The 223,514-nt window shown below is 68.3% G+C and carries 226 protein-coding genes, 2 tRNA genes, 1 other RNA gene and 1 pseudogene (1 of these 230 running past the window's edge); 99 read left to right on the top strand and 131 right to left on the bottom strand.

The window, feature by feature from the left end:
* Window positions 1-81: 81 nt before the first annotated feature.
* Window positions 82-1,131 (bottom strand): cell division protein ZapE, encoded by a 1,050-nt coding sequence (zapE, locus tag FQ142_RS08590; protein ID WP_149422985.1) that lies wholly within the window; start codon window positions 1,129-1,131, stop codon window positions 82-84.
* Window positions 1,132-1,279: 148 nt separating this feature from the next.
* Here zapE and FQ142_RS08585 point away from each other — a divergent pair, with 148 nt between their 5' ends.
* Both FQ142_RS08585 and FQ142_RS08580 read left to right on the top strand, forming a co-directional pair.
* On the top strand, window positions 1,280-2,173 hold the full coding sequence (locus FQ142_RS08585; RefSeq protein ID WP_056417754.1) for a sulfurtransferase: 894 nt from the start codon (window positions 1,280-1,282) through the stop codon (window positions 2,171-2,173).
* Window positions 2,174-2,192: 19 nt separating this feature from the next.
* On the top strand, window positions 2,193-2,624 hold the full coding sequence (locus FQ142_RS08580) for a SufE family protein (protein ID WP_188042354.1): 432 nt from the start codon (window positions 2,193-2,195) through the stop codon (window positions 2,622-2,624).
* Here FQ142_RS08580 and FQ142_RS08575 read toward each other — a convergent pair.
* Window positions 2,608-3,762, bottom strand: coding sequence for an alpha/beta hydrolase family protein (locus FQ142_RS08575; protein WP_149422983.1), 1,155 nt, complete (start codon window positions 3,760-3,762; stop codon window positions 2,608-2,610). The genes FQ142_RS08580 and FQ142_RS08575 overlap by 17 nt on opposite strands.
* 25 nt (window positions 3,763-3,787) lie before the next feature.
* On the opposite strand from FQ142_RS08575, the gene FQ142_RS08570 reads away from it, so the two are divergent.
* The 4 genes from FQ142_RS08570 (at window position 3,788) to FQ142_RS08555 (ending at window position 9,000) form a co-directional block, all read left to right on the top strand.
* Window positions 3,788-4,369: a DUF3000 family protein gene (locus tag FQ142_RS08570; RefSeq protein ID WP_149422982.1), complete on the top strand. Its 582-nt coding sequence runs from the start codon at window positions 3,788-3,790 to the stop codon at window positions 4,367-4,369.
* On the top strand, window positions 4,362-5,555 hold the full coding sequence (locus FQ142_RS08565) for a ribonuclease D (protein ID WP_149422981.1): 1,194 nt from the start codon (window positions 4,362-4,364) through the stop codon (window positions 5,553-5,555). The genes FQ142_RS08570 and FQ142_RS08565 overlap by 8 nt, the downstream gene beginning before the upstream one ends.
* Before the next feature lie 73 nt (window positions 5,556-5,628).
* Window positions 5,629-6,834, top strand: a complete 1,206-nt coding sequence (locus FQ142_RS08560) for a thiolase family protein (RefSeq protein ID WP_056417768.1) — start codon at window positions 5,629-5,631, stop codon at window positions 6,832-6,834.
* Between the two features lie 6 nt (window positions 6,835-6,840).
* Window positions 6,841-9,000: a 3-hydroxyacyl-CoA dehydrogenase NAD-binding domain-containing protein gene (locus tag FQ142_RS08555; RefSeq protein WP_149422980.1), complete on the top strand. Its 2,160-nt coding sequence runs from the start codon at window positions 6,841-6,843 to the stop codon at window positions 8,998-9,000.
* Window positions 9,001-9,087: 87 nt separating this feature from the next.
* Here FQ142_RS08555 and FQ142_RS08550 read toward each other — a convergent pair whose 3' ends face one another.
* From FQ142_RS08550 to dut, 6 genes are all read right to left on the bottom strand, one after another.
* Complete coding sequence (locus FQ142_RS08550; RefSeq protein ID WP_149422979.1) at window positions 9,088-9,996, bottom strand: diacylglycerol kinase family protein; 909 nt, start codon at window positions 9,994-9,996, stop codon at window positions 9,088-9,090.
* Between the two features lie 68 nt (window positions 9,997-10,064).
* Window positions 10,065-12,005, bottom strand: a complete 1,941-nt coding sequence (gene dxs, locus FQ142_RS08545) for a 1-deoxy-D-xylulose-5-phosphate synthase (protein ID WP_056417776.1) — start codon at window positions 12,003-12,005, stop codon at window positions 10,065-10,067.
* A gap of 167 nt (window positions 12,006-12,172) precedes the next feature.
* Window positions 12,173-15,010: an aconitate hydratase gene (locus tag FQ142_RS08540; RefSeq protein WP_056417778.1), complete on the bottom strand. Its 2,838-nt coding sequence runs from the start codon at window positions 15,008-15,010 to the stop codon at window positions 12,173-12,175.
* A gap of 153 nt (window positions 15,011-15,163) precedes the next feature.
* On the bottom strand, window positions 15,164-15,898 hold the full coding sequence (locus FQ142_RS08535) for a DUF3159 domain-containing protein (protein ID WP_149422978.1): 735 nt from the start codon (window positions 15,896-15,898) through the stop codon (window positions 15,164-15,166).
* Window positions 15,895-16,482, bottom strand: coding sequence for a DUF3710 domain-containing protein (locus FQ142_RS08530; protein ID WP_056417784.1), 588 nt, complete (start codon window positions 16,480-16,482; stop codon window positions 15,895-15,897). The genes FQ142_RS08535 and FQ142_RS08530 overlap by 4 nt, the downstream gene beginning before the upstream one ends.
* Window positions 16,475-16,948: a dUTP diphosphatase gene (dut, locus tag FQ142_RS08525; RefSeq protein WP_056417788.1), complete on the bottom strand. Its 474-nt coding sequence runs from the start codon at window positions 16,946-16,948 to the stop codon at window positions 16,475-16,477. Before dut ends, FQ142_RS08530 begins: the two co-directional genes overlap by 8 nt.
* Before the next feature lie 12 nt (window positions 16,949-16,960).
* Between dut and FQ142_RS08520 the strand changes: the two genes are divergently transcribed.
* Window positions 16,961-17,425, top strand: a complete 465-nt coding sequence (locus tag FQ142_RS08520) for a DUF3093 domain-containing protein (RefSeq protein ID WP_149422977.1) — start codon at window positions 16,961-16,963, stop codon at window positions 17,423-17,425.
* Between the two features lie 128 nt (window positions 17,426-17,553).
* Here the strand turns inward: FQ142_RS08520 and FQ142_RS08515 are convergent, their stop codons facing one another.
* Window positions 17,554-17,847 (bottom strand): DUF4193 domain-containing protein, encoded by a 294-nt coding sequence (locus FQ142_RS08515; RefSeq protein ID WP_045255033.1) that lies wholly within the window; start codon window positions 17,845-17,847, stop codon window positions 17,554-17,556.
* 197 nt (window positions 17,848-18,044) lie between these two features.
* On the opposite strand from FQ142_RS08515, the gene sepH reads away from it, so the two are divergent.
* On the top strand, window positions 18,045-19,079 hold the full coding sequence (sepH, locus tag FQ142_RS08510) for a septation protein SepH (protein ID WP_149422976.1): 1,035 nt from the start codon (window positions 18,045-18,047) through the stop codon (window positions 19,077-19,079).
* An 8-nt stretch (window positions 19,080-19,087) separates the two neighbouring features.
* Here the strand turns inward: sepH and FQ142_RS08505 are convergent, their stop codons facing one another.
* A complete protein-coding gene (locus FQ142_RS08505; RefSeq protein ID WP_262492104.1) occupies window positions 19,088-20,209 on the bottom strand; it encodes an alkaline phosphatase family protein in 1,122 nt (373 codons plus the stop codon).
* A gap of 75 nt (window positions 20,210-20,284) precedes the next feature.
* On the opposite strand from FQ142_RS08505, the gene FQ142_RS08500 reads away from it, so the two are divergent.
* A complete protein-coding gene (locus tag FQ142_RS08500) occupies window positions 20,285-22,726 on the top strand; it encodes a DNA topoisomerase (ATP-hydrolyzing) subunit A (protein WP_149422975.1) in 2,442 nt (813 codons plus the stop codon).
* Window positions 22,727-22,757: 31 nt separating this feature from the next.
* Here FQ142_RS08500 and FQ142_RS08495 read toward each other — a convergent pair whose 3' ends face one another.
* The 4 genes from FQ142_RS08495 to FQ142_RS08480 are packed head-to-tail and all read right to left on the bottom strand — an operon-like array spanning window position 22,758 to window position 26,762.
* Entirely contained in the window at window positions 22,758-23,693 is a 936-nt protein-coding gene (locus FQ142_RS08495) for a 3-oxoacyl-ACP synthase III family protein (protein ID WP_223145281.1), read from the bottom strand.
* On the bottom strand, window positions 23,687-24,979 hold the full coding sequence (locus FQ142_RS08490) for a F390 synthetase-related protein (protein ID WP_149422974.1): 1,293 nt from the start codon (window positions 24,977-24,979) through the stop codon (window positions 23,687-23,689). Before FQ142_RS08490 ends, FQ142_RS08495 begins: the two co-directional genes overlap by 7 nt.
* Window positions 24,979-25,776 (bottom strand): MBL fold metallo-hydrolase, encoded by a 798-nt coding sequence (locus tag FQ142_RS08485; protein ID WP_149422973.1) that lies wholly within the window; start codon window positions 25,774-25,776, stop codon window positions 24,979-24,981. Before FQ142_RS08485 ends, FQ142_RS08490 begins: the two co-directional genes overlap by 1 nt.
* The gene (locus FQ142_RS08480; RefSeq protein ID WP_149422972.1) at window positions 25,773-26,762 is read right to left on the bottom strand and encodes an NAD-dependent epimerase/dehydratase family protein; all 990 of its coding nucleotides are present in this window, start codon (window positions 26,760-26,762) and stop codon (window positions 25,773-25,775) included. Before FQ142_RS08480 ends, FQ142_RS08485 begins: the two co-directional genes overlap by 4 nt.
* 32 nt (window positions 26,763-26,794) lie before the next feature.
* Here FQ142_RS08480 and FQ142_RS08475 point away from each other — a divergent pair, with 32 nt between their 5' ends.
* Window positions 26,795-28,012, top strand: coding sequence for a glycosyltransferase (locus FQ142_RS08475; RefSeq protein ID WP_149422971.1), 1,218 nt, complete (start codon window positions 26,795-26,797; stop codon window positions 28,010-28,012).
* A gap of 28 nt (window positions 28,013-28,040) precedes the next feature.
* On the opposite strand, the gene FQ142_RS08470 is transcribed toward FQ142_RS08475, so the two are convergent.
* Window positions 28,041-30,143 carry a type IIA DNA topoisomerase subunit B gene (locus tag FQ142_RS08470; protein WP_410477432.1) on the bottom strand — a complete coding sequence of 701 codons (2,103 nt, stop codon included), beginning with the start codon at window positions 30,141-30,143 and terminating at the stop codon, window positions 28,041-28,043.
* Between the two features lie 180 nt (window positions 30,144-30,323).
* Between FQ142_RS08470 and FQ142_RS08465 the strand changes: the two genes are divergently transcribed.
* Window positions 30,324-30,539 carry a hypothetical protein gene (locus FQ142_RS08465; protein WP_045255025.1) on the top strand — a complete coding sequence of 72 codons (216 nt, stop codon included), beginning with the start codon at window positions 30,324-30,326 and terminating at the stop codon, window positions 30,537-30,539.
* 70 nt (window positions 30,540-30,609) lie between these two features.
* Here FQ142_RS08465 and FQ142_RS08460 read toward each other — a convergent pair whose 3' ends face one another.
* Both FQ142_RS08460 and FQ142_RS08455 read right to left on the bottom strand, forming a co-directional pair.
* Window positions 30,610-31,650 carry an alanine racemase gene (locus FQ142_RS08460; protein ID WP_149422970.1) on the bottom strand — a complete coding sequence of 347 codons (1,041 nt, stop codon included), beginning with the start codon at window positions 31,648-31,650 and terminating at the stop codon, window positions 30,610-30,612.
* Window positions 31,647-32,354 carry an alanine racemase gene (locus FQ142_RS08455; protein ID WP_262492103.1) on the bottom strand — a complete coding sequence of 236 codons (708 nt, stop codon included), beginning with the start codon at window positions 32,352-32,354 and terminating at the stop codon, window positions 31,647-31,649. Before FQ142_RS08455 ends, FQ142_RS08460 begins: the two co-directional genes overlap by 4 nt.
* Window positions 32,355-32,433: 79 nt before the next feature.
* On the opposite strand from FQ142_RS08455, the gene FQ142_RS08450 reads away from it, so the two are divergent.
* A complete protein-coding gene (locus FQ142_RS08450; RefSeq protein WP_149422969.1) occupies window positions 32,434-33,450 on the top strand; it encodes a sugar-transfer associated ATP-grasp domain-containing protein in 1,017 nt (338 codons plus the stop codon).
* 67 nt (window positions 33,451-33,517) lie between these two features.
* Here FQ142_RS08450 and FQ142_RS08445 read toward each other — a convergent pair whose 3' ends face one another.
* The 3 genes from FQ142_RS08445 to FQ142_RS08435 all read right to left on the bottom strand — a co-directional run bounded on the left by FQ142_RS08445 (window position 33,518) and on the right by FQ142_RS08435 (window position 36,550).
* Entirely contained in the window at window positions 33,518-34,210 is a 693-nt protein-coding gene (locus FQ142_RS08445; protein WP_056417826.1) for a coenzyme F420-0:L-glutamate ligase, read from the bottom strand.
* Window positions 34,210-35,442: an RNA polymerase sigma factor gene (locus FQ142_RS08440; protein ID WP_056417829.1), complete on the bottom strand. Its 1,233-nt coding sequence runs from the start codon at window positions 35,440-35,442 to the stop codon at window positions 34,210-34,212. The genes FQ142_RS08445 and FQ142_RS08440 overlap by 1 nt, the downstream gene beginning before the upstream one ends.
* A 166-nt stretch (window positions 35,443-35,608) precedes the next feature.
* A complete protein-coding gene (locus FQ142_RS08435) occupies window positions 35,609-36,550 on the bottom strand; it encodes a proteasome assembly chaperone family protein (RefSeq protein ID WP_056417832.1) in 942 nt (313 codons plus the stop codon).
* A 105-nt stretch (window positions 36,551-36,655) separates the two neighbouring features.
* Here FQ142_RS08435 and FQ142_RS08430 point away from each other — a divergent pair, with 105 nt between their 5' ends.
* The 3 genes from FQ142_RS08430 (at window position 36,656) to sucB (ending at window position 41,374) form a co-directional block, all read left to right on the top strand.
* Window positions 36,656-38,128, top strand: a complete 1,473-nt coding sequence (locus FQ142_RS08430; protein ID WP_149422968.1) for a leucyl aminopeptidase — start codon at window positions 36,656-36,658, stop codon at window positions 38,126-38,128.
* A 2-nt stretch (window positions 38,129-38,130) separates the two neighbouring features.
* Window positions 38,131-39,504 (top strand): dihydrolipoyl dehydrogenase, encoded by a 1,374-nt coding sequence (gene lpdA, locus FQ142_RS08425; RefSeq protein ID WP_149422967.1) that lies wholly within the window; start codon window positions 38,131-38,133, stop codon window positions 39,502-39,504.
* 67 nt (window positions 39,505-39,571) lie between these two features.
* Window positions 39,572-41,374 carry a 2-oxoglutarate dehydrogenase, E2 component, dihydrolipoamide succinyltransferase gene (gene sucB / locus FQ142_RS08420; RefSeq protein WP_149422966.1) on the top strand — a complete coding sequence of 601 codons (1,803 nt, stop codon included), beginning with the start codon at window positions 39,572-39,574 and terminating at the stop codon, window positions 41,372-41,374.
* A 7-nt stretch (window positions 41,375-41,381) separates the two neighbouring features.
* On the opposite strand, the gene FQ142_RS08415 is transcribed toward sucB, so the two are convergent.
* Complete coding sequence (locus tag FQ142_RS08415) at window positions 41,382-42,917, bottom strand: hypothetical protein (protein WP_149422965.1); 1,536 nt, start codon at window positions 42,915-42,917, stop codon at window positions 41,382-41,384.
* Between the two features lie 160 nt (window positions 42,918-43,077).
* Between FQ142_RS08415 and FQ142_RS08410 the strand changes: the two genes are divergently transcribed.
* Entirely contained in the window at window positions 43,078-43,788 is a 711-nt protein-coding gene (locus FQ142_RS08410; RefSeq protein WP_056417847.1) for a DUF4191 family protein, read from the top strand.
* A 66-nt stretch (window positions 43,789-43,854) separates the two neighbouring features.
* On the opposite strand, the gene FQ142_RS08405 is transcribed toward FQ142_RS08410, so the two are convergent.
* Complete coding sequence (locus FQ142_RS08405) at window positions 43,855-45,042, bottom strand: RimK family alpha-L-glutamate ligase (RefSeq protein ID WP_056417849.1); 1,188 nt, start codon at window positions 45,040-45,042, stop codon at window positions 43,855-43,857.
* Between the two features lie 25 nt (window positions 45,043-45,067).
* Between FQ142_RS08405 and FQ142_RS08400 the strand changes: the two genes are divergently transcribed.
* A complete protein-coding gene (locus FQ142_RS08400; RefSeq protein WP_200946588.1) occupies window positions 45,068-45,550 on the top strand; it encodes an ATP-dependent zinc protease in 483 nt (160 codons plus the stop codon).
* Window positions 45,551-45,559: 9 nt separating this feature from the next.
* Here the strand turns inward: FQ142_RS08400 and FQ142_RS08395 are convergent, their stop codons facing one another.
* Window positions 45,560-45,946 carry an RDD family protein gene (locus FQ142_RS08395; protein WP_149423485.1) on the bottom strand — a complete coding sequence of 129 codons (387 nt, stop codon included), beginning with the start codon at window positions 45,944-45,946 and terminating at the stop codon, window positions 45,560-45,562.
* A gap of 160 nt (window positions 45,947-46,106) precedes the next feature.
* On the opposite strand from FQ142_RS08395, the gene glnA (FQ142_RS08390) reads away from it, so the two are divergent.
* A complete protein-coding gene (gene glnA / locus FQ142_RS08390) occupies window positions 46,107-47,531 on the top strand; it encodes a type I glutamate--ammonia ligase (protein ID WP_045253012.1) in 1,425 nt (474 codons plus the stop codon).
* 159 nt (window positions 47,532-47,690) lie between these two features.
* Here the strand turns inward: glnA (FQ142_RS08390) and FQ142_RS08385 are convergent, their stop codons facing one another.
* Both FQ142_RS08385 and FQ142_RS08380 read right to left on the bottom strand, forming a co-directional pair.
* The gene (locus tag FQ142_RS08385; RefSeq protein ID WP_149422964.1) at window positions 47,691-49,313 is read right to left on the bottom strand and encodes an MFS transporter; all 1,623 of its coding nucleotides are present in this window, start codon (window positions 49,311-49,313) and stop codon (window positions 47,691-47,693) included.
* Window positions 49,310-49,732 carry a VOC family protein gene (locus FQ142_RS08380; RefSeq protein WP_149422963.1) on the bottom strand — a complete coding sequence of 141 codons (423 nt, stop codon included), beginning with the start codon at window positions 49,730-49,732 and terminating at the stop codon, window positions 49,310-49,312. The genes FQ142_RS08385 and FQ142_RS08380 overlap by 4 nt, the downstream gene beginning before the upstream one ends.
* A 131-nt stretch (window positions 49,733-49,863) precedes the next feature.
* On the opposite strand from FQ142_RS08380, the gene FQ142_RS08375 reads away from it, so the two are divergent.
* Window positions 49,864-50,124 (top strand): hypothetical protein, encoded by a 261-nt coding sequence (locus tag FQ142_RS08375; RefSeq protein WP_149422962.1) that lies wholly within the window; start codon window positions 49,864-49,866, stop codon window positions 50,122-50,124.
* A gap of 103 nt (window positions 50,125-50,227) precedes the next feature.
* Window positions 50,228-51,382, top strand: a complete 1,155-nt coding sequence (locus tag FQ142_RS08370) for an AI-2E family transporter (protein WP_149422961.1) — start codon at window positions 50,228-50,230, stop codon at window positions 51,380-51,382.
* On the opposite strand, the gene FQ142_RS08365 is transcribed toward FQ142_RS08370, so the two are convergent.
* From FQ142_RS08365 to FQ142_RS08350, 4 genes are read right to left on the bottom strand one after another with little or no spacing between them, the layout of a single operon-like run.
* Window positions 51,369-52,298, bottom strand: a complete 930-nt coding sequence (locus tag FQ142_RS08365; protein ID WP_149422960.1) for a diacylglycerol/lipid kinase family protein — start codon at window positions 52,296-52,298, stop codon at window positions 51,369-51,371. The genes FQ142_RS08370 and FQ142_RS08365 overlap by 14 nt on opposite strands.
* A gap of 9 nt (window positions 52,299-52,307) precedes the next feature.
* Window positions 52,308-55,283 (bottom strand): bifunctional [glutamine synthetase] adenylyltransferase/[glutamine synthetase]-adenylyl-L-tyrosine phosphorylase, encoded by a 2,976-nt coding sequence (locus FQ142_RS08360; protein ID WP_149422959.1) that lies wholly within the window; start codon window positions 55,281-55,283, stop codon window positions 52,308-52,310.
* 9 nt (window positions 55,284-55,292) lie between these two features.
* Window positions 55,293-56,630, bottom strand: a complete 1,338-nt coding sequence (gene glnA, locus FQ142_RS08355) for a type I glutamate--ammonia ligase (protein ID WP_045253017.1) — start codon at window positions 56,628-56,630, stop codon at window positions 55,293-55,295.
* Window positions 56,631-56,632: 2 nt separating this feature from the next.
* Entirely contained in the window at window positions 56,633-56,848 is a 216-nt protein-coding gene (locus FQ142_RS08350; RefSeq protein ID WP_056417869.1) for a hypothetical protein, read from the bottom strand.
* Window positions 56,849-56,916: 68 nt separating this feature from the next.
* Between FQ142_RS08350 and ppgK the strand changes: the two genes are divergently transcribed.
* Both ppgK and FQ142_RS17745 read left to right on the top strand, forming a co-directional pair.
* Complete coding sequence (gene ppgK, locus FQ142_RS08345) at window positions 56,917-57,663, top strand: polyphosphate--glucose phosphotransferase (protein WP_045253019.1); 747 nt, start codon at window positions 56,917-56,919, stop codon at window positions 57,661-57,663.
* Between the two features lie 570 nt (window positions 57,664-58,233).
* Window positions 58,234-58,407 (top strand): hypothetical protein, encoded by a 174-nt coding sequence (locus FQ142_RS17745; RefSeq protein WP_410477431.1) that lies wholly within the window; start codon window positions 58,234-58,236, stop codon window positions 58,405-58,407.
* A gap of 3 nt (window positions 58,408-58,410) precedes the next feature.
* Here FQ142_RS17745 and FQ142_RS08335 read toward each other — a convergent pair whose 3' ends face one another.
* Window positions 58,411-58,860 (bottom strand): hypothetical protein, encoded by a 450-nt coding sequence (locus FQ142_RS08335; protein WP_149422957.1) that lies wholly within the window; start codon window positions 58,858-58,860, stop codon window positions 58,411-58,413.
* Window positions 58,861-59,070: 210 nt separating this feature from the next.
* On the opposite strand from FQ142_RS08335, the gene FQ142_RS08330 reads away from it, so the two are divergent.
* The 5 genes from FQ142_RS08330 to FQ142_RS08315 all read left to right on the top strand — a co-directional run bounded on the left by FQ142_RS08330 (window position 59,071) and on the right by FQ142_RS08315 (window position 61,679).
* Window positions 59,071-59,613: a hypothetical protein gene (locus FQ142_RS08330; RefSeq protein WP_149422956.1), complete on the top strand. Its 543-nt coding sequence runs from the start codon at window positions 59,071-59,073 to the stop codon at window positions 59,611-59,613.
* A gap of 63 nt (window positions 59,614-59,676) precedes the next feature.
* Window positions 59,677-59,997 carry a hypothetical protein gene (locus FQ142_RS08325; RefSeq protein WP_149422955.1) on the top strand — a complete coding sequence of 107 codons (321 nt, stop codon included), beginning with the start codon at window positions 59,677-59,679 and terminating at the stop codon, window positions 59,995-59,997.
* Window positions 59,998-60,156: 159 nt separating this feature from the next.
* Window positions 60,157-60,318, top strand: a complete 162-nt coding sequence (locus tag FQ142_RS17465; RefSeq protein ID WP_188042351.1) for a hypothetical protein — start codon at window positions 60,157-60,159, stop codon at window positions 60,316-60,318.
* A 70-nt stretch (window positions 60,319-60,388) separates the two neighbouring features.
* Window positions 60,389-60,847 carry a hypothetical protein gene (locus tag FQ142_RS08320; RefSeq protein WP_149422954.1) on the top strand — a complete coding sequence of 153 codons (459 nt, stop codon included), beginning with the start codon at window positions 60,389-60,391 and terminating at the stop codon, window positions 60,845-60,847.
* A 148-nt stretch (window positions 60,848-60,995) separates the two neighbouring features.
* Window positions 60,996-61,679 carry a DUF2510 domain-containing protein gene (locus tag FQ142_RS08315; protein ID WP_149422953.1) on the top strand — a complete coding sequence of 228 codons (684 nt, stop codon included), beginning with the start codon at window positions 60,996-60,998 and terminating at the stop codon, window positions 61,677-61,679.
* Between the two features lie 160 nt (window positions 61,680-61,839).
* On the opposite strand, the gene FQ142_RS08310 is transcribed toward FQ142_RS08315, so the two are convergent.
* The gene (locus tag FQ142_RS08310) at window positions 61,840-62,157 is read right to left on the bottom strand and encodes a hypothetical protein (protein ID WP_149422952.1); all 318 of its coding nucleotides are present in this window, start codon (window positions 62,155-62,157) and stop codon (window positions 61,840-61,842) included.
* Between the two features lie 16 nt (window positions 62,158-62,173).
* On the bottom strand, window positions 62,174-62,692 hold the full coding sequence (locus FQ142_RS08305) for a hypothetical protein (protein WP_149422951.1): 519 nt from the start codon (window positions 62,690-62,692) through the stop codon (window positions 62,174-62,176).
* A gap of 792 nt (window positions 62,693-63,484) precedes the next feature.
* Here FQ142_RS08305 and FQ142_RS08300 point away from each other — a divergent pair.
* On the top strand, window positions 63,485-64,114 hold the full coding sequence (locus FQ142_RS08300; protein WP_149422950.1) for a hypothetical protein: 630 nt from the start codon (window positions 63,485-63,487) through the stop codon (window positions 64,112-64,114).
* A gap of 134 nt (window positions 64,115-64,248) precedes the next feature.
* Here the strand turns inward: FQ142_RS08300 and FQ142_RS08295 are convergent, their stop codons facing one another.
* Entirely contained in the window at window positions 64,249-64,743 is a 495-nt protein-coding gene (locus FQ142_RS08295) for a hypothetical protein (protein ID WP_149422949.1), read from the bottom strand.
* Window positions 64,744-64,971: 228 nt separating this feature from the next.
* Here FQ142_RS08295 and FQ142_RS08290 point away from each other — a divergent pair, with 228 nt between their 5' ends.
* Window positions 64,972-65,421: a hypothetical protein gene (locus tag FQ142_RS08290; RefSeq protein ID WP_149422948.1), complete on the top strand. Its 450-nt coding sequence runs from the start codon at window positions 64,972-64,974 to the stop codon at window positions 65,419-65,421.
* 533 nt (window positions 65,422-65,954) lie between these two features.
* On the opposite strand, the gene rnpB is transcribed toward FQ142_RS08290, so the two are convergent.
* From rnpB to FQ142_RS08265, 4 genes are all read right to left on the bottom strand, one after another.
* Window positions 65,955-66,311, bottom strand: an RNA gene (gene rnpB, locus FQ142_RS08280) — RNase P RNA component class A.
* A 30-nt stretch (window positions 66,312-66,341) separates the two neighbouring features.
* Window positions 66,342-68,051 (bottom strand): bifunctional 3'-5' exonuclease/DNA polymerase, encoded by a 1,710-nt coding sequence (locus FQ142_RS08275; protein ID WP_262492102.1) that lies wholly within the window; start codon window positions 68,049-68,051, stop codon window positions 66,342-66,344.
* 25 nt (window positions 68,052-68,076) lie between these two features.
* Window positions 68,077-68,808, bottom strand: coding sequence for a zinc ribbon domain-containing protein (locus FQ142_RS08270; RefSeq protein WP_149422945.1), 732 nt, complete (start codon window positions 68,806-68,808; stop codon window positions 68,077-68,079).
* A gap of 33 nt (window positions 68,809-68,841) precedes the next feature.
* Window positions 68,842-69,264, bottom strand: coding sequence for a YchJ family protein (locus tag FQ142_RS08265; RefSeq protein ID WP_082539377.1), 423 nt, complete (start codon window positions 69,262-69,264; stop codon window positions 68,842-68,844).
* Window positions 69,265-69,286: 22 nt separating this feature from the next.
* Between FQ142_RS08265 and FQ142_RS08260 the strand changes: the two genes are divergently transcribed.
* Together FQ142_RS08260 and FQ142_RS08255 are read left to right on the top strand one after the other, a co-directional pair.
* Window positions 69,287-70,126, top strand: coding sequence for an aldo/keto reductase (locus FQ142_RS08260; RefSeq protein WP_149422944.1), 840 nt, complete (start codon window positions 69,287-69,289; stop codon window positions 70,124-70,126).
* 25 nt (window positions 70,127-70,151) lie between these two features.
* Window positions 70,152-71,084 carry a methyltransferase family protein gene (locus FQ142_RS08255; RefSeq protein WP_149422943.1) on the top strand — a complete coding sequence of 311 codons (933 nt, stop codon included), beginning with the start codon at window positions 70,152-70,154 and terminating at the stop codon, window positions 71,082-71,084.
* A gap of 51 nt (window positions 71,085-71,135) precedes the next feature.
* Here the strand turns inward: FQ142_RS08255 and FQ142_RS08250 are convergent, their stop codons facing one another.
* Window positions 71,136-72,026: a TIGR01777 family oxidoreductase gene (locus FQ142_RS08250; RefSeq protein WP_149422942.1), complete on the bottom strand. Its 891-nt coding sequence runs from the start codon at window positions 72,024-72,026 to the stop codon at window positions 71,136-71,138.
* 100 nt (window positions 72,027-72,126) lie between these two features.
* Here FQ142_RS08250 and FQ142_RS08245 point away from each other — a divergent pair, with 100 nt between their 5' ends.
* Window positions 72,127-72,954, top strand: a complete 828-nt coding sequence (locus FQ142_RS08245) for a zinc-ribbon domain-containing protein (RefSeq protein WP_149422941.1) — start codon at window positions 72,127-72,129, stop codon at window positions 72,952-72,954.
* On the opposite strand, the gene FQ142_RS08240 is transcribed toward FQ142_RS08245, so the two are convergent.
* Window positions 72,942-73,322, bottom strand: coding sequence for a hypothetical protein (locus FQ142_RS08240; RefSeq protein ID WP_149422940.1), 381 nt, complete (start codon window positions 73,320-73,322; stop codon window positions 72,942-72,944). The genes FQ142_RS08245 and FQ142_RS08240 overlap by 13 nt on opposite strands.
* Before the next feature lie 133 nt (window positions 73,323-73,455).
* Here FQ142_RS08240 and FQ142_RS08235 point away from each other — a divergent pair, with 133 nt between their 5' ends.
* Window positions 73,456-74,544: an AAA family ATPase gene (locus tag FQ142_RS08235; RefSeq protein WP_149422939.1), complete on the top strand. Its 1,089-nt coding sequence runs from the start codon at window positions 73,456-73,458 to the stop codon at window positions 74,542-74,544.
* A 36-nt stretch (window positions 74,545-74,580) separates the two neighbouring features.
* Here FQ142_RS08235 and FQ142_RS08230 read toward each other — a convergent pair whose 3' ends face one another.
* From FQ142_RS08230 to FQ142_RS08055, 36 genes are all read right to left on the bottom strand, one after another.
* A complete protein-coding gene (locus FQ142_RS08230) occupies window positions 74,581-75,426 on the bottom strand; it encodes a sigma-70 family RNA polymerase sigma factor (RefSeq protein WP_149422938.1) in 846 nt (281 codons plus the stop codon).
* Between the two features lie 173 nt (window positions 75,427-75,599).
* A complete protein-coding gene (locus FQ142_RS08225) occupies window positions 75,600-75,914 on the bottom strand; it encodes an HU family DNA-binding protein (RefSeq protein WP_056417896.1) in 315 nt (104 codons plus the stop codon).
* A 207-nt stretch (window positions 75,915-76,121) separates the two neighbouring features.
* Window positions 76,122-76,535 carry a flagellar assembly protein FliW gene (locus tag FQ142_RS08220; RefSeq protein WP_149422937.1) on the bottom strand — a complete coding sequence of 138 codons (414 nt, stop codon included), beginning with the start codon at window positions 76,533-76,535 and terminating at the stop codon, window positions 76,122-76,124.
* Complete coding sequence (gene flgL, locus FQ142_RS08215; RefSeq protein WP_149422936.1) at window positions 76,532-77,419, bottom strand: flagellar hook-associated protein FlgL; 888 nt, start codon at window positions 77,417-77,419, stop codon at window positions 76,532-76,534. The genes FQ142_RS08220 and flgL overlap by 4 nt, the downstream gene beginning before the upstream one ends.
* Window positions 77,420-77,435: 16 nt before the next feature.
* Complete coding sequence (gene flgK / locus FQ142_RS08210) at window positions 77,436-78,842, bottom strand: flagellar hook-associated protein FlgK (protein WP_056417904.1); 1,407 nt, start codon at window positions 78,840-78,842, stop codon at window positions 77,436-77,438.
* Between the two features lie 5 nt (window positions 78,843-78,847).
* The gene (gene flgN / locus FQ142_RS08205) at window positions 78,848-79,330 is read right to left on the bottom strand and encodes a flagellar export chaperone FlgN (RefSeq protein ID WP_056417907.1); all 483 of its coding nucleotides are present in this window, start codon (window positions 79,328-79,330) and stop codon (window positions 78,848-78,850) included.
* 141 nt (window positions 79,331-79,471) lie between these two features.
* A complete protein-coding gene (csrA, locus tag FQ142_RS08200; protein WP_149422935.1) occupies window positions 79,472-79,720 on the bottom strand; it encodes a carbon storage regulator CsrA in 249 nt (82 codons plus the stop codon).
* An 87-nt stretch (window positions 79,721-79,807) separates the two neighbouring features.
* Window positions 79,808-81,874: a flagellar biosynthesis protein FlhA gene (locus FQ142_RS08195; protein WP_149422934.1), complete on the bottom strand. Its 2,067-nt coding sequence runs from the start codon at window positions 81,872-81,874 to the stop codon at window positions 79,808-79,810.
* Between the two features lie 34 nt (window positions 81,875-81,908).
* Entirely contained in the window at window positions 81,909-83,012 is a 1,104-nt protein-coding gene (locus FQ142_RS08190) for a flagellar biosynthesis protein FlhB (RefSeq protein ID WP_149422933.1), read from the bottom strand.
* Window positions 83,009-83,770, bottom strand: a complete 762-nt coding sequence (locus FQ142_RS08185; protein WP_056419603.1) for a flagellar biosynthetic protein FliR — start codon at window positions 83,768-83,770, stop codon at window positions 83,009-83,011. Before FQ142_RS08185 ends, FQ142_RS08190 begins: the two co-directional genes overlap by 4 nt.
* The gene (fliQ, locus tag FQ142_RS08180; RefSeq protein ID WP_045253034.1) at window positions 83,770-84,045 is read right to left on the bottom strand and encodes a flagellar biosynthesis protein FliQ; all 276 of its coding nucleotides are present in this window, start codon (window positions 84,043-84,045) and stop codon (window positions 83,770-83,772) included. Before fliQ ends, FQ142_RS08185 begins: the two co-directional genes overlap by 1 nt.
* Complete coding sequence (gene fliP, locus FQ142_RS08175) at window positions 84,042-84,818, bottom strand: flagellar type III secretion system pore protein FliP (RefSeq protein WP_149423484.1); 777 nt, start codon at window positions 84,816-84,818, stop codon at window positions 84,042-84,044. The genes fliQ and fliP overlap by 4 nt, the downstream gene beginning before the upstream one ends.
* 204 nt (window positions 84,819-85,022) lie before the next feature.
* Window positions 85,023-85,469 carry a flagellar biosynthetic protein FliO gene (locus tag FQ142_RS08170; RefSeq protein WP_149422932.1) on the bottom strand — a complete coding sequence of 149 codons (447 nt, stop codon included), beginning with the start codon at window positions 85,467-85,469 and terminating at the stop codon, window positions 85,023-85,025.
* Window positions 85,470-85,472: 3 nt separating this feature from the next.
* Window positions 85,473-86,129: a FliM/FliN family flagellar motor switch protein gene (locus FQ142_RS08165; RefSeq protein ID WP_149422931.1), complete on the bottom strand. Its 657-nt coding sequence runs from the start codon at window positions 86,127-86,129 to the stop codon at window positions 85,473-85,475.
* The gene (locus tag FQ142_RS08160) at window positions 86,129-87,049 is read right to left on the bottom strand and encodes a FliM/FliN family flagellar motor switch protein (RefSeq protein ID WP_149422930.1); all 921 of its coding nucleotides are present in this window, start codon (window positions 87,047-87,049) and stop codon (window positions 86,129-86,131) included. The genes FQ142_RS08165 and FQ142_RS08160 overlap by 1 nt, the downstream gene beginning before the upstream one ends.
* Window positions 87,050-87,055: 6 nt before the next feature.
* Window positions 87,056-87,865, bottom strand: a complete 810-nt coding sequence (locus FQ142_RS08155; RefSeq protein WP_149422929.1) for a flagellar motor protein MotB — start codon at window positions 87,863-87,865, stop codon at window positions 87,056-87,058.
* Window positions 87,862-88,662, bottom strand: a complete 801-nt coding sequence (locus FQ142_RS08150; RefSeq protein WP_149422928.1) for a motility protein A — start codon at window positions 88,660-88,662, stop codon at window positions 87,862-87,864. Before FQ142_RS08150 ends, FQ142_RS08155 begins: the two co-directional genes overlap by 4 nt.
* 2 nt (window positions 88,663-88,664) lie before the next feature.
* A complete protein-coding gene (locus FQ142_RS08145; RefSeq protein ID WP_056417938.1) occupies window positions 88,665-88,895 on the bottom strand; it encodes a flagellar FlbD family protein in 231 nt (76 codons plus the stop codon).
* A gap of 138 nt (window positions 88,896-89,033) precedes the next feature.
* A complete protein-coding gene (locus FQ142_RS08140) occupies window positions 89,034-90,200 on the bottom strand; it encodes a flagellar hook protein FlgE (protein ID WP_056417941.1) in 1,167 nt (388 codons plus the stop codon).
* A 31-nt stretch (window positions 90,201-90,231) separates the two neighbouring features.
* Entirely contained in the window at window positions 90,232-90,681 is a 450-nt protein-coding gene (locus FQ142_RS08135; RefSeq protein ID WP_056417944.1) for a flagellar hook capping FlgD N-terminal domain-containing protein, read from the bottom strand.
* Between the two features lie 9 nt (window positions 90,682-90,690).
* The gene (locus FQ142_RS08130) at window positions 90,691-92,142 is read right to left on the bottom strand and encodes a flagellar hook-length control protein FliK (protein WP_149422927.1); all 1,452 of its coding nucleotides are present in this window, start codon (window positions 92,140-92,142) and stop codon (window positions 90,691-90,693) included.
* Complete coding sequence (locus FQ142_RS08125; protein WP_149422926.1) at window positions 92,139-92,543, bottom strand: hypothetical protein; 405 nt, start codon at window positions 92,541-92,543, stop codon at window positions 92,139-92,141. The genes FQ142_RS08130 and FQ142_RS08125 overlap by 4 nt, the downstream gene beginning before the upstream one ends.
* Window positions 92,540-92,965 carry a flagellar FliJ family protein gene (locus tag FQ142_RS08120; RefSeq protein ID WP_149422925.1) on the bottom strand — a complete coding sequence of 142 codons (426 nt, stop codon included), beginning with the start codon at window positions 92,963-92,965 and terminating at the stop codon, window positions 92,540-92,542. The genes FQ142_RS08125 and FQ142_RS08120 overlap by 4 nt, the downstream gene beginning before the upstream one ends.
* Complete coding sequence (locus FQ142_RS08115) at window positions 92,962-94,290, bottom strand: FliI/YscN family ATPase (RefSeq protein WP_149422924.1); 1,329 nt, start codon at window positions 94,288-94,290, stop codon at window positions 92,962-92,964. Before FQ142_RS08115 ends, FQ142_RS08120 begins: the two co-directional genes overlap by 4 nt.
* A complete protein-coding gene (locus FQ142_RS08110) occupies window positions 94,287-94,925 on the bottom strand; it encodes a FliH/SctL family protein (protein ID WP_149422923.1) in 639 nt (212 codons plus the stop codon). The genes FQ142_RS08115 and FQ142_RS08110 overlap by 4 nt, the downstream gene beginning before the upstream one ends.
* Before the next feature lie 122 nt (window positions 94,926-95,047).
* Entirely contained in the window at window positions 95,048-96,133 is a 1,086-nt protein-coding gene (fliG, locus tag FQ142_RS08105; protein WP_262492101.1) for a flagellar motor switch protein FliG, read from the bottom strand.
* On the bottom strand, window positions 96,130-97,770 hold the full coding sequence (fliF, locus tag FQ142_RS08100) for a flagellar basal-body MS-ring/collar protein FliF (protein WP_149422922.1): 1,641 nt from the start codon (window positions 97,768-97,770) through the stop codon (window positions 96,130-96,132). The genes fliG and fliF overlap by 4 nt, the downstream gene beginning before the upstream one ends.
* Complete coding sequence (gene fliE / locus FQ142_RS08095; RefSeq protein WP_149422921.1) at window positions 97,770-98,090, bottom strand: flagellar hook-basal body complex protein FliE; 321 nt, start codon at window positions 98,088-98,090, stop codon at window positions 97,770-97,772. Before fliE ends, fliF begins: the two co-directional genes overlap by 1 nt.
* A complete protein-coding gene (locus FQ142_RS08090) occupies window positions 98,090-98,482 on the bottom strand; it encodes a flagellar basal body rod protein FlgC (RefSeq protein WP_056417970.1) in 393 nt (130 codons plus the stop codon). The genes fliE and FQ142_RS08090 overlap by 1 nt, the downstream gene beginning before the upstream one ends.
* Entirely contained in the window at window positions 98,479-98,826 is a 348-nt protein-coding gene (gene flgB, locus FQ142_RS08085) for a flagellar basal body rod protein FlgB (RefSeq protein ID WP_149422920.1), read from the bottom strand. Before flgB ends, FQ142_RS08090 begins: the two co-directional genes overlap by 4 nt.
* 108 nt (window positions 98,827-98,934) lie before the next feature.
* Window positions 98,935-99,213 (bottom strand): hypothetical protein, encoded by a 279-nt coding sequence (locus tag FQ142_RS08080; protein WP_056417976.1) that lies wholly within the window; start codon window positions 99,211-99,213, stop codon window positions 98,935-98,937.
* Window positions 99,214-99,219: 6 nt separating this feature from the next.
* Window positions 99,220-99,630, bottom strand: coding sequence for a flagellar export chaperone FliS (gene fliS / locus FQ142_RS08075; protein WP_149422919.1), 411 nt, complete (start codon window positions 99,628-99,630; stop codon window positions 99,220-99,222).
* 39 nt (window positions 99,631-99,669) lie between these two features.
* Window positions 99,670-101,034, bottom strand: coding sequence for a flagellar filament capping protein FliD (gene fliD / locus FQ142_RS08070; RefSeq protein ID WP_149422918.1), 1,365 nt, complete (start codon window positions 101,032-101,034; stop codon window positions 99,670-99,672).
* Window positions 101,035-101,136: 102 nt separating this feature from the next.
* Complete coding sequence (locus FQ142_RS08065) at window positions 101,137-101,961, bottom strand: flagellin (protein ID WP_149422917.1); 825 nt, start codon at window positions 101,959-101,961, stop codon at window positions 101,137-101,139.
* 115 nt (window positions 101,962-102,076) lie between these two features.
* Window positions 102,077-102,970: a sigma-70 family RNA polymerase sigma factor gene (locus FQ142_RS08060; RefSeq protein WP_262492100.1), complete on the bottom strand. Its 894-nt coding sequence runs from the start codon at window positions 102,968-102,970 to the stop codon at window positions 102,077-102,079.
* Window positions 102,971-103,092: 122 nt separating this feature from the next.
* Window positions 103,093-104,214, bottom strand: coding sequence for a VanZ family protein (locus FQ142_RS08055; protein WP_188042350.1), 1,122 nt, complete (start codon window positions 104,212-104,214; stop codon window positions 103,093-103,095).
* A gap of 114 nt (window positions 104,215-104,328) precedes the next feature.
* On the opposite strand from FQ142_RS08055, the gene FQ142_RS08050 reads away from it, so the two are divergent.
* Genes FQ142_RS08050 through FQ142_RS08040 form a run of 3 tightly spaced genes read left to right on the top strand, consistent with a single transcriptional unit; the run spans window position 104,329 to window position 105,928 of the window.
* The gene (locus FQ142_RS08050; RefSeq protein WP_149422914.1) at window positions 104,329-104,919 is read left to right on the top strand and encodes a molybdopterin-dependent oxidoreductase; all 591 of its coding nucleotides are present in this window, start codon (window positions 104,329-104,331) and stop codon (window positions 104,917-104,919) included.
* Window positions 104,916-105,641: a ferredoxin reductase gene (locus tag FQ142_RS08045; RefSeq protein ID WP_316502233.1), complete on the top strand. Its 726-nt coding sequence runs from the start codon at window positions 104,916-104,918 to the stop codon at window positions 105,639-105,641. The genes FQ142_RS08050 and FQ142_RS08045 overlap by 4 nt, the downstream gene beginning before the upstream one ends.
* Window positions 105,641-105,928, top strand: a complete 288-nt coding sequence (locus FQ142_RS08040) for a DUF6510 family protein (RefSeq protein WP_149422913.1) — start codon at window positions 105,641-105,643, stop codon at window positions 105,926-105,928. Before FQ142_RS08045 ends, FQ142_RS08040 begins: the two co-directional genes overlap by 1 nt.
* Here FQ142_RS08040 and FQ142_RS08035 read toward each other — a convergent pair.
* Entirely contained in the window at window positions 105,915-106,886 is a 972-nt protein-coding gene (locus FQ142_RS08035) for a Dyp-type peroxidase (RefSeq protein WP_149422912.1), read from the bottom strand. The two genes, FQ142_RS08040 and FQ142_RS08035, sit on opposite strands and share 14 nt — an antisense overlap.
* A gap of 142 nt (window positions 106,887-107,028) precedes the next feature.
* On the opposite strand from FQ142_RS08035, the gene FQ142_RS08030 reads away from it, so the two are divergent.
* On the top strand, window positions 107,029-107,379 hold the full coding sequence (locus FQ142_RS08030; RefSeq protein ID WP_149422911.1) for a UBP-type zinc finger domain-containing protein: 351 nt from the start codon (window positions 107,029-107,031) through the stop codon (window positions 107,377-107,379).
* 19 nt (window positions 107,380-107,398) lie between these two features.
* Here the strand turns inward: FQ142_RS08030 and FQ142_RS08025 are convergent, their stop codons facing one another.
* Window positions 107,399-108,610: a cupin domain-containing protein gene (locus FQ142_RS08025; RefSeq protein WP_149422910.1), complete on the bottom strand. Its 1,212-nt coding sequence runs from the start codon at window positions 108,608-108,610 to the stop codon at window positions 107,399-107,401.
* Window positions 108,611-108,912: 302 nt separating this feature from the next.
* Between FQ142_RS08025 and FQ142_RS08020 the strand changes: the two genes are divergently transcribed.
* Window positions 108,913-109,965 (top strand): helix-turn-helix domain-containing protein, encoded by a 1,053-nt coding sequence (locus FQ142_RS08020; protein WP_188042349.1) that lies wholly within the window; start codon window positions 108,913-108,915, stop codon window positions 109,963-109,965.
* A gap of 21 nt (window positions 109,966-109,986) precedes the next feature.
* On the opposite strand, the gene FQ142_RS08015 is transcribed toward FQ142_RS08020, so the two are convergent.
* On the bottom strand, window positions 109,987-112,275 hold the full coding sequence (locus tag FQ142_RS08015) for a helix-turn-helix domain-containing protein (protein WP_149422908.1): 2,289 nt from the start codon (window positions 112,273-112,275) through the stop codon (window positions 109,987-109,989).
* Between the two features lie 96 nt (window positions 112,276-112,371).
* Complete coding sequence (locus tag FQ142_RS08010; protein WP_149422907.1) at window positions 112,372-113,589, bottom strand: MFS transporter; 1,218 nt, start codon at window positions 113,587-113,589, stop codon at window positions 112,372-112,374.
* 192 nt (window positions 113,590-113,781) lie between these two features.
* On the opposite strand from FQ142_RS08010, the gene FQ142_RS08005 reads away from it, so the two are divergent.
* Window positions 113,782-114,618: an alpha/beta fold hydrolase gene (locus tag FQ142_RS08005; protein WP_149422906.1), complete on the top strand. Its 837-nt coding sequence runs from the start codon at window positions 113,782-113,784 to the stop codon at window positions 114,616-114,618.
* Between the two features lie 62 nt (window positions 114,619-114,680).
* Here FQ142_RS08005 and FQ142_RS08000 read toward each other — a convergent pair whose 3' ends face one another.
* Together FQ142_RS08000 and FQ142_RS07995 are read right to left on the bottom strand one after the other, a co-directional pair.
* Window positions 114,681-115,259 carry a sugar O-acetyltransferase gene (locus FQ142_RS08000; protein WP_149423481.1) on the bottom strand — a complete coding sequence of 193 codons (579 nt, stop codon included), beginning with the start codon at window positions 115,257-115,259 and terminating at the stop codon, window positions 114,681-114,683.
* Between the two features lie 41 nt (window positions 115,260-115,300).
* The gene (locus tag FQ142_RS07995; protein WP_149422905.1) at window positions 115,301-116,179 is read right to left on the bottom strand and encodes a helix-turn-helix domain-containing protein; all 879 of its coding nucleotides are present in this window, start codon (window positions 116,177-116,179) and stop codon (window positions 115,301-115,303) included.
* Between the two features lie 119 nt (window positions 116,180-116,298).
* Between FQ142_RS07995 and FQ142_RS17460 the strand changes: the two genes are divergently transcribed.
* The 7 genes from FQ142_RS17460 to FQ142_RS07965 all read left to right on the top strand — a co-directional run bounded on the left by FQ142_RS17460 (window position 116,299) and on the right by FQ142_RS07965 (window position 121,099).
* Window positions 116,299-116,481, top strand: coding sequence for a hypothetical protein (locus FQ142_RS17460; protein WP_188042348.1), 183 nt, complete (start codon window positions 116,299-116,301; stop codon window positions 116,479-116,481).
* A complete protein-coding gene (locus FQ142_RS07990; protein ID WP_188042347.1) occupies window positions 116,478-117,596 on the top strand; it encodes a sensor histidine kinase in 1,119 nt (372 codons plus the stop codon). The genes FQ142_RS17460 and FQ142_RS07990 overlap by 4 nt, the downstream gene beginning before the upstream one ends.
* Window positions 117,593-118,240, top strand: a complete 648-nt coding sequence (locus FQ142_RS07985) for a response regulator transcription factor (RefSeq protein ID WP_056418036.1) — start codon at window positions 117,593-117,595, stop codon at window positions 118,238-118,240. Before FQ142_RS07990 ends, FQ142_RS07985 begins: the two co-directional genes overlap by 4 nt.
* Before the next feature lie 83 nt (window positions 118,241-118,323).
* The gene (locus FQ142_RS07980) at window positions 118,324-119,061 is read left to right on the top strand and encodes an ABC transporter ATP-binding protein (RefSeq protein WP_149422903.1); all 738 of its coding nucleotides are present in this window, start codon (window positions 118,324-118,326) and stop codon (window positions 119,059-119,061) included.
* Window positions 119,058-119,834, top strand: a complete 777-nt coding sequence (locus tag FQ142_RS07975; RefSeq protein WP_149422902.1) for a hypothetical protein — start codon at window positions 119,058-119,060, stop codon at window positions 119,832-119,834. The genes FQ142_RS07980 and FQ142_RS07975 overlap by 4 nt, the downstream gene beginning before the upstream one ends.
* Window positions 119,835-119,841: 7 nt before the next feature.
* Window positions 119,842-120,585, top strand: coding sequence for an ABC transporter permease (locus FQ142_RS07970; protein WP_149422901.1), 744 nt, complete (start codon window positions 119,842-119,844; stop codon window positions 120,583-120,585).
* A gap of 229 nt (window positions 120,586-120,814) precedes the next feature.
* Window positions 120,815-121,099: a hypothetical protein gene (locus FQ142_RS07965; RefSeq protein ID WP_149422900.1), complete on the top strand. Its 285-nt coding sequence runs from the start codon at window positions 120,815-120,817 to the stop codon at window positions 121,097-121,099.
* A 113-nt stretch (window positions 121,100-121,212) separates the two neighbouring features.
* Here the strand turns inward: FQ142_RS07965 and FQ142_RS07960 are convergent, their stop codons facing one another.
* Complete coding sequence (locus FQ142_RS07960; RefSeq protein WP_149422899.1) at window positions 121,213-121,620, bottom strand: hypothetical protein; 408 nt, start codon at window positions 121,618-121,620, stop codon at window positions 121,213-121,215.
* A gap of 14 nt (window positions 121,621-121,634) precedes the next feature.
* On the opposite strand from FQ142_RS07960, the pseudogene FQ142_RS07955 reads away from it, so the two are divergent.
* The 3 genes and pseudogenes from FQ142_RS07955 to FQ142_RS07950 all read left to right on the top strand — a co-directional run.
* Window positions 121,635-122,051, top strand: a pseudogene (locus FQ142_RS07955) (recombinase family protein); the annotation flags it as partial.
* 121 nt (window positions 122,052-122,172) lie between these two features.
* Window positions 122,173-122,220 (top strand): hypothetical protein, encoded by a 48-nt coding sequence (locus FQ142_RS17740; RefSeq protein WP_410477436.1) that lies wholly within the window; start codon window positions 122,173-122,175, stop codon window positions 122,218-122,220.
* A gap of 38 nt (window positions 122,221-122,258) precedes the next feature.
* Window positions 122,259-123,002, top strand: a complete 744-nt coding sequence (locus FQ142_RS07950; protein WP_149422897.1) for a hypothetical protein — start codon at window positions 122,259-122,261, stop codon at window positions 123,000-123,002.
* Between the two features lie 26 nt (window positions 123,003-123,028).
* Here FQ142_RS07950 and FQ142_RS07945 read toward each other — a convergent pair whose 3' ends face one another.
* The gene (locus FQ142_RS07945; RefSeq protein ID WP_149422896.1) at window positions 123,029-124,342 is read right to left on the bottom strand and encodes a hypothetical protein; all 1,314 of its coding nucleotides are present in this window, start codon (window positions 124,340-124,342) and stop codon (window positions 123,029-123,031) included.
* Between the two features lie 162 nt (window positions 124,343-124,504).
* On the opposite strand from FQ142_RS07945, the gene FQ142_RS07940 reads away from it, so the two are divergent.
* On the top strand, window positions 124,505-124,822 hold the full coding sequence (locus FQ142_RS07940) for a hypothetical protein (protein WP_262492099.1): 318 nt from the start codon (window positions 124,505-124,507) through the stop codon (window positions 124,820-124,822).
* Here the strand turns inward: FQ142_RS07940 and FQ142_RS07935 are convergent.
* Complete coding sequence (locus FQ142_RS07935; RefSeq protein WP_149422895.1) at window positions 124,809-125,060, bottom strand: hypothetical protein; 252 nt, start codon at window positions 125,058-125,060, stop codon at window positions 124,809-124,811. The genes FQ142_RS07940 and FQ142_RS07935 overlap by 14 nt on opposite strands.
* 26 nt (window positions 125,061-125,086) lie before the next feature.
* Window positions 125,087-126,844: a hypothetical protein gene (locus tag FQ142_RS07930; protein WP_149422894.1), complete on the bottom strand. Its 1,758-nt coding sequence runs from the start codon at window positions 126,842-126,844 to the stop codon at window positions 125,087-125,089.
* Window positions 126,845-126,954: 110 nt separating this feature from the next.
* Between FQ142_RS07930 and FQ142_RS07925 the strand changes: the two genes are divergently transcribed.
* The 3 genes from FQ142_RS07925 (at window position 126,955) to FQ142_RS07915 (ending at window position 128,555) form a co-directional block, all read left to right on the top strand.
* Complete coding sequence (locus FQ142_RS07925) at window positions 126,955-127,179, top strand: hypothetical protein (RefSeq protein ID WP_149422893.1); 225 nt, start codon at window positions 126,955-126,957, stop codon at window positions 127,177-127,179.
* An 80-nt stretch (window positions 127,180-127,259) separates the two neighbouring features.
* Window positions 127,260-127,430 carry a helix-turn-helix domain-containing protein gene (locus tag FQ142_RS07920; protein ID WP_149422892.1) on the top strand — a complete coding sequence of 57 codons (171 nt, stop codon included), beginning with the start codon at window positions 127,260-127,262 and terminating at the stop codon, window positions 127,428-127,430.
* Between the two features lie 462 nt (window positions 127,431-127,892).
* Window positions 127,893-128,555 carry a tyrosine-type recombinase/integrase gene (locus FQ142_RS07915; RefSeq protein ID WP_149422891.1) on the top strand — a complete coding sequence of 221 codons (663 nt, stop codon included), beginning with the start codon at window positions 127,893-127,895 and terminating at the stop codon, window positions 128,553-128,555.
* 36 nt (window positions 128,556-128,591) lie between these two features.
* Here the strand turns inward: FQ142_RS07915 and FQ142_RS07910 are convergent.
* A tRNA-Val gene (locus tag FQ142_RS07910) sits at window positions 128,592-128,664 on the bottom strand.
* 152 nt (window positions 128,665-128,816) lie between these two features.
* On the opposite strand from FQ142_RS07910, the gene aceE reads away from it, so the two are divergent.
* The 6 genes from aceE (at window position 128,817) to FQ142_RS07880 (ending at window position 136,450) form a co-directional block, all read left to right on the top strand.
* Window positions 128,817-131,543, top strand: a complete 2,727-nt coding sequence (aceE, locus tag FQ142_RS07905) for a pyruvate dehydrogenase (acetyl-transferring), homodimeric type (protein ID WP_149422890.1) — start codon at window positions 128,817-128,819, stop codon at window positions 131,541-131,543.
* Between the two features lie 30 nt (window positions 131,544-131,573).
* The gene (locus FQ142_RS07900) at window positions 131,574-132,779 is read left to right on the top strand and encodes a PucR family transcriptional regulator (RefSeq protein WP_149422889.1); all 1,206 of its coding nucleotides are present in this window, start codon (window positions 131,574-131,576) and stop codon (window positions 132,777-132,779) included.
* Between the two features lie 106 nt (window positions 132,780-132,885).
* Window positions 132,886-133,806 carry an ACP S-malonyltransferase gene (locus tag FQ142_RS07895; RefSeq protein WP_149422888.1) on the top strand — a complete coding sequence of 307 codons (921 nt, stop codon included), beginning with the start codon at window positions 132,886-132,888 and terminating at the stop codon, window positions 133,804-133,806.
* Window positions 133,803-134,804, top strand: a complete 1,002-nt coding sequence (locus FQ142_RS07890; protein WP_056418054.1) for a beta-ketoacyl-ACP synthase III — start codon at window positions 133,803-133,805, stop codon at window positions 134,802-134,804. Before FQ142_RS07895 ends, FQ142_RS07890 begins: the two co-directional genes overlap by 4 nt.
* 68 nt (window positions 134,805-134,872) lie before the next feature.
* Complete coding sequence (locus FQ142_RS07885) at window positions 134,873-135,121, top strand: acyl carrier protein (RefSeq protein ID WP_017830435.1); 249 nt, start codon at window positions 134,873-134,875, stop codon at window positions 135,119-135,121.
* Window positions 135,122-135,211: 90 nt separating this feature from the next.
* The gene (locus tag FQ142_RS07880; protein WP_056418057.1) at window positions 135,212-136,450 is read left to right on the top strand and encodes a beta-ketoacyl-[acyl-carrier-protein] synthase family protein; all 1,239 of its coding nucleotides are present in this window, start codon (window positions 135,212-135,214) and stop codon (window positions 136,448-136,450) included.
* 131 nt (window positions 136,451-136,581) lie between these two features.
* Here the strand turns inward: FQ142_RS07880 and FQ142_RS07875 are convergent, their stop codons facing one another.
* Window positions 136,582-137,238: a YczE/YyaS/YitT family protein gene (locus FQ142_RS07875; RefSeq protein WP_149422887.1), complete on the bottom strand. Its 657-nt coding sequence runs from the start codon at window positions 137,236-137,238 to the stop codon at window positions 136,582-136,584.
* 95 nt (window positions 137,239-137,333) lie between these two features.
* Here FQ142_RS07875 and FQ142_RS07870 point away from each other — a divergent pair, with 95 nt between their 5' ends.
* Window positions 137,334-138,737, top strand: coding sequence for a PLP-dependent aminotransferase family protein (locus tag FQ142_RS07870; protein ID WP_149422886.1), 1,404 nt, complete (start codon window positions 137,334-137,336; stop codon window positions 138,735-138,737).
* Window positions 138,738-138,873: 136 nt separating this feature from the next.
* Here the strand turns inward: FQ142_RS07870 and FQ142_RS07865 are convergent, their stop codons facing one another.
* Complete coding sequence (locus FQ142_RS07865; protein WP_056418067.1) at window positions 138,874-139,377, bottom strand: DUF3145 domain-containing protein; 504 nt, start codon at window positions 139,375-139,377, stop codon at window positions 138,874-138,876.
* 186 nt (window positions 139,378-139,563) lie between these two features.
* Entirely contained in the window at window positions 139,564-140,337 is a 774-nt protein-coding gene (locus FQ142_RS07860) for a hypothetical protein (RefSeq protein ID WP_056418068.1), read from the bottom strand.
* A gap of 176 nt (window positions 140,338-140,513) precedes the next feature.
* Here FQ142_RS07860 and FQ142_RS07855 point away from each other — a divergent pair, with 176 nt between their 5' ends.
* From FQ142_RS07855 to FQ142_RS07845, 3 genes are read left to right on the top strand one after another with little or no spacing between them, the layout of a single operon-like run.
* Window positions 140,514-142,517: a DUF262 domain-containing protein gene (locus FQ142_RS07855; protein ID WP_149422885.1), complete on the top strand. Its 2,004-nt coding sequence runs from the start codon at window positions 140,514-140,516 to the stop codon at window positions 142,515-142,517.
* Window position 142,518: 1 nt separating this feature from the next.
* Complete coding sequence (locus FQ142_RS07850; RefSeq protein WP_149422884.1) at window positions 142,519-143,766, top strand: alpha/beta fold hydrolase; 1,248 nt, start codon at window positions 142,519-142,521, stop codon at window positions 143,764-143,766.
* A gap of 53 nt (window positions 143,767-143,819) precedes the next feature.
* The gene (locus FQ142_RS07845) at window positions 143,820-144,101 is read left to right on the top strand and encodes a hypothetical protein (protein WP_149422883.1); all 282 of its coding nucleotides are present in this window, start codon (window positions 143,820-143,822) and stop codon (window positions 144,099-144,101) included.
* 75 nt (window positions 144,102-144,176) lie between these two features.
* On the opposite strand, the gene FQ142_RS07840 is transcribed toward FQ142_RS07845, so the two are convergent.
* The 3 genes from FQ142_RS07840 to glgA all read right to left on the bottom strand — a co-directional run bounded on the left by FQ142_RS07840 (window position 144,177) and on the right by glgA (window position 146,513).
* The gene (locus FQ142_RS07840) at window positions 144,177-144,434 is read right to left on the bottom strand and encodes a type B 50S ribosomal protein L31 (RefSeq protein ID WP_045254549.1); all 258 of its coding nucleotides are present in this window, start codon (window positions 144,432-144,434) and stop codon (window positions 144,177-144,179) included.
* Between the two features lie 91 nt (window positions 144,435-144,525).
* Complete coding sequence (locus FQ142_RS07835; protein WP_056418082.1) at window positions 144,526-145,311, bottom strand: ABC transporter ATP-binding protein; 786 nt, start codon at window positions 145,309-145,311, stop codon at window positions 144,526-144,528.
* 17 nt (window positions 145,312-145,328) lie between these two features.
* A complete protein-coding gene (glgA, locus tag FQ142_RS07830; RefSeq protein WP_149422882.1) occupies window positions 145,329-146,513 on the bottom strand; it encodes a glycogen synthase in 1,185 nt (394 codons plus the stop codon).
* A 69-nt stretch (window positions 146,514-146,582) separates the two neighbouring features.
* On the opposite strand from glgA, the gene glgC reads away from it, so the two are divergent.
* From glgC to FQ142_RS07815, 3 genes are read left to right on the top strand one after another with little or no spacing between them, the layout of a single operon-like run.
* Complete coding sequence (gene glgC, locus FQ142_RS07825; protein WP_056418088.1) at window positions 146,583-147,824, top strand: glucose-1-phosphate adenylyltransferase; 1,242 nt, start codon at window positions 146,583-146,585, stop codon at window positions 147,822-147,824.
* Between the two features lie 34 nt (window positions 147,825-147,858).
* Window positions 147,859-148,551, top strand: coding sequence for a phosphoserine phosphatase SerB (gene serB / locus FQ142_RS07820; RefSeq protein ID WP_149423479.1), 693 nt, complete (start codon window positions 147,859-147,861; stop codon window positions 148,549-148,551).
* 32 nt (window positions 148,552-148,583) lie between these two features.
* Entirely contained in the window at window positions 148,584-149,294 is a 711-nt protein-coding gene (locus FQ142_RS07815; protein ID WP_149422881.1) for an alpha/beta fold hydrolase, read from the top strand.
* A gap of 2 nt (window positions 149,295-149,296) precedes the next feature.
* Here the strand turns inward: FQ142_RS07815 and FQ142_RS07810 are convergent, their stop codons facing one another.
* Window positions 149,297-150,004 (bottom strand): beta-ketoacyl-ACP reductase, encoded by a 708-nt coding sequence (locus FQ142_RS07810; RefSeq protein ID WP_056418097.1) that lies wholly within the window; start codon window positions 150,002-150,004, stop codon window positions 149,297-149,299.
* A 133-nt stretch (window positions 150,005-150,137) separates the two neighbouring features.
* Here FQ142_RS07810 and FQ142_RS07805 point away from each other — a divergent pair, with 133 nt between their 5' ends.
* The 3 genes from FQ142_RS07805 (at window position 150,138) to FQ142_RS07790 (ending at window position 152,127) form a co-directional block, all read left to right on the top strand.
* A complete protein-coding gene (locus FQ142_RS07805) occupies window positions 150,138-150,716 on the top strand; it encodes a DUF4190 domain-containing protein (protein ID WP_056418098.1) in 579 nt (192 codons plus the stop codon).
* A gap of 51 nt (window positions 150,717-150,767) precedes the next feature.
* Window positions 150,768-151,124, top strand: coding sequence for a DUF3099 domain-containing protein (locus FQ142_RS07800; RefSeq protein ID WP_082539384.1), 357 nt, complete (start codon window positions 150,768-150,770; stop codon window positions 151,122-151,124).
* Between the two features lie 187 nt (window positions 151,125-151,311).
* Window positions 151,312-152,127, top strand: coding sequence for an SURF1 family protein (locus FQ142_RS07790; RefSeq protein WP_149422878.1), 816 nt, complete (start codon window positions 151,312-151,314; stop codon window positions 152,125-152,127).
* A gap of 69 nt (window positions 152,128-152,196) precedes the next feature.
* On the opposite strand, the gene FQ142_RS07785 is transcribed toward FQ142_RS07790, so the two are convergent.
* Together FQ142_RS07785 and FQ142_RS07780 are read right to left on the bottom strand one after the other, a co-directional pair.
* Window positions 152,197-152,781: a pyridoxamine 5'-phosphate oxidase family protein gene (locus tag FQ142_RS07785; RefSeq protein ID WP_262492097.1), complete on the bottom strand. Its 585-nt coding sequence runs from the start codon at window positions 152,779-152,781 to the stop codon at window positions 152,197-152,199.
* A gap of 29 nt (window positions 152,782-152,810) precedes the next feature.
* Complete coding sequence (locus tag FQ142_RS07780) at window positions 152,811-154,409, bottom strand: ABC-F family ATP-binding cassette domain-containing protein (protein ID WP_056419623.1); 1,599 nt, start codon at window positions 154,407-154,409, stop codon at window positions 152,811-152,813.
* 171 nt (window positions 154,410-154,580) lie between these two features.
* Here FQ142_RS07780 and FQ142_RS07775 point away from each other — a divergent pair, with 171 nt between their 5' ends.
* The 4 genes from FQ142_RS07775 (at window position 154,581) to FQ142_RS07760 (ending at window position 158,562) form a co-directional block, all read left to right on the top strand.
* Entirely contained in the window at window positions 154,581-155,201 is a 621-nt protein-coding gene (locus FQ142_RS07775) for a DedA family protein (protein WP_149422877.1), read from the top strand.
* Window positions 155,202-155,206: 5 nt separating this feature from the next.
* Window positions 155,207-156,466 (top strand): sensor histidine kinase, encoded by a 1,260-nt coding sequence (locus tag FQ142_RS07770; RefSeq protein ID WP_149422876.1) that lies wholly within the window; start codon window positions 155,207-155,209, stop codon window positions 156,464-156,466.
* Window positions 156,463-157,134, top strand: coding sequence for a response regulator (locus FQ142_RS07765; protein WP_149422875.1), 672 nt, complete (start codon window positions 156,463-156,465; stop codon window positions 157,132-157,134). The genes FQ142_RS07770 and FQ142_RS07765 overlap by 4 nt, the downstream gene beginning before the upstream one ends.
* 111 nt (window positions 157,135-157,245) lie before the next feature.
* On the top strand, window positions 157,246-158,562 hold the full coding sequence (locus tag FQ142_RS07760) for an acyltransferase family protein (RefSeq protein ID WP_149422874.1): 1,317 nt from the start codon (window positions 157,246-157,248) through the stop codon (window positions 158,560-158,562).
* Here the strand turns inward: FQ142_RS07760 and FQ142_RS07755 are convergent.
* The 3 genes from FQ142_RS07755 to FQ142_RS07745 are packed head-to-tail and all read right to left on the bottom strand — an operon-like array spanning window position 158,509 to window position 160,368.
* A complete protein-coding gene (locus FQ142_RS07755; RefSeq protein WP_149422873.1) occupies window positions 158,509-159,102 on the bottom strand; it encodes an energy-coupling factor transporter transmembrane component T family protein in 594 nt (197 codons plus the stop codon). The two genes, FQ142_RS07760 and FQ142_RS07755, sit on opposite strands and share 54 nt — an antisense overlap.
* Entirely contained in the window at window positions 159,099-159,791 is a 693-nt protein-coding gene (locus tag FQ142_RS07750) for an energy-coupling factor ABC transporter ATP-binding protein (RefSeq protein WP_149422872.1), read from the bottom strand. The genes FQ142_RS07755 and FQ142_RS07750 overlap by 4 nt, the downstream gene beginning before the upstream one ends.
* Window positions 159,781-160,368: a biotin transporter BioY gene (locus FQ142_RS07745; RefSeq protein WP_149422871.1), complete on the bottom strand. Its 588-nt coding sequence runs from the start codon at window positions 160,366-160,368 to the stop codon at window positions 159,781-159,783. The genes FQ142_RS07750 and FQ142_RS07745 overlap by 11 nt, the downstream gene beginning before the upstream one ends.
* A gap of 56 nt (window positions 160,369-160,424) precedes the next feature.
* Between FQ142_RS07745 and FQ142_RS07740 the strand changes: the two genes are divergently transcribed.
* Entirely contained in the window at window positions 160,425-161,024 is a 600-nt protein-coding gene (locus FQ142_RS07740; RefSeq protein ID WP_149422870.1) for a TetR family transcriptional regulator, read from the top strand.
* Here FQ142_RS07740 and FQ142_RS07735 read toward each other — a convergent pair.
* From FQ142_RS07735 to sufB, 7 genes are read right to left on the bottom strand one after another with little or no spacing between them, the layout of a single operon-like run.
* The gene (locus tag FQ142_RS07735; protein WP_149422869.1) at window positions 160,987-162,357 is read right to left on the bottom strand and encodes an MFS transporter; all 1,371 of its coding nucleotides are present in this window, start codon (window positions 162,355-162,357) and stop codon (window positions 160,987-160,989) included. The genes FQ142_RS07740 and FQ142_RS07735 overlap by 38 nt on opposite strands.
* Entirely contained in the window at window positions 162,354-163,508 is a 1,155-nt protein-coding gene (locus FQ142_RS07730; RefSeq protein ID WP_149422868.1) for a MalY/PatB family protein, read from the bottom strand. Before FQ142_RS07730 ends, FQ142_RS07735 begins: the two co-directional genes overlap by 4 nt.
* Window positions 163,509-163,510: 2 nt before the next feature.
* Window positions 163,511-163,840: a metal-sulfur cluster assembly factor gene (locus tag FQ142_RS07725; RefSeq protein ID WP_045254566.1), complete on the bottom strand. Its 330-nt coding sequence runs from the start codon at window positions 163,838-163,840 to the stop codon at window positions 163,511-163,513.
* Between the two features lie 10 nt (window positions 163,841-163,850).
* Window positions 163,851-164,621 (bottom strand): Fe-S cluster assembly ATPase SufC, encoded by a 771-nt coding sequence (gene sufC / locus FQ142_RS07720; RefSeq protein ID WP_056418129.1) that lies wholly within the window; start codon window positions 164,619-164,621, stop codon window positions 163,851-163,853.
* Entirely contained in the window at window positions 164,621-164,947 is a 327-nt protein-coding gene (locus FQ142_RS07715) for a non-heme iron oxygenase ferredoxin subunit (protein ID WP_045254568.1), read from the bottom strand. The genes sufC and FQ142_RS07715 overlap by 1 nt, the downstream gene beginning before the upstream one ends.
* Window positions 164,944-166,149 (bottom strand): Fe-S cluster assembly protein SufD, encoded by a 1,206-nt coding sequence (sufD, locus tag FQ142_RS07710; protein ID WP_056418135.1) that lies wholly within the window; start codon window positions 166,147-166,149, stop codon window positions 164,944-164,946. The genes FQ142_RS07715 and sufD overlap by 4 nt, the downstream gene beginning before the upstream one ends.
* The gene (gene sufB, locus FQ142_RS07705; protein ID WP_045254570.1) at window positions 166,150-167,568 is read right to left on the bottom strand and encodes a Fe-S cluster assembly protein SufB; all 1,419 of its coding nucleotides are present in this window, start codon (window positions 167,566-167,568) and stop codon (window positions 166,150-166,152) included.
* A 232-nt stretch (window positions 167,569-167,800) separates the two neighbouring features.
* On the opposite strand from sufB, the gene FQ142_RS07700 reads away from it, so the two are divergent.
* The gene (locus FQ142_RS07700; protein WP_149422867.1) at window positions 167,801-168,910 is read left to right on the top strand and encodes a COX15/CtaA family protein; all 1,110 of its coding nucleotides are present in this window, start codon (window positions 167,801-167,803) and stop codon (window positions 168,908-168,910) included.
* 84 nt (window positions 168,911-168,994) lie between these two features.
* Complete coding sequence (locus FQ142_RS07695) at window positions 168,995-169,438, top strand: hypothetical protein (protein ID WP_262492095.1); 444 nt, start codon at window positions 168,995-168,997, stop codon at window positions 169,436-169,438.
* Here FQ142_RS07695 and FQ142_RS07690 read toward each other — a convergent pair.
* Window positions 169,384-170,289: a heme o synthase gene (locus FQ142_RS07690; RefSeq protein WP_056419632.1), complete on the bottom strand. Its 906-nt coding sequence runs from the start codon at window positions 170,287-170,289 to the stop codon at window positions 169,384-169,386. The two genes, FQ142_RS07695 and FQ142_RS07690, sit on opposite strands and share 55 nt — an antisense overlap.
* A gap of 338 nt (window positions 170,290-170,627) precedes the next feature.
* Between FQ142_RS07690 and tkt the strand changes: the two genes are divergently transcribed.
* The 6 genes from tkt to pgl are packed head-to-tail and all read left to right on the top strand — an operon-like array spanning window position 170,628 to window position 178,727.
* Window positions 170,628-172,724, top strand: coding sequence for a transketolase (gene tkt, locus FQ142_RS07685; RefSeq protein ID WP_149422866.1), 2,097 nt, complete (start codon window positions 170,628-170,630; stop codon window positions 172,722-172,724).
* A complete protein-coding gene (gene tal, locus FQ142_RS07680) occupies window positions 172,721-173,833 on the top strand; it encodes a transaldolase (RefSeq protein ID WP_056418143.1) in 1,113 nt (370 codons plus the stop codon). The genes tkt and tal overlap by 4 nt, the downstream gene beginning before the upstream one ends.
* Window positions 173,830-175,437 (top strand): glucose-6-phosphate isomerase, encoded by a 1,608-nt coding sequence (locus FQ142_RS07675; RefSeq protein WP_149422865.1) that lies wholly within the window; start codon window positions 173,830-173,832, stop codon window positions 175,435-175,437. Before tal ends, FQ142_RS07675 begins: the two co-directional genes overlap by 4 nt.
* Window positions 175,438-175,459: 22 nt before the next feature.
* Window positions 175,460-177,010 (top strand): glucose-6-phosphate dehydrogenase, encoded by a 1,551-nt coding sequence (zwf, locus tag FQ142_RS07670; protein WP_056418150.1) that lies wholly within the window; start codon window positions 175,460-175,462, stop codon window positions 177,008-177,010.
* A complete protein-coding gene (locus tag FQ142_RS07665) occupies window positions 177,007-177,942 on the top strand; it encodes a glucose-6-phosphate dehydrogenase assembly protein OpcA (protein ID WP_149422864.1) in 936 nt (311 codons plus the stop codon). The genes zwf and FQ142_RS07665 overlap by 4 nt, the downstream gene beginning before the upstream one ends.
* Entirely contained in the window at window positions 177,942-178,727 is a 786-nt protein-coding gene (gene pgl, locus FQ142_RS07660; RefSeq protein ID WP_149422863.1) for a 6-phosphogluconolactonase, read from the top strand. Before FQ142_RS07665 ends, pgl begins: the two co-directional genes overlap by 1 nt.
* 29 nt (window positions 178,728-178,756) lie before the next feature.
* Here pgl and FQ142_RS07655 read toward each other — a convergent pair whose 3' ends face one another.
* Window positions 178,757-179,746, bottom strand: a complete 990-nt coding sequence (locus FQ142_RS07655) for a DMT family transporter (RefSeq protein WP_149423477.1) — start codon at window positions 179,744-179,746, stop codon at window positions 178,757-178,759.
* 61 nt (window positions 179,747-179,807) lie between these two features.
* On the opposite strand from FQ142_RS07655, the gene def reads away from it, so the two are divergent.
* Together def and FQ142_RS07645 are read left to right on the top strand one after the other, a co-directional pair.
* Complete coding sequence (gene def / locus FQ142_RS07650; protein WP_082539386.1) at window positions 179,808-180,374, top strand: peptide deformylase; 567 nt, start codon at window positions 179,808-179,810, stop codon at window positions 180,372-180,374.
* A gap of 124 nt (window positions 180,375-180,498) precedes the next feature.
* A complete protein-coding gene (locus FQ142_RS07645; RefSeq protein ID WP_262492094.1) occupies window positions 180,499-181,005 on the top strand; it encodes a septum formation family protein in 507 nt (168 codons plus the stop codon).
* 122 nt (window positions 181,006-181,127) lie between these two features.
* Here the strand turns inward: FQ142_RS07645 and FQ142_RS07640 are convergent.
* The 5 genes from FQ142_RS07640 to dusB all read right to left on the bottom strand — a co-directional run bounded on the left by FQ142_RS07640 (window position 181,128) and on the right by dusB (window position 186,514).
* A tRNA-Asn gene (locus FQ142_RS07640) sits at window positions 181,128-181,203 on the bottom strand.
* A 97-nt stretch (window positions 181,204-181,300) separates the two neighbouring features.
* Complete coding sequence (locus tag FQ142_RS07635; protein WP_056418163.1) at window positions 181,301-182,074, bottom strand: ATP-binding cassette domain-containing protein; 774 nt, start codon at window positions 182,072-182,074, stop codon at window positions 181,301-181,303.
* 36 nt (window positions 182,075-182,110) lie between these two features.
* On the bottom strand, window positions 182,111-183,976 hold the full coding sequence (gene dnaG, locus FQ142_RS07630) for a DNA primase (protein ID WP_149422861.1): 1,866 nt from the start codon (window positions 183,974-183,976) through the stop codon (window positions 182,111-182,113).
* Window positions 183,976-185,370: a deoxyguanosinetriphosphate triphosphohydrolase gene (locus tag FQ142_RS07625; RefSeq protein ID WP_056418169.1), complete on the bottom strand. Its 1,395-nt coding sequence runs from the start codon at window positions 185,368-185,370 to the stop codon at window positions 183,976-183,978. Before FQ142_RS07625 ends, dnaG begins: the two co-directional genes overlap by 1 nt.
* Window positions 185,360-186,514, bottom strand: a complete 1,155-nt coding sequence (dusB, locus tag FQ142_RS07620) for a tRNA dihydrouridine synthase DusB (protein ID WP_056418175.1) — start codon at window positions 186,512-186,514, stop codon at window positions 185,360-185,362. The genes FQ142_RS07625 and dusB overlap by 11 nt, the downstream gene beginning before the upstream one ends.
* Before the next feature lie 59 nt (window positions 186,515-186,573).
* On the opposite strand from dusB, the gene FQ142_RS07615 reads away from it, so the two are divergent.
* On the top strand, window positions 186,574-187,068 hold the full coding sequence (locus FQ142_RS07615; RefSeq protein WP_045254584.1) for a glutathione peroxidase: 495 nt from the start codon (window positions 186,574-186,576) through the stop codon (window positions 187,066-187,068).
* A gap of 37 nt (window positions 187,069-187,105) precedes the next feature.
* On the top strand, window positions 187,106-187,774 hold the full coding sequence (locus FQ142_RS07610; RefSeq protein ID WP_316502216.1) for a phosphotransferase: 669 nt from the start codon (window positions 187,106-187,108) through the stop codon (window positions 187,772-187,774).
* 13 nt (window positions 187,775-187,787) lie between these two features.
* Here the strand turns inward: FQ142_RS07610 and FQ142_RS07605 are convergent, their stop codons facing one another.
* On the bottom strand, window positions 187,788-188,474 hold the full coding sequence (locus FQ142_RS07605; RefSeq protein ID WP_149422860.1) for a DsbA family protein: 687 nt from the start codon (window positions 188,472-188,474) through the stop codon (window positions 187,788-187,790).
* Between the two features lie 387 nt (window positions 188,475-188,861).
* Between FQ142_RS07605 and FQ142_RS07600 the strand changes: the two genes are divergently transcribed.
* The 3 genes from FQ142_RS07600 to FQ142_RS07590 all read left to right on the top strand — a co-directional run bounded on the left by FQ142_RS07600 (window position 188,862) and on the right by FQ142_RS07590 (window position 190,794).
* Window positions 188,862-189,158, top strand: a complete 297-nt coding sequence (locus FQ142_RS07600; RefSeq protein WP_149422859.1) for a GIY-YIG nuclease family protein — start codon at window positions 188,862-188,864, stop codon at window positions 189,156-189,158.
* A gap of 374 nt (window positions 189,159-189,532) precedes the next feature.
* A complete protein-coding gene (locus FQ142_RS07595) occupies window positions 189,533-190,108 on the top strand; it encodes an AAA family ATPase (protein WP_149422858.1) in 576 nt (191 codons plus the stop codon).
* Window positions 190,105-190,794 (top strand): AAA family ATPase, encoded by a 690-nt coding sequence (locus FQ142_RS07590; RefSeq protein WP_262492093.1) that lies wholly within the window; start codon window positions 190,105-190,107, stop codon window positions 190,792-190,794. The genes FQ142_RS07595 and FQ142_RS07590 overlap by 4 nt, the downstream gene beginning before the upstream one ends.
* Here the strand turns inward: FQ142_RS07590 and FQ142_RS07585 are convergent.
* Complete coding sequence (locus FQ142_RS07585; protein ID WP_149422857.1) at window positions 190,737-191,537, bottom strand: isoprenyl transferase; 801 nt, start codon at window positions 191,535-191,537, stop codon at window positions 190,737-190,739. The two genes, FQ142_RS07590 and FQ142_RS07585, sit on opposite strands and share 58 nt — an antisense overlap.
* Window positions 191,534-192,280, bottom strand: coding sequence for a DNA repair protein RecO (recO, locus tag FQ142_RS07580; protein ID WP_149422856.1), 747 nt, complete (start codon window positions 192,278-192,280; stop codon window positions 191,534-191,536). The genes FQ142_RS07585 and recO overlap by 4 nt, the downstream gene beginning before the upstream one ends.
* 34 nt (window positions 192,281-192,314) lie before the next feature.
* Between recO and FQ142_RS07575 the strand changes: the two genes are divergently transcribed.
* A complete protein-coding gene (locus FQ142_RS07575; protein ID WP_056418192.1) occupies window positions 192,315-193,013 on the top strand; it encodes a trimeric intracellular cation channel family protein in 699 nt (232 codons plus the stop codon).
* Between the two features lie 193 nt (window positions 193,014-193,206).
* On the opposite strand, the gene leuA is transcribed toward FQ142_RS07575, so the two are convergent.
* Window positions 193,207-194,961 carry a 2-isopropylmalate synthase gene (gene leuA / locus FQ142_RS07570; protein ID WP_149422855.1) on the bottom strand — a complete coding sequence of 585 codons (1,755 nt, stop codon included), beginning with the start codon at window positions 194,959-194,961 and terminating at the stop codon, window positions 193,207-193,209.
* A gap of 197 nt (window positions 194,962-195,158) precedes the next feature.
* Here leuA and FQ142_RS07565 point away from each other — a divergent pair, with 197 nt between their 5' ends.
* Entirely contained in the window at window positions 195,159-195,797 is a 639-nt protein-coding gene (locus FQ142_RS07565) for a hypothetical protein (RefSeq protein WP_262492092.1), read from the top strand.
* On the opposite strand, the gene FQ142_RS07560 is transcribed toward FQ142_RS07565, so the two are convergent.
* The 6 genes from FQ142_RS07560 to FQ142_RS07535 all read right to left on the bottom strand — a co-directional run bounded on the left by FQ142_RS07560 (window position 195,794) and on the right by FQ142_RS07535 (window position 200,831).
* Window positions 195,794-196,738 carry a zinc-binding dehydrogenase gene (locus FQ142_RS07560; protein ID WP_149422854.1) on the bottom strand — a complete coding sequence of 315 codons (945 nt, stop codon included), beginning with the start codon at window positions 196,736-196,738 and terminating at the stop codon, window positions 195,794-195,796. The genes FQ142_RS07565 and FQ142_RS07560 overlap by 4 nt on opposite strands.
* Complete coding sequence (gene era, locus FQ142_RS07555; protein ID WP_056419642.1) at window positions 196,738-197,634, bottom strand: GTPase Era; 897 nt, start codon at window positions 197,632-197,634, stop codon at window positions 196,738-196,740. Before era ends, FQ142_RS07560 begins: the two co-directional genes overlap by 1 nt.
* Window positions 197,627-198,922, bottom strand: a complete 1,296-nt coding sequence (locus FQ142_RS07550) for a hemolysin family protein (protein ID WP_056418196.1) — start codon at window positions 198,920-198,922, stop codon at window positions 197,627-197,629. The genes era and FQ142_RS07550 overlap by 8 nt, the downstream gene beginning before the upstream one ends.
* Window positions 198,919-199,377, bottom strand: a complete 459-nt coding sequence (gene ybeY, locus FQ142_RS07545) for an rRNA maturation RNase YbeY (protein ID WP_056418199.1) — start codon at window positions 199,375-199,377, stop codon at window positions 198,919-198,921. The genes FQ142_RS07550 and ybeY overlap by 4 nt, the downstream gene beginning before the upstream one ends.
* 16 nt (window positions 199,378-199,393) lie before the next feature.
* Window positions 199,394-200,419, bottom strand: a complete 1,026-nt coding sequence (locus FQ142_RS07540; RefSeq protein WP_253386653.1) for a PhoH family protein — start codon at window positions 200,417-200,419, stop codon at window positions 199,394-199,396.
* Between the two features lie 64 nt (window positions 200,420-200,483).
* On the bottom strand, window positions 200,484-200,831 hold the full coding sequence (locus FQ142_RS07535; RefSeq protein WP_056418205.1) for an HIT domain-containing protein: 348 nt from the start codon (window positions 200,829-200,831) through the stop codon (window positions 200,484-200,486).
* Between the two features lie 244 nt (window positions 200,832-201,075).
* Here FQ142_RS07535 and FQ142_RS07530 point away from each other — a divergent pair, with 244 nt between their 5' ends.
* Window positions 201,076-204,078, top strand: a complete 3,003-nt coding sequence (locus FQ142_RS07530; RefSeq protein WP_223145280.1) for a glycine--tRNA ligase — start codon at window positions 201,076-201,078, stop codon at window positions 204,076-204,078.
* A 104-nt stretch (window positions 204,079-204,182) separates the two neighbouring features.
* Here FQ142_RS07530 and FQ142_RS07525 read toward each other — a convergent pair whose 3' ends face one another.
* Genes FQ142_RS07525 through hrcA form a run of 3 tightly spaced genes read right to left on the bottom strand, consistent with a single transcriptional unit; the run spans window position 204,183 to window position 207,109 of the window.
* Window positions 204,183-204,911, bottom strand: coding sequence for a 16S rRNA (uracil(1498)-N(3))-methyltransferase (locus tag FQ142_RS07525; protein ID WP_149422853.1), 729 nt, complete (start codon window positions 204,909-204,911; stop codon window positions 204,183-204,185).
* 11 nt (window positions 204,912-204,922) lie between these two features.
* Window positions 204,923-206,038 (bottom strand): molecular chaperone DnaJ, encoded by a 1,116-nt coding sequence (gene dnaJ, locus FQ142_RS07520; RefSeq protein ID WP_149422852.1) that lies wholly within the window; start codon window positions 206,036-206,038, stop codon window positions 204,923-204,925.
* A 39-nt stretch (window positions 206,039-206,077) separates the two neighbouring features.
* Window positions 206,078-207,109, bottom strand: coding sequence for a heat-inducible transcriptional repressor HrcA (hrcA, locus tag FQ142_RS07515; protein ID WP_056418215.1), 1,032 nt, complete (start codon window positions 207,107-207,109; stop codon window positions 206,078-206,080).
* A 91-nt stretch (window positions 207,110-207,200) separates the two neighbouring features.
* Between hrcA and FQ142_RS07510 the strand changes: the two genes are divergently transcribed.
* Complete coding sequence (locus FQ142_RS07510; protein WP_262492091.1) at window positions 207,201-208,616, top strand: carboxylesterase/lipase family protein; 1,416 nt, start codon at window positions 207,201-207,203, stop codon at window positions 208,614-208,616.
* 16 nt (window positions 208,617-208,632) lie between these two features.
* Here the strand turns inward: FQ142_RS07510 and hemW are convergent, their stop codons facing one another.
* From hemW to lepA, 3 genes are all read right to left on the bottom strand, one after another.
* Complete coding sequence (gene hemW, locus FQ142_RS07505) at window positions 208,633-209,850, bottom strand: radical SAM family heme chaperone HemW (RefSeq protein ID WP_149422850.1); 1,218 nt, start codon at window positions 209,848-209,850, stop codon at window positions 208,633-208,635.
* A 16-nt stretch (window positions 209,851-209,866) separates the two neighbouring features.
* Window positions 209,867-210,520 (bottom strand): DUF1990 family protein, encoded by a 654-nt coding sequence (locus FQ142_RS07500; protein ID WP_045254603.1) that lies wholly within the window; start codon window positions 210,518-210,520, stop codon window positions 209,867-209,869.
* A gap of 72 nt (window positions 210,521-210,592) precedes the next feature.
* Window positions 210,593-212,461: a translation elongation factor 4 gene (lepA, locus tag FQ142_RS07495; RefSeq protein ID WP_149422849.1), complete on the bottom strand. Its 1,869-nt coding sequence runs from the start codon at window positions 212,459-212,461 to the stop codon at window positions 210,593-210,595.
* A gap of 240 nt (window positions 212,462-212,701) precedes the next feature.
* Here lepA and FQ142_RS07490 point away from each other — a divergent pair, with 240 nt between their 5' ends.
* From FQ142_RS07490 to FQ142_RS07470, 5 genes are all read left to right on the top strand, one after another.
* Entirely contained in the window at window positions 212,702-213,685 is a 984-nt protein-coding gene (locus tag FQ142_RS07490; RefSeq protein ID WP_149422848.1) for an ABC transporter permease, read from the top strand.
* 1 nt (window position 213,686) lies between these two features.
* On the top strand, window positions 213,687-214,613 hold the full coding sequence (locus FQ142_RS07485; RefSeq protein WP_082068963.1) for an ABC transporter permease: 927 nt from the start codon (window positions 213,687-213,689) through the stop codon (window positions 214,611-214,613).
* Entirely contained in the window at window positions 214,610-216,553 is a 1,944-nt protein-coding gene (locus FQ142_RS07480) for an ABC transporter ATP-binding protein (RefSeq protein ID WP_056418227.1), read from the top strand. The genes FQ142_RS07485 and FQ142_RS07480 overlap by 4 nt, the downstream gene beginning before the upstream one ends.
* 118 nt (window positions 216,554-216,671) lie before the next feature.
* A complete protein-coding gene (locus FQ142_RS07475) occupies window positions 216,672-218,381 on the top strand; it encodes an ABC transporter family substrate-binding protein (RefSeq protein ID WP_056418230.1) in 1,710 nt (569 codons plus the stop codon).
* A 62-nt stretch (window positions 218,382-218,443) separates the two neighbouring features.
* The gene (locus FQ142_RS07470) at window positions 218,444-219,211 is read left to right on the top strand and encodes an alpha/beta fold hydrolase (RefSeq protein ID WP_149422847.1); all 768 of its coding nucleotides are present in this window, start codon (window positions 218,444-218,446) and stop codon (window positions 219,209-219,211) included.
* Here FQ142_RS07470 and FQ142_RS07465 read toward each other — a convergent pair.
* Window positions 219,162-220,307 (bottom strand): MFS transporter, encoded by a 1,146-nt coding sequence (locus FQ142_RS07465; protein ID WP_262492141.1) that lies wholly within the window; start codon window positions 220,305-220,307, stop codon window positions 219,162-219,164. The genes FQ142_RS07470 and FQ142_RS07465 overlap by 50 nt on opposite strands.
* A 416-nt stretch (window positions 220,308-220,723) precedes the next feature.
* Between FQ142_RS07465 and rpsT the strand changes: the two genes are divergently transcribed.
* Window positions 220,724-220,984, top strand: a complete 261-nt coding sequence (rpsT, locus tag FQ142_RS07460) for a 30S ribosomal protein S20 (protein WP_045254610.1) — start codon at window positions 220,724-220,726, stop codon at window positions 220,982-220,984.
* A gap of 138 nt (window positions 220,985-221,122) precedes the next feature.
* Here the strand turns inward: rpsT and holA are convergent, their stop codons facing one another.
* Together holA and FQ142_RS07450 are read right to left on the bottom strand one after the other, a co-directional pair.
* The gene (gene holA, locus FQ142_RS07455; protein WP_149422846.1) at window positions 221,123-222,160 is read right to left on the bottom strand and encodes a DNA polymerase III subunit delta; all 1,038 of its coding nucleotides are present in this window, start codon (window positions 222,158-222,160) and stop codon (window positions 221,123-221,125) included.
* A gap of 38 nt (window positions 222,161-222,198) precedes the next feature.
* Window positions 222,199-223,514: the 3' portion of a ComEC/Rec2 family competence protein gene (locus tag FQ142_RS07450; RefSeq protein ID WP_262492090.1), read on the bottom strand. The gene runs 976 nt beyond the window's last position; 1,316 of the gene's 2,292 nt are visible here — the last part of the coding sequence; the start codon falls outside the window, past its right edge — the gene reads right to left on this strand; the stop codon is at window positions 222,199-222,201.

The following is a 223,514-nucleotide window of genomic DNA, read 5'->3' as shown; positions in this document are numbered from 1 at the left end:
AGTGTGACGAGGCCCGATTTCCGGAATGCGTGAGGTTTGTTGCGGCGACGTTACAGGAGCGCCCCGGGTGTGAACATCGCGTTACGCGACACTGCGATCCGCGTGTGTAAGTGCATTGAGTCTGGAGATGGCGCGCAGATACTTCTTGCGGTATCCCCCGCCCAGCATCTCCTCGGCGAACACCTGGTCGAGGCTCACGCCGGTGGCGACGATCGGGATCTGCGCGTCGTACACCCGGTCGACGAACGCGACGAATCGCAGCGCCTCGGACTGATCCGTCAGCACCTGCACGTCTCGCAGACCCACGAGGTCGAGACCGGAGATGACACGGAGGTACCTCGAGGGGTGCACTCGAGCGAGGTGGCGGATGACATCGCCGAAGGTGTCGTCGGACGCGGTGCCGCTCGCGGCCCCCGTCTCGATGGCCGTCCCGTACTCGGCGTCGTCGCTCACGACCGCGTGACCGTCGAGGGCGCGCTGACGGAAGTCGACGCCGTCGATGCGGATGGTCTGGAAGCTGTCCGCCATGGCGTGGATCTCGCGCAGGAAGTCCTGCGCCGCGAATCGTCCCTCCCCGAGCGCGTTCGGCGGAGTGTTCGAGGTCGCCGCGAGCTTCGTGCCCGTGGGCACCAGCTCGCCGATGAGACGGGTCATCACCATCGTGTCGCCCGGATCATCGAGCTCGAACTCATCGATGCAGAGCAGATCCGCGCCCTTGAGGAGGTCGACCGTGTTCTTGTATCCGAGTGCACCCACGAGAGCGGTGTACTCGATGAAGGATCCGAAGTACTTCCGACGAGCCGGCATCGCGTGATAGATCGCCGCGAGCAGGTGGGTCTTGCCGACGCCGAATCCGCCGTCGAGGTAGACCCCGGGTTTGGCCTCGGGTTCCTTCTTCGCCCTGCTGAAGAACCCGCCGCGCTTGATCGGGGCACCGGGGCCCGCGAAGCGGATCAGCATCTCCTTGGCCTCCTCCTGCGAGGGATAGGCGGCATCCGCCCGATAGCTCTCGAAGGTGGCGCCGTCGAACTGCGGCGGCGGGACGAGGCTCGCCAGCATCTCCGGACCGGAGACGGTCGGCTGGCGGTCGGTCAGGTGCACGATGCCCGTGCGGCTGGGCGTGTCGGTCATCAGAGTCCTGTATCGGGGGGCGCACCTGTGTCGAAGTCTTACGAATCGGGTGCAGGGCGCACGGCGTGGATCTATCGTCGAAGTATCGGCTCCACATTACGCCGTCACCACCCTGCACCATCGCCGCTCACCGTCTGAGGAGATCCCTGTGGCCATCGAGTTCGACACCACCTCACCCAAGTTCGCCGAGTACTCCGATCCGGGGCGGCTCGTGAGCACGGAGTGGCTCGCCGAGCGCCTGGGAACACCGGGGCTGGTCGTGGTGGAATCCGACGAGGACGTCCTGCTCTACGAGACGGGGCACATTCCCGGTGCGGTGAAGGTCGACTGGCACACCGAGCTCAACGACCCCGTGGTGCGTGACTACGTCGACGGCGAGGGCTTCGCGACGCTGCTCAGCCGCAAAGGGATCTCCCGCGACGACACCGTCGTGATCTACGGCGACAAGAACAACTGGTGGGCCGCCTACGCGCTCTGGGTCTTCTCGCTGTTCGGCCATGAGGATGTGCGTCTGCTCGACGGCGGCCGTGACCGCTGGATCTCCGAGGGACGCGAGATCACGCGCGACGCACCGACGCCCACGCCGACCGAGTACCCGATCGTCGAGCGCGACGACTCCGTCATCCGCGCCTACAAGGACGATGTGCTCGCCCACATCGGCAGCCCGCTGATCGACGTGCGCTCTCCCGAGGAGTACAACGGTGAGCGCACCACCGCGCCCGCGTACCCCGAAGAGGGCACGCTGCGAGCCGGCCACATCCCCACCGCCCAGAGCGTGCCGTGGGCCAAGGCCGTGGCGGAGGACGGCGGATTCCGCCCGCGCGCCGAACTCGATGCCATCTACCGCGACGGCGCCGGACTCGCGGACGGCGACGAGGTCGTCGCGTACTGCCGGATCGGTGAGCGATCCAGCCACACCTGGTTCGTGCTCACGCACCTGCTGGGGTTCGAGAACGTGCGCAACTACGACGGTTCCTGGACCGAGTGGGGCAGCGCGGTGCGGGTGCCGATCGTGACAGGCTCGGAGCCCGGTTCCCTCTGACCGTGGGAGAATGACGGGGATGAGCACCAGCCGAGTTCCTGACACCCTCACCGAGATCCGCGACGGATTCCTGGAGACCCCCGAGGCCGATCGTCTACTGCTCCTGCTGGAGTATTCCGACGAGCTGCCAGAGGTCTCCGAGGACGTCGCGAATCATCCCGAGATGTGCGAGCGCGTGGCCGAATGCCAGTCGCCCGTCTACATCTACGTCGAGGTCGACGAGGGCATCGTCACGATGCACGCCACCGCTCCGCCGGAGGCTCCGACGACGCGCGGGTTCGCGAGCATCCTGGTGCAGGGGATCTCCGGCCTCACCGCCGACGAGGTGCTGGCGATCCCCGACGACTACCCGCAGTCGATCGGCCTCACCAAGGCCGTCTCGCCGCTGCGGATCGGTGGCATGACCGGAATGCTGATGCGCGCCAAGAAGCAGGTCAGTCAGAAGCGCTGAAACCCTGCGCGGTCAGCCATCCGGTGATCGCGGCGTTCCAGCCGTTCTGGTCGTAGTTCCACAGCTTCGTGTGCCGAGCGACGGAGAAGCTCGGCATCGTCACGAGATCCGGCCGGGCCTGCTGCAGCGCGTGCGAGGCATCTGCCGGCACGAAACCATCGTCGTCGCTGTGCAGGATCAGGATCGGCACCGCCAGTTCGTCGGCCCTCGCGACCATGTCGAGACGGTCGAAGGGGATGGCGTCCTCCGCCCCGCTCAGTCGCGCGGTCAACGGCACCGAGAGTGCGCTCATGGCGAGGTCCGGAAGGGGCGCCCGCATCCCCGCCTCCCTGGCCTGATACCGGAGCACGGTCCGCCAGTCGATCACCGGGGATTCGAGGATGAGCCCGGCGATGCGGTCGCGATGGCCCGAGTTGACGGCGGTCTGCAGTGACACGGCACCGCCCATCGACCACCCCATCAGGATCACCCGCTCGGCTCCGTGCCGCAGCGCGTAGGCCACCGCCGCATCGACGTCGCGCCATTCTGCTGCCCCGAGGGCGTAGGCCCCCGCACGGCTGCGCGGCGCCTCGCCGTCGTTGCGGTACGAGACCACCAGATTCGGGAATCCCGCCGCATGGAGCACCGGCACCGCCCGCAGGCACTCGGCACGGGTCACTCCGCGTCCGTGCACCTGGATGACCCAGGTCGAGGACTCCGCGGGGAAGAACCACGCGGGGCAGGGGCCGGCGGGCGACCCGATCAGCACGTTCTCCCATCGCAGGTGCAGCTCGCTCGGCGTCGCGTAGTACCAGCCGCTGAACGCCGCATCCCGGTCGACCTGAGCGCCGGTCTCTATCTCGGTCAGCAGCTTGCGTCTCACACTGGTCGCGTCGACGCTGAGCACCGCACCGAGCTTGACGTAGCCATAGGTGCCCGAGGTGAACAGGCCGTAGCGCCCCGGCAGCTCGGTGTCGCGCGTACGGGACAGCTCGATGGTCTGCGCACCGGTGTCGACCGCGAGGATCCGCGCATCCGCCGGACGTTTCGCCGGAATCACCACCCGCCGTGCGATGCGCAGCACGAGCAGGGTCATCGCCGCCCCGAGAGCGAGCAGCACAGGGACAAGGAGCGCAACGGCGTGCCTGAGACTCTTCATCGCTTCCTGACTCTAGCCTGTTGCCGTGACCGCACACCCCGATGCCGGGACGATCTTCGACGACGCCGTGGCCGAATTGCGTGATATCGCGTTCCGCGCGGACATCACGATCCGAGAGATCCCCACGCCGCAAGGCCTCGCCCCGCATGCGCTGGCACTCGCCGCTGACGTCCGCCCGGAAGACGACGGCGAGTCCGCATACGGCACCGGCCGTTTCGTGCTCCTGCACGATCCCGACACCCCCAGCGCCTGGGACGGCGCATGGCGCATCGTCATCTTCGCCCAGGCCCCGCTGGAGACCGAGATCGGCACCGACCCGCTCCTCGCCGATGTCACCTGGTCCTGGCTCGTCGACGCCCTGGACTCCCGTGGAGCGGTCTACCACTCGGCATCCGGCACGTCGACCAAGACGCTGTCGAAGGGCTTCGGGACCCTCTCTCTCGAGGGCGACGGCGCTCAGATAGAATTGAGGGCGTCCTGGACACCCGATGGCCCCTTCGCCCCCCATGTCGAAGCCTGGGTCGAGCTGGTCGGGATGCTGGCGGGTCTTCCGCCCGGTTCCGAGGGCATCGCCGTGATCGGCGCTCGAAAGGCAGCACGTGACTGAATACTCCGTGATCTCCGACGTGTCGGAGTTCCGTGCGGCCTGCGCCGCCCTGGCAGCAGGCTCGGGCCCGGTCGCCGTCGATGTGGAGCGGGCATCCGGATTCCGCTACTCCCAGCGGGCGTACCTGGTGCAGGTGTACCGCCGCGACGCCGGCGTCTTCCTGTTCGATCCGCCGGCGATCGGCGACTTCTCGCCGCTGCAGGAAGCCATCGGAGACGTGCTGTGGGTCTTCCACGCGGCCAGCCAGGACCTGCCCTCGCTGCGGGAGCTCGACCTCGTGCCGCACTCCGTCTTCGACACCGAACTCGCCTCGCGACTGCTCGGTCATGAGCGCGTCGGTCTCGCCGCCGTGGTCGAGAACGCCCTCGGCATCACGCTCAAGAAGGAGCACTCCGCGGCGGACTGGTCGACCCGCCCCCTGCCCGCCGCGTGGCTGGAGTACGCGGCACTGGACGTGCTGCACCTGATCGACGTGTACGAGATCCTGCAGGCAGAGCTCGAGGATCAGGGGAAGACCGAGTTCGCCGCCGAAGAGTTCGCTGCGACGCTCACCCGCCTGCCGAAGCCGCCCCGGGAGGACCCGTGGCGACGGCTCAGCGGACTGCACCAGGTGCGCGGGGCTCGCAACCTGGCCGTCGCACGCTCCCTCTGGCAGGCTCGCGAGTCGTTCGCCCAGGACCAGGACGTCTCCCCCGGGCGACTCGTTCCGGACCGGTCGCTGGTCGCCGCCGTGCTCGCCAACCCCCAGAGCAAGCAGGCCCTCGCCGGCACCAAGGAGTTCCAGGGCCGAGCGAGTCGCTCTCAGATCGATCGGTGGTGGCAGGCCATGGTGGACGGCCGCTCGACCGAGGATCTTCCGCGCGAACGCGTGCCGAGCGACACCCTTCCTCCTCCCCGCGCATGGGCGGACCGCAATCCCGAGGCCGATGCTCGTCTGAAGGCGGCACGCCCCGTGGTGGAGGCGACGGCCGAGGAGATGGGCATGCCCACCGAGAACCTGCTGACCCCCGACTACCTCCGTCGCGTCGCCTGGGATGTGCCGGGCCCGACCGCCGAGGACATCGGAGCAGCGCTCGAAGCGCTCGGCGCCCGTCCCTGGCAGATTGCACAGACCGCACAGAAGATCGCCGACGCCTTTGTAGAGGCGGCGCAAACCCCGGACGAGACGCCCGCAGACGCTTCGTAGGTTCGATCCAACCGATTCCTCCCGGTTTCCGGGCCTCCATAGACTGAGGCCACCGCACAAACTTGGAGGCAGAGTGGCCGAGATCTCGGACGTCTTCTTCGTCGATGGAGTGCGCACCCCCTTCGGGCGCGCCGGCGAAAAAGGCATGTACTGGAACACCCGCGCAGACGACCTCGCCGTGAAGGCGACCATCGGCCTGATGGAGCGGAACGCCGCGGTTCCCACGGACCGCATCGACGATGTCGCCATCGCCGCGACCAGCCAGACGGGTGACCAGGGCCTCACGCTCGGCCGTTCCGTCGCGATCCTGGCCGGTCTTCCGCAGACCGTGCCCGGCCTCGCCGTCGAGCGCATGTGCGCCGGCGCGATGACGAGCGTCACGACCATGGGCGCCTCGATCGGCGTCGGCATGTACGACTTCGCCCTCGCCGGCGGAGTCGAGCACATGGGACACCACCCGATCGGCGCCAACGCCGACCCGAACCCACGCTTCGTCGCGGAGAAGATGGTCGACCCCGGGGCCCTGAACATGGGGGTGACCGCGGAGCGCATCTTCGATCGCTTCCCGCATCTGACCAAGGAGCGCTCCGACCGGTTCGGCATGCTCAGCCAGCACAAGGTGCAGGCGGCCTACGAGGCCGGCAAGATCCAGCCCGACCTCGTCCCGGTCGCGACCAAGACCGCCGACGGCGCCTGGGGTCTCGCCACGGAGGACGAGGGCCGACGCCCGCAGACGACCATGGCGGATCTCGCCGCACTCAAGACGCCCTTCCGCCCGCATGGCCGCGTGACCGCGGGCACCTCGTCGCCGCTGACCGACGGGGCGACCATGTCGCTGCTCGCCGGCGGCGGGGCGGTGAAGGAGTTCGGACTCGCGCCGAAGATGCGCATGGTGTCGTTCGCGTTCGCGGGGGTGCAGCCCGAGATCATGGGCATCGGTCCGATCCCCTCGACCGAGAAGGCTCTGAAGAAGGCCGGGCTGACGATCGCCGACATCGGGCTGTTCGAGCTGAACGAGGCCTTCGCGATCCAGGTCATCTCGCTGCTCGACCACTTCGGCATCGCCGACGACGACCCCCGGGTCAACCAGTGGGGCGGCGCCATCGCACTCGGGCACCCGCTCGCGGCGTCCGGCGTACGTCTGATGATCCAGCTCGCGGCGCAGTTCGCTGAGCGTCCCGACGTGCGCTACGGCCTGACGGCCATGTGCGTCGGTCTCGGACAGGGCGGCTCCGTCATCTGGGAGAACCCGCACTACGACGGCAAGAAGAGGAAGTAAGCGCCGATGGCACACTCGATCTCCGCACAGTACGCGAACGTCGACTTCTCCCCCATCCAGGCCCTCACCGACGGTGAGGTGATCACGCACTCCCCCGTGCGCGACATCCGCCTCGCGTCCGGCAAGGTGCTGGCTCTGATCACCCTCGACAACGGCCGCGACCACACGCGTCCGAACACCCTGGGCCCGGCGACACTCACCGCTCTCGGCGAGACGCTCGACGGTCTCGCCGCTCGCGCCGCTGCCGGCGAGATCCAGGCCGTCGGCATCACCGGCAAGCAGTACATCCTGGCCGCCGGGGCCGACCTCTCGGACATCAGCAAGGTCGGCTCGCGGGACAACGCGCGCCTGATCGCGCAGCTCGGCCACAAGGTGCTCGGCAAGTTCGGCGAGCTCGGCGTCCCGTCGTTCGCGTTCGTGAACGGGCTGGCGCTGGGCGGCGGTCTCGAGATCGCGCTCAACTCGAGCTACCGCACCGTTGACGCGTCCGCCGCGGCGATCGCGCTCCCCGAGGTCTTCCTCGGAATCATCCCCGGCTGGGGCGGGGCCTACCTGCTGCCGAACCTGATCGGCATCGAGAACGCCCTCGAGGTCGTCATCTCGAACCCGCTCAAGCAGAACCGGATGCTGAAGCCGCAGCAGGCCTTCGACCTCGGCATCGTGGACGCGATCTTCCCGGCGGCGAACTACCTCGAGAACTCGCTCGCCTGGGCGGACGCCGTCCTCGGCGGCAAGAAGGTGGAGCGCAGGAACGAGCCCGGCAAGATCGAACGCCTCACCAAGTGGCCGATCGCCATCAAGATGGCGCGGAACATGCTCGAGTCGAAGATCGGCACCGTGCCGAAGTCTCCCTACGCCGCGCTGGAGCTGCTCGACAAGGCCAGGAGCGGTACGAAGGCGGAAGGCTTCGCCCGGGAGGACGAAGCTCTCGCAGATCTCGTCACGGGCGACCAGTTCGCGGCATCCATGTACGCCTTCGACCTCGTGCAGAAGCGTGCGAAGCGTCCTGTCGGCGCTCCCGACAAGGCCCTCGCCAAGAAGGTCACGAAGGTCGGCATCATCGGTGCGGGACTGATGGCGAGCCAGTTCGCGCTGCTCTTCGTCCGCAAGCTGCAGGTGCCGGTGCTGATCACCGACCTCGACCAGGCGCGCGTCGACAAGGGCGTCGCCTACATCCACGAGGAGATCGGCACGCTCGAGGGCAAGGGCCGCCTGGACGCGGACTCCGCGAACAAGCTGCGCGCGCTCGTCACCGGCACGACGGACAAGAGCCTGTATGCGGACTGCGACTTCGTCATCGAAGCCGTGTTCGAAGAGGTCGGTGTCAAGCAGCAGGTGTTCGGTGAGATCGAGAAGATCATCGCCGAGGACGCGATCCTGGCGACCAACACCTCGTCGCTCTCGGTCGAGGAGATCGGCGCGAAGCTCGAGCATCCCGAGCGCCTCGTCGGCTTCCACTTCTTCAACCCGGTCGCGGTGATGCCCCTGATCGAGATCGTGAAGACGCCGACGACCTCGGAGGCGGCTCTCTCGACCGCGTTCGTGGTGGCCAAGAATCTGGGGAAGAACGCGGTGCTCACCGCGGATGCTCCCGGTTTTGTGGTGAACCGACTGCTCGCCAAGGTCATGGGCGAAGCGGCGCGGGCCGTCTACGAGGGCACCCCGATCACCGACGTCGAGAAGGCCTTCGCCCCTCTCGGTCTGCCGATGGGGCCGTTCCAGCTGATCGACCTGGTCGGATGGAAGGTCGCCGCGCACGTGCAGGACACGATGGCGCACGCGTTCCCCGAGCGCTTCTACGCGAACGAGAACTTCCACGCTCTCGCCGAGCTCGACGCGGTCATCGAGAAGGACAAGGGCGGTCGCGTGACCGGCTGGACCAAGCAGGCCGAGAAGCTGATCAAGCCCGCCGTCGGCACGACGCCGGCCTCGGCCGAGACCATTCTGGGGCGGGTGCAGGACGGCCTCGCGAGTGAGATCAAGCTGATGCTCGATGACGGAGTCGTGCCCGAGGTCGAGGACATCGATCTGTGCCTGATCCTGGGCGCCGGCTGGCCGTTCATCGACGGCGGCGCGTCGCCGTACCTCGACAGGGAAGGCGCCTCGGAACGCGCCTTCGGCGGAGAGTTCCACACCCCGCAGATCCGCGGCATCGAGAACCGCTGACAACGATCCGGAGACCGCAGTGCCGTGCGGCGAGCACGGCACTGCGGTCTCTCTGCGCGTCGACTCCGAAGCGGGGAGTCGGGGTCGTCAGGCGTGGTCGCCCGATGCCGGCACCATCATCGTGAGAGCTGCGGCGCGGACTTCGATCGTGCACTCCCCCGTCGCCACCCGCTCGCCGTCGGCGTACACCGCCAGGCCGGGAGCGGAGATCGCGACCGAACGCACCCGGCGATGCGACACCTCCGCGGCGCTCAGATGGCGGCCCCGCAGGAGTCGGGGGAAGAGCGCCACCAGGCGCAGGCGACCGAGCGCCCGGACGTGCACGACGTCGAGCAGCCCGTCATCCGGCGTCGCGCCCACGCAGATCGGCATCCCGCCCCCGTAGCTCTCGGTATTGCCCACGGCGATGAGCGTCCCCGCCGCATCGCGTGCAGGCTCGCTGTCGAGAGACAGCCGGAAGGGCACCGGGCGAAGACGGACGAGCTCGATGAGGAGCGCCAGATAGTAGCGCATCGGGCCCGACGGCCAGCGCAGACGATCGGTGCGCTCGGTGACCTTGGCGTCGAATCCCAGGGCGGCGACGGTGAGGAACAATCGGGTGCTCTCGCCGGAGCGCACCTCTCCGACATCGATCACGCGGCGGCGGCCGCTCATCGCGACCAGCGCGGCGCCGGCGGCGGAGCGCAGGGGCAGCCCGAGTGCGCGAGCGAGATCGTTGCCGGTCCCGGCGGGGACGAAGGCCACGGGCACGCTCTGACCGCAGAGCAGGTCGAGGAGGCCGGACAGGGTGCCGTCACCGCCGACGACGACGAACACCGTGGGCCCCGCCGCCAGCGCCCGCACGGCGAGTTCGCGCGACTCGGCCGCCGACGCTCCGGTGTAGGCGCGCACCTCCGCGCCGCCGGCGCGCAGACGATCGACAGCGTCGGCCGCGATCCTGACCGCGCGGCCTTTTCCGGCCGCCGGATTCGACAGGACGGCGACGTGACCGCTCATCGCTTCGTCCCGTGCGGCGGTCTCCACCCCACGCGGATCCTGCGATCGATGCCCGCCATGGCGAGCGATCAGCGGCGTTCGCGGAGAGGCAGGTCGATCGTGCCCGTCTCGCCGGTCTGACGCGCGACGGGGATCCGGGTTCCCAACACCTGGGAGACCACATCCTGGGCGATCTTCGCCGCAGTGAGGCCCGCGTCTGCGAGGATCTGGTCCCGCGAGGCATGGTCGATGAACTCGTCCGGGAGCCCGAGCTCGTCCACCGCCGTATCGATGCCGGCTTCACGGAGCACCTGGCGCACGCGCGTGCCGATGCCTCCGACGCGGATCCCGTCTTCGATCGTGATGACGAGACGGTGTCGCGCCGCCATGCTCACGATCGACGGCTGCACCGGGATCGCCCAGCGCGGATCGATCACGGTCGCCCCGATGCCTTGAGCGCGCAGCCTCTCGGCGACGTCCATCGCGAGAGCCGCGAACGGGCCGATCGCCACGAGCAGCACGTCTTCGGATTCGCCTCTGGAGAGCACGTCGACACCGTCATGCAGCCGCTCGACGGCAGGGAGCTCCGGCGAGACGTCGCCCTTGGGGAAGCGGATGACCGTCGGAGCGTCGTCCACCAGGACGGCCTCATCGAGTGCCTCCCTCAGACGCTCCCCGTCGCGGGGAGCCGCGATGCGGATGTGCGGCACGATCTGCAGCATCGCCAGATCCCACATGCCGTGGTGGCTGGGGCCGTCAGGACCGGTCACACCGGCGCGGTCGAGCACGAAGGTGACGCCCGCCCGGTGCAGCGCGACGTCCATGAGCACCTGGTCGAACGCGCGACCCATGAAGGTGGCGTACAGCGCGACGACCGGATGCAGGCCGCCGAAGGCGAGCCCTGCCGCCGAGGCGACCGCGTGCTGCTCGGCGATGCCCACGTCGTAGACGCGGTCGGGGAAGCGCTCCGCGAACGGAGCGAGTCCGGTCGGTCGCAGCATCGCGGCGGTCATGGCGATGACATCGTCACGGCGCTCGCCGACCGACACCAACGCGTCCGAGAATACCTCGGTCCACCCCGTACCGCCCGACGAGAGCGTCTCGCCGGTCACCGGATCGATGCGGCCGACGGCATGGAACTGATCCGCCTCGTCGTCTCGTGCGGGCTGGTAGCCCCGACCCTTCTCGGTGATCGTGTGCACGATCACCGGTGCGCCGTAGGACTTCGCCAGCTCGAGCGTCTCGAGGAGCGCGGGCAGATCGTGTCCGTCGATCGGGCCGAGGTACTTGATGTCCAGGTTGGAGTACAGCGCCTCGTTGTTCGTGAAGCGCGAGAGGAAACCGTGGGTTCCTCCCCGCACTCCGCGGAAGACCGCGCGACCGACGGGACCGAAGGCACGGAAGAGGCGATCGGACTTGTGATGCAGATCCTTGTAGGCAGCGGCCGTGCGCACGCGGTTGAGATAGCGCGACATGCCGCCGATGGTCGGTGCGTACGATCGCCCGTTGTCGTTCACGACGATCACCAGGTTGCGGTCGTTGTCGTCGGAGATGTTGTTGAGCGCCTCCCAGGTCATTCCCCCGGTGAGCGACCCGTCGCCGAGCACGGCGACCACATGTCGGTCCGCTCGCCCCGTGGCGGTGAGGGCGCGAGAGACGCCGTCGGCCCAGCTCAACGAGCTGGAGGCATGCGACGACTCCACGACGTCGTGCGCACTCTCGCTGCGCTGAGGGTAGCCGGCCAATCCCCCGCGCAGACGGAGCTTCGAGAAGTCCTGGCGCCCCGTGAGGAGCTTGTGCACATACGACTGGTGCCCGGTGTCGAAGATGAAGGGGTCATCGGGTGAGGAGAAGACGCGGTGCAGCGCGATCGTGAGCTCGACGACGCCGAGGTTCGGGCCGAGATGCCCGCCGGTGCGGGAGACGTTCTCGACCAGGAATTCCCGGATCTCCGCCGCGAGTTCGACCAGCTGGTCCTCGGACAGTGCGTCCAGGTCGCGGGGTCCTGAGATGCTCGGAAGGATCGGCATCTGCACCTCCTCATAGGCACCGTAGACGGCATCCGTTCGGTTCGGACGCCTGATCGATCCTACCTCGGGGCATCCGTGAAAGCTCGGAGCGACCGCTCCCCTTGACACCGCGCACGGCATGCGACAGGGGCCCGATTCCGAAGAATCGGGCCCCTGTCGACGGTCGATCAGACCAGCGAACGCAGCACGTACTGCAGGATGCCGCCGTTGCGGTAGTAGTCCGCCTCGCCGGGGGTGTCGATGCGGACGACCGCGTCGAACTCCACGACCTGCTTGCCCTCGGGCGACTGCTCGCTCGGGGTGGCCGTGACCTTGACGGTCTTCGGGGTCACGCCCTCGTTGAGCTCCTCGAGACCCGAGATCGAGACGATCTCGGTGCCGTCGAGGCCGAGCGACTCCCAGCTCTCGCCCGCGGGGAACTGCAGCGGGACGACACCCATGCCGATCAGGTTCGACCGGTGGATGCGCTCGAAGCTCTCGGTGATGACCGCCTTGACACCCAGCAGGCTCGTGCCCTTGGCCGCCCAGTCACGCGACGATCCCGAGCCGTACTCCTTGCCGCCGAAGATGACGAGAGGTGTGCCCTGCTCCTGGTAGTTCATGCTCGCGTCGTAGATGTACGACTGCGGGCCGCCCGGCTGGGTGAAGTCGCGGGTGTATCCACCCTCGACGACCTGGCCGTCGTTGACCGCCGCCACCATGGCGTTCTTGAGGCGGATGTTCGCGAAGGTGCCGCGGATCATCACCTCGTGGTTGCCTCGGCGCGATCCGAAGGAGTTGAAGTCCTTGCGGTCGACACCGTGCTCGGTGAGGTACTGCGCCGCCGGCGTGCCGGGCTTGATGTTTCCGGCCGGCGAGATGTGGTCGGTGGTGACCGAGTCGCCGAGCGTCGCCATCACGCGGGCACCCGAGATGTCGGCCACCGGGGTGAGCTCCATCGTCATGCCGTCGAAGTAGGGTGCCTTGCGCACGTACGTCGAGTTCTCGTCCCACTGGAAGATGTCGTCGTCCGGAGTGGGCAGGCTGCGCCAACGCTCGTCACCGTCGAAGACGGTCGCGTACTGCTTGATGAACTGCTCGCGGGAGATCGACGAGTCGACCAGCTCCTGGACCTCGGCAGGCGTGGGCCAGATGTCTTTCAGGAAGACGTCCTCACCGTCTGTTCCCTTGCCGAGTGCATCGTTCTCGAAGTCGAAGTGCATCGACCCTGCCAGTGCGTAGGCGATGACCAGCGGCGGGCTCGCGAGATAGTTCATCTTCACGTCGGGGCTGATGCGTCCCTCGAAGTTGCGGTTTCCGGAGAGGACCGCGGTGACGGCGAGGTCGTGCGAGTTGATGGCCTCGGAGACCTCTTCGATCAGCGGACCGGAGTTGCCGATGCAGATGGTGCAGCCGTAGCCGACGGTGTAGAACCCGAGGCCCTCGAGGTCTTTGTCCAGACCCGACTTCTCGTAGTAGTCCGTGACCACCTTGGAGCCCGGCCCGAGGGTCGTCTTGACCCACGGCTTCTGCTTCAGGCCCTTCTCGAGCGCCTTGCGGGCCACGAGCCCGGCAGCGATCATCACCGAGGGGTTCGACGTGTTGGTGCACGAGGTGATGGCCGCGAGAGTGACGGCGCCGTTGTCGAGGATGTACTTCTCCCCCGACGGCGTGGTCACCGGCACCGGCTTCGAGGCGTTCGCCGGGGCGCCGCTGTTGATGTGCACCGGACGGGTGGTCACCGGCTCCTCTTCGCCGGGCACGGAGCCCGGGTCGGATGCGGGGAACGAGTGCTTCGACTCGAGGTCGACGACGGAGTCCGAGGTGGATGCCGACGCGTACGCCAGGATGTCCTGCTCGAACTGCGACTTCGCCTCGGACAGCAGGATGCGGTCCTGCGGGCGCTTCGGGCCCGCGATCGACGGCACCACGGTGCCGAGGTCGAGCTCGAGGTACTCGCTGAACGTCGGCTCGTGCGAGGCGTCGTGCCAGAGCTTCTGCTCCTTGGCGTACGACTCCACGAGTGCGACGGCTTCGTCGCTGCGCCCGGTGAGGCGCAGGTAATCGAGCGTGACGTCGTCGATCGGGAAGATCGCCGCCGTGGAGCCGAACTCCGGGCTCATGTTTCCGATGGTCGCGCGGTTGGCGAGCGGCACGGACGCCACTCCCTCACCGTAGAACTCGACGAACTTGCCGACGACGCCGTGCTTGCGCAGCAGGTCGGTGATCGTGAGGACCACGTCGGTCGCCGTGACGCCCGCGGGGATCTCGCCTGAGAGCTTGAATCCGACGACGCGCGGGATGAGCATGGACACGGGCTGACCGAGCATCGCGGCCTCGGCCTCGATGCCGCCGACACCCCAGCCCAGCACGCCGAGGCCGTTCACCATGGTGGTGTGCGAGTCGGTGCCGACACAGGTGTCGGGGTACGCGCGCAGCACGCCGTCGACGTCGCGGTCGTAGATGACCTTCGCCAGGTGCTCGATGTTCACCTGGTGGACGATTCCGGTTCCGGGCGGAACGACCTTGAAGTCGCTGAAGGCCGTCTGGCCCCAGCGCAGGAACTGGTACCGCTCGCCGTTGCGCTCGTATTCGATCTCGACGTTGCGCTCGAGCGCGTTCTCCGAGCCGAAGAGGTCGGCGATCACCGAGTGGTCGATGACCATCTCGGCGGGCGACAGCGGGTTGATCTTGTTCGCGTCGCCGCCGAGCGCCGTCACGGCCTCGCGCATGGTGGCGAGGTCGACGATGCACGGCACACCGGTGAAGTCCTGCATGACCACACGGGCCGGCGTGAACTGGATCTCGGTGTTGGGCTCTGCCGCGGCGTCCCACGAACCCAGGGCTTCGATCTGCGCCTTCGTCACGTTCGCGCCGTCCTCGGTGCGAAGCAGGTTCTCGAGGAGGACCTTGAGACTGAAGGGGAGCTTGTCGAAACCGGGCACCGTGTCGATGCGGAAGATCTCGTAGTCGGTGCTGCCGACCGTCAGGGTGCTCTTGGCACCGAAGCTGTTCACCGTGGACACGAATCCGTCTCCTTCTATTCGGATGGGAGCGACAGGCGCCTCCATCTTGCTCGCCAGCGAGCCCCTGCGGCTAGCAAGGCAGACCTAACCAGTCTGCTCTGCTCGACCCGCGAGTGGAAGCCTGCAATTTATCTTGATGTCAAGATAAATCTATCACGCCCGAGCTGCGTCTCCGGCATCCGACGCGCGCGGATACAGCGCCCGTACGACCAGGAAGGTCACCGCGATCAGCGGAGCGAACAGCGGCAGGCCCATGACCAGCTTCAGGGTCCCCAGTGCGGTGACGTCGCCGGTCAGGTACAGCGGCAGCTGCACCGCGAGCCGCGCGAAGAACAGGGCGGCCCACGCGACGCCGAGCCAGAGGAATGCCCTGCGCTTGCGCCGGTCGCTCCGCCAGGCGGTGCCCTCCCCCATCAGGAAGCCCACGGCGAGGCCGATCAGCGACCATCCGACGAGTGCGGAGACGAGCATGGCGGAGCCATAGACGGCGTTCGTGATGAGCCCGGGGACGAAGTTGTCCTCGCCGCGCCCGGTCAGCAGCGCGAGCGCTGCGGCTGCGGCAGCAGCGACGAGACCGCCGATCGCGGCCGACGGAGGCGACTTCTGCACCAGCCGGACGACGGTGAACACCGCCGCGAGTCCGACGGAGACCCCGAGGGGCAGGATGAGCGGCTCGGGCCGAACCGTGAAGAGGATCACGAACGCGAGGCTCGGCAGCACCGATTCCAGGATGCCGCGCCAGCCGCCCATCGCGGACCACACGACCTTGCCGGTGGCGCTGCTCTCGTTCGGATCCAGTCCGGCGCGCCGTGCCGCACCGCCGAGGGCCGCGCCCACGATGTCCGACGCCGTCTGCTCGCGCTCCGGCTCGGGGACCTGCGTGCTCACGCGGAGCCGGGGGTCGCGGGCATCTTCAGCGGGATCAGATCGCGCGGCGGCATGGGTGCACCCCCGCGGACGACCACGATCGAGCGGAACAGGTCCTCGACCTTGGCCGCGGCCTCGAGGTCGGAGGCGGCGGCACCGCCGATGACACCGCGGAGGAACCAGCGCGGGCCGTCGATGCCGATGAAACGGGCCAGACGCAGCTCCGATCCCTCGCTCGCTGCCGCAGGAACCTCGGCGAGGAGCTCCTTGCCGAGAGGGCCCTCGCGCTCCTCGACCCGGCCGCCCTGCGTGCGCACCTGGTCGCGCAGCTGAACGCGCGTCTCGTCCCAGAGCCCGCCAGACCGCGGCGCCGCGAAGGGCTGCACCTGCAGCGACGACTCGGCGTAGTCGAGACCGACCGCGACGATGCGCTTGGACTGCTCCTCGACCTCCAGACGGAGGTTGAGCCCCTCGCGGGGAAGGATCTTGATGCCACCGAGATCGATGTACGGCCGCACCGGGTTCGCTTCGGAGTCGTCGAAGGGTCCCTGCGAGGCCCGATCGTGGGGAGCCGGCGCGGAGGGAGTCTCGTTGTTGTCAGTCATTGGTCTGTCCTGCCGAGGGGGAATGGGTGTCTGCCTGGTAGCCGGTCGAACCGAAGCCACCTTCGCCGCGGATGCTGTCGGGCAGCTCCTCGACCGGGATGAAGACGGCACGGGTGACCGGCATCACGATCAGCTGCGCGATGCGATCGCCGACGGCCACATCGTACGCGCTGTGGATGTCGGTGTTGATCAGGCTCACCTTGATCTCACCGCGGTAGCCCGCGTCGACGGTGCCCGGCGAGTTGACGATCGAGATGCCGTGCTTGGCGGCGAGCCCGCTGCGCGGGACCACGAAGGCCGCGTATCCGTCGGGCAGCGCGATCCGTACTCCGGTGGCGACCAGCGCACGCTCACCCGGTGCGAGGTGCACGGCCTCGGCAGCGACCAGATCTGCTCCCGCGTCGCCGGGGTGAGCGTATCCCGGCACCACAGAGGCGATAATGGGGACATCAACGGAATCAGTCACCCCCCGAGGCTAATGCAGAACATCGACCCCGACACGCGCACCCGCTACCGCGAGAGACTGTCCCCCAGCCTGTGGCTGCTGGTGACGGTGGCTCTCGCCGGCCCGATGGTCGCGCTCATCGCGGTGCCCGCCGGCTCCACGATCGCTCTGGTCGCCGGGGCCGCCGTCTCGGCGCTGCTGGTGATCGCCGTGATCGCGGTCACCCCCGTCGTCGCGGTCGACGGTGACGTGCTGAGTGCGGGTCGAGCGCACATCGAGGTCCGCCACCTCGGCATGCCGATCGCCCTGACCGCCGAGGACGCCCGCCAGGCTCGCGGCCCGGGGCTTCCTGCACGCGGCTGGCACCTGATCCGCGGCGGCATCGACGGTCTGGTCGTGGTGCCGAACATCGACCCCGATGACCCCGTCGACACCTGGACGATCTCGAGCAGGACGCCCGACCGACTCGCCGCGGCGATCATCGCCGCGCAGGGCTGAGCCCTTCCGCGCTCTCCGCATGACCCTAGGGCCATGCGGAACCCGGGCATACGCGATACCCCCTCGGAAAAGACGACGCGCCCCCGACCATGACGGTCCGGGGCGCGTTTCTTCTCGCTCTGGTGCGCTCAGGCAGCGCACTCCTTGCAGATGGGGCCGGAGGCTCCCTCGTGGTCGAGCTGCGAACGGTGCTTCACGAGGAAGCAGTTCATGCAGGTGAACTCGTCCTGCTGCGGCGGCAGCACGACGACATCGAGCTCGAGATCGGAGAGGTCGGCTCCGGGGAGGTCGAAGCTGGACGGGTTGTCCGCATCCTCGTCTCCCGAAGAACCGGAGAGCTTGTCCGGCACACGCTCCTTGAGGGCTTCGATCGACTCGGAGTCGTCTTCACTCTTTCGAGGGGCGTCGTAATCGGTTGCCATGTGGTGAATCTCCACTTTCATGCGAGTGGGTGGTGCGCCGTCGGGGGTAATCGGCGGCCATAGTTTGCATGACCACGAAGGAATAAGCAAATGCTCGTGGGTGCGACAGAGCAAACTCACGGCACGCCCAGAGTATTCCCGCCTCGGGCCCGCCCCGCGTGACACCATGAACAGACACCCATCAGAGGGGCATTCGCATGGAAAACGTCACCATCGTCGGCACGGAGGCAGGCCTGCTCGTACTCGCGACCGAGTCGGGCGAGCGGTTCGCGCTGCCCATCGACGACGTCCTGCATCGTGAGCTCCGCCGCGCCACGCGGCAGAGCGAGCCGGCCGCGCAACGCCTCGCCGCGAGCCCGCGCGACATCCAGGCGCAGATCCGCGCAGGACTCACCACGACCGAGGTCGCCGAGCTGCTGGGCATCGCCGTCGAGGACGTCGTGCGCTTCGAGGGTCCGGTCCTCGCCGAGCGCGAGCACGTGATCGGTCAGGCACTCGCCGTCCCCGTCCTGATCGGCAGCGATGTCGAGCCCGACGCGCAGCCGACGTTCGGCACCGCCATCCGCGCCAAGCTCGCAGAGGTCGAAGCCTCCGCCGAGCGGTGGGCCAGCTGGAAGGGCGAGAACGGTTGGGTCATCAAGCTCGAGTTCAGCGCCAACGACGTCGACCATGACGCGCGCTGGAGCTTCGATCCCCGCCGCAGCGCCCTCTCGCCGCTCAACGCGGATGCGACCCAGCTCTCCCGTCAGGGCTCTCTTCCCGACGGACTGATCCCCCGGTTGCGCGCGGTCGACGCCGAGCGCCAGCCGTCGCCCTACAAGGACGACAGCCGCTTCGACTCCGGCGCGTTCGGACCGCGATTGGTGCCCACTCCCGAGAGTGAGGTCGACGACGTCGCGATCCCCGAGCGGTCCGCCGCCGCCGCGCAGAACGCCGCGACGAAACGGGCCCCGGAATCCGCGACCACCAGCCCGGAGACCGCCGATCTGCTCGAGGCGCTCCGCCGCCGCCGCGGTCAGCGCGAGACGGCCCCTCTCCTCGAGCATCCCGACGACGACGAGACGGGACCGATCGCCCTGTTCGATGCGTTCGAGGGCGATCAGTCCGACGAGCGCGAAGACGAACCCGCGGCACCGGCCGAGCCGACGAACGAGACCGGCGGGCGGCGCAAGCGGCGCAACGCCATGCCGTCGTGGGATGAGATCGTCTTCGGCGCCAAGACCGACGAGTAGACGCGGCGTCAGCGCGCGAAGGCCCCCAGCCGGAGCAGCGGCACCTGTCTCTCCTCCGGGGTGAGACCGCCGTGCTGTCCGACCATGCCACGACCGCGCTGGTCTGCGGCGGTGCCGTCGTAGACCGCGCCGTTCCCCCGTGCGACCACCAGCAGGTCGCCCATCCGTGACGCGGCGGCGGGCGCGATCGTCGGCCCGAAGAGCCCCGCGGCGATCGCGTCCTCCCTGGTGCCCACATCGGCCAGTCCCTGCAGATCCGAGGACCACCGCGCGGCGACGGCCGCGGCATCGGCCTCGGGGTCCGTGTAGACATGCAGCATCCTGGGCTCGCCGCCGATGTGACGGACGCCCGCGAGGTGCTCCGCCTCGAGGACGATCTGCCTGTGCGCCGGAACGTCGACCATCCCGTGGTCCGAGGTGACGAGGACGCCGACCCCCGGGGGCACGCGGAGCGACAGGGCGCCGTCGATCTCCTCGAGCGCCGCGACCCACTGGGCGGAGTCGACGCCGTACCGATGCCCCGCCTTGTCGACCTCGGGCAGATAGCAGTAGACGAGCGCACCGGGGTTCCGCTCGGCCAGATCGTAGGCCGCAGCCACGCGATCCGCGGGTGTCTGCGCGGCGACGAAGTCGGCTCCGCGGAGCGTCGCCCGAGTGAATCCGCTCTCGGCATACGCAGCGACACCGACCGCGTATGCCGGTCGCCCTTCCCCCCGCGCTCGGTCGAAGACGGTCGGGGCCGCCTGCCAGGTCATCGGATCCAGACCCTCGGACTCCCACCCGGTCAGCTGGTTCACGAGGATGTCCCGCGCGGGATCACGGACGCGGTATCCGACCAGGCCGTGCTCGCCCGGCCACACACCGGTCAGGATGCTGGTGAGCGCCGCCGCGGTGGTCGAAGGGAAGACCGAATACGCCACGTCCTTCTTCGCCATACCCGCCGTGAGGGCGCGCGCATGCCCGGCGTGAGCGCGCAGACTGATGGCCCCGAGGCCGTCGACGAGCACCAGCACGACCGATTCGGCGCGAGGCAGCACCGCGGAGTCGCCGCGAAGGGCGTCGAACACGTCGTCCGCCACCCCGACGATGCTCCGAGCGGCGGCAGGCTCGGACGGTAGAATGAGGGACACCCGAGCCAGTCTGACACAGGCTCCCCCACGCGCTCAGTCTTTGCACAACTCAGCCTTCGCACACTCAGGATGGCCATGCCGAAGAACCCGCCTGCCGAGCTCGCACCGGAGCGAATCCAGGACATCGATCTCGAGACCGAGATGCAGGGTTCGTTCCTCGAATACGCCTACTCGGTGATCTACTCCCGGGCGCTGCCCGATGCGCGTGACGGCCTGAAGCCCGTGCAGCGACGGATCCTCTACCAGATGTCCGAGATGGGACTGCGCCCCGACCGCGGCCACGTCAAGAGCGCCCGCGTCGTGGGCGAGGTCATGGGAAAGCTGCATCCGCATGGTGATTCCGCGATCTACGACGCGCTGGTGCGTCTCGCTCAGGACTTCGCGCTCCGGGTGCCGCTCGTCGACGGGCACGGCAACTTCGGTTCGCTCGACGACGGTCCCGCCGCCGCCCGATACACGGAGGCACGGCTCGCCTCACCGGCGATGGCCCTCACCGAGAACCTCGACGAGGATGTCGTCGATTTCGTGCCGAACTACGACGGGCAGTTCCAGCAGCCTTCGGTTCTGCCTGCGGCGTTCCCGAACCTCCTCGTCAACGGCGCCAGCGGCATCGCGGTCGGCATGGCGACCAACATGGCCCCGCACAACCTCATCGAGGTCGTCGCCGCAGCCACGCACCTGCTCGAGAATCCGGATGCCACCACCGAGGAGCTGATGGAGTTCGTGCCGGGCCCGGACTTCCCCTCCGGCGGCATCCTGATGGGCCTCGACGGTGTCAAGGACGCCTACGCGAACGGCCGTGGTGCGCTCAAGGTGCGCGGCAAGGTCTCGGTGGAACCGCTCGGGCCGCGGCGCACCGGGATCATCGTCTCCGAGCTGCCGTACATGGTCGGCCCCGAGCGGCTGATCGAGAAGATCCGCGATGCGGTGCAGGCGAAGAAGCTGCAGGGAATCAGCGATGTCACCGACCTCACCGACCGCAACCACGGACTCCGCGTCGCGATCGGCGTCAAGACCGGTTTCGACCCGCAGGCCGTGCTCGAGCAGCTGTATCGGCTGACGCCCCTCGAAGACTCCTTCAGCATCAACAACGTCGCGCTCGTCGACGGGCAGCCCCGCACGCTCGGGCTCAAGGAGATGCTGCGCGTCTACGTCGCCCACCGGCTCGAGGTCATCACCCGGCGCAGTCGTTACCGCCTGGCCCGGCGCGAAGAGCGCCTGCACCTCGTCGAGGGTCTGCTCATCGCGATCCTCGACATCGACGAGGTCATCCAGGTCATCCGCTCCTCCGATGACTCCGAGCAGGCGCGGTCCCGGCTGCGTTCGGTGTTCGATCTCAGCGAGCTGCAGGCCGAGTACATCCTCGAGCTGCGCCTTCGCCGTCTGACCAAGTTCTCGCGGATCGAGCTCGAGACCGAGCGCGATGCCCTTCTCGCCGAGATCGCAGCCCTGCGCGAACTCCTCGCCAGCGACGTGCTGCTGCGTGCAGCGGTCGCGAAGGAGCTCGACGCCGCGGCCGAGGCGTACGGCACCCCTCGCCGCACGCTGCTGATGAACGCCGCTCCCGCCAAGCCTCGCGCGACGAAGGGTGCTGTCGACCTCCAGATCGCGGATGCGCCCACCGTTCTCGTCCTGTCGACCACCGGGCGGGCGGTGCGAGTGGATCTCGGCGAGGGCCAGGAGCTCTCCCTGCCGCCTCGGCGCAGCAAGCACGACGCGATCCTCGCCACCGTCGAGACGACGGTGCGCGCCGAGATCGGCGCGCTGACCTCCGAGGGGCGAGTGCTGCGATTCTCCCCCGTCGACCTGCCGTCGGTGCCGTCGTCGTCCGTGCAGCTCGCCGCCGGCGCGCCGCTGCGGGACTACCTCGGGATCACGACGCGGGGAGAGCGGATCCTCGGATTCGTCCGCTTCGACAGCGACACCCCGATTGCGCTCGGCACCGCGCAGGGAACGGTGAAGCGGATCGTCCCCTCGACGCTGCCCGTGCGCCCGGACCTCGAGGTGATCGGCATGAAACCCGGCGACACCGTCGTCGGAGCCGTCGAGGCGCGAGACGATGCCGATCTGGTGTTCGTCACGACCGATGCTCAGCTGCTGCGCTTCTCGGCGTCCGCGGTGCGCCCGCAGGGTGCGCCCGCCGGCGGCATGGCGGGGATCAAGCTCGGTGCAGGGTCCACGGTGCTCTTCTTCGGAGCCGTGGCCCCCGACACGGATGCGGTGGTCGCCACCGTCTCCGGGTCCGACAGCATCCTCCCGGGAACGGAACCGGGGCGAGCGAAGGTGTCGGCGTTCGCGGAGTATCCCGCGAAGGGCCGTGCGACGGGCGGCGTCCGGGCGCACTCCTTCCTGAAGGGCGAGGATCGGCTCACGGTCGCCTGGGTCGGGCCGACCCCGGCGCAGGCCGTCGACCCGACCGGCGCCGTGCGCAAGCTCCCCGAGGCGGGCGCCAGGCGCGATGCGTCGGGTCAGCCCATCGACGGCGTGATCGGCAGCATCGGCCGCACCCTGGTCTGACCACGCGCGCGGTATGCCCGGTCGCGCCCGGTCAGAGGCGCAGCGCCAGGATGTTGGCGGTGAGTCCGGCGGCCGTGCCGCACAGGATCACCGTGTCGCCGGTGCGCACCCGACCGCTCTCGAGCGCGCGGGCGAGCATGAACGGCACCGAAGACGAGACCATGTTGCCGAAGTGCCGCACCTCATCGATGCGTCGCTCGACGGGGATACCGAGGCGGTCGAGCATCGGGCCGAGTGCTGCGGATGCCTGGTGCGGCACCCACAGCGCGACGTCGTCGTAGGAGATGCCCGCGCTCGCATGGAACGACTCGAAGAACTCCGGCAGCACACGCATCATCCCCAGCAGTGCACGGCGCCCGTTCATGTCGAAGAGGTAGTCCGCGGGGTCCCGCTCCGCGTAGACCTGCGCCGGAGACCCCGACAGTCCGCCCCTGATCTCCGTGTCGTGCGCGTAGGCGGGCCAGGTGCGCTGTGCGCTCGCGATCACACCGCGTACGGGATCTGCGGAACGGCGCAGCACCACAGCCGCGCCGGCATCGCTGAAGAGCTCGAAGCTCTCGCGCTGCTCGGGGTTGAGGAACCGCGTGCCCACGTCGCCCGCGAAGACGAGGATCGTCTCGTGGTCCCCCGCGTCCAGATAGCGCGAGGCGACGTCGAGCGCCGTGATGAAGCTCGTGCAGGTGGAGTTCACATCGAAAGCCGCGGCGCGACCGCTCAGTGTCAGCCTCTCGAGCACGAGCGCCGCCGTGCACGGGATCGGCTGGATGCCGGCGGCTGAGGCACCGAGGACGAGATCGATCTGATCGGCGCGGACGCCTGCGTGTGCGAGTGCGCGCTCACACGCCTCCGCGAGCATGTCGAGGTGCGATGTCTCGTCGTCGAGGCGATATCGCGTCTCGCCCCCGAAGCTCACCGTGCGGTCGGGCAGGAATGTCCCCCACCCCGCGATCTCGCAGTTCCTCACCATCTCCGCTCCCCCCATCCCTGCACGACCCGACGCAGCTTCGCCGACCCGTCCGGCACGAATCCGATGAACTCGAGGTCCGGACGCTCGCATCCGAGTCGATGCGCGAGCGCCCCCACCTCATCCGCCACGCGGCGCCGAGACCGATCATCGACCGTGTCCAGGGCGATCTGCAGGCGCGACTCGCCGATCTGCGTGATGCGGTACTCGTCGAACCCGTCGGCATACAGCAGCGCACGCGTGATCACGTCCGCGAACACGGGCACCTCGCGGCCGTCGAGCCCGCGGAGGATCAGCGTGTCGCCCTCGCGCCCTTCGATGCGCTCGATCGCCGTCAGGGCGGTGCCGCACGGGCACGGCGACGTGCGCTCGCGCAGCACGTCTCCGAGGCGGTAGCGCACGATCGGCTGCGCACGACGACGCAGATCCGTGACGATCGGAGTGAAGCGCTCGGCATCCAGGTACTCCCGCTCGACCAGAATGTCGTCCTCGTTGAGGTGGATGACCCCGTGCGGGCAGGTGTGCGCGAGGAACCCCTCGGTGCACTGGTACAGCTGATGCAGACGCTCCTGTCCGAGCGATCGCGTGATCCGCTGCGCGTCGAAGACCTCGAGCACCTCGGCCACCGCGTAGACCTTCTGCGGGACGACGTCGAACTCCCCGGCATCCGCGGCACGCGCGATCAGCCGGAGCACGGAGGGCGGAGCCACGAGGATGGTCGGGCCGAAGGAGCGCAGAGCCGCGATGTTCTCCGCCATGTCCGCGTACACGTCGAAGTAGCGGAACGACACCGCCGCGGAGCCGACCGACTCGTAGAGCGTGTTGTCGGCGCGCAGAAAGAGCGCGATGCGGTGTCCGAGCAGGGCACCGCGCGGGAGGGTTCGCGCCAGCACGGCCCCCACCCAGGCGTCGCGCTCGGCCGCACTCACCACGAACAGGCCGCGGTGTCCGCTCGTGCCGCTGGAGAGACCCACGGAGTGGGACCCGAGGTCGAGGTCGAACTCCCGCGCGCGCTCGTTCGCGATCGCGAGGGCCAGCGCGTCATCCCTGCCGACACCGACCGTGGTGATGTCGTCGAACCGGTTCATCATGACGCTCTTGTCCATCAGCGGGAGGTCCGCGAAGGATCGCGTGGCGAGGAGATCTCCGAAGTACCGGGATCGACGACGCAGGAACCGCAGGTGCGCGCGCAGCAGGCGCCGCTGACGCCGCTCGATTGCCGCTCGGGTGCGCAGTGGACGCAACCACCGCACCGCCGCGAACTCGCGCAGGATCCTCAGTCGCGACATCAGCTCAGCAGCTCCGTGGCTCCGAGCGGGTCGTGGCTGCAGAGGACGCGGATGCCGGCGGCGGCGAGGCCGCGCAGCGTGCTCGCCGTGGACGCATAGCGCTGCGGGTCGTGCTGGATCGCACGCGGGAGCATCCGCAGTCGTCCCGAGGCGTCGAGGAGGTCCGCCCCCCACGCCGCGTCACCGGCGAGCAGGACGCGGCCCTCGATCAGGGCTCCCATGTGCCCGTCTGCGTGGCCGGGGAGGTCCACGACGAGATACGAGCCGTCGCCGAGAAGATCGTGCCCGCGCAGCACCGTGCCCCGCACCGCGACGTCGACGAACGCGTCGTCGGCGAGAGTGCGGCGCTCCGCCCCGGAGAACCAGTCGGGCAGCAGCCCCGTCAGAACCCCGTCGCGCAGACGCGGTCCGGCGAGCGTCCGCTGGTGTCCCGCGCTCAGCACGAACGTCGCATGCGGAAAGCGGCGGACGCCGCCGATGTGATCGGGGTGCAGGTGCGACAGCACGACGTGCGTGACGGATGCCGGATCCACACCGTCGTCGCGGAGCTGCACCGCGATGTCGTCCTCGTCGTCCACCTGCGGCGGCAGGAGGCGCCGATAGGCCGCACCGCGCCACCCCGTGCGCCACTCCCCTGTGGCATACCCCGTGTCGAACAGCACGCGCCGTCCGTCCGCAGCGTCGTACAGGAACACGCCGGAGGGGAACTCCCGGCGTCCCCGAGGCTCCCCGTGGAACATGGCGCCGACATCGTGCACGGTCTTCCCGCACACGTAGTGGCGGAGGCGGCCGGTCATGACTCCCCCGTCATGTGCGCCGCGACCCGGGCGAGCGCCTCGTCGAGGGACACCTCGGGTCGGTATCCGAGGTCGGCCTTCGCGCGCGAGACGTCGAGGGTCTGCGAGTAGGCGATGGTGGTGAGGGTGTAGCGGGTGAGCGGAGGTTCCGGACGCCAGGGCAGAGCGGAGCAGACCCGCTCCAGAACACCGGCCAGGGCCCAGGCAAGGGGCCGGGGCACCGGACGGAACCGCGGCTCCTGTCCGAGGAGGCCGAGCAGGGTCGTGAGCAGGTCGCGGAATCGTCGGGGATCGTCGTTGGAGATGTTGTAGACGCCCCCGGCGGCATCGCCGCGGTGCAGCGCGAGGCGCAGAGCGGCGGCGACGTTCTCGACCGCGGTGAGGTCGATGAGGGCGTCGCCTCCGTCGAAGAGCGGCACCCCGATCCGCCGATGCACCGCGAGGAGTCTCGGCACGAGGCTCGGATCACCGACTCCGATGAGTCCGCGCGGGCGCACGATGACCAACTCGGGGATCGTGCCGGCATCCCGCGCCTCGAGCAGCAGGTCCTCCGCGGCGATCTTCGACCGGATGTAGCCGTTCAGGCGGTTGCTGCGGTCGACATCCCCCTCTCGGATGCCGAGTCGATCGCGCGGCGCCGCGTACACGCTCGGCGAGGAGACGTGCACGATCCGGCGCACACCGTTGCGACGGGCGAATTCCACGACGTGGCCCGTGCCCTCGATGTTCGTCGACCGGAAGTCCCGCCACGCACCCCACGGCGTCGAGAGGGCGGCGCAGTGGATGACGGCGTCCACCGGAAGGTCCAGGCGCCGCAGCGACGCGAGGTCGCCGGGAACCCGATGCGCCTCGTCGGCCACCCGCGCGAGCGCCGTCAGGTCACGGCCCGCGGCGAAGACCTCGTAGCCGTGCCTGTGCAGATCGGGCACGACGTGCCCGCCGAGGAACCCGCTCGCCCCCGTCACCAGCACACGGGCTCCGGACATGCCCCTCACCCTAGCCGCCCTATTGTGGTCGTGTGCGCATAGCCATGGTCACCGACTACTACCTGCCGACGCTGGGCGGTGTGCAGACGGTCATCAAGGCACACCGCGAGGCGCTGGAGCAGGCGGGGCACGAGGTGTTCGTGTTCGCACCGCTGGCCGCGGAGAGCGACGACCCGCACGTGGTGCGGCTGCCGACCGCCCGCGGCTTCGCCCCCGACGGCTACCCGTTCACCTGGCCCCCGCGAGCCGCGGCGGAGTCCTTGCGCCGCGAGCTCCGCGCCCGCGGGATCGACCTGGTGCACGTGCACACCGAGATGTTCGCCGCACTCGCCGGGTTCGACGCGGCCAGGGCGCTGGGCGTGCCCGTGGTGCAGACCATGCACGGGCGCATCGACGTCTACACGCGATCGGTGCTCCCCCTCCCCTCGGTCACGACGATGCTGCTCGCCGCGATGCACCGGCATTGGATGAGCCACGCACAGGCACGCCTCGACCCGACGGCCGCGTACGCGACGACTCGGATGGCGCGCCGCATGTGGCGGCTGATGGTGAGTCAGGCGAACCACGCCGACCAGGTCATCGTGCCCTCCGCCCACTTCGCCGCGAAGCTCGTCGCGCAGGGCGTGCGCACTCCCCTCACCGTCCTGTCGAACGGACTCGAGGCGAGTGTGCTCGATGCGGTCGGCTGGCCGACACCCCGCGAGTTGCGCGCCGGCGAGGATCTCCGGGTCGTGTGGTGCGGGCGGTTGTCTCCGGAGAAGCGCCCGTCCGTCTTCGTCGACGCGGTGCGTCGGCTACCGGGGATCAGCGCCGAGATGCTCGGTGACGGCGTCGCGCGTCGTGCCGTGTCGTCCGCCGCCGCCGACCTGCCGGACGGGCGGCTCATCGTGCACGGCGCGGTGCCCCAGTCGCAGGTGCTCGATGCCATGCGCCGTGCGCACGTGCTGGTCTCGACGTCTCTCGACTTCGACAACCAGCCGATGGTCATCCTCGAGGGCCTCGCCTCCGGGCTGCCGGTGGTCGTCACCGACCCCGATCTGGCCGAGATGCTGCCGGACGGCGGAGGACTGGTGACCCCCACGCCGGATGCCGACGGACTCGCGCGTGCGCTCCGCAGCCTGCAGGATGCCCCGGGCCGCGTCGCCACGATGAGCGCCGCAGCCCTCGCGCACCGCACTCGCGTCGCCCAGGACACCCACCGCGACGCGCTGCTCGCCGTGTACAGGGCGGCGATGACGGCCGCACGCTGACGTCAGGCGTCGAGGTCAGGCGCTGACGTCAGGCGTCGATGGACTCGCGCGACAGCCGGTCCGACGAGTCGATGATGAACTCCCGGCGCGGAGCCACCTCGTTGCCCATCAGCAGCTCGAACACCCGCCCCGCGGCTTCGGCATCCTCCATGCGCACCCGGCGCAGCAGGCGTCCGCCGCGATCCATGGTCGTGTTGGCGAGCTGCTCGGCATCCATCTCTCCGAGACCCTTGTACCGCTGCAGCGGCTCGTGCCAGCGCTTGCCCGCCTTGCGCAGCTTGGCCAGCAGCGCATGCATCTCCTGCTCGCTGTACGTGTAGATCGTCTCGTTGGGCTTGGACCCCGGGTTGATCACGATCACGCGATGCAGGGGCGGCACGGCCGCGAACACCCGGCCGTGCTCGATCAGCGGGCGCATGTAGCGGTAGAACAGTGTCAGCAGCAGCGTGCGGATGTGGGCACCGTCGACATCCGCGTCGCTCATCAGGATGACCTTGCCGTAGCGGGCGGCGTCGATGTCGAAGCTGCGTCCGGAGCCCGCACCGATCACCTGGATGATCGACGCGCACTCGGTGTTGGAGAGCATGTCGCCGACGGAGGCCTTCTGCACGTTGAGGATCTTGCCGCGGATCGGCAGAAGGGCCTGGAACTCGCTGTTGCGCGCGTTCTTGGCCGTGCCGAGCGCCGAGTCGCCCTCGACGATGAAGAGCTCGCTGCGCTCGACCTCGTTCGTGCGGCAGTCCACGAGCTTCGTGGGCAACGTCGACGACTCCAGTGCGTTCTTGCGTCGCTGCGTCTCTTTGTGTGCGCGCGCCGAGACGCGCGCCTTCATCTCGGCGACGACCTTGTCGAGCAGCTGAGTGGCCTGGCTCTTGTCGTCGCGTCTGGTGGAGCTGAAGCGGGCCGCGAGATCCTTGCGGAGCACCTGGGCCACGATCTGGCGCACGGCCGGTGTGCCGAGGATCTCCTTGGTCTGCCCCTCGAACTGAGGCTCGGGGACGTTCACCGTGAGCACCGCGGTGAGGCCTGCGAGGACGTCGTCCTTCTCGAGCTTGTCGTTGGCGCCGACCTTCAGCCGTCGTGCGTTCTGATCGACCTGCGAACGCAGCACCTTGAGCAGCTCCTGCTCGAAGCCCTGCTGATGGGTGCCGCCCTTGGGCGTGGAGATGATGTTGACGAACGACCGCGTGGTCGTGTCGTAGCCCGTGCCCCAGCGCATGGCGATGTCGACGGCGCAGACACGCTCGACCTCGGTCGCGATCATGTGGCCGTCGGCCTGCAGGACCGGGACGGTCTCCTTGAAGGTGCCCTCGCCCTGGATGCGCCAGGTGTCGGTGACGGGAGCGTCGTTCGCGAGGTACTCGACGAACTCCGAGATACCGCCGTCATAGCGGTAAGAGGTCTCGATCGGCTGACCTTCGACCTCGGAGCCGTTCGCCGCACGCTCGTCGCGGATGACGAGTTCGAGACCGGGGACGAGGAAGGCCGTCTGCCGCGCGCGCGTCACCAGCTCGTTGAGCTGGAACGCGGCATCCTTCGTGAAGATCTGGTGGTCGGCCCAGTAGCGGATCCGGGTTCCGGTCGCTCCCCGCGGTGCCTTGCCGATGACCCGCAGCTCGCTCTTGTCGCGGAACGGCGTGAACACGGCATCCGGTCGCTTCTCGCCGCTGTCGGCGAAGAGTCCGGGCTCACCGCGGTGGAACGACATCGCGTAGGTCTTGCCGCCGCGGTCCACCTCGACGTCGAGACGCTCCGACAGGGCGTTCACCACCGAGGCGCCGACACCGTGCAGACCGCCCGACGCGGCGTACGAGCCGCCGCCGAACTTGCCACCGGCATGCAGTTTCGTGAACACGACCTCGACGCCGGTGAGTCCGGTGCGCGGTTCGACGTCGACGGGGATGCCGCGACCGCGGTCATGGACCTCGACGCTTCCGTCTTCATGCAGGATGATGTCGATCTTCGATCCGTTGCCGGCGACGGCCTCGTCGACGGCGTTGTCGATGACCTCCCAGAGGCAGTGCATCAGGCCGGGCGATCCGTTCGAGCCGATGTACATACCGGGGCGCTTGCGGACGGCCTCGAGCCCTTCGAGCACCTGGAGATGATGGGCGGAATACTCGGCGGTCACAATGTCCGAGTCTATTCTCCGCACGGCCTCCGACGCCCACGACACTCGCCGCGGACGGGTGAGAGAGGCGCGCAGCGTACGCGCTGAGCGAAACACGCCGCAAACCGGGCATGCCCACAGCGACAGCGTGGTTGTATTGAACACGCCCAGCCGGGACCCGACACTCAAGGAGGCACCGAGATGAACGCAACAACGACCGAACGTGAGACCTCCACCGTCGAGTTCCGCCTGACCGCCATGGATCGCTGTGATTCCTGTGGAGCTCAGGCGTACATCGCCGCCGAGGTCAACGGCTCCGAGCTCCTCTTCTGCGCCCACCACGGCCGCAAGTACGAAGAGAAGCTTCGCAGCGTCGCGACGAGCTGGCACGATGAGACCGCTCGTCTGATCGACTGATCTCGGATCGATCAGCCCCGGGACCCGTCTTCTGACGGGTCCCGCTCTCGTTAAGGCATCACCACGCGACTCACGGCGTGACCACCCGGCGCACCCGGGACGTCAGCCGGGTGAGGATCTCCTCGCCGACCGTGTCGATGCGTTCCGCGAGCGTGGTGGCGCTGTCTTCGCCATGCGTCCCGGGTCCGAACACCCACACCCGATCGCCCACGGCTGCGCCTGGCCACCCTGCGACCACCGATGTGGTCGCATCGATGCGTCGCAGTTCGCGCTGGCCCTGCGGCGTCCCGACACGGCAGCCCGCCAACGACGAAGGGATGCCGTCGAAGGCACCGACCCCGATCACCGCGTCGCCCTCGACGATCTCCACGACATCCGCACCGAGGCGCGCGATCGGCTCGATCCCCTCGAGCTCCGGACCGTCCGCCGACCGGACCCCGTAGCAGAACGCGCCGATCCGCGACACCGATCCGCGCAGCTCCGGTCGCCACCAGGAGGCGGCCGACGCCGTCAGGTGCAGTGCCTCGGGCGTCCCGCCGGTCCGTTCGGCGACATCGACGGCCTCGAGGAAGAGTCGCTGCGCCTCGTCGTCCTCCGCGTCGCTCGCCTCGGCCAGGTGACTCCAGATGCCGACGAGCTCGATCTCCCCCGCGGTCTCGGCAGCGCGGACCTCGACGAGCACGCCCTCCCACTCCGACGGCAGCAGACCGTTGCGGTGCAGGCCGGTGTCGATCTTGAGATGCACCCGCGCCCGCAGCCCGAGGTGATGCGCGCGCGCGATGATCCGCCGCAGATACTCCGCACTTCCCACGCCGAGGTCGATCCGCGCACGCAGCGCCTCGTCGATCTCGGCATCCGTCGACGTGACCCATGCGAGGATCCGCCCGGTGTCTCCGAGCGCCCGACGGGCCTCGATCCCGCTGGCGACGTCGTACGAGCCGTACCACTCGACCCCGGCATCTCGGGCGGCCTCGACCGCCCAGCCGAGTCCGTGACCGTAGGCGTCGTCCTTGAGCACGACCATCAGCGCCGAGGGCGCGATGCGCTCCTGCACCGCCCGGATGTTGGCGGCGAATCGCGCGGTGCTGATCTCGAGGACCGGCCGGCTCATGCCTCCCACCCCCGCTCGGCGTGGGCTCCGGCGACCGTGATCAGCTCCGCGACGGAGAGCCCGGTCACCGCGCTCCATCGGGCGAGTGCGGGAGCGGACGGCCCGCGCCCGCCGAAGTAGGTGACCTCGACGCCGGGCTCCGTCTCCCCCGCGTCCTGCAGGTCGATCACGCAGACGTCCATCGCGACACGGCCGATGATCGGCCGCTCGGTGCCCGCGATCTCGACGTGGGCGGCGTTGCCGAGACTGCGCACGATCCCCTGGGCGTATCCCCCGGTGACGAGTGCGACGGTCGTGTTCCGCGCGGCCCGGTGGGTGTAGCCGTATGAGACGGCATCACCGGGTTCGAGCGGCTTCGTCGAGAGGACGGATCCGGTCAGGCGCATCACCGGGGCCGTACGAAGGTCCCCCTCGGCATCGGGCAGGCCGTAGAGGAGGAAGGGATCGATGTCGGCCTCCCCGTGGATGACGGCGTCGATGCCCTCCAGGCGCAGCGCCTCGGCCTCCTCGGCGTAGTCCACGCGCACGGCAGAGGCTCCGGCTGCGGTGACCGCGTGCGCGACGGCGAGGACCCCGTGCCCCCAGGCATCTCGGCGCAGATCCGCGACGCGGCCTCCGGCGGCGACGGCCTCGGCCGCGGCGGAGGCCAATGCCGCCCGCGAGATCATCGCGCGCGGACGGGAGCTGGAGGTCTTCGCACACACGCTTCCACCCTAACTCCGGCCTCCCAGAATGGCAGTCGTGCCCGCCGTAGACTGGATGCGACCCCGACCTTGGAGACCCATGTCACGTTTTTCCCTCGCGCCCCGCCTCCGTTACCTGGCGGACCGCGCCCGCCGCATCGACGTCGCGTCGGTGATCGAGAGGGCCAAGGAGGCCTCGGAACAGCACGGCAAGGCCGTGCCCGTCGTCGTGGTCGACATGCTGTGGTCCGCCGGTCGTCACAACGTCGGCTTCCAGGACTACATCGACTACGACTTCGCGATCCTCACCAAGGCGGAGCGCGACACGTTCATGACCCACCCGGTCTCGAATCAGATCTCCCAGCAGTACGACCACCCGGACTACCGCCACCTCTTCCATGACAAGGCGGAGTTCGACGCCCGCTTCGACGCCTTCCTCAAGCGCGAGTGGATGCTGATCACCGAAGGCAACGCCGACGAGCTGCGCGCCTTCACCGAGCGACAGGGCACGATCGTCGTCAAGGAGACCCACGGACAGGCCGGCACCGGCGTGCACCGCTACCACGCCGCCGACGTCGCCGACTGGACGGCGTTCCACGCGCAGCTGCTCGCGAAGAAGCAGGTGCTCGTCGAAGAGGTCATCCGCCAGCACGAGGACCTCGCTGCCGTCTGCCCGGGAACGGTGAACACCACGCGCATCACCGCGTTCTTCGACGGCGAGAAGACGCACATCCTCGCGATCGCCCAGAAGTTCGGCCGGGGCGCGGTGAGCGACCAGATGAGCTTCGGCGGCTTCTACACGATGCTCGACGAGAACGGGCACTCGAGGGGACCCGGCTACGACTCGCACGGCCACGTGCACGTCACGCACCCGGACTCGGGCTTTCCCATCGCCGACTTCCAGCTGCCGATGATGGACGAGGTCCGGGACTTCGTCGATCAGGTCGCCAGAGTCGTGCCGCAGATCCAGTATGTCGGCTGGGACATCGTCGTCACCCCCGACGGCCCCGCGCTCGTCGAGGGCAACTGGGGAGCGGGTGTGTACGAGAACAAGCCCAGCGTCACCGGCATCCGCACCGGACACAAGCCGCGCTACCAGGCTGCCATCGGTTTCTGACCCACGACGCGAGAAGGCCCGGATGCCGAGCATCCGGGCCTTCTCGCATGTATCGCGGCTGTGGTGCTCAGACCTCGCGAACGATCCCCATCGGGGTGGACTGAGTCGCCTGGCCGAGCGGGTTGTCACCGAGGATCTGCACGAGACGGCGCTCTCCGGCCTTATCGAGAGTCGAACCGAGGATGTTGCCGCCGATGTCGTTGATGTCGACCACGGCCACGTCGACCGCGCCACCGACCAGCTTCTGCACCCGCAGAGCGACGTCACGCGGGTTCTTGGGTCCGAGCACGACCGCTTCGTTGTACGGCGGGATCGTGTTCTTGGTGGGGCCGTCGATCGCACGGGCCTTGTCACCGGCGATCCGGTAGAAGTCACCGCTGCGCCCGATCGCCTTCGAGAGCACCGAGACGCCGGCCGCGAACAGGATCCGCAGCGTGCCGCACTCGCGCAACGCCATCTCCATGGTCTCGGGCATGCCGAGACCGATGCCGTACGACGTGCGCACCACATGCCGGGAGAGGAACCGTGCGAGCGGACGCGGCGTGATCTCATCGAGACGGTACGAGCGTCCCTGCGTGATCGCGACGATCTTCTCGGTCACGAACAGCAGGTCGCCCGGCTGCACCGCATCTTTCGCGTACTCCGCGATGACGGAGTCCAGGTCGTCGTTCGGCATGACGACCCTGGTGCGCAGCGGGATTCGCGCGTAGGTCTTGCCTTCGACGCGGGTCTCGAGCGCTTTGCCCTCGTTCGCCTGCATCACTCGAGGTAGTCCCGCAGCGACTGCGAGCGGCTCGGGTGGCGCAGCTTCGCCATCGTCTTCGACTCGATCTGGCGGATGCGCTCACGCGTCACGCCGAACGTGTCACCGATCTGATCGAGCGTCTTGGGCTGTCCGTCACCGAGGCCGAAGCGCATCCGGATGACACCGGCCTCGCGCTCCGACAGCGAATCGAGCAGCTGCTCGAGCTGGCGCTGCAGCATCGTGAATCCGACCGCGTCGGCGGGGACGACGGCCTCGGTGTCCTCGATGAGGTCACCGAACTCGCTGTCACCGTCTTCACCGAGGGGCGTATGCAGGGAGATCGGCTCGCGACCGTACTTCTGCACCTCGACGACCTTCTCGGGCGTCATGTCCAGCTCACGGCTGAGCTCTTCCGGAGTGGGCTCGCGGCCCAGGTCCTGCAGCATCTGGCGCTGCACGCGGGCGAGCTTGTTGATGACCTCGACCATGTGCACCGGGATGCGGATGGTACGGGCCTGGTCGGCCATGGCGCGCGTGATCGCCTGACGGATCCACCAGGTGGCGTAGGTCGAGAACTTGAAGCCCTTGGTGTAGTCGAACTTCTCGACCGCGCGGATGAGACCGAGGTTGCCCTCCTGGATCAGATCCAGGAACTGCATGCCGCGACCGGTGTAGCGCTTGGCGAGCGAGACGACGAGACGCAGGTTGGCGCCGAGCAGGTGGCTCTTGGCACGCTGGCCGTCGCGGGCCACCCACTGCAGGTCGAGTCCCAGCTGACCGGCCTTCTCGGCGGCGGTCATCGTCGACAGCTTCTCCTCCGCGAAGAGACCGGCTTCGATCCGCATCGCGAGCTCGACCTCTTCGGCCGCGTTCAGCAGCGCGACCTTTCCGATCTGCTTCAGGTAGTCCTTGACGGGATCGGCGGTCGCGCCGGTGATCTGCGTCGAGTAGACCGGCACGTCCTCGTCGTCGTTGGACGAGATGACGATCGCGCCGGTGGGAAGGGGTTCGGTGAACGCGGGCTTCGCGTCCTCGTCGTCTTCCTCGGGCTCTGCGGCGGCGGGAGCCTCGTCGTCTTCGACGATGTCATCCGCCTTCTTCTTCTTCGCTGGCGCGCGCTTTGCGGCCGCCCGCTGCGCGGCGGTCTTCGGGACGGGCTTCTCGACCGTCTCCTCGACCGGAGCGTCGACCTCGGGAGCGTCGGCGGTCTTCTTCGTCCGGGTCTTCTTCGTCGTGGCAGGAGTCACGTTTCGCCTTTCACGGGGCCGCTCGCAGGCCCCGGAGCATTTCGGACACTAGTAAGACCCTTGTCAAGTCGGATCTCCGAAAAGATCGATTGACAACGGGTCAGAGTCCTAGTATCGCACACGTGCGGGCATGCCGGCGCATTCGGCCGAAGTTTCGACCTGGACCTCAGCCGCGGCCGGGCTTGTCCTCGTCGCCCGTCGGCCGCGAAGCAAGATATCGCTCGAGTTCGGCGGCCAGCTCGTCCGCACTGGGGAGGTCGCGCTCGTTGAACCCGCCCTCGTCGTACGAGCCGTCCTCGGGGTCGCGACCGGCCATGTAGGCGTCATAGCGACGCTCGAGTCCATGCACCATCTGCTGCAGTTCGTCGTTTCCGAGCACCTGCTCGTCGATGCGCGCGAGGTAGTCCTCACGACGGTCCTGGACCACGTCGAGGATGAGCACGAGCCCTGTCGCGGCCATCAGCTTCTCCGCCGCCGCGATGACGGCGTCGGGGTTCTCGGTCTCGGCGAGGTAGTGCGGGACCAGGAGCACGAAGCCCACGACCCGCTCACCGTGCTCGGCGAAGCGGAACTCGAGCAGATGACCCGCCGTCGCCGGCACCTGGGTGCGGGGACGCCACACGGAATGGGCCACCGTGAGCTCACGGCGGTTGCCGCTCACCGTGGTGCCGATCGGGCGCGTGTGCGGCACGGGCATGGCGATCGAATGCACCCAGTTGAGCCCGGACACCTCGAACTCGTCGGCCAGCTCCACCACCGTGCGTGCGAACTCGTTCCAGGCGAAGTCGGGCTCGTAGCCCGCCAGCAGCAGGAACTTCTGGCCGAGCGCATCGGTCGCGAGGGACAGTTCGAGCCGAGCGGGGCGGAACTCGGTGAGGTGATCCTGATCGAACGAGATCACCGGGCGACGCGCCCGGTAGTCCAGCAGCACGTCGTTGTCGAAGACGGCGATCGGCTGGGGAGAGGTCGTCTCGCGGAGGTGCTCGATGAGCCCGGAGACCGCGTTGCCCGCGTCGGTGAAACCCGTCAGGAGCAGCACAAGGGGCAGCCCGCGCGGCACTGCCGGCGCGTTCGCGACACGTTCATGGATCTCTCCGGAGAAGGGCATGTGTCCATGCTACGAGCCGCATCGCGGCGACGGGTGACGACCGTCATGCTGAGAGCGAACAGGCCGCCCGCCGTCCCCACGTCCGACCATCCCTAGGATGGAGGTATGACGCTTCCCGCGCTCTCGCGCACCTCAGATCAGTTCCCCGGAAGCGCTGCAGACGCCGCAGTGCTCGTCATCTCCGACATCTCGGACTCGACGGATTCGCTGTCCGCCCACCCCGGGCTGGCCGAATCGCTCGAGGGGATCGGCTTCACCGGATCGCCGTCCGCATTCACCCGTGTGTACGCGCCCGAGGTCACCACCCTCCCGTTCGCCGTCGTCGGTGCGGGACGCGCCCCCGACGCCGCCGCCGTCCGCGACGCCGTCGGAACAGCGCTGCGCTCCCTGACCGGCTTCGCCACCGTCGCCCTCGCCCTCTCCCCCGAGCTCGAGGCGTTCGCCGATGCGGCCGCCGAGGGCGCCGTGCTCGGCGGCTACCGGTTCGACGACTACCGCCGCGAGCAGGGAAAGACCCGTGCATCCGCCGTCGTCCTGCATGCCGAACTCGACGATGCCGCTCTGAACAGGGCGGTCGCCGTGGGTGAGGCCGTCGCGCTCATCAAGGACCTGGTCTCGACGCCTGCGGAGTGGCAGAGCCCCGCGCAGCTGGCGCAGAGCGCCGCCGACAGCGTCGCGGACCTCGACGTGTCCGTGACGATCTACGACGAGGAGCGGCTCGCCGCAGAGGGCTTCGGAGGGATCCTCGGCGTCGCCCAGGGGTCCGACCGGCCCCCGCGCCTGGTCAGACTCGATTACGCGCCCGAGAACGCCACGCGCCACATCGCGCTCGTCGGCAAGGGCATCACGTTCGACACCGGGGGCCTGTCGCTCAAGCCCGCGGCGTCGATGGTCGGCATGAAGTTCGACATGGCGGGTGCCGCCACCAGCGCCGCTGCTCTGCGCGCCATCGCCGCTCTGGCACTCCCCGTGCGGGTGACCGCCTGGCTGTGCATCACCGACAACATGCCGTCCGGGCGAGCGCTGCGCCCCGGCGACGTCATCCGCATCCTCGACGGCACGACCGTCGAGGTCCCCAACACGGATGCCGAGGGACGCCTGGTGCTCGCCGACGGCCTGGTCGCTGCGAGCCGCGAGAATCCCGATCTCATCATCGACGTCGCGACCCTGACCGGCGCGATCCTGATGGCCCTCGGCCACCGACACACCGGCGTGTTCGGGGACGACGACGCGGTCGCCGAATTCCTGTCCGCTGCGGAGAAGGCCGACGAGCTCGCCTGGCACATGCCGCTGCCGGCCTACATGGAAGAGATGCTCGACTCCCCCATCGCCGACATGCAGAACGCCAACATGGGCGACCGCATGGGCGGCGCCTCGTACGCGGGACTGTTCCTGCGCCGCTTCATCGGCCGGGTCTCCGACGAGAAGGATGCGCCGCGGATCCCGTGGGTGCATCTCGACATCGCGGGATCCGGAGAGCACAACGGTGCACCGTACGGCTTCACCGGCAAGGGCCCGACCGGGGCGATGGTCCGATCGATCATCGCGTTCGCCGAAGCATCCCACAAGGAGGCATGACCATGACCACGCACACCTTCGACATCGTCGTCCTGGGCGGGGGAAGCGGCGGCTACGCCGCGGCTCTGCGCGCGAGCGAGCTGGGCAAGTCCGTCGCTCTCATCGAGAAGGACAAGGTGGGCGGCACGTGCCTGCATCGCGGCTGCATCCCCACCAAGGCACTGCTGCACGCGGCGGAGGTGGCTGAGCACGTGCGGGATGCTGCCCATGTGGGAATCTCCGCGACTCTCGACGGGATCGACCCCGCGGGCGTGCGCGCCTACCGCGAAGGGATCGTCGCGAAGAAGTACAAGGGGCTCGAGGGCCTCGTGAAGGCACGGGGCATCACCACGGTCGCCGGTGCCGGACGCGTCAACGCGGACCGGTCCGTCAGCGTCGGCGACGACGTGTACGTCGGCACCGATGTCATCCTCGCGACCGGCTCGTACAGCCGCACCCTGCCCGGTCTCGAGATCGGCGGACGCATCCTGACGAGCGAGCAGGCGCTCTCCCTCGACGTCATCCCCGAGCGCGTCCTCGTGCTCGGCGGCGGTGTCATCGGCGTCGAGTTCGCCAGCGTCTGGCGCTCCTTCGGCACCGAGGTCACGATCATCGAGGCCCTCCCGCATCTCGTCCCCAATGAGGACATCGCGATGAGCAAGGGACTGGAGCGGGCGTTCCGACGCCGCGGCATCCAGTACTCGCTCGGTGTGCGGTACCAGAGCGCCGTGCAGGACGACACGTCGGTCACCGTCACGCTCGAAGACGGTAAGACCTTCACCGCGGACTACCTGCTCGTCGCCGTCGGACGCGGTCCGGTCACCGCCGATCTCGGATTCGAGGAGGCGGGGGTCTCCCTCGACCGCGGTTTCGTGACCGTCGATCAGGATCTGCGCACGGGCGTCCCCGGCGTGTGGGCCGTCGGCGACATCACGCCGGGCCTCCAGCTCGCTCACCGAGGTTTCCAGCAGGGGATCGCGGTCGCGGAGCGGATCGCCGGGCTCTCCCCCGTCAACGTCCCCGACGTGCAGATCCCGAAGGTGACCTACTCCAGCCCCGAGGTCGCCTCCGTCGGGATCACCGAGGATGCGGCCGTCGCCGAGCACGGAGCGGACGCGGTGATCGCCTACGAGTACAACCTCGCAGGAAACGGCAAGAGCGAGATCATCGGGACCGGCGGTCTCGTCAAGGTCGTCCGCCTCAAGGACGGACCCGTCGTGGGCGTCCACCTGCTCGGCGATCGCGTGGGCGAACTCATCACCGAGGGCCAGCTGGCCGTCGCGTGGGAGGCTCACCCCGAGGACATCGCCCCCCTGATCCATGCGCACCCCACCCAGAGCGAGGCACTCGGCGAAGCCTTCCTCGCTCTCGCGGGAAAGCCGCTGCACGCCCTCTGAACACCAACCGGTGAACAGTTCACTAAGCTAGTCACGCGTCATTTAACTTCTTGAAGGAGACTCAGTCATGAGCACATCCGTCGTCCTCCCTCCGCTCGGCGAGAGCGTCACAGAGGGTACGGTCACCCGCTGGCTCAAGCAGGTGGGAGACACCGTTCAGGCGGACGAAGGCCTGCTCGAGATCTCGACCGACAAAGTCGACACCGAGATCCCCTCGCCCGTCTCGGGCGTGATCGAGGAGATCCTCGTCGCCGAGGACGAGACCGTCGAGGTCGGAGCGCTTCTCGCGCGCATCGGCGACGGCAGCGCCGCGGCACCGTCCGACGATGCTCCCGCGCAGGCGGCACCGGCCGCAGAGCAGGCTCCCGAGCCTGCCGCGCCGGCGCCCGCCGCCGAGGCTCCCGCCGCCCCGGCCGAGCCGGCCCCGGCGGCACCCGCCGAGTCGTCGGCTCCCGCCGCCTCGGGCGACGCCACGGACATCGTCCTCCCCGAACTCGGCGAGAGCGTCACCGAAGGCACCGTCACGCGCTGGCTGAAGCAGATCGGCGACAGCGTCGAGGTCGACGAGGCTCTGCTCGAGATCTCCACCGACAAGGTCGACACCGAGATCCCCTCGCCGGTCGCCGGCGTGCTGCAGGAGATCGTCGCCGCCGAAGACGAGACCGTCGCCGTCGGCGCAGTCCTCGCCCGCGTCGGATCCGGTGCGGCCCCCGCAGCCGCTCCGGCCGAGGCTCCGGCACCCGCTGCCGAGGCTCCCGCTGCCCAGGCCGCCGCTCCGGCCCCGGCCGCGCAGGCTCCCGTCTCCGAGACACCCGTCGACAAGCCCGCTGAGCGTCCCGCCGCCGAGGCCCCCGTCGCAGCTCCCGCCGAAGCCGCTCCCGAGCAGGCGACCGGCGGAGCCGCCGGAGGTTCCTCGACCCCGGCACCGGCCGCAGAGCAGAAGCTCTCGCTGCCGACCGAGAACGACAACCTCTACGTGACGCCGCTCGTGCGTCGCCTGGCGTCGCAGCAGGGTGTCGATCTCGCGAGCGTCACCGGCACGGGAGTCGGCGGACGCATCCGCAAGGAGGACGTGCTGAAGGCCGCGGAGAGCGCCGGCGCAGCACCCGCCGCCGCTGCCGCTCCGGCAGCCCCCGCACCGCTCGAGGTCTCGCCGCTGCGCGGCACGACCCAGCCGATGTCGCGTCTGCGCAAGGTTCTCGCGAAGCGCGCTGTGGAGTCCATGCAGCAGACCGCTCAGCTGACGACGGTCGTCGAGGTCGATGTGACCGCGCTGGCGGAATACCGCGACAGCGTCAAGGGATCGTTCCTCGAGAAGACGGGCGACAAGCTGTCGTTCCTGCCGTTCTTCGCGCTGGCAGCCGCCGAGGCGCTGCGCGCCTTCCCGATCGTCAACGCGACGGTCGACGGCGAGCAGATCGTCTACCCCGAGTCGGAGAACGTGTCGATCGCGGTCGACACCGAGCGCGGTCTGCTGACCCCGGTCCTGCGCGACGCGGCGTCGAAGAACATCGCCGAGATCGCCCATGAGATCGCCGACCTCGCTGCCCGCACCCGCGACAACAAGCTGAAGCCCGACGAGCTCGCCGGCGGCACGTTCACGCTGACCAACACCGGTTCGCGCGGCGCACTGTTCGACACCCCCGTCGTGTTCCTGCCCCAGTCGGCGATCCTCGGCACCGGCACGGTCGTCAAGCGCCCCGGCCTCGTCAAGGTCGGTGGAGCGGATGCGATCGCCGTGCGCTCGTACGTCTACCTCGCGCTGTCGTACGATCACCGAATCATCGACGGTGCAGACGCTGCTCGCTTCCTCGGCGCCGTCAAGGCACGCCTCGAGTCGGCGCAGTTCGCCGCTCAGCTCGGAGCCTGACCCTGCATCACCCTGGCTGGTCCGCGACGTCGTAGGCGTCGCGGACCAGCCATTTCTCGTCCACCCTCACGAGCACGAGCATCCACTCGCGGACCCCGGTCGCGGCCTTCTGAGTGGTACCGGCGGGCGATGAGACCCTGACCACCGCGATATCGCCGTACTGGTCGACCGGCGCGAACGTCAGCCGGTCGTCATCACCGATCGCAGTGCCGCCGAGCTCCTTCCCGAACGTCGAGACCGCGGCGGCCGAACCGGCGGCCACCGCATCGGCGCACACGGCATCGCTCGCGGCGAGGCATCCGCGGAAGACGGCGAGCACCGCGGGTGCGGCGACCACCGGATCGTCCGACGTCGCCGGATCGACGTCGGGCTCTGCGGTTCCCTCCGGCTCTGCCGACGCCCGCGGCTCGGCGGGGTCAGCGTCGTCGTCGGGCGCCACGGGCGTCGCCGGCCTCGAGGAGCGCTCTCCACCGTGCTCCCCAGCCCACGCGGCCTCCCCGGCGGAGGGGCTCGCTGCGGGGTCGTCCTGGCCCTGCGTCGCCCCGACCGGCCACAGGAGCCCGGCCGCCAGCACGACGGAGGCGGCGACGCCGGCCATCGCCACCGCGCGCAGGTGCCGCGCCCGCGGACGGTCGGGTCGCCGTGGCGTCTTCGCGGCGTCGGGCGTGGCCGAGCGACCTCCGGCTCCGGTGACACCGCGGCGGGAGCCGAGCGCCCGGAGACCTCGAGAGGCCGCGCCCGCCGCCCCCGACGCACATGCGACGAGGGTGCCTCGCACCGCGCTGGGAAGAAGAGAACGGCCCGCCTCCACGACACGCCCCTCGCGCCGGGTGACGGGGCCGGCCACGACTCTGCGTCCGGTGTCGAGATCCCGAACCCGCACCGGTTCCTGCACCGATCGCTGCAGGGGTCGCGGTGCCGCGGCGTCGAGCAGGTCGGTCTCCCAGCGCTCGAGCCTGCGCGTGGACATCTGCGCGGTGCCGCCGACGGCCCGCATTCCCTCGACGATCTGACCGAGCAGACGACTCAGTGCACGGTCGGAGCAGTCCTTGTGCAACTGCTCCACGAGGAGGGCGGTGGCCGCGCATGCGTCGGCGCCACCGCCGATCACGAAGAGCGGACGCCCGTCGTCGGTGAGCCACCATTCTCCCGTGCAGACGTCATCATCGGAGTGGACGAGCTCGCCGACTCCTCGCAGGAGGCTCGCCACCATCGTCGTCACCTCCCCGGCGGCGAGGGGCGCCTCCGCGAGCACGCGACGAGCCAGCAGTGCGCCCACGCGCTCCGTGCACCAGGGCAGAAGTGCATCGTGGCCGTCGAAGCGGCGCGCGAGGTCGATCGGCGCGGCGACATGCTCATCCCCCACGTGCGCCCAGCCCGCCCAGCCGCCGAGCTCCCCCACGTCGACGAGCACGGCCGCAGATCCTCCCCGAACCACCAGGGGGCCCGCGAACGGGCCTTCCCCGGCGTCGAGCCGACGGATCACGCGATGCACGCCCGGCACGAGGGGCGCATCGCGCATCCGGGACTCTCTGACTGCCATCACCCCACCCCATCGCACCCGCGGCGGCAGAAGGGCCCCGCAGCGGCACTGGGGATCGAATCGTCCGGATCCGCCATCGGTGCAGGAATCGTCCCGGCCCGGGAATCCGCCTGACGCGAACGACGACATGCGCGCACCGCGCAGTCGGTATTCTTGTTGCATGGCAAACCGTTCGTCCGCGCCCGAGAAGCGTCCGGGGTTCTTCTCCCAGATCAAATCCCTCTTCAAATTCACGAGAGAGATCTACCCCTGGCTCCCCTGGGCCCAGATCGCGATGCTCGTGCTCGGCGTCCTCGTCGGCCTCATCGTCGGGTACCTGATCCCGCCGTTCCAGGTGTGGACCCTGATCCTCTGGGGCATCTCCGGCCTGATGCTCGGCATCCTCGGCGCGATGTTCCTCATGACACGGCTGTCGACGTCGGCCATGTACCAGAAGATCGACGGCATGCCCGGTGCCACCGGGCACGTGCTCAGCACCAGCCTCGGCCGCAACTGGCAGGGGTCGGAGACTCCCGTCGGCATCAACCCCAAGACTCAGGACGCGGTCTACCGCGCCGTCGGTCGCGGTGGCGTCGTGGTGGTCGGCGAAGGATCGCGCGGACGCCTGAGCCGCCTCGTCAACGATGAGCGCAGCAAGGCCGCCCGCGTCGCCCACGGGGTGCCCGTGACCGTCATCTACATCGGCCACGGTGACGACGACGTCGCGATCGCCGACCTCGCCAAGACGATCAAGAAGCTGCCCAAGGTGATCGACAAGGCCACGATGGGTGCCGTGATCCGCCGCATCGAGTCCGTGTCGCAGTCGATCTCCTCGCTGCCGATCCCGAAGGGCATCGACCCCACCAAGGTCAGGGCGCAGCGCCCGCGCTGATCCCGCACCACCGCAGACGAACGAAGCGCGGCCGCCCTCATCCGAGGAACGGCCGCGCTTCGTCGTTCACTCCGACAGCGGCTGCCGCGGAAGTCGACGCACCTTGGCGCGACGGCGGCGACGCTCGGGCACCATCGATCGCATCTCGTCGAGCTTGCCGAAGCAGAACAGGCGATCCTCGGCCTCGAGGACGACGTGCTTGCGCGGGTTCGGGATGACCGATACTCCGCGGTGCAGGGTGAGAACCGTGATGTCGCGCTCCCACAGGCCGGCCTCGCCGAGCGTCTTGCCCACCAGGTCCACGGCACCGTGCACCATGAGCTCGGCGACTCCGTAGCCCGTCGAGACGGTCAGCCGCTGACGGACATCGATCTCGGGGAACGCGACCTGGCCGGCGATGTAGTCGATGATCGCACCGGCGACATCGAGCTTGGTGGCCATCTCGATGCCCTGCAGACCGGGAGACGAGTTGACCTCCATCACCAGCGGCCCGTCTTCGCCTTCGAGCATGTCGACGCCGGCCACGCGGAGTCCCATGATCTGGGCCGAGCGCACGGCCGCGCGCTCGTAGACGGGGTCGAGTTCGACCGCCTCGACCGATCCACCGCGGTGCACATTCGAGCGGAACTCGTCACCCGCAGCCGACCGTCGCATCGCGGCGACGACGCGGTCCCCCACGACGAGGGCGCGGATGTCGCGGCCGCGGCTCTCGGAGATGAACTTCTGGATGAGCACGTTCTGCTTCGTGGAGTGCAGTGTCTCGATGATGGCCTCGGCGACCTTCACCTGAGGCGCGAGGATCACGCCGATGCCCTGGGTGCCCTCGAGCAGCTTGATCACCACGGGGGCACCGCCGACCCGCTCGATCGCGGGACGCACGTCGGCGCGGTTGCGCACGAAGGCGGTGGGCGGCATCGCGATGTTGTGGCGGGAGAGGATCTGGTTCGCCCGCAGCTTGTCGCGGGCGCTGGAGATCCCGTTGGCCGTGTTGGGCGTGTAGACGTCCATCTGCTCGAACTGGCGCACGACGGCCGTGCCGAAGTACGTGATCGAGTTGCCGATGCGCGGGAGGATCGCGTCGTAATCGCTGAGCTGGCGGCCCCTGTAATGCAGGTCGGGCTCGTCGGCGGTGAGGTCGATCGCGAAGCGCAGCGTGTTGAGCACCTTGACGGTGTGACCTCGCTGAAGAGCCGCGGCTCGCAGTCGTTGGGTGGAGTACGCCTGCGGCGCACGGGAGAGCACTGCGATCTTCACGGGGATTTCCTGCCAGGATGGTCGGGTGAACAAGTCGTCCCACCATTCAAACACCCTTATCGGGTGGCGAGAATGGGTGAGCCTGCCTGATCTCGGCGTCGATTGGCTCAAGGCCAAGATCGACACGGGTGCGCGGACCTCCTCGCTGCATGCGTTCGAGATCCACGAGTTCGAGCGCGACGGCGTGTCGTGGGTGCGCTTCCGCGTCAAGCCCTGGCAGGACAGCCAGGAGGATGCGGTGGTCGTGGAGTCTCCGGTGCACGACCGACGCGCGGTGCGGAGCTCCTCAGGCCATGCCCAGGAGCGTCTGGTCGTCGAGATGCTCATCCGTCTGCACGACCGCGAAGTGCTCGCCGAGGTGACGCTGAGCAATCGCGACGAGATGGGATTCCGGATGCTCATCGGACGCGAGGCGCTCCGTCGGGGCTACCTCGTCGATCCGGCGCGGTCCTTCGTCGGTGGACGAGCACCCCGTGAGGCCCGACGCCGCAACCGCGGCAAGGAGTGACGCGGCGACTCAGGCGCGGATGAGCACGAGCCCCGTCGCCTTGTCGTGGAGTCCGCGCTGGTCGGCGTCGAACACGACGGCGGGGATCACGATGACGAGCAGCAGCGTGCGCACGATCGGACGCCACAGCCCCACCCAGCCGCCATCGAGGCGCACGAGCCGCATCCCGAGGATGCGGTGCCCCGGGCTTCCGCCCGCGGTCGGGATGAACAGGATCTGCAGCACCGCGAAGACCGCCATCGGAGCGAACATGGTCAGCCCCGCCTCGCTCGGCAGCGCGAACTGGTCGTAGCCCAGGAACCCCGTGGCGATGATCGTCGCGGCGAGGTAGTCGATGAGGAGCGCGCCGATCCGCCGGCCCGGTCTGGCGATGCTGCCCGTACCCGTCCGGGGCATTCCGAGGCGTTCTCCGGGGTACGTGTTCACAGCGTCCGTCACGTCACAAGCCTACCGGCGCGTAACACGTTCGAAACAAAGCGGATACCGTGGAGTAACGCCCCGCACGTACTGTGCACAATGGCCGTGAAGCCATCGATCCGCAATCCAGGAGTCGTACATGTTCAAAGATTCGTCCGAGGTGCTGAGCTACATCAAGGAGAACGACGTCAAGTTCCTTGACATCCGATTCACTGATCTTCCTGGTGTCCAGCAGCACTTCAACATCCCTGCTGCGACCGTGGACGAGGACTTCTTCGTCGACGGTCAGCTGTTCGACGGCTCGTCGATCCGCGGATTCGCCAGCATCCACGAGTCCGACATGCAGCTCATCCCCGACGTGACGACGGCCTACATGGACCCGTTCCGCGAGGCGAGCACGCTCGTGATGATCTTCGACATCTACAACCCGCGCACCGGGGAGATCTACTCCAAGGACCCGCGTCAGGTCGCCAAGAAGGCTGAGAAGTACCTCGCCTCGACCGGCATCGCCGACACCGCGTTCTTCGCTCCCGAGGCCGAGTTCTACATCTTCGACGACGTGCGCTACTCGGTCACCGCCGGCGAGAGCTTCTACAAGGTCGACTCCGAGGAGGCCGCGTGGAACACCGGTCGCGAGGAGGAGGGCGGAAACCTCGCCAACAAGACCCCGTACAAGGGCGGCTACTTCCCCGTCAGCCCGGTCGACAAGACCGCTGACCTGCGCGACGACATCACCCTGAAGCTGATCGAGGCCGGGTTCATCCTCGAGCGCTCGCACCACGAGGTGGGCACCGCCGGCCAGCAGGAGATCAACTACCGCTTCGACACCATGGTGCACTCGGCGGACGACATCCTGAAGTTCAAGTACATCGTCAAGAACACCGCCGAGGAGTGGGGCAAGGTCGCCACCTTCATGCCGAAGCCGCTGTACGGCGACAACGGCTCGGGCATGCACACGCACCAGTCGCTGTGGAACGACGGCAAGCCGCTGTTCTACGACGAGGCCGGCTACGGCCAGCTCAGCGACATCGCGCGCTGGTACATCGGCGGCATCCTGGCGCACGCGCCGGCACTGCTGGCGTTCACCAACCCGACGCTGAACAGCTACCACCGCCTGGTCAAGGGCTTCGAGGCTCCGGTCAACCTGGTCTACTCGGCCGGAAACCGCTCGGCCGCGATCCGCATCCCGATCACGGGGTCGAACCCGAAGGCCAAGCGCATCGAGTTCCGTGCACCGGATGCCTCGGGCAACCCGTACCTCGCGTTCGCCGCACAGCTGATGGCCGGCCTCGACGGCATCAAGAACCGCATCGAGCCGCACGAGCCGGTCGACAAGGACCTCTACGAGCTTCCTCCCGAGGAGGCGAAGAACATCCCCCAGGTTCCGAACTCGCTGCTCGACTCGCTCGACGCGCTGAAGGAGGACCACCAGTTCCTCCTCGAGGGCGGCGTGTTCACCGAGGAGCTCATCGAGACCTGGATCTCGTACAAGTACGAGAACGAGATCCTGCCGATGGCCCAGCGCCCGCACCCGTTCGAGTACGAGCTGTACTTCGGCGTCTGACACCCGGTAGCGCGTTCTCGATTCACAGACATCGAGGAGCGCGCTCCGAGGCCACCGAGCCCCGGCTTCGACGACATCTCCGCAGAGATGCGCGTCGAAGCCGGGGCTCTGTGCTGTGCGTGAGCCGACACGGCCGAGCCGTGGTGCGGTGGATCCGTCTCAGCGCGTGCTGACGCCGTGAGACGGTGGGGACTCGGGAAAGTAGTGCCGTTCGCGGGGCTCGCCCTGGATATGCGCTCGGGCATCGGCCTGGATCTCACGATCGCGCCCGGTCAGTCTCTGGGTCTGCTGACGCCGGTATTCACCCCAGGACGGGACCATGAACGACTCGAGCAGCACATCCTGTTCCTCCCCGCTGCGCAGAAGGGTCCACCGATACCCGCCCGTGCGGCGCCGGGAGGCCTCGACCAGCCGCATGGCCTCGCGGAACGGCTCGACGCGGCCGGGATCCACGGTGTAGGTGATCTGCACCAGCACAGGACCGTCGGTCGGCTGCGGGTCGAGAACGAGGGTGGGCGTGGGCCACGACATCGACACCGTGCGGTCCACGGTGCTGGTGCCAGGCAGAAGAGGAAGCCACGCGACACTCACGGCGACGATGACGAGTAGCGCCGCGGCCGCCGCCAGGGATATCGCCGTGCTGAGCGCGCCGGCCAGAGCGCCCCACCCGAAGGATCCCACTGCCATCGCCCCCATGAACACGAGGATGTAGATCGATGCCCCGCGCGATCGCACCCACTGGGGAAGGGTCAGCTGCAGTGCGGCATTGAGCACCGTGAGCGTCCCGATCCAGGCGACGCCGGCGAGGACGAGCAGCGGCAGCATCGGGACGAAGGGCAGGAACGCGGCAGCGAGGGTGCCGACCGCGAACAGCAGCGCGCTCACCCCGATCACCGCGTTGTCCGAGAATCGCTTTCTGGCGACGGGCAGGACGAAGATGCCCAGCACGGCACCGGCGCCGACCGCGCCGAGAAGGAACCCGTATCCGCTCGAGGTGAGGCCCAGCCGTGTGGCGGTGACGGGAAGCAGCGCCCACAGCGCGCTGGCGGGAAGAGCGAACAGGGCTGACCTCAGCAGGATGCGACGCACCAGATGGGCGGATGCGACGTAGCGGACGCCCGCTCGGAGCGCGGCGCCGAAAGGTTCGCGGTCGTCGAGGCCGAGCTGCGGTGGACGCTTCCACCACCACAGCGCAACGACTGCGGCGACGAAGCTGAGCGCGTTGATGCCGAACACCACCGGGGCGCCGAACAGAGACAGGACCACTCCGGCCAGAGCGGGCCCGACTGCGCGGGCGCCGTTCACCGTGACTCCTCCGAGCGCCGAGGACGCACCGATGAGCGGACGGGGAACGAGTTCAGGCTGGATCGCCTGCCACGCCGGTGACGTCAGTGTCGAGGTGATCCCGAGCAGAAAGGTGAAGCCGAGAATCGTCCACGGTGTGAGAGCACCGAAGAACGCGATGACCGTGAGTGCGGCGGCGATCAGCGCGCTCGCCGCCGATCCCCAGATCAGCAGCTTTCGGCGGTCGAGCGAATCGGCCAGCACCCCCGCCGGCAGCGAGAACAGCACGGCCGGAGCAAGGCTCGCTGTCTGCACGAGGGCGATGAGAGTCGCTCCGGCGGCCGCATCGACGAGGAACCACTGCGCGCCGACGGTCTGCATCCAGGTGCCGATGTTGCTCCCCAGCTGTGCGAACCACAGCACCCGGAACGCGGGAATGGCCAGGGGCGCCCACGCGGAGACGGGGCGGGATTCGGTCGCATCGGCTGCGGCGGTCATCGGTGCTCGTCCACCCTGTCTGGCGGTTCCTCTCGAACGGCGAAGAGATTGCCGAACGGATCCAGAAGCTGACACAGCCGCTCGCCGGTGAAGACCGTCTTCGGTCCACGATGAGTCCGTGCCCCATGGGCGGTCCAGTCCGCGACGATCGCGTCGACGTCGGGTACGGTCCAGTACGGCACCGTCCCGGACGGCCCCGGCGAGTTCACCTCGTCCGCGGCGTGCAGCGTCAGACGCGAACCACCCAGCTCGAATGCGACCAGCGCTCCCCCTCGAATCGTGGGCCGGCGGTGCAGCCGCGCCGCGTACCACTCGACCGCGGCATCGAGATCGGCGACGAAGTAGAAGACGTTCCCGATCGCGCTGAACGAGTCGGTCTGCGGATGCGCGTGACCGACGGGAACGGGCTCTGTCGACATAGGATCCCCTCGATCTCGCGCCGTCTGATGGGCGCCCTGATCGCACGCTAGAAGGTGCGGAGGAGACGGCTGCTCGACATATGTCGAGGGTTCAGTGCACCCCCCGTGCGACCGCGCCGTCGACTCGGAGCATGGACCCTGCCACGGTGATGGATCGCTCACCGGTCGACATCGAGATGCGCACCTGGCAGGGTGGTCGGATGAGTGACACGGACCGCCGCACCCGCATCAGCTACGGCCTGATGGTCTTCGCCGTGCTCTTCGCGCTGACGTGCGTCATCCTGATCGCCACGGGCGTCGTGGGACCGACCGTCTGGTTCACGGTCGTGGCGATGGCGCTGCTCGCCCTCTCCCAATGGCTCAACATCCGCGCGCGGCGCAGGAGCCGCTGACCCGCTCTCTGCCGACCCGCGTGTCACGCGGCCGTGTCGCGCTTGCTTTCGCCCCGGGCGACTGGTCAACTGAGTGGTCTGTTCGATCACGATGGGGGCCGCCATGCGCCGCAAGCACGACAAATCGGAGCCGAAGAGGGTCTTCACCTCCGAGACTCCCCCGGCGCAGCCGAAGACCGCCGCCGCCGCGATCGCCCGCATCAATCCGTTCATGTACGGGCTGCTCGGCGCGCTGGGTGTGCTCGTCGCCCTGATGCTCGGCGGGATCGTCAATCAGCTGGCCACCGTGCTCGTCTACATCGGCGTCGCCATCTTCCTCGCGCTCGGCCTCGACCCGATCGTCGCGTTCATCGAGCGCAAGCTGCCTCGCCCCGCAGCGGTCGCCATCGTCGTATCGGTGGTGGTGCTGGCGTTCGCCGGGATCATCCTGGCGATCGTCCCCATCGTCGTCGATCAGATCACCAACCTGATCGACAACGGCCCTCAGATGGTCAAGGACATCCAGTCGGCCGCCTGGTTCAAGGATCTCAACAGCCGGTTCGGTTCGACGTTCGAGGACGCGGCGAACGGCATCCTCTCGTTCCTGCAGGATCCGGGCAACCTCGCCGACATCGGCGGCGGAGTCTTCGCCGTCGGCGCCGGCATCGCGGGCGGATTCACCGGCGTCACCATCGTGCTGATCCTGACGCTGTACTTCATGGCGTCATTGCGGAGCATCAAGCGCGTCGCCACGCGCTTCGTCCCCGCCTACCAGCGCGACACCTTCCACGGGCTCCTCGAAGACGTCTCCGGCGCCGTGGGGCGCTACGTGATGGGGCAGGCCAGCCTCGCGTTGATCAACGGCGTGCTGAGCCTGATCATGCTGAGCATCATCGGGGCCCCGGTCCCTGCCCTGCTCGCTCTCGTCGCCTTCATCGGATCGATGATCCCGCTCGTGGGTACGCTGAGCGCCTCGATCATCATCTCGCTGGTGTGCCTCATCGACAGCCCGGTGACCGCGCTGATCGCGATCGGCTACTACCTGGTCTACATGCAGGTCGAGGCGTACATCCTCTCGCCGCGCATCATGAACAAGGCCGTCGCCGTGCCCGGAGCGCTCGTGGTGATCGCCGCGGTGGCGGGCGGAGCGCTCGGCGGCATCCTCGGCGCGCTCGTCGCCATCCCGGTCGCCGCGAGCGTGATCATCATCGTGCAGAAGGTCGTCTTCCCCACGCAGGACCAGAAGGTCGTGCCCCCGGGAACGCTCAGCGAACGGTGAGCGCGCCGGGGTCGACCCGCACGGAGAACGACGAGACCTCGCCGACCTCTTCGCCGTCGATCTCGAACGCCTGAGGCGACGAGAGGGTCACGGCGATCCGCTGCGCGGCGACATGCGTGGTCGAGTCAGTGCTGACCGCCTGGTCGACAGCGCCGAACAGTCGGCGCACGCCGTTCTCCCACACCAGGGAGCGCACGGTGTCGAGCCACTGCAGCGGGCCGTCGGCACTCACCAGCAGCATGTCGAGCTGACCGTCGTCGATCAGGGCGTCGGGCAGCAGGCGGATGCCGCCCTGGACCATGCCGCAGTTGCCGATGAGCATGGTGTGGCCACGCAGCCCTTCCGGCTCGGCATCGTCGAGCGTCAACTCGATGTCGATCATCTCGGTGCCGGCGACCGCGCGACCCATCGCTTCGACGTAGGCCAACCAGCCGGCGCGACTCTTGAGGTCGTCGTCCGTCTCGACGAGCATCTGCGCGTCGATGCCGAACCCGACCATCACGACGAAGGCATGCTCGGCGCCGCCGTGCTCCACCCATCCCATGTCGATCTTGCGAGACTCGCCCTCGAGCACGCGCCGCAGCGCGGCGGGGATGTCGTTGAGCGGCACATCGAGATTGCGTGCCAGCAGATTTCCGGTGCCGCGGGGCACGATGCCCAGGGCGACGCCCGTACCCGCGAGCCCTTCGGCGACCGCTCGTACCGTGCCGTCGCCACCGGCGGCGATCACCACGTCGCAGCCCTCGCTCGCCGCCTCCACAGCCATACCGCGGCCCGGGTCGTCGGGAGTCGTCTCCCACCACTGCACGGGGATGCCCGCGGCGTCGCTGCCGAACACCTCGGCCACCGCTGCCTGCAGCTTGTCGCCGCCGGGCTTCGAAGGATTCCACACCACACCGAGCTTCGTGATCGTCATGGGATCAGGCTAGCCGTAGAACAGCTGCTCGAACGCCCTTCTGGCCCGCCGCGTCACGCCGAGATAATCGTCGTCGAGCACGCTCGCCGAACGGTCGGGGTAGCCCAGCAGACGGCCGATCGCATCGAGCTCCCTCGGTCCGGTCGGCAGCACGTCGCTGGTCTTGCCCGTGAAGAGCGTGATGGCGGAGCGCAGGCGGCTCGACAGCAGCCACGCCTCGCGCAGCAGATCGGCCGACTCCGCAGGTACGAGCCCCGCGGTCACGGCGGCGTCCAGCGCTCCGAGCGTCGACGTCGTGCGCAGCTCGGGCACGTCGTGCGCATGCTGCAGCTGCAGCAGCTGCACGAGCCACTCGACGTCGCTCAGGGTGCCGGGCCCGAGCTTGAGGTGACGCCGGGGATCCACACCCTGCGGCAGCCGCTCCCCCTCCACCCTGGCTTTGATGCGCTTGATCTCGCGAGTGCCCTGCAGATCGATCTGCGCGGGGTAGCGGATGCTGTCGGCGAGGGCCGTGAACTTCTCGATCAGCGTCACGCTGCCGGCCACCCCGCGCGCACGCAGCAGTGCCTGCGCCTCCCAGGAGAGCGACCACCGGCGGTAGTACTCGGCGTATGCGTCGATCGAGCGCACCACGGGACCGTTGCGTCCCTCCGGGCGCAGATCGGCATCGAGATCGAGCGGCACCCGGTGATCCGTCAGATGCTCGCGCAGGCCCGAGACGATCCTCGTCGCCAGCGCCTGAGCCCGCTGCGGGTCGATCCCGTTGGCGTCGTACACGTAGAGGATGTCGGCGTCCGAGCCGAATCCGAGCTCCGCGCCACCGAATCTCCCCATGCCGATGACGGCGAAGTCGAGCGCCTCGTCGTCCGCGGTCACGAACTCCCGGCGCACCGCACGCAGAGCTGCCTGGATCGTGGCATCGGTGATCTCGGTGAGCGATGTCGCGACCTGCTCGATCGAGAGCACGTCGAGCACCCCGCCCATCGCGGTGCGCAGAAGCTCCCGACGTCGCAGCGCCCGAACCGCCTGCAGCGCGTCGCCGATGTCTCGATGGCGCGTCTGGATGGCACGCGCCTCCTCATCGATCGCCGCTCCGCTGCGCGGTCGCAGGAGGTCGCTGCTGTCGAGCCAGGCGACCGATTCGGGGATCCACTCCATGAGCTCGCCCACGTACCGCGACGACGACAGCAGTCGCGTGAGACTCTCGGCCGCACCGGAGGAGTCGCGCAGCATCCGAAGGAACCAGGGAGTGTCGCCCAGTCGCTCGCTGATCCGGCGGAATGCGATCAGGGCGTAGTCGGGGTCGCTGCCGTCGGCGAACCAGCGCACCATCACCGGCATGAGGTGTCGCTGAATGGTCGCCTTGCGGCTGAGGCCGGTGGTCAGGGCGCCGATGTGTCGGAGCGCGCCCGCGGGGTCACGGAAGCCGATCGCCATCAGCCTGTCGTGCGCCTGTGCGGTCGACAGCGTGCGCTCCTCCTCGGGGAGCGAGGCGACGGCGCTCAGCAGCGGTCGGTAGAACAGACGGGTGTGGATGTCGCGGACCTCGCGGCGAACGCCCTCCCATCGTGCCCAGATCGCCTCGCCCGACTCCCCCAGTCCCGTGCTGCGCGCGAGCACCCGCAACCCTGCGGGGGTGCGCGGCATCAGGTGGGTACGGCTCAGCTCCCGCAGCTGCAGGCGGTGCTCCATCAGCCGGAGGATGCAGTAGTCGTCGGCGAACGACGCCGCCTCGGCGCGTCCGATGTAGCCGCCCTCGACCAGCGCGTCGAGGGACTCCAGCGTCCCCCTCGTGCGCAGCCGCGGGTCGGTGAGGCCGTGCACCAGCTGCAGCAGCTGCACCGTGAACTCGATGTCGCGAAGACCTCCCGCGCCCAGCTTCAGCTGATACGGCGCGTCCTCGGGGTCGATGTGCTCCATCACGCGCTCGCGCATGCGCTGCACGCTGTCGACGAAGTTCTCCCTCGCCGCGCTGGAGAAGATCTTCGGCTGCACACCGGCGACGTACGCCGCGCCGAGCTCGGGATCGCCCGCCAGCGGACGCGCCTTCAACAGCGCCTGGAACTCCCAACTCTTCGCCCAGCGGTCGTAGTACGCCAGGTGAGAGGCGAGCGACCGCACGAGCGCGCCCTGCTTGCCCTCCGGCCGCAGCGCCGCATCGACCTCCCAGAGAGCCGGTTCGACCTCGATGCCGCTGAGACCGCGCATCGTCTCGCGGGCGAGCCGCGTCGCAATGTCGATCGCCTTGGCCTCCGACACCACCTCTTCGTCGGCGGTGCCGCCGACGAAGATCACGTCGACATCGCTGACGTAGTTCAGCTCCCTGGCACCGGCCTTGCCCATGCCGATGATCGCGAGTCGGGTCGCGGCGACCTGCTCGGGGGTCAGCGAGTCGGAGAGTCGACGCCGGGCGATCGCCAGCGACGCCTCCAGCGCCGCGCCTGCGATGTCCGCGAGGGCGGCGCCGACGTCGCCGACGATGCGCACGGGGTTGTGCACGGTGAGGTCGATCGCCGCGATCGCCGCGAGATTGCGGCGGTAGGCGACGCGCAGGGTGACCACGGCGTCGTCATCGCCGGACGCGGCGAAGCCGTCGACCGCGCCGACGGCGTCCAGCATCCGCTCGCGCAACTGCTGAGCCGTCGGGAGCTCGGCCGCTGCCTCGCCCAGCACCGCGATCTCACCGGGATGCCGCAGGAAGAAGTCGGCGAACCCCTGCGAGGCACCGAAGACACGCCAGAGGCGTCGCCGTGCCCGCGGATCGGCGAACAGCCCGGCGATGGCTGACGGATCGCGACGCGCGACGCGGAGCATCCCCTCCACCGCGGAGTCGGGATCCGCCCCGTCGGCCTCGCCGAGCAGCATCGATCTCTCGAGACCGAGCAGCTCGGCGAGCTCCGCGAGATTGGCCGCCGCCTCACTGAGCTCGGCGAAGCCGAGCCGTGCCAGCGCGGACAGGGAGACGGAGTCGTCCGAACGGGCCATGCGCGACGCTCAGAGCAGCTCGAGGTTGTTCTTCAGCTCCAGCGGGGTCACCTGGCCGCGGTAGGCCTCCCACTCCTTGCGCTTGTTGAGGAGCACGTAGTTGAACACGGACTCGCCCAGGGTCTCGGCGACGAGCTCGGAGCTCTCCATGTACTCGAGCGCGTGGTCGAGGCTCGCAGGCAGCGCCGCATAGCCGAGAGCGCGTCGTTCCGCATCGCTGAGGGACCAGACGTTGTCCTCGGCCTCTGGAGGGAGCTCATACTCCTCCTCGATGCCCTTGAGACCCGCCGCGAGCATGAGCGCGTACGCGAGGTACGGGTTCGCCGCTGAGTCGAGAGCGCGGTACTCCACGCGAGACGATCCGCCCTTGTTCGGCTTGTACATCGGCACGCGCACGAGAGCCGAACGGTTGTTGTGGCCCCACGTGACGAAGCTGGGCGCTTCGTCACCGCCCCACAGACGCTTGTACGAGTTGACGAACTGGTTGGTCACGGCCGCCATCTCGTTGGCGTGGCGCAGGAGGCCGGCGATGAAGTGCCGACCGGTCTTCGACAGCTGGTACTTCGCGCCCTCCTCGTAGAAGGCGTTGCGCTCGCCCTCGAACAGCGACATGTGCGTGTGCATGCCGCTTCCGGGGTGTCCGCTCAACGGCTTGGGCATGAACGTGGCGTACACACCCTGCTCGATCGCGACCTCTTTGATGACCGTGCGGAACGTCATCACGTTGTCGGCCATCGTCAGAGCATCCGCGTACCGCAGATCGATCTCGTTCTGCCCGGGCCCGCCCTCGTGGTGGCTGAACTCGACCGAGATGCCGAGGTCTTCGAGCATGCGCACAGACCGCCGACGGAAGTCGTGTGCAGTGCCGCCGGGGACGTTGTCGAAGTACCCGGCCGAGTCGACCGGGACGGGACCCTCAGGGCCGAACGACGACGACTTGAGCAGGTAGAACTCGATCTCGGGATGCGTGTAGAAGGTGAATCCGGCGTCGGCGGCCTTCGCGAGCGTGCGCTTGAGCACGTGCCGCGGGTCGGAGACGGCGGGGCGTCCGTCGGGCGTCGTGATGTCGCAGAACATGCGCGCCGTGGGGTCGATCTCGCCGCGCCACGGCAGCGTCTGGAAGGTGGTCGGGTCGGGCTGGGCGAGCAGGTCCGACTCGTAGCTGCGAGTCAGCCCCTCGATGGCCGAGCCGTCGAAGCCGATCCCCTCGGCGAATGCGCCTTCGACCTCGGCCGGAGCGATCGCGACCGACTTCAACGTTCCGATCACATCGGTGAACCACAGTCGCACGAACTTGACACCGCGCTCTTCGATCGTCCGGAGGACGAAATCCCTCTGCTTGTCCATCGTCACTCGGCGCCCGTGCCGGTACCGGAGTCCCAGCCGTTCTCGGCGGCCTCCTCGTCGGCCCAGGCGCGGGAGCGCTCCTGCAGCTTCTCCGGCGCGTGCGCCGCCTCGGCCTCGGTGTCGAAGGGACCGACACGGTCGGCGGACGCCGAGATCATGCCGAACTCGACCTGACGGGTCTCCAGGTTGTACCAGTACTTCTCATCGCCGTTCGACATGGCCGTTCCCCTTCATACGTGTGTCATCGATCCTACTGGCGCTGGCGGCGGTCGCTAAGCTATCGACCATGGCAAAAGCGATCGGCGTCGACATCGGCGGCACGGGAATCAAGGCGGGTCTGGTCGACCTCGAACACGGCACCATGGCATCGGACCGGGTGAGGGTCCCCACCCCCGCGGGCGCATCTCCGCAGGATGTGCTCCAGGCGGTGCAGACCGTGCTGAAGACTCTCGACGTGAAGGACGCGTCGCTCCCGCTGGGCGTGGCGTTCCCCGCGATCGTGAAGCGCGGCAAGACGCTCTCCGCCGCCAACGTGTCGAAGGAATGGATCGACTTCGACGCCGAGAAGTTCTTCCGCGACGGACTCGGCCGCAACATCGTCTTCGTGAACGATGCGGATGCCGCAGGCGTCGCCGAGGCACGTCACGGCGCTGCCCGTGACGTGCGCGGCTTCACCCTGCTGACCACGCTCGGCACCGGCATCGGCTCCGCGTTCCTGAACGACGGCGTGCTGCTCCCCAACACCGAGCTCGGACACCTGAACTTCCGCGAGTACGAGTCGGTCGAGACCTTCGCCGCGACGTCGGCGCGGGAGCGCGAGGGGCTCAGCTGGTCGGAGTGGGCCGAGCGCCTGCAGGCCTTCTACTCGCACATCGAATTCCTCTTCAGCCCCGACCTGTTCGTGGTCGGCGGCGGCGTCTCGAAGAACGCCGGGGACTTCCTGCCGCTGCTCGACCTCAAGACCCCGATCGTCCCGGCGATCCACCGGAACAACTCGGGCATCATCGGCGCCGCGTCGCTCGCTGGCGACTGATCCGCCACTCGGGGAACGGTCGGGTCGGGCTCCTCACGATCAGATCGCGAGGCCCTGCGAACCTCGGACTTCCCTTTAGTTAGGTAATCTAGTAACGTTCCCGGTAAGCAACCCGATCCCCCATTCGGGTGCGGGAACGATCCTTCCGACATCGCACAGCGCACGGTTCCCCAGACCGTCGTCGGACACATCGTTTACAGAGATCCGGCCCGGACCCCCAGTGTCCGGGCCGGATCGCATTCCGAGGGAAGTCTTCTCGGACCTTCGGACTGTCGTCTCGGGTCTTCGGACGCGCAGAGGATCCGTCACTCCGCTGTCGAATCCGGCCGGATGATGCGAATGGGCCGACCTGTACGCCGGGTTCTAAGGCTAGGCGATTGGCCGATGTGGCCTGATGCGGGTTCTAACGCTTGACCGCGCTTTTGCCGATTGAGGCATGTGGGGGCATCATGCGCCCAATTGGGACTTCTGCGGACTCTGTGCGGACTGGAGCACTGTGTCGACAGCCTCTCGCGTACGGTCGTCCGAATCCATCCACATGTGCCCATACGTGCGTGGTTTGCTACCGAGATGATCGATGCCGGCGTGCCGACGATCGTGGTTGCCGCCGCGCTACGCCACAGCGACACCCAGTCGGTCGAGAAGTACGTTCGGGTGAAGGAAGCGGCGATCTCGGCCGCAATCCGGGGGCTGCCCTCGGTTCGCGTTCCGCTTGCCTCAGCGAGAGGTCAACGACGCCCTTAGCGGCTAGTCAGAAGCGGACACTGCGCGCGATGCCCCGAGCGCAGGCGGCTGTTCCTTCCGTCGGTTAGCGATCGCGTCGATGGTGTCTTCCAGCAGCGGCGGCAGAAGCGTTGCGAAGAAGCCAATCCACATCCAAACCGTAGGCCAGCCGTTGACAGTCAAACCGCTGGACAGAACTGCACCCAAAATGATCGCCAAGACCGTTGCCGCGACGATCGACGCGACGCTCACCACCAGTCGTCTCGCGCCCGCATCCGCAATATCAATGCCTGCTCGATAGAGAACGGAGATTGCACCGAGCCCCGCGCCTGTAAAGGCCTTCACGATATCGGTCGTGTCGGGGGTAGATGTCGAGAGGAGGCTATCCACCGACCCTCGGAAGATGGCATAGACACCGGCGGAAGCGATGGCGAAACCGGTCCAGCGGATCCAGTTACGTGTGATGGGCTGCATGCGGTCTCATGCTGGCCGAGGGCGACATGGATAGCAAGCCCCGCCCGGGGTTCGACGCCAGGGACGAAGTGATTCGAACCGACCTGATACCCCGAGGGTGGCGCTTGAGTTCAGTGCGCCGGGTACCCTGGCGCCATGGACGACCTCGACGCAAGAACTCAGCAATCGTTGAACTCCCGTCTCACTCACCGGATGATCTAGCATTCGGGCATGGATGACTCGCAGCTGGAAAGGTACGTGCGCGAAGTCGCGCACCAGGCCGCGCTCGCCGAGATCTCAGCCGACCTGCTCCGTGAGAGCGCCGACCTCGAGGGAGTGGTCGATATACCGCGTTGCTTCCATGCCGCTCAGGGGCTACTGACTACCGGTGCCCAACTATCGAAACTCTTCTGGGCCGACACTCAGAATGAATGGCCACGCGAACGGAAGGACTTCGCGTACGACCGGGCATCGTCGCTACGTGCTGTCTTCAAGCCCGCCGAGGTTTTGAAACGGAGAGCCGTCCGAAACGCTGTCGAGCACTACGACGCACGTCTGGATGAGGCGATGATTCAGGGCCCTCAGGACATGATCGACATCTCGATTATTGCCGAGGGCGCCCTTGGACAGTCAGGGGCCTTCCTACGCGTAATCGATCCAGACACGTTGGCCTACCGGTCGTTGGATGATTCAGTGAGCCTCCCCGATCTTTACTCCGCGATCCGCGCCGCGGGAGATGCTGCCGCACGGTGGCTGGACGACTGGCGCTACTGATTCCCTGGAGTTGTCGGCACAGGATTCCTAGAGTTTGTCTCCTAGTCAGAGAATGGATCTGGCATGACCCGAATCTCCCCCGACACGATGCTGAGTATCGAGCTCGGATCGATCTGCTCCCGCAACCGGTACACGAGCGACCCGCGGCCCGTCGTCGAGCAGTTACTCGCCACCGCGGGCGATCGCGTCAAGGTGCTTCGCGAAGCCGTCGGTTCGTGGATCGGCTTCTACGAGGACAGGTACACGATCGCCCTCACGACCGCTCTGCAGAAACTCCCCGACGTCGAGCCGTGGATCGCCGTCGGCGCCGCACGCCGTGCGCAGGCTGACCACGAGGCATCGGACGCCCACGCGGAGGTCTCGTGGCCGCAGCGGCGCGCATAGGCTGGGATGTTGCTCATCGCCCTGATTCGTCCCACGAGACCAGCGCCGTAGAGGTCATCGGCACGACGCTCGAGCGCGTGCAGACGCAGCGCCGCCCACCGCCAGCCGGGTTTCGATCTCTCCGACGCCCCGGTACGGATGCTCAAGGGTGAAGCGAAGATGGAAGCCATCGGCACGTTCACGCGCTTCGACGGCATCCGTGAGACCGAAGCCGACGGCATGCCGGCGCTGCGGGCGAAGGTGCCCGACGGGTGGCGCACGCTCTCGGTGCGCCGCACCCGAAACGGCCAGAAGACCGCGCACTCGACTTCCTGCGCGTGAGGAAGGCACCGTGCCGTGGCAGTGCAGGGCTGACGGCGGCGCGGGTGCTGTGGGGCGATACGATCGCGGGATGGAATCATGGGTGCCGCTATTCGTGGCGGTCGTCGCGGGCGTTGCCGCGATCAGCGTCGCGTTCTGGAATAGCCGAGGTGAGTCCGCAGAGTTGCGGCAGCTGAGGGCGATGAACGAGGTGATCTCTGGCCTGGACGCGGATGCCACCGAGGCGGTGGCGTTTATGGCAGCGCGCGATGCATTACTCAAGCGCGTCGCCGAGAGCGTTAGGACCGCGCCGCGCCGCCGAGGTGTAGCTCTCAGCTTGGCCGGAGGAGTGGTCATCATCGCCGCACTCGTTTGGGGCGCCGCAACCGTCGTGCCTGCTCTGTCAACAAGTCAGGTCGAAGCTCTGCTGAACGTCCTAGCGATCGTCGTCGCGGCCGGGGCGGTTGCGATGGGTTGGCTCGTCTCAGACGCGTTTAAGACAACCCACCGGCGGTCGCGGCGCAGAATGAGAGATCGGAGCCAGCGTTAACGAAAGACTCCGCAATCACGATCCTGCGGTGGTACAGATTCCTTTCCGAGGGCGATTGGTCCGTCACAGAACAGTGCTGTCTGGGGGCGATGCGGGTCGCATGCGGTCATCGACCCGGAGGGTCTGCCGCCCGTGAGAGGAATCACCCATGTCTGATCAACTGCCGCCGCCAGGATGGTACGCCGCGCCCCACGCGAACAACGAAGAACGTTATTGGGACGGTGCTCAGTGGCTTGAGCACCCGCCCGTCGAGAAGACTCCGAGTCGACTGCAGGCGATGGCGTCGAACGTGGCCGCGAAGCACGACGCCTCCGGAGACGCTGACACCATCTGGTCTGCGGTCGGGAAGCCCCTCACCGGCATCGGCGGCGGACGATACAAGCTCACCGACGAGTATCTCTTCCATGAGAAGGGCACACTGTCGACGAAAGCCCAGCAGATCCGCACAGCCGACATTTACGACGTCGACTCTGCGCAGACCCTCGCGCAGAAGGCCCGCGGCATCGGAACGATCACCCTCTACGCGCAGCGCGGCGCGGACCAGGAGCGCGAGCGCGTCGTGCTCGAAGACGTACCCGACTACCGCGAAGGCGTAAATGCGATCAACCGCGCCGCGCACACCGCCCGCGAAGCTCGTCGCGTGCGCGAGAACACCCAGCACGTGAACTATTCCGGCGGTGCTCCCGTCTCCGCACAACCCACGCCCACCGTGTCCCCCTCCCCCGCATTCGACCTGAACGCTGAACTCACGAAGCTCGGCGAGCTGAAGGCACAGGGCATCCTCGACGACGAGGAGTTCCGCGCAGCGAAGCGACAGCTGCTCGGTCTCTGAAACGACGAATGACCCCCACCCGGCCCGAAGGCTAGGTGGGGGTCTTCGGTTCGCGAGAGGATCAGGGGAAGGTGCGCGCCGACCACCGCACGCCTACGGCGCACGCGGGTGCCTCGTGGCCGCTGCGGCGAGTCCCTACGCCCGCTCGCGGTCCGATTGGTTAGTCGCTATCGATCCACCGGATCTCATTTTCGTCCGCGGGGTGCCGACTGGCGGGATCCGTCTCGAGTTCCTCCACCAGGGGGACGATCACGTTCCACATCACCCACTCATCCGGGGCCTGTTCGAAGCTCCGCTCCGGATCATGCAGTGGCGTGCGGTAACCAAATGATTCGCCGGCTGGCCCCGTCACGAGGAGCTCGAGCGTCTCGTGTTTTTCGGTGACCTCAAGCAACTTGAACTCACCAGGAAGAATCTGCGTGCCACCCACCCTGGCCCACGCGGCTCGAACCGCGTCGACGACGCTAATGGATTCCATGAGACCGCCTTTCATATCATCCCGCCGCGTTGACTACCCACTGCGGGCACACCGTCACCCCGGCACAGTACGCGGTGATCAAACCCTTGTGATAGTTATCGCCGAGGCGCGTGTTTTCGATAACTACCTTGACGGCCATGGTCCGCTTCGGCGTGCAACTGATGATCGTGCACGACCACTCAATCGCATCAGTCGTGTACGTAATCGAGTTCCCGCTGGTTACTCGGCCGCCTTCGCGCGGGAATTTGGTGGTCTTCTGCACCATGCCCAGCGTGACATTGTGCTTGTTTTTCACCTTCGTGAGACCCCAGGTTGTGCCGTTCCCCGCGCGAGCCACGGTCGTCTTCCCCAGCTTGTCCGTCCAAGTCGACACAACGCGGTACGCGGGGTCTGCCGCAGCCGCAGCAGCAAACTCATCGGGATCGCCTAGTGGGATCGGCTCATTGTCAGGATCCGCAGACAGAGACTGCGCCGTTGTCGTGTCGAATGCTTCGACTCGTGCCGTCTGCCTCTCAACGGCCGTTGACGATGCCACTCCTTGACCATCTGTCGGAATGTAACCGAAGGTCGTGAATGTCGTCGCGTCGTCAGAATTCTCTGAGGCGGACGCCGCCGCCGGCCCTGCGAGGGCAATCGGCAACAACAGTGCGACGCCTAGAAGTGCGGCCGTAACTCGTGACTTCGCCAAGATCGTCTACCTTCCATCGATTTGCAGGTGTGCGGGGACAGCATACGGGCGTCAGCTCGTCTCGTATATGGGCAATCTGACGATGTCAGCTTGGTCCGAGACCGGTTGGTCGCTCTTCGGGCTTCCCCAAGCATCGACAGGTGCTCCGCGTCACAGTCTCCGAGGCTGGCGAGTTCGAGCAGCGCCTTGAAGTCGAGGACTTCGAGTAGACGAAGAAAGACCCCCACCCTCCCGGAGGAGAGTGGGGTCTTTCTCTGCGAGACGGGCGGATTCGAACCGACGGTCAATCCCACTAGGGAGAGAGCTCTTTCATACCTCCACTCAACGCGGGAGGGAGCCTGGCTTAGCCGCTTCCAGGGAACGCGCCTCTGGTATGAAGGTTAACATTTCTCTCGCTCGTCGACCAGGCAGGATTCCATGGCCGGATCATCCACCCCGTGCGCAATGTGCGGACGCCTTCACTACAAGCGCACGAGAGAGCACGTGTTCCCGCTCGGATGGAGATCGGAATTCCCCTGGTTGGACGTTGCGGCCGCCGTGGAGAGCACAAGCCTGCTGGGGGACGTGCGACGCCTCGTCCCAACTGGATGGTTCGATCAACCAGTCAGCCCTTTTTGCGGGGATTGCAACCACAGGTTCATGCGCAGCATGGATCAAGCGGCCTTGCCTATTCTGAAACGCATCTCTCGTCGACAAGACATGAAGATCCTCGGTGAGGAGATCGAGATACTTCGTCGATGGGCGTTTAAGACCATGCTGGTGCGCAGCATTCTCGACGAGGCCAGCGGACTGCGGGCTCCGGAACCTTGGTTCCGGAAGTTCCATGCGGGAGACGGGGCCTTGCCCCGACAGGTGCTCCAGTTCGCCGCACTCAGTACGAAACGTGATGCGATCGCGTCGAATACCCGCTCCGAGGTGCATGTCACCGACTGGGAGCTCCTCACGGTGCACGAATCGCTGATCCTGCTAGACACGCTCGTCATCGTGACGGTCGTCTGGGATGGTTCTGGCGAATCCTCCGATTGGTGCCGGGAGGTAGTTGAGACGTACATGAATCTCTACGGCGATTCCGTCGTCGCGTTGAACGGCAGCGCGACATTAGCCTTCGGTCAGCCTTATCCGTACGAGTATCTGAACCTTCTTCGAAACCCGATCCGGATGGAGCCGGACGTGCCCTTCGAGGAACAAGTCGAGATTCCGATGCGGCGTGAGTCAAAGGCGGAGCTCCTTCGACGCTGGGCAGACGCTGACGATACAACGCCGCGATAGAGGGAAAGACCCCCACCCGGCCCGAAGGCTAGGTGGGGATCTTTCACGTCATAGGCCGAGTCGATCGTTGTGTTCAGAGATCGCAGTGCGGAGCTTCGCCGTGTCGTCGGTGCCGGTGTCTGCACCGTGGACCATCACTCGAGGCCGCCCCTCGGCATCCGGCACAGCGGGTTAAGCTCTTCTGCGTCGACGGTCGCGGGACAGTAGTCAGAAGGGACCGAACTCTCGACGAATTGCGGCCAGCACCTCACCGTATGTTTCGCGGATATTAGAGGCAAAGGGGATGTACTGAATGCCGGCGAGGTTCGACAGCAATTCTGTGTCTCCCTGGCGGACAACGATGGCGCGGCGTCGAAGCGCCTAGCGATTCGCCGACGTAGCGCGGTCACTGAGACGCCGGTCCGCTTTCGGTTGAGCCCGCTCAAGACGATGCGTGTGCCATGCGGCGGCAGGTCGTCCGGGGCCGGCACATCCTCAGGCTCGTAGGTCTTCTTCAGCGCGATGCTGTCACGAAGCGCCTTCACACTGATGTGGAGTCCATTAGCTTCGCCCGCACTGCGGGAAAAAACCGAAACTTCGCGAGCCAGCGAGAAAACGGAAAGCTTGCCGATGCCCTTGGCTTCGTTCACCGGCCTTCACCCATCCGCGAACGGTGCCGGGCTCGCGGCCAATGAGCCTGCGGCAGCGATGAGGGGGCAGCAGGCTCGGGTCGTGCGGGCGCATCTCCGGCGGGCTTGGGCTCGGCCCGCAGGCGCCTTGGTCCAGCGGAGTCCGGCGGAGCTTGTTCTGTCACACGGGCTCTTTTGGTGAGGTGCTCAGCCATCCCGTGGCCTGTCGACGACCGATATGGTTCGGTCATGGATCAAGGTTGGGCAGTCGTCCTCGGAGCGGTCATCGCGCTCACCGGCTCGTCTCTGGTGCCGTGGGTGCGGGAAGCTGCCTCTGCAAAGGGTGCGCGCGATCGGGATCGCGCCGACCGCGTCCGCGCGGCGGTGATTGATCTGCTGGGCGCAAACGCAGCTCAGGCCGCCGCTCTGGCTGCCGACGAAGATGCGTCCTTCGTCGCGGCCGTCGCCGAGCGCGGTCGTGCGGCAGCAGCGTTACTGATCGAGCTCCCCGCCGATGACCGAGCCGGGCTCGCGCCCGCCATTCAAGCTGGCTCTGCTTCTGGGAGCGCTGACGCTCGATACAAGCTCGCGGCGCTGCAGCACGTTCTGACGGCGTGGACGGCAGGAGATCTGCGCTCCGCCGATGCAGAGTCCGCCTGTCGTGCCGAGATCGCCCGCCTGAAGTCCTCGCGGCCTTGATGCACTCACGGGTGGGGTGGTTTGGCCGTGACGCGGTTCGCGCTGTTCGACGTCGTTGACATCTGGGGCTGGCTGCCCATCGTTGGCACCCTGGCGCTCGCGACCTACGGCGTAAAGCTCTGAGAGAACTCGACGTAATGCGATGGCTCGATCTTCGGCCTCACCAAGCCACTTTTTGACGCTTCGCGTTTCGACGACCGTCCCCCGCAATCGGCTACATCGCTCCCGTTTGACGTCGCTCCCGACGCAATCTGTTCTGCCACACGGGATCGTGTTTCATGCGCTCTCGCCACCATGCTTTGAGCACGTCTTCGCGAACCACGCGGACCCTCTGGCCTTCGCGCACCTCCCAGCCCATGGAAAGGCCGTTCCGACGCCAGCGCTTGATTGTCATCACAGAACGACGAGTCGCGATCGCGGCCTCTCGATAAGTCTTCAGATCAGACATGTCGCCCCGAATCGCTGATACTGCGGACTGTGTGCGGACTCTTGGTCCCAGACAATCATACAATCCCAGGTCAGGAGGGAATATGCGAATGGGCCGACCTGTACGCCGGGTTCTGTTCCGGGGTTCTTCGCCCCTTCGACGGCCATCTCTCTCGGCGACACGTTGCCGTGGCACTCTAGCGGTCTACCCGAGGACTCGGCGAGCCGCGTCAACATCCTCTGTCTGACCTTGCTCCGGACGAGGTTTACCTGGCGGGCCATGTCACCATGGCCCCCGGTGGTCTCTTACACCACCCTTTCACCCTTACCCCTTGCGGGGCGGTCTGCTCTCTGTGGCACTTTCTCGCGGATTGCTCCGGGTGGGCGTTACCCACCGTCCTGCCCTGAGGAGCCCGGACGTTCCTCGGTGCGGTTGCCCGCCACGCGGCCGTCCAGTCGACCCATTCGCAGCTCCAGTCTACGACCAGGCCGCGCTATGTCTCCGCCGACTCCGCGATGCGCAGGTCGAGCGGCACCTCGATCGGGAACCCTCCGAACATCCGCCGGGTGGCGACGTCGGCGGCCTCCCGCACCGCGTCGGCGGCCGCCTCCGCCTGCTCCTGCGGAACATGGAGGATCACTTCGTCGTGCAGGAAGAACGCGAGATGCGCGCGTGACCCGAAGACCCCGGATGCCGGTGCATGCCGCTGCGCCTCGGGGAGCCTCAGCAGTCGGTGTCTGATCTCCGCCAGCCAGATCAGCGACCACTCGGCGGCCGTGCCCTGCACGACGAAGTTGCGCGTGAACCGGCCCCAATCCCTCGCACGGCGACGCGCCAGGGCGACATCGGTCGGGTCGGCATCGGCATCCGTCGCTCGCGCTTGCATGCCCTCCCACTCGGTCGAGGGGCGCGGGGACGACCGTCCGAGCCAGGTCGAGACGACTCCCCCGTCCTCGCCGATCCGCGCGGCCTTGTCGACGTGCGCCATCGCCCGCGGATACACCTTGCGCAGTCGCGGCACCAACCGCCCGCTGTCCCCCGTCGTGGCGCCGTACATCGCACCGAGCACGGCGTACTTCGCCTCTTCCCGCGTCGCAACCGCCCCCGAATCGACGACGCCGGCGTAGAGGTCCTTCCCCTGTGCAGCTCGGGCCATCGCCCGATCACCGGCCATCGCGGCCAGCATCCGGGGCTCCAGCTGCGCGACATCCGCGACGACCAGCGTCCATCCCTCATCCGCCCGGACTGCGGCACGCAGGTTCCTGGGCAGCTGGAGCGCTCCCCCGCCGGCCGATGCCCAGCGGCCCGTGACGACGCCGCCGGTGATGTAGATCGGACGGAACCGCCCCTCGTGCACCCACTCGGCCAGCCACGCCCATCCGTTGGCGCTCAGCAGACGTGAGAGCTTCTTGTAGGCGAGCAGCGGCTCGACGACGGCGTGGTCGTGCTGCGCGAGCTCCCACCGTCCGGTGGACTCGACCTGCACTCCCACCCGGTGCAGCGCCCTCAGCAGCTTCGGCTGGCTCTCGAGGTTCAGAGTCGCATCGCCGAGGATCGAGCGGATGCGCTCCCCCTGCGCGACCATGCGGCTCGGGAGCCCGCCACCGGCCGGGCGTGCGCCGAGGATCTCGGTGAGGATCTCGTCGTGCGCGGCCTCGTTCCACGGCAGACCGGCGACGCGCATCTCCTCGGCGATCAACCCGCCGGCCGATTCCGCGGAGGCCAGCAGAGTCAGCCGGCCGTCCGTCCCCGCGCGCAGGACGCGACGCTGCTCCCGATACTGCTCCAGCAGCTCGGCCACGGGATCGTCGACCTCGCCGCCGTCGGCGAGGTCGAACAGGGCCGGAGCCTCATCGACGGGGTCTCGGCGCACCCAGGTCGGAGACGGCGCCAGGGGCCGGGCCACCGTGTCCGTGTCGCGGAGGATCGCATGGCACAGCAGCAGGTCGTGCGAACGGCCGATCTGCACGCCGGCCGCCAGGAGGATCGGGTAGATCTCGCGCGCGCTGCGGATGACCCATCGCGGTCGGGCATCGCGCTCCTGCCGCGCGACCCAGTCGGGCAGCTCCGCACCGGTCAAGACGGTACGGCCGATCTCGGCGTCTTCAGCGTCGAGCTCCACGGCCGCGAAGCTCGACCCCCCTCCGCCGGAGCCGAGCGCGACCAGGGCGATCCGGCGTTCGATCGGCTGCCGCGAGCTCACCGTCGACGTGCGCGCGGCGTGATGCTCACAGCCCGGTCTCCTCGGTGCGCACCAGGATGCAGCCGCACTCGGGGCACGACACGACGAGGTCGTCCGGCGCATTGCGGATGTCGTTCAGATCGGTGCCGGGGAGCAGGATGCGGCATCCCTCGCAGGTGCCGCGGGTGAGCAGCGCGGCCCCCGCACTGTTCGAAGCCCTACGGGTGTACTCCGCGAGGAGCGGAGCGGGCACCGCCGCCGTCACGGCGTCGCGGTCACGCGCCAACTGGGCGGCGAGATCCGTCGCCGCCTGCACGTCGGCCTTCGCCTGCGCGGTGAGCGCCGTGCCCTCCGCCGTGGTCGTGGCGAGCAGCGCCTGCTGCGCGGCGACCGCGGCATCCGCATCCTCGACACGGCCCATGACGTCGAGCTCGATGTCCTCGAGGTCGCTCTGGCGCCGGGTGAGGCTGGCGATCTCGTGCTCGAGCGCCTGCGCGTCCTTGGGGTTGGTCGATGTGGCGAGGCGGTCGGCATCGCGAGCACGGCGCTGCTCGACGAGCTTCACATCGGACTCCAGACGGGTGAGCTCCGTGCGCACATCATCGCGGGTGCCGGTCAGCGCTGTCAGCTCACGCAGCTGCTCCTGGCGGATCGCGACGAGCTCGGCGATCCGAGCGGCCTGGGAGGGCTTGGTCCGCGCGCGCTCCGCCTGCGCGATGCGCCGGTCGAGATCGGCGACGTCGAGAAGGATGCGCTGGTGTTCGGGGCTCGCGTTCACGCTCTCAAATCTAGTCGCTGACGGAGCGGCTCATCACCCGATCCGACCGTCGAGGTACAGCCAGCGTCCGTCGTCGCGGACGAAACGGCTGCGCTCCCGCAACGACCCGCGCTCGTCGCCCTCTCGCCAGAACGCCTCGAACTCGACGACCCCCTCGCGGTCGAAGGGGCCGCCCGCGACACGATCGACGATCAGCAGACGACGCCAGACGAGGGCGGGATCGAGATCCAGCTCCGCCGGCCTCGTCGACGGATGCCAGCTGGCTCGGAGATACTCGGCGTCGTGCAGCGCGAACGCCGTGTACCGCGAACGCATCAGCCGCTCCGCCGTGGGGGCGGCGGCACCGCGGAGCAGGGGCCCACAGCATCCGCCGAACACGTCGCCCGATCCGCATGGGCATCGGGCGGCATCATCGGGGATGCGGGCTTCACGCGCCATGCTCTCCGCCGGGGTCATCGCTCCAGCGTACGCTGGCGGCATGACGGCACTCGCGCACTTCACCGCACACAACGGCTTCACCCTCCCGGCCCTCGGTCTCGGCACCTACGCCCTCGACGGCGACGCCGGAGCGGAGGCCGTCGCCGGCGCGATCGGCGCGGGGTACCGCCTGATCGACTCGGCCTTCAACTACGAGAACGAAGGGGCCGTCGGCCGCGGTGTCCGCGCATCCGGCGTCGAGGCGTCGGAGCTCATCGTGACGACGAAGCTCCCCGGCAGGCACCACCGCCGCGAGAAGGCACGCACCAGCATCGAGGAGAGTCGCTCGCGACTGGGCGTCGACGCCATCGATCTGCACCTCATCCATTGGCCCAACCCCCGACAGGACGAATACCTGCAGGCGTGGGAGGCACTGGTCGAGGCCCAGCAGCGAGGGACGGTGCGACAGATCGGCGTGTCGAACTTCCTGCCGGAGCACCTCGAGCGCATCGAGCGAGAGACCGGCGTGCGGCCGGTCGTCAATCAGATCGAGGTGCACCCGTATTTCCCTCAGGACGAGCAGCTGGCGTACCACCGCCAGCACGGGATCCTCACCGAGGCCTGGAGTCCGTTGGGACGCGCGAAGGAACTCCTGCAGGAGCGGGTCATCGGCGAGGTCGCCGCGGCGCACGGGATCTCCCCCGCGCAGACGGTGCTCGCCTGGCATGTGGCACGCGAGACGGTGGCGATCCCCAAGGCCTCGTCGCTCGCTCACCAGCAGTCGAACCTCGAGGCGGGCGCGGTGTCGCTCACCGCCGACGAGGTCGCGGCGATCACCGCTCTCGGACGCGCGGACGGCCGCCTGTTCGATGCCGACCCGGCGACCCACGAGGAGTCCTGAGCCGCACGCTCATAGACTGGCGGGCATGCCCGTCATCGCTGGGATCCGCATCACTCCGATCACGGCACGGGTGTACTTCGCCGTCCAGGCGCTCTGCGGTGCGCTGTGGTGGGTGGCCGTCGCGCTGTCCGCAGAGGTGCGCGATGCCACCCTCGGCGGCCTCCCCGCCCCGGTCATCGCGGTGTTCGACATCCCCCTCTTCGTCGGCGGCTCGGCACTGGCCGCAGCCGGCGTGCGCGGGGCCCTGTGGGTGGTCACGCCGTGGACGGCGCTCGTCGCCCTCGGGATGGCCGTCTATGCGACGGCGACCACCCTCGCCGGCTGGGGCGCCCTGCTCATGGCGATCGCCGCCGGTGCCAGCGTCGCCGCGGCGATCGTCGTCCTGTGCGGGCGCGCACCGGTCGAATGGATCGTGACCGGTCCCTTCGCATTCCGCCCCGCCGACCGCGTCGGCACCCGGGGACTGCTGGCACGCACCGGTCGGCAGACTCTGGCGTTCTGGGGGACCTTCCTCATCGTCGTCCCCCTCATCGCGGCAGTGGTCGAAGCACGGTGGGGCCTGCGCATCGACGCTCCCCCTGCGGTGCACATCGCGGGCGGCGTGCTGCTCGTCGTGGCGACAGCACTCGGGGTGTGGTCGGCGGTGTCGATGTCGGTCGACGGCGAGGGGACGCCGCTGCCGTCGCAGATGGCTCGACGACTGGTCATCACCGGCCCCTACCGGTACGTGCGCAACCCCATGGCCGTCGCCGGGATCGCGCAGGGAGTCGCCGTCGGGATGCTGCTGGGATCATGGATGGTCGTGGCATACTCGCTCGTCGGCTCGCTGCTGTGGAACTCCCTCGTCCGTCCGCTCGAGGAGGCCGACCTCGAGCAGCGGTTCGGCGCCGAATTCGTCGCCTATCGCGACCGCGTCACCTGCTGGATCCCGGCCTCGCCCGTCTCCCGACAGGTCTGAGTCGCCTGACAGGTCTAGTCTCCCGACAGGTCTGAACGGGCCTCGCACCCCTCAGAGCGCGGAGTCGACCGCCTGCCGCGCCGTGCGGTGCGTGAACTCGAACCCCGACGCCTCCAGCGCCGTCGGACGCACGTCGGCATCGGAGAGCAGCAGCGAGTCGGCGGCCTCCGTGCTCAGCGCCAGCCGCAGAGCGAAGGAGGGAGCGGGCACCCAGAACGGCCTGTGCATCTTCTCGGCCAGCGCCCGGCCGATGTCGTTCGCCGAGGCCGGCGTGGGTCCGGTGAAGTTCACGGGACCTTCGAGGCCCGCGTCGATCACGTGACGGATGCCGCGGACCTCGTCGTCGAGCGAGATCCAGGGCCAGATCTGACGACCGGGACCGATCGGGCCCGCGAGTCCGAACCGGGTGAGCTGGATCAGCGGCTTCAGCACCCCGCGCCGGTGGATGATCGGTGCCGTGCGCAGCAGCGACACCCTCGTGTGCTCCCCCGCCCGCCGCGCCTCCTGCTCCCAGCGGACGCAGAGCTGAGCGAGGAAGGTGTCGCCGGGAAGCGAGTCCTCGGTCAGTGTCTCACCGGGCGCGGAGCCGTAGTATCCGACCGCGGATGCCGAGACGAACGCCGGGGCCGCGTCTCTGAGCGCGCGCACCGCCGTCGCGATCGTACGCGTCGTCGTCAGCCGGGACTCGACGAGTTCCCGCCGGTAGCCCCGCGTCCAGGGAAGCCGACCGACGCTGGCGCCGCCGAGCGCGACCACGGCATCCGCTCCGTCGAGCACATCGGGATCGAGCTCCCGCTCGCCCGGCGCCCACTGCACCTCGGTGGGGACCCGGGGCGGGCGCCGCACCAGCGTCGTCACGTCGATGCCGTCGGCTCTCAGCGACGACGCGAGCGCCGTGCCGATCAGACCCGATGCTCCGCTGATCACGATGCGCTGCGCCATGCGAGCTCCCCTGTCCGACTGCCGTCGACGGCCGTCCCCCGAGATTCTGTCACGTCGGCTGCCCCTCGGCGATGTCGGCGCCCCCGCGTAGGTTCCGAGCGTGCCTGATTCCGTGCCGACGTGGTGGGCGAGACGTCAGTTCTCGCGCGGACTCGACGTGCCCTACGAGAAGGGGACCTACCGCGCCGGGTGGGCCGCCTACCCGGAGCTCATCCGCCAGTACCATCCGGAGCTCAACCACGGCATCGCGCTCTCGCAGGTGCCCCTCGCCGCCGACGTGCTGCTGTGCTGGGAGTGCCGCGTCGGACACCGCTTCGCCGCGACACCCACCGAACAGCGCGAGCGGCCGGGACGGGTCCGACGCCAGTCCGCATGGTGTCCGGAGTGCTCCTCGCTCGCCCGCCCCCAGCCGGTGGTCCTCGGCGAGGCCCGCGCGATTCCCCGTCGCGCCCGCACGCCCTCGACCCTGTGCGGCAAGACACCCGATCTCCCGACCGGCGAGGCGTTCGCGAGCGTGTGCGCGCCGACGCCGGCCTCGGCATCCGAAGAGAAGCTCAGAGCCGCACTGCACGCCCGACTCACGTTCGCCGCCGACGTCAACGCGGTGAAGGTGTCGCGCCCGTTCTTCCGCCACACCGAGGTGTGGCCCGACATCCTCCTGCCCGAGCTGCGAGTCGCCATCGAGTACGACACGGTCGGGCGTCACGGGCTCGAGCACGTCGGACGACGACAGGAGGCCGACGAGCGCAAGGACCGCGCGCTCCGGGCTGCGGGCTGGGAGGTCATCCGCATCCGCACGGGAGCCCTGGAGCCGATCGGACCGCACGATCTGCCGATGTCCGGCATCGGCCGGCGGGGCGTCGACCGGATCGTGGACGAGCTCCGCGAGATCCGCGGGTCACTCCTCGTCGACGCCTACCTCGTCTGAGGGAAGGAGTCGGGCCGCTCGGCGACGGCATCCCACTCCGAACGGAGGAAGCGGGCCTCACCCGCCGCGACGATCTGCGCGTTGTCGTTCGGCCCCACCTCCGGCCGCATCGTCAGCCCGTCGACCGTGAGGCTGGGGATGCTCCGTCTGATGCACTCGATGCTGCCGCGCACGAGCAGATCGGCCGTCTGCTCCGGCGTCGTCGCCGCGGCGATCACGGCATCGTCGTGCGCGATGATCACGGCCTGCCAGATCGGCGTGCGCGCCTCGGGGTCCAGCGTGTACTGCATCAGCCCCTGCGGTGCCGCCTCGACGACCACGATGATCCCGCCGACGATCGGCTGCTCGCCCCGCTCGTGTACACCCATGCCCCGGTTCCCCTGACCCGAGCGTCCCCACGCCCGTCGTGCGAACAGGCTACTGCGGAAACTGCTCTCCCGATCGCCTTACGGTCCGTCGATCCCAACCGATATACACAACGGGGAGCGAAGGAGGAGGACTGTGACCAGCACCTACATCGAGACGGGTGGGCACGTGCGCGTCTACGACGACGCCGTCCGCACGCACCTGGAGTTCCCCCTCGGCACCTACCGGGTGCACTTCACCTCGAAAGAGGGATTCAGCCTGATCAAGATCGACGACCTCACCGTCGGCACCGAGCGGGTGTACGGAGGCCGCGACAGGAAGGTCGACAAGATCTTCCGCTCCTACGCGCTCAGCGACCGCAGTCTCGGCGTGATGCTCTCGGGCGACAAGGGGATCGGCAAGACACTGTTCCTGCGCATGGTCGCCGAAGAGGCCAGAGAGCTCTGCCTGCCGGTGGTCATCGTCTCGGAGGACAACGACGGCATCGTCGAGTTCCTGGAGAGCCTGGACGAGTGCCTCATCATCTTCGACGAGTTCGAGAAGACCTTCCCCGCAGGCCGTCGCGGATCCGCCGACGGCACCAACCGTCAGAATCAGTTCCTGCCCCTGTTCGACGGGCTCTCCTCGGTCAAGCGTCTCTACTGCGTCACGGTGAACGACATCGCCGACGTCAGCACCTACATCGTCAATCGCCCCGGCCGATTCCACTACCACATGCGGTTCGAGTACCCGGGCCCCGACGAGGTGCGCCAGTACCTGATCGACCAGGCGCCGCGGGCCCACCGCGACGAGATCGAGAACGTCGCGCTCTTCTCGCGACGGGCCCGGTTGAACTACGACCACCTGCGGGCGATCGCCTTCGAACTCGACCAGCCGGACACGCTCTTCGCCGAGATCGTGGAGGACCTCAACATCAAGGCGGTGGAGCCGAGCACGTACCGCATCGAGGCCAGGTTCCCCGACGGCAAGGTGTGGGCGGAGGAGGTCGAGATGAACCTCTTCGAACGCGGCGACGTCGCACGCACGTTCGAGCTCCGCAACGCGAACCGCTCGATCTTCGCGACCTTCGTGCCGCGGGACCTCCTCTTCGAGGCGGACGGCGGCATCTTCGTGCCCATCCACAAGCTCGAGCTGATCGACGACGAGGACGAGCAGCCCGAGGTGTACCCGACGACGGTGGCGCTGATCCTCGTGGGGCAGCCGGCCTACGGGTTCGGTTTCTGACGGTCGTCCGACCCGGATGCCGGGCGGCGGCGACCTTCAGGCGCTGACGGCGTGTGACACCACTGCGCGGGTGAATCGCCGTCCGCCCGCGACGACCCGGTCGACGTAGGCGTCACAGGTGGATGTGGACGAGCGCGACGCGGTCTGCGCCTCGTGCCGAGATGCATCGGTGTCGGGCCGTGGCGGGTGGGCGTCGTCGCGCGGCGTATCGGCGTCGTGCCGTTCGAGTGCGTCCTTGAGCATCCGCACCGCCGCCGCTCGCTGCTGCGAGACGGCCGCATGCGAGACCCCCAGCTCGTGGGCGATCTCGGTGACCGTGCGATCCTCGAAGTACACCGCCCGCACGATCAGCCGTTTGCGCTCGGGCAGCGCGTCGACGGCGCGCCGCAGGAACTCGTCTCGCTCCGCGGCGATCGCGAGCTCCTCCGGCAGATACCCCGTCCAGACGATCTCGGGAGCGTTCGGCGCATCGAGGCTGGTGAGCATCAGCTCCGCGTCGGCGAGCCCCTCTCTGACGTCGTCCGTGGCCACGCCCATCGCCGCGGCGATCTCGCCGACCGATGGCATCCGACCCAGCGCGGCGGCGAGAGCCTGCCGCACCCTGGTGGTCTCCTTGGCGTGCGCCCGCACAGCACGCGGTGCCCAGTCCATGGCCCTCAGCTCGTCCTTCAGTGCCCAGTCGACCCGGCCGCGGGCGAAGGCTCCGAAGGGGACGCCGAGACCGGCGTCGAACTTCTCCGCGGCCCGCACCAGTGCGAACGCTCCGGCCGCGGCGAGATCCTCTCGGGAGACCTGCGTGAGGCGAGCGGCGATGCGGGCTGTCGCCGCACCGACGATGTGCAGGTGATCGACCACGAGCTGATTACGCGCACGCATCGTCATGGGGGTTCCGTCTCTTCCACCGTAGGGGCGAGTCCTCCCCGATGACTCACAGCACGACCACTCCCCAGAGGTCAGGACTTCGTTTCTGACTACATGCTACGTCCGCGGAGGCACGAAAAAACCCCGGAGGCCGAAACCGTCGGGGATTCTCGTTTACGTTCAGATAACGATGACTAGTCGTTCACTTTGACACGCCGGTTCACCTCACGCGTCGCGGAGAACTTCAGGACCGTGTAGTCGTTGACCTCGGCGTCGCCCTCACCCTTCGCGAACTGCACGCGGTGCCCCTTGTGCGTCTGCGGATAGAACTTGCCGAAGTTGGTGAGCGTGACCGTGTTCCCGCGGCCCACGAGGTCGAGCAGTTCGTCGATCATCGCGTTGTAGGCGGTCTGCGCGGCCGGAACCGAGATGCCCCCACGTCGCGCGAACCTCTGCACGAACTCCCGCTTGCTGACCCTGTTCGTCTCGAGCGTCCTTGATGTGCTCATGTCTTCATCCGTCCCATCGAATGTCGCTCGTCACCGAGCGATGTGCGCTGTACCCCTACCAGCCATCCACGGAACGCCCAGGCCCCACTCTTCTGCGCCGTCCCCTGGATCTGCCAGTACCCCAGCCTGTGCACTCAGAGCGTAGACGATGTTCCTTGGTATATGCGGTGAATTCGCAAATATTCCGCGCAAGCGGGGCGGGCGGCGTCAGGGAGCGAGCAGTGCGCGCACCGGATACGCGGGGTCGTCGAGGATGATCTGGGTCGCGCGACCGGTGTCGAGATGGATGAGGACGGGCGCCTTGAGGTTGACACGGACGCCCTCGGACGAGGGATTCGCGATCACGAAGAGCGCGACCTCGGCATCGTCGGCGGCTCCGATCAGCGCGCGGGCCTCCGCGGGGATGCTCGGGGCGTACCCGTAGGAGCCGGTGCGCGGATCGAGCAGGAACAGTCGCACATCGGCGTCGGCGGCCCTGAGCGCGTAGAGCCCGCTCCCCTCTCCGATCCGGGCCAGGGTGAACGCCGTATGCGGGGCGAGCCCGGGCATCGGCGAGACGAACTCCACCGCGCTGGTCGTCTCGACGGCAGCGGCGGGGGCGGGGGTGGCGGCAGCGGTCATCGCAGGAACTCCAGCAGGTTGGTCTGCAGCGACCGGGCGGTCACCTGCAGCGCGGATTGGAAGACGAGCTCGGCCGACTGCAGTCGCACCAGGACCTCGAGACTGTCGACGTTCTCGACCTCGGCACGGCGAGCCTCGAGGTCGATGGACGTCGACAGGTTCTGCGACGCCGCACGCTCCAGCTGCACCTGCCGGGCGCCCGTCGCCCCTCGGGCGGCGACGAGACCGTCGAGTCGCGCGTCGATGTCCGCGAGTCGTGGTCCGACCTCCGCCCCGCTCCGGAGCTCCGCGGCGATGTCTCCGAGCATCGCGAACACGCTGTTCGCGCCGTCCCCGAAAGCCTGCGCGCCGTCGGCGTCGACACGCACCGTCTCGTTGTCGCTGATCCGCCTGCGCACGCCGTCTCCCGGACTGCCGTTGAAGGTGAACGTCCCCGGGTCGAAGGCCGCTCCCGCATCGCTCGTCCCGGCGAAGACGCTGCGACCGAGAACGGTGGTGTTCGCCTTCGCCAGCAGCTCGGCGCTGATCGATTCGAGCTCCTGCGCGATCGACTCGCGGGCAGCCGGACTGAGCGCGCCGGAGTTCGCCCCCTGGGCGGTGAGGTCCCTGGCGCGGTTGAGCAGATCGACGCTCGCGCCGAGGGCCGTGTCCACCGTGGTGACCCACGCCATCCCGTCGCTCAGATTGCGGGAGTACTGCGCCACCCGCGATTGATCGCCGTGCACGCCGAGCGTCTTGGCGGCGGCGGCCGGGTCCTCGCTGGGAGTCCGGAAGGCGCGCTGCGAGGCGGCCTGATTCTGCAGCCGATCGCGGTCGGCGAGGTTGGTCTGCAGCGTGCGCAGCGACTGCTGCGTCATGGTGCTGCTCGTGATGCGACCGATCATGTCACTCTCCCCAGAGTCAGCGGCCGACGAGGCCGGTGCGGTTGATCAGGATGTCCAGTGCCTCGTCGACGGCTGTCAGCACACGGGCCGCCGCCTGGTAGGCCGTCTGGTAGGTCAGGAGGTTGATCGTCTCCTCGTCGCCGTCGACCGACGCGTTCGACTGCTGCGCGGTGACCGCGGCGACAGCTCCCATGTCGGCGATGTCGGCGCGCTGCAGATCACCGGCGACGCTCACGGCGAATCCGGTGACGAAGCTCGACCACGTCGCGCTCGGTCCGGTCGTCGACGTCGCCAGAGCGCCGATGCGGTCGGCGACGGTCGTGTCCTTCGCCCCGGCACCCGGTGCCGCGAGTGCGAGGTCGGCGAGCCCGACGGGCACCACGCGCAGGCCGAGGGCCGCGGGGCCCGTCGCCGACAGCGCGAAGAAGTCGCCCCCGGGTGCGCCGGCCGACGTGACACCGGTGCGGTGGACGTCGTTGACGGCGGTCGCCAGGGCGGTCGCCGTGCGGTTGTACGCGGCGGCGACGCCTGCCAGCGTTCCCCCGTCTGCCGCGGGCGCCAGCGCACTGATCGTCCCACCGACGAGTCCGCCGGTGACCGTCACCGGCACGCCGGGGCGGTCCGCCCACGCGATGCCCACCCGTCCGCCGTCGGCCACGTCACGAGGGCCTGAAGCCACCAGCGACCTGCTGCTGTCGCCGGAGACGAGAGCGTTCCCGTCGACGCGCAGGGTCAGAGTGCCGTCGGCCTCGACGATGCCCGTCGCTCCGACCGCCGTGGACAGCTGCTGCGCGAGCACCGTGCGCTGATCCATCAGCTCGTTCGCGTTGCGTCCGGACTGCAGAGCCTCGCGGATCTGTCCGTTCAGCGCGGCGACCTGACCGGCGACGGCGTTCACGTCGGCGATCTGGCTGTCGACCTGACCGCGCAGGTCGCGCCACTGCGAGGCGATCGTGCCGTAGCCTGCGGCGATCTGACCGATGAGCACGCCGGCATTCGTGAGCACGACCTGTGCCGCCGCGGTGTCGGGGGTGTTGGCGAGATCGGACCATCCTGCCCAGAAACGGTCGAGGTTCGCCGCGAGCCCGTCCTTGGTGGGCTCGGCGAGGACGTCCTCGGCCTGGCTCGCGGCGGTGGCTCGCGCCACCCAGAACCCGGAGGTCGCGAGGGCGTCACGCACTCTGGCGTCGAGGATGTCGTCTCCGAGCCTGGCGATGCCGGTGACGCCCACTCCCCCGCCGACGGCGAGACCCGACGGCCACAGTCCTGTCTGTCCGGGTGCCACGATCGACGTCTGGTCGACCCGCTGCCGCGTGTATCCCGGCGTGGTCTGGTTCGCGATGTTCTGACCTGTCACGGTCATCCCCGCGCGGGCGGCGCTGAGCGCCGATTGGGCGAGCCGGAGTCCTGCGAACGACGACATCGTCCTCACACCCTGGTGTCGAGCAGTCGGGCGTCGCCGTCGCGGACGACACCGCCCTGCGGGTCGTACTCGCCGGTGGGGACGCCGAGTCCGGCGATGGTCTCCTGGGTGATGCGGATCGCGGTGCGCAGACGCTGCTCGTTGACCTTCTTCATCTCGCCGATCTCGTCTGCGAGAGTGACCATGGCCGTGAGGTGTCCCGACAGGATCTCGCGCCAGGCATCGGTCGGCGCGGCATCGATCAGGTCCTGCAGCGTGGTCGCCTCGGGGACGCCCCACTCGTCGGCGACCGAGATGACCAGCGTGTCACGGGAGAGAGCGACCGTCGGCATGGCCGCGAGGACGCGCTCGATCTCGTTCGCCGCGTGGTGGATCCAGCGATTGCGTCCCGTCGCGAGCAGCATCTGCTGTTCGTCGAGCTTGAACAGCAGCACCTCCAGCAGGTCGCGCTCTCGCATCAGTTGCATGCTCAGGTCGTGAGCGGCCACGATTGGTCACCTCGTCATGTCGCGATTTCCGCGAGGGGGAAGCCCGTCGCACGTCCGACTATCGCGACAACGTGAGCGTCAGTAACTCCACGGAGCGGAGCGCATGCGGCATCCGTGGTCCGCACCGTGCGCCGCTCGCGCTCAGCGGCCCGCGCCCGTACGTCCCAGAACGTCGAGCAGCAGCGATTCGGCCGTCTCGTCGGCCGCGGCCTGCAGCGCTTCACGATTGGCATCGCTCACGGCGACGACGATCTCGGCGCGGTTGATGCGCTTGTCCCGCGGGGCGTCGATGCCGACCCTGACACCGCTCGGAGTGACCGCGAGGATGGTGATGGTGATGTCATCGCCGATGACGATGCTCTCGTTGGCGCGTCTCGTCAGTACCAGCATGCGTCGTCTGCCTTCCATGGCTGGGCACGGTCGCGCCTCTGTGCACAAATGTATCGCACTCATCTCGTAAATGAGCAGAATTCGAGATCAGAGGGTGGCAGCGGGCAGCGCCGGGTTCATCATGCGCACCACGCCGACGACATCGGTGGCGAGCCCGCCTGACGCCGCCTCGTCGTAGGAGAGCACGGGGAGGCCGCGCACCTGCGACGCGACAAGCCGTCGCACGGCGTGACGCAGCGTCGGGGCGCACACCAGCACGGGTTCGGAACCCGACGGATCGAGCTCCTCGACGGTGCGGCGCACGTTGTCGAGGACCTGCATCGTGGTCTCGGGGGTCAGCACGATCTGCGGCTGCCCCTCGACCACTCTCATGCCCTCGAGCATCTGCTGCTCGAGGATGGGCTCGAACATCACGACCCGGATGCGCCCCTCCTCGGCGAAGCGGGCGGCGATCGCCGGTCCGAGCGCCGCGCGCGCCGCGTCGATGAGCCCCGCGGTATCGGCCGAGGCCTTGCCACGAAGGGCGAGGGCCTCGTAGATCCGGGCGAGATCGTTGATCGGCACCCTCTCGGCGAGCAGTCCGGCCAGTACGCGCTGGATGGCGGCGAGCGACAGCACGGCCGGGGTGAGCTCCTCCACCGTCGCGGGGCTCGTCTGCTTGAGGTGCTCGGTCAGCTGGCGGACGTCCTCGAGCGAGAGCAGCCGATCCGCCTGGCCCTGCACGATGTCCGAGAGGTGGGTGATGATGACGCTCGCTCGGTCGATCACCGTCGCGCCGGCCATGTCGGCCGCGTGCGACATCTCGGCCGGGACCCACTTGCCCTCCAGGCCGAAGACCGGGTCGACGACCGCCGTCCCGGGCAGCTGCTCGAGCCCGGAGCCGATCGCGAGCACGTGGCCGCGGGGAACGGATCCTCGTCCGGCCTCGACGCCGGCGATGAGGATCGCGTAGGTCTGCGCCGGCAGGTCGATGTTGTCGCGGGTGCGCACCGGCGGCATCAGGATGCCGATGTCGAGGGCGAGCTTGCGCCGCAGCGACTTCACACGGGTGAGCAGATCACCCGCGCCCCCGGACGCGAGATCCACGATGTCGGGCGAGAGCGAGATCTCCAGCGCATGCACGCGCATCCGATCCATCAGCTCCTCCGGCCCCTCCGCGCTCGCGTCCACCGCCTCCTGCTGCAGAGCGTCGGCCTCGAGGGCGGCATCGCGATCCTCGTTCGCCTTCACGCGCGACGCCGCGAACAGCAGTACCGAGCCGATCACGAGGAACACCAGCAGTGGCATGCCGGGGATGAACCCCATGGCGATCGCGGCCAGCCCGGTGATCACCAGCGCATTGCGGGACTGCATGAGCTGGCGTCCCGCCGCCTGACCCATCTCGGTCTCGGCGTTCTCGCGGGTGACGATCATGCCGGTCGACACCGCCATGAGCAGCGCGGGGATCTGCGTGACCAGACCATCGCCGATCGTGAGGATGCTGTACGTCTCGAGCGCATCCCCCATCTCCATGCCGTGCTGCACCATGCCGATGATGATGCCGCCGACGAAGTTGATGACGACGATGACGATGCCGGCGATGGCGTCGCCCTTCACGAACTTCGACGCCCCGTCCATCGCCCCGTAGAAGTCGGCCTCCGCGGCGACCTCGGCGCGGCGCCGGCGCGCCTCGACGTCGGTGATGAGCCCCGCGTTCAGGTCGGCGTCGATCGCCATCTGCTTGCCGGGCATCGCGTCGAGCGTGAATCGCGCGCCGACCTCCGCCACGCGCTCGGCGCCCTTGGTGACCACCACGAACTGGATGACCGTGAGGATGAGGAAGATGACGGCGCCGATCACCAGGGACCCGCTGATGGTGATCTGCCCGAACGCCTGGATGACCTGACCGGCGTGCGCTTCGCTGAGCACCAGGCGGGTCGAGGCCACGTTGAGTCCGAGTCGGAAGAGGGTGGCGACCAGCAGCAGGCTGGGGAAGACCGAGAAATCCAGCGGCTTCTTCACGAACATCGCCGTGAGCAGGATCAGCAGCGCGAACGAGATGTTCAGCACGATGAGCACGTCGAGCAGCGGCGTGGGGATCGGCACGATGAGCAGCAGGATGATGCCCACCACACCGACGGGCACGGCGCCCTTGGACAGCAGCTGACCGAACATGTGCTTCTCGTTCTCTCTCGACGGGGACGGGGGCTCAGAGACCGCGGTCTCGAGTGCTGGCGAACGGCATGGTGTGCGTGCCACGCGCGGCACCGCGACGCTTGAGGTGCTCGATGAACGCGAGCACCTGAGCCACCGCGGTGTACAGCTCTTCGGGGATCTCCCGGCCGAGCTCGCAGGCGGCGTGGACGGCGCGCGCCAGGGGGATGTCGCGGATCATGGGCACTCCCGCCTCCTCCGCGCGTTCGCGGATCTTCTGCGCGACGATGCCCGCGCCCTTCGCGACGACCCGCGGCGCCGACTTGCCCGGTTCGTAGCGCAGCGCCACCGCGACGTGGGTGGGGTTCACGAGCACGACATCGCTCTCGCCGACCGCGGCGATCATCCGGTTCCGGCTCATCGCGAGCTGCCGCGATCGGCGCTGCGACCGCACGAGCGGGTCGCCCTCGCTCTTCTTGTGCTCGTCCTTCGCCTCGTTCTTGGTCATGTGCGTGTGCTTGCGGTTGCGTCGCATGACGACGGCCACATCGATCGCGGCGAGCAGGATGCCCACCGCCACCGCGACCTGCAGCAGCGCCACCGCTCCCCCGGCCGCCTGCTCCAGCAGCCAGGTGATGTTGTGGCTGCCGCTCGCCATGAGCACCGGGACGAGACCCGAGACGACGATCCACAGTGCGAGTCCGATGGCGACGGTCTTGAGCAGGGCCTTCGCCCCCTCCCAGAGCGCCTGCTTGCCGAACACCCGCATGATGCCCGAGACGATGTTGAACTGCTCCGTCCGCATCGTCACACCGCGCAGGTGGATGCCGCCCTGCGCCACCGCGGTCGCCGTGGTGGCGAGGAGCACCACGACGAGCATCGGCATCATGATGCCGCCGAGCGACGAGAGCGCCGCGCCGAGGACGTCCAGCGCGGCGCCGTCGCTCGGGTCCTTCGCCACCGGCGCCACCGCGAGGAACAGCTCGGTGAGCACCTGCGTGCCCGACGCGATCGTCGGCACCATCATGACCGCCGCCGCGGCGATGCAGACCCAGGCCGTGAAGTCCTGACTGCGCCCGATCTGCCCTTTCCTGCGCGCCTCCTTGAGGCGACGATCCGTGGCCTTCTCGGTGCGCTCCCCGCTCTCGGCCTGGCTCATCGGGTCACTCCCAGCAGCAGCCGTGCCGCATCCTCGGCGATCACGGCCACGACACTCGGCAGCGCGGCGTACACGAAGCCGACGAGCAGCAGCGTGAGGCCGATCTTGATCGGGAAGCCCATCGCGAAGGCGTTCAGCGCGGGTGCCACGCGACTGACGAGCCCGAGACCCACGTCGGCGAGGAAGAGCACGATCAGCAGCGGGCCGGCGATCTGCACGGCGCTGAGCATCATCTGCCCGGCAGCGCCGACGAGGGCTTCGGCGGGGGTGCTGAGGTCGATCATCCCCGTCACCGGGACAGCGTCGAACGAGCGGAACAGCCCGCCGAGCACCAGCTGGTACCCGTCGGAGGCGAACAGCAGCATGATCGCCGTCATTTGGAACAGACGGGTGAACTGCGCCCCGTTGATCGCCATGCCGGGGTCGAACGCCTGCGCCATCTGGAAGCCGCCGAAGGTGTCGACCAGGTGCCCCGCGCCCTGGATCGCGCTGAAGAGCACCATGACGAGGAACCCGAGCAGGGCGCCCGTGATCGCCTGACCGACGAGCGCGAACAGGAACCCACCGGTGTCGAGGCGTTCGTATCCTGCGGTCACGACGGGCGAGACGGCGAGGGCCAGCCCCACCCCGAGCATCGCGCGGATGCGCATCGGGATCGTGCCATGGCTGAACGGCGGGGCCAGCACGAGGAAGGCGGTGATCCGCACGCAGGCGAGCGCCGTGGCCTCCAGCCACCCGAAGTCGAGGGGGATGTTCATCATCCCCCGTTCAGGAGCGTGGGGATGCGGGCGAACATCTCGTTCGTGAACGCGATCATCTCGGCGATCATCCAGTGCCCGCTCACGAGCAGGGCGATGCCGACGGCGACGAGCTTCGGCACGAACGAGATGGTCATCTCCTGCACCTGGGTGATCGACTGCAGCAGCGAGATCGCGAAGCCGACCACGAGCGCGGTGATCAGCATCGGCGCACACAGCTTCGCGCCCACGATCAGGGCGGCCTGACCGATGTCGATGACGGCCTCGGGGTTCATCCGCCGCCCCCGTTGTACGACTGCACGAGGGCGGTGATGACCATTCCCCAGCCGTCGATGAGCAGGAAGAGCAGGATCTTGAACGGCAGCGAGATCATCACCGGCGGCAGCATCATCATTCCCATCGACATCAGCGCGCTCGCGACGACCAGATCGATCACGAGGAACGGCACGAAGATGATGAAGCCGATGAGGAAGGCGGCGCGCAGCTCGCTGATCATGAAGGCGGGGACGAGCGTCTGCAACGGGATGCCGGACGGATCGGACGGGTTGTCCATCTGCGCCGCCCTGTGCATCAGCGCGATGTCCTCTTCGCGCGTGTACGAGAGCATCCAGTTCCGCAGGGGCTCCTGGGCGAGTTCGAACGCACGCCCGAACTCGATCTGTCCGTCGGTGAACGGGCTGACGGCGACCGTGTTGATGTCGGTGAGCACCGGCCACATGATGAACAGGGTGAGGAACAGGCTGAGCCCCGCCAGCACCTGGTTCGGCGGGATCGAGGGCAGCGAGAGCGCGTTGCGGGTGAGCGCCAGCACCACGAAGATCTTCGTGAAGCTCGACATCATCAGCAGCAGCGCGGGGGCCACGCTGAGGACCGTGATGCCGAGCAGGGTCATGATGCTGTCGGACGGCGACCCGTTGATGCCGTTGATGGTCACGCCACCGCCGTCGCCGTCACCGGTCTCGGTCGCGAGCAGCGCAGGGGTCGCATGAGCCCCGGTCGCGTCGATCAGCACCAGCACGGCGATCAGGCAGAGGGCGACGGCGAGCATAGCCCACAGCCGGCGCGCGCGGCGCGGCAGAGGCGCGGGCAGCACGGCGGCGGCGGATACGGGCACGGCGGCACTCCGAAGGTGGGTGTCGTGGCCGATCCGTAGCCAGAGGGGCGAGCTATCCGTGCTCGCTGTCGACTATCGCGACGCGGGGCCGTGCCGGTAACCCCTCGACGGCGAGGTCGTCGTCGCGGCGGGTCGATGTCAGGCGACGGACTTCAGTGCGCGATCGACGATGTCGTTCTGCAGCTCGTCCGTCTCGGCCGCGTCGCGTTCCGCCGGTTCGCGTCCGCTCGCTTCGTCGTCGTCGTCGAGGAGCGGAGCCTCCTGCGTGTCGACGACGTTGATCCCGTGCTCGGTCACGCCGAGCACGTAGCGGATGCCGCCGAACTCGGCCACGACGAGCTGGGCCCTGGCGCCGATGCCGGATCTCGCGACGACCGTGATCTTCTCCTGGCGGGCACGAGGCGGCGCCGTCGTGCGCGTCGGCCGCAGCTCCGCGAGTCTGCTCAGACGTCTCGGCAGGAGTCCGGACAGCGGGCTGACGCCCTTCGCCTGCGACTTCTGCAGTCGACGGCTGAGGAAGAGCAGCAGGCCGAGCACGGCTCCGAGCGCGACGATCGCGCGCAGGGCGATGAGGATGTCGTCCATCGTTCAGACGGCCTCTGCGCCGTCGAGGATGCGCTCCACGCGGATCGCGAAGTCGCCGTCGGCGACCACCACGGTGCCGTGGCCGATGAGACGGCCGTTCAGTTTGATGTCGGCGGGAGATCCCGCCGCGCGGTCGAGCTCGACGACGCGTCCGGGTTCGAGCGACAGCACGTCGCGCACCGGCATCCGTGTGCGTCCGATCTCGACGACCAGCTCCATCTCGACGCCGGCGATGCGACTCAGCCGCTGCGGTCCGGGAGCGACGTCGGCCCGCGCACCGTCGATCCGCACGGCGGCCCTGGCCACGACGCTGCCCGCGGCGTCGACCATGTCGAACACCTGGGTGCCCGCATCGGTGAACACCTCTGCGGCGTCGACCACCTCGCCCCCGCCCATCGATCCGCTGCCCAGCACGGCCACGGCGGCCTCGAACACCGGATGCAGGCGATCGACCAGCGGCGCGCTCTTCGAGCCGTCCTCGAGCCGCGCGGGGTCGACCACCTGGATCGCCAGGCGGGCACCCGGGCTGCCGGCGAACGCGACGACGACCGCGTCTCCGGACGCACCGGGGTCGGTGGACGGCGCCGGGATAACCGGGAAGGCGAACGGCAGCCTGCCGGCTATCGCGGCGGCGACGGCGGTGGCGTGGAAGGTGCTCATCAGTGGGTCTCCTCGGAGGTGCTCGTGATCATGCAGGTGAGGCGGGAGCCCCTGCTGCCCGGTGTGGCGAGGCCGATCGGCGTCTGCCCTGCCACGAGTTCATACGGTCGTGTCTCGGGATGCGGCAGACGCAGAAGGTCTCCCGGCGCGAGATCGAGGATCTCGCCGGCGCCGATCGTGAGCGGCGCGAGGCGCAGCGTGATCTCCAGCGGCGTGCTGCGGACCTGCTCGAGGGTCTGCCCGGCCGAGTGCCCCGGGTCGGCATCCGAGCCCGTGGCTGCGAGGCGGTCCACGACCGCGGAGGCCGGGAGCATGACGGTCGCACTCGTCTCGGAGTCACCCAACCGCATCGTGAAGCGCGCGACGATGACCGCGGCCGTCGCGGCGACGACCTGGAGGTACTGCGGGTTGTAGTGCACCGCACTGAACCGCGGCGCACCGGGCAGCAGGGCGTCCAGACTCGCATGCAGGTGCTCGAAGGTGCCCTCCATGAGATTGCGCACCAGCGCGAGTTCGATCGGGGTGAAGGTGCGGGGCTCGGGCAGCGCCGTGCTGCGGCCGCCCATCATCTGCACGACCCACAGCAGTGCGCCGTCGAGGCCGAACTGCACCACGCAGGGCTCGTCGCGGTCGACGAAGGAGCCCGCGACCATCGCCGTGGTGCTGGGCAGGGTGTCGGAGTACTCCTCGTAGCTGATCAGCTCGACGCGATCGAACGCGAGGTGCGCACGCACCCGGATCTTGTCGGTCAGCTGCGACGACCACAGACGGGCGAAGGACTCGAATGCCGCCTCCAGGTGTCGAGTGCTCTCGCGCCCGAGCTGTGCAGGACGGCCGAAGTCGTACGCGGGGTGGCGCACGGAGGCCGGCTCGAGCACGGTGTGTGCGCTGACGACGGTCGACTCGGCGGTGGTGCTCATATCTCCTCAGTCCTTCGACGCGGCAGCGATGGCGGGGATCAGGGCCCGCACCTGCTCGGCCTCGGTCGATTCCACGACGATGTCGACGCGACGGTTGCTCGCCAGCGCCTGCGGGCTGTCTCCCTGCGCGATCGGGCGGGTGTCCGAGTACGCCGTCGCCTTCACCCTCGGCCCTCCGACACCCTCGTGCTCGACGAGGAACCGCGCGACCTGGGTCGCCCGCCCGCCGGACAGCTCCCAGTTGGTGGGGAACGGCAGCGCCGACACGCGATGGTCGGCATGCCCCTCGACGCTGACCTGGTTGTCGACCGTGGTCAGGACGTCGCCGATCGCGTCGAGCACCGAATCGGCCTTGGCCGAGAGCTCCGTGCTGTTGTCGGCGAAGAAGGTCTCGGCGCCCACCAGACCGACCTGCAGACCGCGATCGTCGATCACGAACTGCACCGTGTCCTGCAGGCCCTGCGTCGCCAGGGACGCGGTCATGCGGTCACGCAGCTGCTCGAGCGACTCGAACTCGGCCTCGGCCCTGGCGGTGAGATCCACCACCCCGTCGTCGTCCTGCAGTTCCTCGGGGACGACGATGCCCTCGGCGGTGTCCGCTCCACCCTCGGTGCTCTCCTGCCCGAACCCGGTGGCCAGGCTGTTGGCGAGGAGCTCGAACTTCGTCTTGTCGACGTTCGACACCGCGAACAGGACGATGAACAGGCACATCAGCACCGTCACCATGTCGGCGTACGAGACCGCCCAGCGCTCGTCGGGCTCGTCGTGCGCATCGTCCTCGTGCCCGCGGCCGCGTGTCCGGCGGGCCGTGCTCATCGGGCGTCCTCGGCGGCCGGTGTCTGCTCGCGCTTCGGCTTCTTCGCCTTCGGCTTGACGGTCGAGAGCGCCTCGAGCCGCTCCTGCAGCAGGTGCGGAGCGCTTCCCGCCTGGATCGCCAGCATGCCCTCGGACACGAGGGTCATGCGCTCGAGCTCCACCGCCCCGATCCGGCCGAGGCGACCGGAGATCGGGTTCCAGATGAAGTTCGCCGACAGGAGTCCCCACAGCGTGGCGACGAACGCCGCGGCGATCATGGGCCCGAGGTGATCGGGCTCGTCGAGCTTCTCGAGCACGTGGGTGAGCGAGACGACCGTGCCGACGATGCCGATGGTCGGCGCGTAGCCGCCCAGGGACCCGAAGAACTTCGAGGCGACGCGAGTGCGCGACGCGGTCGCGGCGATCTCGTCATCCATCACCGTCTGCAGGTCCTCGGGGTCGGTGCCGTCCGCGAGCGCCTGCAGTGCCTGCCTGGTGAAGGCGTCGGGGGCGCTGTCGAGCTCCTGCTCGAGCGCGAGCAGTCCCTCGCCGCGTGCCTTCTCGGCATACCCGACCAGGAACGGGATCACGGCCTCGGGGGTCATCTTCGGACCGCGGACCATGCGTCCGAGACTCTGCACCGCGAGGATCGTGTCGCGCAGGGTGTGACTGGCGATGCCGACGCCGATCGTCGAGCCGAGCACCAGGATCATCGGGGCGGGGATGAGCAGCGCCTCGAAGCTCGCGCCCTCCATCGTGATCATCGCGACCAGGGCGCCGAACGCCAGGACGACGCCGATGAGGAATGCGGGATCCACGATCAGATCCGATCCTGCGCGGCGAGCGAGCCCGTGGTCAGGGACTGCGCGACCCCGAGCACGCGTGCGCGATACGCGACGATGCGCTCGATGACCTCGTCGAGGGACTCCACGACGACATGCACCTTGCCGTCGACCATGTGCAGGGTCGTGTCGGGAGACGAGAGGATGCGCTCGATCAGGTCCGGGTTCACCGCGAACCGCGTGCGGTCGAGGCGGGTGACGATGATCATCGAGAAGGCTCCGGGCGTCGGGCGAGTGGGAGGTCCGTCCGACTATCGCGACGCTGTGAGCACCGGGTAACCAGGGCTGCCTGCAGACGGCCACCGCCTCGGGACCCGGCGACCGGGGCCCGAGGCGGTGGCACGACCTCAGCGCTTCAGCTGCGTGAGCTCCTGCAGCACCTCGTCGCTGGTGGTGATGATGCGGGCGTTCGCCTGGAACCCGCGCTGCGCGACGATGAGGTTCGTGAACTCCTGCGACAGGTCCACGTTGCTCATCTCGAGAGCACCCGAGACCAGATCGCCGAATCCCGCGTCTCCCGGCTCCCCCACCCGTGCTCCGCCCGAGTTCACCGAGACCCGGTAGGCCGTCCCGCCGGCCTTCTCGAGTCCCTCGGGGTTGGCGAAGGTCGCCATCGCGATCTTGCCGAGAGTCTGGGTCGCCCCGTTGCTGAAGGTGCCGACGATCGATCCGTCGCCGGTGATGCTGTACGACTTCAGTGTTCCCGCGGCAGCGCCGTTCTGCTCCGACACGGCGACGGTCGACAGCTCGGCGTAGCCCGTGACGGCGCCGAGGTCGACGGTCACGGCTCCGGCGACGAGAGTGAGACCGGGAGCGGCCTGAACTCCGTTCGTGAACGCGAGTGCACCCGTGGCACCGCTGGCGGGATCCGTGACGTCCCAGCCCGCGGCCGTCCTGGTGAACGTCAGGCTCAGGGTCGAGGGTGTGCCCTGCGCGTCGTAGACCTTGACGTCGCGCACGAGCTCGTCGCCCACCGCGGCAGTCGAGGGCAGGTTGCCGGTGACCGAGGCCGCCGTCGTGGCTCGCGCGGGGGCCACCGCGTCGAGGGGAAGCACGATGTTCCCCGTCGCCTGGCCGGTGTTGACGACGCCGTTCTGCGCCGACCAGCCCTGCACGACCGCGCCGTCGGCGGTGACCATCTTGCCCGTGGGGTCGAACGAGAAGGCCCCGGCGCGGGTGTACAGGGTCTCCCCGCCGGCACGCACCGCGAAGAATCCGTCGCCGGAGATCATCAGGTCTCCCCCACGGCCGGTCGCCTGCGCGGAACCCTGCGCGAAGTTCGTGCGGACTCCGGCGACCTGCACACCGAGTCCGACCTGGGCGGGGTTGCGGCCGCCGACCTCGTCGTCGGGGATGCCCGGATTGCCGACGAGCTGCGACAGGGAGTCCTGGAACAGCACCGAGGACCCCTTGAAGCCGGCCGTGTTGACGTTGGCGATGTTGTTGCCCGTGACATCGAGCATGGTCTGGTGCGAGCGGAGTCCGGAGATGCCTGAGTAGAGCGAGCGGAGCATGAGGGTTCTCTCTTCCTGTGGGAGACGGAGGTCAGAGGGCGGCCGGGGCGGGAGCCGCGGGGGTGGTCGGGGTGGTGACGCCGGTGATGGCGTCGAGGGAGACGGTCTTGTCGCCGATCGTCACCTGCGGGATGGGACCGTCGAACGACACCTTGGTGACGATGCCGGAGACGGTCGCGCCGTCGGCATCCTTGTAGCTGGCCTGCTGGCCGATGAGCGCGCTCGCCGCCTGGCGCATGTTCAGGGCGAACGCCTCGGCACCGCTGTCGGCGAGGGCCGTGAGCTGCTCCATCATGGCGAGCTGGGTGGTCTGCGAGATCATCTCGTTGGTGTCCATCGGACTCGACGGGTCCTGATGGGTGAGCTGGGTGACGAGCAGTTTGAGGAACACCTCGCCGTCCAGCACCTGCTTGCGTGCGGCCGGGTCGATGGTGCTGCCCGTATGGATGGCGCTCGGTGCGCCCACGGCGTCGACGGTCATGTGGTCCTCTCAGGCGAAGATGTCGAGACCCGCGCCGGCGGCGATGGTCGTGGTGGGGATGACTCCGGGTGACGTCCGACCGGGGTCGGATTCCGGATGCTGTCTCGGTCGCCCGTCGCTCTCACTCGCACTCGGGTCGCCGGCCGTTCCCCCGGCTCCCGGCTGGCCTCCGCGGTCCGAGGGCGGCTCGGCCCCGGTGCCGACGCCCATGCTGAGGGTGGCGTGGGGCATGACACCGGCCAGATCCCGCCGCAGGTCGACGAGCATGGTCCGCAGAGCCTCTCGTCCGATCTCGGTCGCGCCGCTGAGCTCGACCTGCACGTCGCCGGCCGCGCTGATGTGCGCGCGGAGGGTGACGGGTCCGAGATTGTCGGGGTTCACCGTGAGGGTGAGGTGATGCGTACCCGCGGGGCGCTGGGCGATGCTCATGACGACCGGCGACACCTGCGCCGCCACGGCCCGAGTGCTCGCGGCCGCCGCATCGGGGGCGGCGAGCGGTGCGGTCGAGGGCACGGGAGCGGGCGCCGTGGCAGCGGTCGGCGTCGCCGAGGCGGAGGGCTGAGCGCGCTCGACAGCGACGGCAGGCGCGTCGTCCGCCGCGGCCGACGCGCCTGGCGATGCCGCCGCATTGGGCGTGGCGTCGACGGTGTCATCGACGGCGGCAGAGGTGGAGGTCAGGGCGGCGGAGGTGGACGCAGTGTCGGGAGCCGTGACGGACGCGGAGGGTGCGACCGCGGCCGGAGCGGCGGACGACATCGTGGCCTCGGCCGATACGCGCGACGACCCTGCCGGGGTGACCGCGGTCTCGTCCGTGCCGCGCGATCCCGCCGGTCTGACCGCGGTGTCCGATCCCGACGCGGCCTGCGGGGTCCCGACGTCGCCCGCACCGGTCGTGGCCGGTGTGCCGGCCGTCGTCGGGATGCCGATCATCGTCGGTGTGCTGGTCGACGTCGACGCACCCGTCGCGGCCACGCCGGTCGGCGCAGCCGCCCCCGCCGTGCCGGTCATCGCCAGTTCGGTCATCGTCGGTTCGGTCATCGCCAGTTCGGTCATCGCCGAGTCGGTCGGCGAGAGCGGAATCACCGGCACTGACGACGCCGGCAGATCGCCGCCATCCGCCTCGGACGATTCCGGCACCGTCATCGCTTCGTCGGCAGGCGTCGAGGCACCGACCGGCGGCGTCGTCACGGCGTCGGCCGAGGACCCCCGTTGCGCCGCGAGTTGCAGCAGCAGCGCTCCCGTCGTATCCGCACCGATCGGGGTCGACCCCTCGGAGTCGCTGTCGGAAGGAGCACGCGACGCATCCTCCTCGCGGACGCGGAAGTGCGATTCGCAGAGCCGAAGGTCCTGGTCGGAGAGCACGGATGCGAAGTGCGCGACCGAGCCGCCTGTCGCACCGCGATCGACCTCCCGCTCCGGTGTGACTCCCGGCACCGGTCCCAGCAGGCTCACGGCGCTCATCCCGCCATCTCGATGATCTTCCGCAGTGAAGCCGAGGTGCCCCCGAATGCCGCCGAGTCGGCGGCCCCGGCCGCGAACAACGTCTGCAGAGCGGCGACGAGATCGGCGCTGCCGGCGGGTGTCGTCGGATCCGCAGCACCCGAGACGGCGCCCGGCGTCGCGCCCGCCGTCGTGCCGGAAACCGCGCCCGGTGTCGTCGCGCCGGGTGCCGTCGTCTGGGCACCCGATGCCGCCTGCGCCGCCTCGAGCACGCCCGCGAAGGTCGCCGCGCTCGCCTCTCCGGTCGGGGCGCTCGTCTCCGTCGGCGCCTGCGCGGCCGCGCCTCGCGCCGCCGGGTCGAGCGAGACGATCCGGCTCTCGATGGCCTCGACGCGGGCGATCGCCGCGTCGATCCCGCTCACGCGGCGCTCCCCGCGTGCCGGGTGGTGCGGGCCACGGCGATCTCATCGAGGGCGGTCTGCTCCGCCGCGAGGTCGACCCTCGCGGCCTCGGTGCGATGAGCGTCCTCGAGACGCTCGAGCCCCTTGAGCTCGCGTCGCGCGTCGATGTGGGCCGATCGTGCCGACGACTCCTCGATCCTGCGCATCTCGACGAGCGCCTGCAGATCGCTCAGCGTGCTGCGACCTGCGGCACGCGCGGCGGCCATGGCCAACAGCGCGCGAGGATCGTCGATCTGCGCGCTGATCTCGGAGAGGCTCGACACCGCGTCGGTCACGGCGTCTTCGGCATCGGTGCGCTCCGCGCTCGCACGCGAGAGGTGCTCGGCGGCGACACGCTCCTGGGCGCCGCGCACCCGAAGCAGTCCGGACAGGGTGAAGGTCATGGGGCGAGCCCTCCGAAGTCGGTGGTGAGCGCGGCGAGCTGCCGCCAGGAGTCGTCGGACGCGGTGAGGTCGTCCATCCGCTGCGTGAGAAAACCCGAGATCGCCGACTCGTGCGCGAGAGCGGCGTCGACCAGCGCGTTCGCACCGGGCCGATAGGCGCCGATGTCGATGAGATCGTTGGCGCTGCGGCGGGCAGCGAGCACGCTCCGCAGTGCCACCGCATCCTGTCGCTGCGCCGGGGAGGTGATCTTCGACACGACGCGCGAGATCGAGCCGAGCACGTCGACGGCCGGGAAGTGCCCGCGGATCGCGAGGGCACGGTCGAGCACGACATGCCCGTCGAGGATCCCCCGCGCGGCATCAGCGATCGGCTCGTTGTGATCGTCGCCGTCGACGAGCACCGTGTAGAGACCGGTGATCGAGCCGGTCGGGCCGGTGCCGGCCCGCTCCAGCAGCCGCGCGAGAACAGAGAACGTGGAGGGCGGATATCCCCGGGTGGCGGGCGGCTCTCCCGCGCTGAGGCCGATCTCGCGCTGCGCCATGGCGACACGGGTGAGGGAGTCCATCATCAGCACCACGTCGAGCGCATCGTCACGGAAGCTCTCGGCGATCCGCGTGGCGACGAAGGCCGACCGCAGACGCGCCATCGCCGGCTGATCGGATGTCGCGACGACGACGACGGAGCGCGCCAGTCCGTCAGGACCGAGATCGTCTTCGAGGAACTCGCGCACCTCGCGTCCGCGCTCTCCGACCAGCGCGATCACGGTGACATCCGCCGTCGAGCCGCGGGCCACCATCGACATCAGTGACGACTTGCCGACGCCCGACCCCGCGAAGAGTCCCAGACGCTGCCCGGTGCCCACGGGCGTCATGGTGTCGAGCACGCGTACGCCGAGTCCGAGCTGGCGGTCGATGCGCTGCCGATCCATGATGCTGGGGGCGTCGTGATCGAGTGAGACGAAGGACGCGCCGGGCCCGAGCGGGCCTTTGCCGTCGATGGGGCGGCCGAGCCCGTCGAGGACACGACCCAGCAGCGCTCGGCCGGTCGGCACCTGCAGGGGCGCTCCCCCATGACGCACCCGAGCCCGAGCGGTGATGCCGTCGACCCTGCCGAGGGGCATGCACCGGGCGGACGTGCCGTCGATCGCGACGATCTCGGCATCGACCGCTCGCGAAGCCCCCGCGTCGATGCTCACCCGGTCTCCGACAGCCCCGTCGAGACCGGCGATCTCGACTCCGAGTCCCCGCACCGACGTCACCGTGCCGAGGCGTTCGGGCCGCGCAGCGTCGAGCGCACGCCGCCATGCTGCGGTCGCCGCGCTCATGCGATCGCCTCGAGGTCGTCGTCGCCGCGGAGCGCGGAACTCGCACGTGCCAGCGCCCCGGCGACGCGGGTGTCGACGGCGCCGTCCTCGACGCGGACGATCGCTCCGCCGGCGTCCACCGTGTCGGAGGCCGTCGCCGGGATCCGCTGCAGGGCCTGAGGCTCGTCGTCCTGCAGCGTCTGCAGGTCGCGGGTGCTGAAGGTCACCCCGGTCCACCGGTCGACCGGGACCTCCGCGAGCGCCCGACGCAGGGCGTGGGCAGCGGATCGCGCGGCATCCGAGAGCTCGACCCCGAGGATCACCCGGGCCAGGTCCACCGCGAGCTCCTCGAGACGATCTGCTGAGAGCGCACTCACCTCGTCGACCCGTCGCCGGTATTCCGCCTGGGCCGCGTCGAGAGCAGCGAGTGCCGATCCGCGCTGGTGCAGGTAGGACTCCCTGAGCTCCTGCATCCGCTGCTGCTGAAGGATCTGCTCGTGCTCCGCCGCGTCGAGCGCGATGCGCCGTCCCTCGGCGAACCCGTCGGCGTAACCGCGGGTTCGCGCCCGATCGGCCTCGCCGCGGATGTCGATCGGAGTCTCGCCCACGCGCGGAACCGCCAGAGGCGTGAAGGCGGAGTCGAGCACGATGGACACCTCGGGATCAGAAGACGAGGCCTGTCCGTGGCCCGAAGGTCGAGCAATCCGTGCTCTGTGGGAACTATCGCGACGGTCATCCGCTCCCGTAACCACGGCGGCCCGATCCGTCTCGGATGCACTCACTCGATGAGCTCGTCCTCGTCGTCGCGGGAGATCGTGATCTCCTCGGCGGCTTCGAGCTCGCGGATGACGCGGACGATCTCGGCGCGGGCTTCGTCGACCTGCCGCATCCGGACCGGCCCGAGCACGCGCGTCTCCTCGGCCAGGTTCTCCTGGTTGCGCTCGGTCATGTTGCCCTTGACCTTGTCGAGGATCTGCTCGTCCGCGCCCTTGAGCGCCAGCGCGAGCATCCGCAGGTCGATGCCGCGGAGCACGCGCTGGGCGTCGCGATCCTCGAGCCTGGCGATGTCGGCGAAGGTGACCATACGGCTGCGGATGTCCTCGGCCAACGCCAGATCGCGTCCCTCGAGGCTCGCGAGCAGCGACTTCTCCAGCGCGGTGTCCGAGCGGTTGATGATCTCGACGAGCGGCTGCACCCCGCCGATCGACTCATGGTTGTCCCGCATCGCGAACACGCCGGTGCGTGCGCGCAGCGAGTCGGCCACGATGGAGATCGCCTCCTGCGTCGCGGTGCCCATCGTCGCGATCGCCTGTGCGACGTCGGTGCGCAGCGGATCCTGGAGGGCGGCGAGCACGGCGGCAGCCCTGTCTGCTCGGAGATTCGCCAACACGACGGCCACGGTCGTCGGCAGCTCGCCCTCGATGATCGTGGCGAGCTGGGCAGGATCCGCCGCATTGAGGAAGTCGAACGACACAGAGCCCTGCGACATCACCCGGCCCACCATCCCCACCGCCTTCTCCCGCCCGAATGCGGTCTCCAGCAGCCCGGTGGCGAGTTCCTGGCCGCCGCGCGAGGGCACGGAGCCGCCGGTGGCGATCCGTCGGAATTCGCCGAGGGCGCGGGCGGTCGAGGCGAGATCCACTCCGCCGAGCTGCGTGAGCTCCGCCGCCAGCATCTCGGCGCGCTCCTCGCCGAGATGACGCAGCACCTCGGCGCTCGCCTCCCTGTCCATGTTCATCAGCACGATGGCCGCCTTGCGCAGCCCGGTCATCTGCTGCACCGGCATCGGCGCGATGGGGGGCGACGCGGTCGACACCTCCACGGTGTCGGCCTGAGCATCGAGCATCTCGGTGAGCAGGCTCATACCGTCGCCTCATCCATCAGGTCGGCGAGAGCCGTGGCGATCGCGTCGGGCTCCCGCTTGGCGAGGTCATCGATCTCGCGGCGGCGGCGCTCGACGAGCACCTTGTCGGGCTCGGGCTCGTCATCGAGGTCCACCGACGCCGAGGGCAGCAGGGTGGTCGGTGCGGGCATCGGGATCGCCTCGGCGTCTTTGAGCCCCCGGAGGGACTTGAGCTTCTGCTCCTCGCTCTCGGTGACGGTCGCGAAGTACTCGATCGGCCCGTCGTCGGTGTACATCACACGCCGCTTCATCCGGCGACGCACCACGAGATAGACGATCAGGATCACGACCGCGAGCAGGATCGAGCCGCCGATGATCGCCGACCGCAGCAGCTCCTGCTGGAACTGCTGCTCTCTCTCCGCCTCCGCGGCCGCGAGGGCGGTCTGCGCCGCCGTCGCTCCGGCCTGGGTGAACTCGACGAACTCGACCGCGATCTCATCGCCGCGTTCGACGTCGATCCCCGCCGCCGACGCGACCAGCGATTCGATCTGGTTCGCGGTGACCCCCGTCACCGCCCCGCGGTTGAGAGCGATGCTCACCGTCTGCCTGGTCACCTCGCCGGCGGGAGTGACGGTCTTCTCGGTCGACTTGTTCACCGCGTTGCTGCGAGATGTCTCCTCGAACTCGTACGCCCCCTCGCCGTCTCCCCCATTCGGCACGGCGATGTTGTCGGGCCCCAGGACGCCGGTCCCGCCGGCCTGGCCGCCGTTGTACGTCTCGGTCTTCGTCTGCTCCGAGGCGCTGAGGTCGCCCTCAGGCGCGGAATAGGTCTCATCCATCCGCTCGGAGGTCGAGTTCGCGACATCGGCCGACACGGTGACGGTGGCGTTGCCGGGGCCGACGATCGTCTCCAGCATCCGGCTGACCGAGGCCGCGACCTTCGCCTCGTGCTCGGTCGCCTGCTTCGACGAGCTGCCGGTGAGACCGGTGCCGACCGCCGAGAGCACCCGACCGTCCTGATCCGTGACCGCCACGTCCTCCGGGGTCATGCCGGGGATCGATGCGCTCGTGAGATGGACGATCGCCTCGATCTTCTCGTCGCTGAGGGACGCGCCGCTGCGGGTCTTGACGAACACCGAGGCGGTGGGACTCTGCTGCTCCGAGACGAACACGCTCTGCTCGGGGATCGCCAGTTGCACGGATGCCGTCGAGATCCCCTCCATCGCACCGATCGTTCCGGCGAGCTCGCCCTCGATCGCGCGCTTGTAGGTGACCGACTGCTGGAACTCGCTCGCCGTCACGCCCATCTTGTCGAGCAGCGTGTATCCCGCGCTGGTGTCGCCGGGCAGACCGGCGGATGCGGCCGCGAGGCGTTGCGCGTAGACCTGGTCGTCCGGCACGAGGATCGTCGCCCCGCCTTCGGTGAGCTCGTATCCGACGCCGGCGGACTTCAGCTGCTCGACGACCGCCGACGCATCCCCCGCACTCAGTCCGGTGAAGAGGGGGCTCATCTGCGGCCGGGTCAGCCAGGAGCCGAGCGCGACGGCGCCCATCACCAGCAGCGCGACGCCGATGACGGCGATCGTGCGCTGGGCCAGAGAGAAGCCGCCGACGACCCGCTTCGCGCGGTCGTAGTAGCCCGTGAGCATCGTGGGCATCAGGCCTGCATCCTCATGATCTCGTTGAACGCCGAGACGCTGCGGTCTCGTACGGCGACCACCAGATCGAGGGTCACCGAGGCGCGGGTGGAGGCGATCATCGCCTGGTGGATGTCCTGCAGGTCCCCGGTCACGGCCTGCACCGCGAGCTCGTTGGAGGTCGACTGCAACTGCTGCAGACTCTCGACGGCGCCGGTGAGCGAGGTCGCGAAGGCACCGGCGGATGCCGAGGCACCAGCCGCGTCGGGACCCGTCTCGAAGCTCAGCGCCGACAGCGGCGCGACACCGGCGGCGGACACCGCGTCGATCGGACCGCTCATCAGCCGCGTCCGATCTGCAGCGCGGCCTCGTAGGTCGTCTTCGCGCGGTCCACGACCGCGGCGTTCGCCTCGTAGCCGCGCTGCGCGAGGATCAGCATGCTCATCTGATCCCCGAGCTCGACGTCGGGGTACTGCACGTAGCCGTCGTCGTTCGCGTACGGATGCTCGGGGTCGTAGACGAGTGTGCCTTCGGCCTCCGATTCGACCACGCCCGCCACGTACACCCCGGGGCTCTGCGTGCCCGCCTGCACGGCGACGTACTTCTCGCGGAACCCCTCCTGACCCGGAGGGGTCGCGGTGTTGACGTTCGCGATGTTGTCGCTGAGCGCATCGAGCCATTTGCGGTGCGCGGTCAGCCCGGTGCCGGCGATGCCGATCGCATCGAACGTCATGCGGAGGCCTGACCGATCGCCTTGCTGATCGACGAGGCCTGGCCGCCGATCGCCTGACTGGCGAACTGGAAGCGCAGCACCGTGTCGATGTTCGAGAGGGTCTCGGTGTCGAGGTTGACGTTGTTGCCGTTCAATCGGGTGGGCTCGAGCGACCGCTCGACGGTGGCTGCGACCGAGCCGGAGCCGCTCGCGACGGCCGTGCGCAGCTCGTCCTCGAACTGCACGCGCTGGGCCCGATAGCCGGGGGTGTTGACGTTGGCGATGTTCTCAGCGATCGAGCGTTGGCGCAGCGCCAGCCCGTCGAGGGCACTGATCAGCGCGGAGGAGGTGACGGATTCGAGCACGGGGGCACTCCGGACGTTGGTGAAGAGGCCGATCCGTGGCCAATCGTCGAGCGATCCGTGCTCGGAGCGGACTATCGCGACACCGACGCTCCCCCGTAACCCTCGCGGTCACCCTTCGATGTCGAGGTACGCGGGACGATCCTGCCGCCCTGTCGGCACCCGGCGCAGTGCGGCGATCTCCCGCGCGACATGCGCGCGCGACGCCGTCAGCGCGCCGATCATCAGCTGCTGGCGCGCGAGCACCGCCTCAGCCCGTTCTCTGAGTTCGTCGGGAACGGGTCCGGGCGGCGCATCGAGGGGCCGATCGTCGAGCGTCTCGTCCGCGGCGTCGAGCGCACGCTCGAACCTGTCGAGCACCGCCATCCAGGCGGTCAGCGCCTCGGTCATCGCGCGTCAGCCCAGAGCCGAGGCGCGCGGAGCGGCCACGGCGGTCAGCTCGGCCGCCTCGTGCCACGCCTCCCGCAGGGGCGCCACCAGCTGACGGCACTCGAGGGTCGCGGCGCGATCACGCGAGACGTTCGCCGAGATGAGGCGCCCGGTGAGGTACGTGTAGACGCCGCGCAGCTCCGCCGCGGCGTCCCAGGCGTCGGTGAGCGAGCCGTGCAGCTCCGCGACGATCGACTGGGCATGCGTGAGGTGCGTGTTCGCCACGTTCCAGTCCCCGGCGTCCTGCGCGGAAGCCGCCCGGTCGATGTCGACGAGCAGACGGTCGTACAGCAGGGTGAGCAGGCGTTCGGGCGTCGCGGACGCGACCTGCTGCTCCAGGTACTGCTGCTTGGCCCGGTCGAGGGAGGTGAGTGCCATGATGTGCGAGCTCCGGTGGGTGGTGGTCGGAAGGGCGGGTCAGTCGCCCGAGGACGGCGAGAGGCCGGCGAGCTGGCTCGTCAACCACGAGGACTGCGACTGCAGCTTCGAGAGCTGGACCTCGAGCTGGGCGTAGGTGCGCTCCAGCGTCGCGCGGCGCTGGTCGAGACGGACATCCCAGCGCTCGACCTGGGTCTTGAGCGTCTTGACCTCGTCCTCCTGGCCGGTGATGCGGCTGGTGAGCAGCCCGTCGTACTTGTCGGAGTACTGGGTGGTCACGCCCTGCAGCCGCGCAGCCACGCCGGAGAACAGCTCCTGTGTGCCCTCCGCGTCGGCGGCGAGGGCCGCGGCGAACTTCTCGGCGTCGAAGGACAGCACGCCCTTGTCGCTGACGGTGATGCCGATCGTCGAGGGAGAGATGCCGTCCACCGGATGCTGCACGGCGTTGGCCAGCGCACCCCGCAGGTTGCGTACGGTGCTGTCGCCCGTGAAGACACCGAGGGTGGTCGTCTCGCCCACCCCGCCGACCGTCGCCGTCGATCCCTTGTCGATGCGGGTCAGCAGGCTCGCGATCTCCTTGATGAAGGTCTCGGCGGTCGTGGTCTGCTCCTTCGCGTCGCGCGCCACCGTGACCGTCACGGGATCGGCGCTCACCGCGGTGACGGTGACCTCGATCCCCTCGCCCACGGTGATCGTGTTGCCGGGGTGGGTGAGCACCTGCTCGGCAGCGGTTCCTGCGAACAGCCGGATGCGGGCATCCGCTCCCTGTGTGATCAGCGCCGCGCCGGGCTGGGCTCCGAGATCCGTGGAGGTGCCCGCCGCGACCTCGGCCGCAGTCCCCCGGTGCACGGTGAAGGCACCCGCCGCGCCTGTCTCGGCGGAGGTGAGCTGGATGCGTGAGAGCGGTGCGCCGTCGGCATCCGTGCCCGCGGGCACGACGGTCGCGCTGACTCCTGCCTTCGAGTCGTTGATGGCCTTGGCGAGGTCTTGGGCGCCGGTGCCCAGCGGGGCGACCTCGACGGCCTCGCCGTCGGATCCGACGAGGGTGAAGGGTCCGCCCCAGCCTGTCGATCCGGCGGCTGCGGTGACGAGGGAGTGGGCGGTCGCGACCGCGTCGACCACGACGGCGGTCGAGAAGGCGCTGGCCTTCGCTCCCGCCGAGACCGTGACGGTCTCGGACGATGATGAGGCGGTGAACGCCGCGAGCGAGGTCGCGGACGCCGCGGTCTTCGCCTTCGTGACGAGCTCCTGCAGCGTGGTGTTCAGCGACTGGAGGTTCGTGATGATCGAGTTGCGATCGGCGATCTTGTTCGTGATCAGCGTCTTCGGGATGGCCGAGACGTCCATCATCGCCTTGATGAGCTCTTCGGTCTTGAGCCCTGATACGAGTCCGTCGAGTTTCATCCCGGTCGTCTTCCGTGCGGTGCGGTCGAAGGTGTCCTACAGGAGGGCGCCCGAGCGGAGGTGACTCCACCCGGGCGCCCTGTGCGCCTCAGGCGCAGCGACTCAACGGAGCAGCTGCAGGACGCCCTGGCCCGACTGGTTCGCCTGCGCGAGCATGGCGGTACCGGCCTGCTGCAGGATGTTCGAGGCGGTGTACCTGACCATCTCGGCGGCCATGTCGGTGTCGGCGATGCGGCTCTTCGCGGCGGAGAGGTTCTCGGCCGAGACCTGCAGCGAGTTGATCGTCGACTCGAAGCGGTTCTGCACCGCACCGAGACCGGCGCGAGCCGTGGAGACGGCCGTGATCTGCGTGTCGATCGCGGCGATCGTGGTCAGCGCGTTGGCGGCGGTGTCCACCGTCAGCGCGCCGATCGTGGCACCGAGACCCGAGAAGTCCGTCAGCGTGACGGCGATCTGGTCCTCGGCCGCCTCGGAGCCCGCACCGACCTGGAACGTCAGCGTGGCCGCGCTGTCGAGCAGCTTGATCCCGTTGAAGTTCGTGCTCGCCGCGACGCGGGTGAGCTCCTCGCCGAGCGTGTCGATCTCGGTCTTGATGGCGGTGCGCGAGTCGGCGTTGTTCGAGTCCGAACCCGCCTGGACCGCGAGGTCGCGGACGCGCTGCAGGATCGAGTGGACCTCGGTCAGGGCGCCTTCCGCGGTCTGGATGACCGAGATGCCGTCCTGCGCGTTGCGAGCGGCGACGTTCAGGCCGTTGACCTGCGAGCGCAGGCCCTCGGAGATCGCGAGGCCGGCCGCGTCATCGGCTGCACGGTTGATGCGCAGACCGCTCGAGAGCTTCTCGAGCGACTTCGACATGTCGTTCTGGTTGATGGAGAGGTTGCGGTACGCGTTGAGTGCACCGACGTTGGTTGCGATCTGAAGACCCATGAGTGTTCCTCCGTGGTTATGGGGCTGAATGCGGGTCCGTCCGTGGACCTGCACAACCGACATTCGCGACGACGGCAGCAGCGGTAACCGCGGTGGAGCAAGTTTCCCGCCGCGCTCAGACGGCGGCGAGCAGGGCGCCGGCGCGCGCCGGCATCGCGATACGGGCCGCCGCAGCGATCGGGGCCGGTGCCGCGGTGTGCGCGGGACCGAAGAGGGTCTCGAAGAAGCCGGCCTTCGCCTTGGTCGACCGGTCGCCCGTGGTGCCGCCCTCCCAGGCCTCCATCGCCTCACGCATCAGCAGCAGCCCTCGGGAGCGCAGCTTCGACACGTAGGCGTGACTGACCTCGAGCTCCTCGGCGATGTCCTTGACCGTGCGGTCCTCGAGGTAGATGCCGCGGACGACCTGCTGCATCGCGGCGGGCAGCGCATCGACGACCCGGTTGACCATGTCGCGCGTCTCCGACTGCTCCACCGCGTGCTCGGGGAGGATCACGCTGTCGGTGAGATCGACGGCCCGCCGCCCCGTCTCCACATCGAAGTGCTCGTCGAAGCTGATGGCGGAGCGCACCATCTCGTCGAGCTGCATCATCTCGGCGACGGCGTCGGCGCCGAGGCCGGACTCCTTCGCGAGCTCGGCCACGGTCGCCGTCCGACCGGTGCGAGCGAAGATCACGTCTGCGGCCACGCGCACCCGTTCGATCTTGTCGCGTCCGCGCTCGCCGGCGGGGTCGGCCCGACGCATCTCCGAGAGCATCGCCCAGTTGATCTGACTGCTCGCGAACGCGCCGAAGGGGATGCCGCGCGAGGAGTCGTAGGTCATCGCCGCGCGGGCGAGCCCGAGGCGTGCCGCGGAGAGCAGGTCGTCGAGGTCGACGTGGGTGGCCGATCGTGCCTTCTCGACGGCCAGGAACGTCGCGAGCGGCATGTTGTCTCTGGCCAGCTTCTCCGCGGACGGAGCGGGCGCCGGGGGTGCACTGGAGTCGGCAGAAAGTGCAGATTTGCTCAGCAATGTGACTCCGTCGCTATATCAACTGGTTTATCAGTGAAAATAGCACGAAGATCGCGTATTCAAAGAAAAAGTTCACACGTCGGACATCCCGCTCAGCGAGCGGGATCGAGGGGTCCTCGAGATCAGCTGCGCGAGTCGCGCAGTTCCGCACCGGTCAGCGCGGCCGACAGACCACGATGTCCGCGGGTGAACGGCACCGAGATGACCGCGATCGCGACCACGAGCGCACTGACGATGCCGACGATGCCCGCCACAGTCTGCAGGGCGAAGGGCACCGCCTCCGGCAGCCCGTCGAGGGCGGTCGCCGCGACATACGGCAGACCGACGACGCCGGCTCGGGCGAGGCTGCGGACGAGCGGACGTCGGCCTCCCGACCACTCCGGAGTCAGCCAGACCAGGCGTTGACCGATCGAGGCGCCCGTGGACACGACCGCGGGGATAACCAGGACCAGCACGGCGGCGCCGGCTGCGACGATCGCGGCCTCGAGGGCGTCGTCCGGCACCGACGGTCCGTCTCCGCCGGAGAGCAGCAGCTTCGGCAGCACCACGACGAGGGAGACCAGGGTGATCGCGATGTTCACCGCGACGGCGTCGAGGATCATCGCGAACCAACGGCGCCAGACGGTCACCGGTCGCGGGGTCGCGCGGGTGGCCCTCAGGCTGCGAGCGCTGGGCATCCAGGCCAGCAGCAGCGGTGCGAGGAGCACACCGATCGCCGCTCCCGCCGTGTTCGCGATCACGTCATCGACGTCGGCGACGCGATAGGCGCACTCGTAGAGCCCCCACACGCCCGTGAGCTGCGTGCTCTCGATCCCGAACGAGACCAGGGCTCCCAGCAGGATGGACACCCACGGGCCGCGGTTCCAGTACCGCCGGGCGATCAGCCCGAAGGGGACGAAGAGCGCGACGTTGAACAGCACCTGCAGTGTGGCGCGACTGGTCAGGACGCCCAGGAGGGAGAGTCCCTGAGTCTCCTGAAGGATGTCGCCGACGGAGTGGCCGGGGACCAGCTCGAGGCCGCCACCGCTCGCCCCGCAGTTGTCCCGCAGCTCCGGCAGGGGCAGCAGTGTGTACGCCACGAGGGCGACCGCGTAGACGCTCACGGCCGCCGCTCCCAGCAGCCGTCGGAAGGACAGCGCACCGTAGCGCCGGACCTGCACCACGAGGATCGGCACCAGAACGGCTGCGAAGATCAGCCCTCCGCCGATGAGCCCGACCCACGCCTGCCACGTCCACCCCGCCATTCGGCCCATCCTAGGCGGCGGCGTCCGGACCCGCCGATATACGGGAGCGTCCACCGGTCTTAGACTCGGTGCCACGCGGCGAGCGCCGGGTTCCATGGGCGAAGGAGGACGATGATGGCCGTGATCTCCCGAGGGTTCGGCGCACGCAGACGCGAGTCGGACGACCGTCTGCCACCCGGGCAGTACCTCACCGAGGACTTCCCGGTTCTCTCGGCGGGACCCACCCCGCGCGTGTCGACGGACTCCTGGGAGTTCGCCGTCGTCGGCCTCGACGGCATCCGTCGCACCTGGTCGTGGGACCAGCTGCATGACCTGCCCCTCGACGACATCACCACCGACATCCATTGCGTCACCCGCTGGTCGAAGCTGGGCACGCGGTGGCGTGGAGTCTCGCTCGACCACCTGCTCGCGGATGCCGGTGACGGTGACTACACCCGCGTCTTCTCCTACGGCGGATACACGACCAACGTCCCGCGCGCCGATCTCACCGGCGGTCGGGCCTGGGTCGCCGTCGAGTTCGAGGGCGAGCCGCTCGCCGCCGAGCACGGCGGCCCCGCGCGTCTGCTCGTCCCGCATCTGTACTTCTGGAAGTCCGCCAAGTGGGTGCACGGACTCGACCTGCTGGAGCAGGACGAACCGGGATTCTGGGAGCAGAACGGCTACAACATGTACGGCGACCCGTGGAAAGAGGAGCGGTACTGGTGATCACCGCTCCCCTCTGGCTGGTCGGCAGAGTCACCGGTGTGCGCTCCGCCACCCCGCACGGTCGGGTGATCGAGCTGCAGGTCGACGGATGGCCGGGCAACGCGGCCGGCCAGCACGTCGACATCCGACTCACCGCGGAGGACGGCTATCAGGCGGTGCGCTCGTACTCGCTCGCCTCCTCGGGCGGCTCACCGGTCCTCGAGCTGGCGATCGACGAGGTGCCGGAAGGAGAGGTCTCCCCGTATCTCGTGCACGACGTACGCCCCGGAGACGAGCTCGAGGTCCGCGGGCCGATCGGCGCCTACTTCGTCTGGGGCCCCGAGCGCACCGACCCCGTGCAGCTGATCGCGGGTGGCTCGGGGATCGTCCCGCTGATCGCGATGGCCAGAGTGCACGAACGCGCGGCCAGTCGGAGTCCGATGCGGATGCTGTACTCGGTGCGCTCTGCGGACGACGCGTTCTACGCCGCCGAGCTGAACGGGCTCGCCTCGGATACCCTCACGGTCGATTGGGCCTACACGCGCACTGCGCCGCCCGGGTTCCCCCGTCCTGCGGGCAGGGTCGATGCCGCGACGATCGCCGCGTCCACGATCCCTCCGTCGGATCATCCCACCGTGTACGTCTGCGGACCGACCGGGTTCGTCGAGGCGGTGGCGGATCTGCTCGTCGCGGCGGGCCACTCCCCCGACCGCATCCGCACCGAACGATTCGGAGGTGCCTGATGGACGCTGCCCACCCCGGCCATCGCGAGCGCGTCGACGGCAATGCCGCCGGCGGACTGCTGCTCGAGCTGTTCGGCAGAGACATGACCGGCGCCCACGCCGCCTGCGGGCGGTGCGACCGGGAGGCCGAGCTGGCGGATGCCGTCGCCGAACTCGACCGCGACGGGATGATCCTCCTCTGCCGCGGATGCGGTCACACGCTGCTGACGTATCTGTGTGTCGATGATCGGCGCACGCTCGCACTCGGCGGTCTCAGCCGACTGGAGTGGGCCGCTACGGGCCGCTGACTCCCTCGGCGTCGGCCAGAGCCGCGAGGACGTCGGCGGACGGCGCGAAGAAGGTGCTGCCGGTCATCGCTGTGGAGAAGTCCAGAAGCCGGTCGTACGAGCCGGGAGGGTCGCCGATGAACATGTTCTCCAGCATCCGCTCGATGACCCACAGGTATCGGGTGTACCCGATGAAGTAGGTTCCGAACGATGATGCTCCTGGGCTCCCGAAGGGCATGTTGTCGCGCAGGATGTCGTGCTCGACGCCGTCCACGACGACGGTGGCGAGAGTCTTGTGCGACTTCTGCCCGACGGGGGCGTCGTCCATCTCGATGTTGTCCGCCTTCCGGCGGCCGATGATGGCCTCCTGCTGCTCGGTCGTCAGCTGCTGCCACGCGCCGAGATCGTGCAGGTACTTCTGGACGACGACATAACTGCCTCCGACGTGTTCGTCGTCCTCCGCACCGACGAGAGTGGAGTCGGCCACGGCGTTCCCGATGGGGTTGGCGGTGCCGTCGACGAAACCGAGCAGATCGCGGATGTCGAAATAGCGGAAGCCCGAGGTCTCGTCGACGACGGTCACGGCGTCGCCGAGGACGTCGAGGAGCTGGCGCTCGAACTCGAACACGAGATCCCGGCGGTTCGCGCGGATGTGGAAGAGGAGGTCGCCCGGCGTGCTCGGGGCGGTGTGTGCGCTGCCAGTGATCGTGCGGAACGGGTGCAGCTCCGCAGGAGCCCTCCGGGTCGTCAGCCGGGGCCACAGGGACGAGCCGATGCCCACGGTGCACGACAGCATGGCGTCGAGATCACGGAAGCCGACGTTCTTCACGATGTCGTCGATGCCGCTGATCACGTCCCGGACGGTGGCGGGCGCGTCAGCCCCGTCGCCGACCGTCAGCACGAGGAACGTCGCACTGGCGGTCAGTGGGGCGTCGACTCGCTGGGGCTCGATGGGGACGCGCCGGGAAGGAGTGCTCACGGTCTCGAACCTAGAGGAGCACCGCCGCCCGCGCTTCGACGACTGTCGGAGGAACGGACGAGGGGCTGCGGGCACTCTTGAGTACGCCGAGGAATCCCGTCATCATGACCTCGACACCCCGCCGACGACAGGAGGACCGCTCATGAGCGAGCCCAGCGACTTCATCCGTGCCGACGTCCCGCCATCCGGACCGGGGTGCGTGGACTGCGAGAAGATCGACTCGTGGTGGCTGCATCTGCGCCGGTGCGCCCTCTGCGGCCACGTCGGATGCTGCGACGACTCCCTGCACAAGCACGCCACTGAGCATGCCCACGAGAGCGGACATCGGGTGATCCAGAGCTTCGAGCCCGGGGAGGACTGGTTCTGGGATTTCGGGACCGCGACCGCGTTCGACGGCCCCCTCCTCGCTCCGCCGCGCAGCCACCCCCTGTCGCAGACCACACCCGGCCCCGCGGAGCGAGTGCCCGCGGACTGGGAAGAGCAGCTCGCCTGATCGGATCGTCTCGCCGGGATCAGCGCAAGGGTGTGATGCCCTGGGCTCCGCGGGGGAACGTCGCCAGGACCGCGGAATCGATGTTCAGGTGCGCGGCGACGAGCTGCGGCGGTACGTGCGCGAGCCAGTTCGCGAGCGAGATCTCCTCGTACCTGTCGGTGCGGAACACCTCGAGGAACTGCAGCACATCGTCACCGGTGTTCTCGATGTAGTGCCCGAGGTTCTTGCGCACGACACCCACGTCGCCCGCACGGAAGTCGGTCGTGTTCGCGTGTGGACCGGTGTTGAACACGGTCATGCGGGCGGATCCGCGCAGGTAGTACTGCCACTCGTCGGCGTTCGGATGCCAGTGCAGCTCTCGCATCGATCCCGGCTCGACGGTCACCAGCGCCGCGGCGACGGTGCTGGAGTAGGCGTAGTTGGTGGAGTCGGCGATCTGGATGCTGCCCCCCGAGTTCTCGTACAGAGGCTTCGACCGCGACAGGCGGAAGATGACCGGCTCCATGCCCCACTCGACACCCGCGGCGGCCTGGTCGACATCGAGCGCCGGCGGCTCCTCGCCGGGGAAGATCCAGAGGTTGTGCAGGGGGATGTCGGAGAACACCTCCTGCGCGACACCGAAGTTCTTCGCGAGAACCTCAGGAGGGGTGTGCGCGAACCAGTCGGTCAGCAGCAGTGTGTTCGACTCCGACTGGTCGCCGTCATCGAACGCCAGCACGAATTCCGCGCCGTCGGGCCCGAGTCCCTGCAGGGAGTGCGGGGTGCCGGCGGGGAAGAACCACAGGTCGCCCTCCTCCACGTCCTCGACCGCGGGAAGGCCCGACCGGCTGAGGGTGGTCACCCGTGCTTTGCCCCGGGTCATGACCGCCCACTCGGCGGTCTGGTGCCAGTGCAGCTCGCGGATGCCGCCGGGCTCGAGGTACATGTTGACGCCGGCGATCTCGTCGGAGATGTGGAAGTCCTGCTTCGTGAGCTCCCGCGCCCACCCGCCGCGCTGCACCCGGCGGGGTGAGATGTTGAACGACGACCAGAAGAACGGCTGCGTGCTGATGTCCGTCGCCGGCGCGTGCATCTGATTCGGGAACTGCGATTCGATGACCTCGTTCTGCGGACCGGTCATCCTGTTGCTCTGCGGACGGTCGACGATGTTCACCTCGCCCTCCTGCGGCAGATCCGGGTCGCCCAGGCGGGGGACCTCCGTGGACGAGGTGCGCTGATCGTCGCGTTCCATGTACGTTCTTCTCTCTCTTCGTGCGTGGGGGGGCCACTTGTGGGAGCGGGTGAGGTCCGCATCGATCCGTGGTGCGCGTCGTTCGTCCGATCGGTCGTTCGTGTGAGACGAATCTAGGAACTGCGGAGCTCTCAGCCCTCCGACAGGAGTCGGATCACCGTCGGTGTCCTTTCTGCCTGGTTTCTTCCTGGACTGCGCAGGCGAATGGGCGTTCCATGGAGGTGTTCGAGGTCGGCGAGGTGCGACGCACCTCGCCGGAGCAGAGCGAATCGGTGAGCCCATCCCCCCACAGGAGCGAACCCATGACGATCAGCGATGTCACACCCGGCACGGCCTCTCCGACGGTGCGCGAGATCGCGCGACAGCTGGCATCCTCTCTGAATCGCCGCGTCGTCATACCCGAGTCCGAGCAGACGCCGTCTGCGGGTGCACGGCCGGCAGCGGTGCTCTCGATCCCCGTGGTCGATGACGATGTCACGGTGGCGTTCATCGAGATCGACCTGGGTGACGGATCCTCCCTCACCGCGAGCGAGTTCGAAGCCGTCGACGCGGCATCGACCCTCGTGCGGATCGCTCGACGCCAGGGCTCCGGGTCTTCGCGAGAGGATCGCGAGTCCGTCATGACCCAGCTGCTGGACGCTGAGGAATCGGTGCGTCGAGAGGCCTACGCCCGTGCGCTCCGCCAGAGATGGGTGCACCGCGACGGGGGAACCGTCGTGCGTGCGGTGCTGATCGATGCCGCCGTCACCGAGGTCGAACGCCTCGCGTTCGGTCGTCATCTCGCCCATCTGCGTCCGGTCCCCGCGCACTTCATCGCTCTCGAGGCCGGGATGGTCTTCCTCGTCGGACAGCCCTCCGATGAGGACCTCACCGACGAGCTCCTGCGAGAGGCGACCAGACGCGGGTTGCGCATTCTCGGAATCGGCTCGGCCTCGCCGGCGACCGGCGACGGAGACCTGCGCAGCGCGGCGGACGAGGCGGCGATTGCGGCGTCCCTCGCGGCGGCACTCCCCCAGTTCCACCCGTCCGTCGACGCGAGCGAGCTGGGTGGCTGGCGACTGCTCGCCACGGCATCCGCCGACCCCGGCGCCCTCCGGATCATCTCGCCGGCCGCACACTTCCTCTACTCCCAGACCGACGACAGTCAGCGCCTGACGGTCGAGACGTATCTCGACGTCGGCACCAACGTGGTCGCCGCGTGCCAGATCCTCTTCCTCCATCGCACGACCCTCTACTACCGGCTCGAGAGAATGCCTCCGATCGTGAAGGACGCGCTCGACGACGGCGTGAGACGCAGCACCCTGCACCTGGCGCTGAAGCTCATCCGTCTCTGGGAGTCGACAGGCCGCTTGTGACGCCGGTCCCGGATCCGTCGATCACGCCGACGTCGAGGCCGGCCCGGATGACCCCTGCGTACCGATCAGCGACACCTCCCGGCGCACTCTCGCGAAGATGAACGCCTCGCTGCTCCCCGGGCCCAGGAGGCGCAGCGCTTCATCCGCTTCGGCGATCGCCGCCTCGCCCTCGCCCGCACTGATGAGTGCCCGGATGTGTCGGCGCATCATCAGCAGAACACGCGTGTCGTCTTTCAGCTCGCGAGCGATGGCGATGCCCAGCTCGCCTATCCGCATCGCATCCTGCAGTCGTCCGACCGCGACGTAGGCATCGACCAGGTCGAGACATGCCGCGTACTGGGTGACGATGCTCGTGAGACTGTCGGTGGTCTCGGCGGAACGCACACGGGCGAGAGTGTCCTCTGTGGCCGCGATGGCTTCGAGGTACTCCCCGCGCTTGCCCTTGACCATCGACGACAGCACCTGGGCGTTCTCCAGACCCGTCGTCTCGTGCGCCTCGCTGAACGCCTCGATGGCCGCGAGAGCCGCCGCATCGGCATCGACCAGACGATCCAGGGCCATGCTCGCCCAGCCGATGTAGTACTGCGCCCAGCCCTCCTGCGCGGAGTCGCCGGCTCGCAGGGACGCAGCCAGCGCCGCACGCGCAGTGATCACCGCCGCCTCCCGGTCCCCGACCTCGACGATCTCCGCCCACGCGACATATCCGAGCAGCGCGGCCTCTTTTCCGGGATCCCCGAGGCGATGCGCCGCGCTCGCCGCGAGCGAGTAGAACCGGTGCCAGTTGCCCCACGTCATCCAGATGTCCGAATACCAGTGCAGCGCATCGGCGACGTCGCAGACCGTCTCGTCGTGTCCGAGCTCCGCGGCCTCCGTGTACGCCGGCCACCAGTGCTCGGCCTCGGTGCGAATCCATTCCGCGGCGGCGTCGGCGTCGCTGAATCCGCGACCCGTGCGGGCGAGAGCCGTCGGCTCCCTGCCCGGTTCGTACCAGGCGCCCGCGCGCTCCAGACTTCCGAGCAACCACGATCGTATGTGGTCGCGGCGACGCGACACCTCGTCCGCGCCCACCGAGGTGTGCAGCTTGCTTCGCCCGAACAGTCGCATCAGGTCGTGCAGTCGGTAGCGATCTCCGCCGCGCGCCTCGAGCATGCCCAGATCGGTGAGGTCGTCGAGGCGCGCCTCGACCTCTGCGAGATCGGGGGAACGCACCGCCGCCGCGGCGAGGTGCGCACCGAACGTCCGTCCGTCGATCAGCGAGATCCAACGGAACAGCGCGGCCGTGCGCGGGTCGAGCTCGTCGTAGGAGAGCGAGATGGCTGCTTCCACCGCCAGATCGCCGGCGACGAGAAGGCGCAGTCGATCTTCCGATGTGCGCATCCGGCCGAGCAGGTCGGCGACCGTCCATGCGGGCCGACTGGCGATGCGATTGCCCACGACGCGCAGCGCGAGCGGGACATCGTCGCACAGACCCGCCACCTCGTCGAGAGCCTCGTCGTCCTCGACCGCCTGCGGGATCAGACGGTGCAGGAACGCGATGCTCTCCTCTCGCCGGAGCGGGCCGAGACGCACCCGTTGCACTCCTTCGAGACCGGCCAGGCTCCGGCGCGAGGTCACGACGACGACGTCGCCGGCGCAGATCGAGAGGATGGGGCGGATCTGCGCCTCGTTCGCGACGTTGTCGAGCAGCACCGAGACCGGAGAGTGATCGACGGCAGACCGCCACCGGGTCCGGGCCTCCGCGAGATCCGCGGGCGGTCTCTGCTCCGCCCCGGGGAGCTGACGCAGCAGGGCGGTCATCACCTGCAGCGGCGTGAGGGGCGAGGAGCTGAAGCCGTCGAGCCCCAGGAACACGACGGGGAGCCCGGTCGACGGCCGTCCGCGCTCGAGTATCTCGATCGCCACGGTCGTCTTGCCGATGCCGGGCGCTCCGCTGATGATCAGCGCGGGGCGCTGCGCACCGGGAGGAAGAGTCCCGCAGAGGATCGCCAGGGCCTCATCGATCTCGGCGTGGCGACCCGAGAAGTCGAACACGCGGTGCGGCGATATCGCCCCTGGCCCCTCTTCGGGCAGCGGGGCCCGGGGGCGGGCGCGGGCCGCTCGCAGGAACGCATGTCGATCCGCGGTGTCGAGACCGAGCCCGTCGGCCAGTGCGTCGACGGTGCGGCGCTGGGGAGACGCGCTCGCGCCCCGCTCGAGATCGCCGATCGTGCGCACGCTCACCCCGGACTGGGAGGCGAGCGCTTCGAGGGTCAGGTTGTGCCCCACTCGCAACGACCGCAGCAGCCGTCCGAAGGGTGAAGGTTCGATCACGACGTCCGCCTCTCGCTGGGTTCAGCTTGGCAGGTCTCGTCGGATCGGAGGTGGCTCGCCTGTCACACGGCGGTTTCAGAGCAGATCGACTCGGGGTCAGCCCTGTGCGCGCGGCGTCGTCTCGACGGCGGAGCGCCGCATGACCACCGCCGCCGAGACCGTCGCGACGAGGACGACCGAGATGAACACGAGGAGCACGGGCGTCTGGGCGGCGAAGGTGAGGATCACACCGATCGCGAGCACCGGCAGCGCGAGTCCGCAGTAGGCGATGAGGAAGATCAGCGCGAGGGTCTCGCCGCGACGCCCCGGTTCGGCGAGCGCCGAGGCGGTGGCCACCGACGATTTGAACAGCAGCCCCACGCCGACTCCCGCCACGATGCCGCCGCCGAGGAAGACCGCGAGCGAGGGGACCAGAGTCCCCGCGGCGACGGCGACGAGTCCCAGCGCGCAGCACAGGGCGGCGATGGTGAGCTGCGCCCTCCGCGGCAGGCGAGCGAGGGCCACCTGGCCCGCGGCAGCTGCGGCGAACACCGAGCATGCCGTCAGGCCGGCGACGAGGTGATCGTGCTCGTCGAACGTGCTGACGAGAATGGTCGGCGCGAGCGAGGTGAAAAGCCCGAAGAGCGCGAAGCCCGCGAAAGCACCGAAGCCCGCGGCGACGAATGCCGTTCGTGAGTGCGGCGGTGCCGCGATGCGCTGGGGTCGATATCGCCGCGGCTCGTCAGGAGGCGTCACCGTCTCGGGCACGCAGGCGACGGCGATCGCCGCCGCGAGCAGCACGACGAGGAACACCGCGTGCGGCAGCACGAGCGGCGAGGGCAGGAACTCGGCGAACAGACCGCCGACCAGGGGCCCGAGCGCCAGGCCGCCGAGGTTCGCGGCGCCGGCGACGGATGCCGCGACGATCACCTGCTCGCCGGGCCTGGCGTGCGCGCGCAGCTCGCCCAGGTGTGCGGTGGCCGTGGCGGTGAGGATGCCCACACTCGCGCCGTTCACCAGCCGGGCGGCGAGGAGACCCGGCACCTCATGCCACAGCAGGAACAGCACGGCACTGAGCGCCGCGATGAGAATCGCGATGACCAGCATCCGCCGACGCCCCATCCAGTCGCTGACGTGACCGAGCAGGAAGAGGCTGAGTACGACGCCGACTGCGAACGCCGCGAAGATCATCGTGATGACCGAGACGGGGAATCCGTCAGCCTGCTGGTAGAGCGGGTACAGCGGTGTGGGCACGGTCGCGTATGCCATCACGAGCAGGAAGGCGGATGCGACCACCCAGAATCCCGCCCCGTGCGAGATGCGAGCGTTCGACATGTGCAGACGCTACCGCGGGAGCGCCCGGCGGCACCGGACAGATGTCGAACACCTCCGCGCTGCATCCTGGACAGATGTCGAGGCGTCGGCGTCGGCATGCGAGTTATCGTGGGCGCGCTCCCACGATGCAGACGTGGGGCGACCGACAGTCGTCCGGAACCGTTCGGGGCGGCGGAAACCTGGAGGCTGATCATGGCGTTCGTGACCACCGATGATGGCGCAGAGATCTACTACAAGGACTGGGGCAGCCCCGACGCACAGCCCATCATGTTCCACCACGGCTGGCCGCTGTCGTCGGACGACTGGGACACCCAGATGCTGTACTTCCTCGACGAGGGCTACCGCGTGGTGGCCAGCGACCGTCGGGGGCACGGGCGGTCGTCGCAGATCGGCACCGGTCACGACATGGACCATTACGCCAGCGACGCCTCGGCGGTGGTCGAGCACCTCGACCTCCACAACGCGATCCACATCGGGCACTCGACAGGCGGCGGGCAGGTCGCGCGGTATGTGGCGAAGTTCGGGCAGCCGCAGGGACGCGTCGCCAAGGCCGTTCTCGTCTCCTCGGTGCCCCCGCTGATGCTGCAGACGGACGGCAACCCCGACGGCCTTCCGCTGGCGGTGTTCGACGGCTTCCGGGACGCCCTGGCGGCCAACCGCGCCGAGTTCTTCCAGGCCGTGGCATCCGGTCCCTTCTACGGATTCAACCGTAAGGGCGTGGAGCTCTCCGAGCCCGTCGTCGCCAACTGGTGGCGCCAGGGGATGACGGGCAGCGCGCTCGCGCACTACGCCGGCATCAAGGCCTTCTCCGAGACCGACCAGACCGACGATCTCACGGCCATCACCGTGCCCGTGCTCGTCCTCCAGGGCGACGACGACCAGATCGTCCCCTACAAGGACGCCGCGCTCAAGCAGCACGAGCTGCTCAGCGACTCGACCCTCAAGATCTACGAGGGATTCCCGCACGGGATGCTGACGACGCACGCGGATGTCATCAATCCCGACATCCTCGCCTTCATCCGGCAGTAACCGCGGCGCTGCCGCACGACGGCGCATCCGACGCTCGGCCTCGGGTGCGCCGTCGTCTCGCGCTACGACGGCTGCTCGTCGAGGGCGCGGATGACGCGAGCCGGTGAGCCGACGGCGATGACCCCGCGGGGGATGTCCTTGGTGACGACGGAGCCGGCGCCGATGACGGAGTCGTCGCCGATGGTCACCCCGGGAAGGACGGTGACGTTGGCGCCCAGCCAGACGTTGCTGCCGATGACGACCGGTGAGGGGATGAGGTCGGCTCGTCGGCTGGGCTGCAGGCCGTGCTGAAGGGTCGCGATGACGGCGTTGTGGCCGATGAGGCTGTCGTCGCCGATCGAGATGCCGCCCTGGTCCTGGAATCGGCAGCCGGAGTTGATGAAGACGCGTCTGCCGAGCGTGATGTTCTTGCCGAAGTCGGCGGTGAACGGCGGGAAGAGCGTCACCGTCTCATCGATGTCCGCGCCGGTCAGCTCTGCGAGGAGCTCTCGGACACGGGCGGGCGGGTGATAGCCGCTGTTCAGCTCACCGGCGATGCGGAGGGCTTCCTGGCTGGTCTCATGCATGACCGCGTGTGCCGGGGAGTTGCCGGTGATGGTCTCCCCCGCGTTCAGGGCGGCGAGGAGGTCGGTGAGAGTCATGGGGGTCTCCACGGTCGAGGGAACGGCGTGATCGGGTGCGGTCATTCGGGCGGCCTCACGGATGCGGGAGCCGTGGCCGACCAGCTCGCGAGCAGCTGGAGTCGTTCTGCCGAGGGCGATCCCGGCTCGGCGGTGTAGATGAGCAGGCTGAGACCGTCATCGGCCGTGACGGTGAGCTCTTCGTACACGAGGGTGAGGTCGCCGACGATCGGGTGGCGGAAGCGCTTGGTGCCGGTCCCGTGCGTCCTCACGTCGTGCGCGGACCAGAGCCGGGCGAACGTGTCGCTTCGGGTGGTGAGCTCGCCGACCAGATCCTGGAGGACGCGGTCGTGCGGGTGTCGTCCGGCTTCGACGCGCATGATGCCGACGCACATCCGGGCGAACAGGTCCCAGTCGGGGTAGAAGTCGCGCGATGCGGGGTCGAGGAACTGGAAGCGCGCCAGATTCGGTGTCCTCCCGCCCGCGCCGATCACGGGTGCGTAGAACGCTGCGCCGAGCGAATTCGTGGCGACGAGGTTCTGGTGGCGGTCGCGGACGAACGCGGGGCCGCCGGTGATCGCGTGGAGGGTGTGCTGCAACGCCGGGCGGGCGGGCTGCTGCGTCGTGGCGCGCCGACGGTTGCGCCCCGACGTCGGGATGCCGTCGGCCGCGCGAGCGAGGTCGAACAGGTGCATCCGCTCGGTCTCATCGAGGAGCAGAGCCCGGGCGAGTGACTCGAGCACGGCGGAAGACGCGCCGGCGATGTCCCCGCGTTCGAGCTTGGCGTAGTAGTCGACGCTCACGTCGGCGAGCATCGCGACCTCGGATCGGCGCAGACCTGCGACGCGTCGATTCGCCCCGGCGACCAACCCGACATCGGCGGGTGCGAGCCGCGCGCGTCGCGTCATGAGGAACTCACGCACCTCGGCTCTGTTGTCCATGCGATCCACCGTACGACGGTCCGAGCGCGTGAGGGATGCCCTGTCAGTACGCCTCTCGCCGGAGTGCCCTGCCCGCCCCTGGTCGGGGTCCGAGCGGTGCGCCTCGGTAGGGTGGTCGCATGACTGCATGGAGCCGCTACCTGCGGGGAGTCGCGCTGGTTCTCGGGATCGCCGGACTGCTGTTCGCGGAACGACTTCCCGTGTGGTGGAGCCCTGCGTCAGTGGTCTTCATGGTGCTCGCAGCCGGCGTGTTCTTGGTGTGCACCATTCGCGACCACCGACGCACGCGCTCGCGCGGGTGAACGGGAGTGAGGATCGCGATCCCGAGACTCGGTCGCGGTGGCTGACGCCCCTGGTCTTCGGGATCGCGGTGTTCCTGGGACTCTGGGTGACCGTCACGCCCGACGCTGCGAGTGGACGTGGGGCTCAGCTCGCATGGGGCGCGATCGCCGTCACCGGCCTCATGATCGGATCGCGTCTGCCGGTCCTCGCGGTGGTCGTCACCGCAGCGGCGACCTCTTTCGCGTGGCTGGTCGGAGTGACTGCCGATCCGTTCGTGTTGACAGGATTCGCGGTGTTCAGGCTTGCCGAGATGCGTGGAGGACGCAGGTTTCCGTGGTGGATGTTCGCCGGTGCGTTCGTCGTGGTGGTCGCGTCCGCGATCCTCTCTGTCGAGGACACCGAAGATCGCGCTCGGGGGATGCTGCTGAGTGCACTGGTGCTGTCCGTCGCGTGGGTGCTGGGCGCGCGGACACGAGAGGTCCGGCGCGAGGCCGCAGCGCGGTCGCGGGCGGAGGAGCGACTTCGTCTGGCACGCGATGTGCACGATGTGCTGTCCCACTCCCTGGGTACGATCGGCGTGCATGCGGGTGTCGCAGCCCACGTCACCGCACTCGGCGCCGACGAACTGCGCGAAGCGCTCCGCGGTATCGAGAGCGATGCGCGGTCCTCGCTGTCCGAGTTGAGCACCCTCCTGAGGCGGGAGCGGTCGGACCTCGAGCCGGACGACGTGGTGTCGAGCCCCCTCTCCTCGCTGCTTGCGGGCGTTGCTCGGACGGCTGAGAAGGCCGGTCTGTCCGTGCACCTCGACGTGGGAGACGACATCGATGCGCTTCCCGCCGATGTGCGGACGACACTGCTCCGGATCGTTCAGGAGGCGCTGACGAACGTCGTCCGCCATGCCTCGGCGTCCTCTGTGACTGTGGGGCTCCGCATCTCCTCCGACGAGGTGACGATCGGCGTCGCGGATGACGGCCAGGGCGCACGGGGCGAGATCAGCCTCGGGAACGGCTTGACCGGTGTGCGCGAAAGAGCCGTGCTGCTGGGTGGCAGAGCAGATTTCACCTCCTCGACCTCCGGATTCACGGTGTCCGCGACGGTGCCGCTGCGAAGACGCTCGGCGGGAGTCCGCGGATGACGCCGATCAGGGTGCTGATCGCCGATGATGAGCCGTCGATCCGTTCTTCGCTTCGGATGCTGATCGACAGCGACACCGACATGGAGGTCGTCGGCGAGTCCGCCGACGGTGAGGCCGCGGTCGAGAGCACCGCGCGCCTGCGTCCCGATGTCGTGCTGATGGACGTGCAGATGCCGCGGATGACGGGGCTGGAAGCCACCCGCATCATGGTCGCTCACGCAGGCGGGCCGCGGGTGATCGTGCTCACGATGTTCGACCTGGACGAGTACCTGTACGAGGCCCTGCGTGCCGGCGCGTCGGGGTTCCTGTTGAAGAACAGTCCTCCCGGCGAGGTGCTGCACGCGATCCGCGTCGCACATGAGGGCAACGCGCTGCTCGCCCCGGAGGTGACGAAGCGCGTGATCGGACGCTTCGCTCCTCTGCGCGAGGACCATCGCCTCGAGCACCTCACGGCGCGGGAACGCGAGACACTCACCCTCATCGGGCGAGGCAGATCGAATGCGGAGATCGCGGCCGAACTGTTCGTCACCGTGACGACGGTGCGCACGTACGTGAGCCGCATCCTCACGAAGCTCCAGACCCGCGACCGCGCGGGGCTCGTCGTGATCGCCTACGAGAACGGCTTGGTGACTCCCGCATCCTGATGATGTCGCCGACGCCCCCCACGCATCCGATTGTCGACTCCTGCAGACTGACATCCCCGCCCGGACGCGGTGGGCTGGAGGACATGATCGACATCAGCCATCTGGTCAAACGTCACGGCTCACACACTGCCGTCGACGACGTGAGCTTCACCGCCCTCCCGGGGCGGGTCACCGGGTTCCTCGGGCCCAACGGCGCAGGAAAGAGCTCGACGCTGCGCATCCTCCTCGGGCTGGATCGCGCGACCAGCGGCACAGCGCTGATCGGCGGGAGCGCCTATCGGTCGCTGGAGCGTCCGCTGTGGAGAGTCGGTGCGATGCTCGACGGCCCCGGTGCGCACAAGGGGCGCACCGCCAGGGCGCATCTGCGGTGGGTGGCGCAGTCGAATGCGATTCCCCCGCGGCGGGTGGACGAGGTGCTGGAGCTCACCGGCCTGAGTCATGCGGCGAAGACGCGGATCGGCAGGTTCTCGCTCGGCATGGGGCAACGTCTCGGCATCGCCGCCGCGCTTCTCGGCGACCCCGACGTGCTGGTGCTGGACGAGCCGACGAACGGGCTCGATCCCGACGGCATCCGGTGGATCAGACGCTTCTTGCGCTCGCTCGCCGACGACGGCAGGACGGTGCTCGTCTCCAGTCACCTGATGAGCGAGATGCAGGACACCGCCGACGACTTCGTGGTCATCGCACGGGGCCGAGTTCTCGCGGCGGGCACCGCCGCTGAGGTGACCGGCGTCCATGACACCGTGGAGGACGCGTTCTTCGCACTCACCGACGAGCACACGGAATACCGTGCCGCAGGCGAGGAAGAGGCGCCGGCATGAGCCGTCTCCTGCGAAGCACGCTCCCTCTCGCGCGTTCGGAGTCCATGAAGCTCTTCACCGCTCGCGCGACCGGCACGCTCGCGGCCGTGGCGATTCTCGGCACGTGGCCGATGGCATGGACCAACGCCGCATCCGCCGTGGGCGTCGCCCCTGACGACCCGAGACTGTTCTCCTCCGAACCGGTCCCCCTCGAGTACCAGGGTTTCGAGATGGCCGGCATCGGATACGTCCTCGTCGTCGCCCTCGCCGCGGTGTGGGCAGGAAGCGAGTACGGCGGCGGCACACAGATCCGCACGACTCTGCTGTCCACCCCGCACAGACTGCGTGTGTTCCTGATGAAGGCGCTGCTGCTCGCGATCACGGTCGCGGCGATCGCGTTCCTCACGATGTGGGGCACGCTGGTGATCACGCACGCGGCAGGCGACACCGGCATCGATCCCTGGGCGTTGAATCCTGCGATCTGGGCGCACCTCGGCGGCGTCACGATCGCATGGACACTCACCGCTCTGATCGCGTTCGCCATCGGCGTGCTCGGGCGCACGGCCATCCTGCCGCTCATCCTCGTCGTGCCGCTCGTGATCGGCATCGGCGACTTCCTCGCCGGCGTGTGGGTCGGCGCGAAGTATCTGCCGACTGCGGCGGGAGCCGCCCTCTTCTCCGATCCCACCTCCGGCATCTATCTCGACCCGCTGGCCGGCGGCCTCATCCACACGGCATGGGCAGTGATTCTGCTCACCGCCGCAGCGGTCGCCTTCGTCCGCCGAGACCTGTGAGGCCCCGATGATCCGCTCCCTCCGCGCCGAGTGGACGAAGGCGCTCACCCTGCGCAGCGTTCAGGGAACCCTCGCCGCCGCGCTCCTCGTGCCACCTGCTCTGGCTCTCGCCTCCGGCCTCGCGTTCGACGGCGCGACGGCCGCGGCGCGGTCATTCCCCGTAGAGTCGCACGGATTCGAGACGGCCGGATTCGGGCAGCCGTTGATCATCCTGCTGGCCGCGCTCATCGCCGGATCCGAGTACGCCGATGGACAGCTCCGAACCACCTTGACCGCCACGCCCCGGCGGGGCCGCGTGATCGCCGCGAAGTTCACCGTGATCGCGACGACGGCAGTGCTCATCGGCATCCTCGCCACGAGCGCGGCTGTCCTCCTCGCACACGCGGCACTCGGTGAACAGGGGCTCTCGATCGGCGAGTTCTCCGCGGGAATGGGATGGAACGTGGTCGGCGTCGCCGTGAACTACACGCTGATCGGCGTGATCTCCGCAGCGATCACCCTCCTCGCCCGCACGTCCGTCGTGGCACTCGTCGTACTCGTGCCCGTGGTGCTCGGGCTCTCCCTCTCCCTGCTGGGAGTCCTCCCCTGGGTCAAGTTCCTGCCTGACCTCGCGGGAATCCAGCTCCTGACGGGCTATCCGGGAATCGGGCTCCTCGACCCGATACCCGGAGGACTCATCATGGCGACCTGGGCGCTGCTGCTCGCGATCGCATCCTGGCTGGTCTTCCGCACACGCGACACCGATGGGTGAGGTCAGTGGACTCAGCAGATCCCTGTGATTTCTCGGTGGGCCCTGCCGGGATCGAACCGACGACATCCAGGGTGTAAATGCGGGCGGTTAACACGGTACCTGATTTCTCGCGTTTCCGAGGTTGCAGATGTCTCGTTCGTAGCTTGACTGTTCGCCCTCGGGGGACGCCGGGGGGACCGCCGGTTTGCTACCTCTAGCCGGCGTTGACCGCCGTCACTAGCGTTGGAGCATGACGATGTATGAATCGAGCGCGTACCCGGTATGGCCCGTCCACGAGCAGACTTTGGTGTTTGACGTGAACCACAACAGGCAGGTCTGCGCCTTCGATGAGCGTGTGGTCTTGCCGGTGGGAGCAACCATCGAGTTGTACGACGAAGACAAGAACGCTCACGGCACGGCAACCGTGGTGGGCGTTCGTATGCTCAACGGAAATGCGAAGATCAAGAACCAGATTTGCCTCGATGTTGAGGCTGACAAGCGCTGGTGGGACGCCCACCCCGTGCGTGGGCTCTGAGCGCAGCTATTGATCGCCACCGCCCAGAGCCCCCGGTTTCGCCGATCTCTAGGCGGTGGCTTCTCCAAAGCGCGCGAGCGTGCCCCGTGCAGCTCAGAACAGCGTGCGAGACGCTACATCCTCGGGTCTTCGACCGACCATGGTCCATAAATGCCGACACGAGAGACGGCGTAGCGATTCACGAGTCCAGCGAGGACCAGGGCGCTAGCGACGGCAGCAAGGGCGAGGACGAGCCCCCACAGCGTCTGCCCGGCGACGAAGAGGGACACGCTAGCCGCCAGCACGTTCACCGCCAATGCGATCAAGTACGCGAAGGTGAACTCGCGACGGCTACCACCCTCCGTCAGGTTCAAGATACCGACCCGAGGCGGATTGATGGCCTGGCCGATCCTGTACTCGTGAGCAACCCTGTAGCGCTCGGCAAGCAGCCGGATAGCCATCCGCAAGGGGTTGCCAGTGATGACGAAGGAGAGAAAGACGGCGAGCACAACGCCCCACACGGTTGCGTCGCCCTTTGCCATGCCGAACTCTAGACATGACAACAGCCACGGGCCGACTGATCGGATACGCGCGAGTCTCGACCGCCGAACAGGACGAGGTATACCAGCGAGCACAGCTCGTGGACAAGGGCGGCGTGCAGGCCCGGGACATCTACGTGGACCACGGGGTTAGCGGCACGAAGACAAGCCGCCCGGCATGGGACCGCATGATGGACGAGGACAAGGGTCTCCAGCCCGGCGACACCCTTGTCGTGTGGAAGTTGGACCGGATAGGCCGCAACTCAGGGCACGTCATCACGACGATCCATACGCTCGTGGATCGCGGCATCCACGTGCGCACCCTAGACGGCATCGACACCACAACCGCAACCGGTCGCGGGATGCTGGGCATGCTCGCTGTCTGCGCTCAAATGGAACGCGATTTCAACTCCGAGCGGACCCGCGCGGCTCTCGACCACAGGCGCGGGCTGGGGATCACTGGGGGTCGTCCACGGTCCGTGGATGACAAGCAGGCGCGACTAATTCGGCGCATGTACGACGAGGGCGACAAGGTCGCCCTACATCGCTCGCACGTTGAAGATCTCTCGCGCGACCGTCTACCGCTACCTCTCAGCTTCCTGAGCAAGGAGGCGTGATGCCCCGCCGCTACAGTTCGGGGTATGGAATGGTCTGACGCCGTAGTGCCCCTTGTCGTCGCCGCGGTCGGAGTCATCGCAGTTTCTGCGGGTGCCGGGGTTGCCGCGCGGTCCTCCTTGCGCGTGCGTCTAATCGAGATGGAGCGAGAGGAAGACCGAGACCACCGTGATTTCCAAATCCGGACGGTCGCCGCGGTCAACGCTCTGGGAACCGCGTCGGCACATCTCATCCGGGCGCGCCTCGTGTTGTTGCGAGCGCTGCGCGACGAGGCTCGTGCGCAGATGCGTGAGTCCGGAACCACCACGCGCATCAATGTCCCTGGGCCGTTTGACCTCAGCCCCGACGAGGATACTCGCGTGGCGACTGCTACCGAGCAATGGCGCAGCATCCTGGCAGAGGGTCACGCGTTCGCGGCTCCTGGAACGGGGGACGCGCTTCAAGCGTTCGATGAGCGACGGGCCGAACTCGTGACAGCGATCAACCAGGCCACCCTAGAACCAGACATCTCAGATTCGATCCGTAGTCTGGAGGCCGCTGAGCTGATCTGCACGGATCTGCGCGTGCACTATGGGCGGCAGATCTACCGGCACCTTCAGGTGGCGAAGCTGGCCGCGAGTGCGCGTGTCTTCCACCTTGCTCACGTGTGGAGTCTCGGGACCTTCACTAAACGAGTAGCCAACATGCATCACGCCGACATCGACTCTGCACGTCGCCTCATCGAACGCACAGCGACCGAGCACGACGAGCCTGGCAGGGAAGTCGGCTAACGACGACGACGTCGGGACAGGGCGACTTACGGGCGGGACCCGTCGTTGCGTTCCCAATCGACGGGACCGAGCGCGACCGCAGCGTCGATCCATTCGTCGGACGCTCCAGGCCACGTCGTAGGTTGCTCTCCACCGACGTAGCGATACTCCCCGAACCTTCCGGTTGCTCCGATCCCGAGCACCCAGCCAGATGGCAATCGCCGCCATGCTCGCCACTTCTCCTTGTTGTCCGTAACCTCTACGACGACGCCGTGCTGATCTGGCGGGCCCCACTTCGAGACCGGGCTAATCACCATGTCGGTGAGGTCGTCCCAGAACGTTTCCCCGAGGCGTTCGTAGCGCAGGGCCTGGGCAGTGTGGATGAACTGCAAGACGCGCTTGGTCCCGTCGAACTCCCGCCGGTCGAGCTGCGCCCCAGTGCCATCCACCCCCGCCTGGCCCGCAAAACCGTCAAGATCGGCAAGTCGGTCAACTTCGCGTTCTTCACGCCGGGCCACGTCGTCGCGGAACTCGCGCATCTCTGAGAGCGCTCCTCTAAACGACTGGGCCTGCGCCACGTGGTGGTACCGGCCTGTCAGCTCCTTCGCCCATCGCACTGACCCGTGGAGCCCCGCCAGCACTCCCAGGCGTGCACGCAGCGGCATCTCCTTGTTCCTCCACAGGAGCCGTTTCAGAATCACCTCCGTGGCGGCATAGAACGCCACAACGTAGAGGTAGGGGAACATCGCGAACGGGAGCCAAAACGAAAGTGCCAACTGGGCTAGCAGCTCTGGCCAGTCGAGCCGATCCCAGTTGGTGACGGTCTGGACGGTGGTCCATACGATGAGGGCGATTCCGATCAGCAATAGAGGGATGGAGAAGCAGCCGACGATTCTCCGACCCTTCTCATCACGCTGAGCAAAGGCCGTCATCACCGTCAAGAAGACGATTGCCGGCTGTGCGATCAGCTCACCCAACAACGGCAGCGATTCCAGGTTCAGATAGAACAAGAAGAGCGTGGACAACGTCAACGTCTCGCGGCGGATGTGACTGATGATCTCGACGCCGGACTTCGCTCGTATCGAGCTGAACAGGAGAAGGAAACCGACACCGAACAGGATGATGATGGTGTCCTTCAACAGCTCTAGCTCCCACGCGCCGACGAGCCATGCGAGCCAAACCCACAACGCGACCCAAACGACGAACAGCCCAAAGATGCGGAGGATCGTCCACTTGAAGAATGAGCGCGCCACGGTTCCGAGCGACGGCAACAGCATCCTGCGCCACTTGGGAAGTGCCAGCGCGAGCAGGATCAGCAGCGCTATCAAGATGACGGACGCCAACTCGCGATTGTTCAGCATGTTCCCCCGTAGCGACTTGCCCGACCTGGACACCTGACGTTCTCAGGCATCTCGGGAGTCGCCCCAGCGTATCCAGGCCCACCGACATCTCCGGCAAATCGCATTAGAACGTATGTTCGTCTCTTGATACCCTCGACAAGAGGCCGCGAGAGGAGGCGGGCCGTGGGAGCGAGCGACCGGCTGAAGGCAGCGAACGACATCCGCAGCGCGCGTGCCGCCATCTCCTCCGCAGCAAAGCGCGGGTCTCTCCAGTCGCTCTCCGATCGCGAATTAGCCCTGCGCGAGCATCCCGTCACGGTCTATCCGCATGCTCTCCAGCGCCGAGTGCGAGCATGGGTGCGGTTTGGCGCTGAGGCCGTCAGTGTGGATGCCAAGATCATGCGCTCGACGCTTCTCGCAGCAGGTATCGAGTTCCTTGGGGACGACGAGACCTTCAGATGCTGGGTGTGGGGGAACGCCGTGACGATCAGTGACGACTGAGCTGCGCGCCTTCCTGGCGAAGACGGCGAGCCGCGCGCGCCTCAGTCGGTATGACGCGCTCACCGCGTGCAGTTGCAGAAGCCATCTCGGCCAGCTCGATCACGAGTCCGATGTCTGCCCGAAGCGCAGCTTCAGCCTCTGCCCACAGCGCCCGCATGCGCGCATCCCGCCGAGCGGCGAAGGCGTGTTCCGCTTCCTCCTGGGCGAGCAGTTCGTCAAGGTCCAGGGGAGCTGTCATGGATTAAGGCTACGGCCTGGACGCCGTCAGAAGACAGAAGTTCCCGGCGTCCAGTCAACAACCATTGCTGTCGTCACCTTCTCGTCAGCGCCCGGCCCCAGCCGAATCTGCTCGCCTGGTTGCACCGCGTCCAAGTCTTGCCCCTCAACCAACCGCACCGAGTGGCGCGTAGTAACGAGTGGATGGTCGATCTTGTACGAGTCCTCACCGAGCTTGAACACGGGTTCCTCGACATAGACGGGGATGTACTTACCCCCGAGTAGCTCTCCGATCTGTTCGATGAAGGCAGGGATCTCAGAGACATCTGTCGGCGCGTAGATCGAAATTTCGCGCCAACGCCACACGTGCGCTGTTCCTCCATAGATCGACGCATACCGCAGTAGCAGGCCGAATTGACTATCCGTGATGCTAGCCATGTCTGGCATTCGCAGCTCCGCGCTCGTACGGCTTTGGAGGGACGACAAGGCGTCCGCCATCGGCACGACGGTACCTTCCAGCGCGGTGGGCAGTACTGTCCCGTGAGATTTGAACAATGGAGCGGTCTGGTTGATCTCTACGGAGAATACGTCGCCCTCCGCCACCTGGAGCAGTACGCGCGCCTCAGCCAGCACGGACTCGGGGTCCTTACCGTGGAGCTGACCGATCTCGGCGTTTACCTGCATGCCCTCCTCGCCCTTGATGCGGATGTCAAACCGGATGATCCCCTCTGGCGTCTCAGTAACCAGCTTCATCCAGCCGGTCTTCGCTCCGGTAGTACGGATTCGAGGAATGAGGCGGAATCGAAACCGAGTGTCCCCAGCAGCAGTGAGGCAGCGCAGGTAAAGCGGCGGCGGATCTGCTCTCTTGACCTCCGCGAAGGACAGCCGAGATTCGCGCTCGTCGATGTCGTCGGCGGGGTCAGGGAGTGGACCACCGATCATGCGCACCCGCCCGCGGACGTTCTGGAACGGTGTTCCCCAGTCCGCCCATTCTTGGATAGCAGCTGCGCCTTCGGACCCCGCTTCCTCCAAGAAGGTCACATCCCAGGACACGGGGTCCACCGACGTCGCATCGGCAGAACGCGGGACCACTGATTGATATTTCCATCTGCCGTCACCCAGATACTCCATCCGATGGAAGATGGCTGGATCGGACAGACCAGGGGGCATGGGAGGACCTTCGCCGCTCACCGTCAACGTGCCATGCTCGATTCGGTAGTTGTCGTCTAACTGATCCCGTAACTCGTTCAGCGCATCTTGCCTAGTCTCGATGGCGCTCATCATCGAGATGGAATCTGCACGCTCGACCGGCGACGACGCGATCATGGCCTTCTGGTTGACGAACTGCTCCAACGCACCGTCGCCGTATGTGAAGCGGTGCATCGTGGCGGGATGCCGATCCCCCAGACCGCTCAAATAGGCGTCTCCGTCCCAAACGCAATTGAAGCCTGCCTCACCCACCATGTCTCGAAACTCGCCTAGCCGCTCCTCGGTAGGCGTCCATGGAGTCACAAGGTGGTATTCAAGGACGGGTGGCCGCTCTGCCCCGACGTGCTCCTCATTGAATCGAACCCACGAACTCTTCACCTGCCGGAATTGACTGCTCGACAACGCCGTCGTGAACCCTTTCACCTGCCAAACGATCACGCCGTCTGGCGTCTCCCGGATTATGTCGATCCCTCCATCGCCTTGCGACGGGTTCACCTGCCGCGCATCGGAATACTCCAGGCGGAGCAGGGTGGCCACGAGGGATTCGATTGACTCCCCACTGCGGTGAGACATGAACGACCAGTCGTAGGTGGGCATCGACGTCCTTTCTCAGGTCGTCACAGACTATCTCCCGACTCGACCGCCCTCCTAGTACGCTTCCAGTACGCTTCAAGTACGAGAGGGAAACGATGGTCGATCACAACGACATGACGCCGCCCGAATTCAAGGCGTGGGAGAACCGCATGCGACGACGCCTCGCAGTGCAGGGCCTCACGCTCTCGCGCTCTCGCTCGCGACTGCCCGTGGCCAACGACTACGGCCTCTACAACGCCATGGACGCAATCAGCAGGGTGACCCTGAGCCACGGGTACACCTTGACCCCGGAGGACGTAGAGCGATGGGCCGCGGGCCAAGTACCCAGAACAAAGTGAGCGAACCGTGTTGTCAGGGTGTATGAACGGTCCCCCGTCCGCGTATCACGGTCAACAGCCGAATACCCACGGAGGCCGACATGCGAACACCTCTCAGCAGCAAGGAGGTAGCGACCTTGCTTGGAGTCTCTGAACCTACGCTCTCGCGATGGCGCAGCTCCGGCGATGGGCCTCCGGTGCTCACAGTCAAGGGCATCTACAGATACCGGCCCGAGTCGGTCGAACAATCGGTCAAGGAGAATGAGCGGTGACAATATCCAAGGTAGTTCGCAAGGACGGCACCTTCCGGTTCCGGGTCCGAGTGAAGAGCGGTCGCAATGTGGTGGCGGACCGAACCTTCGACAAGAAGGGGGAGGCAGAGTTGTGGGAGGCCTCCCAGAAGCGTGCGCTTTACCTGGGTGAGTTCGTAGATCCCAAGGCTGGCAAAGAGCTACTGGGCGCGGCGATGGATCGCTGGCGCAGCGACCGCGAGGGCACAGTGGGTACGAAGACGTTCAACGACACCGAGCGGCCCGCCCTGGGGCATGTGAAGGCCCTACGCAACCGTCCGATCAGCGCCTTGACGGCCAAGGATCTAGAGGGGCTGTACGGGACGCTCCTTCGCACTCTCAGCCGCGACACAGTCGTGCGATACCGGCAGGTATACAGCGCGTTCTTTTCATGGGCTGTAGCAACGAAGCTCGTCAACAAGAACACCGCAATCCGAGTCTCAGGTGCCCAAGGGGACATCCCACAAGGCCAAGCGCGAGATCTTCCCGTTCACCCTCTCCGAGCTTCGGGCTGTCCACGCCGACATGCTCAGGTACACCAACCCGACGAACGCCGACATCGTGCTGGCACTGGGCCTCACGGGTTTGCGTTGGCGTGAGCTGGCCGATCTCCGCGTACGGGACGTGCAGCAGCTCCTGTGCCCCGCCCTGCACATAAGTCGGTCGAAGTCTGACGGTCAGTCGGTGCGCACAGTCACCAAGGGCGGCAAGGCTCGAACAATCCCGCTGGCGGACGACGTCGCCGCCATCATCCTGCCTCGCATCCGCGGCATGCGGCCCGACGCTCTCGTCTTCCCGAACACCGTGGGCGCAGCCCGCACAGGTCGAAACTGGACCCGTGATAGCCACTGGACTGACGTCAATCTGGGCCGTCGTGTCCACGATCTCCGACACACTGCCGCCACCATCTGGTTGCAGAACGGAGTGGACCTGAAGACCGTGCAGGCATGGTTGGGGCACTCGTCGGCCAAGCTCACCGCCGATCTCTGCGCCCACTACATGGGATCTGATGCCGACGCAGCGGCGCTGGCTCGCATGAACGTCGTTCTGGGGGACGCCGGGGGGACGCAGCAATGCAAGCGTCGGAAGACTGAGAACGGTGTCTGAGCCCTTCTCTCGCAAGATTCCGGGACTAGATCCAGGTGGGCCCTGCCGGGATCGAACCGACGACATCCACGGTGTAAACGTGGCGCTCTACCAGCTGAGCTAAAGGCCCTGGTGACTCCATCCTACAGACGACCCGATGCGCACCGATGTCGTGGAACAGGGCTAGGCTGAGGGCGGCACGCGTTGTGCACAGCCGACAAGGCTGCCCGCGTCGCTTCCCGTTTCATTGGCATGACCTGCCAGCTTGACGAAAGGCTCCCCGTGACTGTGCACGACCAGGATCCGTATTCCCAGGGCCCCCTCGACAGCGATCCGGAGGAGACCGGTGAGTGGCAGCAGTCGCTCGACGAGCTCGTCGACGCGAAGGGCCACGGTCGTGGCCGCGAGATCATGCTCAGCCTGCTCAAGCGCTCGAAGGAGCTGCACCTGGGCGTGCCGATGGTTCCGACCACCGACTACATCAACACGATCGCTGCCGAGAACGAGCCCGAGTTCCCCGGTGACGAAGAGATCGAGCGCCGCTACCGCGCATGGATCCGCTGGAACGCGGCCATCACGGTGCACCGTGCGCAGCGCCCCGGCATCGGCGTCGGCGGGCACATCTCGACGTACGCCTCGTCTGCGGCCCTCTACGAGGTCGGCTTCAACCACTTCTTCAAGGGTGCCGACAACGCCGGCGGCGCCGACCAGATCTTCATCCAGGGCCACGCCTCGCCCGGAACCTACGCGCGCTCCTTCCTCGAGGGACGCCTGAGCGAAGACCAGCTCGACGGGTTCCGTCAGGAGAAGTCGCACGCACCGCACGGCATCCCCTCCTACCCGCACCCGCGTCTGATGCCGGAGTACTGGCAGTTCCCGACCGTCTCCATGGGCCTCGGTCCGATCAACGCCATCTACCAGGCGATGTCGAACAAGTACCTCGAGAACCGCGGCATCAAAGACACGTCGCAGTCGCACGTGTGGGCCTTCCTCGGCGACGGCGAGATGGACGAGGTCGAGAGCCGCGGTCAGCTGCAGGTCGCAGCCAACGAGGGTCTCGACAACCTCACGTTCATCGTCAACTGCAACCTGCAGCGCCTCGACGGCCCTGTGCGCGGCAACGGCAAGATCGTCCAGGAGCTCGAGTCGTTCTTCCGCGGAGCGGGCTGGAACGTCATCAAGGTCGTCTGGGGCCGCGAGTGGGACGACCTGCTCGCCCGCGACACCGAGGGCGCACTGCTCAACCTGATGAACGTCACCCCCGACGGCGACTACCAGACGTACAAGGCCGAGTCCGGCGCGTACGTGCGCGAGCACTTCTTCGGCCGCGACGAGCGCGCGGCCGCCCTCGTCAAGGACTACTCCGACGACGACATCTGGAACCTCAAGCGCGGTGGCCACGACTACCGCAAGGTCTACGCCGCCTTCAAGGCCGCGACCGAGCACAAGGGCAAGCCCACCGTCATCCTCGCCAAGACCGTCAAGGGCTACGGCCTGGGTCCGCACTTCGAGGGCCGCAACGCGACCCACCAGATGAAGAAGATGACGCTGGACAACCTCAAGACGTTCCGCGACGCCATGCACATCCCGATCACGGATGCGCAGCTCGAGGAGAACCCGTACCTGCCCCCGTACTACAACCCGGGGCCCCAGGACGAGACGATCCAGTACATGCTCGAGCGCCGCCAGGCTCTCGGCGGATTCCTGCCGGAACGCCGCTCGACCCACGTGGGCCTCGAGCTCCCCGGCGACGCGGCCTACGCGCTGCCGAAGAAGGGGTCCGGCACGCAGGAGATCGCCACCACCATGGCGTTCGTGCGTCTGCTGAAGGACCTGCTGCGCTCGAAGGACTTCGGTCACCGCATCGTGCCGATCATCCCCGACGAGGCCCGCACGTTCGGAATGGACGCGTACTTCCCGACGGCCAAGATCTACAACCCGAACGGCCAGCACTACACCTCGGTCGATCGTGAGCTGCTCCTCGCCTACAAGGAGAGCCCGCAGGGTCAGATCGTGCACGTCGGCATCAACGAGGCGGGTGCCCTGGCGGCGTTCACCGCGGCCGGCACCTCCTACGCCACGCACGGCGAGCCGCTGATCCCGGTCTACCTCTTCTACTCGATGTTCGGATTCCAGCGCACGGGTGACGCACAGTGGGCGGCCGGCGACCAGATGGCACGCGGCTTCATCATGGGTGCCACGGCGGGCCGTACGACCCTCACGGGTGAAGGTCTGCAGCACGCCGACGGTCACTCGCACCTGCTGGCCGCGACCAACCCCGCCACGATCTCCTACGACCCGGCATACGGCTACGAGATCGCCCACATCATGCGCTCCGGTATCGAGCGCATGTACGGCGGCGCGCACGAAGACCCGAACGTCATGTACTACATCACGCTCTACAACGAGCCGATCGTCATGCCGGCAGAGCCGGAGGATGTCGACGTCGACGGCATCGTGCGCGGCATCCACCGCATCTCGGTCGGAGAGGGCGAGGGACCTCGTGCCCAGCTGTTCGCCTCGGGCGTCGGACTCCCCTGGGCCCTCGAGGCGCAGGAGCTGCTGAAGAACGACTGGGGCGTGATCGCCGATGTCTGGTCGGTCACCTCATGGACCGAGCTGCGCCGCGACGGCCTCGCCGCCGACGAGCACAACTTCCTGCACCCCGAGGAAGAGCCGCGCACGGCCTACCTCACGCAGAAGCTGCAGGGCTCCGAAGGTCCGGTCGTCGCCGTGAGCGACTTCATGCACGCCGTCCAGGACCAGATCCGGCCGTGGGTGCCTCAGCGTTTCGCGACGCTCGGCGCAGACGGCTTCGGGTTCTCGGACACGCGTGCCGCGGCGCGTCGCTTCTTCAAGATCGACGGCCCGTCGATCGTCGTCCGCACACTGCAGTCGCTCGCCGAAGACGGCGTCGTCGATCGCTCGCTCGCCGCGCAGGCCATCCAGAAGTACAGCCTGCACGACGTCAACGCGGGCACCAGCGGCAACGCGGGCGGCGAGAGCTGACCATCGGTGACAGGATCCTCTTCGCGCGGTATGGATAAGACCGCGACGCTCACCTGGCTGCGCCGCATCTCCGGCGACATCGCCTCGGTGACGATCAAGCGACTCGAGGACACCCTCCCCTGGTATGCCGTGATGCCACCAGCCCGCCGCTCTGCGGTCGGGCTGGTGGCTCAGGCCGGCATCACCTCCTTCATCCAGTGGTACGAGGATCCGACCTCGACGCCGTGGATCGCCGCCGACATCTTCGCCGCGGCCCCGCGGGAGCTCCTGCGCAGCGTGAGCCTGCAGCAGACGCTGCAGCTCATCCGCGTCACCGTCGAGGTGACCGAGGAGCGCGTCGCGGGCAAGGGCGCAGATCTGCGCGAGGCGATCCTGCTCTACTCGCGCGATGTCGCCTTCGCCGCAGCCGACGTCTACGCGAGGGCCGCCGAAGCCAGAGGGCTCTGGGACGCCCGTCTCGAGGCCCTCGTGGTGGACTCCATCCTGACCGGCGAGGCAGACGAAGAGCTTCCGAGTCGGATCGCCGCGCTCGGCTGGCACGGCCACGGCGAGGTCGCAGTGCTCGTGGGCACGACGCCGCCGCAGTTCGACGTCGACCTCGTGCGGCGCACCGCCCGCAAGCTCGCGGTCGACGTGCTCATCGGCGTCCAGGGCTCTCGACTCGTGCTCGTGATCGGCCGCGCGCGCATCGAGGGCCAGGAGGCCCCCGAGAACGAGGAGGAGGAACTCGGCTTCGAGGAGATCGCGGCGAGACTCGAACCGTCGTTCGGCCCGGGATACGTCGTGCTCGGCCCCGCGGTCGCCGCCCTCGTCGACGCCAGCCAGAGTGCACGCGCGGCCCTCGCGGGTTTCGCCGTCGCACGCGCGTGGCGCAGCGCCCCGCGGCCCGTCGAAGCAGACGATCTGCTGCCGGAGCGCGCCCTCGCCGGCGACCCGCTCGCCAAGCAGACCCTGATCGAACGCATCTACCGTCCGCTGCAGGCACATTCGACCGATCTCGTCACGACGCTGTGGAGCTACCTCGACAACGGTCGATCGCTCGAGGCCACGGCGCGCGAGCTCTTCGTGCACCCGAACACGGTGCGCTACCGCCTCAAGCGCGTCAGCGAGGTCATCGGCTGGGACGCCACCGGGCCCCGCGAAGCGCTGATCCTGCAGACGGCCCTGATCCTCGGGTCGATCGGTGCCGCCGAGAACGTGCGTCGCCGACCTCCGTTGCGTCGCACCCCGCGCTGAATCCGACGGGCCGCGGCCGTTCCGCTGTTCGCCACACACAAGGGATCTTCGGAATCTTGTGATGGATCATCCACCACTTCGGGCTGATCGTTGGCAGACTGGGGATGTGATTGTCGTCGTATGCCCTGGACAGGGCTCGCAGACCCCCGGTTTCCTCTCCCCCTGGCTCGAGCTGGACGGGGTGGCCGAGAAACTCGCCACCTACTCCGCCGCCGCCGAGGTCGACCTCCAGCAGCACGGAACGGTGTCGGATGCCGACACGATCCGCGACACGCAGATCGCGCAGCCGCTCATCGTCGCCGCATCGCTCATCGCCGCCGATGCTCTCGCGGCGCGCGCCGGGCGCAGGGCTGATGGCATCGCCGGCCACTCCGTGGGCGAGATCGCCGCGCTGGTCGGCAGCGGTGTGATCGATGCCGAGACCGGCATGCGACTCGTCGGCATCCGTGGCCGCGCGATGGCCGAAGCCGCCGCGCAGACACCGACCGGCATGAGCGCCGTGCTCGGCGGCGACGAGGAGACGATCCTCACCCGCCTCAGCGAGCTCGGGCTCTCCCCCGCCAACTACAACGGGGGCGGGCAGCTCGTCGTCGCCGGAGAGCTGGCAGGGCTCGACGCGCTGTCGACCGAGCCGGTCAAGGGCACCCGGGTCATCCCGCTGCAGGTGGCGGGCGCATTCCACACCTCGTACATGGCCTCGGCCGTGACCGCTCTGCGCGACGCCGTCTCGACGATCACCCCGTCCGACCCCGACCTCACGCTGTGGACCAACCGTGACGGATCCGTCGTCACGGATGGCGGGCAGGCGCTGGACTATCTCGTCGACCAGGTCTCCTCCCCCGTGCGCTGGGACCTGTGCATGGCCTCGTTCGCCGATCAGGGCATCACCGGACTCATCGAGCTCGCGCCCGCCGGCGCTCTCACCGGTCTCGCCAAGCGCGGCCTGCGCGGCATCCCCGCCGTCGCCGTCAAGACCCCCGATGACCTCGATGCGGCCGTCGCGCTGCTGAACGGAGACGCCGCATGAGCGCCACGCTGAACCAGATCTCAGGCCCCGCGTACACGCGCATCTACTCGTACGGCGCGGCGCGCGGCGAGAACGCGGTGCCGAACGACGATCTGATCGGTCCGATCGACTCGAGCGACGAGTGGATCCGCCAGCGAACCGGCATCGTGACCCGCGTGCGTGCCGACAAGGGCACCGATGCGATCGACCTCGCCACCACCGCCGCCGCCGAGGCCATCGAGAAGTCGGGGATCTCCGCCGACCAGGTGGATCTCGTCATCGTCGCCACGATCAGCAACCCGAAGCAGTCCCCCTCGGTCTCCGCCATCGTCGCCGACCGCGTGGGCGCCAACCCCGCCGCGGCGTACGACATCAACGCCGCCTGCGCGGGCTACGCGTACGCCGTCACTCAGGCCGACGCGCTGATCAAGTCGGGTGCCGCCCACTACGCGCTCGTCATCGGCACCGAGAAGCTCTCCGACATCGTCGATCCCGCGGACCGCAGCATCTCGTTCCTCCTGGGTGACGGGGCGGGCGCCGCGCTCATCGGCCCGAGCGACACGCCCGGCATCGCACCGGCGGTGTGGGGTTCCGACGGCTCCAAGGCAGACGCCGTGGGCATGAACGGCACCCTGACGGAGTTCCGCGACGGCGAGGTGCCGTGGCCGACTCTCCGCCAGGAAGGCCAGACGGTGTTCCGCTGGGCGGTGTGGGAGATGGCGAAGGTCGCACGTGAGGCTCTCGACCGTGCCGGCGTCGAGCCGGCCGACATCGCCGCGTTCATCCCGCACCAGGCGAACATGCGCATCATCGACGAGTTCGCGAAGCAGCTCAAGCTGCCCGAGTCCACGGTGATCGCCCGCGACATCGAGACCACGGGCAACACCTCGGCCGCCTCGATCCCGCTCGCCAGCCACCGACTGATGGCTGAACACCCCGAGCTCTCCGGCGGCCTGGCGCTGCAGATCGGCTTCGGCGCGGGCCTCGTGTTCGCCGCCCAGGTCGTCGTCCTCCCCTGACAACGCCCTGACTGTCCCTAGACTGTTCCACGGTTCCGAATACAACCCGTAAGAAAGAGGAAGACCACATGGCTTTCACCAACGATGAGGTCCTCGCAGGCCTCGCAGAGCTGATCACCGATGAGACCGGCATCAACGCTTCCGAGGTCGCCCTCGAGAAGTCGTTCACCGACGACCTCGACATCGACTCGATCTCGATGATGACGATCGTCGTCAACGCCGAGGAGAAGTTCGGCGTCACCATCCCCGACGACGAGGTCAAGAACCTCAAGACCGTCGGCGACGCCGTCTCCTTCATCGTCGCAGGCCAGGAGTAATCCACGCAGGATGCCACCCCCGCATCCGCGGGGTGTGGCATCCTCCGCCTTGCCCTCTCCCTGCTCGACCCGCCCGTTAAGGAACCACTCATGACCAAGCGCATCGTCGTCACCGGCATCGGCGCCACGTCCGCCATCGGCGGGACAGCACCCGAGAACTGGACCAATCTGCTCGCAGGGCAGTCCGGAACCCGCACCCTCGAGCACGACTGGGTGCAGCAGTACGAGCTTCCCGTCACCTTCGCCGCCGAGGCGATCGTCCGGCCGGAGGAGGTCCTGCCCCGCCACGAGGCGAAGCGGCTCGACCCCTCATCGCAGTTCGCCCTCATCGCGGCCCGTGAGGCCTGGGCGGATGCGGGTGAGCCCGAGGTCGCCCCCGAGCGACTCGGCGTCGATTTCGCCACCGGCATCGGCGGCCTCTGGACGCTCCTCGACGCCTGGGACACCCTGCGCGAGAAGGGTCCGCGTCGGGTGATGCCCCTGACCGTTCCGATGCTGATGCCGAACGCGGCGGCGGGCAACCTCTCGCTGCAGTTCCAGGCGCGCGCGTACGCGCAGACCGTGGTGAGCGCCTGCGCCTCCAGCACCGAGTCGATCATCCATGCGTTCCACCACCTGCAGGACGGCCTGGCCGACGTCGTGATCGCCGGCGGCACCGAATCGGCCATCCACCCGATCACCATGGCGTCCTTCGCCTCGGCGCAGGCGCTCTCGCGGCGCAACGACGACCCCGCGACCGCATCACGCCCCGGCGCGATCGACCGTGACGGCTTCGTCATGGGCGAAGGCGCTGCGGCCCTCATCCTCGAGACCGAGGAGCACGCCAAGGCGCGCGGCGCGAAGATCTACGGCTACGTGCTCGGCGGCGGCGTCACGGCCGACGCGTACCACATCACCGGCAATGACCCCGAGGGGACCGGAGCCGCGCGTGCGGTCACGCAGGCGCTCGACGAGGCCGGGATCACGGCCGACCAGGTCGCGCACATCAACGCGCACGCGACGTCGACCCCGGTGGGCGACCCCAACGAGTACGTCGCGCTCCGCAAGGTGTTCGGCGAGCGGATCGACGAGATCCCCGTCTCGGCGACCAAGGCCTCCACCGGCCACCTGCTCGGCGGTACCGGAGCACTCGAGGCGATCTTCGCGCTCCTCGCGCTTCGCGACCGCGTCGCTCCTCCGACCATCAACATGACCGAGCCCGACCCGGCCGTGCCGTTCAGGCTGTCGGGTGAGGCGCAGCCTCTCGGCGAGGGCACGCTGTACGCGATCAGCAACTCCTTCGGCTTCGGCGGCCACAACGCGGTCGCCGTGTTCTCCAACGCCGACTGACACCGCGGCACGACAGACGTCGATGCACGAGAGCGGCCCCCGGGGATTCCCGGGGGCCGCTCTCGTGCGTCAGTGCGTCGGTGCGTCGGTGCGTCAGTGCGTCGGTGCGTCGGTGCGTCAGTGTGCGTGCGTCAGGCTCGGGCGAGCTGGCGCGACCGTGTCTGGCGGAGACGCGTCGTCCAGGGCAGGAACCAGCCGACCAGCGGCCCGACGCCGAAGGCGAAGAGCACGGTGCCGACACCCACCGGGCCGCCGAGCAGGAACCCGATGGCCAGCACGCTCCCCTCGATGAGGGTGCGCACGAGCCACACCGGCCACCCCGTCCGGCGGACGAGACCGGTCATGAGCCCGTCGCGCGGACCCGGACCGAAGTCCGCCGCGATGTACAGTCCCGTCGCGAACGCGAGGAGCACGAGACCGGCCACGAACATGGGCGCGCCGACCCAGACCGACGGCGGTTCGGGGATCAGCGCGAGCGCGAGATCGGCGCTCGGCCCCACGAGCAGGGCGTTGAGGAGTGTGCCGAGCCCGACACGCTGCCGCAGCGGGATCCACAGCACCAGCACGAGGACCGACACGAGCACGGTGACGGCCCCGTAGCCGATTCCGGTCTGGCCGGCCACGCCCAGGGCGAGGACGTCCCAGGGTGCCACTCCGATGCCGCCGTGCACCATCAGTCCCAGCGCGACGCCGTAGAGGAAGAGACCGACCAGCAGCTGCACGACGCGCTCGACGAGGTCGCGTCGACTGGTCGCGGAGATCGGCAGGAAGAGGGAACGGAGCTGCATCGTTCCATCGTGGACTGTCGCGACGCGCACGAGTCCAGACCACTCGAAGGAAAGTGGCTTGCGAACACCAGTCCACTTTGCGGCATCATGGGAATATGGCCTCACGACTCGTCGAGCAGCTGGGTGGGCAGAACGCCGCCGGCGCCACCGCCGCATCCCTCGCGCAGCAGATCCGCGCGCTGATCCTCGACGGCCGGTTGACCGTCGGGGAGCGGCTGCCCAGCGAACGGGCCCTGGCGCTCGAACTGCGCCGATCCCGATCGACGACGACCCGCGTCTACGGACTCCTCGAGGGCGACGGCTATGTGGTGCGTCGACACGGTGGAAGCACGCGGGTCGCGCTGCCGCATACGGCGCACCGTCTTGCGGACCCCGACGATGACGACGCGATCGACCTCTCCATCGCCTCGATGGATTCGACGCCGGGCCTCTACGATGCCACGGTGAGGTCGCTGCCGCGCCTCGCAGCGTTGCGCGGGACCAGCGGATACTCGCTGCGCGGTCTTCCCGAGCTGCGCGATGCCGTCGCCAGACGGTTCACCGATCGCGGGGTCGAGACCGATCCCGACGAGATCATCATCACCTCCGGAGCCGTCAACGCCGTCAATCTGATCCTCGCGACGATCGGACGCCGCGGTGAACGCGCCCTGGTCGAGCAGCCCACCTTTCCGCACGCACTCGAGGCGCTGCACCGGTACGGCTACCGGATGCTCCCCACGCCCGTCGAGGTCACCGGCTGGGACGAGCGCCATGTCACCGACACCCTCCTGCGGAGCCGCCCGCACGTCGCCTATCTGATCCCCGACTTCCACAATCCGACCGGGGCGACCATGAGCGACGCCGAGCGCTCCCGCATCGCGACGACGGCGCGGAGCACAGGAACGCATGTGATCGTCGACGAGACGACCGCCGAGCTCGACATCGATCGCGGCTGGACTCCCCTGCCCATGTCCGCCCACAGCCCACAGGTGATCACGGTGGGGTCCATGTCGAAGATCGCCTGGGGCGGTCTGCGGATCGGCTGGATCCGCGCGGACCGCGCGCTCATCTCCCGACTGCTCGCCACCCGCCCCTCGTTCGAACTCGGCACAGCGCTGCTCGAGCAGTGCATCGCCGTCGAGCTGCTGCAGGACATGCCGGCTCTCACCACCCATGTGGCGTCGCGCCTTCGCGCAGGCAGGGCGGCCGTGGCGTCCGGCCTCGGGGCGCTCGGCGGCGTCGCGATGCCGCCCACGAGCGGCGGACTCTCAACCTGGCTCGATCTCGGCGCCCCCGTGTCGACCGAGGTGTCGCTCGCGGCACGGCGGCACGGGCTGATCGTGCCGCCAGGGCCGCGCTTCACCACCGGCGGAGTGCTGGAGCGCCGACTGCGGATCCCCATCACGCTCTCTCCCGAACGCACGACGGAGGCGATGGAGCGTCTGGGCCGCGCCTGGTCCCACGTGATGAGCGGAGGGTCGACGTCCGGCGAGGAAGCGCCCCGCGCAGCCGTCATCTGAGGGCAGACGAGGACCCCGTCCCTGGATCAGGGGCGGGGTCCTCGTCATGTGGAGCGGGAATTCGCATTCTCGGCGTCCGGGACATGTCACCGGCATCCGATACTCGTGCCTTCCCGCTCCAGGTCTGTGTCGGGCTCTAGCCCACCTTGTGCAGCCAGACGACGCGCGCATCGTCGCTGGCGTGACGGAACGGCTCCAGCTCCTCGTCCCAGGCAGAGCCCAGCGCGATGTCGAGCTCGCGCTGCAGCTCGGTCGCACTGCCCGCGGCGATCTCCATCGCGTAGCGGATGCGGTCTTCGCCGATCACGATGTTGCCCGCCGCATCGGTCTGCGCATAGTGGATGCCGAGATCGGGCGTGTGCAGCCATCGGCCACCGTCGCTGCGGGGCGTCGGGTCCTCGGTCACCTCGAAGCGCAGGTGCTCCCAGCCGCGGATCGCCGTCGCCAGAGCGGCTCCCGTCCCGACCGGGCCGTCCCAGTAGAACTCCGCGCGTCGAGCACCGTCGAGCACCGGCTGTTCGCTCCAGTCGAAGTTCACAGCACGACCGATAGCGCGTCCGACCGCCCATTCCAGGTGCGGGCAGAGCGCGCGAGGGGCAGAGTGGACGAAAACCACTCCGCGTGCGTAAGCCGTCGCCATGATCTCTCCGTTTCATCAGGTGCGTCTTCCCCAACGACCTGAAACACCGAGAACTGGCGTGAATATGCGGTTATGCGCCTATTCTCGCCCAGACCAGGCGAAATCACAAGCATGTGATTCGACGACGAAGGCCCCGGTCACGGGGACCGGGGCCTTCAGACCTGACTGTACGGAGTCAGACGAGGATCACGCCTCGCTCATGGCCTGCTTGACCTGCTGGCCCTTCGCCGCGTAGTACGCGGCGCGGGCGGCGTCGCGACGGGCCTGCTCGGCGTATCCGGCCTCGAGGACGTCCTGCGGGACCTCGACGTTCGGCACGTCGTCGGTGCCGTTGTACTTCTCGATGTACGCGTCGAGCTCGGGGCCCGAGGTCCACGACGTGATGAGGCAGTACCGCGGCTCGCTGCCCACGTGGGTCGCCGCGTGCCACAGCCGCTGCGTGTCGACGATGAGCTGCGCTCCTGCCGGCAGCGCGATGCGGTACTCGACGCTCGGGTCGGTGCGGTTCTCGCGCAGGACGAAGAAGCTGTCCTTGTCGTCGCTGAGGTTGAAGAAGCCACGGACGACCCATCCGGTGCCGTCCGGGTTCAGACGGTTGTTGTCATCCTGGTGGAGGTTGTACAGGCACTCGCCGTAGGGCGTGGGCTGCAGCTCGATGACACGGCAGCGACCGACGTTTGCACCGGGCTCCTGCGCGCGACGCGTCAGGTTCGGCGCCTTGGCGGTCTGGGAGTCGATCCAGACGCCGTCCTTGTCGGTGCGCGGCGGCTTGTGATTCCAGAAGCCGTTGCACTCGATCTCACCCTTGGCGCTCGCGAGCGGCGCGAAGCGGGTGTCGCCCGACGACTTCCAGTCGTTGTACTCGATGTCGAGCCACTCCTTGGGGTCGAGCTCCTGGTCGTAGCTGTCGAGAACGACGAAGCCCTTGTCTTCGAGGGCGGCGGACTTGATGTATCCCATGATCTGAACCAGATCCTCTCATCGGGGGCCAGCACGTTTTAACAGGCCCTGATAAGGCAAGCCTAACAGGGCGCCTCTGGAGCGCCGCCGAAGCCCGCCGTGAATAAGCGAATAGACTGAATCGGGCGCCTGGCGACTCCTCGGCGCCGCGCGTTACGGGAGGACGAGACACCAGCATGAGCACTGCGACGAACGTCGAGGCGACAGCTGTCAATACGATCGAGTGGCTCGCAGAGGACTCCACGACCATCGTCGTCCCGGTGTATCAGCGGCAGTATCGGTGGGACATCGGCGGCTGCGAGCAGTTGCTCTCCGATGTGCGTGCCGTCGCCCGCGAGAACTCGTCGCACCGCCACTTCATCGGCTCGATCCTCTCGGCCGCCGACGATTCCGACGCCGACACCGAGCTCGTGCTGATCGACGGTCAGCAGCGGATCACCACGATCATGCTGCTCGTGGCCGCCCTGCAGCACGCGGTGCGCGACAGCGCTCCCGAACTCGCCGCGGAACTGGACCGTGTCCTGGTGCGCCCCGACGATCCCCGCAGGACCAAGCTGCGTCCTCACGACGCCTGGGCCGAGCTCTACGAGTCGGTGGTACTGGATCGGGGCGACCACGCCGATCGTGAGTCGCGTTTCGACGACAACTACGCCTTCTTCCGCAGCCAGGTGCATGCCGATGAGGCGGCGACGATCTGGCGGGGCCTGCAGCGCCTCGAGCACGTGTCCATCACGCTCGGCGCAGGTGCGAACGCTCAGCAGATCTTCGAGAGCCTGAACTCGACGGGCGAACCGCTGCGCGATCACGAGCTCATCCACAACTACATCCTGATGGGCCTCACGCACACCGAGCAGCTCGACGTCGAGGCCCGGTTCTGGCTTCCCATCGAACGCCACGCGGGCGAGAACATCGCCGCGTTCTGGCGGCACTACCTCGTGATGACGACGGGACGCGAGGTCGCCGCGAACGGCGAGCACGGGGTGTACAGCGCGTTCCGACAGTCGTTCCCGCGCGTCGACGTGGACCATCTGCAGGCGGATGCCGAGGTGTGGCGGCACTACGCGGAGATCTACGGCATCCTGCTGGATCCCTCTCTCGAGAAGGACTCCGAGATCGCGCGGCAGCTGCGATTCGTGAACACCTTCGGTCGTGCCTCGTATCCGCTCGTCCTGAGCGTCTACAGCGACCACGCCAAGGGGCTCATCCCGCGTGACGAGCTGATCCGCACCCTGGAGCGGATCCAGGCGATGTACCTGCGACGGACGCTCGTCAACCTGCCCAATGAACGCCTCGTCGCCCGGCTCTGCCGTGCGCGCGTCGACGGACCCGACGCGCTCGAGAGGGCCTTCGCGCGCATCACCCCCTCGGACGAGCGGGTCAGCGCGGTGCTCAAGTACAGCGAGCTCCCCCACCCGGCGTACGTTCTCGGTCGGCTGGAGGGCGTCGAGGACACGGACGGATTCGACGTCGAGCACATCGTCCCGACCGTCCCCAGCGACAGCTGGTCGGGCGACGGAGCGCGCGAATGGATCGACTACTCCGACGACGAGCGAAACGCCCACCGTGCGCTGGCGCCCACGCTCGGCAACCTGACGCTGCTGGAGCAGAGCCTGTCGGAGCGGTACTTCGGCGAGCCGTACGCCGTGAAGCGCACCTCGGCGTATGCGCGCAGCGCGGTTCCCGAGACCGCGGCGCTGCAGTCGACCGAGACCTGGGGAACGGCCATGATCTCGCAGCGCACCGTGCGGCTCACGGCCGAGCTCCTGCGCATCTGGGCGCGGCCTGCGCTCACCGAGATCGACGACGACGGTCTGACCCCGATCCTCGACGCCGTGCGGCGCCGTGGCTGGCCCGCGGGCTGGGAGCGCGAGTTCGAGTACGTCGAATACCGCGGAGAGCGCTGGGAGGTCTACGACGTCCGGCACCTGTTCAACCGCGTCTTCCGACGTGCGTGGACCGACACCCGTGCTGCGGCGGTCTCGTACTGCGCCGCGCACGGCGGACCGATCTACGACGGGACCGCGTGGAAAGGGCAGTGGGACCGGCTCGACGACACCCATCACCTGTACATGGGGTGGGATTCCACGTACATGATGAGCGCTGTGCAGGGCGTGCTCCAGGAGGCGGACATCGCCTCGGAGGTATTCGTGAAGTACTCCTACATCGGGAATGTGATGTGACATGACCACGACCATCCATCGTCTGCTCGACCTCGCCGTCGAAGAGCACACTCTGACCGTCCCGCTCGTGTGGGACGACCCTGCCGACACCCGCACGATCGAGATCTTCGCGCGCGTCGTGACCCGCGACGGAGGCGACTCGCTGCCCTTCCTCGTCTACCTCCAGGGCGGACCGGGGCACGAGGCGCCCCGCCCGTTCCACTCGTCGACAGCGCCGCCCTGGCTCGACGAGGCTCTCGCCCACTACCGCGTGGTCATGCTGGACCAGCGCGGCACCGGCCTGTCGACTCCGGTCGGAGACGACGACCTGGCCGAGGGCTCGGCCGCCGTCGCCGAGTATCTGACCCATCTGCGTGCCGATGCCATCGTGCGCGACTGCGAGGCGGTGCGCGAGCACCTCGGTGCGATCACCTGGAGCGTGCTGGGTCAGTCGTTCGGCGGATTCACATCGCTCGCATACCTGTCGACCCATGCCGCCTCGCTGGCCGATGTCTTCATCACGGGCGGCCTGAGTGCGATCGGCCGACACCCGGACGACGTCTACGCCCTCTGCTACAGCAAGATGCGCGACGCCTCCGAGCGCTACTACCGTCGGTTCCCCGAGCACCGCGATCGCATGCGCAGACTGGTGGATCACGCGGATGCCGGCGACATCGTCCTGCCGGACGGTGAAGTGGTGTCCCGCTCGCGTCTGCGGTCGGTGGGGTCGGCCCTCGGCATGAACGAGGGATGGCAGACGCTGTGGTCGCTTCTCGAGCGCGACCACAGGTCGAACGCCTTCCGTCATGACCTCATGCACGCGATGCCGTACAGCGGCCGCAATCCGCTCTACTTCGCCTTCCACGAGTCGAGCTACGCCGACGGACACGCGACCCGGTGGTCGGCCGAGCGTGTCGAGCCCGACGACTTCCGCGAGGACGTCACCCTCTTCACCGGCGAGCACATCCGTCGCGAGTGGACCGAGACGGTCCCCGCATTCCGACCCTGGCGCGAGGTGACACTCGAGCTCGCCGAGTTCGAGTGGCCGCGCCTCTACGACCGCGTGGCGATCGAGGCGTCCGGGGCGACCGGAGCCGCGGCGGTCTACGCGAACGACGTCTACGTCCCCCTCGAGTACTCGCTCGAGACCGCGGGGCTGCTCCCGGGAATCGCACTGTGGGTGACCAGCGAGCACGAGCACAACGGTCTCCGCTCCGGCCCCGTCCTCAGCCGTCTGATCGACCTCGCTCACGGACGGCGCATCCGCTGAGGATCATCCCGTGGGCGGATGCCGGCGGCGGAAGAGTCTTCTAGCCTGGACACATGGCTGAGACGGTGGGGATGCTTCTGACCGTGGCGATCGTGCTCCTGGTCGTGATCGCGGTCGTGATCGTGATCGTGGCCGCGTACTCGCGCGTGCCCCTCGAGCGGAAGTACGAGAACTCCGGCGGCGGACTGGGCGGATCGTTCGACGCGATCTGGATGCCGTCGGCCCATGGCGCCGGCATCGAGCGCGATCGTCAGACGAAGCGCATGGCTCCTGCCCCGGTGGCGGGCGACCCGCCCCACAGCATCCGCGGCGACCGCATCACGATCGACCTCTGAGTCCGTCCGGCCCGGCCGCCGGATACGACGAAGGCCCCGGTTCCGAGAACCGGGGCCTTCGTGGTGGCGATGTCCTTACTTGGACGAGCCGCCGAAGCCCTTGAAGCGCTGGTTGAACTTCTCGACGCGACCGGCCGAGTCCATGATGCGCTGCTTGCCCGTGTAGAACGGGTGCGAGGCCGACGAGATCTCGACGTCGATGACGGGGTACTCGACACCGTCGAGCTCGATCGTCTTGTCGCTGGACACCGTCGAGCGGGTGCGGAACGTCTCGCCCGAGCCGAGGTCGCGGAACACGACGTCCTTGTACACGGGGTGAATGTCAGTCTTCATGGGATTCCTTAGTTGCTGCCCTGGATTGTGCCAGGGACGAGGGAAGTCTGCGGTGCACGACGCACCAAGGATCGATCTTACCAGACGCTCGTCAGGATGCTGCGCGAGCGGCGTAGCGGCCGTCTTCGCTGCTGAGCACGATCGGCATGCCGAACGCCTCGGTCAGCGCGTCGGCGGTGAGGGTCTCGGCGATCGGGCCCGCGGCCACGATCCGTCCCTCGCGCATGAGGAGCACATGGGTGAACCCGACGGGGATCTCCTCGACGTGGTGGGTGACCATCAGCATGGCCGGAGTCGTCGGCGACGACGCGTACCCGCTCAGCAGGGCCAGCAGTTCTTCCCTCGAACCGAGGTCGAGCGACGCGGTCGGCTCGTCGAGCAGCAGCAGCTCGGGGTCCGTCATCACCGCGCGGGCGATCTGGACGCGCTTCTGCTCTCCGTCGCTCAGCGTTCCGAACGTGCGCTCGGCGAGGTGATCGAGGCGCCAGTCCGCGAGGACACGCAGCGCGCGCCGCTCGTCGATGTCCTCGTAGCCCTCATTCCACCGTCCGAGCACTGAGAAGGCTGCCGTGAGCACGGTGTTCAGAACCGTCTCGTCGCGCGGAACGCGCTTGGCCATCGCCGAAGAGGCGAAGCCGATCCGCGGGCGCAGCTCGAACACGTCGGTCCGGCCGAGGGTCTCCCCCAGCACGGTGACGGTTCCCGAGGTCGGATGCATCAGCGTGTCGGCGAGCTGGAGCAGCGTGGTCTTGCCTGCCCCGTTGGGGCCGAGGATCACCCACCGCTGATCATCGTCGACCTGCCAGGTCACGTGATCGATGATGTCGCGCCCTTCGCGGCGCACGACGACATCGGTGAATTCCAGGGCGCTCGACATACCTCCAGCCTATCGGCTCAGGCGGTGAGCTCCGCGTACAGCGCGCGCGTGGTGTCGGCGATCGCTCCCCAGCTGAACTCGTCGCGAGCCCTCTCCCGACCGGCCTCGCCGTACGCGCGTGCACGCTCGGGATCGGAGGTCACCTCTGTCAGCACCCGCGCGAGATCCGCGACGTAGCGCTCGGGGTCGACTGGCGTGCCAGTGCCGTCCTGCACCTGCTCGATCGGCACCAGGCGCCCCGTCACGCCGTCGGCGACGACCTCGGGGATTCCACCGGTCGCGGTCCCGACGACGGCGGCGCCGCACGCCATGGCCTCGAGGTTGACGATCCCGAGCGGCTCGTAGACGGAGGGGCAGACGAACGTGGTGGCGGCGGTAAGGATGGCGGAGAGCTCATCGCGCGGCAGCATCCGCTCGATCCAGACCACTCCCTCCCTGGTCTGCTGCAGGAGCTTCACCCCCTCCTGCACCTCCGCCATGATCTCGGCGGTATCGGGCGCGCCCGCGCACAGGATCAGCTGCACCTCCGGGGGAAGAAGTCGCGCCGCCTGCAGCAGGTACGGCAGGCCCTTCTGACGCGTGATCCTGCCGACGAAGACGACGGACGGACGCGACGGGTCGATTCCCACGGACTCGAGGAACGCGGGATTCTGCACCGGACGCCACCGCTCCACGTCGATACCGTTGTGGATCACCCGGACCTTCGCCGGGTCCACCGACGGGTAGCTGCGCAGGATGTCCGCGCGCATGCCCGCGCTCACCGCGATGACCGCGGCGGCGTTCTCGTACGCCAGCTTCTCGATCCCGCTGGAGACCGCGTAGCCGCCTCCGAGCTGCTCGGCCTTCCAGGGCCGCAGCGGCTCGAGGCTGTGGGCGGTGAGCACGTGCGGGATGCCGTGCAGCTGCGACGCGAGGTGACCCGCGAAGTTCGCGTACCAGGTGTGGCTGTGCACGAGGTCGGCGTCGGAGATCGCCGCGACGATCTCGAGATCGGTGCCCAGCGTCTGCAGCGCGGCGTTAGCCGAGGCGAGTTCGGAGGGGGTCCGGTAGGCGGACGTACCCGCCTCGTTCCGGGGGGAGCCGAAGGCCCGCACCTGCACGTCGATGCTCTGCCGCAGCGCCGTGACGAGCTCCGCGACGTGCACTCCGGCACCTCCGTAGATCTCCGGCGGGTATTCCTTCGTGATCATCTCGACGCGCATGTTTAGACGGTAGTGACTCACTTGTCCAGATGCTAGTTCGGCGGGTCGATTCGCCTCTATGGTAGGTGCATGTCCGCTCCAAAGAAGATCTTCGGCATCATCCTCGCCGGCGGCGAGGGTAAGCGTCTCATGCCCCTCACGGGTGACCGTGCCAAACCTGCCGTGCCTTTCGGTGGACAGTACCGCCTGATAGATTTCGCGATCTCGAACCTCATCAACTCCGGTCTCCGGCAGATCGTCGTGCTCACCCAGTACAAGTCGCACAGCCTCGACCGGCACATCTCCCAGACCTGGCGGATGTCCGCGCTGCTCGACTCGTACGTCGCGTCCGTGCCCGCCCAGCAGCGCCTGGGCAAGCGCTGGTTCTCGGGCTCCGCCGACGCGATCCTGCAGAGCATGAACCTGATCAACGACGAGAAGCCCGACATCGTCGTGGTGATCGGCGCCGACCACGTGTACCGCATGGACTTCCGCCAGATGCTCGACGCGCACATCGAGTCCGGCGCGAAAGCCACCGTCGCCGGCATCCGTCAGCCCATCTCGATGGCATCGCAGTTCGGCGTGATCGACGCGGACACGCAGTCGGGTCGCATCAAGCAGTTCCTCGAGAAGCCGACCGATGCCACGGGACTCGAGGACTCTCCGCATGAGGTCCTCGCATCCATGGGCAACTACATCTTCGATGCCGACGCGCTGATCGCGGCGGTCGAGGCCGACGGGGAGTCTCCCACCTCGGGGCACGACATGGGCGGCGACATCGTGCCGTACTTCGTCGACCGCGGCGAGGCCGGCTACTACGACATGAAGCAGAACGACGTCCCGGGGTCGTCGCCGCGAGACCGCTCCTACTGGCGCGACGTGGGTACGATCGACTCCTTCTTCGACGCCCACATGGATCTGATCTCGACGCTGCCGATCTTCAACCTGTACAACATGGAGTGGCCGATCCACTCGCAGGCGGTCAACTCCCCGCCTGCGAAGTTCGTGCGCGACTCTGTGGGGCGCATCGGCAATGCGATCGACTCGATCGTGTCGCTCGGGTCCGTGCTGTCCGGCACTCATCTGGAACGCAGTGTGGTCGGGCCCTGGACCCTTGCGGGCGGCGGTTCCACCATCACCGACTCCGTCGTCTTCGACGGCGTGCGGGTCGGCGCGGGCTCCCGCGTGCACCGCGCGATCCTCGACAAGAACGTCGTGCTCGCCGACGGGGCGACGGTCGGTGTCGATCGCGAGCGAGACCTCGCTCGGGGCTTCACGGTCACCGAATCGGGGATCACCGTCGTGGGCAAGGGACTCTTCATCGAACGCTGAGCCCGAAAGCTCCTCCGACGCCGCCCGGCGGACGATCACGGAATCCCGTGGTCGTCCGCCGGGCGGCGTCGCTGTCGCTAGGCTCGAAGCCGTGACCTCTGCACGCTTCCTCGTCGTCCTCGATGCCGATTCCACCCTGATCCGCAACGAGGTGATCGAACTGATCGCCGACGAAGCGGGGCGCCGCGCCGAGGTGCAGGCCGCGACCGAGGCGGCCATGCGCGGCGAGATCGACTTCGCGACGAGTCTGCGCTCGCGGGTCGCCGCCCTCGAGGGGGTCCCGGTCTCCGCGTTCCCGCGAGTGCTCGCCCGTATCGAGCCGACCCCGGGGGTGCGCGAGCTGACCTCCGCCGTGCACGCACGGGGCGGAGTCGTCGGCGTCGTCTCCGGAGGTTTCCACGAGATCCTCGACGACGTGGCTCCGGGTCTGGGCGTCGACCGGTGGCGCGCGAATCGGCTCGACGTCGTCGACGGCGCCCTGTCCGGTCGCGTCGACGGCGCCATCGTCGACGCCGCGGCCAAGGCGGCGTCGCTGCGCGAGTGGGCGGACGAGCTGGGAGTCCCCCGCCACGCGACCATCGCCATCGGAGACGGCGCCAACGATCTGCAGATGATGGCCGCGGCGGGCCTCGGCCTGGCCTTCAACGCCAAGCCCACGGTGCGTGCGGCCGCCAGCGTCGTCGTCGGCCCTCAGGACCTGTCCGAGGTCATCGCGCTGCTTCCGTAGCGGATGTCGGCGGCTCGGTCTATCGTCGCCGCATGGACATCATCCTCATCCCCGGACTCTGGCTCGACGCGTCGAGCTGGAGCGACGTCACATCCGATCTCGAACGGGCGGGGCACACGGTGCATCCGCTCACGATGCCCGGGGTGGGTGAACCCGCGGATCAGTCGTCGGAGATCGGCATCTCGGACTGGGTCGAGGCCGCCGTCGCGGCGGTCGACGCGATCGTCGACACGGCGGGCGGCCCGGTCGTGGTCGTCGGTCACAGCGGCGGCGGCAACGTGGCGTGGGGCGTCGCCGACGCTCGTCCCGATGCCGTGTCGCGCGTGGTCTTCGTCGACACGGTGCCGCCACCGTCCGGCATGGGCATCAGCGAGTTCGAGGTCGTCGACGGCGTCATACCGTTTCCGGGCTGGAGCCACTTCCCCGCTGAAGACGTCGACGACCTCGATGAGGCGACACGCGCCCGCACCGCACCCCTCGCCGCCAGCGTCCCCGCTCGGGTGCCCACCGATCCGATCGAGCTCGCTTCAGGCGGCCGGCACCGTGTTCCGGTCACCATGCTCATGGGCGGCTTCGACCAGGAGACCCTCGAGTCCGAGCTCGCCGAGTGGGGGCCCTACGCCGACGAGTTCCGTGCGATCGACGACGTCGAGGTCGTGCGGATCGGATCCGGCCATTGGCCGCAGTTCTCGGTTCCGAGTCGTCTGGCGACCCTCATCGATGCGGCGGTCGTCCGGCGCTGAGGTCAGTGCCCCATCCCGAGACCGCCGTCGACCGGGATGACCGCCCCCGAGATGTAGCCGGCGTCGTCGCCCGCCAGCCAGGTCACGACGCCGGCCACCTCGTCGGCCGTCGCGAAACGGCCGGCGGGGATGTTCGCCTTGTACTGCTTCTGCGTCTCCTCCGGCAGTTCCGCCGTCATGTCCGTCTCGATGAACCCCGGCGCGACGACGTTCGCCGTGATGCCACGTCCGCCGAGCTCACGAGTGAGCGAACGCGCGAATCCGACGAGCGCGCTCTTGGACGCCGAGTAGTTCACCTGTCCCGCGGACCCGTACAGTCCCACGACGCTGGAGATCAGGATGACGCGTCCGAACCGAGCGCGCAGCATGCCCTTGGACGCACGCTTGACCACCCGGAACGTGCCGCCGAGGTTGGTGGCCACGACGCTGTCGAAGTCGTCTTCGCTCATGCGCAGCAGCAGGGTGTCCTTGGTGATGCCGGCGTTGGCGACGACGATCTCGATCGGTCCGAGCTGCTGCTCGACCTCGCTGAACGCCGCGTCGATCGCGGCGGCGTCGGTGACGTCGGCGCGCACGGTCAGCGTGCCTTCCGGACCCTCGCCGCTGCGAGCCGTGACCGCGACACGGAAACCTTCGCTGACGAATCGTTCGGCGATCGCACGGCCGATGCCGCGGTTGCCACCGGTGACGAGGACGACGCGAGAACTCATTTCCACTCCTGATCTGGCCACTGCGGGTCGGGCCTGGTCGAGGACGATTCTATCGAGGATGCTCCTCCGCGACCGCGGCACGTTTGACAGGGGACCTCGGTGCTGGAACGCTGAGCCTGACGAAAGGCACCACGTGAGCGACAACAGCATCCCCACTTCCTCGGGAGACCCGCAGCAGACCCCGCCTCCCGCGCAGCCGTTCGCCCCGGCACCGCCCGCTCCCCCGTATCCGGCGGACACGACGGGCCAGCCGACTCAGGCCTACCCCGGTGCTGCGCCGTCGATCCCCGGTCCGCCGCAGCCGTACGGAGCGCCTTCCTCGCAGCCCTACGCCGTCGCCCCGACCTACCCCGCACCCCCGCAGCAGCCGTACGGCTCGGCCGCTCCCGGGTATCAGACCTACGCCCCCGCGTACCCGGCGGCTCGTCCCGCCAGCGGACTCGCGATCACGTCGCTGATCTGCGGAATCGCGGGCGTCGTCCTCTTCTGGGCGGTGGTGCCGCTGCTCGCGTCGATCATCGCCGTGATCACGGGCCACATGGCGCTGAAGCAGACCAAGCAGAACCCTGCGATCGGCGGACGCGGCATGGCTTTCGCCGGCCTCATCATGGGCTACATCATGGTCGCCTTCCTCGTCATCGGCATCGTGATGACGATCATCAGCATCGTCTTCTTCGGCGCCTTCACACTGCCCTTCATCTTCTCGTCCTGAGCCGCATGAAGGGGCGCCAGAGCGTCCGCACCGGCGTAGGCTTGACTCATCGTGAAGAGCAAGTCGCAGGTCCCGGCTGTCACCTCACTGCCGCAGTCGCCGCAGGCCGAGGCGGACCACCGCGTGCGCCGCTACGCGCTCACGATGACGATCCGCATCATCTGCTTCGCGCTGATGATGTTCGTGCAGCCGTACGGCTGGTACACGTGGGTCTTCGCCGCAGGCGCAGCGGTTCTCCCCTACATCGCCGTCGTGTTCGCCAATGCGGGAAGCGACAGCACCGAGACCGCCGCGGAGTCCCCGGTGCAGCAGATCGAGGCGGCACCGCCCGCCAGTCCTGCTCCCGTGGTCGAGGCATCGGATCCCGGCGTCTTCCTGATCCGCGAGACGCGTCGGGACGACGAGTGAGCGAACTGCAGTGCTCGCGCGCCGGCTGCCGGAGCGCGGCCTCGAAGCAGGTGGTGTGGCGCAACCCTCGCATCCACTCCGCCGATCGGGAGAAGATCTGGCTCGCGTGCGATGAGCACGTCGAGTTCCTCCACGACTACCTGTCAGCTCGGGACTTCCCCGTGACCGTGAGAGATGGTGTCCCCTCATGAGCACCCGGCTCGGCCGCTGGACCGTCTACGTGCTGATCGCGATCGGATTCGCGATCGCCTGCGCATTCCTGTCGAACTGGCAGTTCGAACGCAACGTGACCCGTGCGGAGCAGATCGCTCTCGTAGAGAAGAACTACGATGCGGACCCCGTGCCCCTCGTCGACCTCATCGGCGGCGACGGATCGCTCGACCCCGGAGACGTCTGGCACCCGGTGGTGCTGAACGGCGAGTACCTCCCTGACGAGCAGCTGCTGGTGCGCAACCGACCGCACGGCGGTACGAGCGCCTTCGAGGTGCTGGTCCCTTTCCGTGATGCAGACGGGCGGGTGTTCATCGTCGACAGGGGGTGGGTGCCGCCGGGCGAGGGCGATGCTCCCGATGCCGTGCCTCTCCCCCCGTCCGGTGAGGTCGAGGTCATCGTCCGCCTGCGCCCGGGCGAGCAGCTCCCGGCATCCGGTCGCGGTGCTCCTGAGGGCCAGGTCCCCACGATCAACCTCCCTGCGATCGCCGGGATGGTGGGGGGAGATGTGGTCACCAGCGCCTACGGTCAGATCGTCAGCGAGGACCCGAGCGGAGAGGGGACCCTCGGCGGGTTCGACTCGCCCACCGACGATCCGGGCCCGCATCTCTCGTACGCGATCCAGTGGATCCTGTTCGCCCTGATGGGCTTCGTGTTCATCGGATACATCATCCGCACCGAGATCGTGAAGCATCGCGAGGAGGTCGAGGGCGCACCTGCCCCCGTCAAGACGCCGCGTCGACGCGACAAGGATGCCGACGTCGAGGACGAGCTGCTCGACGCGAACGTCTGACCCGTCCGTACGTCTGAGCCGTGCGTGTGAGCGGCCGAGTCGATCGTGCCGCTCCGTCGACGTTGACGCTCAGTCGACCGTGACGCTCCGGGACCAGCCGGCACCGTCGGGGACGTACACCACCCGCGTGTGTCGGCGATCGCGGGAGCCCTGCCAGAATTCGATGCGTTCGGGGACGATGCGCCAGAGAACCCAGTCGCCGTCGGCCACGCCCGCGCGTGCGGCCGGAGATCGGGCGGCGAGGTCGGCGGCGCTCTCCTCCGCGGTCGCCTCCTCGACCCGACCGCGCACCCGTACGACACGGACCTGAGGCTGCCACCAGAAGTTCAGCGCCGCTGCGGGAGCAGCGCTCAGCTGCGCGCCCTTGCGCGACGACCGGGTGCTCGCGATCGCCCACCCGCGCTCGTCCACGCGTTTGAGGATGAGCGTGCGCGCATCGGGGACACCCGCCGCGTCGACCGTCGCGAGCGTGACGGTGTGCGGCTCCGGCACGCCCGCCGCATCCGCCGCGCGCAGCCACTCGCCGAAGAGAACCGTCGGATCGTCCGGCAGCACCTCGGGATTCCACTGCGGAGCAGTCCCGGTGAGCGCGTGCCGCCCTCGCAGCCAGTCGTTCAACGGGAGGGTGTCGGAGTCAGAGCCGTCATGCGTCACGGTTCGACCCTATGACACTGGGCGCTGGATCAGGCGAGCTCGATGAGGTCCTGGTAGTCCTGGCTCCAGATGTCCTCGACACCGTCGGGCAGGATGAGCACGCGCTCGGGGTTGAGCGACTGCACCGCGCCCGGGTCGTGCGAGACGAGCACCACGGCGCCCTCGTAGTGCGCGAGCGCTCCGAGGATCTCCTCGCGCGATGCAGGGTCGAGGTTGTTCGTCGGCTCGTCGAGCAGGAGCAGATTCGCCGACGACACGACGAGAGTCGCGAGCGAGAGTCGCGTCTTCTCCCCACCCGAGAGGACACCCGCCGGCTTCAGCACGTCGTCGCCCGTGAAGAGGAAGGACCCGAGCACCTTGCGGGCTTCCATCTCGGTGATGTGCGGCGCCGCCGAGACCATGTTCTCGAGCACAGAGCGGTTGACGTCGAGGTTCTCGTGCTCCTGTGCGTAGTAGCCGACCTTGAGGCCGTGTCCGGGCTCGAGCTGCCCGGTGTCCGGCTCGTCGACACCCGCGAGCATGCGCAGCAGCGTGGTCTTGCCCGCACCGTTGAGTCCGAGGACCACCACCTTGGATCCCCGGTCGATCGCGAGATCGACGTCGGTGAAGATCTCCAGCGAGCCGTAGGACTTCGACAGCCCGGTCGCCATCATCGGGGTCTTGCCGCAGGGGGCCGGCTTCGGGAAGCGCAGCTTCGCCACGCGGTCTTCCTGGCGCACGTCGTCGAGTCCGGCGAGCAGCTTCTCCGCGCGGGCGATCATCTGATGCGCCGCGGCGGCCTTCGACGCCTTCGCACCGAAACGGGCCGCCTGAAGCTGCAGCGTCGTCGCCTTCTTCTCGGCGTTGGCGCGCTCCTTCTTGCGGCGCTCCTCGTCGGCCACACGCTGGCGCAGGTAGTTCTTCCAGTTCATGTTGTACGTGTCGATGATCTGACGGTTCGCATCGAGGTAGAACACGCGGTTGACCGTCTCGCCGACGAGCTCGACGTCGTGGCTGATCACGATCAGCCCGCCCTTGTAGTTCTTGAGGAACTCCCGCAGCCACACGACGCTGTCGGCGTCGAGGTGGTTGGTGGGCTCGTCGAGGATCATCGTCTCGGCGTCGGAGAACAGGATCCGCGCGAGCTCGATGCGGCGACGCTGTCCACCCGACAGGGTCGACAGCGGCTGGTCCAGGATGCGGTCGGGCAGCGACAGGTTGTTGGCGATCGACGCGGCTTCGGCTTCGGCCGCGTAGCCGCCCTGCCCCTCGAACTCCTCCGTGAGGCGCGCGTAGCGCTTCATCGCCTTGTCGGCCACGACGGGATCGTCCGATCCCATGGCGAGAGCCGCTTCCGTCATGCCGAGGTTGAGCTGCCCGAGACCGCGCGCATCGAGGATACGGGTGCGGGCGAGGTCCTCGGGATTGCCCGAGCGGGGGTCCTGCGGAAGATAACCCAGCTCCCCTGATCGGGTGACACTGCCCCCGGCCGGAAGCACGTCGCCGGCGAGCACCTTCGTGAGGGTGGTCTTGCCCGCGCCGTTGCGGCCGACGAGACCGATCTTGTCTCCGTCGCTCACACGGAACGACACGTTCTCCATCAGGAGGCGTGCGCCCACGCGGATCTCGAGTTCGTGCACGGCAAGCACAGCGGGATGTCCGTTCATTCAGGGGGAATCGGCCGAGCGGCCAAACTCCCAGTATAGATCGCTCCGCTGAGTGTTCCGTCGATGCGTCGCCGCACATCTACCTCCGTGGGGGGATGCGGTCGATACCCCAGGGTGATGACCCGCCGCCCCTCTGATTCCTAACCTTCTGAGGTGGACGTCATCAACGAGCTCATCCTGCAGACCGTCGCCTCTCCCTGGCTCTACGCCGTGCTGTTCGCGGTGACCGTCATCGACGGGTTCTTCCCCCCTGTGCCGAGCGAGACCGTCCTCGTGGCGGCGGCCGCGGTGCTCGCCTCCGCGGGCGACGTGTGGGCTCTGCTGCCGCTCGGTCTGGTCGCCGCCCTCGGCGCCGCCGTGGGCGACAACATCGCATTCGGGCTCGGTCGCAGGCTCGGCACGACGAGATGGTCGTGGATGCGGCGTCCCCGAGTCGTCGCGACCTTCGCCCACGCAGAGCGGGCGCTGTCGCAGCGGTCCGCAGCGCTGATCCTCGGCGCCCGCTACATCCCGGTCGGGCGCGTCGCCGTCAACATGTCGGCAGGGGCTCTGCGCTTCCCCTGGCGACGGTTCGTGCCACTGAGTCTCGTGGCCGGTGCGAGCTGGAGTGCGCTCAGCCTGACGATCGGGCTCCTCGCGGGCTCGTGGGTGCAGGAGCAGCCCCTGGTCAGCGCAGGGGTGGGCGTCGTCGTCGCGCTCGCCCTCGGTGTCGTCATCGATCGAGTCGCGGCCGCCCGACGCCGACGCGCCCCGGTCGTGCAGCTGGCAGGATGACAGTCATGGCACGTCGACGGCCGCGCATCGCGCGCGCTCCCCGCATCGCACGTCGCACCGTCGTCCTGGCCGTCATCGGAGCAGCCGGCATCGTTCTCTTCTCGGTGCTCGTGCCGATCCAGACGGCGTTGTACGGCACGCCCCTCCCCCTCTCGTTCATCCTCGCCGCCGCTGTGTGCGCGGCGCCGCTGCTGTCCGTCACGCACCCCCGCTGGGCCATCGGGATGTTCTGCGCCGCCTCGTTCGCCCTCCCGCTCCTGGTGGTCCCGACGCGCGCGACCGAGTCCCCCTGGCCGTGGTCGGTCCCCGCTCTCCTCGCTTTCGTGCTCCTCGTCGGGGTCACAACCTACGTCCACGGCGCGCGGGTCGGAGCGTTCCCGCTGGCGATCGGAGCGGTCCTGTCGCTCACCGCTCCAGTGCTGCGTCCGGAGATCGTCGCGACGCCCGAGACGGCGGGCACCGCGACCGCAGACCTCATCGTCACGGTGTCGATCGCCGCGGCGGTGTTCCTGGTGGCGATCCTCGTCGCAGGACGGATGCGGGTGTCGGCCGAGCTCGTCCGGGAGCGCGAGCATTCCGCACTCGAGGAGTCCCGGCGCTCCCTCGTCGAGGAGCGCACCCGCATCGCCCGCGAGCTGCACGACGTCATCGCACACAGCATGTCGGTGATCCAGGTACAGGCCTCGACGGCACGGTACCGGCTGCCGGAGATCGGCGATACCGCATCAGCGGAGTTCGACAGCATCGCGGCCACAGCGCGCGCCTCACTGACCGAGATGAGACGCATGCTCGGCGTGCTGCGCACCGAGGATCAGACCGCCGAGCTCGCACCGCAGCAGGGCATCGACGACATACCGGCTCTGGTCGACACCCTGCGCCGCGCGGGCGTGACGATCGGTCTGGAGATCACCGGGGCGGTGACCGAGGCACCGCCGTCCGTCCAGATCGCCGTCTTCCGCATCGCGCAGGAAGCGCTGAGCAACGCGGTGCGGCATGCCGCGGGCGCACCGGCGACCGTGCGGGTGCAGTCCGACGCCGACACCGTCCGCATCCGCGTCCGCAACGGGGCCGCGGCAGTCCCGGTGAACCCGACAGGCGGCGGGTACGGGCTGCGCGGCATGCGCGAGCGCGTCGAGCTGCTCGGCGGCGACTTCGCGGCGGGGCCGCAGTCCGACGGGGGCTGGGAGGTCGCGGCCACGCTTCCGGTCCTGCTCCCGCCCTCGAATCCCCCCGCGCCTCTCGAACGAACTCAGGAGATCCCGTGACCATCAGCGTCCTCATCGCCGACGACCAGGCCATGGTCCGTGCCGGTTTCGCCGCCCTTCTCGATGCCCACGACGGCATCCGGGTCACGGGACAGGCCGCCGACGGCGCCGAGGCCGTCACCCTCGCCGCGAGGCTCGACCCCGATGTGATCCTCATGGACGTCCGGATGCCGCAGGTGGACGGCATCGAGGCCACGCGCCGCATCCTGGGCCCGGGCTATCCTGCGGCGCATGTGCCCCGGATCCTGATGCTGACGACCTTCGACATCGACGACTACGTCTACGACGCGCTCGAGGCGGGTGCCAGCGGCTTCCTGCTGAAAGACGCGCTGCCCGAGGAGCTCGTGCACGCGGTGCGAGTGGTCGCCGGCGGTGACGCGCTCCTGGCACCGAGCGTCACTCGACGGATGATCGAGCAGTTCGCGGGACGACGTCCGCGCATGCCCCGGGCGGCGACCGCGCTCGCGGAGTTGACCGACCGCGAGCGCGAGGTGCTCGTGCTCATCGGCCGCGGACGCTCGAACGGAGAGATCGCCACCGACCTCTTCATCGCCGAGCAGACGGTCAAGACGCACGTCGGCAAGGTGCTCGCGAAACTGGGCCTGCGCGACCGCGTGCACGCCGTGATCCTGGCGTACGACGCCGGGCTGGTCGAACCCGCGGCCTGAGCACCGGCGCCGACATCACACCACGGTAGGGGTGCGAACAGCCCCGCAGGGTGATCCGCTGCGGGCCACCGGGTTCATACGCTCCTCGGACACCCATCCGAGGAGGACACCATGGCCATCGTCGACACACCGCGGGTCACCGCCGCGCCGTCTCGGCTCCCTGCGGGCCGGGACACCGGGATCGACCTGCTTCGGGCGGTCTGCGTGGTCGGGGTCGTGCTCCTGCACGCGATCATGGTCGGCGTCACGGTCGTCGACGGCGCCCCGGTCTTCGCCAACGCGAGCGAGGGCACCCGATGGATCGTCCCGGTGAGCTGGCTTCTGCAGGTCATGCCGCTGTTCTTCATCATCGGCGGATTCGCCGGTCTGCTCGCGTACCGCCGTCAGCGGGACCGCGGCGCGTCTGCATCCGCCTTCATCGCAGGCCGGGTGCACCGGCTGCTGCGTCCGGCCGTGGTGACGATCGGCGTCGTGGGGATCGCACTCGGCGTGCTGAGCGCGATCGGCGTGCCGGCGGAGTTGATCCTGATCGCGGGGTTCCGCTACAGCCAGCCGCTGTGGTTCCTCGCGGTCTTCCTGCTCTGCCAGGCCCTGCTCCCGGCTCTCGCGCGTGCCCACGAGTCGATGCCGAAGACGACGCTGGGCGCGCTCGCTCTGGCGGCGCTGGTCGTCGACGCCGTGCGCGCGCAGACGGGACTCGAGGGCGTGGGCTTCCTCAACCTCGCCTTCGTCTGGCTCGCCCTGCAGCAGATCGGCTTCTTCCTCGCAGACGGGACTCTCGACCGCCTGCGCGGACGCACGAGGGCCCTGGGCGGTGCGGCCGCTCTGATCGCGCTGGTCTGCTCGTTCGTCGGCGGCGTCCACTCCCCCGATCTGATCGCCAACATCAACCCGCCCACCACCGCCCTGCTGCTCGTCGGGCTCGTGCATCTGAGCGCCGTCTCCCTCCTCGGCGACCGAATCAGAACCCTCAGCCGGCGTCCGGCTGTTGCGGCCTTCTCCTCGTTCGTCAACCGCCGCACCATGACGATCTACCTGTGGCACATGCCCGTGCTGCTCGCCATGGCGGGCATGTCTGCCGTATGGGCAGCGACCTCGGGCATCGCACTCCCCGCGCCGAGCAGCACGCTGTGGTGGGCGAGCAGACCGCTGTGGCTCGCATCGGCGCTGGTCCTCACCGCTCTGATCGCCGTCGTCTTCACTCGAGTGGAGACGCGCCCCTCGCCGTCGCCCACGGAATCGCGCACGCGCGTCTGGGCGGCGACCGCTCTCGGACTCGGCGGCGTCCTGCTGCTGCTGGTGGCCGGCACCTCCGTGCTCACCGCGACGATCACGGTGGGAGCACTGCTGTTCGCCGGGCGCCTCGCCGGCAGCTCAGGTCAGTCCGCGCGCCGCGAGCGCGTCACCCACATCGTCGGCATGGCGTAGCGTGCGCACCAGCAGCGGCACCACCCCTCGTGCATCGATCCGGATCCCCCTGGCCCGGTGTGCGTCCCTGACGTCGGACGCGAACGAGGCGACCACGGGGATCATGGTGAGCGCGAGCGACATGGTCATCGCCACGGCATCGGGGTTCACGCCGTACCGCCGCAGGGGCACGAGGAGGCGGTGCAGAACAGCCACCAGCTGCTCCATGGGCGTCGTGATCGTCAGCAGCGACGCCGCCAGCAGGAGGGCGACGACTCTCCCCGTGTTGATCCACGCCGTCAGCGGGGACACGAAGATCCACAGCGCCGTGCCGAGCACCAGCACGAGCCACCGCAGACGCCAGATCTCCGTGCCGAGGATCCGTACCGGCAGTCGCGCCAGCAGATACAGAACACCGACCGCGAGCAGCGCGAGGGTGATGCTCATCACACCGCGCGGAACCGCCGACAGCGTCAGCGCGAGCGCGGCGAGCACAGTGAGCTTTGCGCCGGCCGGCATCCGGTGCACGACGCTCGTGCCATGGCGATACGTCTGGATCATGCGCACAGATCTCGGTACGCGGCGATCACCTCGGCCGGTGCACCGGAGGCGTGGATCGCGCCATGCTCGAAGAGCACGGCGTGGTCGCAGCGCGACGCCAGTTCCAGGTCGTGGGTCACGATGACCAGCTGCGCCGCGCACGCGAGCAGCAGGTCGCCCACTCTGCGGGCATTGCGCAGATCGAGGAGCGTCGTCGGCTCGTCGGCGATCACCAGTCTCGGCTGCGTGATGAGCACCGAGGCGAGTGCGAGCATCTGCTTCTGACCGCCGGAGAGGTCGGATGCCGCGACCTGCGCGTGGTCGGACAGACCGTGCTCGGCCAGGGCCGCCGACACCCGCGACGCCACCTCCGCGCGCGGCAGACCGCGCAGCGAGAGCGCCAGGTCCTCGGCCGGAGTCGGCATGAGGATCTGCGCCTGCGGATCCGTGAACACGAAGCCCACCCGGCGCCGCAGTGCGACGGTGTCGCGCCTGCTGTCCAGACCGTGCACCCGCACCGTTCCCGTCGAGGGGAGCACGAGTCCGTTGAGCAGTCGAGCGAACGTCGACTTGCCCGAACCGTTGGCGCCGATGATCGCCGTCGTCGCCGCGGTGAGTTCGACACTGACGTCGCGGAGGATGGCCCGCCCCTCGCGCTCGACGCTCACGTCGTCGAGCGCGATGGTGCCGACAGCCGTCTCAGGCCGCACGGACCGAGACCGACGCGCGCGGAACCCGCGCTCCGAAAGCGCGCGGATAGGCGCGGCGCAGGGCGACCGTGAGCACCGTCGCACAGGCCGCCTTGATCAGGTCGCCGGGAAGGAACACCAGGCTCGACAGTGCGGTCGGAACGAGATCGGTGCCGAGCACGAGTGCCTGCACGGGGATCCCGAATACGTAGACCGCCAGTATTCCCCCCAGCACCGCGCCCGACGCGACCCGCCACCAGGTGATGCGTCCGCCATGCACGAGCAGGCCGACGACGACCACCCCGACCACCCAGCCGAGGAGGTATCCCGCGGTGGGCCCGACGAAGACGCCGAGCCCCCCGCGTCCTCCGGCGAGGACCGGGAGTCCGACCGCTGCGAGGACGAGGACGAGCAGCACCGACAGCGGCGCGAGACGAGGACCCAGTACCGCCCCGGCGAGCATCACTCCCAGAGTCTGCGCGGTGATCGGCACGCCTCCGGGGACCGGCACCGTCACCGTGCCGAGCACGACGATCAGAGCCGCGAAGACGGCGATGCGAGCGAGATCCCGTCCGGCCTCACCATGGTGTCGAGTCATGCGTATGATCCTTCCTGAACACTGTTCACCTGAACGGTGTTCACTATAGTGAGGTCATGAGCCCCGAGCACAACTCGACGCGTCACGATCGCGCCGGCGTCGCACGCACCGCCCTCGCCCTCCTCGACGAGGTGGGGCTGGCCGATCTGTCGATGCGGCGCATCGCCGCGAAGCTCGAGGTGCAGCCGAGCGCTCTCTACTGGCATTTCTCCAACAAACAGGAGCTCCTCGCCGAGCTCGCCGATCGGATCACCGCGACCATTCCCCGCGACGACGCCGATGTGCTGACGACGGCGCGCAGCATTCGGGATGCACTGTTCCGTCACCGCGACGGGGCAGAGCTGGTGCTCAGCACCTATGCACTGCAACTCGGATCGTCATCCGCCCAGTCCGCGCTCGAGGCGTCATTGCAGCGCCGAGGCGCGACGCACGCCGAGGAGCGATCGGTCGCCCTGCTGCATTTCATCCTCGGTCACGCGACGCTCGTACAGCAGCGCATGCACGCGGACAGCCACGGTGCACTCCCCTCGGCAGAGACCGTCGACGTGACCGCCGGCCTCGACCGTGTCTTCGATCTCGGAGTGGCCGCGCTGAGCGGCGAGACGGCACCCGCCGGACTCAGCGCGTCGCGTCCTCCGCGGCGTGACCGAGCCTGAGCCCGGGAAGCGACGCCACGAGCACGAGCGCAAGACAGAACGCGAACACCACGGCGAACGCTGCGACCTGACCGCCGAGACTCGCGACGGCCAGACCGGCCAGAGCGATCACCACCGCAGCCCCCGTGGAGTCGGAGATCGACAGCGCCGACGAGTTGAAGCCCTGATCCCCCTCGACGGAATAGGCGATCATGAGCACCGTCAGCCGCGGGTACAGCAGCCCCATGCCGCCGCCCGCGAAGCCCCAACCCACCACGACCAGCAGCGCCGGGGCGGCTCCGAGTGCGGCGAGGAGCACGAACACCAGCGCCGTGAGCAGCAGCGAGAGGCTGATGAGCGTGATCCGGGTGTTGCCGAGACGCTCTCCGAAGCGGCCCTGCAGCTGCGACGCACCGGCCCAGGCGAGGGCCGCCAGCATCAGTGCGACGCCGGCCCATGTCGCGGAGAAGCCGAAGCGCTCCATCAGCAGGTAGGGGATGTACGCCTCCGCGGCGAAGAACGCCCCCGCCACGACACCGCGCATGAGCACGACGCTGGGCAGTCCTCGCCCGGCGCGCAGCGTTCCTCGTGGCAGCAGCGGGAGCAGCGCGACGGAGATGACCACGAGCGCGCCGATGGCCACCGGCCAGCCGACCCGCACGGCCATCTCTGCGCTGATGCCGATGAGGACCGCGCACACCGCCACGACGAACGCCAGTCCGAGGCGGATGATGAGGGAACGGGCATCCTGAGGCTCCCCGTGTCCGAGGTCGACGCCTCGCAACCGCGCCGCGATCGTCAGGAAGGCGACGGCCGTGAGCACGGCGACCCCGAGGAAGGCCCAGCGCCAGTCGAGGTACTCCGCGACGGCGCCCGCGAGGAACGGACCGATCATCGAGGGAACCACCCAGGCCGCGGCGAACGCCGCGAACACTCTGCCGTGCAGCTGCGGCGGGTAGAGCCGGGCCACGACGACGTAGAGCGCCACCGTCTGGCCGCCCGTCCCGAGCCCCTGCACGAGACGACCGATCAGGAACTGCTCCATCGAGCTCGCGAGACCCGACAGGATCAATCCGGCGATGAACAGCGTCACCGCGACGTACAGCGCGCCTCGCGGCCCGCGGGCATCCGACCACGCTCCGGCGGCGACCATTCCGATGACGCTGGTCGCCAGCGTCCCCGCGAAGGCGACCGCATACAGTGCACGACCGTCGAGGGCGTCGCTGACGATCGGCATGACCGTGGTCACCGCCAGCGCCTCGATCGCCGCGAAGAAGATCAGGGCGACCGCGCCGGCCGTGACCCAGCGGCGCTGACGATCCCAGATCGAGACGGTCGAGGTGACCGCGGTCATCGATCCACGAGCGTCGCGATGCGCTCGACGGCCTCGGTGAGGATCTCCGGGCTCGTGCCGAAGTTCAGCCGGACGTGACCACGACCCTCCTCGCCGAAGGCGGGACCGAAGTGCAGGGCGACCCTGGCCTCTTTGAGGATGCGCCGCGCGGGGTTGTCCCCCCAGCCGAGGGCGGTGAGATCGATCCAGGCCAGGTACCCGGCATCCGGGATCCGATAGCGCGCGGCGGGCAGACGCGTGGCGAGCAGGTCGTGGAGCAGCACCCGATTCGCGTCGAGCGTGCGCAGCAGCCCGTCGAGCCAGGGGTCGCTCTCCTCCGTGAAAGCCGCGACGGCGGCGAGCAGGCCGAACTGGCCCGTGCGCCACTCGACCTCGACCGGCAGACCGCGCACGACCGCAGTCGTGGCGTCCGATGCGGTCACCATGAGAGCACACTTGAGCCCCGCCAGGTTGAACGCCTTGCTCGCACTCACCACCGCGTAGCCGACGGCGGCGGCCGCGGCTCCGGTGTGCAGGAACGGCGTGAAGCCCGCACCGGGCTGGGCGAGCGGCGCGTGGATCTCATCCGAGATCACCGAGACGCCGAACTCCTCGGCCAGCTCCGCCAGCGCCGTGAGCGCGTCGCGGTCGTGCACGGTGCCGGTGGGGTTGTGCGGGTTGCAGAGGAGCATGGCGGTGGCACCGCTCTCGAAGGCCGCGCGGATGCCGTCGAGATCGAGCTCCCAAAACGAGCCGGTGTGGCGCAGCGGGACCCGCTCCACCTCGGCGCCGGCCTCGGACACGAGGTCGTAGAACGGCGGATAGACAGGGGGCGTGACGACGACGCGCTCGCCCGGTCGCGTCACACGCCGCAGGATCTCGACGATCCCCATGCTCACGTCAGCGGTGCTGCGCATTCGCGCGGGATCGGGCTGCCAGCCGAACCGCCGCAGCGCGAAGTCGCTGTACGTCGACGCGAGCGGGGTGCGTGAGGCGACGTACCCGGTGTCCCCTCTGTCGACCGCCCGGCGCAGAGCCGAGGAGATCGTCGGGGCGAGCGGGAAGTCCGTCTCTGCGACGAACAGCGGCAGCACGTCGGCGGGATACTCCCGCCACTTCTCGCTGGTGCGCGCGCGGAGCTCCGCCAAGGGCAGAGCCCTGACCTCGAGCATCCTCAGATCGCGAAGCCGAGTGCGCGCATCATGTCGCGGCCGTCGTCGCTGATCCGCTCGGGACCCCACGGCGGCATCCACACCCAGTTGATGCGGAAGCGATCCACCACGCTCTCCAGAGCCTGAGCAGTCTGATCCTCGAGCACGTCGGTGAGGGGGCAGCCGGCGCTGGTCAGCGTCATGTGGATGACGAGGGCGTCGTTCTCGTCGTCCCACGCGAGATCGTAGATGAGTCCGAGGTCGACGACGTTGATCCCGAGTTCGGGATCCATGACGTCCTTGAGAGCCTCGGTGACCTCGTCGTACTTCGCGTCGGTGAGCGTCGCTGTCATGCCGATCAGCCTACGCCTCGATGGGGGCGGCGGGGTCGAGGAAACGGTCGTATCCCTCGTCCTCGAGCCGGTCGGCAAGCTCGGGGCCACCCTCTTCGACGATCTTGCCGGCGACGACCACGTGCACGAAGTCGGGGCGGATGTAGCGGAGGATGCGCGTGTAGTGCGTGATCAGGAGCACGCCGAGACCGGTGGACTCCTTGGCGCGGTTGACCCCCTCGGAGACGATCTTCAGCGCGTCGACGTCGAGGCCGGAGTCGGTCTCGTCGAGGATCGCGAACTGCGGCTTGAGGACCTCGAGCTGCAGGATCTCGTGGCGCTTCTTCTCGCCGCCCGAGAAGCCCTCGTTGACATTGCGCTGAGCGAACTTCGGGTCCATGCGCAGGTTGGCCATGGCCGCCTTGACGTCCTTGGTCCAGCCGCGGATCGCGGGAGCCTCACCGTCGAGAGCCGTCTTGGCCGTGCGGAGGAAGTTCGTCACCGTCACGCCGGGGATCTCGACCGGGTACTGCATCGCGAGGAACAGTCCGGCACGGGCGCGCTCGTCGACGGACATCGCGAGGACGTCGTTGCCGTCGAACGTGATGGACCCCGACGTCACGGTGTACTTGGGGTGACCGGCGATCGTGTACGCGAGCGTCGACTTGCCGGAGCCGTTGGGCCCCATGATCGCGTGCGTCTCGCCGGTGTTCATGGTCAACGTGATTCCGTTGAGGATCGGGGTGGTCCCCGCATCGGTCTCGACCGTCACATGGAGGTCGCGGATTTCGAGAACAGACATCAGATTTCCTTCGTCACAGTCGGGTCGATGAGCACGTCGTCACCGTCGATCTCGACGATGTAGACGGGAACCGGCTCATAAGCGGGGAGGTTGCCGGGCTTGCCGGTGAGGAGCGAGAACGCCGAGCCGTGAGCCCAGCATTCCACCGTGTCACCCTCGACGAAGCCCTCGGACAGCGAGATCTCGCCGTGGGTGCAGGTGTCGCCGATGGCGTGGATCACGCCCTCCGCGTCCTTGATCACGGTGATCGGGACACCGCTCGGCTCGACACGGATCGGCATGTCCTGCTCGAGTTCCGAGACGCCGCACACGCGCTCCGCGCTCACGCGCTCACCTCGGAGAGTTCGGTCTCGATGGCGGCGAGCAGCTCGGATTCCAGCTCGGGGATGCCGAGGCGCTGCACGATGTCGGTGAGGAAGCCGAGCACCACGAGGCGGCGCGCTTCCTCCTCACTGATCCCCCGAGCCTGCAGGTAGAACAGCTGCTCGTCGTCGAAACGACCCGTCGCGCTGGCGTGACCTGCACCGAGGATGTCCCCGGTCTCGATCTCGAGGTTCGGGATCGAGTCGGCGCGAGCGCCTTCGGTGAGCACCAGGTTGCGGTTGGCCTCGTACGAGTCGGTGCCCGTCGCATCGGCGCCGATCAGCACGTCGCCGATCCAGACGCTGTGCGCGCTCTCACCCTGCAGAGCACCCTTGTAGAGGACATCGCCCTTCGTGTGCGGCCCCTTGTGGTGCAGGTAGACCTGGCTCTCGAGGTGCTGGCCGGCGTCGGCATAGGACAGACCGTAGAGGTACCCCTCGGAACCGGCTCCGGCGAGCTCCACGCTCGGGTTCACGCGCACGACGCCTCCGCCGAAGCTGATCACGAAGTGCTTGAGCGTGGCATCCGCGTCGACCCGTGCCTGATGCGCGGACGCATGCACGGCCTCGTCCTGCCACTGCTGCAGGCTGATGACGGTGAGCGTGGCGCCGTCGCGCACGATGATCTCGACGTTCTGCGAGTACTGGGCGGCACCCGTGTGCTGCAGCACGACCGTGGCGGAGCTGTGCTCGAGCGCCTCGATCACGATGTGGGCGTCGGCGCGCAGTTCGGCGCCGAGTCCCTCGACGGAGACGAGGATCGGCTCAGCGACCTCCTCCTCGCGAGGGATACGGATGTGCAACGCGTCGGTCGCCCCCTGCCACGCGACGGCGGCTGTGACATCCTCGGCGAGGAATACCTCGCCACGAGGGGCGGTGCCCGCGGTCAGGGGTGCCGAGACGTACTGCTCGCCGGAGCGGAACGAGTAGCCCACGCCCTCGGCCGTCGCCGCGACCGCGAACAGCGCGGAGAGCTTGGACACCGGAGTGTGCTTCCAGTTCACCTCACGGCCCGTGGGCGAACCGAAGTCCGCCGGGTCGAACGAGTGGGGGCGCTCCGAGCGGGTCTGCACGGGCACGAACCCGGCATCCGAGACCTGTGCTGCGGGGTCGATGTGCGCGTTCGTATGCTGCGCCTCGCTGGGCGCCGTCGTCGAGGCCGCCATTTAGCCGACCGATCCTTCCATGCCCATTTCGATGAGCTTGTTGAGTTCCATCGCGTACTCCATCGGCAGCTCACGCGCGATCGGCTCGATGAAACCGCGCACGATCATGGCCATGGCCTCGTCCTCGGGCATGCCGCGGGACTGCAAGTAGAAGAGCTGCTCCTCGCTGACCTTCGACACCGTGGCCTCGTGACCGAGCTGCACGTCGTCGACGCGGATGTCGATCGCCGGGTAGGTGTCGGAGCGCGACTTGGTGTCGACCAGCAGAGCGTCGCATCGCACGGTGTTGGCGGAGTGGTGCGCGTTCGCGTCCACCCGCACCTCACCGCGGTAACCGGCACGTCCACCGCCACGGGCGATCGACTTCGACACGATCGACGACTGCGTGTACGGCGCCATGTGGATCATCTTGGCGCCCGCATCCTGGTGCTGGCCGGGTCCGGCGAAGGCGACCGAGAGCGTCTCACCCTTGGCGTGCTCGCCCATCAGATAGATCGACGGGTACTTCATCGTCACCTTGGAGCCGATGTTGCCGTCGACCCACTCCATCGTCGCGCCCTCGTGCGCGACCGCACGCTTGGTGACGAGGTTGTAGACGTTGTTCGACCAGTTCTGGATCGTCGTGTACCGAACGCGGGCGTTCTTCTTCACGATGATCTCGACGACCGCCGAGTGCAGCGAGTCCGACTTGTAGATCGGCGCCGTGCAGCCCTCGATGTAGTGCACGTAGCTGTCTTCGTCGGCGATGATCAGGGTCCGCTCGAACTGGCCCATGTTCTCGGTGTTGATGCGGAAGTAGGCCTGCAATGGGATCTCGACGTGGACGCCCTTGGGGACGTAGACGAACGATCCTCCCGACCAGACGGCCGTGTTCAGCGCGGCGAACTTGTTGTCGCCGGCGGGGATCACCGATCCGAAGTACTCCTCGAAGAACTCGGGGTGCTCGCGCAGCGCGGTGTCGGTGTCCATGAAGATGACGCCCTGCTCCTCCAGGTCCTCGCGGATCTGGTGGTAGACGACCTCGGACTCGTACTGCGCCGCGACACCGGCGACCAGGCGCTGACGCTCGGCCTCGGGAATGCCGAGACGCTCGTAGGTCTCCCGGATCTCGGCAGGCAGGTCCTCCCAGGACTGCGCCTGCTTCTCCGTGGAGCGCACGAAGTACTTGATGTTGTCGAAGTCGATCTCACTGAGGTCGGCGCCCCAGGTGGGCATCGGCTTGCGTCCGAAGAGCTGGTACCCCTTGAGACGGGTGTTCAGCATCCATTCGGGTTCGTGCTTGAGCGCCGAGATCCCGCGGACCACCTCTTCCGAGATGCCTCGCTTGGCGATCGCTCCGGCGGCGTCCGCGTCGTGCCATCCGAATTCATACACCCCCAGGCCGTCAAGCTCCGGGCGGTCGATCAGCACATCCGACATCACACACTCTCCTCACAGGTCCCAAACGGTGTAATCCGCCCCGACACACCTGATCCCCGTCGAGTCTGCGGGAGCGGGTGCCGTTGGTGGGCCCTCATCACCGGCGCATCCATCGCGCCTAAACTGTTGACAATGCATCAGCGCGGTCAGCGCTCATCGCAACAATCCGATTCTACAGGTTCCGCCTGAAGACAGGGCCGCTCGCCGTGTCCGGCGCGGTTCGGAGAGACTTATGCCCCAGCCCACGATCGCCTCCTCCACGAACTCCCCCGGCGCGCCGTCAACGCACGCAGTCCTCTGGGGACGTGCGCTGCGGATCGTCGCCTGGTTGTCCTTCCTCGCGCAGACGATCATCATCGGCACCGGCGGCGCCGTGCGCCTCACGGGCTCGGGGCTCGGATGCTCGGAATGGCCGCTGTGCACGCCGGAGTCCCTCGTGCCGATCTATGCCGATCAGGGAATCCACGGCATCATCGAGTTCGGCAACCGCGTCATGACCGGAGTCGTCGGCGTCATCGCCCTCGCGGTGCTGCTGCTCGTGCTCGCGCGCGTCGGCGGTCGTCGCCTGGTCTTCTCGGCTCTGCTGTTCGCCGCCGCCGGTATCGTCGCGGCCGGAATCGTCTTCGGCGTCATGTGGTTCTTCTCGGTGCCTGCGACGCCGTTCGCCATGGCGGCGCTGCTGGCCATCGTGATCGCGGCGACTGTGAGATCGGTCAGGCTGACCACAGAGAGACGCGACCTCGTGATCCTCGCCTGGATCGTCCTGATCGGCGTCGTCGCGCAGGCACTGGTGGGCGGCATCACCGTGCTCACCGGCCTGAACCCCTTCATCGTCGGCTTCCACTACGTGTCGTCGCTGCTCCTGGTCTGCGTGACCGCAGCGTTCCTCGTGCGGCTGTACGCCGTGCCGGGACCCCGCGTGAGCGCTGTGCCGAAGTGGTTCACCATCCTGAGCCACGTCACAGGTCTCGCCCTCGCGGTCACCATCGTGTTCGGAGTGCTGACCACCGGCTCCGGCCCGCACTCGGGTGACGCCGACGTCTTCCGCCACGGCTTCGACGCGACCGTCCTCGCGCACGTGCACTCGTGGCCCGGGTACATCCTCGCCGCGCTCGTCGCCGCGCTGACGATCTCGGCCTGGGTGCTGCGTCTGGAGCCGCGTCGGTGGCTGCTCGTGCTGGTGGTCGCGATCCTCGTCCAGGTCGGCGTCGGCATCTGGCAGGCGCGCGAGGGGCTTCCGCCGCTGCTCGTCGGCATCCACATGGTCCTCGCCTCGCTGTCGGCCGCGGCCTACACGGTGGTCGTGCTGCACCTGAAGACGCCGGTCAGCACAAAGGACTGACGGGCGCGATCGGTCACGGCCCGCACAGTGGATGCATAGCTGCGGCATCGGCGGCTCATCAGTTCGTCGTGCAACGTGGCCCGCATGAACAAGTCACTGACACGCAGCATCGGCTTCTGGCTCCTCCTCGTGCTCTCGCTCGCGTCTGCGGCCGTCGGCGGGTGGATCATCGCCGGGCAGCTCGGCACGATGACCAGCACCCTGCTCGACGGCACCGCGACGGGCATCGAGGTCTACGTCGGACAGTCGCTCGTCGTGGTCGGCGCCGCGCTCCTCGGCGCGGGCGTCATCGGCCTTCTGATCGCCGTCGCTCTCGTCGCGGTGCAGGCTCTGCTCCCGACGCCGGCACCGGTGGTCGTCGAGCCGATCGACTGGACCGCGGAGGCGGATGACGAGACGGAGCCGGAGCCGACCGAGCGGACGGATCTCCCCTCAGCCGACACCACCGAGACGGAGTCGGAAGGCGACGAAGGTCAGAACGGAAGCAGCGGGTCGACCGCCACGGCCACGAAGATCAGCGTCAAGTAGGTGATCGAGGCGTGGAAGACCCGCATCGGCCGCGCCTCGTTCCCCCGCACCGCCTGGTTGTACAGACGGTGCGATTCGTAGATGAACCAGCCGCCGAAGACCGCGGCGGACACACCGTAGACGAGGCCCATGCCGGCGATCGGGATCAGCAGCAGCGAGCAGGCGACGGTCGCCCACGCGTAGAGGATGACCTGGAGTCCGACCTGCGAGGCGTTGCGCGTGACGCCGAGCATGGGCACGTCGACGTCTTCGTAGTCGTCCTTGTACTTCATCGAGAGGGGCCAGTAGTGCGGCGGCGTCCAGAGGAAGATGAGGAGGAAGAGGATGAACGCGGGCCAGTCGAGCGACTCGGTGACCGCGGCCCAGCCGATGAGCACGGGGAAGCATCCGGCGATACCGCCCCAGATGATGTTCTGCTCCGTGCGGCGCTTGAGGATCATCGTGTAGATCACGACGTAGAAGAAGATGGCGGATGCCGACAGCGTGGCCGCGAGCCAGTTGGTCGTGAACCACAGCCATACGGTCGAGAGCACGGCGAGTGTCCAGGAGAAGATCAGCGCTCCGCGCGGAGTGATCTCTCCCGTCACGAGCGGACGGTTCTCGGTGCGGTGCATGTGCGCGTCGATGTCGCGATCGAGGTACATGTTGAACGCCGCGGCGGATCCGGCGCTCAGGGAGCCGCCGATCACCGTGGCGATCACGAGCCACATGTCGGGGAGCCCGCCCTGGGCGAGGAACATCACCGGAACGGTGGACACCAGCAGCAGTTCGAGGACGCGCGGTTTGGTGAGGGCGACGTAGGCCTTCACGGTACGACCGATGGACTTCTTCACAACGGTCTGATCAGACATCGTCGAGATCTCGATCCCCTCCTCCACACGCGTCACGACAGCTTTACCAGTCTAGGGCACGTGAGAGGGCAGGCCCGCCCTGCTGCGGGGACTCTCCCGATCCTCGCGAGACCGCATCCCGCTCACGTCGACCCCCGGTCTCAAGAGGGTGCGACACGCCCCTCCCGCCATGGAATTCCTGAGCCGGCGACGCGTTGTAAGAAGGGGTAACGGGTCACACCACGGCGCTATGCTGAAATGACTCGCGCGACCGGCGCACATCACACACCCCTCATCAGAGTTGCGGTCTGCGATAGTGCTCTCCGGTCGCTCTCGAACAGGTGCAGAAGGGCTTCACAGTGTCGGAATTGCAGTGGGATGAGATCGACCGGCGCGCGGTGGACACCGCGCGCGTGCTGGCAGCGGATGCCGTGGAGAAGGTCGGGAACGGCCACCCCGGTACCGCGATGAGCCTGGCTCCGGCCGCGTATCTCCTCTACCAGCGTGTGCTGCGCCACGATCCGACCGACACCGACTGGCTCGGCCGTGACCGCTTCATCCTCTCGGTCGGACACTCGTCGCTCACCCAGTACGTGCAGCTCTACCTCGGCGGCTTCGGTCTCGAGCTCGACGACCTCAAGGCGCTGCGCACCTGGGGCTCGCTGACCCCCGGACACCCCGAGTACGGACACACCAAGGGCGTCGAGATCACGACCGGTCCGCTCGGCCAGGGTCTCGCCTCCGCCGTCGGCTTCGCCTACGCCGCCCGCTACGAGCGCGGTCTGTTCGACCCCGAGGCGCAGCCGGGCACGAGCCCGTTCGACCACTTCGTCTACGTCATCGCGGGTGACGGCGACCTCCAGGAGGGCGTGACGAGCGAGGCCTCCTCCCTCGCGGGCCACCAGGAGCTCGGCAACCTCATCGCGATCTACGACTCCAACCAGATCTCGATCGAGGACGACACCAACGTCGCCTTCACCGAAGACGTGGCCAAGCGCTACGAGGCGTACGGCTGGCAGGTGCAGATCGTCGACTGGAAGAAGACCGGCGAATACGTCGAGGACGTCGCGGAGCTCAACGCAGCGATCGAGACCGCCAAGGGCGAGACCTCGAAGCCGTCCCTCATCATCCTCCGCACGATCATCGGATGGCCGTCGCCCGGAAAGCAGAACTCCGGCAAGATCCATGGCTCCGCCCTCGGTGGCGACGAGCTGGCCGCGACGAAGAAGGTTCTCGGGTTCGACCCTGAGGAGCACTTCGTCGTCGCCGACGACGTTCTCGCACGCACCCGCGGACTGGCGGACCGCGCCGCCGAGGCACGCGCCGCCTGGCAGACCTCGTTCGACGCATGGGCCGCCGCGAACCCCGAGCGCAAGGCGCTCCTCGACCGCCTCGAGGCGAAGGAGCTCCCCGCGGACATCGCCTCGGCGCTCCCGGTGTTCGAGAGCGGCAAGGACGTGTCGACGCGAGCGGCGTCGGGCCAGGTCATCAACGCACTCGCCGCCGAGCTCCCCGAGCTCTGGGGCGGTTCGGCCGATCTCGCCGAGTCCAACCTCACGACGATCAAGGATGCGAAGTCCTTCATCCCGGCCGAGTGGTCGACCCATGAATGGTCGGGCGACCCCTACGGCCGCGTGCTGCACTTCGGCATTCGCGAGCACGCCATGGGCGCGATCGTGAACGGCATCGTGCTGCACGGTCCGACACGGGCCTTCGGCGGCACCTTCCTCATCTTCAGCGACTACATGCGCCCGCCGGTGCGTCTCGCCGCCCTGATGAACGTCCCGAGCATCTTCGTCTGGACGCACGACTCCGTCGCCCTGGGCGAGGACGGCCCGACCCACCAGCCGGTCGAGCAGATCGCGACGCTCCGCGCCATCCCGAACTTCACCCTGGTGCGCCCCGCCGACGCCAACGAGACCTCGGCCGCCTGGCTCGAGATCCTGCGCCGCCACGAGGGCCCGGCAGGCATCGCCCTGACCCGTCAGAACATCCCGGTGTTCGAGCGCGGCCAGAGCGACGCATCCGGTGACGTGTTCGCGTCCACCGACGGTGTCGCCAAGGGCGCGTACGTGCTCGCCGAGGCTCCGAACGGCACGCCCGACGTGATCATCATCGCGACCGGCTCCGAGGTGCAGCTCGCCGTCGACGCCCGCGCGGCCCTGGCGGACGAGGGCATCAACGTGCGCGTCGTCTCCGCTCCCTCGCTGGAGTGGTTCGACGAGCAGGACGAGGCGTACCGCGAGTCGGTCCTGCCGAAGGCCGTCACCGCCCGCGTCTCGGTCGAGGCGGGTTCCGTCCTCAGCTGGCGCGGCATCGTGGGCGACCGCGGCCGCTCGGTCGGCATCGACCACTTCGGCGCCTCCGCCGACTACAAGACCCTGTTCGAGAAGTTCGGCATCACCACCGAGGCCGTCATCGCGGCCGCACGCGAGACCATCAAGGAGAACGCATGAGCACCCCCACCGCAGACCTCGCCGCAGCCGGTGTCAGCATCTGGCTCGACGACCTGTCCCGCACCCGCATCTCCTCCGGCAACCTCGCCGAGCTGATCGAGACCCGCAACGTCGTCGGCGTCACCACAAACCCGACGATCTTCGCGAACGCGATCACCGACAAGAACAACACGTCGTACGACGCGCAGGTCGCCGAGCTCGCCGCCTCCGGCGCGACCGCCGAAGAGGCCGTCTTCGCCGCGACCACGCAGGACGTCGCGGCAGCGCTCGACGTCTTCCGCCCCGTGTGGGAGAAGTCCGGTCACGTCGACGGCCGCGTGTCCATCGAGGTCTCCCCCGACCTCGCACACGACACCGAGGGCACCGTGGCTTCCGCCAAGGAGCTGTGGGCCAAGGTCGACCGCCCGAACCTGCTCGTCAAGATCCCCGCGACGAAGGCCGGCCTCCCGGCCATCACCGAAGCCATCGCGTCCGGCATCAGCGTCAACGTCACGCTGATCTTCAGCCTGGAGCGCTACGCCGAGGTCATCGATGCGTACCTCACCGGTCTCGAGCGGGCGCACAGCGCCGACTTCGACCTGTCTAGCATCCACTCGGTCGCGTCGTTCTTCGTGTCGCGTGTCGACACCGAGACCGACAAGCGTCTGTCCGCGATCGGCACCGACGAGGCCGAGGCTCTGAAGAGCAAGGCCGGGCTCGCGAACGCCCGTCTCGCCTACGAGCTCTTCGAGCAGAAGTTCGCGGAGAAGCGCGCTCAGGACCTCGTCAAGCTCGGCGCCAACGCGCAGCGTCCGCTCTGGGCATCGACCGGCGTCAAGGACCCGGCTCTGCCCGACACCCTCTACGTCACCGAGCTCGTCGCGAAGGACGTCGTCAACACGATGCCCGAGAAGACGCTCGAGGCGACCTTCGACCACGGTGTCGTCACGGGCGACACCATCACGGGTGGCTACGAGGAGGCTCGCGAGGTCTTCGCCGGCCTGGCCGCGCTCGGAATCGACTTCACCGATGTCACCCAGGTCCTGGAGGACGAAGGCGTCGCGAAGTTCATCGACTCGTGGCACGATCTGCTGACGCAGGTGGCCGAGGGCCTCGAGGCCCAGCGATGACTTTCGCGATCCACGCCTCCGGGGCGGCTCGGGTCGCGATCGATGACACGGTGCCCGCACTGGTCCACGACCTGATCGCGTCGCGCGTCACCGGCGCGGACTCCGCCCTCTGGGGTCCCGCCGCAGAGTCCGAGGCATCGATCCGGCTCGGCTGGGTCGAGGCTGTGTCGGTGTCTCGCCCCCTCGTCGCCGAGATCGAGGCGCTGCGCGCCGATCTGCGCGCGAAGGGTGTGACGCGGGTCGTGCTCGCCGGGATGGGCGGATCCTCGCTCGCCCCCGAAGTGATCGCCCAGACCGCCGGTGTACCGCTGACGATCCTCGATTCGACCGCTCCCGGCCAGGTGCTGGCGGCGCTCGACGAGGGTCTGGAGTCGACCGTCCTCGTCGTCTCCTCGAAGTCCGGCTCCACCGTCGAGACGGATTCGCAGCGCCGCACCTTCGAAGCGGCCTTCCGCGACGTCGGCATCGACCCCGTCGATCGGATCGTCGTGGTCACCGACCCCGGCTCCCCGCTCGACGGCTCTGCCAGGGATGCGGGATACCGCGTCTTCACCGCCGACCCGAACGTCGGAGGGCGCTACTCTGCCCTCACCGCGTTCGGACTGGTGCCGGCGGGTCTCGCCGGTGCTGACGTCGACGAGCTGCTTAACGAGGCCGAGGCCTCGCTGCTCGAGGTCGCGGTCGATTCGGCCGACAACCCCGCTCTCCGTCTCGCGGCGGCCATCGCCGCGACGACTCCCCGACGCGACAAGCTCGGCCTGATCACCGACGGCACGCACATCAAGGGGCTGCCGGACTGGATCGAACAGCTGATCGCCGAATCCACCGGCAAGGACGGCACCGGCATCCTGCCCGTGGTGCTGCTTCCCGTGTCACCCGAGCTGGATGCGAAGCCTGCCGACCTGCAGGTCGTCCGTCTGGTCGATGACGCGAACGAGTTCCACCTCCGCGAGCGGCACGAGGGAGAGATCCTCGTCAGCGGCTCGCTCGGTGCTCAGATCATCGTGTGGGAGTACGCCACCGCGATCGCCGGCTATCTGCTCGGCATCAATCCGTTCGACCAGCCCGACGTCGAGTCGGCCAAGGTCGCCGCTCGCGGACTGCTCGACGCGCGCCCCGCGCCGACCGAGCCCTCGTTCGTCGAGAACGGCGTCGAGGTCCGCGTCTCCGACCCCGCACTCGCGGTCTCCGGAACCGTCGAGGGTGTGCTCGACGCACTCTGGGCACGGCTCGCCGACGACGGATACGTCTCCATCCAGGCCTACGTCAACCGACTCGACGTGCCGCAGCTGCAGGGGCTCCGCGAACTCGTCGTCGCCGACTCCGGTCGACCGACGACGTTCGGCTGGGGTCCGCGCTTCCTGCACTCCACCGGTCAGTACCACAAGGGCGGTCCCGCACAGGGCGTGTACGTCCAGATCCTGGAGCGCACGGATGTCGATCTCGAGATCCCGGAGCGCCCGTACACGTTCGGTCAGCTCCTCGAGGCTCAGGCCGCCGGCGATGCCGGTGTCCTCGCCGAGCACGGCCGTCCGGTCGTCTCCCTGACGATCACCGATACCTCGGCCGACGTCCTCACCCTCTTCGAAGCAGCTCAGAAGTAACAGCCAGGAGAACCTCCCACCGATGTCTGTTCCCATCTCGCGCGGGCACAACCCGCTGCGTGACCCCGATGATCGCCGCCTCAACCGGATCGCGGGGCCCAGCGCCCTCGTGATCTTCGGCGTCACCGGAGACCTGTCACGCAAGAAGCTCATGCCCGCGGTCTACGACCTCGCCAACCGCGGACTCCTGCCGCCCGGATTCGCCCTCGTCGGTTTCGCCCGCCGCGATTGGGAGGACCAGGACTTCGCGCAGGTCGTCTACGACGCCGTCAAGGAGCATGCGCGCACGCCGTTCCGTGAGGAGACGTGGGCTCAGCTGCTGCAGGGCATCCGGTTCGTGTCCGGCGAGTTCGACAACCCCGATTCGTTCCGCAAGCTCCGCGAGACGGTCGATCAGCTCGATGTCGAACGCGGCACGATGGGCAACCACGCGTTCTACCTGTCGATCCCGCCGAAGTCGTTCGCCGTCGTCGCGCAGCAGCTCAAGGACTCGGGTCTCGTCGGTGCGAACGACGATGACGACGAGCGCTGGCGTCGTGTCGTCATCGAGAAGCCGTTCGGGCATGATCTCGAATCCGCGCGCGAGCTGAACGCCGCCCTCGAGGTCGCGTTCTCCCCGGATTCGATCTTCCGCATCGACCACTACCTCGGCAAGGAGACCGTCCAGAACATCCTGGCTCTCCGCTTCGCCAATGAGCTCTACGAGCCGATCTGGAACCGCAACTACGTCGACCACGTGCAGATCACGATGGCCGAGGACATCGGCGTCGGCGGACGCGCGGGGTATTACGACGGAGTCGGAGCCGCGCGCGACGTCATCCAGAACCACCTTCTGCAGCTTCTCGCGCTCACCGCGATGGAAGAGCCGATCAGCCTCTCCGCGGAGCACCTTCGCGCCGAGAAGGAGAAGGTGCTCGCCGCGGTGCATGTGCCGGACGACCTCTCGCTCTCGACCGCTCGCGGGCAGTACGCCGGCGGATGGCAGGGCGGCGAGCAGGTCACCGGCTTCCTCGACGAAGACGGCATGAACCCCGAGTCGGCCACCGAGACCTACGCGGCCATCAAGCTCGAGATCGACACCCGGCGCTGGTCGGGCGTCCCGTTCTACCTGCGCACGGGCAAGCGTCTCGGCCGCCGTGTGACCGAGGTCGCCGTGGTGTTCAAGAAGGCGCCCGAGCACCTCTTCGGACGCTCGAACACAGCGGAGCTGGGGCAGAACGCCCTTGTCATCCGCGTACAGCCCGACGAGGGCGTCACGATCCGTTTCGGCTCCAAGGTCCCTGGCAACGGCACCAATGTGCGCGACGTCACGATGGACTTCGGATACGGGCACGCCTTCACCGAGGCGAGCCCCGAGGCGTATGAGCGTCTGATCCTCGACGTCCTTCTGGGCGATCCGCCCCTGTTCCCGCGACACGAGGAGGTCGAGCTCTCCTGGAAGATCCTCGACCCCGTGGAGGAGTTCTGGGCCGCCGAGGGCGGTCCGGTCGACCAGTACGCCCCCGGCTCCTGGGGTCCGGCATCCGCCGATGACCTTCTGGCCCGCGACGGACGAGTGTGGAGACGCCCATGATCATCGATCTTCCCGACACGACCGTGAGCCAGGTCGCCAAGCAGCTCGTCAAGGTGCGCGAAGACGGCGGCGCGGTCGCTCTCGGCCGCGTGCTCACGCTCATCATCTCGGCCCGCAACGGCGTGGCCGAGGCGGCCATCGACGCGGCGAACGATGCGTCGCGCGAGCACCCCATGCGCGTGATCGTCGTCACCACCGGTGACGGCGACGCACACCTCGACGCGCAGATCCGCGTCGGCGGCGACGCCGGCGCCAGCGAGGTCGTGGTGCTCCATGCCTACGGTGACGCGGCGAGCAACGAGGAGAGCCTGGTCACCGGGCTGCTGCTGCCCGACGCTCCCGTCGTCGCCTGGTGGCCGGAGGAAGCACCGGCGGCTCCCTCGGAGTCCCCGCTGGGCAGGATCGCACAGCGACGCATCACGGATGCCGCGACCGCCCCCGACGTCCGCGATCGGCTCGCGCTCCTCGGGGAGACGCACGCCCCCGGTGACACCGACCTCGCCTGGACGCGTCTGACGTACTGGCGCGAGCAGCTGGCCGCCGTGCTCGACCAGCCCCCGTACGAAGAGGTCACGGCTGTCGAGGTCCGAGGCGGTTCCGCCTCTCCGTCGACGGCTCTGCTCGCGGCGTGGCTGCAGATGGCGCTCGACGTCCCGGTCACCTGGTCGTACGAGGATCCGGAGCACTGGCAGGAGGGCATCAAGGGTGTGCGTCTGCACCGCGAGTCGGGCGACATCCTGCTCGAGCGCCCGACGCCGGGTGCTGCCGTCCTCACCCAGCCGGATCAGCCGGACCACGACCTGCATCTCCCCCGACGCACCCTCCGCGAGTGTCTCGCCGAGGAGCTGCGCAGGCTCGACCCCGACGTCCTGTACGGTCGAGTGATCACCGAGGGCTGGGAGAAGCTGGGCCCGCCCAAGACAGGAGAATGATGTCGACGCAGACAACGTCCGCGGAGAAGCGCGTCGTGGTCGAGGCCACCCCTGAGGCTCTCGCCACGAGCGTGGCCGACAGATTCCTCACCCGCCTGCGCGCCCGAACGCGAAACGGGCGGATCGCCCATGTCGCCCTCACCGGCGGATCGATGGGCGGGGCCGTGCTGCGAGCGACCCTCCGCAACCCGAGGTCTGCACAGATCGACTGGTCTCTCGTGCACTTCTGGTGGGGAGACGAGCGCTTCGTCGCGCGCGACGACGCCGATCGCAACGCCCTCCAGTCCCGGGAGGCGCTGCTGGATCACATCGCCGTTCCCGAGGAGAACGTGCACGAGGTGGCGGCTTCCGGAGAAGGCCTGACCCTCGACGAGGCGGCTGCAGCCTACGCCGCCGAGCTCGCGAGGTTCGGTACCTCCGAGCACCCCTGGCCGTCGTTCGCGGTCTGCTTCCTCGGCGTCGGTCCTGATGGTCACATCGCTTCGCTCTTCCCCGACCGTACCGAGGTCACGGTGACGGATGCGGCCGCACTCCCCGTTCGCGACTCGCCCAAGCCGCCACCCGAGCGCGTGACGCTGACCCGCCCTGTGCTCAATGCGTCGAAGCGGGTATGGCTGGTGCTCACGGGGACCGACAAGGCGTCGGCACTGGGCCTCGCGCTCGCAGGGGCCAGCTACACGAACGTGCCCGCAGCGGGCGCGAAAGGACGCAAGCGCACGGTGTTCTTCGTCGACGAGGCCGCGGCCTCGGAGGTGTCGCCGGACCTCATCGATCCGGCGTATTGACGCGTTCGAACGCGACGGCGCTGACGCGCTCAGGCCTCGGGGTTCTCCTCGGGGCCTTTCGCGTCGCTGCCCCGGGTGATGCCGAGGTCCTGACTGTCGCTCAGCACCTGAGGGTGGTAGCGGGCGAGTCCCACGACACCCCACACGGCGATCGCCCCTGCGACGCCGAAGATCACCAGGACCCACGGCGGAGCGGCGGCAGCCTCCCCCAGCACGACCATTCCGATGAGCACCGCGATGAGCGGATCGACGACCGTCAGGCCGGCGATCACGAGGTCGGGAGGGCCGGAGCTGTAGGCGGTCTGCACGAAGTAGGCGCCCACGGCTGCCGCGGCGATCAGGGCGATCACGCAGATCACCGTGATCCACTCGAAGTTGCCGGCTTCGATCCGGTTGATCACGGCTTTCGCGAGAGTCGCGACGAAGCCGTAGAGGATACCCGCGCCGATGACGTAGAAGAGCGCGCGCATGCGGCGACGGAGGACGAGCCAGCAGGCCCCGAGCACGATGATGACGACGAGCAGGATCGCCAGGATCGTGAAGAGCTCGGTGTCGGCGATCTCCTTCTCTGTCGCGAAGATGGCGGCGAAGAAGACGAAGAGGAAGATCCCGCCCACACAGCACACGATCGCGGTGATCGACTGCCTGGTGGGTGAGTGTCCGGAGATCCGGGCGTTCAGCAGCGTGGTGATCACGAGCGCGATGGCGCCGAGCGGCTGCACGACGATCAACGGAGCCTGCGAGAGGGCGGCGAGCTGGCACACGATGGCCAGTGCCAGCATCACCGTGCCCGCCAACCAGGATGGGCGCGTGAGGAGCGCCTTGATCTGGCCGGCACTCAGACCACTGGTGCCGTTCGCTCCGCTCAGACGCTCGACCTTCTCGACCCCGCGGTGCTGGTACTGCGCGCCGAGCGACATGAAGACGGCACCGGCCAGCGCCAGCGGGATGCCGAGGAGCAGCTTGGGGTTCTGAAAGACGCCAACCAGCTGCTCTGTGACGTCGTCCGCCCCAGTCATCCATACGGAGATGCTCACGCTAAGACCCTACCCGGGGATATGCGCCGAGTAGGGTTATGGCGTGGCTGTTCTTCCTATTCGCATCATGGGCGACCCCGTCCTGCACTCCCCCGCTTCCCCCGTCGACGAGATCACCGACGACATCCGCGTCCTCGTCGCCGACATGTTCGAGACCATGGACATCGCACCCGGCGTGGGCCTCGCCGCCCCGCAGGTCGGGGTGCCGCTGCGCCTCTACACGTACTCCTACGTCGACGACGATGATCAGCCCTGGCGCGGGGTCATCATCAACCCCGAGCTGTGGATGGTGCCGCTCGAGCCGGGCGAACCCGATGACGAGCTCGAGTCCGAGGGATGTCTCTCGTTCCCCGGCGAGCGATTCCCCCTGCGCCGTTCCGAGCGGGTGCGGGTGACGGGGCTCGACCTCGAGGGCGCCCCGGTCGAGATCGTCGTCGACGGATGGCGCGCGCGCATCATGCAGCATGAGTTCGATCATCTCGACGGCATCCTCTACATCGACCGTCTGTCGGACGGCGACTGGAAGACCGTGCAGAAGATCGCCAAGAAGCGCGGCTGGGGCAAGCCGGGCGCCAGCTGGATGCCGGGTGTCGAGGATCTCGAAGGCTGACCGCCTTTCAGCCCAGTCACAGGCTTCTCCGAGTTGCATCACAGACTCGCGGACGGATAGCGTTCTGGAGGCGGCATATCGGTATGTCCGCCCACGACGCTCTGGAGGGGACATCATGATGAAAATGCGCACTCGACGCGCACTGGCGCTGGCAGGTTCTGCGGTGGCGCTGTCGGTCGCTCTGACCGGCTGCAGCACACTGAACGGAATTCTCGGAGGAGGTGCCGGCGACGCGGATCGCGACGAGGACACCGGACAGGTCACCGAGAGCGCCAACATCGACATCTTCGCGCTCAAGCTCGGCGACTGCAAGATGGCCAGCGCCTCCGGTCTGATCGAGGATGCCGATGTCGTCCCGTGCGACCAGCCGCACGATGAAGAGGTCTACTACGAGATCACGATGGACGACGGCGAGTTCTCCGAGGAGAACGTCGACGCCGCCTCGCAGGAGTGCATCGGCGACGCGTACACGAGCTTCATCGGCATCGCGTACGACGACTCCGCACTCGAGGTGTACCCGATCACTCCGACGCAGGACACCTGGGACCAGCTGAACGACCGCGTCGTGCAGTGCGTCGTCACCGACCCGGCAGGACAGACCACCGGCTCCCTCAAGGGCGCCGCGCGCTGATCAGGTCGACGAAAGAAGGCCCCGTCATCGACGGGGCCTTCTTTCGTGCGTCGGTCCTGCTCCGCAGTGACGACAACGCCCCTGCGGAAAGGGAGAAGCCCCTCCGAAGAGGGGCTTCTCATTGGCTCCCCGGCTTGGACTCGAACCAAGAACCTGCCGGTTAACAGCCGGCTGCTCTGCCAATTGAGCTACCGAGGAATGTGCTCCGCTGCGCGGGCAACTCGTCAATCCTAGCAAACTCCCAAGCGTGCTCGTGACACGGGCCGCACATCGGGCGTGTCGCTCACGGCCCGGCTCAGAGCCCGGAATCCGCTTCGGCGTTCGGCGCCCAGAGCAGGTCCTTGCCGACCCCGCGCGCCACCACATGCCCGCCGCGGAGCATGAGCGTCTCGGCGTTCAGCTCGCGGATGAAGTCGGCGTCGTTGGTGACGAGCAGAGCCCCCATCCCCAGTTCCTTCCGGCGTCGTGTGATCGCGTCGAACACGACCGGCCTGACCTCGAGGTCGAGGTTGGCGAGGATCTCGTCGGCGATGAGCACCCGCGGCTCGAGCACGAACGACCGAGCGATCGCGACCCGCTGGCGCATCCCGGCGCTGAGCTCGTAGGGGAACTTCGAGGCCGTGCCGAGCGGGAGATGCAGCTCGTCGAGCAGCGTCGCGACCCGGATCGACAGCGCCTTCGTGTTCACGCGCTTCTCGCGCATCAGAATGGGCTCCGCGATCACCTCGTTGACCGTGAGCTGGGGCGGAAGGTCGGCACCGGCCCCCTGCGGCACGAAGCCCGTGCGGTAGGTGAGCACCCGATGCTTGCGCCCCGGACGGCGGATGTCGACGCCGCAGACCTGCGCGCTCCCTCCGACGACCCGCACGGAGGCATCGGTCGAACCTGCCAGCGCGGCGACGAGCGTCGATTTGCCCGACCCGGTCGGACCCGCCACGCAGATGAGCTCACCGGGCGCGAGTGAGAAGCTGACACCGTCGATGGCCCGGGTGGGGCCGCTGTGGCCCACGCGGTCGATCACGAGGTCGGAGGTGTCGATCGCATTCGTCGACTCGGGGCGAGAGGCCATTCTTCTATCCTGCACTGCCGCACAGGACGGGGTCCGTTACGACTCGGTGAACCGCTGACGCTCGACGTCGATGTCTCTCAGACGCATCCGCAACGCGCGTCCTCCGTCGGAATCCGCCGGCACCCGCTGCACGGCACCGAGCAGCTCCTCCTTCTCCTGCTGGAGGCTCCGCATGATCAGACGACGGGCGAGGTCGGTCGTCGACGCGACCGCCCCCTCTTCGTTGCGTGCGGGGAACGGCGTCATCAGCAGCTCTCCCGCGAGCGAACGGTACGGCTCGCGCACCGAGTTCACGGCATCCGTCACCCAGCCCGATCGGGTGCGATCGGGCGCAGCCGCCACCGCCTCTCGCACGGCATCGAGACCCGGCGTGCGGAACGGAGCGCCGAGCGCGCGGGCGAGCAGCGCCTGATCGACCTGGTGCCCGTACTGCAGCGCTCCCATCAATGCATCCCGCTCGACAGCGACGTCGGCGGTGCGGGGCAGGCTCGCGAGCGTCACCGGTGCGAGCGCGGAACCCGCCCCGGAATCCGATGCGGTGTCGTGCCGGGTGACCGTCTCGTGGCGCGACGTCTGCGCTCCCCCGCGAGCCGCCCGCTCGACCTCACTGTGCACCTCGGTCGGATCCATGCCGAGCCGGCGGGCGAGGACACGCTCGTAGCCGGGGCGCAGCAGGCGGTCGCGGATCTCGGCGACGATCGGCGCCGCGGCACGCAGGGCACCGACCCGCCCCTCGACGGTGGCGAGATCGAAGCCGCTCAGCTTGCGGTCGATGGCGAACTCGAACATCGGCTGCTTGGTCTCCATGAGAGAGCGCACGGCGGCGTCGCCGCGCTGCAGTCGCAGATCGCAGGGATCGAGGCCGTCCGGTGCGACGGCCACGAACGTCTGCGCGTTGAAGCGATCGTCTTCGGTGAACGCCCTCAGGGCCGCCTTCTGCCCGGCCTCGTCACCGTCGAAGGTGAAGACGACCTCGCCCGAGGCGTTGTCGTCGCCCATGACCCGGCGCAGCACCTTGATGTGATCGGTGCCGAAGGCCGTGCCGCACGTCGCGATCGCCGTGGTGAGACCCGCCAGATGGCACGCCATCACATCGGTGTATCCCTCGACCACCACGACCCGACGAGGGTCGCCACGGGCGATGTCGCGCTTGGCGAGATCGAGGCCGTACAGCACCTGTGCCTTCTTGTAGATCGGGGTCTCCGGCGTGTTCAGGTACTTCGGCCCCTGGTCGTCGTCGAACAGCTTGCGGGCGCCGAATCCGATCGTCTGCCCGGACACGTCGCGGATGGGCCACACCAGGCGGCCGCGGAACCGGTCGTACACTCCGCGCTGACCTGTGGAGACGAGGCCGGCCGTGCTCAGCTCCTCGCGGGTGAAACCCTGCGCCGTCAGCGCCTTGAGCATCTTGTCCCAGCCGCGTGGGGCGAAGCCGACGCCGAAATGCGCGGCTGCTCCGGCGTCGAAGCCGCGTTCACCCAGGAAGCGACGGCCCTCCTCGGCATCCGCGGTGAGCAGCTGCCCCCGGAAGTACTCCGCCGCGGCCGTGTTGGCGGCGTACAGGCGGCTGCGTCCACTCGTCTCCGGCGCCGATCCACCGTCTTCGTAGTGCAGCGCGAAGCCGACACGTCCGGCGAGGCGCTCGACGGCTTCGGTGAAGCTGACGTGGTCCATCTCGCGGAGGAAGGAGTAGACGTCACCCGATGCGCCGCATCCGAAGCAGTGGTAGTAGCCCACCTGGGGCCGCACGTGGAAGCTCGGGCTCTTCTCGTCGTGGAAGGGGCAGAGCCCCTTGAGCGACCCGACGCCCGCTGACTTGAGCGCGACGCGCTCTCCGACGATGTCAGCGATGTTCGTGCGCGCCTTGACCTCGTCGACGTCGGCCTGGCGGATGAGGGGCATCAGCCCACCTCTTCGACGACGACCCGACGCGGTGCGTGCGGGGTCGCCCCCGGTCGGGCGTGCCGCGGCGTCCAGATGCCGACCTCGGCCGGATCGATCTCGCCGACGAGCCTGTTGTGCCAGTCGATCGCGCTCTGGTCGGTGAGACTCGCGATCTGATCGACGATCACGCGGGCGCGCTCCGCATCCGTCGTCGCCGCCATGAAGTCGGCGGAGAAGGCGGGCTCGAGCACATCCGCTCCCGCAGACCACAGGGCGTCCGTCGACCAGAGCGCATCGGCGAGCCGCTTGAGCACGCGACGCTGCTCCTTGTACACGCCCTTGCGAGCGTCGATCGTCACGATCGCCTGACCCATGATCCCCTTGAGCACGGCGATCTCGGCTTCGATCACCCGGGGCACGACGACATGCGCGTTGTACCGCACGAGAGCGGGTCCCGCGTAGGCCTCGCGCGTGGCCGACACGGCCGCGCGGGCGAACCGGCCGATGAAGTCGCTGGTGAGGTTCTTGAGACGGGCGAGATCGCGACGGGACCGATCGAACGACCCCAGCCACATCGGCTGCGACGCGAGTCGGTAGAGCGCATCGGCGAGCTCGTCACGAGTGAAGTCGTATCCCACCCACTGCTGGATGCGGTCGATCAGCGCCTCGTGCTGACGTGGATCCGAGAGCTGGGCGACATCGACGTAGCCGTTGAGGATCGCGTCCTCGAAGTCATGGACCGAATAGCCGATGTCGTCCGAGAGATCCATCACCTCGGCCTCGATGCAGCGCAGCCGCCCCGGAGCGCCCTCGCGCATCCACCGGAAGACCGCCTCATCGTCGGGGTACACGCCGAACTTGAGACGACCGCCGGGGTCGGGGACCGGGTGGTCGACCGTCCACGGGTACTTGCAGGTCGCGTCGAGGCTCGCCCTGGTGAGGTTGAGGCCGACGGACTGCCCGTCATCGTCGATGGCCTTGGCCTCGAGCCGGGTGAGGATGCGGAGGGATTGCGCATTGCCCTCGAAACCGCCGATCGGCTCGGCCCATTCGTTGAGCGCCCTCTCGCCGTTGTGTCCGAACGGCGGGTGTCCCAGGTCGTGGCTGAGGCACGCGGTGTCGACCACGTCGGCCGAGACGCCGAGCTCCGTCGCGAGCTCACGGCCGACCTGCGCGACCTCGAGCGAGTGCGTCAGGCGGTTGCGGGCGAAGTCCGCCGTGCTGGCGGGACTGAGCACCTGCGTCTTCGCGGCGAGACGGCGCAGCGCTGCGGAGTGCAGAACCCTCGCCCTGTCGCGGGCGAAGTCACCGCGGGCCGAGCGATGGGTCTCGGCGAAGAAGCGCTCGGCGTCACGGGGGTCGTAGCCGTCCGATCGACCGCCTGCTGTGTGTGCCTGAGGATCAGCCGCCACTGTTCTCGATCTCCGCCCCTCGCATCATCTCGGATGCCGATGCCGCGAGCTCCCGCGACTCCAGCCACTTGTCCGGCAGCGCAGGCCGCTTGGGGCGACCCGAACGACCGCGCTGGCCCTCGGCATCCGCACCGGGGTAGGGAGCGCTGTGGTCGAGCTGACCGAGCAGGTCGTCGATCTCGGCGAGGCTCGACGCCGTCGCGAGGCCGGTGCGGATGTCGCCGCCGACCGGATACCCCTTGAAGTACCAGGCGACGTGCTTGCGGACGTCGCGGCATCCGCGGTCCTCGTCTTCGAAGAACTCGACGAGCAGCTCGGCGTGGCGACGGAAGGCGTTCGCCACGAATCCGAGGGTCGCATCGACGGGGTGCGACTCGGCTCCGAACGCCTCGGCGAGTTCACCGAACAGCCAGGGACGCCCCAGGCACCCGCGCCCGACGACGACGCCGTCGCAGTCCGTCTGCTCCATCATGCGCACCGCGTCGGCGGCGGACCAGATGTCGCCGTTGCCGAGAACAGGGACGCTGGTCACGGCCTGCTTGAGCTCGCCGATCGCGTTCCAATCGGCGAAGCCGGAGTAGAACTCGCTCGCGGTGCGGGCGTGCAGGGCGATCGCTGAGACCCCCGCATCCTCCGCCGCCCGGCCGGCGTCGAGGAAGGTCAGGTGATCGGGATCGATGCCCTTGCGCATCTTGATGGTCAACGGCACATCGCCCGCGGCCTTCACGGCCTGCGTGACGATCTGCGAGAAGAGCGAGCTCTTCCACGGCAGCGCCGCCCCGCCGCCCTTGCGTGTGACCTTCGGCACCGGGCAGCCGAAGTTCAGGTCGATGTGGTCGGCGTGGTCCTCGGCGACGATGATGCGCACCGCCTCGGAGATCGTGTGCGGATCGACGCCGTAGAGCTGGATGGAGCGCGGGGTCTCGGACTCGTGGTGACGGATGAGACGCATGGTCGTCTCGTTGCGCTCGACCAGCGCACGGGACGTGATCATCTCGCTCACATAGAGGCCCGCGCCGTACTCGCGGCAGAGGCGACGGAACGCCGTGTTGGTGATGCCCGCCATGGGTGCGAGGACGACCGGCACGTCGAGAGCGATCGGACCGATGCGAAGGGTGCGAGCGGATGCGGTGGCGAGAGTCATATCCCCTCCATTCTCCCAGACATGGAGCCGGTCTCGGCGCATCGATCTAAGCTGTGAATATGACCGATCCCGCAGTCCGCTCCATCCCCTTCACCGACGCCGACGGCAACGAGAAGACCCTCGACGACCTCGGCGCCGACGTGGTTCTCGTCGTCAACGTGGCGTCGAAATGCGGATTGACCCCGCAGTACGAGCAGCTCGAGGAACTGCAGCGCCTGTACGGCGACCGCGGCTTCAGCGTCGTGGGGTTCCCGTGCAACCAGTTCTTCGGACAGGAGCCGGGTTCGGTCGACAGCATCCTCGAGTTCTGCTCCACCACCTACGGCGTGACGTTCCCGATCAACGACAAGGTGAAGGTCAACGGCAAGAACGCCACCGAGCTCTACAAGACGCTGAAGGAGACGCCGGATGCCGGCGGCAAGGCCGGCCGCGTCGAGTGGAACTTCGAGAAGTTCCTCGTGCTCCCCGACGGAGAGGTCGTCCGGTTCCGGCCCAAGCAGAAGCCGAACGACCCCGAGATCGTCGGCGCGATCGAGGCCGCCCTGACCCGCTAGGCCCTGGGCGCTGCTGTCGGCGGGATGGTGTCCGCGCATGGATGACGAGCGGGCGCTGTCCGGCGGCAACGCGAGCGGGATCGTCACCCGAGTCGGCGACACCGTCCGCAAGCAGTGGAGCGCCTCGACACCGAGCGTCCATGCCTTCATGTCGCATGTGCAGGATCGAGGTGTCGAGGTTCCGACGCCGCTCGGTCGAGACGAGCGCGGACGGCAGCGCATCGAGTTCATACCCGGGCCGCTCGCGATCGACGGCGGCCCGCTGAGCGCGGACGGGTTGCATCGCGTCGGCGCGATGGTTCGGGCCATACACGACGCGAGCGAGACCTTCACTCCTCCCACTGACGCGCGCTGGGATACCGCCATCCCTGCCCCGGACGCGCAGATCGTGTGCCACAACGATCTCGCGCCCTGGAATCTCGTCGTCGGAGACCGATGGGTCTTCATCGATTGGGATGCCGCGGCACCGAGCACCCGGCTGTGGGATCTCGCCTATGCGGCCCAGACCTTCACGCTCTCGGTCCTCGAAGTCGCGCCTCGGGATGCCGCTGACGGCCTCCGCGCATTCGCACGGCCGCGAGCCGTGGTCATCCATGTTCGCGGATGGCCACGGCTCCTACTGGGCTACGGTCGTCGACTACGTCGGCGCGAATCAGCAGACCTGGTTCGACGCGCTGACCGCGACTCGGCCCGCCTCGACCTCTGACGAGGCCTGACCGTTAGACGGCCGTGGCTTCGGGCTCGGTCTCGCCCCGCTTGGCCCAGAGATCACGCAGCACGTTCTCGAAGGCGGCCGGCGGCTGAGCGCCGCTGATGCCGTACTGGCCGTCGATGACGAAGAACGGGACGCCCTGGATTCCATAGGCCTGCGCCTGCGCCTGATCCTGGCGGACGTCCGAGAGGTGACGTCCCGACACGAGGGCCTCACGGGTGTCGTCGGGGTTGAGTCCGACTTCGCCGGCGAGCTCGACCAGATCGTCGATGCGGCCGACGTGCTTGCCCTCGGTGAAGTAGGCCGACATCAGGCGCTCCTCCATCTCGTGCTGGACGCCCTCGGCCTTGGCGAAGTGCAGCAGTTCATGCGCCTTCACGGTGTTGGTGTGCTGCAGCAGATCGAACCGGTACTGCAGACCCGCCTTCTCGGCGACTCCGGTCACGTTCGCGAGCATCTGCTCGACCTGGTCGCGGGGCATTCCCTTGTGGCCGGCGAGGAAGTCGACCTCATCGCCATCGAAGTCGACAGGGGTGTCGGGCGAGAGTTCGAACGAGTGGAAGGTGATGTTCACCTGCGGAGCGTCGTCATCTCCGGCGACGGCTTCCAGTCCCTTCTCGAGGTTGCGCTTGCCGATGTAGCACCAGGGGCAGGCGATGTCGGACCAGATGTCGATCGAGATGGCTTCAGTCACACTCACATCCAACCGCATCCTCGTCTCCACTATTCCGTTGCGCCCCCGCACCCTGAGCGACCGCACCACACGCCCCGCCTCCTGAGCGAGCGCACCACACGCCCCGCCCCCTGAGCGAGCGCAGCACACCCCGCACCCAGCACCCTGAGCGAGCGCAGCGAGACGAAGGGCGCACCCCCCAGCGAGCGCACCACACCCCGCACCCCGCACCCCGCACCCTGAGCGAGCGCAGCGAGACGAAGGGCGCACCCCCCAGCGAGCGCACCACACCCCGCACCCCGCACCCCGCACCCTGAGCGAGCGCAGCGAGACGAAGGGCGCACCCCCGCACCGCACGGCCTGTGGACAGCGCCCTTCCCGATGCCTGAAAGTCGGTAGCGTCCTCGGATGCCGTTCGTCTACATCCTCCAGTGCCGCGATGGGAGCTTCTACACCGGAAGCACGCTCGACCTCGAGCGGCGTCTCGCGGAGCATCAGTTCGGCGAGGGGTGCGACTACACGCGCCGCCGTCGTCCTGTCGAGCTCGTGTGGAGTTCGGAGTTCGCTCGCATCGACGATGCCTACGGGTGGGAGCGGCGCATACACGGGTGGACACGAGCCAAGAAGCGCCTTCTCATCGAGGGGCGCTACGACGAGCTTCCAGGATGGAGCAGACGCCACCGCGATCCGTCGAGTGCGGATTGACGCCCTTCGTCTCGTCGCTCCGCTCCTCGCTCAGGGGACGGACCTCCCCCGCCCCCGGATCCAGCGCGACTTCCCCGCACCCTGAGCGAGCGAAGCGAGACGAAGGGCGCCCTTCGTCTCGTCGCTCCGCTCCTCGCTCAGGGGACGGGCCTCCCTGAGCCAGCGCGGCGTCCCCCGCAGCCCTGGGTCAGAGCGACCTCCCCGCCCCCTGAGCGACCTCCCCGCAGCCTGAGCGAGCGCAGCGAGACGAAGGGCGTCCTTCGTCTCGTCGCTCCGCTCCTCGCTCAGGAGGCAGCCACTCCCCGCATGCCCACGCCCTTCGTCTCGTCGCTGCGCTCCTCGCACAGGGAACGGGCCGTGGATAGGATTCTCGAATGCTCTCCGCCGACGACCCGTTACCGCTCCGCCCCGAGCGAGTGCTGATCGCCGGAGTCACCGGCACCGGCAAGACGACGCTCGCTCGACGCGTGGCCGGACTGTGGGACCTGCGCCATGTCGAGATCGACGGGCTGTTCCACGGCGCGAACTGGACTCCGCGGCCGACGTTCCTCGACGACGTGCGTGCCTTCGCCGCGGAGGACCGCTGGGTCACCGAGTGGCAGTACACGAGCAAGGGCACCGACGAGATCCTCGCCCCGCGCGCGCAGATCGTGATCTGGCTCGACTATCCCTACCGCATCGCGCGGAGGCGTCTCCTGCTGCGCACAGTGAGGCGTCGACTGCTGCGCACGCCGCTCTGGAACGGCAACGTCGAACCGGCGCTGTGGGAACGCGACGGATGGACCGGCCAGAACGACATCCTGCGGTGGCAGAAGAACACGCTCACCAAATGGTCGGAACGCATGCCTCGCATCGAGGTGACGCATCCGCATCTGCATGTGGTTCGCCTCGACCACCCTCGCGCGCTCGACGCCTGGCTGAAGCGCGTCGATCGGGGGTCGGCATCATGACGTCTCGCATGCTCGCTGCCGACGATCCCCTGCCGTTCCGGCCGGAGCGAGTCCTCATCGCCGGAGTCACCGGATCGGGAAAGACCACCCTCGCGGGCCGGCTGTCGACACTCTGGAACATCGACCGCCATGAGATGGACGCCCTGCACCACGGCGAGAACTGGACGCCGCGCGCGACGTTCCTCGACGACGTGCGCGCCTTCGCCGCGGAGGACCGCTGGGTCACCGAATGGCAGTACACGAGCAAGGGCACCGATGAGATCCTGACGCCGCGTGCGCAACTGGTGGTCTGGCTCGACTACCCCTGGCCGATCGTCCGCGCGCGCTTGCTGCGTCGCACGCTGCGCCGCAGCATCCTGCGGACGGAGATGTACAACGGCAACGTCGAGAAGCCGATCTGGCAGGTGCTCTCGACCCGCGACCCCGCACGGAGCATCCTCGCCTGGCAGACCAAGACCCGCCGGTTCTGGGCGACCCAGATGCCCCTGAAACGAGAGCGCTTCCCTCACCTCACGATCGTGAGGCTCCGCCATCCCCGCGAGACCGAGCGGTGGCTGCGGGCTCAGGCCGCCCTCCGTCTCGCTGCGCGGCCCCTGAGCGAGGAGCGCAGCGCCGAGACGAAGGGCGCTCAGGATCCGGAAGGGGTGTCGATCGCCCCGCCGAAGCGACGGTCGCGCGACAGGTAGATCTCGATCGCCCGCCACAGCTCCTCGCGCGAGAAGTCCGGCCAGAGCGTGTCGAGGAACACCATCTCGGCATAGGCGGCCTGCCACAGCAGGAAGTTCGAGGTGCGCTGCTCCCCCGAGCTCCGCAGGAAGAGATCGACGTCGGGCATGTCCGGCACGTAGAGGTTGCGCCTGATCATCTTCTCGCTGATCGCGTTCGGCTTGACCCGACCGGCCGCGACATCCGCGGCGATCGACCGCATCGCGTCGACGAGCTCGACACGACCCCCGTAGTTCACGCACATCGTGAGGGTGAGCACGTCGTTGTCACGCGTGAGCTGCTCGGCGTACTGCAGCTCCTTGATCACGCTGCCCCACAGCCGCGGCTTGCGGCCGGCCCAGCGCACGCGCACTCCCCACTCGTTGAGCTGGTCGCGGCGGCGATGGAGCACGTCACGGTTGTACCCCATCAGGAAGCGCACCTCCTCGGGAGAGCGCGCCCAGTTCTCGGTCGAGAACGCGTACACCGAGAGGTGTTTCACTCCGGCTTGGATGGCGCCGGCGACCACATCGAGCAGCACCTCCTCCCCCGCCTTGTGACCCTCGACACGGCTGAGTCCGCGGCGATTCGCCCAGCGGCCGTTCCCGTCCATGACGATCGCGACGTGCGCGGGAACCGCCGGGAACGCGGGCGGCTGCAAGCCCGTCCAGTCCAGGGGGCGGTATGCCACGGCATCCTTGTGCGTGTACGGCTTGGGACTCACCGTGCTCCTTCTCGAGGGTGGTCGGCGACGAGGTGCGCGAGCGAGCGGATGCCGCGCTCCAGGTGCCACTGGGCGTAGGCGGCGACGAGTCCGGATGCGGCCGCATTGTCGGCGTGCGGGGCGGCATCGATCACGTCCCACTCGCCGGCCATCAAGGAGCGCAGCAGCGACAGCGTCCGCTCGGCGACCTTCGGGCTGCCCGCCGGTGCGCAGTTCGGACACACCGCTCCGCCCAGCTGACCGACGAAGTGCTGGTGCGGACCGGGCGCCGCGCACCGCGCGCAGTCACCGAGCGACGGCGCCCATCCCGACAGGGCCATGACCCGCAGCAGGTAGGAATCCAGGATGCTCCGGGGGGAATGCTCTCCGCGCGACAGCGCTCGCAAGCCCCCCACCAGCAGAAGGTACTGGTCGGGGGTGGCCTCGGAGTCGCTCAGCCGATCCGCGGTCTCGACCATCGCGTTCGCCGACGTGAAGCGGTCGTAGTGCGCGGCGATGTCCGACCCGTACGAGCCGAGGGACTCGGCCTGCTGCACGATGTCGAGCGTGCGCCCCTGGTAGAGCTGCACGTCCGCGACCATGAACGGCTCCAGACGCGAGCCGAACTTCGACGAGGTGCGACGCACCCCTTTGGCCACGGCGCGGATCTTGCCGTGCCGCCGCGAGAGCATCGTGACGATGCGATCGGCCTCGCCCAGCTTGTGGGTGCGCAGGATCACCGCTTCGTCTCGGTAGGTGGGCACCGTTCGATTATCCTCCGTGCGGGAGAATAGAGGGGTGACCGAACCGCTCTTCATCATTCCGCTCTGGGCGGACCTGCTCGGCGTCGGGCTCGGAGGCGTGCAGGGCGCGCTCTTCGCCTCCGGATTCCAGGGGCAGCGGCGCCTCGACTGGTTGGGGGTCGCCATCATCGGGATCATGATCGGCATGGGCGGCGGACTCATCCGCGACATCCTGCTCGGGCAGACTCCCGCGACGCTGCAGAACAACTGGTATCTGATCACCGCCACGGGCGCCGCGCTGCTGGGGATGCTGCTGGCGGGGCTCTTCACGCGCCTCAACCGCGTGATCGTCGTGCTCGATGCCGTCGTCATCGGCATGTTCGGGGCCTTCGGCACGAGCAAGGCCATCGCCTTCGGCATCCCACCCGTCCCCGCCGTGTTCATCGGGGTGTGTGCAGCGGTCGGCGGCAGCGTGCTGCGCGACATGCTCATGGGCCTCCCGACCGCGATCATGCACGTCGGCTCGCTCTACGCCGTGGCCGCCGGCGCCGGCTGCACGTTCATCGTCGTCTCGAACGCCTTCGGCGTGCCCATTCCGCTCGCGGCCGTGCTGGGGATCGTCGTGACCGCGGTGATCCGCATCCTGGCCGTGAGCTTCGACGTCTCGCTCCCCGAGCAGCGCCGCATCTACCGCCGCAAGGTCGCGGCCGAGACCGGCGTGATCCCTATCATCAAGCCCAGCATCGACCTCTAGGCGCCCTTCGTCTCGTCGCTCCGCTCCTCGCTCAGGGAGCGGGGCCGCCCAACGCCCTTCGTCTCGTCGCTCAGGGAGCGGGGTCGCTCACTGAAGCACCCGCGAGCAGCGCCCTTCGTCTCGTCGCTCCGCTCCTCGCTCAGGGAACAGCACCGCCCCCTGAGCGAGCGAAGCGAGACGAAGGGCGAACGGCTCAGACGGCCGCGAGCTCCTGCTGACGCGTGCGGATCGAACGGTTCACGCCCGACACGATCGCCTTGAGGGATGCGGTCGAGATGTCGCCGTCGATGCCGACGCCCCACAGGCGCTGGTCGCCGACCTGCAGCTCGACGTAGGCCGCGGCCTGTGCGTCGCCACCGGCGCTGAGAGCGTGCTCGACGTAGTCGTAGAGCGTGATGTCGAAGCCCTGGCCGCGCAGCACCTCGATGAACGCCGCGATGGGTCCGTTGCCGTTGCCGGCGACGGCGACCTGCTGATCGTCATCGCGCAGTGTCACATCGAGCACGACGTCGCCCGACATATCGCTGCGGGTCTGGGTCGCGAGCAGCTCGAAGCGTCCCCACTTGGCGGACTCGTCGGCGGCAGGCAGGTACTCGTCGTTGAAGATCGACCAGATCTGCTCGCTCGTCACCTCGCCACCCTCGGCGTCGGTCTTCGTCTGGACCACGCCCGAGAACTCGATCTGCAGCTTGCGGGGCAGATCGATCGCGTGGTCGGCCTTCAGCAGGTAGGCCACGCCGCCCTTGCCGGACTGGGAGTTGACGCGGATGACGGCCTCGTACGAACGTCCGAGATCCTTCGGGTCGACCGGCAGGTAGGGCACCGCCCACTCGATGTCGTCGACCGTGACGCCCTCGGCGTCGGCGCGGGCCGCCATGGCCTCGAAGCCCTTCTTGATCGCGTCCTGGTGCGATCCGCTGAACGCGGTGAAGACGAGGTCACCGGCCCAGGGGCTGCGCTCCGGCACGGGCAGCTGATTGCAGTACTCGACCGTGCGCTTGACCTGGTCGATGTCGCTGAAGTCGATCTGCGGGTCGATGCCCTGGGTGAACAGGTTGATGCCCAGTGCCACGATGTCGACGTTGCCGGTGCGCTCCCCGTTGCCGAACAGGCATCCCTCGATGCGGTCGGCGCCGGCCATGTAGCCGAGCTCCGCGGCCGCGATCGCGGTGCCGCGGTCGTTGTGCGGGTGCAGCGAGAGGATGACGTTCTCACGGTGCGCGAGGTGACGGCTCATCCACTCGATCGAATCGGCGTAGACGTTGGGAGACGCCATCTCGACGGTGGCGGGGAGGTTGATGATGACCTTGCGGTCGGGAGTCGGCTCGAAGACCTCGATCACCTGGTTACAGATGTCGACGGCGAACTCGAGCTCGGTCCCGGTGTAGCTCTCGGGCGAGTACTCGTAGTAGACCTTCGTGTCGGGGATGGTCTTCTCGAACTCGCGGCACAGACGTGCACCCTCGAGGGCGATGTCGATGATGCCCTGCTTGTCGGTGCGGAACACGACCTCGCGCTGCAGCACACTCGTGGAGTTGTACAGGTGCACGATCGCCTGCTTCGCGCCGGCGATCGACTCATAGGTGCGAGCGATCAGGTGCTCGCGTGCCTGGGTCAGCACCTGGATGGTGACGTCGTCGGGGATCAGGTTCTCTTCGATGAGCTGACGCACGAAGTCGAAGTCGGTTTGGCTCGCCGAGGGGAAGCCGACCTCGATCTCCTTGTAGCCCATGCTGACGAGCAGCTCGAACATGACGCGCTTGCGCTCGGGCGACATCGGGTCGATGAGGGCCTGGTTGCCGTCACGGAGGTCGACGGCGCACCAGCGCGGAGCCTCAGTGATACGGGCGTCGGGCCAGGTGCGGTCCGTCAGGTCGACGGTGATCTGCTCGTTGTACGGCCGGTACTTGTGAATCGGCATCGCGGACGGGCGCTGAGTGTTCTGCATGATGGGGCTTCTTCTCTTCGTCGGATATGTGAACGGGCCAACACAAGCGCCGCGACGAGGAAGGCCCTAGCTTCAGGACTCGTCGCGGCAGCTAAGAAGAAGCAGACCGCCGAAAGGCATGCGGCCATGCTAGCAGGATCGCCGTGATTCTCCGGAGCACCCGTGAGACGATGCGGCCGGCGACGACACTGACAGGTATGAGCACATCGCGCAGACGCACGCTTCTGGCCGCAGCGGTCCTCTCGGGGATGATCGGCCTTGCCGCCTGTTCCGCGGCGCCCGGATCATCTCCGGCCCCGACCAGCTCCGGACAGCCCGCCTGGGACGCGGGCGATGTCACGCCCCCGGAGGGACGTGTGATCGGCACCGGCACGGTGCTCGACGTCGCGGGAGACGTCGAGCTGTGCCTCGGCGCGGTCGCCGAGTCGTACCCGCCGCAGTGCTCGGGCGTTCCGGTGGACGGATGGACCTGGGACGGAGTGGACGGCAGCGACTCCGACGGTGACACCACCTGGGGCATGTACGCGGTCTACGGCACGTACGACGGCCATCGCTACACGATCACCGACCCGCCCATCATGCTGGCGCTCTACGACTCGGTGGCCCCTGTCGATCCGGCCAACGGCGTCGAGGGGACGACGTCCGCTGCCGACCTCGCCCGGGTGCAGGACGAGCTCTCGACCACGCTCGGGACCGACGCACTCAGCGTCTGGACGGAGCGGGGGTACGTCTGGGTCCAGGTCGTCTGGGACGACGGCTCCCTGCAGGATGCCGTCGACGACGCCTACGGCGACGACGTCGTGCTCGTCACATCGGCGCTGCGCGAGATCGACTAGCGCGCCGGTATCAGGGCGAGCTTGCCGCCGGGGTGACCCTCGGCGAGCAGGGCGAGCGCCGCGGGTGCCTCGTCGAGAGGGAAGGTGCGGGCGAGCGGTACGACGAGTTCACCGTTCTGCGCCAGCCTCACCAGCTCGCCGCGGATGTCGTCGCGGAACCGCGCACTCGCAGGCATCGACCCGGCGATCGCGAGGATGCCGTCCGCCTCGGCCCTCCCCATGGCGGCGATCGTGACGATGCGCGCACGGTCGGCGACGAGTTCGAGGGACACGTCGACGGCCTCGGCGGTGCCGACCGCGTCGAGGGCTGCGGCGACAGCTGCACCCTCGGAGGCAGCGCGCACCCGATCCGCGAGTCCCGGTCCGTAGGCGACGGGCGTGCCGCCGAAGTGCCGCACGACATCGAATCGACTCGTGCCGGCCGTGCCGATGACCCGGATGCCCCGCAGCGCCGCCTGCTGCAGCACGCTGACGCCGACGGCGCCCGATGCCCCGTGCAGCAGCACGGTCTCGCCGGGGGCCGCTCCCGTGACCGCGAGCATCTCGGCCGCCGTGGTGCCCGCGAGCAGCAGGTTCGCGGCCTCGGGGTGACTGAGGGGTGTCGGTTTCGCGAACGCCTTCTCGGCGGGGATGGTGAGTGCCGTGGCGTACCCGCCGCTCACGCGGAAGGCGATCACCTCGTCGCCGATCTCGGCCTGTCCGGATCCGATCGTCGTGTCGGGACCGATCGCGGTGATCACGCCCGACACCTCGTATCCGATCGCCACCGGCAGCTCGACTCCCGGCCGAGGGCTGGCGACGTGTTTGGCATCCGCGGGATTCACACCCGCCGCGCGGACCTCGATGGTGATCTCTCCGACACCGGGTCGGGGAACCTCGTACTCGACGAAATCCCACTCCTCAGGTGCGCTCCACGATGAGGCGACCCAGTGCATCGCCATCAGAAGCCGAGCCGTCCGAGCTGCTTCGGGTCGCGCTGCCATTCCTTGGCGACCTTGACATGCAGGCCCAGGAACACCCTCGTGCCGAGGAGGTCCTCGATGCCGGCGCGGGCGCGACGGCCGACGTCGGCCAGCCTCTTGCCCTTGTGTCCGATGATGATCGCCTTCTGGCTGTCGCGCTCCACGACGATCGACGCGTGCACGTCGGTCAGGTCCGTGCCCTCGCGCGGGGCGATGTCGTCGATCACGACGGCGATCGAGTGCGGCAGCTCGTCGCGCACGCCGTCGAGCGCCGCCTCACGGATCATCTCGGCGATGCGATCCTCCTCCGACTCATCGGTCGTGACGCCCTCTTCATAGAGCGCGGGGCCCACCGGCATCAGCGAGAGCACCTCGTCGGCGAGCACCTCCAGCTGATCGTTCGTGAGAGCGGAGATCGGGATGACCGCATCCCAGTCCTCGCGGAGAGCATCGACCTCCAGGAGACGCTCGGTGATGTCATCGCGGCCGGCCGCATCGGTCTTCGTGACGATCGCGATCTTCTTGGCGCGGCGGTATCCGTCGAGCGATGCCGCGATGCGGCGGTCGCCGGGGCCGACCTTCTCGGTCGCAGGCACGCAGAATCCGATCACGTCGACGTCGCCGAGGACCTGCTCGACGAGGTCGTTCAGACGCTCGCCCAGGAGAGTGCGGGGTTTGTGGATGCCGGGTGTGTCGACGATGACCAGCTGCCCGTCCGGGCGATTCACGATCCCGCGGATCGCGCGTCGGGTCGTCTGGGGCTTCTCACTCGTGATCGCGATCTTCTCGCCCACCAGAGCGTTCGTGAGAGTCGACTTGCCCACGTTGGGGCGCCCCACGAAGGTCACGAACCCGCTTCGCGTCTGCTCAGTCATCGTGTGCGTCTCTCTCTTCTGCGGCATCTGCCGCATCCTGTGCCGAGCGTTCCACGAACACCGTCGCGATGCCACGGCCACGCCCCCGCGAGGCGCCGCCCGTGAGGGTCAGTCCTTCGACGGTCACCGTCGATCCCGGTTGCGGGACCTGGCCCAACGTCTTGCCGAGCAGGCCGCCGATCGAGTCCACATCCTCGTCCTCGAGCTCGAGACCGAAGAGGTCGCCGACATCTTCCAGCGACAGCCGGGCACTGACCCGGTACCGTCCGTCGCCCAGCTCGACGACTTCGGCCGACACCTGATCGTACTCGTCGGAGATCTCGCCGACGAGCTCCTCGATGAGGTCTTCGAGCGTGACCAGACCCGAGATCCCGCCGTGCTCGTCGATGACGAGGCACACGTGCACCGCGTCGCGCTTCATCTGCTGCAGCAGCGTCTCGGCGCGCATCGACTCGGGGACGAAGGTCGCCGGGCGGGAGATCGGCCGGATGGATGCCGCCCGCCACGCGTTCTCGTCGCGGAAGGCGAACTGCACCAGATCCTTGAGGTAGAGCACTCCGACGACGTCATCGGCGTCGTCGTCGACGACCGGCATGCGCGAGACGCCGCGCTGCAGGAACAGCGTCATCGCCTCGCTGGTCGTCGCCGTCGCGTCGACAGTCACCATCTCGGTCCGGGGCACCATCACGGCGCGCACGAACTGGTCGGTGAAGTCGAACACCGAGTGGATGAGGTCGCGGTCGTCGGCCTCGATCAGGTCGTTGGACGCGGCCTCGTCGACCATGCTCAACAACTGCTCCTCCGACGTGAACGAGCTGCGGCCACGTCCGGGTGTGACCCTGTTGCCGAGGACCACGAGCCCCTGAGCGAGCGGGCCGAGGATGATGCGCAGGGCGCGGACGACCGGAGCGTTCGCGCGCAGCATCCCCTCGGCGTGGTGCCGACCGAACGATCGCGGGCTCGCCCCGACCAGCACGAAGCTGATGCCGGTCATCAGGACCGCCGCGGCGAGCATTGCCCACCAGATGTTGTCGAACAGGATGCTGAAGGCGACCGTGACGAGCACGGCGGCGGCCGTCTCCGTCAGGACGCGGATGAATGCGACGGAGTTGACGTGCGCATCGGGGTCTGCGGCGATCCGCGTGAGCTGGGGGGCATTGCGCCCTTCCGTGCCCATCTCCTCGATGTCCGAGCGCGATGTGACGCCGAAGGCCGCGTCGATCGCGGCCATCAGGCCGCCGAACGCGACCAGCAGGACGGCCGCGGCGAGCAGGAAGGCGGCGGTCATCGGCGACGTTCGGACGCGGCGAAGCCCTGGATCAGCTCCTTCTGCAGTCCGAACATCTCGCGCTCGTCATCGGGTTCGGCGTGATCGAAGCCGAGGAGGTGCAGCAGCCCATGGGTGGTCAGCAGGATCAGCTCGTCCATCAGGGTGTGGCCTGCAGCCTGCGCCTGCGTCTCGGCGACCTGGGGGCACAGCACGATGTCACCGAGCAGCCCGGGTGCCGTCGGACGATCCTCGGTGCCGGGGCGCAGCTCATCCATCGGGAAGCTGAGCACATCGGTGGGACCGGGCTCGTCCATCCACTGGACGTGCAGCGCCTCCATGGCCGCCTCGTCGACGAGGACGATCGCCACCTCGGCGTCGGGGCTCACGTGCAGCTGGGCGAGGTTGAAGTCCGTCAGCCGCTGCAGCACGGTCTCGTCGACGTCGATGGCCGACTCGTTGTTGATCTCGATCATGACTGTGCTCGATTCATCAGGAGAGGCCTCGTCTCGGCTTCCGGTCTCGGGGTCCTGGGCGCTGGGCGCCCCTGCGCTCGGCGCGGTTGGCGAACTCGGCGGCCTGCTCGCGTTCGAAGCGCTGGGCGGTGCGCTGCTCGTCGTATTCGCTGTACGCGTCGACGATCCGACCCACGAGCGAATGACGCACGACGTCGTCGCTCGTGAGGCGGGCGAAGTGGATGTCATCGATGCCGTCGAGCACGCGCGTGACGAGGCGGAGTCCCGACGATCCCTGGGGCAGGTCGACCTGGGTGATGTCACCGGTCACGACCATCTTCGAGCCGAAGCCGAGACGCGTGAGGAACATCTTCATCTGCTCGGGCGTGGTGTTCTGCGCCTCGTCGAGCACGACGAAGGAGTCGTTGAGCGTGCGCCCCCGCATGTAGGCGAGCGGTGCGACCTCGATGGTTCCGGTCGCCATCAGGCGCGGGACGACCTCGGGGTCCATCATCTCGTTCAGGGCGTCATAGAGCGGGCGCAGATACGGATCGATCTTGTCGGTCAGCGTGCCGGGCAGGAAGCCCAGCCGCTCCCCCGCCTCGACGGCGGGACGCGTCAGGATGATCCGGGTGACCTCCTTGCGCTGCAGCGCCTGCACGGCCTTCGCCATGGCCAGGTAGGTCTTGCCCGTGCCGGCGGGACCGATGCCGAACACGATCGTGTTCTCCTCGATCGCATCGACGTACTCCTTCTGCCCCACGGTCTTGGGCCGGATGACCTTGCCCCTCGTCGAGAGGATCGCCTCGCCGAGCACCTCGCTCGGTCGCGGACCGTCTTCGGTGCGCAGCATCCGCGCCGAGCTCGAGACGTCGCTGGGCGCGAGGTCGTGGCCTGCTCTGGTCATGGTCAGCAGCTCCTCCACGAGATTCTTCGCCTTCGCGACGGCATCGGCCGTGCCCGACAGCGTGATCTCATTGCCGCGCACGAGGACCTGCACATCGGGATGCTCCTTCTCGAGCATCCGCAGCAGGCGGTCCTGCGGACCGAGCAGCCGCACCATGGCCACCCCGTCCACCGCGATGGTCTCCCGAGCGGACGGGACGTCGGCCGGGTCGTGAGTGATGTCAGCGGCCAACGAGGTTCGTCTCCCGAAGGTCGCCGGCGAGGACGTGCGCGTGCACGTGCGGCACGGTCTGTCCTGAGTTCTCCCCCACATTGAAGAGGAGTCGGAAGTCGCCGTCGGCGTGCTCGCGTGCGAGTCGGCCGGCCATCGCGACCATCTCGGCGAGCAGAGCGGGGTCGTCGGCCGCGAGCTCGACGACGTCGACGTACTCGCGCTTGGGGACGACCAGCAGGTGCAGCGCTGCCTGCGGGTTGATGTCGCGCAGGACGAAGAGCCGCTCGTCCTCGGCGACGATCTCACCGGGGATCTCACCGTCGAGGATGCGGGTGAACAGGGAGGGGGCTGACATGCCCCCAGTTTAGTGGCTCCACCTGCGGCGGCGGCGTGTCGGCCGCCGCCTGGACGGACGCCCGCCGACCACGTGCGGCGGGCGGAATCCTGCCGCGGCGATCCCCGCCCCGCCGCGTGGATCGCTCGGGCTCGACGGCTAAGATGGGCAGACACCCACCGCTCGGCGTCATCGACGCGCCCCGTCCGTCGAGCAGCGAGGCCGCAGCGGCCGATGTCGGGGTGTACGAGAAACCGAGGTACAGGTGACGAAGCACGCGCTCTCCATGCAGGATGCGATCTTGAAGCTCCAGGAGTACTGGGCAGGCGTCGGCTGCATGGTGATGCAGCCTCTGAACGCAGAGGTCGGAGCCGGAACCGCGAACCCCTCGACCGCGCTCCGCGTGCTCGGTCCCGAGCCGTGGAAGGTCGCGTACGTCGAGCCCAGCGTGCGTCCGGACGACTCGCGCTACGGACTGAACCCCAACCGTCTGCAGACGCACCACCAGTTCCAGGTCATCCTCAAGCCCGAACCGGGCAACCCGCAGGAGCTCTATCTCAAGAGCCTCGAGGCCATCGGCGTCGACCTTCACGCCCACGACGTCCGCTTCGTCGAGGACAACTGGGCCTCCCCCGCACTCGGCGCCTGGGGGTTGGGCTGGGAGGTCTGGCTCGACGGTATGGAGATCACCCAGTTCACCTACTTCCAGCAGCTCGGCGGTCTCAACCTCAGCCCGATCCCGGTGGAGATCACCTACGGACTCGAGCGGATCCTGATGGCGCTCCAGGGCGTCGATCACTTCAAGGACATCGAGTACTCCGACGGCGTCTCCTATGGCGAGATCTTCGGCCAGTCCGAGTACGAGATGAGCCGGTACTACCTCGACGACGCCGACATCGAGACCTCTCGCGCGCTCTTCGACGCCTATGCCCTCGAGGCACGCAGGCTCGTCGAGAACCGCCTGCCCGTGCCGGCGTACAGCTTCGCCCTCAAGTGCAGCCATGCGTTCAACATCCTCGACGCACGCGGTGCCGTGAGCACGACGGAGCGCACCAAGGCCTTCTCGCTGATGCGCAACCTGGTGCGTGACTGCGCACGTCTGTGGGTCGAGATCCGCGACGAGCTCGATCACCCGCTCGGTGTCGCTCAGGCTCCCGAGGCCCTCTCCCGCCCCGATGCGCCCACCGTGTCCCCCGATGCGGCCCCCGCGGATGTGCTGTTCGAGATCGGCCTCGAAGAGCTGCCCGCATCGGAGGTCCCCGCGATCACCGTGACCGTGCGCGAGCTGCTGACGACGGCCTTCGCGAGCACGCGTCTGGCCTTCGATGACCTTCGCGTCGACAGCACGCCGCGCCGTGTGGTGGTGCGGATCTCGGGTGTCCCCGCCGTCGAGTCCGAACTCGAGCACGTCGCGCGCGGTCCCCGGTGGACCGCGGCGTTCGACGAGGCCGGCGCTCCGACGAACGCGCTGAACGGATTCCTCCGCAAGAACGGCGCCGCCGTCGAGGAGATCGTCGAGGTCGACGTCAACGGCGTCCGCCATGTCGCCGTCACCCGCACGCTGCCCGGGCGCCCCGTGACCGAGGTCCTGTCGACGGTGTTCGAGCAGGTCGTGGGCGGTCTGCGCGCGGACAAGAACATCCGCTGGTCCGACCCCGAGCTCAGCTACGCCCGACCGATCCGCTGGCTCCTCGCCCTCTGGGGGACGGTGGAGATCCCGCTCGCCGTCTCGCAGGTGACGTCCGCACGGACAACCCGTGTACTCCGCACGAGTGAGCCGCCCGTCCGCGAGGTCACCTCGCTCGAGGACTTCGACAGCATCCTTCGCGACGAGCACATCATCCTCGACCGCGATGCTCGCCGCGGGCTCATCGTCGACGCCGCCGAGAAGCTGGCCGCGTCCGTGGGCGGCACCATCGACATCGAGGGCGATGCCGGCCTGATCGACGAGATCACCGACCTGGTCGAAGCACCGGGCCCCCTGCTGGGCTCGTTCAGCGCCGAGTACCTCGAGGTGCCCTCGTCGGTGCTCACGACGGTGATGAAGAAGCACCAGCGCTATCTGCCGATCTGGGTCGACGGGGCGCTGAGCAATTCGTTCATCATCGTCGCCAACGGACCGTTCGACGAGGCCGTCGTCCGCGGCGGCAACGAGAACGTTCTGCGTGCCCGGTTCGAGGACGCGAAGTTCTTCTGGCGTGCCGACCTCGAGAAGACCCCCGAGCAGTTCCGCCTGATGCTCGACAAGCTCCTCGTCGAGGACAGACTGGGGTCCTTCCTCGACCGCTCGCGCCGCATCGAGGCGCTCGCGTCCGAGTTCGCCGAGATCGCCGACCTCGACGCGGAGGCTGCGACGGTCGTCCGCTCGGCGGGTGCCGTCGCGAAGTTCGACCTCGCATCACAGCTCGTCATCGAGTTCTCCGGGCTCGCCGGCACCATGGCGAAGGAGTACGCCGCGCGCGCGGGTTACGACGAGGCCACCAGCACCGCCATCGAGGAGATGGAGCGACCGCGCTTCTCCGGCGCCGCTCTTCCCGAGACCGTGCCCGGTGCCGTGCTCTCGCTCGCCGATCGCTTCGACCTGCTCACCGGGCTGACGACCGTCGGCATCAGCTCGACGGGAAGCTCGGACCCGTTCGGCATCCGCCGGATCGCCGGCGGCATCATCGCCGTCCTGCGCAGCCGGCCCGAGCTGGGCATCTCGATCGCGGAAGGCATCTCGCACGCGGCATCCGGTCTCGCCGTGCAGGGACTCGAGGTATCGGATGCCGTCCGCGCGGCCGTCCTCGACGTGCTGGGCAAGCGGTACTCGCAGCAGCTGACGTCCGAGGGGCATGAGATCGCCGTCGTGCGCGCCGCGCTGCCTCTGGTCGACAGCCCGAGTGCAGCGGATCACGCCATCGAGGCGATCGAATCCTGGCTCGGCTCCGAGAACTTCACAGCGGAGTTCGAGGCCCTGCTGCGTGTCGTGAACATCACGCCGGCCGACGTCGCCGGTGAGATCGCCGACGGCGGGTCCGCCGAAGACGCGGCGTTCGCCGCCGAGGTGCGTCGTTTCGACGACGCCCTCGCCGGCTCCGCGGGCATCGACACGTTCCTGACCGCCCTGCGGGACCTCGCGCCGCACATCGATCGCTTCTTCGGCGAGGTGCGGGTGCTCGACGACGACCCTCAGGTGCGTCGTGCGCGACTCGGGCTGCTCGGCGTCATCGCCGGTCACGCCAGGACGCAGGCGGACTGGGCGGAGCTCAAGCCGCTCGTCCCCTGAGCCGCCGCGTAGACGCACACACGCGAGAGGGTGCGCATCCATCGGATGCGCACCCTCTCGCGTTCACACTCTTCTGCTCATACTCTCGTCCGGCTATACCGGCGTCACCAGCGGCCGAGTGCGACGGAGAGCACTGCAATCGCGGCCGGGCCGGCGGTCGACGTGCGCAGCACCGTCCGCCCCAGCAGCATCCGCTCCGCGCCGGCATCCGAGAGTCGAGCGAGCTCGTCGTCAGCGATACCGCCCTCGGGACCGACCACCAGCACGAGGTCACGGTCGTCGGGCTCGAGGTCCGACAGGCGCGTCGGCGCACCCGGATCGAGCAGAAGCATCCGTTGCGTCGAGGCGCGAACGGCGAGTTCGGCCGTCGTCACGGGAGTCGAGACCTCCGGAACCCAGGAGCGGTGCGCCTGCTTCGCCGCCTCACGGACGATGGTCGCCCAGCGCTCGCGTCCCTTCACGGCCTTCGGCCCGTCCCACCGCGAGACGCTGCGGCCCGCCTGCCACGGCACGATCTCGTCGACGCCGAGCTCGCACGCGGCCTGCACGGCGAGCTCGTCGCGATCGCCCTTCGCCAGAGCCTGCACCAGAACGATCCGGGGCCGCGGCGCAGGCTCTTCGGAGCGAGACGACACACGGACGTCGACCGATGACGGCGAGACCTGCTCGGCGACGCCGGTGAGCCAGACTCCCGCCCCGTCGCCGATCGTCACGGACTCGCCGATGCGGAGTCGGCGGACGACAGCGGCGTGCTTGGCCTCGCCTCCCGTGAGCGTCACGACGTCGCCGACCGCGGCGTCGGAGGCGGACGCGAGCAGGAAGTGCAGAGCCATCGGTGCCCCGATCAGTGCGTACGGAAGCGGTCGCGGAGCTTCGAGAACAGGCCCTGCTGGAACTGCGCCAGCTGGGGTCCCGGAGCCTTGGTCTTCTTGGCGAAGTCCTCGATGAGCGCGCGCTGCGCCGAATCGAGCTTCGTAGGCGTGACCACCTGCACTCCCACCCGCAGGTCACCGCGCTGCGTGCCGCGCAGGGGCGTGATGCCACGCCCCTTGATCGTCAGCACGTCGCCGGACTGCACGCCGGACCGGATCTCCAGCTCGACCTCTCCGTCGAGTCCCTGGATCGTCGTCTCGGTGCCGAGCACGGCATCCGGCATCGACACCTCGAGGGTCGCGAGCAGGTCATCGCCGTCGCGGCTGAAGGACGGGTGCGGGTTGACCGTGACCTCGACGTACAGGTCGCCGTGCGGGCCGCCCGCCTTACCGACCTCTCCGGAGCCGGGCAGCTGCAACCGCAGTCCGGTCTCCACACCGGCGGGGATGTCCAGCGAGACGGTGCGGCGGGAGCGCACGCGTCCCTGTCCGCCGCACGTGCCGCAGGGGTACGGAATCGTCGTTCCGTAGCCCTCGCAGGTGCCGCAGGGCTGAGAGGTGACGACGTTGCCGAGCAGGCTGCGCACCTGACGCTGCACATGGCCGGATCCGCCGCAGATGTCGCAGGTGACCGGCGAGGTGCCCTCCTGGCAGCACGATCCGTTGCAGGTCTCGCACAGCACGGCCGTGTCGACCTCGATGTCCCGGTGGGCGCCGAAGACCACGTCGCCCAGGTCGAGAGTGACGCGAACGAGCGCATCCTGTCCGCGCTCCCGTCGCGACCGCGGACGTGCTCCGCGTCCGCCGCCCTGACCGGCGCCGAAGAACGTCTCGAAGATGTCGCCGAAACCGCCGAAGCCGCTGAAGTTCCCGGCAGCTCCGTCTCCACCGCCCATGTCGTACCGACGGCGGGAGTCGTCGTCACTCAGCACGTCGTAGGCGTGCGTGACGAGCTTGAACTTCTCGGCCGCGTCCTCGCCGGGGTTCACGTCGGGGTGAAGCTGACGGGCGAGGCGTCGATAGGCCTTCTTGATCTCGTCGGTGGAGGCGTCACGGGAGACGCCCAATACCTCATAGTGGTCTGCCACGTTGGCCCTTCCAGGTGTGTCGTTCTGTGAGCGCCCGCGTCAGCGGGACGCCTCGTCTTCGTCGAGCATCCGCGACAGATAGCGGGCCACGGCCCGCGCTGCCGCCAGGTTGCTCGGATAGTCCATGCGGGTGGGCCCCATCACGCCGACCCGCGCCATGCCGCTGGGCGCGGCGTAGTTGCTCGCGACGATCGACGCCTCGCCCAGACCGAATGATGCGTTCTCGGTGCCGATGCTGGCCGCGAGACCGTGGGAGTCGGCTTCCATCTCGCTCATCAGCCGCAACAGGGTCACCTGCTCCTCGATCGCCTCGAGGAGCGGATGGATGCTGCCGCGGAAGTCCTGCTCGCGCCGGGCGAGTGTCGCGGCCCCCGCCATGACCAGTCGTTCCTGCCGGAATGCGCCGAGCTCTTCGATGATGATCGCCGCGAGAGCTCGCAACGCGACGTCGTCGGAATGCTCGTCCGCGGCGAGCAGGGCCTGCAGCCGATCGGCGGCGTCGCTCACCGCGCGCTGGGTGATCAGCGCCGACAGCCGCGCGCGCAGCAGCGCCATGTCGGTCTCGTCGACGTCGACCGGCAGCGGAGCCATGCGCTGCGACACTCCCCCGGCGTCGGTGACCAGAACGATGAGCAGACGATTGGGGGCCAGCGCCACGAGCTCGATGTGCGTCAGTCGCGCGCGAGCGAACGACGGGTACTGCGCGAGAGCGACCTGTCCGGTGAGCTGGGTGAGCACGCGGACGGTGCGCACCATGAGATCGTCGAGATCGGACGGAGCCGTGAGGAAGGACTCGATCGCGGTGCGCTGCGCGACCGTGAGAGGACGCAACTGCGCGAGGTGGTCGACGAAGACGCGGTAGCCCTTGTCGGTCGGAACGCGGCCCGAAGACGTGTGCGGGGCAGTGATCAGCTCCTCGTCCTCGAGCAGAGCCATGTCGTTGCGGATCGTCGCCGCCGACACTCCGAACGAGTAGCGATCGACGATGGAACGGCTGCCGACGGGCTCGTGCGTCTCGACGTAGTCCTGCACGATCGCGCGGAGAACCTGGAGGCCTCTTTCACTGACCATCGCAACTCCCTCCCTCTGGCACTCACTGACTTCGAGTGCCAATTCTACCGGTCGAGGCGGCCGCCGCGCTGATCGCCCTACGATGACGGGTATGAGTGTCGCGCCGCAGGTCACCGTGTCCGCCGGAATCGTGCGCGGCGAGGCTGTCGACGGGGTGCACCGATACCTCGGAGTCCCGTACGCCGCCGCCCCGTTCGGGCCGAACCGCTTCCGGGCTCCTCGGTCGACTCCCGCGTGGGAGGGCGTCCGCGACGCCGTGAGTTTCGGACCGACCTCTCCTCAGCATCCGTACCCCGGCGCCATCGGCGATCTGCTCGGTTCGGTCGAGATCCCCGGAGACGAGATCCTCTCGGTCAACATCTGGGCTCCGGACGATGCGGACGGTGCACCGGTCGTCCTCTGGATCCACGGTGGCGCACTCGAGCGCGGCACCGCCGCACTCCCCCTGTACGACGGATCCGGGTTCGCTCGGGCGGGCATCGTGTTCGCCTCGATCAACTACCGCCTGGGATCCGAGGGCTTCTCGGTGCTCACGGGGGCTCCCCGGAACCTGGGACTCCAGGACGCCGCCGCGGGACTCGCCTGGGTGCACGAGGAAATCGCGTCGTTCGGCGGCGATCCCTCGCAGATCACCGTCATGGGCGAATCCGCCGGCGGCGCCATCGTCGCCGGTCTGCTCTCCGTCGCCTCGTCGCGAGAGCTGATCGCGCGGGCGATCATCGAATCCGGACCACTCGAGGCGCAGACCGCGAAGAAGGCCGGGCGCGTCACGGCGCAGGTGGCGAAGCGGCTCGGCATCAGGGCCGACCGCGCGAGCTTCCTCGGAGCATCTCCCGCGAAGCTGCTCCATGCACGACGGCAGCAGTCCTCCGGCTCCTCTCCGCTGGGTGGGGCGCCCGGATTCCAGTTCGCCGTGGACGCCGAGTCGCTGCCTCGCTCGCCCCACGAGGTGCTCGCCGACACGGACCTGCCCCTGCTCATCGGAAGCAACACCGATGAATACCGACTCTGGTTCCCTCCGGCTGCGCTGGCGGGAATCAGCGAGGTGAAGCTCTTGCTCGCACGACTCGCGCTGCGGATCCCGCGAAAAGCGGTCGCGGCCTATCGATCGGCCTTCCCCGGTGCCTCCACCGGCGAGATCTTCGGCCAGCTCGCCACCGACATCATGCTCCGCGCGCCGCTGACCCGACTGGCGCTGGCGCGTCACGCACCCACGTTCGTCTACGAGTTCGCATGGCAGAGTCGAGTCCGCGACCTGCGTGCGGCGCACGCCCTGGAGCTCGGCTTCGTGTTCGATCGCCTCGACGACCCCGAGGCTCAGCGGCTCGCCGGACAGGATGCCCCGCAGAGACTCGCGGACGAGATGCACAGAGCATGGATCTCATTCATCAAGACCGGCGACCCCGGGTGGCCGGAATTCGGCACGGAGAGGACCACGCGCCTGTTCGACATCGAGAGCTCCACCGTCACGCAGCGCCGGACGGACGCCCTCGACATGCTGCCCTAGCGGTCCGCCGGCAGGATCAGTCGGTGAGCTCGCGCACGACCGCATCGGCGAGCAGGCGTCCGCGAAGGGTGAGCTGCACCCTGCCCCGCACCGCCGCGCCGGGGTCGACGAGACCGTCGGCGATCAGCCCGGCGACGCGCGTGCGACGCTCCGCGGGCAGGTCCGCGATCGCGATCCCTTCACGGATGCGGCTCAGCAGCAGGACCCGCTCCAGGGTGCGCGACGCCTCGTCCGGCCGCTCCGTGCCCGCGGCGGGCGACTCGGCAGCGGCGAGCCGCTGGGCGTAGGCGGCGGGATGCTTGACGTTCCACCAACGCAGACCAGCGACGTGGCTGTGCGCACCGGGCCCGAAACCCCACCAGTCGTTGCCCCGCCAGTAGGCGAGGTTGTGCCGGGACCGCTGCTGCTCGGAGCGCGACCAGTTGCTCACCTCGTACCAGTCGAAACCGGCGGCGGCGAGACGGGCGTCGGCCAGCTCGTACATGTCGGCCTGCAGGTCATCGTCGGGGGCGGGCACCTCGCCGCGGCGGATCTGACGGGCGAGCTTGGTGCCGTCCTCGATGATCAACGCATAGGCGGAGATGTGGTCGGAGTCCAGCGCGAGCGCCGCATCGAGCGAGGCCTCCCAGTCGCCGAGCGTCTCCCCGGGAGCGCCGTAGATGAGGTCGACGCTCACCGCGAGCCCCGCCTCCTTCGCGGCGGCGACGGCCGTCGTGACGTTGTCGGGGTGGTGCGTCCGGTCCAGCGCCGCCAGCACGTGCGGCACGGCCGACTGCATGCCGATCGAGAGGCGCGTGACTCCTGCATCCGCCAGCGTGCGCGCCACCTGCGGCGTCACCGTGTCGGGATTCGCCTCGACGGTGACCTCGGCGCCGTCCACCAGCCCGAAGGCGTCCGTCGCGGCATCCAGCATCCGCGCGAGGTCGCCGGGCGGGAGCAGCGTGGGCGTGCCGCCGCCGAAGAACACCGTGTCCATCGCACGGAGGGCACCGGCATCGGCGAGCACTCGTCGTGCGAGGTCGATCTCGCCGATCAGCGTCGTGGCGTAGTCCTCCTGCTTCGCCCCGCGGAGCTCGCTCGACGTGTACGTGTTGAAGTCGCAGTAGCCGCACCGAACACGGCAGAACGGCACGTGCAGGTATGCCGAGAAGGGTACTGCGGGGTCGACGGAGAGATCCGACGGCAGGTGCCCGTCGGTCGGGGCCGGGTCTCCGAGCGGCAGAGGACCGGCCATCAGTGACGCACGGCCATCAGACCGGAGTCGCGTACAGCGGCGAGATGGCCCGCAGGTAGCGGGAGAAGAGCTCCCGGCGACGACGCTTCACCAGCGGAGGCACGAGGCGGTAGAGCAGGGAGTTCGGCGCGTCGAAGGCGCGCACCGAGAACCAGACCTCGTCGTTGTCCTCGCGCCAGTCGATGTCGAAGGACTCCTCACCGCGAACGACGGAACCGCCGACCGTGCCCAGTACGAAGCCGATGCGGCGCTTCTCCTCGGTGACCGAGATGACGCGCAGCTCGGCATCCGCGCGCATGCCCGCGACCCGTCCATGCAGCTTCAGGGTCATGCCCGGGCCGGCGAACGGCGTGCCCTCGGCATCGAAGCGCTGTTCGACGTCGTTCTTGCTCGGCGCGATCGGGGTGCCCTCCGCGTCGAAGCTCACGCCGGCGTACGCCGGACCCGGTGCCGGACGCACATCGTCGACTTTCAGGCCGGATGCCCGCTGCGCGGTCCACGTGAGAAGCGACTCGCCCGCGGACTGGAACCGCTCGAAGCCGCTCCCGATCCGCCACGAGTTCTCCGCCGGGAGGCTGCGCTCCGGCGGGTACTGCATCAGATCGGGCGCGTGGGTCGCACCCACGGCCGCATAGTCCACCGTGTCGTCTCGGAAAGTCCCGCGCCGCATGAGAACCAGCCTACTTGTCGTTGCCTGGACGATCACCCTCACGCGCCGAGCCCCGCCCGACGCGCGAGCCCACTACTTCTTGTCCTTGCCCTCGACGTCGCCGGAGAGCGCCGCGATGAACGCCTCCTGGGGGACCTCGACGCGGCCGACCATCTTCATGCGCTTCTTGCCCTCCTTCTGCTTCTCGAGGAGCTTCCGCTTGCGGCTGATGTCACCGCCGTAGCACTTGGCGAGCACGTCCTTGCGCAGCGCCCTGATCGTCTCGCGGGCGATGATCCTGGCGCCGATGGCGGCCTGGATCGGCACCTCGAAGTTCTGGCGAGGGATGAGCTTGCGCAGTCGCTCCGTCATGAGCGTGCCGTAGGCATAGGCCTTGTCTCGGTGGACGATCGAGCTGAACGCGTCGACCTTGTCGCCCTGCAGCAGGATGTCGACCTTCACGAGGTCCGCTTCCTGCTGTCCGGCGGGCTCGTAGTCGAGCGAGGCGTAGCCCTGGGTCTTGGACTTGAGCTGGTCGAAGAAGTCGAAGACGATCTCTCCGAGCGGCATCATGTAGCGCAGCTCGACCCGCTCCTCGGAGAAGTACTCCATGCCCAGCAGCGCGCCGCGGCGTGTCTGGCACAGCTCCATGACGGTTCCGACGTAGTCCTTCGGAAGCAGGATGGCGGTCTTCACCATGGGCTCGGACACGGAGCCGATGCGCCCGTCCGGGTACTCGCTCGGATTCGTGACCGTCACAGTCTCGCCCGTGTCCGAGGTGAGCACTTCGTAGATCACACTGGGCGCCGTGGTGATGAGGTCGAGGCCGAACTCGCGCTCCAGGCGCTCGGTGATGATCTCGAGGTGCAGCAGACCGAGGAATCCGCAGCGGAAGCCGAACCCGAGGGCCACGGACGTCTCCGGCTCGTACTGCAGGGACGCATCGGACAGCTTGAGCTTGTCGAGCGCCTCACGGAGGTCGGCGTAGTCGCTGCCGTCGATCGGGTAGACACCCGAGAACACCATCGGCTTGGGGTCGGTGTAGCCGGGGAGAGCCTCGGTCGCGGGCTTGCGCGCCGTCGTGATCGTGTCTCCGACCTTCGAGAGGCGCACGTCCTTCACTCCCGTGATGAGATAGCCGACCTCGCCGACACCGAGCCCCTTCGTGGGCACGGGCTCCGGGCTCGACACACCGACCTCGAGCGCCTCGTGAGTCGCGCCCGTGGACATCATCTGGATGCGCTCGCGCGGAGACAGACCGCCGTCGATCATGCGGACGTAGGTGACGACACCGCGGTACGCGTCGTACACGGAGTCGAAGATCATCGCGCGCGCCGGCGCGTCGGCGTCGCCGACCGGGGCCGGGATGTCCCGCACGAGGCGGTCGAGGAGCTCCTCGACGCCCACGCCGGTCTTGCCGGACACACGCAGGACGTCTTCGGGCTTGCCGCCGATGAGGGAGGCGAGTTCCTTGGCGTACTTGTCCGGATCGGCCGCGGGCAGGTCGATCTTGTTCAGCACCGGGATGATGTGCAGATCGTTCTCGAGCGCCAGGTACAGGTTCGCCAGCGTCTGGGCCTCGATGCCCTGTGCCGCGTCGACGAGCAGGATCGCGCCCTCGCAGGCGGCGAGAGAACGCGACACCTCATAGGTGAAGTCGACGTGGCCGGGGGTGTCGATCATGTTGAGGGCGAACACCTCTTCCGGTCCCTGTCCGTCACGAAGGGCCCACGGCATCCGCACCGCCTGGCTCTTGATGGTGATGCCGCGCTCGCGCTCGATGTCCATGCGGTCCAGGTACTGGGCGCGCATGTCGCGATCCGAGACCACGCCGGTGATCTGGAGCATGCGGTCGGCGAGGGTCGACTTGCCGTGGTCGATGTGGGCGATGATGCAGAAGTTGCGGATCTGCTTCGCGGGCGTCGCGGCAGGCTGAAGCGGAGTGAGAGCGCGTGGTGACATGTCCCGTCGATTCTACGGTGAGGCGAGGCTAATGCCCGATTCACCAGATCCGGTGTTAGTCTTCCGAGGTTGCCCGGGGGCCATCCGTGACACCGGATCCCGTGAGCGGTAGGACTCCGTCACAGACAAGGTGAAGGCGTCGCGTCGCGCAGATCGGCAGATGGTGATTGACTGTCTCTTCGACTCAGCGTTGCGTCGGCAGATCCCGAGCGCGTCTGAACAAGAGAAAGAATCATCACCTTGATCAAGTATCTGTTGCGTCGAGCGGTCGGCTGGTTGCTCATGATCGTGATTGCGACCAACGTCACCTACTTCCTGGCGTGGAGCTTCCTGGATCCCCGGAGCAATTACGTCGGACGACGCCCCCCGCTCAGTCCCGACGAGATCACCCGGATGCTGGAGCCGTTCAATCTGAGCGACACCGTCCCGCTGGTCGAGCGATGGTGGACCTGGTTCAGCGGCATCATCTTCCGCTGGGACTGGGGCCAGAGCCCCGTCGGTCAGTCGGTGAACGACCAGATCGCCTACCGCATGTGGGTGTCCGCAGAGCTCGTGATCGGCGCCACCATCCTCGGAGCGGTGCTCGGTATCGGACTCGGCGTCTACACCGCCTCGCGCCAGTACAAGCTGGGTGACCGCATCGGTCAGGCCACGTCCATCGTCACGATGAACATCCCGATCGTCGTCGCGGCGCTCGGCATCGTGCTCCTCGCCATCGCCTTCAACGAGTGGGTGGGTGTGCGCGTCTTCTACGTGACGGGCGCGGGCAGCAAGGGGGTCGAGGGCTTCTTCCCCTACCTCCTCGACAAGCTGCAGCATCTGACGCTGCCGACCATCGCGCTCGTCTTCACGGGCTACGCGAACTACCACCTGCTGCAGCGCTCGCTCCTGCTGGACAACATCAAGGCCGACTATGTGCGGACCGCACGCGCGAAGGGTCTGACCAAGCAGCAGGCGATCCGCAAGCACGCCCTGCGTCCCTCGCTCATCCCGGTGGCCACACAGCTCGCCTTCACGATCCCCACCGTCTTCACCGGCGCGATCCTCACGGAGTCGATCTTCGGTTGGAACGGCATGGGCAAGTACTTCATCGACACGATCAGCAAGAACGACGTGCACGGTGTGGTCGCCGTCGCGGCCTTCGGTGCCGTGCTCACCGCCATCGGCGCGATCCTCGCGGACATCGCCGTCGTCGCCCTCGATCCGCGAGTGAGAGTGAGCTGACATGACCACGGAAATGATCGACCCCACGCTGCACCCGGATGAGCCTCAGGTGCCGGCCGCTGTACAACGCAAACGGATGTCGACCTTCAACCTCTACTACCGCCGCTTCATGCGGAACAGGCCAGCGGTCTTCGGAGTCTTCGTCTTCATCGCCCTCGTGCTCTTCTCGATCATCGGGCCTCTGGTCGCCAAGTACGACCACATCTACCTCGACTTCCTGAACCTCGGCACCCCGCCGTCGGCCGAGCACTGGTTCGGCACGACCCCGGCCGGCAACGACCTGTTCGCTCAGGCGTCGATCGGGCTGCAGCGCTCGCTCATGATCGCCGTCACGGTGTCTGTCGGCACGACAGTCCTCTCGGCCATCGTCGGCACGGCTGCGGCCTACTTCGGCGGACGCGTCGAGCGTTGGACCCTGCTCCTCATCCACTTCCTCATGGTGATCCCGACCTTCCTGATCCTCGCGCTGGTGTCGAACACCGCCGGCGGCGACTGGCGGGTCATCGCGCTCGCGCTCATCTTCATCGGCTGGTTCTTCCAGGCCAGGGTGATCTGGACCATGGCGCTCTCCCTTCGTGAGAGGGAGTACGTGGAGGCCGCCCGATACATGGGTGTGCGCGGAATGAGGATCGTCATGCGACACCTCATCCCGAACATCGGATCGCTGCTCGTCATCAACTTCACCCTCGGAGTCGTGGCGGCCGTCATGACCGAGACCGGACTGTCGTTCATCGGCTTCGGCGTCAAGATCCCCGACGTGTCACTCGGCTCGCTCATCGGCAGCGGCGCCAACAGCATCACCAGCGCGCCGTGGCTGTTCTACTTCCCCGCCATCGCCCTCGTCATGCTCACCGTCTCGATGGCGCTCGTGGCTGATGGCCTGCGCGACGCGCTCGATCCCACCTCTGCGGCAGGAGGCCGCGCATGAGCACCTACTCTGCAACCACAGTCCTTTCCGTCCGAGACCTGAGCGTCAGCTTCCCCTCCGAAGCGGGTCGCGTCGACGCCGTGCGCGGCGTCTCCTTCGACCTCGAGGCGGGCAAGACGCTCGGCATCGTGGGCGAGTCCGGATCGGGCAAGTCGGTCACGTCCCTGGCGATCATGGGCCTGCTCGACGACAACGCGAAGGTCACCGGCTCGATCGTCTTCGACGGCCAGGAGCTGCTCGGCAAGAGCGACAAGCAGATGTCGATGATCCGCGGCAACGGCATGACGATGGTGTTCCAGGATCCGCTCACCTCGCTCACCCCGGTGTTCACGATCGGCGACCAGCTGATCGAGGCGCTCACGGTGCACCGCAACCTCTCGAAGCGCGAGTCCTGGGATCGATCCGTCGAACTGCTCACCCTGGTCGGGATTCCCGAGCCGGAGAAGCGGATGAAGTCCTTCCCGCACGAATTCTCGGGCGGTATGCGTCAGCGCGTCGTGATCGCGATCGCGATGGCGAACAACCCGAAGCTGATCATCTGCGACGAGCCGACGACCGCTCTCGACGTCACGATCCAGGCGCAGATCCTCGATCTGATCGAGAAGGCGCAGGGCGAGACGGGTGCCGCGGTGATCATGATCACCCACGACATGGGTGTGGTCGCGCGCACCGCCGACGACGTCATCGTGATGTACGCCGGCAAACCCGTCGAGCACGCCGAGGCGCGGGAGCTGTTCCACCGCACCCGGATGCCGTACTCGATCGGACTCCTCGGCGCGATCCCCCGCGTCGACAAGTCGGAGAAGCAGCCCCTCGTCCCGATCAAGGGCAACCCGCCGTTGCTCATCGATCTGCCGGACGCCTGTCCGTTCGCCGACCGGTGCCCCATCGTCATGGACGCGTGCCGCACGCGGGAGCCCGAGCTGCTGCCCGTCACCACCGGAACGGATGCCGCGCACAGCGCCGCATGCATCCGTGCGAACGAGATCGAGGACGGCGGTCTGATCGGCGGTCTGCCGGTGTTCCCCATTCCGGTGATCCCCGAGAGCGACCTGACGCGCACTCCGCGCGAGCAGCGACCGGTGACTCTCGAGGTCCGCAATCTCAACAAGACCTTCTCGCTGATGAAGGGCGCCATCTTCAAGCGCAAGGTCGGCGAGGTGCACGCGGTCAAGGGCCTCACCTTCGATGTTCGCGAGGGCGAGACGATGGCCATCGTCGGTGAGTCCGGGTCGGGCAAGACCACGACGCTGCTGCAGATCATGGACTTCGCCAAGCAGGACGACGGCGACATCATCGTGGCCGGCACCAGCGTCGGATCGATCACGAGCGGCAAGCAGGAGCGAGCGCTGAGGCGCGATATCCAGATCGTCTTCCAGGACCCGATGGGCGCCCTCGACCCGCGTATGACCGTGAGCGCGATCATCGCCGAGCCGATGATCGCCATCGGTGTCAAGCGAGAAGACGCTCACCGTCGAGTCCAGGAGCTGATGGACCTCGTGGGGCTGAACCCCGCGCACCTCGACCGGTTCCCCGGAGCGTTCTCCGGCGGACAGCGACAGCGCATCGGCATCGCCCGTGCACTCTCGACGAATCCGAAGATCGTCGTCCTCGACGAGCCGGTATCCGCGCTCGACGTCTCCATCCAGGCCGGCGTCATCAACCTCCTCGATGAGCTGAAGGTCAAGCTCGGCCTGTCGTACCTGTTCGTCGCACACGACCTCTCGGTGGTCCGTCACATCGCCGACCGCGTCGCTGTCATGTACCTCGGCGAGTTCGTCGAGCACGGCGATGTCGACGACGTGTTCGACAACCCCCAGCACCCCTACACGCAAGCGCTGCTGTCGGCGATCCCCGTCCCGGACCCCGACATCGAGCGCAGTCGTCAGCGCGTGGTCTTCGATGCGGAGACGATGTCGACCCGACCGCTCGTCTCCTGAGCTGCCCCGGTCACTGTCCGATAACGGTTACGGGATATTCACTCGTGCACCCGAGCCTTTCGGGCGAAAGCGAACTAATCTCCCATCTATGACTACGCCGAAAGGCGAAAGGAGCACCATGAAAGGCACCACGAAGCTGATGGGCGTTATCGCTCTCAGCGGCGCCCTGGCACTCGCGATCAGCGGATGTGCAGCAGGCGGCACGAGCGGAACCGATGGCGGCAACGAGCCCCAGGAGACCAAGTCTGCGGATTACAACCCGCAGCCCCGCGAGAACCTGAAGGAAGGAGGCGAGGTCCACTTCGGCATCAACGAGATCACTCCGCAGATGAACCCGTTCAACGGCAACGCCAGCGCTGACACGACGCGCCTCGCCCAGTGGTACAACCCGCAGGTGTTCCTGATGTCGCCCGAGGGCGAAGTCTCGGCGAACCCGGCATACCTCGACGACTGGGACATCAGCGAGAAGGACGGCAAGACCGTCATCACGATGAAGGTCAACGAGAAGGCTGTCTGGAACGACGGCACGCCGATCGACTACACCGCGTTCGCAGCCACCTGGAAGGCGAACAGCGGCGAAGACGAGGCCTACGAGGCCAGCGCGACCGACGGCTACAAGGAGATCGAATCGGTCGAGCCCGGCGAGACCGACAAGGACGTCATCGTGACGTTCAAGGGCGAGTTCGCCTGGCCGAGCATGCCGTTCCTCACCGGCATCCTGAACCCGGCGGTCGACTCGCCGGAGGTCTTCAACACGGCGTACATCGAGAACGCGCACCCCGAGTGGGGCGCCGGTCCGTACAAGCTGACCGACTTCGACATCAACGGCCAGACCGTCACCTTCGAGCCGAACGAGAAGTGGTGGGGCAACGCACCGCTGCTCGACAAGGTGACCTTCACGGGCCTCGACGCCTCCGCCTCGATCAACGCCTTCAAGAACGGCGAGATCGACATGGTCGGCACCAACACGAAGGATCGCCTGGCACAGGTCGCCGACATGAAGGACGTCACGACCTACCGTTCGCAGCAGACCGCGAAGACGATCATCATCCTGGACGCCGAGAAGCCGCAGCTGAAGGACATCGCCGTACGCCAGGCGTTCTTCATGGCGATCGACATCGACCAGCAGAAGCAGATCGCGTGGAACGGCCTCGACTACGAGGAAGCTCCCGCCGGCTCGCTGAACATGTACGACTTCCAGGACGGATACAAGGACTCGTTCTCCGAGGCCGGCCTGAAGTTCGACGTCGACGCCGCCAAGAAGCTGCTGGACGACGCCGGCTGGACCGAGGGCTCAGACGGCATCCGCGAGAAGGATGGCGTCAAGCTCGAGATCGTCTACCCGGTTCACAGCGATGACCCGACGATCGAGGCCCTCGCCAAGGCGCTGCAGCAGCAGGAGAAGGCCATCGGCATCGACCTGCAGATCGAGAAGCGCGCACCCGCGGACTTCTCGACCGACTTCAGCACGAAGAACTGGGACGGATTCTCGCTGCGGTTCACCGACTCCGACCCGTTCGGACCGCTGTACTTCTGCCAGCTCTACTGCTCCGACAGCAGCCTGAACCTGTCCGGAACCGGCACCGCCGAGATCGACGAGAAGATCAAGGACCAGGTCGAGTCGCAGACGACGGCCGAGGACTGGACCGCCGCGACGATGAAGCTCGAGCCGGAGATCATCAAGGAGACCTGGGGCGTCATCCCGCTCTACAACGGTCCCTCGATCTCCACGGTCAAGGACGGCCTCGCCAACCTGACCCCCGAGCCCTACGTCGGACTGGACCTCTTCGGAGTGTCTCCGGTCGAGAACGTCGGCTGGGAGAAGTAACTCCTCTCTACGAAGCGGGGTCGGTGGTCATCCACCGGCCCCGCTTTCTCTATGCTGAACGCGTGAGCGTCCAGATCGTCCTCGTGCACGGCATCCGCACGTCCGCGACCATGTGGCGCTCGCAGCTCGCCTTTCTCCGCGAGCAGGGCATCCCCGCCGTCGCGGTGGACCTGCCCGGGCACGGCTCGCGGATGGCCGAGGACTTCACCCTCCATGAAGCACTGCACACGATCGATGTCGCGGTGCGCGATGCCGCGACCCGCGGGCCCGTGCTCCTGGTGGGTCATTCGATGGGCGGTCTGCTCTGCCTGGCCTACGTCGGAGGTGCCGATGCTCCGCGCGTGGCGGGGCTGATCGCCGCGTCGTGCACGTCGCTCCCCCGCGGCGCCGGGCTGGCGGCCTACCGCGCGATCGCCCGTGCCGTCGACAGACTGCCCGACCGGGGCATGTGGATCACCGCGCGCATCCTCGAGGCGACCATCCCCGAGGAGACGCGCTCCGACTTCGCTGCGGGCGGCTACGCCCTCGACACTCAGGACACGGCGCTGCGCACCCTCGCCGCTCTCGATCTCGCGACCGCGGTGTCCAGGATCGATGTGCCGCTGTGGTTCGTCAACGGACAGTGGGATCAGCTGCGGGTCAATGAGGCGCTGTTCCGCCGTCTCGCGCCGCATGCCGATCTCATCGTCGTCCCCCGCACCACTCACCTGGTCACCGCGATGCGGCCGCAGATCTTCAACGCCGTGCTGCGTCTGGCCATCGCGACCATCGAGAGGGATGCTAGGCCGGCGGCAGAGGATGCCGGGCGGTCTGCCGGGCCAGAGCGGTGAGTGCACCACCCACGAGCGACAGCACGGCGGCGGCGACGAATACGAGCCAGAAGCCGCCGACCAGCGCGACGAGCCCTGCCCCCAGTACCGGGCCGATGAGCTGTCCGAGCGCAGCCGTCACGGAGACGATCCCGAGATCGCGCGCATGGTCCTTCTCGTCCGGGAGCAGATCAGCGGCGAACGCGAGTCCGACGGTCGAGAACGCGCCGTAGCCGAGCCCCATGAGAGCGGCGGCCACCATCGTCGCCTCGAACGTCGGCACCACGGCGATCACCACACCTGAGGCCGCCTGTACGAGCGTGGCCGCGACGGTCAGGGTGCGTCGGTCGCCGGTGCGGTCCGACAGGATGCCGGTACCCACCGCCGCGAGCACGACGAACAGCGTGTAGACGACGATCAGGAGCAGAAGGTTGTCCTGAGCGACGGTCGTCTCCTGATGCAGCCCATGCAGGAGGAAGAAGAGGAACAGGGCGGTGCCGAGCGCGTTGCCGATGTTCGTCACGAGCCGGCCGGCCAGCATCCAGGCGAAGTCCCGATCCCGCAGCGAGGCGAGCAGCCGCCGGTCGCCCCGGGCAGCCACGGGCTCGGCGGCGGCCCGTTCGGCGGTGGGTCGCACGGAGGCCGGTTCGGCGGGGGCGGGCGGGTCGGGCAGGAGCAGCGCCGCCGCCGAGCCGACCAGGGCGATCACGGCGGCGAGCAGCAGATACCCCTCGCGGATGCCGAGGCCCAGCAGCACGACGAGGCCGACGCCGAGCACGATCCCGACCGCCTGACTCGATCCGACGGCAGCGGATGCCGCGCCGCGCTGCGTCGAGGGCAGCTGATCGGCGATCAACGCGGTGAACGCGGCGGACGACACGGCCACACCGATGGAGACGCCGACCCAGGCGCCACCGACGGCCCAGGCCCCCTCGCTGAACCCCGTGACGATCAGGAACGCGGAGGTGCACAGCACCCCGCCCAGCGCCCACGGGCGTCGACGATGGCGTCCGCGGCGGGTGCGGTCCGAGAGCGTGCCCGCGACGGGCCCGCCACGATCCCCGCCAGCCCGCCGATGCCGAGCACGAAGCCCGAGGAGATGACTCCTGGGATCCAGTCCTCATCAGAGGTGTTGAGCTGCAGCGGGAGCAGAAGCTGTACCGGTGTCAGCTGCACCGTCCAGATCGCCAGCCACGCCAGGGTGAACACGGTCATCCACCGCGCCCCGATGCCGCGCGCCGCGCTCATCGATGTCCGCAGTGACGGTGGGGAGGGCGCATGAGGTTCCTCGGCAGGGGTCGGGATCAAAGTGTCCGGTCATGATGATCATGCACCCAGACCCCGGCCGCGCGCGATGGGACGTTCCGGATCGACACCGGCAGATCCTCCCGCAGGCGGTGTCGGGCGATGCGCCCGATTGCTGGTAGAGTTGGTTCTTGGCTTGCGTGTGGGTTCTTCCCTCACGACCGCCGTGTGGAAGCCCTCTTCTTCTGCCGGCATCTCCTAACAACTCCGTACAGAAAGCGTCCACACGTGGCAAACATCAAGTCGCAGATCAAGCGCAACAAGACCAACGACAAGGCTCACGAGCGCAACAAGGCCGTGAAGAGCGAGCTGAAGACGCACATCCGCGCGACGCGCGCTGCTGTCGTCTCCGGCGACAAGGCCGCAGCCGAGGCTGCCCTGAAGGCTGCCGCCCGCAAGCTCGACAAGGCCGTCAGCAAGGGTGTCATCCACCAGAACCAGGCTGCGAACCGCAAGTCCTCCATCGCCAAGCAGGTTTCCGCTCTCTGAGCAGATCCACCTCGCTTGAGGGTGTGACAAGAGCCCGTCCCGTTCGCGGGGCGGGCTCTTTCGCGTGCTCGGCCGGACGCACGGATCGAGACGGCTCTGCTCTGCTCTGCTCGGCTCGAGGGCCGACAGAGGCGCGGCTCACTCCCCGAACGGCTGGCGGGTGGCGATGACCGTGAGCATCCGCTCGAGCGCGAAGATCGGGTCACGCGCGGCACCCTTGACCTCGGCGTCGGCACGGGCCGTCGCCTGGATCGCCATGCCGAGAGAGCGCTCATTCCATCCGGCGAGATCGCGCCGCGCGCGATCCACCTGCCAGTCCTTCATTCCCAGCCGCTGCGCGAGCTGGCGGCTGGGCTCACGGTTGCCGGCGACACGGGCCATGGTGCGCAGCTTCATGGCGAAGGCGGCGACCATCGGCACCGGATCGGCTCCGGATGCGAGCGCGTGACGAAGAGCGACGAGAGCCTCGCCGTAGCGCCCCGCGATGGCGGTGTCGGCGACGACGAACGCCGACACCTCGACGCGTCCGCCGTAGTACTTGGTGACGACCTCTTCGGTGATGTCGCCCTCGACATCGCCGATCAGCTGCTGACACGCCGCGGCGAGCTCGGTGAGATCATCGGCGAAAGCCGAGACGAGAGCGCGCAGAGCAGGGGGCGCGATGCGCTTCTTCGCCGCCGCGAACTCCCCCACTGCGAAGTCGACACGATCTCCGTCGCGCTTGATCGCCGGGCACGGGATCTCGATGCCCTCTCCGGTGCCCGCGCGGAGCGCATCGAGCAGCTTCTTGCCCCTGACGCTGGCGCCGGTGTGGCGGAGGATGACTGTGGCCCCCTCCTGCGGGTGCTCGAGATACGACACGGCCTCCTGGAGGAAGGCATCGGAGCACTTCTCCACACCGGAGACACGCACCAGACGAGGCTCGCCGAACAGAGACGGCGAGGTGAGCGACAGCAGCGTGCCCGGCGCGTAGTCGTCGGCCCGAACATCGCTCACTTCGAGTGCGGGGTCTTCGGTGCGGAGATAGTCGCGCACTCCCGCGATCGCCCGCTCGGCGCACACCTCTTCGGGACCGAAGACCAGCACGACGGGGGCCGGCCGCGGATCGCGCCACGAGACCTGAGCGATCTTGGTCGCCTTGGCGCCGCCGCGGGCGGGAGGACGAGAGGCAGCCATGCTCCCAGACTACCGGGGGTCTCCGACGTCGCCCTCGGTCAGGGCGGCTGCTTCTGCGTCCACACCTGCAGCTGGCCCTCGAGTTCGCCGATGAGGAGCCGGCCCTGCTCATCGGTCCGCAGAACGCGTGCGCCGTCCATCTCGAGCGCGTCGAGGGTCTCGACCCGAGGGTGACCGTAGTCGTTGTCGACGCCCACGCTGAAGAGTGCGACCGTCGGGTGAAGCCCCTCGTACAGCGAGAAGTCCTGATCGGCGCTGCCGTGATGGGCCACCTTGACCACCGGGTAGGGTCCCCGCAGGTGTGCGGCGCGCAGCAGCGTCCGCTGGGCCTCCGCCGAGAGATCCCCGAGGAACAGCGACCGGGGCACTCCGCCGCCGTCGACCTCGATCACCACGCTCGCATCATTGCCGACAGAGACAGCCATCGAACGACGCGGGGGCCACAGCACGCTCCACGATGCGTCGCCGAGCGAACCGCGCGCACCCGCGGCGGCCGACGTCACCGTCGCTCCCCCGTCGGCGAGGCGCTCGAGGATCCGCTCGTCACCGCGGGTGTCCGGCGGACCGTGCAGCACCACAGAGACCCTGCCCTGCACCGCTTCGACCCCACCGACATGGTCGAGGTCGAAGTGCGTGAGCACCAGGAGATCGACGCGGTCGATGCCCAGACCGCGCAGACACGAGGCCAGCGGCTCGGGTTCGGGGCCCGTGTCGATCACGAGGACACGTCCCGAGGAACGCACGAGCAGCGCATCCCCCTGGCCCACATCGCACGCCGCGATCGACCAGTCATCGGGCGCGGTCATGCGGGCGAGGGGTCCGTCCAGCACGACGCTCGCCGCGCCCAGCGCAAGCGTGCAGGCGAGCACCCCGCCTGCGACGACGCGGACGAACGGCAGGCGGCGGAACCCACCGGCGAGCATGATGCCCACCGCGGAGCTCAGCGCGGCGACGATGACAGCGCTGATGATGCCGGGCACCACCGCCACTTGGGCGAGGGGAAGGTCAGCAGTGATCGTCGCGGTCTGAGCGATCCATGCGGCGGGAAGCCAGGCGGATGCTGCGAGCACGTCGGCAAGCGCGGGTACGGGAACCGTGAGGCAGGCGAGCAGCCCGATGATCGTCGCGAGAGGAGCGGCAGGAGCGGCGAGCAGATTGGCCACCAGACCGACGAGCGACTGCTGCTCCGCGAACAGCGCGATGATCGGACCGCACACCAGCTGCGCGGCTGTCGGCACCGCGATGGCGAGGGCCAGCGGCTGCGGCATCCATCGCGCGAGTCCACGCGTCAGCGACGGAGAGAGCAGGATGAGTGCGCCCGATGCGGCGACGGACAGCGCGAACCCCGGGGTCG

Source organism: Microbacterium sp. ANT_H45B (genome assembly GCF_008369345.1).
Taxonomy (GTDB): domain Bacteria; phylum Actinomycetota; class Actinomycetes; order Actinomycetales; family Microbacteriaceae; genus Microbacterium.
This window is presented reverse-complemented; position numbering and strand designations above follow the sequence as displayed.

Bases quoted from the DNA above. Each gene is read 5' to 3' on its own strand.
- zapE (WP_149422985.1), bottom strand. From the start codon at position 1,131: ATGACCGACACGCCCAGCCGCACGGGCATCGTGCACCTGACCGACCGC.
- FQ142_RS08580 (WP_188042354.1), top strand. From the start codon at position 2,193: ATGAGCACCAGCCGAGTTCCTGACACCCTCACCGAGATCCGCGACGGA.
- FQ142_RS08575 (WP_149422983.1), bottom strand. From the start codon at position 3,762: ATGAAGAGTCTCAGGCACGCCGTTGCGCTCCTTGTCCCTGTGCTGCTC.
- FQ142_RS08555 (WP_149422980.1), top strand. From the start codon at position 6,841: ATGGCACACTCGATCTCCGCACAGTACGCGAACGTCGACTTCTCCCCC.
- FQ142_RS08550 (WP_149422979.1), bottom strand. From the start codon at position 9,996: ATGAGCGGTCACGTCGCCGTCCTGTCGAATCCGGCGGCCGGAAAAGGC.
- dxs (WP_056417776.1), bottom strand. From the start codon at position 12,005: ATGCCGATCCTTCCGAGCATCTCAGGACCCCGCGACCTGGACGCACTG.
- FQ142_RS08530 (WP_056417784.1), bottom strand. From the start codon at position 16,482: ATGACTGACAACAACGAGACTCCCTCCGCGCCGGCTCCCCACGATCGG.
- FQ142_RS08520 (WP_149422977.1), top strand. From the start codon at position 16,961: ATGCAGAACATCGACCCCGACACGCGCACCCGCTACCGCGAGAGACTG.
- FQ142_RS08515 (WP_045255033.1), bottom strand. From the start codon at position 17,847: ATGGCAACCGATTACGACGCCCCTCGAAAGAGTGAAGACGACTCCGAG.
- sepH (WP_149422976.1), top strand. From the start codon at position 18,045: ATGGAAAACGTCACCATCGTCGGCACGGAGGCAGGCCTGCTCGTACTC.
- FQ142_RS08500 (WP_149422975.1), top strand. From the start codon at position 20,285: ATGCCGAAGAACCCGCCTGCCGAGCTCGCACCGGAGCGAATCCAGGAC.
- FQ142_RS08495 (WP_223145281.1), bottom strand. From the start codon at position 23,693: ATGGTGAGGAACTGCGAGATCGCGGGGTGGGGGACATTCCTGCCCGAC.
- FQ142_RS08490 (WP_149422974.1), bottom strand. From the start codon at position 24,979: ATGTCGCGACTGAGGATCCTGCGCGAGTTCGCGGCGGTGCGGTGGTTG.
- FQ142_RS08485 (WP_149422973.1), bottom strand. From the start codon at position 25,776: ATGACCGGCCGCCTCCGCCACTACGTGTGCGGGAAGACCGTGCACGAT.
- FQ142_RS08480 (WP_149422972.1), bottom strand. From the start codon at position 26,762: ATGTCCGGAGCCCGTGTGCTGGTGACGGGGGCGAGCGGGTTCCTCGGC.
- FQ142_RS08465 (WP_045255025.1), top strand. From the start codon at position 30,324: ATGAACGCAACAACGACCGAACGTGAGACCTCCACCGTCGAGTTCCGC.
- FQ142_RS08460 (WP_149422970.1), bottom strand. From the start codon at position 31,650: ATGAGCCGGCCGGTCCTCGAGATCAGCACCGCGCGATTCGCCGCCAAC.
- FQ142_RS08450 (WP_149422969.1), top strand. From the start codon at position 32,434: ATGTCACGTTTTTCCCTCGCGCCCCGCCTCCGTTACCTGGCGGACCGC.
- FQ142_RS08445 (WP_056417826.1), bottom strand. From the start codon at position 34,210: ATGCAGGCGAACGAGGGCAAAGCGCTCGAGACCCGCGTCGAAGGCAAG.
- FQ142_RS08435 (WP_056417832.1), bottom strand. From the start codon at position 36,550: ATGCCCTTCTCCGGAGAGATCCATGAACGTGTCGCGAACGCGCCGGCA.
- FQ142_RS08430 (WP_149422968.1), top strand. From the start codon at position 36,656: ATGACGCTTCCCGCGCTCTCGCGCACCTCAGATCAGTTCCCCGGAAGC.
- lpdA (WP_149422967.1), top strand. From the start codon at position 38,131: ATGACCACGCACACCTTCGACATCGTCGTCCTGGGCGGGGGAAGCGGC.
- sucB (WP_149422966.1), top strand. From the start codon at position 39,572: ATGAGCACATCCGTCGTCCTCCCTCCGCTCGGCGAGAGCGTCACAGAG.
- FQ142_RS08415 (WP_149422965.1), bottom strand. From the start codon at position 42,917: ATGGCAGTCAGAGAGTCCCGGATGCGCGATGCGCCCCTCGTGCCGGGC.
- FQ142_RS08410 (WP_056417847.1), top strand. From the start codon at position 43,078: ATGGCAAACCGTTCGTCCGCGCCCGAGAAGCGTCCGGGGTTCTTCTCC.
- FQ142_RS08395 (WP_149423485.1), bottom strand. From the start codon at position 45,946: ATGCCCCGGACGGGTACGGGCAGCATCGCCAGACCGGGCCGGCGGATC.
- glnA (WP_045253012.1), top strand. From the start codon at position 46,107: ATGTTCAAAGATTCGTCCGAGGTGCTGAGCTACATCAAGGAGAACGAC.
- FQ142_RS08385 (WP_149422964.1), bottom strand. From the start codon at position 49,313: ATGACCGCCGCAGCCGATGCGACCGAATCCCGCCCCGTCTCCGCGTGG.
- FQ142_RS08380 (WP_149422963.1), bottom strand. From the start codon at position 49,732: ATGTCGACAGAGCCCGTTCCCGTCGGTCACGCGCATCCGCAGACCGAC.
- FQ142_RS08375 (WP_149422962.1), top strand. From the start codon at position 49,864: ATGGACCCTGCCACGGTGATGGATCGCTCACCGGTCGACATCGAGATG.
- FQ142_RS08370 (WP_149422961.1), top strand. From the start codon at position 50,228: ATGCGCCGCAAGCACGACAAATCGGAGCCGAAGAGGGTCTTCACCTCC.
- FQ142_RS08365 (WP_149422960.1), bottom strand. From the start codon at position 52,298: ATGACGATCACGAAGCTCGGTGTGGTGTGGAATCCTTCGAAGCCCGGC.
- FQ142_RS08360 (WP_149422959.1), bottom strand. From the start codon at position 55,283: ATGGCCCGTTCGGACGACTCCGTCTCCCTGTCCGCGCTGGCACGGCTC.
- glnA (WP_045253017.1), bottom strand. From the start codon at position 56,630: ATGGACAAGCAGAGGGATTTCGTCCTCCGGACGATCGAAGAGCGCGGT.
- FQ142_RS08350 (WP_056417869.1), bottom strand. From the start codon at position 56,848: ATGTCGAACGGCGATGAGAAGTACTGGTACAACCTGGAGACCCGTCAG.
- ppgK (WP_045253019.1), top strand. From the start codon at position 56,917: ATGGCAAAAGCGATCGGCGTCGACATCGGCGGCACGGGAATCAAGGCG.
- FQ142_RS17745 (WP_410477431.1), top strand. From the start codon at position 58,234: ATGATCGATGCCGGCGTGCCGACGATCGTGGTTGCCGCCGCGCTACGC.
- FQ142_RS08335 (WP_149422957.1), bottom strand. From the start codon at position 58,860: ATGCAGCCCATCACACGTAACTGGATCCGCTGGACCGGTTTCGCCATC.
- FQ142_RS08330 (WP_149422956.1), top strand. From the start codon at position 59,071: ATGGATGACTCGCAGCTGGAAAGGTACGTGCGCGAAGTCGCGCACCAG.
- FQ142_RS08325 (WP_149422955.1), top strand. From the start codon at position 59,677: ATGACCCGAATCTCCCCCGACACGATGCTGAGTATCGAGCTCGGATCG.
- FQ142_RS17465 (WP_188042351.1), top strand. From the start codon at position 60,157: ATGGAAGCCATCGGCACGTTCACGCGCTTCGACGGCATCCGTGAGACC.
- FQ142_RS08320 (WP_149422954.1), top strand. From the start codon at position 60,389: ATGGAATCATGGGTGCCGCTATTCGTGGCGGTCGTCGCGGGCGTTGCC.
- FQ142_RS08315 (WP_149422953.1), top strand. From the start codon at position 60,996: ATGTCTGATCAACTGCCGCCGCCAGGATGGTACGCCGCGCCCCACGCG.
- FQ142_RS08310 (WP_149422952.1), bottom strand. From the start codon at position 62,157: ATGGAATCCATTAGCGTCGTCGACGCGGTTCGAGCCGCGTGGGCCAGG.
- FQ142_RS08300 (WP_149422950.1), top strand. From the start codon at position 63,485: ATGCGCAGCATGGATCAAGCGGCCTTGCCTATTCTGAAACGCATCTCT.
- FQ142_RS08290 (WP_149422948.1), top strand. From the start codon at position 64,972: ATGGATCAAGGTTGGGCAGTCGTCCTCGGAGCGGTCATCGCGCTCACC.
- FQ142_RS08265 (WP_082539377.1), bottom strand. From the start codon at position 69,264: ATGACCCCGGCGGAGAGCATGGCGCGTGAAGCCCGCATCCCCGATGAT.
- FQ142_RS08260 (WP_149422944.1), top strand. From the start codon at position 69,287: ATGACGGCACTCGCGCACTTCACCGCACACAACGGCTTCACCCTCCCG.
- FQ142_RS08255 (WP_149422943.1), top strand. From the start codon at position 70,152: ATGCCCGTCATCGCTGGGATCCGCATCACTCCGATCACGGCACGGGTG.
- FQ142_RS08250 (WP_149422942.1), bottom strand. From the start codon at position 72,026: ATGGCGCAGCGCATCGTGATCAGCGGAGCATCGGGTCTGATCGGCACG.
- FQ142_RS08240 (WP_149422940.1), bottom strand. From the start codon at position 73,322: ATGGGTGTACACGAGCGGGGCGAGCAGCCGATCGTCGGCGGGATCATC.
- FQ142_RS08230 (WP_149422938.1), bottom strand. From the start codon at position 75,426: ATGACGATGCGTGCGCGTAATCAGCTCGTGGTCGATCACCTGCACATC.
- FQ142_RS08225 (WP_056417896.1), bottom strand. From the start codon at position 75,914: ATGAGCACATCAAGGACGCTCGAGACGAACAGGGTCAGCAAGCGGGAG.
- FQ142_RS08220 (WP_149422937.1), bottom strand. From the start codon at position 76,535: ATGACCGCTGCCGCCACCCCCGCCCCCGCCGCTGCCGTCGAGACGACC.
- flgL (WP_149422936.1), bottom strand. From the start codon at position 77,419: ATGATCGGTCGCATCACGAGCAGCACCATGACGCAGCAGTCGCTGCGC.
- flgK (WP_056417904.1), bottom strand. From the start codon at position 78,842: ATGTCGTCGTTCGCAGGACTCCGGCTCGCCCAATCGGCGCTCAGCGCC.
- csrA (WP_149422935.1), bottom strand. From the start codon at position 79,720: ATGCTGGTACTGACGAGACGCGCCAACGAGAGCATCGTCATCGGCGAT.
- FQ142_RS08195 (WP_149422934.1), bottom strand. From the start codon at position 81,874: ATGTTCGGTCAGCTGCTGTCCAAGGGCGCCGTGCCCGTCGGTGTGGTG.
- FQ142_RS08190 (WP_149422933.1), bottom strand. From the start codon at position 83,012: ATGAGCCAGGCCGAGAGCGGGGAGCGCACCGAGAAGGCCACGGATCGT.
- FQ142_RS08185 (WP_056419603.1), bottom strand. From the start codon at position 83,770: ATGAACATCCCCCTCGACTTCGGGTGGCTGGAGGCCACGGCGCTCGCC.
- fliQ (WP_045253034.1), bottom strand. From the start codon at position 84,045: ATGAACCCCGAGGCCGTCATCGACATCGGTCAGGCCGCCCTGATCGTG.
- fliP (WP_149423484.1), bottom strand. From the start codon at position 84,818: ATGCTCGCCGTCGCCCTCTGCCTGATCGCCGTGCTGGTGCTGATCGAC.
- FQ142_RS08170 (WP_149422932.1), bottom strand. From the start codon at position 85,469: ATGGACGACATCCTCATCGCCCTGCGCGCGATCGTCGCGCTCGGAGCC.
- FQ142_RS08165 (WP_149422931.1), bottom strand. From the start codon at position 86,129: ATGAGCACCTTCCACGCCACCGCCGTCGCCGCCGCGATAGCCGGCAGG.
- FQ142_RS08160 (WP_149422930.1), bottom strand. From the start codon at position 87,049: ATGAGCACCACCGCCGAGTCGACCGTCGTCAGCGCACACACCGTGCTC.
- FQ142_RS08155 (WP_149422929.1), bottom strand. From the start codon at position 87,865: ATGAGCACGGCCCGCCGGACACGCGGCCGCGGGCACGAGGACGATGCG.
- FQ142_RS08145 (WP_056417938.1), bottom strand. From the start codon at position 88,895: ATGATCATCGTCACCCGCCTCGACCGCACGCGGTTCGCGGTGAACCCG.
- FQ142_RS08140 (WP_056417941.1), bottom strand. From the start codon at position 90,200: ATGCTCCGCTCGCTCTACTCAGGCATCTCCGGACTCCGCTCGCACCAG.
- FQ142_RS08135 (WP_056417944.1), bottom strand. From the start codon at position 90,681: ATGACCGTCGACGCCGTGGGCGCACCGAGCGCCATCCATACGGGCAGC.
- FQ142_RS08130 (WP_149422927.1), bottom strand. From the start codon at position 92,142: ATGAGCGCCGTGAGCCTGCTGGGACCGGTGCCGGGAGTCACACCGGAG.
- FQ142_RS08120 (WP_149422925.1), bottom strand. From the start codon at position 92,965: ATGACCTTCACCCTGTCCGGACTGCTTCGGGTGCGCGGCGCCCAGGAG.
- FQ142_RS08115 (WP_149422924.1), bottom strand. From the start codon at position 94,290: ATGAGCGCGGCGACCGCAGCATGGCGGCGTGCGCTCGACGCTGCGCGG.
- fliG (WP_262492101.1), bottom strand. From the start codon at position 96,133: ATGAGCCTGCTCACCGAGATGCTCGATGCTCAGGCCGACACCGTGGAG.
- fliF (WP_149422922.1), bottom strand. From the start codon at position 97,770: ATGCCCACGATGCTCACGGGCTACTACGACCGCGCGAAGCGGGTCGTC.
- fliE (WP_149422921.1), bottom strand. From the start codon at position 98,090: ATGAGCGGTCCGATCGACGCGGTGTCCGCCGCCGGTGTCGCGCCGCTG.
- FQ142_RS08090 (WP_056417970.1), bottom strand. From the start codon at position 98,482: ATGACGTTCGATGCGATCGGCATCGCCGGCACCGGGCTGACCGCGCAC.
- FQ142_RS08080 (WP_056417976.1), bottom strand. From the start codon at position 99,213: ATGACCGAGGCGCTGACCGCCTGGATGGCGGTGCTCGACAGGTTCGAG.
- fliS (WP_149422919.1), bottom strand. From the start codon at position 99,630: ATGGCACTCACCTCCCTCGACCGGGCCAAGCAGCAGTACCTGGAGCAG.
- fliD (WP_149422918.1), bottom strand. From the start codon at position 101,034: ATGAAACTCGACGGACTCGTATCAGGGCTCAAGACCGAAGAGCTCATC.
- FQ142_RS08065 (WP_149422917.1), bottom strand. From the start codon at position 101,961: ATGGGTCTTCAGATCGCAACCAACGTCGGTGCACTCAACGCGTACCGC.
- FQ142_RS08055 (WP_188042350.1), bottom strand. From the start codon at position 104,214: ATGGCGGGGTGGACGTGGCAGGCGTGGGTCGGGCTCATCGGCGGAGGG.
- FQ142_RS08050 (WP_149422914.1), top strand. From the start codon at position 104,329: ATGGCCGTGATCTCCCGAGGGTTCGGCGCACGCAGACGCGAGTCGGAC.
- FQ142_RS08040 (WP_149422913.1), top strand. From the start codon at position 105,641: ATGGACGCTGCCCACCCCGGCCATCGCGAGCGCGTCGACGGCAATGCC.
- FQ142_RS08030 (WP_149422911.1), top strand. From the start codon at position 107,029: ATGAGCGAGCCCAGCGACTTCATCCGTGCCGACGTCCCGCCATCCGGA.
- FQ142_RS08025 (WP_149422910.1), bottom strand. From the start codon at position 108,610: ATGGAACGCGACGATCAGCGCACCTCGTCCACGGAGGTCCCCCGCCTG.
- FQ142_RS08020 (WP_188042349.1), top strand. From the start codon at position 108,913: ATGACGATCAGCGATGTCACACCCGGCACGGCCTCTCCGACGGTGCGC.
- FQ142_RS08010 (WP_149422907.1), bottom strand. From the start codon at position 113,589: ATGTCGAACGCTCGCATCTCGCACGGGGCGGGATTCTGGGTGGTCGCA.
- FQ142_RS08005 (WP_149422906.1), top strand. From the start codon at position 113,782: ATGGCGTTCGTGACCACCGATGATGGCGCAGAGATCTACTACAAGGAC.
- FQ142_RS08000 (WP_149423481.1), bottom strand. From the start codon at position 115,259: ATGACTCTCACCGACCTCCTCGCCGCCCTGAACGCGGGGGAGACCATC.
- FQ142_RS07995 (WP_149422905.1), bottom strand. From the start codon at position 116,179: ATGGACAACAGAGCCGAGGTGCGTGAGTTCCTCATGACGCGACGCGCG.
- FQ142_RS17460 (WP_188042348.1), top strand. From the start codon at position 116,299: ATGACTGCATGGAGCCGCTACCTGCGGGGAGTCGCGCTGGTTCTCGGG.
- FQ142_RS07985 (WP_056418036.1), top strand. From the start codon at position 117,593: ATGACGCCGATCAGGGTGCTGATCGCCGATGATGAGCCGTCGATCCGT.
- FQ142_RS07980 (WP_149422903.1), top strand. From the start codon at position 118,324: ATGATCGACATCAGCCATCTGGTCAAACGTCACGGCTCACACACTGCC.
- FQ142_RS07975 (WP_149422902.1), top strand. From the start codon at position 119,058: ATGAGCCGTCTCCTGCGAAGCACGCTCCCTCTCGCGCGTTCGGAGTCC.
- FQ142_RS07970 (WP_149422901.1), top strand. From the start codon at position 119,842: ATGATCCGCTCCCTCCGCGCCGAGTGGACGAAGGCGCTCACCCTGCGC.
- FQ142_RS07965 (WP_149422900.1), top strand. From the start codon at position 120,815: ATGACGATGTATGAATCGAGCGCGTACCCGGTATGGCCCGTCCACGAG.
- FQ142_RS07960 (WP_149422899.1), bottom strand. From the start codon at position 121,620: ATGGCAAAGGGCGACGCAACCGTGTGGGGCGTTGTGCTCGCCGTCTTT.
- FQ142_RS07950 (WP_149422897.1), top strand. From the start codon at position 122,259: ATGGAATGGTCTGACGCCGTAGTGCCCCTTGTCGTCGCCGCGGTCGGA.
- FQ142_RS07945 (WP_149422896.1), bottom strand. From the start codon at position 124,342: ATGCTGAACAATCGCGAGTTGGCGTCCGTCATCTTGATAGCGCTGCTG.
- FQ142_RS07935 (WP_149422895.1), bottom strand. From the start codon at position 125,060: ATGACAGCTCCCCTGGACCTTGACGAACTGCTCGCCCAGGAGGAAGCG.
- FQ142_RS07930 (WP_149422894.1), bottom strand. From the start codon at position 126,844: ATGCCCACCTACGACTGGTCGTTCATGTCTCACCGCAGTGGGGAGTCA.
- FQ142_RS07925 (WP_149422893.1), top strand. From the start codon at position 126,955: ATGACGCCGCCCGAATTCAAGGCGTGGGAGAACCGCATGCGACGACGC.
- FQ142_RS07920 (WP_149422892.1), top strand. From the start codon at position 127,260: ATGCGAACACCTCTCAGCAGCAAGGAGGTAGCGACCTTGCTTGGAGTC.
- FQ142_RS07900 (WP_149422889.1), top strand. From the start codon at position 131,574: ATGGATAAGACCGCGACGCTCACCTGGCTGCGCCGCATCTCCGGCGAC.
- FQ142_RS07890 (WP_056418054.1), top strand. From the start codon at position 133,803: ATGAGCGCCACGCTGAACCAGATCTCAGGCCCCGCGTACACGCGCATC.
- FQ142_RS07885 (WP_017830435.1), top strand. From the start codon at position 134,873: ATGGCTTTCACCAACGATGAGGTCCTCGCAGGCCTCGCAGAGCTGATC.
- FQ142_RS07880 (WP_056418057.1), top strand. From the start codon at position 135,212: ATGACCAAGCGCATCGTCGTCACCGGCATCGGCGCCACGTCCGCCATC.
- FQ142_RS07875 (WP_149422887.1), bottom strand. From the start codon at position 137,238: ATGCAGCTCCGTTCCCTCTTCCTGCCGATCTCCGCGACCAGTCGACGC.
- FQ142_RS07870 (WP_149422886.1), top strand. From the start codon at position 137,334: ATGGCCTCACGACTCGTCGAGCAGCTGGGTGGGCAGAACGCCGCCGGC.
- FQ142_RS07865 (WP_056418067.1), bottom strand. From the start codon at position 139,377: ATGGCGACGGCTTACGCACGCGGAGTGGTTTTCGTCCACTCTGCCCCT.
- FQ142_RS07860 (WP_056418068.1), bottom strand. From the start codon at position 140,337: ATGGGATACATCAAGTCCGCCGCCCTCGAAGACAAGGGCTTCGTCGTT.
- FQ142_RS07855 (WP_149422885.1), top strand. From the start codon at position 140,514: ATGAGCACTGCGACGAACGTCGAGGCGACAGCTGTCAATACGATCGAG.
- FQ142_RS07850 (WP_149422884.1), top strand. From the start codon at position 142,519: ATGACCACGACCATCCATCGTCTGCTCGACCTCGCCGTCGAAGAGCAC.
- FQ142_RS07845 (WP_149422883.1), top strand. From the start codon at position 143,820: ATGGCTGAGACGGTGGGGATGCTTCTGACCGTGGCGATCGTGCTCCTG.
- FQ142_RS07840 (WP_045254549.1), bottom strand. From the start codon at position 144,434: ATGAAGACTGACATTCACCCCGTGTACAAGGACGTCGTGTTCCGCGAC.
- FQ142_RS07835 (WP_056418082.1), bottom strand. From the start codon at position 145,311: ATGTCGAGCGCCCTGGAATTCACCGATGTCGTCGTGCGCCGCGAAGGG.
- glgA (WP_149422882.1), bottom strand. From the start codon at position 146,513: ATGCGCGTCGAGATGATCACGAAGGAATACCCGCCGGAGATCTACGGA.
- glgC (WP_056418088.1), top strand. From the start codon at position 146,583: ATGTCCGCTCCAAAGAAGATCTTCGGCATCATCCTCGCCGGCGGCGAG.
- FQ142_RS07815 (WP_149422881.1), top strand. From the start codon at position 148,584: ATGGACATCATCCTCATCCCCGGACTCTGGCTCGACGCGTCGAGCTGG.
- FQ142_RS07810 (WP_056418097.1), bottom strand. From the start codon at position 150,004: ATGAGTTCTCGCGTCGTCCTCGTCACCGGTGGCAACCGCGGCATCGGC.
- FQ142_RS07790 (WP_149422878.1), top strand. From the start codon at position 151,312: ATGAGCACCCGGCTCGGCCGCTGGACCGTCTACGTGCTGATCGCGATC.
- FQ142_RS07770 (WP_149422876.1), top strand. From the start codon at position 155,207: ATGGCACGTCGACGGCCGCGCATCGCGCGCGCTCCCCGCATCGCACGT.
- FQ142_RS07760 (WP_149422874.1), top strand. From the start codon at position 157,246: ATGGCCATCGTCGACACACCGCGGGTCACCGCCGCGCCGTCTCGGCTC.
- FQ142_RS07755 (WP_149422873.1), bottom strand. From the start codon at position 159,102: ATGATCCAGACGTATCGCCATGGCACGAGCGTCGTGCACCGGATGCCG.
- FQ142_RS07745 (WP_149422871.1), bottom strand. From the start codon at position 160,368: ATGACTCGACACCATGGTGAGGCCGGACGGGATCTCGCTCGCATCGCC.
- FQ142_RS07740 (WP_149422870.1), top strand. From the start codon at position 160,425: ATGAGCCCCGAGCACAACTCGACGCGTCACGATCGCGCCGGCGTCGCA.
- FQ142_RS07735 (WP_149422869.1), bottom strand. From the start codon at position 162,357: ATGACCGCGGTCACCTCGACCGTCTCGATCTGGGATCGTCAGCGCCGC.
- FQ142_RS07730 (WP_149422868.1), bottom strand. From the start codon at position 163,508: ATGCTCGAGGTCAGGGCTCTGCCCTTGGCGGAGCTCCGCGCGCGCACC.
- FQ142_RS07725 (WP_045254566.1), bottom strand. From the start codon at position 163,840: ATGACAGCGACGCTCACCGACGCGAAGTACGACGAGGTCACCGAGGCT.
- sufC (WP_056418129.1), bottom strand. From the start codon at position 164,621: ATGTCTGTTCTCGAAATCCGCGACCTCCATGTGACGGTCGAGACCGAT.
- sufD (WP_056418135.1), bottom strand. From the start codon at position 166,149: ATGGCGGCCTCGACGACGGCGCCCAGCGAGGCGCAGCATACGAACGCG.
- sufB (WP_045254570.1), bottom strand. From the start codon at position 167,568: ATGTCGGATGTGCTGATCGACCGCCCGGAGCTTGACGGCCTGGGGGTG.
- FQ142_RS07700 (WP_149422867.1), top strand. From the start codon at position 167,801: ATGCCCCAGCCCACGATCGCCTCCTCCACGAACTCCCCCGGCGCGCCG.
- FQ142_RS07695 (WP_262492095.1), top strand. From the start codon at position 168,995: ATGAACAAGTCACTGACACGCAGCATCGGCTTCTGGCTCCTCCTCGTG.
- FQ142_RS07690 (WP_056419632.1), bottom strand. From the start codon at position 170,289: ATGTCTGATCAGACCGTTGTGAAGAAGTCCATCGGTCGTACCGTGAAG.
- tal (WP_056418143.1), top strand. From the start codon at position 172,721: ATGAGCACCCCCACCGCAGACCTCGCCGCAGCCGGTGTCAGCATCTGG.
- FQ142_RS07675 (WP_149422865.1), top strand. From the start codon at position 173,830: ATGACTTTCGCGATCCACGCCTCCGGGGCGGCTCGGGTCGCGATCGAT.
- zwf (WP_056418150.1), top strand. From the start codon at position 175,460: ATGTCTGTTCCCATCTCGCGCGGGCACAACCCGCTGCGTGACCCCGAT.
- FQ142_RS07665 (WP_149422864.1), top strand. From the start codon at position 177,007: ATGATCATCGATCTTCCCGACACGACCGTGAGCCAGGTCGCCAAGCAG.
- pgl (WP_149422863.1), top strand. From the start codon at position 177,942: ATGTCGACGCAGACAACGTCCGCGGAGAAGCGCGTCGTGGTCGAGGCC.
- FQ142_RS07655 (WP_149423477.1), bottom strand. From the start codon at position 179,746: ATGACTGGGGCGGACGACGTCACAGAGCAGCTGGTTGGCGTCTTTCAG.
- FQ142_RS07645 (WP_262492094.1), top strand. From the start codon at position 180,499: ATGCGCACTCGACGCGCACTGGCGCTGGCAGGTTCTGCGGTGGCGCTG.
- FQ142_RS07635 (WP_056418163.1), bottom strand. From the start codon at position 182,074: ATGGCCTCTCGCCCCGAGTCGACGAATGCGATCGACACCTCCGACCTC.
- dnaG (WP_149422861.1), bottom strand. From the start codon at position 183,976: ATGCCCCTCATCCGCCAGGCCGACGTCGACGAGGTCAAGGCGCGCACG.
- dusB (WP_056418175.1), bottom strand. From the start codon at position 186,514: ATGACTCTCGCCACCGCATCCGCTCGCACCCTTCGCATCGGTCCGATC.
- FQ142_RS07615 (WP_045254584.1), top strand. From the start codon at position 186,574: ATGACCGATCCCGCAGTCCGCTCCATCCCCTTCACCGACGCCGACGGC.
- FQ142_RS07610 (WP_316502216.1), top strand. From the start codon at position 187,106: ATGGATGACGAGCGGGCGCTGTCCGGCGGCAACGCGAGCGGGATCGTC.
- FQ142_RS07600 (WP_149422859.1), top strand. From the start codon at position 188,862: ATGCCGTTCGTCTACATCCTCCAGTGCCGCGATGGGAGCTTCTACACC.
- FQ142_RS07595 (WP_149422858.1), top strand. From the start codon at position 189,533: ATGCTCTCCGCCGACGACCCGTTACCGCTCCGCCCCGAGCGAGTGCTG.
- FQ142_RS07590 (WP_262492093.1), top strand. From the start codon at position 190,105: ATGACGTCTCGCATGCTCGCTGCCGACGATCCCCTGCCGTTCCGGCCG.
- leuA (WP_149422855.1), bottom strand. From the start codon at position 194,961: ATGCAGAACACTCAGCGCCCGTCCGCGATGCCGATTCACAAGTACCGG.
- FQ142_RS07565 (WP_262492092.1), top strand. From the start codon at position 195,159: ATGAGCACATCGCGCAGACGCACGCTTCTGGCCGCAGCGGTCCTCTCG.
- FQ142_RS07560 (WP_149422854.1), bottom strand. From the start codon at position 196,738: ATGGCGATGCACTGGGTCGCCTCATCGTGGAGCGCACCTGAGGAGTGG.
- era (WP_056419642.1), bottom strand. From the start codon at position 197,634: ATGACTGAGCAGACGCGAAGCGGGTTCGTGACCTTCGTGGGGCGCCCC.
- FQ142_RS07550 (WP_056418196.1), bottom strand. From the start codon at position 198,922: ATGACCGCCGCCTTCCTGCTCGCCGCGGCCGTCCTGCTGGTCGCGTTC.
- ybeY (WP_056418199.1), bottom strand. From the start codon at position 199,377: ATGATCGAGATCAACAACGAGTCGGCCATCGACGTCGACGAGACCGTG.
- FQ142_RS07540 (WP_253386653.1), bottom strand. From the start codon at position 200,419: ATGGTGCGGCTGCTCGGTCCGCAGGACCGCCTGCTGCGGATGCTCGAG.
- FQ142_RS07535 (WP_056418205.1), bottom strand. From the start codon at position 200,831: ATGTCAGCCCCCTCCCTGTTCACCCGCATCCTCGACGGTGAGATCCCC.
- FQ142_RS07525 (WP_149422853.1), bottom strand. From the start codon at position 204,911: ATGGCTCTGCACTTCCTGCTCGCGTCCGCCTCCGACGCCGCGGTCGGC.
- hrcA (WP_056418215.1), bottom strand. From the start codon at position 207,109: ATGGTCAGTGAAAGAGGCCTCCAGGTTCTCCGCGCGATCGTGCAGGAC.
- FQ142_RS07510 (WP_262492091.1), top strand. From the start codon at position 207,201: ATGAGTGTCGCGCCGCAGGTCACCGTGTCCGCCGGAATCGTGCGCGGC.
- hemW (WP_149422850.1), bottom strand. From the start codon at position 209,850: ATGGCCGGTCCTCTGCCGCTCGGAGACCCGGCCCCGACCGACGGGCAC.
- FQ142_RS07500 (WP_045254603.1), bottom strand. From the start codon at position 210,520: ATGCGGCGCGGGACTTTCCGAGACGACACGGTGGACTATGCGGCCGTG.
- lepA (WP_149422849.1), bottom strand. From the start codon at position 212,461: ATGTCACCACGCGCTCTCACTCCGCTTCAGCCTGCCGCGACGCCCGCG.
- FQ142_RS07485 (WP_082068963.1), top strand. From the start codon at position 213,687: ATGACCACGGAAATGATCGACCCCACGCTGCACCCGGATGAGCCTCAG.
- FQ142_RS07480 (WP_056418227.1), top strand. From the start codon at position 214,610: ATGAGCACCTACTCTGCAACCACAGTCCTTTCCGTCCGAGACCTGAGC.
- FQ142_RS07475 (WP_056418230.1), top strand. From the start codon at position 216,672: ATGAAAGGCACCACGAAGCTGATGGGCGTTATCGCTCTCAGCGGCGCC.
- holA (WP_149422846.1), bottom strand. From the start codon at position 222,160: ATGGCTGCCTCTCGTCCTCCCGCCCGCGGCGGCGCCAAGGCGACCAAG.